Source organism: Enterobacillus tribolii (assembly GCF_003363015.1).
Classification (GTDB): domain Bacteria; phylum Pseudomonadota; class Gammaproteobacteria; order Enterobacterales; family Enterobacteriaceae; genus Enterobacillus; species Enterobacillus tribolii.
This window is the reverse complement of the sequence record NZ_QRAP01000001.1, coordinates 228,833-459,518: the sequence shown is the minus strand read 5'-3', so window position 1 is coordinate 459,518 and position 230,686 is coordinate 228,833. Positions and strand designations below refer to the sequence as shown.

Genomic DNA, 230,686 nt, shown 5'->3' with positions numbered 1-230,686 from the left:
ATGATCACCGAAGTGGTGTTCAGTTGGCCGGGGCTGGGGCGCTGGCTGATTAACGCCATCCGCCAGCAGGACTTCGCGGCAATTTCCGCCGGGGTGATGGTGGTCGGCTCACTGGTTTTGATCGTTAACGTGCTTTCCGACATTCTCGGCGCGCTGACCAACCCGCTGAAACATAAGGTATGGTATGCCCTTCGATAACGTATACCGCGAGAAACGCACGCCCAGCCCGTTGCGCTACACGTGGCAGCTGTTTCATGACGACATGCTGGCGATGGTTGGCCTGTACGGCGTTCTGGCGCTGATCGTTCTCTGCCTGATCGGCTCCTGGCTGGCGCCCTACGCGCTTGACCAGCAGTTCCTCGGCTACCAGTTACTGCCGCCTTCCTGGTCGCGCTACGGCAACGTCTCGTTTTTCCTCGGCACCGACGATCTGGGCCGCGACGTGCTCAGCCGCCTGTTGTGCGGGGTTGCGCCGACCTTCGGCTCCGCGCTGGTGATCACCATCGCGGCCAGCCTGTTCGGCGTGCTGCTCGGGGTGATGGCCGGCGTAACCCACGGCCTGCGTTCCGCCATACTGAACCACATTCTGGACACCTTACTCTCCATTCCGACGCTGCTGCTCGCCATCGTGGTGGTGGCGTTTATCGGCCCGCGCCTGGAGCATGCGATGCTGGCCGTATGGCTGGCGCTGCTGCCGCACATGGTGCGCGCCGTCTACAGCGCAGTGCATGACGAGCTGGAAAAAGAGTACGTGGTCGCCGCCCGCCTTGACGGAGCGTCTACACTGTTCGTGCTGCGTGACGCCGTGCTGCCCAACATCGCCGGCGTGCTGGTCGGGGAGTTTACCCGCGGCTTATCCATGGCGATTCTGGACATCGCCGCGCTCGGTTTTCTTGACCTGGGCGCCCAACTGCCCTCGCCGGAATGGGGCGCTATGCTGGGCGACTCCCTCGAACTGGTGTACGTCGCGCCCTGGACCGTTATGCTGCCCGGCGCCGCCATCATGATCAGCGTTCTGTTCGTCAACCTGCTCGGCGACGGCCTGCGGCGCGCCATTGATGCGGGGGTGGAATAATGCCGTTACTTGATATCCGTAATCTGACGATTGAATTTATAACCGCCGACGGCCCGGTAAAAGCGGTTGATCGCGTCAGCTTCACCCTTAATGAAGGGGAAATCCGCGGTTTGGTGGGCGAGTCCGGCTCGGGCAAAAGCCTGATCGCCAAAGCTATCTGCGGCGTCACCAAAGATAACTGGCGCGTCACCGCCGACCGCCTGCGCTTTAACGACATCGACCTGCTGCGCCTTTCGCCGCGCGAGCGCCGACGTTTGGTCGGCCACAACGTTTCGATGATTTTCCAGGAACCGCAGTCCTGCCTTGATCCATCCGAAAGCATTGGCCGTCAGCTGATACAGGCCATTCCCGGCTGGACCTACAAAGGCCGCTGGTGGCAGCGCTTTCACTGGCGCAAACGACGCGCCATCGAATTGCTGCACCGGGTCGGCATCAAGGACCATAAAGACATTATGCGCAGCTTCCCTTATGAACTCACCGAAGGGGAATGCCAGAAGGTGATGATCGCCATCGCCCTGGCTAATCAGCCGCGCCTGCTGATCGCCGACGAACCGACCAACGCGATGGAACCCACCACACAGGCGCAGATTTTCCGCCTGCTGGCGCGCATGAACCAGAATAACAACACCACCATCCTGCTGATCAGCCATGACCTGCAAATGATGAGCAAATGGGCCGACCGCATCAACGTGATGTACTGCGGCCAGACGGTGGAAAGCGCCGCCTGCGGCGACCTGCTGGCAGCGCCGCATCACCCTTACACCCAGGCGCTGATCCGCGCCATGCCGGATTTCGGCAGCGCCCTGCCGCATAAAAGCCGCCTGAACACCCTGCCGGGCGCGATTCCGTCGCTGGAGCACCTGCCGATCGGCTGCCGCCTCGGTCCGCGTTGCCCCTATGCGCAGAAGAAATGCATTGAAACCCCGCAGTTGCGCAGCGTTAAGAACCATGCTTTCGCCTGCCATTTCCCGCTGAACACGGAGGAGACGCCGCAATGACCACCTTTCTGGAGGTGCGTAACCTGCAAAAAACGTTTCGTTACCGCACCGGCTGGTTTCGTCGCCAGCACCTCGATGCGGTGCAGCCGGTCAGCTTTACCCTGCAGGCCGGGCAAACACTGGCGATCATCGGGGAGAACGGCTCCGGTAAGTCGACGCTCGCCAAAATGATCTCCGGCATGACCGAACCGACGGCCGGCGAGATCCTGATTGACGACGTTCCGCTGCGCTTCGGTGATTACCGCTACCGCAGCCAGCGCATCCGCATGATTTTTCAGGACCCGAGCACTTCACTCAACCCGCGCCAGCGCATCGGCCAGATTCTCGACGTCCCGCTGCGCCTCAACACGGATCTGGCCGCGCCGGAACGGGAAGAACGCATCAATCAGACGCTGCGCCAGGTCGGGCTGCGCCCCGATCATGCGTACTATTATCCGCATATGCTGGCCGCCGGTCAGAAGCAGCGCGTCGCGCTGGCGCGGGCGCTGATCCTGCAACCGCAGGTCATCGTCGCCGATGAAGCTCTGGCCTCGCTGGACATGTCCATGCGCTCGCAAATCATCAACCTGATGCTGGAACTGCAGCAAAAACAGCGCATCGCCTATATTTATGTGACCCAGCACCTCGGCATGATGAAACACATCAGCGATCAGGTGATGGTGATGCACAACGGCGAAGTGGTGGAGCGCGGCAGCACCGCCGACGTGCTCGCCGCGCCGTTGCACGAACAAACCAAGCGCCTGATCGCCAGTCACTTCGGCGAAGCCCTTACCGCCGACGCCTGGCGCCGCGACGGCGGCGGATTCTGATACAAACGGCACGGTACTGCTCCGAGCAGCGCATCAAAAGACTTCAACTCAGGGCCGGGCGTGTTAGAATCGCCCGGTTTATTAACGCAGGCCGGTTCTTCGCCCCCGGCGCGGAGCCGCCCCGCAAGAACTAATGTTCCTCAAGAACGGGGTTTATCAACCACGACGTTCCTCACGAACAGTAATAATAAGGATTAATGCTATGGGTTTTCTTACCGGTAAGCGCATTCTGGTCACCGGCGTTGCCAGCAACCGTTCCATCGCCTTCGGTATCGCTCAGGCCATGCACCGCGAAGGCGCCGAGCTCGCTTTCACCTACCAGAACGACAAACTGAAACCGCGCGTGGAAGAGTTCGCCGCCGAGCTGGGTTCCAGCCTGGTGCTGCCGTGCGACGTCGCCGAAGATGCCAGCATCGATGCCCTGTTTGTCGAACTGGCAAAAACCTGGCCGAAATTTGACGGTTTCGTTCACTCCATCGGTTTTGCCCCCGGCGATCAGTTAGACGGCGATTACGTTGACGCGGTAAACCGCGAAGGCTTCAAAATCGCTCATGACATCAGTTCCTACAGCTTCGTAGCAATGGCGAAAGCCTGCCGCGGCATGCTGAATAAGGGTTCCGCCCTGCTGACGCTCTCCTACCTGGGCGCAGAGCGCGCAATCCCCAACTACAACGTGATGGGTCTGGCGAAAGCCTCTCTGGAAGCCAACGTGCGCTACATGGCGAACGCGATGGGTCCGGAAGGCGTGCGCGTCAACGCCGTTTCCGCCGGTCCGATCCGCACCCTTGCGGCTTCCGGCATCAAAAACTTCCGTAAAATGCTGGCGCATTGCGAAGCGGTTACCCCGATTCGCCGTACCGTCACCATCGAAGACGTTGGCAACTCTGCCGCGTTCCTGTGCTCCGATCTGGCAGCCGGGATCTCCGGTGAAGTTCTGCACGTCGATGGCGGCTTCAATATTGCCGCGATGAATGAACTGGAGAGCTAATCCCCGCTCTCATCAATGAGCCGCCGCCCGGCGGCTCATGCTTTCTCCCCCCACTTTTTCGAGACGCTTTCCAACATTCGCTGCAACCCCTTTGTAAATGCTGTTCCCCCCTTCACGGAAAATGGCAACGGCCTCAGGATAGAGACCGCCGCGACGATCGGCAGGTGCCTGTGATCAGGCGTTATTGAGGACTTTTAAAAAATGTTGCGTGTGGCGGGACACTCAGGTAAAGTGCTCCTTGTTCCGCAACGGGGAGCGATTGCGGTGATAAAAAGCTGGCAACATAAAGGGCTGCAACTGTTTTTTGAAACCGGCTGCGTGGCAAAAATCCAGCCGGAACATGCTAAAAAATTGCGTGAACGGCTTTGGGTTATCGACGTTGCCGAGAAAATCGAAGACATCGGTTTTAACGGCTACCGGCTGCATCCGTTAAAGGGTGAACGTGCGGGAATCTGGTCCGTCATGGTAAGCGGCAACTGGCGCTTAACCTTTGAATTCAGGGACGGCAACGCGCATATATTAAACTATGAGGACTATCATTGATGGCTATGCATAACCCCCCCCATCCCGGAGAAATCATCGCCGGGATACTGGAAGAACTGAACATCGGCATCCGCGAGCTGGCCAGAGCGCTGAACATCGCGCCCTCTACCGCGCAGCGTCTGGTTTCCGGGCAGGCGGCCATCTCGCCGGAAATGGCGATCCGTCTGGCGGCGGTTTTGGGCAGCACACCCGAGATGTGGATGCGTTTGCAGACCCGCTACAGCCTGGAAAAGGCCGCGAAAGAAGTGGACGTTTCACAATTAAGAATTCTGCATAATCTCACGACGCTCCCCGGCTGAAACGCAACCGGCCCTTGTGGGCCGGGCATTATTCGTTTCTGCTATGTGATATGGCATAAGATTATTTTATCTCCCGCCCCCCATCGGTAAGGATCTGACGGTATATCGCCATTACCGTAACCTGATGAAACCGAAGGATGTCCATGGAGCGACTTGTATTTCCACACGTAACTTCCTCCACGCCTCCCGTACACGGCAACGATACCGCCGGATTCCGTTACGGCATCTTTTCGTCGCATCCCGCTTCATACGGCCTGCTGCTGCAGGAACGCCAGCCCTTTTTTCACGCTATCGAACGCTGTTACCGGCAATTGCTGGACGACGAACCGCTCCTGAGCCGGGAACGCACGCTGTCACGCTACGACCGTCTCAGCGTCGCCCTGACGGTCGCGCAGGTCACACAGTTACAGCCTCTCTGCTCTTTCTATGCCACCCGGCTCGCACCGCTCGACTACCCGCACAACAGCCGCGAGGGCAATAACCGCCTGACGCAGTTGACCCAACACGCCCGTCTGCTGGCCTGGAATCCCGGCCGCGCCGGGGTGCAGGACATCAGCGCTCTGCGCCAGGCCAAGCTGACGCTGCATGATATTGTGACACTGTCACAGATAGTTGGCTTCGTTAGCCTGCAAGCCCGGATGATCGCCGCCACGGTGGCGCTGGCGCAACACGCCTTTGCACCCGCGCCGGACGATCTTCCCACACCCCAGATTTCACCGCCGGAGCAGGAAAAAACGGCGGTCTGGCGCCCTTTTCTGCCCCTGGCGCCCACGGCGGATTGCCGCCCGCTGCCGGTATGCGGCGCACCTCAGAGCCTGGCATACGCGCTGATGTTGCTGGAGATGCACCAGGCCGACGCGGCGGCGGAAAGCAGGCTGCTGTTCAGCGAGGGCTTCAACTGCAATGACCGGCTGCGCCAACCTTTGCGGGAACTGGCTTTTCTGATCGGCGCCAGAGCTAACCATTGCCCGCACAGCGCGCATCACCACCTGACACGCTACCTGCTGTTAAGCAAGCACCGCGATCAGGCGGAAGCAATATACCGCGATCCGCTCGCGGCCATGGAGCACTGCGCCCGCCGCGACCACGCCATTATTAATGCCACCCTCACGCTGGCCCGCACCCCCGCCCGTTTTTCACCCGAACTCATCACCGCACTCCGCCAGGCAGAATTGAGCGACGCCGAATCCCTTGAGCTGATCGTAGCCGTGGCGACGGCGGCCTGGACGCAACGGTTGCTGGTCTCGCTGGGGGAATAATTTCTCTCTCCGCCGGCAGATTCATGGGATACTTGCCCCTCAGGGCGGATTTGCGTAAAAATGTCTGCCGCTAACGAGGGGCCGCCCCCATCCATTTACGAACCTGCTGGTATCTATGTTTCAAGACAACCCGCTGCTGGCGCAGCTAAAACAGCAACTTCACTCCCAAACCCCACGCGTAGAAGGGGTCGTGAAAGGGACGGACAAGGGCTTCGGCTTCCTGGAAGTCGACGCACAGAAAAGTTACTTTATCCCCCCGCCATATATGAAAAAAGTGATGCACGGCGACCGCGTAACCGCCGCCGTTCACACGGAAAAAGAGCGGGAAGTGGCTGAGCCGGAAGCGCTTATTGAACCGTTTCTGTCGCGCTTCGTCGGCCGGATACAGAAGAAAGACGACCGGCTTTCCGTCATCCCCGACCATCCGTTGCTGAAAGATGCCATCCCCTGCCGCCCGGTAAAAGGGCTGGAACATGATTTCCGCGCCGGCGACTGGGTCGTGGCGCAAATGAGCCGCCACCCGCTGAAAGGCGACCGCACTTTCTTTGCCGACATCACCGAATACATCACCGACGGCCAGGACGATTTCGTCCCCTGGTGGGTCACGCTGGCCCGCCATGCGCTTGAGCGCGACGCCCCGCAGTGGGCCGGCGGCGACATGCACGACGCCGATCTGCCGCGTGAAGATCTGACCAGCCTGCCGTTCGTCACCATCGACAGCGCCAGCACTGAAGATATGGACGATGCCCTGCACGTTACGCGCAACAACGACGGTTCGCTGGCGCTGACCATCGCTATCGCCGATCCTACCGCCTTCGTGGAAGAAGGTTCGGAGCTGGACACCATTGCCCGCGCCCGTGCCTTTACCAACTACCTGCCGGGCTTCAATATCCCGATGCTGCCGCGCGATCTGTCGGATGACCTCTGCTCCCTGCGCCCGCAACAGCGCCGCCCGGTGCTGGCCTGCCGGGTCACTATCCGTCAGGATGGCTCACTGGGCGACGACATCCGCTTCTTTGCCGGGTGGATCGAGTCCCGCGCCAAGCTGGTTTACGATGAAGTTTCCGACTGGCTGGAAAAAACGGGCGCCTGGCAGCCGCAGGACGCCGTGGTTGAAGAGCAAATCACGCTGTTGCACCAGTTGGCAGAGTCGCGCGCCCAGTGGCGTCAGGCGCACGCGCTGGTGTTCCGCGACCGCCCCGATTACCGCTTTATCCTCGGCGAGAAAGGCAACGTGCTGGATATCGTGGCTGAGCCGCGCCGCGTTGCCAACCGCATCGTGGAAGAGGCGATGATTACCGCCAACGTCTGCGCCGCCATCGTGCTGCGCGAGCGCCTCGGGTTCGGCATATATAACGTTCACAGCGGTTTTGATCCGGCGCTGGTAGAACAGGCCGTCAGCATTCTGCAAGCCAATGACGTCGCGGCCAACGCCGAAGCCTTAATGACGCTGCAAGGGTTCTGCGAGCTGCGCCGCCATCTCGATTCCCTGCCCACGACGTACCTGGACAGCCGTATCCGCCGCTTCCAGTCCTTCGCCGAAATCAGCACCGAGCCCGGCCCGCACTTCGGCCTGGGGCTGGAAGCCTATGCCACCTGGACTTCGCCGATTCGTAAATATGGCGATATGGTAAACCACCGCCTGCTGAAAGCGCTGATTGCCGGTCACCCGACCTCACGTCCTTCCGAAGCGCTGACGTTGCAACTGGCGGAGCGCCGCCGTCTGAACCGTATGGCCGAACGCGATGTCGGCGACTGGCTGTATGCCCGTTTCCTGAAGAATAAAGTGGATCCGGCGATCACCTTTAATGCGGAAATCATTGATATTTCACGCGGCGGTATGCGCGTGCGTTTGCTGGAGAACGGCGCGGTAGCCTTTATACCGGCCTCGTTTATTCATGCGGTGCGCGATGAGCTGGTTTCCAGTCAGGAAACCGGCAGCGTTCAGGTGAAGGGAGACGTCGTCTATCGTCTCGGCGATACCCTGCTGGTAACGCTGACGGAAGTTCGTCTGGAAACCCGCAGTATTATTGCCAAACCTGCGGCGTAATAAATTCGGGCAGCCTGCATGACGAAGGCTGCCCGTTTCATGCTTAATCCCACTCAGGCGCAAATTCCGGGCTGACCAAGCGCTCATTGCGATCCAGCGCCGCGATATCCGCCATATCCTGTTCCGTTAAGCGCAGCGACGTCGCTTGCAGGTTCGAAGCCAGGTTTTCCCGTTTGGTGGACGACGGAATCACCGAGTATCCCATCTGCAATGACCATGCCAGCGCCACCTGAGCGGCCGTTACCCCGTGCTGTGCGGCGATACGGCCAATCACCGGATCGCTCATTACTTTGCCATATGCCAGCGGCATATAGGCCGTGACGGGAATGCCGTTGCGACGGGAGAAATCCGCCACCGTACGGTTTTGCAGGAACGGGTGCAGTTCGATTTGCTGGCTGGCGATATTCTCCGCGCCAACGGCATCGATCGCCTGCTGCATCTGAGCCACGGTAAAGTTAGAAATGCCGATGGCCCTGGTCAGCCCCTCTTCCCGCGCCTGAAGCAACGCCTTCATGCTGTCGGCCAGGGAGGGTGTTGTCTGCGGATTAGGCCAGTGAATCAGCGTCAAATCGACCTGATCGACGCGCAGTTTTTGCAGGCTGTCGCGCAGGCTGGTCAACAATTGCTCCGGCGCCAGGTTTTCCAGCCAGATTTTGGTGGTGATGAACAGCTCATCACGCGCCACGCCGCTTTGCGCCAGCGCTTCGCCGACTTCGGCTTCATTGCCGTAAATCTGCGCGGTATCAATGTGGCGGTAGCCCAGCTCCAGCCCCTGGCGCACGGAATCAATCACCACCTGATCTTTCAGACGAAAGGTTCCCAATCCGAGAACCGGCATAGCAATGCTCATTATCTTTTTCCTGTTTTATCATTGAAGCGTTGTTGTTCAGGGAAAGTTTGGGATATCAATCGATTACCTACGTTTTCCCCGCTGTCGGATGACAGGAAGTATGCCCGGCGGATTTATTGACATAAACAGCAATAATTGAAATTATGTTTTGCCTGTTAGTCAAAAATGAAAAAAGCGCGTTGTGATGCCGAGGATTATTGCATTTCAGTCAAGGGTGTTGTGACTCACGTCCTCTTTTCATCCCGGTTATCCCGGTTGATAATCTGCCCCATCGTTTTTTATATCATCACCGGCCGGCGTTGCCCGGACCGACAAGGAGTTATCATGAGCAAAATTCTGCTGCTTAACGGCATGAAAAAATTTGGCCATTCCAATGGTCAGTTGAACACCACGCTGCACGAAGTTGCACGCGATACCCTTTCCGCTATGGGGCATGAGCTGCGTGAAACGACGATCGATCACGGCTACGACATTGAGCAGGAAATTGAGAAATACCTGTGGGCCGACGTGGTTATCTATCAGATGCCCGGTTGGTGGATGGGTGAACCCTGGATCGTGAAAAAATACATCGATGACGTTTTCACCGCCGGTCATGGCCGCCTGTACGCCAACGACGGCCGTACCCGCTCCGACGCCAGCAAAAAATACGGCTCCGGTGGTCTGATTCAGGGCAAAAAACATATGCTTTCCCTGACCTGGAACGCACCGCAGGAAGCCTTTGACGATCCGGCTCAGTTTTTCCACGGTCAGGGCGTTGACGGCCTGTACATGCATTTCCACAAAGCCAACGAGTTCCTGGGAATGACCGCGCTGCCGACTTTCCTGTGCACCGACGTGATTAAGAATCCGGACGTGGAAAACAACATCGCCCGCTACCGCGATCACCTGGCAACCGTTTTTGCCCAACGTTAAGGTGCGGTGATGATTACCGTTATTGCTGAAATTAAAACACATCCGGGGCAGCTCGGCGCATTGGTGACCCGTTTTCAGGCGCTGCAAGCGCAGGTACTGGCGGAAGACGGGTGTTATCAATACACCCCGCTGACCGACAGCGCCAACCCTCTGCCTGACCAAACGCTGGCGCCGGATACGCTTTTCATGCTGGAGCGCTGGGAGTCGCAGGCGCATCTTGAGCGCCACCTGCAAACACCGCACATGGTGAAACACCATCAGGAAACGCAGGGTATCGTCACCAGCGTAGAACTCCGTATTCTGGAAGACCGTTCACCGGGCCGGTAATCACCTGAGGGCAGGACACATCACGCGCCTGCCCCTCCTCGTTTAGCAACTCTCCCGTTTGTTAATCCGCAGTTATTTATTTGTTCCGGACCCTCCGGTGCAAATAAATATGATCGTTCTCTCAAAACCAAAATTCCCCCTGATCAGAGCATTCCATTTCCACCATTGTTACCCGTATCATGATACGGGTAACAACAAAGGATTCCGGTAAGCGGATCTAAACACTGATTAAGTAACACCACAGGGTAGAAACATAATCTGCTGATAAGCAGTATAATTTTAATGAATGAGTCCGAACTGTCGGCGGACTGTTCTTCTGGAGATGACGTATGCCATTAGTGATCGTAGCGATAGGTGTGGCACTGCTACTGCTGCTCATGATCCGTTTTAAACTGAACGGATTTCTCTCTCTGATTCTTGTCGCATTAGTTGTTGGCCTGTTACAGGGCATGCCCGTCGATAAAGTCATCGGCTCTATCAAGGCTGGCGTCGGCGGCACGCTGGGCAGCCTGGCGCTGATCATGGGTTTCGGCGCCATGCTGGGCAAACTGCTGGCTGACTGTGGCGGCGCCCAGCGCATCGCCACCACGCTGATCGATAAATTCGGCGTGAAGCATATTCAATGGGCTATCGTCCTGACCGGCTTCGTGGTCGGTTTCGCCCTGTTCTACGAGGTCGGCTTCGTGCTGTTGCTGCCGCTGGTCTTCACCATCGCAGTTACCGCGCGCATTCCGCTGCTGTATATCGGCGTTCCCATGGCTGCGGCGCTGTCCGTGACGCACGCCCTGTTGCCGCCGCACCCCGGCCCGACGGCTATCGCCATCATCTTCAACGCCGACATGGGCCGTACCCTGCTCTACGGTACGCTGATCGCCATCCCGACCGTTATTCTGGCCGGTCCGGTGTATGCCCGTATGCTGAAGAAAATCGATAAGCCGGTTCCGGCTGGCCTGCACAGCACCAAAACCTTTACCGAAGAAGAAATGCCGAGCTTTGGCATCAGCGTCGCCACCACCCTGGTGCCGGTTATCCTGATGGCTGGCCGTGCGGTTGCCGAAATGACCCTGCCGAAAGGCCATGCGTTCCTGCCCTACGCTGAATTCCTCGGCGACCCGGTAATGGCGACGCTGATCGCGGTCCTGATTGCTATCTTCACCTTCGGCCTGCTGCGCGGTCGCAGCATGGATCAGGTGATGGACACGATCACCGACTCCATCAAAATCATCGCCATGATGCTGTTGATCATCGGCGGCGGCGGCGCCTTCAAACAGATTCTGGTCGACGGCGGCGTTGAGAAATACATCGCTGCGCTGATGGCCGGTTCAGCCGCCTCCCCGATCCTGATGGCCTGGACCATTGCCGCCGCCCTGCGTCTGGCGCTGGGTTCCGCTACCGTCGCAGCGATCACCACCGGCGGCATCGTTACCCCGCTGATCGCCACCACCGGCGTCAGCCCGGAACTGATGGTACTGGCCGTCGGCTCCGGCAGCGTTATCTTCTCTCACGTGAACGATCCGGGCTTCTGGCTGTTTAAAGAGTACTTTAACCTGAGCATCGGCGAGACCATCAAGTCCTGGTCCGTGCTGGAAACCATCATCTCCGTCTGCGGCCTGATCGGTTGTCTGTTACTGGCTAACGTCATCTGATCGCCTTCTAGTGCGCACAAAAAAACCGGGTTCATATGAACCCGGTTTTTTATTGTTTATGTCTTACGAAGAAAAGAAAAAACGCCTTACGGCTTCACCCGCTGCGCCGTCAGTTCCGCGATGCGCATAATCACCGACACCGCCTTCTCCATACCTTCCAGCGTAATGAACTCATGCTTGCCGTGGAAGTTATAGCCGCCGGTGAACAAATTCGGGCAGGGCAAACCGCGGAAAGAAAGCTGCGCGCCGTCGGTGCCGCCGCGAATCGGCCGCATCACCGGCTCAATGTCCAGGTCCAGCATCGCCTGACGCGCCAGTTCGATCACGTGCGGATGCTTTGCTACTTCATCGCGCATGTTGTAGTAGGTATCGTCTAGCGTCACTTCGATGTAGCAATCGCGATGCAGCCCTTTGCCGACCTTTTTGGCGATGTCCAGCATACGTTTCTTGCGCGCCTCGAAGCCGTCACGGCTGAAATCACGGATGATATAGTGCATTTCCGCTTTATCCACCGTACCCTTCATCGAATTCAGGTGGTAAAAGCCTTCATAGCCTTCGGTATGCTCCGGCGTTTCTTCCGGCGGCAGCGCCTGATGAATGCGGTTAGCCAGCGACAGCGCGTTCACCATCACGCCCTTGGCGCTGCCGGGATGCACGTTGTTACCGACGATCTTTATCGTCACCGACGCCGCGTTGAAGTTCTCGCACTCCAGCTCTCCCACGCCGCCGCCATCAACGGTATACGCCCAGTCGGCGCCGAAGGATTCCACGTCGAAATAATGCGCGCCCTTGCCCACTTCTTCGTCCGGCGTGAAGGCGATGCGGATCTCGCCGTGCGGGATCTGCTGGTGCTTCAGGCGCACCATCGCGGTGATAATTTCGGCGATGCCCGCTTTGTCGTCCGCGCCCAGCAAGGTTTTGCCGTCGGTGGTGATCAGCGTTTGCCCGAGCAGCGTATGCAGCACCGGAAACATCACCGGTGAAAGCACTTCGTCGCCGATGCCCAATGCGATATCGCCGCCGCGGTAATTCTCCAGCACCTGCGGATTTACGTTTTTCCCGCTGCTGTCCGGCGCGGTATCGAGATGGGAAATAAACCCGATCACCGGGGTTTTCCAGGTCACGTTGGCGGGAAGCGTCGCCGTCAGGCAACCATGCTCGCTCAGGCTGACCTGCTCCAGCCCCAACTCCGTCAACTCTTTTTGCAGCGCGCGCGCCAGTTTCATCTGGCCGTCAGTACTCGGCACCGAACGCACATTCGGTTTGGACTGGGTATCAACCGCAACGTAGTTGAAAAAGCGATCGAGTAAATTATTCATCGGCGTATCCTCGTTATGCAGCAACTCATTATGCGGAGCGGCCGCCGAGGATATATTGCGTCAGGTCAGTTTTATTTACATTTGCCTGAGCCAGAAAATAACGCGGACGACAAAAAAGCATAAAATACGACTACAACTCAAAACAGGGGTATCCGCTTGGGCGATATGGTACTTTTGCCGGGAAAATCTGCCTTTTGTTGGCCTTGCGGCTTTTCATTCCGGCCTGCACGGTCTATCATGCGCGCTCTAAAATTTCGATTGGCGCCGCCGGTTTAGAGCCCTGGAACATGCCTGGCTCTCCCGCAGTCTTTTTCCGGCGGCGGTTCTATCTGCACACTTAACGGGATAGAGTAGCAAAATAAATGACTGAGACATCCTCTCTGCATTCGGCCGGTTTAATACGGCCTGTCGTTGAACTGAGCAACATCAGCAAAAGTTTTGACGGTAAAAACATCATTTCCGGCCTCGATCTAACCATCAAGCACGGTGAATTTCTGACCATCCTCGGCCCGTCCGGCTGCGGTAAAACTACCGTGCTGCGTCTTATCGCCGGGCTGGAAAGCGCGGACGACGGGCGCGTGGTGCTGGATGGCGAAGACATCACCAACGTCCCGGCCGAACACCGTCACGTTAACACCGTATTTCAGAGCTACGCCCTGTTCCCGCACATGACGGTTTTTGAAAACGTCGCTTTCGGCCTGCGGATGCAAAAAAAGCCGGCCGATGAGATCGCCCCGCGCGTCACCGACGCCCTGCGCATGGTGCAGTTGGAAGAGTTTGCCCAGCGCAAGCCGCACCAGCTTTCCGGCGGCCAGCAGCAGCGCGTGGCTATCGCCCGCGCCGTGGTCAACAAGCCGCACGTACTGTTGCTGGACGAGTCGTTGTCAGCGCTGGACTATAAGCTGCGCAAGCAGATGCAGAACGAACTCAAAGCGTTGCAGCGCAAGCTGGGCATTACCTTCGTTTTCGTCACCCACGATCAGGAAGAAGCGCTGACCATGTCCGACCGCATCGTGGTGATGCGCGAAGGACGCATCGAGCAAGACGGCACGCCGCGTGAAATTTATGAAGAGCCGAAGAACCTGTTTGTCGCTGACTTTATCGGCGAAATCAACATGTTCGACGCTACAGTGTTGCACCGCATCGACGAACAGCGCGTGCGCGCCAACGTGGAAGGCCGCGAGTGCGATATTTACGTCAGCGCCGATCTGACGGTAGCGCCCGGCGAGAAGCTGCACGTATTGCTGCGTCCTGAAGACCTGCGGGTCGAGGAAATCAACGACAACGAGCAGGTGGACGGCCTGATCGGCTACGTACGCGAGCGCAACTATAAAGGCATGACGCTGGACTCCACCGTCGAACTGGAGAACGGCAAAATCGTGATGGTCAGCGAATTCTTTAACGAAGACGATCCCGACTTCGACCACTCGCTGAACCAAAAAATGGCGGTAACCTGGGTTGAAAGCTGGGAGGTGGTGCTGCCTGATGAAAAAAACACGTAAACTTTTTCAGAACATCGTCATCACCACCGTCGTCGCCTGGCTGGTACTGTTCGTCTTTATGCCGAACCTGATGATTATCATCACCAGCTTCCTGACCCGCGACGACGCCAATCTGATTCAGATGGTTTTCACCCTGGATAACTATACCCGGCTGTTCGATCCGCTTTACGCCCAGGTGCTGCTGCACTCCATCAATATGGCGCTGGCGGCGACGTTATGCTGTTTGGTGATCGGGTATCCATTTGCCTTTATTCTGGCGCGGCTGCCCAAACGCATGCAGCCGCTGTTGCTGTTTTTACTGATCGTCCCCTTCTGGACCAATTCCCTGATCCGGATCTACGGGCTGAAAATTTTCCTCAGCACCCGCGGTTATCTCAACGAATTTTTACTCTGGGCCGGCATTATCAACGAGCCGATGCGCATCATGTACACTTCGTCGGCGGTGGTGCTGGGTCTGGTTTACATCCTGCTGCCGTTTATGGTGATGCCGCTTTACTCCAGCATTGAGAAACTCGACAAACCACTGCTGGAGGCCGCGCGCGATTTGGGCGCCAACCGCCTGCAGACCTTCCTGCGCATTGTTATTCCGCTGACCATGCCGGGCATTATCGCCGGCTGCCTGCTGGTGATGCTGCCCGCGATGGGCCTGTTTTACGTCTCCGACCTGCTGGGCGGCGCCAAAAACCTGCTGATCGGCAACGTCATCAAAAGTCAGTTTCTTAACATCCGCGACTGGCCGTTCGGCGCTGCCACCAGCATCTGCCTGACGCTGGTCATGGGGCTGTTGCTGCTGGTGTATTACCGGGTGGGCAAGATGATGAACAAGAAGGTGGAACTGGAATGATCGGACGTTTACTGCGCGGCGGCTTCATGAGCCTGGTTTATGCGTATCTCTATATCCCGATAATCATTTTGATCGCCAACTCGTTCAACAGTTCGCGTTTCGGTATCAACTGGAAAAGCTTCACGCTGGACTGGTACAGCACGCTGGTCAACAACGACAGCCTGCTGCAGGCCGCCGGCCACTCCATCACGATGGCGGTGTGTTCCGCCACATTCGCCACGCTGATCGGCTCGCTGACCGCCGTCGCGCTGTTCCGCTACCGCTTTCGCGGCAAGCCGTTCGTCAGCGGCATGCTGTTCGTGGTGATGATGTCCCCGGACATCGTGATGGCGATCTCGCTGCTGGTGCTGTTTATGCTGCTGGGCGTCTCACTGGGCTTCTGGTCGCTGCTGTTCTCCCATATCACCTTCTGCCTGCCGTTCGTGGTAGTGACGGTCTACTCGCGCCTGAAGGGCTTCGACGTGCGTATGCTCGAAGCCGCCAAAGATCTGGGCGCCGGCGAAGTCACCATTCTGCGTAAAATCCTGCTGCCGCTGGCAATGCCGGCCATCGCCGCCGGCTGGCTGCTGAGCTTCACGCTGTCGATGGATGACGTAGTGGTTTCTTCGTTCGTGACCGGTCCGAGCTATGAAATTTTACCGCTGAAGATTTACTCAATGGTGAAAGTCGGGGTTTCGCCGGAGGTGAATGCGCTGGCGACGATCCTGTTAGTGCTGTCATTGGTATTGGTGCTGACCAGCCAGTTTATTTTGCGCGACAGAACGAAAGGTCAGTAATCACAGGGGGATTACGCTGGATGCTCCGGTTATCAAAGGAGCATTACCTGGTTGTCTGTCCTGCCTGAAAACTCACAAGCCAAATGGCGGAAAAACATATTTTCGCCATTTGCCGACCGCCTGTTACAACAGCATCATGCTGACACTCTTCATCGCCAGCAAAAGAGTGTAATTTCAACCTTAAAATGTACAGACAGCACTGCCCCCCTTCCCACAGTTATCTATTGTGATGCACATCCCAATTTGTCATATAATATCCGTCAGGAATACTTTTCATAAAAACAGAAGCAAGCCGTGAAGGACCGCAGCACAAGTGCTGACGTTAACGGGGCTGGAATGGCGTCTTCAAAACAAATCGGGCTGTTTGCCTGTACGGGTATCGTGGCGGGAAATATGATGGGCAGCGGTATTGCCCTGCTACCCGCCAATCTGGCTAAAATCGGCTCTATCTCTCTTTTCGGTTGGCTTATCACCCTGGTCGGCGCCATGTCGCTGGCGTTCGTTTTCGCCCGGCTGACCACGCGCGATCCGCAGGTGGGCGGCCCTATCGCCTACGCCGGACGCCTGGGGCCGGCCTTCGGGTTTCAAACCGCGGTGCTGTACTACCACGCCAACTGGATCGGCAACCTGGCGGACTGCCTGGCCGGTATCGCCTACCTCTCGGTGTTTTTCCCCATGCTGAACCAGCCGGTGCCCGCAGGCATCGCCAGCATCGTTATCATTTGGATCATGGCGCTGGTTAACATGATGGGCGGGAACTGGGTGAGCCGGCTGACCACCCTGGGGCTGATTCTGGTGTTAATCCCGGTCATCGGTACCGCCGTCGCTGGCTGGCACTGGTTCGATCCCGCCGTTTATCAGGCGAACTGGAATACCTCCGGGCTGGGCGACGGGCGTGCCGTCATGCACAGCATCCTGATTTGCCTGTGGGCGTTCGTCGGCGTGGAGAGCGCGGCCGTCAGTTCCGGGCTGGTAAAAAACCCGCAGCGCACCGTCCCGCTGGCGACCCTGCTTGGCACGCTGCTCGCCGGCATCGTCTACATCATGGCAACCCAGGTGATGAGCGGGATGTTCCCGGCGCAAACCATGGCGCACACCGGCGCGCCGTTTGCCGCCAGCGCTTCAATGATGATCGGCGCCTGGGCCGCGCCGGTGGTGTCGGCCTTCACCGCCTTCGCCTGCCTGGCGGCGCTTGGCTCCTGGATGATGCTGGTCGGTCAGGCCGGCGTACGCGCCGCGCGTGACGGCAACTTCCCCCGCATTTACGGCGAGGTGGACTCCCACGGCGTACCGCGCAAAGGCATCATCCTGTCCGCGCTGAAAATGACCGCCCTGATGGCGCTGATGACCTTCCTGAGCGCCAGCGGTTCCAATACGTCGGACATCTTCGGCGATCTGATCGGCATTGCGGTGCTGCTCACCATGCTGCCGTATTTCTACTCCTGCGTGGCGCTGATCCGCATGGAAGGCGCATCGCTGCGTAACATCGTCAGCGTGTGCGCCGCGGTACTCGGCTGCCTGTTTTGCTTCGTCGCCCTCTCCGGCGCAGACTCCGTCAAGCTGGCCGCCACGTTTATCATCAGCCTGACCATCCTGATGTTTTATGCCCGCAAACAAAGCGAGCATGAAAAAGCCTATGCCCGGCTCGACGCCCGCAATCCACCGGTGAACAACGACTAAAGCATAACAATACGGGCGGAAAACAACATTTCCGCCCCATTTTTATGCAGAAATAAGGCATAAATTCCCCCCTTTTCTTTACCCACCGCCCCGCGGCTCCTATAATGGCCGCCCTGCCGATAAACAGGGTGCTTTACTCACGAACGGAATCTCCGGACACTCCGTCTCTTGTTTCGACCTTCACTATGGGGATACACGCTGAATGAAAAAGTGGTCACCTCTGGTAGCCGCAGGTCTGCTGGCTATGGGCATTAACGCCGCCAGCGCTGCCGATGCGCCGAAAACCGACAGCAACACGCTCTACTTCTACAACTGGACGGAATACGTTCCACCCGGCCTGCTGGAACAGTTCACCAAAGAAACCGGCATCAAGGTGATTTACTCCACCTATGAGTCCAACGAAACCATGTACGCCAAGCTGAAAACCTACAAAGAAGGCGCATATGACCTGGTCGTTCCCTCAACCTATTTCATCGCCAAGATGAGCAAAGAGGGCATGATCCAGAAAATCGACAAGAGTAAGCTGTCCCACTTTAAGGATCTCGATCCCAGCCTGCTGCACAAGCCGTTCGACCCAAATAACGACTACTCCATTCCGTATATCTGGGGCGCTACCGCTATCGGCATCAATTCCGAGGCTATCGATCCGAAAAGCGTCACCAGTTGGGCCGACCTGTGGAAGCCCGAGTACAAAGGCCAGCTGCTGCTGACCGACGACGCGCGCGAAGTGTTCCAGATGGCGCTGCTCAAGCTGGGCCTGTCCGGCAACACCACCGATCCCAAAGAGATCGAAGCCGCCTATCACGAGTTGCAGAAGCTGATGCCCAACGTGCTGGCCTTCAACTCCGACAACCCGGCGAATCCCTTCATGGAAGGTGAAATCAACCTGGGGATGATCTGGAACGGCTCCGCCTTCGTCGCCCGTGAAGCCGGTACGCCCATTGAGGTTATCTGGCCGAAGGAAGGCGGGATATTCTGGATGGACAGCCTGGCAATCCCCGCCAACGCGCGTAACGTAGAAGGCGCGATGAAGTTGATCGACTTCCTGCTGCGTCCTGAAATCGCGGAACAGGTGGCGAGAACCATCGGCTATCCGACGCCGAACCTGGAAGCCAGGAAGCGCCTGCCGCCGGAAATCTCGGGTGATAAGTCCCTCTACCCCGACGCGGAAACCATCGCCAAAGGCGAATGGCAGAACGATGTGGGCAGCGCCAGCGAACTGTACGAAACCTATTATCAGAAGCTGAAAGCCGGCCGCTGAGCCCCGTTCAGAGCATAAAAAAACCGCGGCCTCAGCAACCGCGGTTTTTTATTTGCGCCGCTCTCAAACGACGGTCTTGAATGCCCGTATTTTCTGCAAATGCGGAGAGATATTACGGAACTTGTGGGTCTGTTCGTCATCCCAGATGATTTCATAAAAGGGATGCAAATACTCCGCGCTGCGCCGGCTGTCGAGCACCTCATCATGGCGTGACAACACCACCAGGCAACGATCGCGGTTTTTCTCGCGGAAGTTTTCCACGCACTTGGTGGCGATGTCCGCATACTCTTCGGGGCGATCGATCTTCCCACTCATGTTTTCCTGCGGAAACAGGTTCGGATTAAACATCACCTGACGGATGCCGCACAGGAAACCGATGCGCTCCGCCCAAAACCCGCCCAGACCAACGCCGCAAATCAGCGGGTTTTCATCGCTGCCCAGCTGTATCGCCTTATCCACCTCTTTGAGCAGATGCTTCATATCGTGACGCGGATGCAACGTGCTGTAGCTGAGAAAACGCACGTCCGGATCGATAAACTGCAACTGCATTATCTTCTCGTGATTTCCAGGGCTGGTTGAATCAAATCCATGCAGGTAAATAATCATGTTAACCTCACGCTTACCACAGACGGGCGCCTTCTCCCTGCGCCGTCATCGCCTTAACCATTATGTATGCGCCGCGGATCTCATCATTCCCATCGCGCCGTTTACGCCTGCTGACTCTCCTGCCAACGCTGATGAAGCTGCTCCAGCTCCAGATGCGCTTTTTTCCATCGTTCAGAGGACATCAGCGCCTCACGCGTCAGATTCCCGTTATCATTATGATACAGATGCGTCACCCGCTCTGCGGTGACGAAGGCCAAATTATCCAGTACGTCCGTCGCGCCCCGACGGTTGTTGCACACCAGGATCATGTCGCAACCTGCGTCCAGCGACGCCTGACCGCGCTCGGCATAACTCCCCATGATCGCGGCGCCTTCCATCGAGAGATCGTCGGAGAAAATCACGCCGCCGAATCCCATCTGCCCGCGCAGCACCTGTTGCAACCAGTAGGGGGAACCGCTGGCCGGACGGGCGTCCGCCTGCGGATAGATAACATGGGCCGGCATTATGGCATCCAGCTTCGCCATCAATTGCCTGAAAATAACCATATCATGATTAATGATTTCCGCCAGCGGCCGATTATCAACCGGCGTTTCTTTATGCGAATCCGTGCTCACCGCGCCGTGGCCGGGAAAGTGTTTGCCGGTGGTTTTCATTCCGGCCTGATGCATGCCGTCGATAACGCATTCCGCCATGCGCGCTGCCACGGCGGCCTCTTCATGGAAAGAACGCTCGCCGATGGCGGCGCTGGTATGTCCGAGATCCAGCACCGGCGCGAAGCTGATGTCGATGTCCATCGCCATCATCTCACAGGCCATCAGCCATCCGGCTTCCTTCGCCAAACGCCGCGCCTCCGGTTCGGCATTCAACGCGGCATAGGACTGCGCCGCCGGAAGGCGGGTAAAGCCCTCACGGAAACGCTGCACGCGCCCGCCTTCCTGATCTACCGCCACCACCAGCCGATCGTGCGATGCGGCGCGGATTTGACGCACCAGTTCACGCAACTGCTCCGGATCATGGTAATTGCGGGTAAACAGAATCAGCCCGCCAACCAGCGGGTGTTGCAAAACTTCACGATCTTCCGCGTCCAGTTCATAACCGGCCACGTCCAGCATTACGGGACCCACGCTCACTTTTATCCCTCTTTTATCAGTGCCGGGCAATGCCCGGAAAACAGTCATTCATTATTCAAGCCGTTGCCACACCCGTGCAGCCAGCTCATTGAAATGTGCGTCACGGGTCTGCTGCCAGCGTACCCCGTACCACAGCCACATCAGGTAATCGACCCGCGGCAGCCATTGCAAAACCCGCTGCCGCAGCGCCCGTTCCGCCTGCGCGCTGTGGCGGCAATACGCCGCCGTAAACGCCCGTATTTGTTCGCCGCTCCAGTCATTGCCGCGCGCCAGCGCAGCCAGTTCCAGAGCCGCGTCGCCTCCGCCGGCATACTCCCAGTCAATCAGCCGCCAGCCCGCTTCCGTTGCCACCAGGTTGGCCGGATGAACGTCCATATGCAGCAACACCGGGCGACTCACCCGCGGTTCAGGCAAACGCAACAGGCTCCGGTGACGGCGCAGCATGGCGGGTATTATCCGGCGGCGATCGAGCGCCTGCCAATAAATTTCATACTGCCGGCGCAAATCGACACGCGGCTGCTCCCAGGCATTACGGTGCACCTTCGCCATCAGCGCCGCCAGGCGCTCATGTTCCGGCAGTGCATCGGGCGTCTGCCCCGCCACCCAGTCGCACACCAGCCAGCCGTGCCAGATTCCGTGCACGCCGGGCGCCAATTGCTGCCCGGCCAGCCGGCGCAGAACCCGTAACTCCCGGCGACGGGAAATGCCCAGCAGCCGCTTTTCGGCATTCTCCGGGCGCAGCATAAAAGTGACACTGTCACCATATATTGCCCGCCAGTTCACGCCACTCAGCCCGCTGACCGGTTCAAAACGCCAGTCCGCCGGATCGCGGCCGGGACAACAACGGGCCATAACGGCCCGTAATACAGAAAAAATGTCGCTCAGCACGGCAGCGGGATCAGCGTTTTACCGCCCCTTCGCCGGACCAGATAATCTCGCCGCTCTGCACCAGCATCAGCTGCATCGCCATCTCCGGCGCCTGCACATCGCCGCTCAGCGCGCTGTACAGCACGTACTGGGCATCCACCGCGCGCGCCAGGCCGATTGCCTTACTGCGCGACTCCAGGCTGTCCTCCGCCGACAACCCCAGCGACTGACGCGCCGCGCTCAGTTGCGCCTCCGGCACCAGTGAGAACTTCTGCACCTGACGCAGCGCTTTCTTCAGCGCCGACGTGGCGTTGGCCGTCACCAGGCGACCGTTGGTGTTGTTCTGCACGTTATTGACCAGCAGTACGCTGCCGGCGTTAATCTCCGGCGATTGCAGCATCTGATTCACCAGCGGCGTGACGCTGCCGCTCCAGTTATAGGTCGGCAGCTTCGGCGGTTGCGGCACGGTCGGCGGCGGCTGAACCGGCGGCGGCGTCACGGGCTGTTGCCCGGCGGGCGTCTCCGGCCCTTCAGGGGTCGCCGGGGTGGTGCCCACCGGCTCCTGATTCAGGGTACAGCCGGCCAGCAACAGCGCGGCAAACGACACGAACAGAAACTTTTTCATTGCTCCCTCTCCGCTAGCGGATAATCACAAAATCGACCGGCTGCGCCGGCTTACAAATAAAGATAAAGCCGCACCTGCTGAGCACGATCGTCGCCGCTGCGGGTTTGCAGCACAATTTCCTGCCCCGGCTGAAGCGTCACGCTGCGTGCCTGCTCGTGCGGCAAAATATCCAGCCCCTTGGCGTCATACCAAAGGAAACGGTAATGCAGGGTCAGCGGACGGCTTTCCTGACCGTAGCTCACCCTGGCGCGGGCGGTGGGATACAAACCGCTGCGGGAGACATCAGGCCGGTCGGCAACCACGCCGGCGCTGAGCACCGGGGCGTCCATCACCACGCTCTGATTTTCATTCACGGCGATGCGCTCCGGTTTATGACCCCCGCATCCGGCCAGCATCAGCAGCGGCAATAGCGCCGCCGCCAGCCTGGCTCTTCTGTTGAAAACGCTCATCTCACCGCTCTCCGGACAAATTTCAGCGTGACAGCATCGGTCCCAGCGCCCGTCCGCCCAGCAAATGCATATGAATATGGTAGACCTCTTGTCCGCCGTGACGGTTGCAGTTGATGATCAGGCGATAGCCGTCTTCATCGATACCTTCCTGACGGGCGATTTTCGCCGCCACGGTCAGCATACGGCCCAGCGCAGCCTCATGTTCCGGCTGCACGTCGTTTACGGTGGGAATCAATACGTTGGGGATGATCAGGATATGGCTCGGCGCCTGCGGCGCGATGTCACGAAACGCGGTGACCAGTTCATCCTGATACACGATATCGGAAGGGATTTCACGCCGGATGATTTTGCTGAAAATAGTTTCTTCTGCCATGACATATATCCTTTAATCAAAAAAGAAGTGTGAACGCAGTATGAGTGAGAGCGCGCCTGCCTTTCAAGTCCGGCGCGCAACGAGACGAATAATCGGATGTTTTTCCGGCGACGCGGGCGGAAGGAACCCTTCCGCCACGGTGCGTATTACAGCATTTTGCGGATGACGTAATGCAGGATGCCGTCGTTTTCAAAGTAGGTCAGCTCGTTGCCGGTATCAATGCGGCAACGCGCCGGCACCGTTACCGTCGTGCCGTCGGCGCGGGTGATCGTCACGTCAACGCTCTGCCCCGGCTTCAGGTTTTGCAGCCCGCGGATGTCCAGGGTCTCCTCCCCGGTCAGCGCCAGCGTTTTACGCGTCACGCCCGCCGGGAACTCCAGCGGCAAAATCCCCATGCCGATCAGGTTGGAACGGTGGATACGCTCGAAAGATTCCGCTATCACCACGCGCACGCCCAGCAGGCGCGGGCCTTTGGCCGCCCAGTCACGGCTGGAGCCGGAGCCGTACTCTTTACCGGCAATTACCGCCAGCGGCACGTTCTCTTTCTGGTAACGCATCGACGCATCGTAAATCTCCATTTGCTCGCCGGAAGGAATATGGCGGGTAATGCCCCCTTCCACGCCCGGCACCATCTCGTTGCGGATACGGATGTTGGCGAAGGTGCCGCGCATCATCACCTCATGGTTGCCGCGCCGCGAGCCGTAAGAGTTAAAGTCCGCGCGCGCCACTCCGTGCTCTTGCAGGTAGCGGCCCGCCGGGCTGTCGGCCTTGATGTTGCCCGCCGGGGAAATATGGTCGGTAGTCACCGAGTCCCCCAGCATCGCCAGCACGCGCGCGCCGCGGATGTCCTGCACCGGGTCCGGTTTGGCCTTCATGGCGCTGAAGAACGGCGGATGGCGGATATAGGTAGAATCGTCCTGCCAGGGGTAAGTGGCGGAGCCCTGCACCTGGATCGCCTGCCAGTCGGCGTCGCCGTTGAACACCTCCGCGTACTCTTTGCGGAACATGTCGGTTTTTACCATTTCAACCGCATCAGCAATCTCTTTGCCGCTCGGCCAGATGTCCTTCAGGTATACCGGATTGCCCTGTGGATCGCTTCCCAGCGCGTCGTTTGCCAGATTCACCTTCATGTTGCCAGCCAGCGCATAAGCGACCACCAGCGGCGGTGAAGCCAGCCAGTTGGTTTTCACCAGCGGATGGATGCGTCCTTCGAAGTTACGGTTGCCCGACAGCACCGCGCCAACGGTGATATCGCCGTCTTTAATCGCTTTTTCGATCGGATCGGGCAGCGGCCCGGAGTTGCCGATACAGGTGGTACAACCGTAGCCCACCAGGTTAAAGCCCAGTTGCTCCAGATACGGCATCAGCCCGGCGCTTTTCAGGTAATCGGTCACCACTTTGGAACCCGGCGCCAGCGAGGTTTTCACCCACGGCTTGCGCGCCAGCCCTTTCTCCACCGCCTTTTTCGCCAGCAATCCGGCCGCCATCAGCACGCTGGGGTTGGAGGTGTTGGTGCACGACGTAATGGCGGCGATAACCGCGGCGCCCTGCTCCAGCCGGTGGGAATGGCCGTCCAGGATGAATTCCTGATACGGTTTTTTCTGCCCGCCGCCCAGTTCCAGCTCGGTGGCGGCGCTGAAGGCATCAGGCACCGCCGGCAGCGGTACGCGATCCTGCGGGCGTTTCGGGCCGGCCAGACTGGCCTCCACGCTGCCCATGTCCAGCGACAGCGTGCTGGTAAACACCGGCTCGTCGCCCGGATTGCGCCACATCCCCTGCGCTTTGCTGTAGGCTTCCACCAGCGCGATCTGTTCCTCGCTGCGTCCGCTCAGGCGCATGTAACCCAGCGTCACCTCATCGACCGGGAAAAATCCGCAGGTGGCGCCGAATTCCGGCGACATATTGCCGATGGTGGCGCGATCCGCCAGCGGCAGATCGGCCAGGCCGTCGCCGTAGAACTCCACGAATTTGCCGACCACGCCATGCTTACGCAGCATCTGGGTTACCGTCAGCACCAGGTCGGTGGCGGTAATACCTTCGCGCAGTTTCCCGGTCAGTTTGAAGCCAACTACATCGGGGATCAGCATCGACACCGGCTGGCCCAGCATCGCAGCCTCCGCCTCTATGCCGCCTACGCCCCAGCCCAGCACGCCCAGGCCGTTGATCATGGTGGTGTGGGAGTCGGTGCCCACCAACGTATCGGGGAATGCCACCTGTTTGCCGTTCTGCTCCTCATGCCAGACCGCCTGACCCAGATACTCCAGGTTGACCTGGTGGCAAATGCCGGTTCCCGGCGGCACCACGCGGAAGCGGTTAAACGCTTTTTGCCCCCAGCGCAGGAAAATGTAACGTTCATGGTTGCGCGCCATTTCCAGGCCGACGTTTTCCGCAAAGGCCTGCCCGTTGCCGAAATGGTCGACGGTCACCGAGTGGTCAATCACCAGATCGACCGGCGACAGCGGGTTCACCTGCTCCACCTTTCCGCCCAGTCGTCGTACCGCCTCACGCATCGCCGCCAAATCCACCACCGCCGGCACGCCGGTAAAGTCCTGCATCAGTACGCGCGTCGGGCGGTAGGCAATTTCGCGATCGGCATGACCGGTTTTTACCCAGTCGGCCACAGCCTGAATATCCGCCAACTGTACGCTGTCGCCGTCCTGATAACGCAGCAGGTTCTCCAGCAACACCTTCATCGACTTGGGTAACCGGCTGATATCACCGAGGGTTTTCGCCGCTTCCGCCAGGCTGTAATAGTGGTATTCAGTACCTGATACGGTCAGACTCTTTTGACTCCGGGTTTTCAGCAAATCGGATGACATAGCTCCTCCATTTTCGTTATGACACCGCGTTCGCACCCGGCCACAAAGTGGCAAAAGCCCTGCGAACGCTATGTTTACTATTAAAGATAACACAAACATACGGCAACGTTTTGATAACAATCATAGGTGAGACATATCAAAAAGGGTCTGGCGCGTGACAATAAACCCGGCGAATTATCTGTCCGGGTGATACGGAGAGCAGTAATATCTTGATAGGATATTTCCTGGTTATGCAGCCAATGGAAACAGCCGGAGAGAAAATAACGAAACTCTTCACGCCATCGCCGGAGCAAAAAATAACGGCGGTCAGGCGCTCATAATATTCTGATTTTGTACGTAGCAGGAAAAACAAAACGGCGGGAATTAATCCCGCCGTTTGGCATTATTTATTCACGACTATCAGTTAGTGGCCGGAGCCGGTGCTTTGCCGGCATTGTTAGCGCGATCCTGCCATTGCTTCATGCGCTGCTCATAATTCTGGGCAAACTGTTTTTTCTGCTCCGGAGTCAGGACGTTATACATCTTGTTCTCCATTTTCATGCGATCGAGCATCATATCGTTGCGTGCTTTATTGGTAGACTCAATTTGCGCACGGGCAGCGGCTTCATCAAAGGTGTCGGAAGCAACGAACTTATGCATTTCCTGCATATGGCCCATCCCCATTCCCGGCATCTGATGGTGGCTGTTGCGGAAATCATTGCTGATGGCACGCATCTGCTCTCTCTGCTGCTCGGTCAGGTTCAGCCCGGCGAACATGCCGCCGTGCGGGCCGCCTTTCATCTTGCCGTTGTGGTGCATACCGCGCTTCATGTGATGCTGCATCGGCATGGTCTGCTGCGTGTCGCTCTGCGCCGCCGGTGCCGTAGTGGTGGTTGCGGTATCTGCCGCGTAAGCCGCCGACATGCCCATCGTCAGGGAAGAAGCCAACACTAAAGCCGTTAATTTACGCATATTATAAATCCTCAAGTGGTTTCATTTCGTCGTGAACCAGACAGTTATCTGGGCAACCCGTTTGCGGTTGATGGAAATAATTCTAAAGCGTTTTTATTAAAGTAGTTACGCGCAGAAGTAAATATATGAAAGCAAGAACATCAGTTATTGGCCAATTATGAAGAAAATATGGAGCTTTGGCCCTGAAGAAGAAAAAAAACGGATTGCACCGGGTATTGTGACCTCCCGATTATATCCCTTTTCAAATTTCAACGTCTATAGCGAAAATAATTTCCGGCGATCTCGTTCTATTTATTTCCGCTATTCTCTCTGCGTCATCCCCCACCGCCGGTCAGGCAGACTGCTCGGCAAGCATCGGTCAAAATCACAAAATCAAAACAGCGTTTTATTTTATATTGAATTGTGTGCCGAACAGTCTTATCCTGCTCACACAGCCGCTGAATGGCCTCAGACGACCCAGGCGCGGCGCATACCGGACACTGCCTGAAACATGGCGTTAATAACAGATGAGGTGAACGATGGACGTCCGTCAGAGCATACATAGCGAACATGCCAAACAGCTGGATACCACGCAACTGCGCCGCGAATTTCTGATCGAAAAGATTTTCGAAGCCGACCAATACACCATGGTCTACAGCCACATTGACCGCATTATCGTCGGCGGCGTAATGCCGCTGGCGCAGACCGTCACCATCGGTACGGAAGTCGGAAAACAGCTTGGCGTCAGCTACTTCCTCGAGCGCCGCGAGCTGGGCGTCATCAACATCGGCGGCGCCGGAACCATCACCGTTGACGGCCAGTGCTACGAAATCGGCACGGAAGAGGCGCTGTACGTGGGCAAAGGCGCGCGCGACATAGTATTCGCCAGCGTCAGCGCCGACAAACCCGCCCGCTTCTACTACAACTGCGCCCCGGCGCATACCACCTACCCGACGAAAAAAATCACCCCGGCGGACGCATCGCCGCAGACGCTGGGCGATCCGGCCACCAGCAACCGCCGCACCATCAACAAATATATGGTTCCCGATGTGCTGCAAACCTGCCAGCTTTCCATGGGTCTCACCCGCCTGGAAGAAGGCAACCTGTGGAACACCATGCCCTGCCACACCCATGAGCGGCGCATGGAGGTCTATTTCTACTTCGATATGGATGAAGACACCTGCGTGTTCCACATGATGGGGCAACCGCAGGAAACCCGTCATATCGTGGTTCGCAACGAACAGGCGGTCATCTCGCCGAGCTGGTCGATCCACTCCGGCGTCGGCACCCGCCGCTATACCTTCATTTGGGGCATGGTCGGCGAAAATCAGGTATTCGACGACATGGACCACGTGGCCGCGCAAGACCTGCGTTAACGTTTCCCGCATTATCACGGCCCGCCGCGGCGGGCCTGGTCGTACAGTAAGGTAAGCAATATGATTCTTGACGCATATTCCCTGAAGGGCAAAGTCGCCATCGTCACCGGCTGCAATACCGGGCTGGGTCAGGGTATGGCTATCGGGCTGGCGCAGGCGGGCTGCGACATTATCGGGGTTAACCGCCGTGAACCGGCCGAAACCATCGAACAGGTCAGTGCGCTGGGACGCCGTTTTTTCAGCCTGCATGCCGATCTGGGCGACACTGGCGTAATTGACGATGTGGTGGAACGCGCCGTGGCAGAATTCGGCCACGTTGATATTTTGGTCAACAACGCCGGGATTATCCGCCGGCAGGATGCGTTGGCGTTTACCGAAAAGGACTGGGATGAGGTGATGGATCTGAACATCAAGACGGTGTTCTTTCTCTCTCAGGCCGTGGCGCGCCACTTTATCGCCCGGGGCGCAGGCGGGAAAATCATTAATGTCGCCTCCATGCTCTCTTACCAGGGCGGCGTGCGCGTTCCCTCTTACACCGCATCCAAAAGCGCCGTGATGGGCGTTACGCGCCTGTTGGCGAATGAATGGGCGAAGTACGGCATTAATGTCAACGCGCTGGCGCCCGGTTATATGTCGACCAATAACACCCAACAATTGCGCACTGATGAAGATCGCAGCCAGGAAATACTGGATCGCATTCCCGCCGGGCGCTGGGGATTACCTTCAGACATGATGGGGCCGGTGGTATTTTTGGCTTCAGCGGCGTCTGATTATGTGAATGGGTATACGCTGGCCGTGGATGGGGGGTGGTTAGTACGTTGATAGGTTAGCGGCATGCTGGAAACACCTCTATGTACGTGGAGAAGACACTGCACATTGCGCATCTTGTCAAGCGGTCTGAGAAACACCTCCACGCACGTAGAGAATATCACTTGTAATCGGAGTTACATACTTTCAGGCACAATATTAACCCATTGTTGACCATCATAAATCCATGCACTTTTATGGCAAGCAACCAGCATAAAATGTTCACTGCACGCCATACTTCCCATCAGTGAGGCTGGACTGCCCTGGATGCTAATTGATGTATCTAAACTAATCCCATCCCAACAGAAAAAATCATACTGACCACATCCCCATAATTTATTATCAAACCAGCATAAATCATCAATATTTTCTGCCAGATCTAAATCATGTACTGACTCCCACTGGTTTAAGCGACCCTTCCAAAGTTTACGATTCGCCGCTACATATACAAAATCATCCTTAGCGCAACAGACCGCCGTCAGTTTATCATTAGTTGGAAATCCACATTGCGTCCACAAATCACCATCATAATGCCAAATATCACCTTTGCCACCTACAGCATATATATCTTTACTATTAAATCCATCAATCCCTAAAAAACCGATATCCCGCGCCTTGGGTGAAGCACTGCTTTCTTTCAGGCCATTATCAATTGATATCCAATCATCGGTATTTATTCTTTTAAACACGCCTCTTCGACGCCCTACAGCCCATGCATAGCCATCAATTTTTTTTGATTTACGGATAACGCTTATGTCATCTTTATTAATTTTTTCAACTGGCCAAATTCTTTTTGAACCACCTGTTGGAACAACCGAACCCCCAATCACCTGAAAAACCAAACCTTGCTGCTCAGGTACATCGGTACTTTCTATCACAGCCAAGAATGACTCATTAAAAGTCACTTCGCCATATTCTATTTTCCCATTCCTCTGAGCCAACAATAACATTCGCATTTTTGTATTTTGCTCTTCTGTTATTCCATCTTCCTCTGCGAGCAAATAAATCATTTTCTCATTACGTAGTGCACAGTCCGTAAAGGAATAACCGTCACAATATTTAAGCCATAATTCTTTTGATATCTTAGACCACATGCTTTTCCCTGTTTTTTTAAAAATGACTGAGTAACTGGCCTGCTAAAGCTCAAGAAATCCCGCAACACTGCTACAAATAAACCTCACTAAAAATAACTTACCGGTAGCAATAACACAGACTATCATAAAAGAACGATCATCCATCACTGGTGAAAAAAATGAAATTATTCAAGGCACAACCGCAGGATATCACGAAAATTCTTCCGCTTTATCTCGGTTACAGGGAGTTTTACAACGTTGAAAAGCAGGCGGATAACGCAGAAAAATTCCTCAGGGAGCGGGTCACGCTGGGCGAATCCGTTATTTTTTACGTCGAACTTAACGGTACGCCCGTCGGCTTCACACAGCTCTACCCTCTGTTCTGCTCTCTGGAAATGAAACGAATTTGGCTGCTGTACGATCTCTTTGTCCTCCCTGAAGCCAGAAAAGAGGGCGTCGCTCAGAAGCTGCTTGAAAGAGCGGAGCAATTAGCAAAAGAGACAGACTCCGCATTTATCATGCTAAGCACGGCAACCGACAACGTCAAAGCACAATCCCTTTATGAGAAGAACGGATATGTGCGGGACACGGATTTCTATGTCTATAACAAATTCCTAAAATAGCTCGGTCTGTTACCGAAAGGAGCTATAGCTGAAAGACTTCAGATGGCAGGGAGGGGACACTTCCGGGTTACTCAGAAACTGAATGCTCGGAGGAAGCATGCGTATCCGGCGTATCTACACCCCCTCTCCCCTGGCTACAACCGCTTCTTCCCCAAATTATCCGCACTAAACAGCCACAGCTCCGGCGCCCGGTTCGGCGCAAACCTAACCTCATAACGATCGCGCACCGGCTCCAGCCGCCAGCGCGAATGCTGCTGACGCTTGGGCTTCAGAAAACGCCGCCAACCCAGGCTGCGCTCAGCCTGGCGATCCAACACCCACGCCGCCGACGTCGACAGCGGCAGGCGCACATAGGTATCTTCAACGCTGATATCACAAATACACACAATAACTTCCTGACATTCATACAAATATTGCGGTAATTGTGGCGAGAAAGCGGCGCCTTTCCAATGGCGGGGCAAGAGAGTTTTGATCCAGATCACATCCTGGCCGCTCTGCCCCGTACAATTACCCCATGCACCACATCAGCCATTCCCGCAGGCTGCGCGTTTCCTGCGGAAAACGCTCCAGCACCAGCCGGTAGCGCACCGCGTCTTTGGGATAACCGCGCGCCGACTGCAACAGCAAACGCAACGCGCTGTCCCACACGATGCCCTGTAAATCCCGGTACGGCCACAGCTCCGGCTCGGCGATAAACGGCACCAGGTAGTCAATCCCCAGCTTGACGCTGCGCCCGTCCTGCACTGCGTTCCAACGATCGAACTCTACGTGCTCCGCGTAACGGTTCAGCAGCAGATGCGCCTCCAGGTTGAACAGCGAATAATGAAAAGGCACCGGGCGCTCCAGCTCCATCGTCTGCTTGCCTTCCTGATCAATCTGCGCCGCCATGCGCTGAGTAATGCCCTGGCGGATAATCCGCTCCGCCAGCCCTTTATCGCCGTAAAACAACGCGTTCACGGTGCGCTGGGCGTCGTACCAGGTGCCATGGTTGTTGTGCCACACATACTCCGAATGCCCGACGTCACTGAAGTACATCCAGTGGTTAAAATCCCGGAACCACTGATGCAGCACGATAATATCGTCGGTTTCCAGCACGCCGGTAGCGCCAATCAGCCCTACCGTGTCGATCACCATCCACATCAGGCGCGTATCGATAAGGCCGGTTCCGCGCCCGGAAACAATGCCGGGGATCGCCTGACCGTAGTTCAGATGCGGGTTCATCAGGGTATCCGCATCCAGAAACCAGCAGCGGATCTGCGCCGCCGCCGCACGGGCGTACTTATGCTGCCCGGTGAAGTACCAGGCCAGCCCCAGCGTCAGGCAGCGTTCGCACATGCGCACGATGCGCGCGGTGTCCGTATCATTATTCTGGCTCTGCGGATTGGTGTGCCCGTCGCGCCGGATATAGGGCAGCCCTTTCGGGCGGCGCGGATTGGGCCACCAGTACGTCCCCAGGCTGTAATAATCATGGGGATCGCCGCTGACCGGGCGCAGCTTTTTGTGCACCACGCTCTCCGGCGCGAGATTCAGCAACGCATTCGCGTCGCTGACCAAACGCTCCAGCGCCGGACGCAGCGGCGACGACGCGTTTTGCAGACTCCGTTTCGCCCGCTCAAGCTCGGCAGGGTCCAGCGTATACAACTTCATCTCCGCCTCCCCGCTATCCGCCGCACGCGATGCGTTCACCGCTTGCCGCATCAAATACGTGGATGCCGCTGAGTTTCGGCAGCAGCCAGACGGTTTCCCCTTCACGCACCTCCAGCCGTTGCTTGAATACCGAGGTAAACGCCCCGCCGCCGGTTTCACAGAATAACTGCATGTCCGATCCCGTGTTTTCAATCGCCGTCACCGTCGCCTTCAGCGCGGCGCCCTGCCGGTCGTCGTCAACCACGGTAACCTGCTCAGGGCGAATGGCGTACACCACGTGCTGGCCCGCGCTGACCTCAAGCCCCGCCGGCAGCCCCAACAGCGAACCGTCCGCCAGTTGCAGCTGTGGCGCGCCCTGCCCAAGCCGGATCTCGCCCTTCAGTTGGTTGATCTCCGGCGAACCGATGAAACCAGCCACGAACAAGTTAGCCGGGCGATCGTACAGCTCCAGCGGCGTACCGACCTGCTCAATGCGCCCTTCGCGCAGAACCACGATCATCTGCCCCATGGTCATCGCTTCAATCTGATCATGGGTCACGTACACCGACGTGGTTTTCAGGCGACGGTGCAGCTCGCGGATTTCGCCGCGCACCTGGGTACGCAGCTTGGCGTCCAGGTTCGACAGCGGTTCATCGAACAGAAACACCTGCGGATTACGCACAATAGCCCGTCCCATCGCCACGCGCTGGCGCTGCCCGCCGGACAGATCCTTCGGCAAACGCTCCAGCAGCGCCTCCAGCCCCAACAACTGCGCGGCGCTTTCCACCTTGGCGCTGATTTCCGCCTTCGGCAAACGGGCCATTTTCAGGGCAAAGCCCATATTTTCGCGCACGGTCATCTGCGGATAGAGCGCATAACTCTGAAACACCATCGCAATATCGCGCAGCTTCGGCTCCACCTCGGTCACATCGCGGGCGTTGATCGCCACCTGGCCGGACGTCACCTCCTCCAGCCCGGCGATCATCCGCAGCAGGGTCGATTTACCGCAGCCGCTCGGCCCGACCAGCACGCAAAACTCACCGTCGGGAATTTCCAGCGAAACGTCGCGAATAACGTGGACATCGCCCCAGGATTTACAGACATTCTTCAGTACAACAGAACCCATTTCGTATTCCTCTTATCCCTTAACGGCGCCGGACATAATCCCGCGGTTGAAGTGTTTTTGCAGACCCAGATACACGATGATGCTCGGCAGCATCGCCAGCAGCGTGATGGCGATAAAAATGTTCGGCGTAATGCTTTCGTCGGTGCGCAACGTACCGAGAATGACGGGGATGGTATTCAGGTTGTCCTGATTCACCACGATCATCGGCAACAGGTACTGATCCCAGATCATGATGAAACCGAACGTCACCACGGTGCCCAGCGCAGGCTTGACCAGCGGCAGGATGACGTGGAAAAACACCTGCCACTCATTGGCGCCATCAATGCGCGCAGCCTCTTCCAGCTCTTTGGGAATGGCCGCCATAAATTCGCTGAGCACGAAAATGGAAAACGCCCAGCCGACCAGCGGCAAAATCATGCCGAGGTAGCTGTTGTACAGCGAGGCATCAATTAATGGCAGCCGCCAGTTAATGATCATGTACAGCGGAATGGCGATGACCTCTTCCGGCAGCATCATCGTCGACAGAATCACCAGGCTGACCAGCGACACGCCGACGAATTTTTTACGCGCCAGCGCATAGGCCGCCAGCGCGCTGACGGAAACCTGCAAAATGGTGCCGAAGAACACCACGATGACGGAGTTAAGCAGGTACTGCCACACGCCGATGTCCTGCCAGGCGAAGATAAAGTTGTCCCAGGAAAATTCATGCGGCCAAGCCAGCAGTTCGCCGGGTTTTACCGGCGCGCCGCTGAACGCGGTGGCGACGATGCCCCAGAACGGGCCGACGAATACCACCAGCAGCAACGCATAGATGATCCAGCGGCCTGCGGTATTCCAGTGTTTATTTTTCATGTCCGGCTCCCGGCATCAGTATTTAACGAGACGCTTTTTCAGCGTGAGGTGGCACACCGTCAGCACCACGGTGAACGCGAACAGCAGGAAAGAAACCGCTGATGCGTAGCCGTAATCAAACTGCTCGAAGCCCAGCTTGTAGATATGCGTCATGATCATCTCCGTGGCGTTGGACGGGCCGCCGCCGGTGGTGGCGTACACTTCGGCGAACACGCGGAAACCGCGGATGAACGACAGCATCAGCACTACCGAGAGCGCCGGGATCATGCCGGGCAGCGTGACGTAACGCAGCCGGTTCCACCAGTTGGCACCGTCCACGTTGGCGGCGTCGTACAAATCGCGGCTGATACCGGCCAGACCGGCGATAAAAATCACCATGTTGTACGGTACCGCCTTCCAGATGTGCAGCAGCATAATGACCCACAGCGCCTGATCGGTGCTCGCCAGGAAACCCTGCTCATCGGCGCCGAACCAGCTCAGCACGTGGTTGACCACGCCGTTACTGGTGGGGTTGAACAAAATACGCCACATTTCCGCCACGATGGCCGCGCTGGTGACCGCCGGTAAAAAGATCGCCGTACGGATAAAACGCAGATGGCGGGCCGGGCCTTCCAGCAGCATCGCCAGAAAGAAGGCGATCAGCGCCGCCACAACCATCGTCACCACTACATATAAAAACGTGTTGAATACCGCGGAATGCAGGGCGTCGTCGGCAAACGCACGGGAAAAGTTACTCAGGCCGACCCATTCATCGTCCTGGTTGAAGTTCACCTTGTAGAAGCTCATCACCAGCCCCTGCAACATCGGGATGAACTTAAACCAGGTGAAAATAATCAGCGCCGGCGCAAGGAACAGCCATGGCACCAGGTGCCGCTTCTGACGGGGGGTTAACATCATTCTCATCGCTCGCAAACAGTAGCGCGTCCGCGTGGCGACGCGCCGGAGGTGGAAAACTGCGCCGCGACGGCGGCGCATCAGTGCGGGACGTTACTGCGCCAGAACCTGTTGTTTGGCGTGTTCAGCGTTGACTTTTTCATTCAGGGACTTCAGTTCCGCGGCAATGTCGGACTGGCAGTCGGCCAGAATGCGGTTAAAGCCGTCTGCCGTCACCTGCCGTATGGGCGTCCAGTTCGGCACCTGGGGAACGTAGCGGCCATGCCCGGTATACAGATTGGCGAAGGTGGCCCAGCGTTCATCGTTGTACACGGCTTTGGTGTCGATGTTTTTGTTCACCGCCAGCCGCACCACCGGCATGTTTTTGCTGCCCTTGCCCATGCCGATCTCCTGCCCTTCGGCCGAAATCATGAATTCAATAAACTGACGCGCCGCCTCTTTCTTCTTACTGCCCTTCATCATAAAGACCGTCGTCCCTTCGGCCAGCGTCGCGGCGCTTTGCGGCCCTTTCAGGGCAACGACTTCAAACTTATCTTTGCCGGGATCTTTGTCGAACAGCGCAATGTGATACGGGCCGGTAAAGAACATCCCGCTCTGCCCGGCGCGGAAGGAGGGGATCACGTCCGCCGTCGTGGCGTTGATCGCACCCGGCTGCACCACTTTGTCGCACAGCATGCCGCGCATGAAGTTCAGCGTTTGCGCCGCCGCCGGTTCATCCAGCGACGCCTTGTATTTCCCCTCGCCGGACGGGCGGATAAAGTCCCCGCCGGCCTGCCACAGGAACGGCGCGATAAACCAGCTGGCATAGCCGCGCGTGGTTGAGCCGGGCAGCAGGAAGCCGTAGGTATCGTCTTTACCGTTGCCGTCCGGGTCCTGCGTGGTGAACGCTTTCGCCAGCTTCGCTACGTCGTCCCAGCTTTCCGGCGCCGGCATACCCAACTTTTCCCGCCAGTCCTTACGCACAAACAGCGCGAACGTCTGGGCCGAAGTGGGAACGCCGTAATATTTACCGTCGGTATAACGCGCGCTTTCCCAGGCGGTCGGATACAGATCGCCGCCGCCCTTTATCGCTGCCGGGTCAATCTCCTCAACGATGCCCAACTGCACGAACTGGCCGATGGAAACCGCATCGTTGAAAATCAGGTCCGGCAACGCATTACCCGCTGCGGCCCGCGCCAGGCGCTGCTCGAAGTCGGTGGTGGCGTTGAAGTAATTGATCTTAATCCCGGTCTTTTTCTCAAACGTTTCCGCTTCCCGGTTATAAATGTTTTTAGAGTCGTTACTGGCCCGGATCCATACATCAAGCGTTTCCGCTGCATACGTCACACCGGCACTCAGCCCCAGCGTGGTTAACAGCAATAAAGAGTTTATTTTTATTCCAGACATTATAATTTGCATCCTTTGGTTGGAGTTTTATTAACGCAGCAGGACGAATAGCCATTTTCTTTTATTATCTGGCTGGTGAAATCATTTAATCCAATGGCTGACGTAAAAACAAGCTTCCAAAACAGAAATAGCGTTTCAGAATCAATAAATTTGCTTTGCATCACACCGAAATTGCCAACAAAAAACCCAGTCAAATTAATATTCATATTTTTCAATGAATTAAAAATCGTTCATTTAATGACTTAATTTAAAGAAATTCCTAAAACCACTTCATTTTCGTGAGTCAGCACACATAAAAAACCTCATTTTAATAATTAGGAATTATTTTTGAATCGCATCACAAAAAAAACTTAATCGTTCTTACAAACTCCCCAGCGACCGATTGAAACATTATTTCACCCTTGTTAATAAACTTAACAATAATATTATCGCGCCCCGTATATTTATAATTAACGCCAGCGCCAGACTTATTATTGAATAAACACGTTTATCCGTGATGGAGAGCTTATGCCCCCGATTAAACCGCTGTTATTGTCCTGCGCGTTCGTTTTCCCGCTTATCGCCGGCTATTCCGCCTGTGCGGCAGAGGCCCATCCTCTTATCGTGCGCCTGGACGATCTCGGCTACAGCAAACAAAAAATCGCGCAGAAGGACCCGGTTTTCCTCCAGGCCTATCAGCGCCTGATCGCCGCCGCCGATAAAGCGCTGACCCGTCCGCCCTATTCCGTGATGGATAAAACCCTGGTTGCCGCCAGCGGCGACAAACACGATTATTACAGCTTCCCGCCTTACTGGTGGCCGGACCCGGAGAAAAAGGACGGCTTGCCCTACATCCGCAAAGACGGGCAAACCAACCCGGACGCCAACAGCGACGCCACGGACAAAAAACGCCTGGTCAGTATGAGCGACGATGTCTGGTATCTGGCGCTGGCCTGGCAGCTGACGCAAAAACCAGCCTACGCGGAAAAAGCGCGCGAACAACTGCTGGCCTGGTTCATCGCAGAGCAAACGCGCATGAACCCGAACCTGCAATATGCGCAGGCGATCCCCGGCATCAACGACGGGCGCGGAATCGGCCTGATCGACAGCCGGGCGCTGGTGCGGGCGATTGACGCCGTCGAGCTTCTGCGCCCCGCCGATGTTCTCAGCGAAGCGGAATATCAGCAAATCCGCGCATGGTTCGGCGATTTTTACCGCTGGATGACCACCAGCCAGAACGGTTTTGAAGAAGATAACTGGCATAACAACCACGGCACCTATTTCGACCTGCAGGCCGCCGCGTTCGCCCTGTTCAGCGGGCAAAAGGAAGAAGCGAAAAAGCGCCTGCAAATCACCCAGCTGCGGCGCATCGCCGCGCATTTCGACCGTGAAGGCAGGCAAACCGCGGAGCTGGAACGCACCCGACCCTGGCACTACAGCAATTTCCACCTGGAAGCCTACAACCAGCTGGGCCGCCTCGGTGAACTGGCCGGCGTCGATGTCTGGAACTTCACGCTGGACGAGCACAGCCTGCAAAAAGGTTACCGCTACGTGGCGCAATACATCCATTCCGATGCGGCGTGGCCCTATCCCGATCTGGACGGCAAAACCGTCGATGAAAAGAAAGCGCTGATCAACATGCTCGCCGCCGCTCATGCCTGGCCGGACGACGGCGAATTCCGCCAGAAAGCGGAGTACCTGATCTCCCGCTACCCGGACTCCGTTTCCGTTCTGATCTACCCGCTGAAACAGCAATAACCGCCGAACGAGGGCAAAATCGTCATGAAGCAGTTTACCCCAGCGCAACTCGACGTTATCCGGCAGCGCGTTGCCCGGCAGCCGGAAATCGTAACCTTTCTGGCGCAGGACAACGACGTGGTGCTGAACATGCCGTCTAACGTGCCGGAAACCGGCATCGCCACGTGGAATCTTTACTATTTCTGCCCGGAACACGGCGTGCGCCTGCACTGGGATCGCGCCTCGCCCCGCGCGCACCGCTGCCCGGTCGACGGGCATGTGTTTCGCGGCGAACCGTATGACGGCGCCTGGTGGCGCCAGATGAACGGGCTGAACGCCAAAGCCTGTTATCAACTGGGGCTGCTGTGGCAACTGACCGGGGAAGCCCGCTATCTGGAGAAGGTCACTGACCTGCTGATGCGCTACGCAACCCATTACCCCGGCTATCAGGAACACGGCGGCATTCCCTGCAACGGGCCGGGGAAAATGAACGCCCAGACGCTGTGCGAAGCCAATTGTCTGCTTGATTTCGCCCTCGGCTATGATTTTATCGCCGATGATCTCAGCGATGATGAACGTGATTACATCGCCTCACGCTTACTGAGCGCCGGGGCGCAGTTCCTGATGGCGCACCGCGCGCCGCAGTTGCACAACCATGAGGTAAAAATCGGCAGCGCCATCGGGGTTATCGGGCTGATTCTGGAAGATCCGGCGCTGCTGACGTTCGCGCTCGACGGCAAATACGGGCTGCGCTATCAGCTTGAGCACGGGTTGTTTGCCGAAGGATTATGGTTTGAAGGCTCCGTTCACTACCATTTCTACGCCTTACAGGGCTTTTTATCGTTCGAAAAACTGGCGCGCGACACGCCATGGAGCCTGCTCGCGCACCCCGGCTACCGCAAGATGCTCGATTTTCCGCTGCAACTGCTGTTGCCCGACGGCACCTTTCCCAACATCAACGACTGCATCGCCGGGCAGGAACGCCTGACGCACAGCCATATCTATGAGTTCGCCTGGCAGGTTTACGGCAATGAACGCTATGCGGCGGCGTTACAGCACATTTACCGCGACGCGCCGCGCCGCAATATCGACGCGCTGCTGTACGGCGCCGACACACTGCCAGCGCAGCCGCTCCCACTCGAACCACAGGAACACGTACACGCCCCCGGCAGCGGCCTGACGTTGCTGCGTAATGCGCAAAAAGGCCGGGCGCTGCTGATCAAACACTCGCCTTTCGGCGGCGAACATGACCATTACGACCGCCTGAGCCTGATCCTGTACCATCAGGGAAAGGCCATCCTGCCCGATCTCGGCACCACCGGGTACGGCGCCAAAATGCACTACGCCTACTATAAAAACAGCGCCACCCACAACACGCTGTGCGTAGATCAGCAAAACCAGCCGCCCGCGATTCCCCGGGTACTGCACTGGCGGCAGGGGGATGATTTTTGCTGGCTGGACACACAGGTGGAGTGGCCTGCGCCTGACGCCTGCCCCGACAGCCATGCCCGCATGGAATGGAACGACGAAGCCTACCGTGATATCCGCTTCCGCCGGCGACTGCTGTGGCTGGACGACGCGATTATCGACATCAGTAGCGTGGAAAACCCGCACCAACGCCAGTTGGACTGGACCCTGCATCCGGACGGCAAGGCGCTCGACGCCGACGGCGAACCCGCCGTCTTCGCGCAAAGCGGACCTCTGACGGCGATGCATAACGTCACGGCCACGCCGCTGACGGGCAGCCAGCCGCGCAACTTTTCCGCCGCGCATCACGGCCTGGCGCTGTGGCTGCACGGCGACGCGACGCTGTTTCAGGGCAAAGCGCCGGCCAACCCGGCGGTTCGCGACATCAGCTATCTGATCCTGCGCAGCCATGCGCCGCAGGCGCAGTTTGTCTGCGTCTGGGATTTGGGCGCGCATATGCCGCTGACGCAGATGGAGGTGATTAATGATCGGGAAACGGTAGTTATCCGGCTATGGCGCGGCGAGGTGGAGCAACGTATTGAGATTGCCGCCCAGCCTGAGCTGGTGCCGGTGATTCGCGGGTAATTCGGGAAAGAAATGGAAAAGCCCGCAGGGTTTATCGTGCGGGCTTATATTTCCTGACGTTATATGCGCTGAACCATCTCATTGTCATAGCCTCCGGCGCTCGCTGCCCAGCCAATGATATCCCTGTCGCAGCACTCCTGCGCAAAGATCACCAGCAGCTTTTCTCATTGTCACATCAGCACTCAAAGCTGTCTGAGCATCCGCTTTCCGCTACCGCTTATGGGCCCGCTTCCGGTGAGGAGTAGCAGCGCCTACACACGGCGATAACCATACGTCGGGTTAATCGTCGCCCACGGGCAACAAGGACACATGCGCAATCCATTTTTTGCCCGACTGAACTCCACGGCCTCGTTGAGGATCCCGGCGTCCATCGTTTTCTGGCTGTTCGTACATGCTATGTCGTTTACAGTAACCCGTCTTCTTTGTTTTATCCCCGGAAGTTTGATCAGTCGTCTGTGAATTATTTTTTCTGACGAGGTTAAGCTGGTGATATTCGGCTTGTCGAGGCCGGTTCCGGCTGGGGGCAATTCATCTGTGCTCACTTCAATGCTTCTTTGAGCTGCTTACTTTGACAGAAGATAATTCCCAAGTAACTTTTTACCGTCTACAAATGGCTATTAAAGCAATAGCGTCAGCGACACAGATGCGGTAACGTCCTCAAGAGACGGACTATACCGAACCGACTTGATCTGAGATATCGCATGGACACCGACATCATATCAGCACTGATCGCCATTATCGTCGTTCTGGTTTTAACGATAAAACTATTAATAAATCTGCTAAAGTTCAACGGAAACGTGGGCAAGAAAATAAAACAGTATCTCAGGGATCTCCGCGACCTGCTGTCCGGCCTGGTCTAAGCAGAATCGTTATCCCCTTCCTTTTAGCCCTGACCTAATCAAGAAAAACCCCGCAACGCCAGGCGCCACGGGGTTTCTCAGCACTCCCGGCAACCGCCGGGAGATTCACTGCACAACTACGCAGACGTCACATCAACCACCAGTTCCTCCGCCGTACTGGCCTTGGCCTGATTCTGACGCTCCATCGCGGTCGCCACCACGCTGAGGGTTATCTGACCAGTGAACGCCGGTGGCGGCGTCAACGTCAGACTGTCCCAGCGCCAGACGGTGATGTCCGCCGTCGTTTGCCCCGCCGAGGCCGTGAACTGATAACTGCCGTCGCTCAGCACGCTGCCTGCCGGCAGGTTTTCCACCGTCAGCGTCAGCGTTTCCGAACCGTCAGTATCCACCAGCTCAGCCTGAATTGACGACAACGGGATCGGCGTATCCGCCGGCCCTGCATTGGCTGAATACATCTCCGCCAGCGCAATGTTGTCGATCATCATGCCGCGCCCCTCAACGGCAAACTTCGTCGCCTCCGTCACGATGCGCAGCCGCTGCGTGGTGCCTTTTCCGGTGAACGCCAGCGTCAGCGTTTCCCAGTTCAGTTCCTGATTATTGCTGGTATTGTTGCTGCCGCCGATACGTTCGCCGTCAAGGTAAATGCCGATGCGCGTATACTCCTCCGGGTAGCCGAAGCGCCCGGCGACGTCCATCGTCAGCCGGTACTGAACCCCGGCGCGGGTAACGACATCACGCTCGATGCCCAGCGTTTGCCCCATGGTGCCTGCCGCGTTGTTCAGCTCCAGCCAGTTTTTGCCTTCGCCGCGCGGCACGCCGTACTGCAACTGCCCTTCCTCGCTCACCATCGGCACGTCCGAGCTCCACATTTCGAAGCCGTTCTTACCGCCGCCGAACGGGTCCGGGCTGGTGACCAGTTTCCAGCCTTCCAGCTCGCTGCGTTGGAGCAACGTCGAAGAAATGTTGGTCGGCGGTCCGTAGATCGTCACGCTTTCCCAGCCGGTAAAGAACAGCTCGGTTGCCGTTTGCCCGGCACGGATGCTCAGCAGCGGCGCATCCGCCACCGGGTGCACGCTCAGGCGCGCCGTGGCCGGCTGTGCGTCATATTCGCCGTCGTTCACCGTCCAGGTAAAGCTGTCCTCGCCGCTCCAGAACGCATGCGGAACGTAGGTTACCGAACCGTCACCGTTCAGCGTCAGTTCGCCGTGCTCCGGCTCGCTCAGAATGCTGACGGTCAGCGCATCGCCCTCCACGTCGTCGGCATACGCCAGCAGGTCAATCGTAATGCTGCCGCCTTCGTCCAGCGCCACGTCAACGTCACGGGCCACCGGCGCATCGTTGACCGGCAGCACCGTCACCACAAGTTCGCGTTCCGTGCGCGCCTGGTGTTGATTTTCCCGCTCCGTTGCCGTTGCCGCGACGGTCAGCACGATTTGGCCGTTCATATCCCTGGGCGGCGTCAGCGTCAGGGTGTCGCCCTGCCAGCCGGTGATATCCGCCGTGGTGTTCCCGTCCGACGCGGTGAAGCTGTGCGTACCGTCGCTCAGCACGCTGCCCGGCAGCAGATTTTCCACCGTCAGCGTCAGCGTTTCCGAACCGTCGGTGTCCACCAGTTCGGCCTGGATCGACGACAACGGGATCGGCGTATCTTCCGGGCCGCGGTTGAGCGGGTGCATCTCCGCCAGCGTAATGTTGTCAATCATCATGCCGCGCCCCTCAACGGCAAACTGCGTCGCCTCCGTTACGATACGCAGCCGCTGTGTGGTGCCTTTCCCGGTGAACGCCAGCGTCAGCGTTTCCCAGTTCAGTTCCTGATTATTGCTGGTATTGTTGCTGCCGCCGATACGTTCGCCGTCAAGGTAAATACCGATGCGCGTATACTCTTCCGGATAGCCGAAGCGCCCGGCGACGTCCATCGTCAGCCGGTACGGCATCCCGGCCTGGGTGACGATATCGCGCTCGATGCCCAGCGTTTGCCCCATGGTGCCCGCCGCGTTGTTCAGCTCCAGCCAGTTTTTGCCTTCACCGCGCGACACGCCATACTGCAACTGCCCTTCCTCGCTCACCATAGGTACATCCGAACTCCACATTTCGAAGCCGTTCTTACCGCCGCCGAACGGGTCCGGACTGGTGACCAACTGCCACCCTTCCAGCTCGCTGCGTTGGATCAGCGTCGAAGAAATGTTGGTCGGCGGCCCGTAGATCGTCACGCTTTCCCAGCCGGTCGAGAACACCGCGGTCGGCGTTCTTTCATCGCCGAGGGTCAGCAGCGGCGCATCCGCCACCGGGCGCACAGTCAGGCGCGCCGTGGCCGGCGGTGCATCGTATTCGCCGTCGTTCACCGTCCAGGTGAAGCTGTCCTCGCCGCTCCAGTGCAGATGCGGCGTATAGCGTACCGTTCCGTCGCCGTTCTGCACCAGATCGCCGTATTGCGGCCCGCTCAGAACGCGCGCCGTCAGCGCATCGCCGTCCGGATCGCTGGCATACGCCAGCAGGTTGATCGTCAGGCTGGCGTCCTCATCCAGCGCGGCGGTGATGTCCTTCACCTGCGGGGGCCGGTTCGCGACACTGCCGGTCACCGTCAGCGTTACCGTCGCGATGTTGGACAACGCTATGCCGGCGCTCAGCTGGTAGCGGAAACGATCTTCGCCGAACCAGCCGGTTTCCGGCACATAGGTCAGACGACCGTCCGCTTCCGGCGTCAGCGTGCCGTGACGCGGCGCTTCGACCACCACCACCGTGACGCCGGTATACCCGGCCAGGTCGTCATTCTCCGTCACGTTCAGCGTCACCGAACCATTCTGTTCCAGCGTCGCCGCATCGTTATAGGCCTGCATCGTTTCGCCGAGCACCGTCAACGCCACGGTGGCGACGTTGGATAACGCCCCGCCGTCACGCAGCCGGTAGCTGAAGCCGTCCTCACCGGACCAGCCGGCCTGCGGCGTATAGCTGAAACTGCCGTCCGCCAGGCGTTCCAGCTCGCCATACTGCGGCCAGCTGACCACCTCCGGCAACGCGCCGGGGTGGCTGCCCACATCGTCGTTCTCCATCACGTTCAGCAGCACCCGTTCATCCTTCCTCAGCACGCGGATATCATCGCGCGCCTGCATGGTTTCGCCGAGCACCGTCAGCAGAACCTGCGCCACGTTGGACACCGCATCGCCGTCGCGCAGCCGGTAGCTGAAGCTGTCCGTTCCATACCAGCCGTCGTGCGGCGTATAGGTAAAGCTGCCGTCGGCATGGCGTGTCAGGTCGCCGTGCTCCGGCGAACGAACCACTTCCGGCAGGGCGCCGTCGTGGCCGCCGAGATCGTCGTTGTCCATCACCTTCAGCACCAGCGGCGTATTCCATGCCAGCGTGACCTCGTCGTTGCAGGCGTACCAGCTGGCCTGCGGCTCGTCGCCCAAACGCAGTTGCCCGATCGTAACGTGGCTGTGTACGGCGGCCTCGCCCCGCCCGAAGCCGATCAGATCAAACGACAGGCTCAGCGCCGTTTCCGCCGCGATATCCGCCAGATCGATCACCACGAAGTAGCTGCCATCGGCGTTTCGTCTGCTGGTGACGCAGTCGGACTGCGTCACCAGGCCGTCAGCCTGAAGGTTGAAGATCCCGTTAGCATGCGTCAGGCTAATCACCGGCAGCAGCGACGCGCCGGTCTTCACGTCCACAACCGCCACTTCAAACGCGTCGTCCGGTCCGTCATCCACGTTGTCCAGCACGATATCCGACAGCGTGAAGGAGAGATAACGCTGCTGTTCCCCCAGAACAAACGCCTGACTCAGCCGGCTTTGATGCGTCGCCGACTCCGTCAGGGTGGCTTCGGCGGTGCCGAAGCTCACCGTACCGTGCGTTTGCCAGCCGGTATCGCCCGCAAACCCGGCGTTCACCAACCAGGGGTTCACATTCATCACCGTATTCTCCAGGGCCTTGTTTTCAGGCGCTTCGTTGTTAAGCGGCGCGGGCAGCGCCAGACGCGCCGTCTGCGGCGCCGTCAGCAGGCTTAATGCCGCCTTTTGGCGCGCCAGGAGGGTCGTCACGCGGCGCGAGTTACCGGAGTCACCTTCGCTGATAGTGCCGAGCGTTACCTGATCGACAGACAGATAGGTGGTCTGTTTCCCTGTCAGGTGGAAGCTGAACCGACCGGCATGGCCTTTCAGTTGCTGCGGAACATTGACCGTTATCCGCTTCAGGGAACCGCCGCCCACGGCAACAGAATCGTACGCGACTTCGTCCCAGAACGTGCCCGCCATATTTTCAAACGTCAGCACCAGCCGGGCATCGTCTTCCCATTCGCCCGGTTTATATTCCGGAACAATGTAGGGATATACAGGAATGATTTTCCAGACTTTGATCCCACTGTTGCGCACCTCAAAGGTCATCGTCGACTCATCCGGATGGAAGAACATCCAGTCATGGCGCAGGGCCGGCTCGCCTTTAATCAGGCGATAGGAGTAGTCGAAGAAGTGCTCCTGAAGCATCGTCAGCAGGTTTGGCAGCGACAAGATCGCCTCACCGGCTTTCTTGCCGGCCAGCGAACCCAGCGCCCGCAGCGCATCTTTCGTCATCCCGGAGGGAGAAATCGCGACGGCAAGCACCATGGCCCTCAGCAACTTACCGGCTTCTTTCAGGAATTCACCCGGCTCAATCTTCTTCAGCTCGTCGAACCCTTTGTCCATCAGCTCCTTGACGACGTCCTCAACCACCTTCTCCAGGAAGGCCTGCAGGTCATCCACGGTTTGCTGCGTAAACTTGAAGTCCAGCAGTTGCTTACCGAACATCTTGAAACGCGCCACGCTGAAGCGGGGTATCAGGTTCAGCCCCTGCATTGCCGTTGCAATCCCGCCCTGCACGGACCAGCCGGGAAGCTCGGTCCAGGTTCCGGTCAGCCATTGCAGCGGCAGACGTCCATAGACCGGCGCATAGCTGGCCTGGAAATCGCCGTTGAACACCCGGGGAATATCCGGACCGGTGCCGTACTTATCACGGTTGCTGCCATATTCGGTATTTCCGTACGTCAGCGGGTCCCGCGTGGCGGAGAATCCCGTCGCCGACCATTCCTGCGGCGTCGCACCGCCCAGCACCGACCACGCCCATCCGGTACCGATACCTTCCCATACCGTGAAGTCTTCGATATTACGCAGCCCGCGGTGCTTGTTGGTAAAGGTCTCACCCGCGCTGTACCACGGATTGCCCGGCTCATCGTTGAGGTCGTGTTTGCCGCGGAAGAATTTCTTCATCCAGCGCGGATCGGCGTCCGACTCCAGCTCATCCTTCCAGTTATAGCCCGTACGCCACACGATGTTGCTGAAGCCCCCTACCAGGTTGCTGGTCTGCGTCATGGTCAGGTCGGCCGTGCCCTGATACCAGGTCTGTACCCGGCTGTGCGGCAGCGCCAGACCCAGCCCGATCAGGCTGACCTCGGTATCCGTTTCAAACCAGGCGCGCCCGTCCAGCAGGATATCCACAGCGGCCCCTTCAATGGTGTGACCGTTCGGCGTCAGCGTCGTCCCCTTATTCTCCTTACCCAGACACTGGTAGTAGTTATCGGCAAAACCGATGTTCTTCCACAACACCACATCCGGATCGTAGAAATCCGCATACTTAATGGTGCTGAAGCCCGTCCAGTCGGCCAATGTGGCCAATCCTTTCAGCCCCCGGCTGAGCGCCATCGCCCAGCCGGACACCATCATCGAGAATCCGCCGATGATCGGGACGATAGAAATCAGCGCGCCCACGGCGCTGATCCCTTTGAGGAGCAACGCCAGGGTTTCGAGGGCATCCTTCACCGGCAGATCCAGCGTGCTCTGTTTCTGCTCGTGCGGATCCAGCGTGGTCATGTGAATATTCTGCACCTGCGGGAAAAATGCCCCCAGGCGCTGAATGATTTCGCCGTTGACCGACGTCCCCCGGCTGTGGCCGACAAAATGCAGCGGCGAGTTGAAAATGCCGTGGGTTTCATTCAGCCGCGTCAGGAAAGCAAACGTCGCTTCCGCTGCGGCCTCGGCGAAGCCGGAGTCGTTGATGCCGGACTCGTTGGCCCAGTCGGGGACGATAATCAGCGGCTTACCGTACTGAATCTTCAGGTGGGTATCGGAATCCAGGAATACAAACTTATCATCCTGGCTCCTCCCCGTCGCAACCTTGCGGTTTGCATCCCAGATTTTGATCCTGCCCGTTTCCTTATCCATCCGGACGATGGCGCCACCGTTGTTCATCACGATACGGCTCGCCAGCTCCAGCGACGCAGTATCCGCCGCATACACCGGTTCCGTGCTGAGCGGGGGCTGGAAACCGTGCGTGGAAACGATAACCGCCGGGAATGACTGACCGCTCTTCACCTTCACCGGCGCGACGTCAAAGACCTTGAATCCGCTGTAAATGCTGCCGTATTGGGTCTTCACGATAACGCCCCAGTAGTAGTGCTGCGACGCGGTAAGCCGCGGGCCGCCGCACGCTTCGTAGTTCAGGGTGCATCTGCCGGTGGTCTTATCGTAGGTCAGGCCCGCAGGGAGGTTACTCATCAGGAAATTATTCAGCGCAAAAATACGCTGCGGGTTGACGTCGCCGTCCCATTCTTCCGTGATGTAGTCATTCACCTTATGACGGATATCATCCGTCGCTTCGGGCAGCGCATCTTTCGGCCATAATCCGGCTCCCGGCTGCTGTGCGCTGAGGTAGAACTCCATCTCAACGATTTCCGCGCCCTCCAGCACCCACTCAAAGACGGGGTACGGCTCGGCCTGCGTGTTATCGATGCCGTCGCCGCCGCCGCCGGGCTTCAGCAACTGCAGCGCAGAGCCGGTCTGGATAGCCGCATTCACGCCGAAGACGTCATACTTCGCATCCACGCCGAGCTTATCCACCTTCATCGGCTGCGCCCCTTTGTGCAGCGCCTCCAGATCGCCCGGTTTGTTGCCCTGATTAAAGTTCAGATCCAGCGGCCGGTCCGGGCCGTTCTGCGACTTGGTCACCGCCCGCATCAGGCCGTCAACGCTCCACACCAGAATGTAATGGAAGAACGACGAGGCAGGGCTGCCCGGCGGGTCCTCCTGCCAGACAGTCCCGATCACCTGGGTGCCGTCGCTGGACAGCGTCAGCCTGTCGATGGCGCCGCCGAGAATCGGCGTCGTTGCCCCGACGTAGCGCGGCCCGCCTTTTTTACCGAAGGGATCTTCGACGATGCCGATCTTGCCGCCGGTCTGTTTGCCGACCAGCTCTTCATACACGCCGGCCATAAAGGCTGGGGTGTAATAAACGAAGTTATAGTCAGCCACCAGGCCATACTCTTGTCCGCCATAGTTCAGGTAGACAACACCGTTGGTGCGCTGAATGTTCTGCCAGTAGCGTTGTTTCAGATACCCCGCCGGCGGCGCCATCTCCGCTTCCAGCATCATGGCGGAAGCCGAAAGCGCCTCCGTTCCCGGCTCAATCGTAAAGGCGATCGAACTCAGCCCGCAGTTGTAGGCCAGGGAACTGCCCAGCAGGAACTCGCCGGGTTGTTTACCCGCCACAATGCAGTTCGCCCCTTTCCCTGCGCCCTTGGTCGGGAAGGACACCGTACGCAGCCCCTCCCCGGACAGTTTGCCGGTTTTATCATCGACGAACGTCAGGTCAATGACGTACACGTCCCCCTTCTCCGCGCCGAAGTAGTGCCCCAGGCTGCGGAAGGTACGCGGCGCAGTCACGGCCAGGTAGCGATTGTTGCTGATCGCCAGGCCGAGGTAGCCGTGGGCGGTCGAAGGCAGCCCCTGAATCTGCTGTATGCCGCCGTAGCCCGCTCTGTCCAGATCAACGTTGACGCGCATGAGGCGGTAACCGTGCGATACCGCCGCGGCATAGCGGTTGTCCTCCGCCGCATACAGCCAGCCATCACACAACGCCAGGGAACTGATGTTGGCGTTGCTGCCGTACAGCCGGATGGTGTTCACCACTTCGCAGGTAATTAAATCCAGCACGTAGATTTTGCCGTTGCGCCCCGCAACGTAGGCGATTTCATCGTTCCAGCCCAGAACAACGGGGCTGGTTTTGCTGCCGTTGAGCTGATTGGCCAGCGAAACGCCGAGATCATCCTTAACAATGGATTTCACAAAGCGCAGTTCGGAGACCCCTTCGCCGGCACTGCCGCCGGACGTATGGTGATCGTGGTAGATATTGATGCAGCCGCTGCTGACCACCAGCGTAATGCGTTTCTTCTCCGCACGGCTGGGCGTTACCGGGTTACTTTCCACGCCCTTCGCCTTCTCACGCAGCACGCCGTTGGCGTCTGGCGTAACAGCCACGCGCTCCACGAAAAACTGGTGCTGGGACAGCGCGATACCGCGCGGCAGGGCAATATCTTCGAAGCGGAAGTTCACCGTTTTTTTATCAACCTGCGTGCCTTTGACTTCGGCCAGTTGTTGATACAGCATCCCCTGCCACGGCCGTTCAATCGGTTTCGGCAACAGTCCGGGGTTGCGCGGTCTGATCCACAGCCGGTATTTCGCCTGCGAAACGTTGGAACCGCCCGTTGCCGTATGCCCTGCCAGCGTAAACTGGTTTACATCGTTGGCGCCGATGACCAGCTCGAAGGTGTCTACCCGTGGCGCATCCGGCGGCAGGTCATCCGTGTCCTCTTTCTTCGGCCGGAAAATAACCAGATCATCCTTCTTCTCCATGCTCACATCGTGGCGCACATAAGCGCCGTCATAGCTGATGGTGCGGGTCTGCAACAGCAACGATGACGTCAGCAGCATCCCCAGCATGAAGGGCAGCCCGCCCGCCAGCGCACCGATGGAGAGCGCCATGGTGTGCAGATACAGCAAGTCGGTACTGATCAGCGCTATATCCACCTTCACCTTGCCGGTGTTGGGATCAACTTCACCCTTGGAGGAGAGGCACAGCAGTTCGCCGCCGGCCAGCGTGCCGGGGTACGGCGGGCTGGCGCTGCGCGCCACGCCATCGTCACTGACGTAACCGTTATCGACAATGAACCAGATCTCCTCCGGTTCGCCGTTCTCGCCGATCCCCGTGCCTTTACGCATGAACAGCACTTCCGTGCCCGCCTCAACGCCGGCAACCTTCATCTCCAGTTGCAGCGGCAACAGCGGATCGGCGCCGCCCAGATCGAGCCGCAGCGCGCCCAGCGCATTCAGCTGATCCGGCGCCGGCGGCGCGAGGCTGAGTTCATCTACCGCGCACGGTTCGACAGACACCGTCACGTCGCGGTCAAACGCGCCGGGCGGAATCAGCACCACGTTGCCCCCTGCGTCGCCGAGCGCAGCGCCCTCACCGGCCTGCAGATCCGCCGCGCTGCCGCGCAACGCTTCCACACGCAGCTCAATAATGCGCTGCTGGCCGCCGTGGACGACGTAGACGCGCGCATAACCGGCCGCCTTCGCCGTCAGCAGTCCGTCCGGCGTCACCGACGCTACCGTCGGGTCGGAAACAATGTAACGGGTGCCGGTATCCGCGCCGCTGATGTCCGTCTCGTCCAGCACCGAAGAGACGAGCAGTTGCCGCTCGCTGCGCCCTTCCGCCAACATGACCGCCGCCGGATACACGCCCAGCTCCTCGCCCTGCGCATTGCGCAGCGCCGACAGCCAGATGGGCGCCGCCTCGATCCTCAGCGCGTTCACCGCCACGATGCCGCGCGCCGTGACGCTGAAGAACGTTTCCCCTTCGGCCAGGCCGCGAATGACGTCCTTATCGTCGATATACAGCAGGCGGGTATCGTCCGCGCTCAGGGTGATGTAGTCACCAAACAGCGCCACGCCTTCCTGGTCGGCAAAGTCGCCGGTGACAACCGGCGTCAGCGAGTTGCCCATATCCAGCACCGCCTGGCGTTCGATATGAATGCGCAACAGTTTGGCGTCGCTGACGGTAAACGGCAGTTCGATCGGCGCGCTGACGGCAAAACCGTCATCGGCCAGCAACCGCACGCCGGCCGGGCCGGCATAACCGGCCTCCGGCGTGAAGATCAGCGTCTGACCGTCGCTTGCCAGCACCGCGCTGCCGTGCGTGCCGTCCAGCACGCGCCAGAACACCGGTTCGCCTTCGCGGTCGATCGCCACGTCGTCCAGCCGCACGCGCACGCTGAGGTCAACGTGGGTCAGGATCGGTTCCGTCACCGGCAGCGCCTGCGGCGGCTGGTTCGCCCTGAAGCCGCTATTGGCGTACAGCAACTGACGATCGCGGCTGTCAACAATGCCGTCGCCGTTGAGATCGCCCACGGCGTCCTGCTGACGCAGGCTTTCTTCCCACAGCGCGCTGTCCGCGCCGTCAACGTTGCCGTCCTGATTCAGGTCGCCAACCACCGACAGACGGATTTGCGCCGCACCGCTGCCGCGCAGGGTAATCAACCTGGCGCCCTCCTGCGTCACGCGCAGCAGGTAAGTCGTCACGCCCTGATGCGTCTGCACGGAAAGCGTCTGACATTCCGTTACCGACAGCGTCGCGCCGGCAGGCAACGTTGCCTTCAGCGCCAGCAGCACCGCGCCCTGCCCGCCCGGCGTATGCACCGTGCCGGCAATTTCGCTGGCGCGGATCACGAAGGCCAGCGTCGCCTCCTGCGCCGCGTTCAGCGTGCCCTGCCAAACGTTGCTGCCGTTATCGCCCCAGTCAATCACCGCGCCCAGATTGGCGGTGAAAGGTTCCGACCGGGGCGAACCGTCGGCCTGATAGACCACCGGCATACCCGGCTCACGATCGTTCAGCGGCCGTACGAACAGCAGACGCCCGCCGGCATCGTAACGATAAACCCGCGTTTGAACCGTGCGCTGTGCGTCCGGATAGGTAATCCGGCTGACGCGGCCCGCAGCGTCGCGCTGAATATCGATGCGCGCATCCGCGTTATCGCCGAGCAGCACGATACCGCTTTCAGACACCAGCCAGTCGGTGCCGTCGCTGAACGTAATCCGCTGAATGCTGCCCTGACGATCCAGCGCGTAGCGCGTGCCGTCCGGCGCGGTCAGCGTGTAACTGACCGGCACCCACGGCATCCCGCTGAGCCGGTCGTAAAGCGCATCGCCCAGGCGCGTCAGCGTATCCCGCACGCCGGCCGTATTGCCGCAGGCGTCCAGTTGCCAGCCCCGGTCGGTACTGAATCCGGCACGCCAGATAAACGGCGCGCCTGGCCGGGCGCTGAGCGCTTCCCGCTGCGCATGCAGCACGAAGCCAAGGTGCAGCTCGCCCGCATCCGGGTCAGCCAGGTCGGCCGGGATCACCAGCCACACCTTCGCCCCTGCGCGCCAGGCCGCCGTCGCGCCGGAAGGCAGCGTCGTCCGCTGATCGCCGCTGAGGGTCGTATTCAGCCAGGGAATAACCGCGTTGCCGAAATCGGCACGGCCGTAGCCGGCGGCGTCATCCCATTGGCGGGCCAGCGCCACCTTATGACCGCCCAGATCCACCAGCGCTTCCGTGTGTCTCACCACCCGCAGCGTTTTATCGGCGCTGTCGATGATGATTTCGCCGCCGATCTCGCTGGTACGATCCATCAAGTCCCAGGCGGTGAAGCGCAGCTGATAAATGCCGTTGCGCCACTGCGCCGGATCGAGGCGCGCAAGCTGCATCACCTGATCAAACGCTCTGGCGCCGTACTCCGCCTGCGCCAGCGTATGCCAGCGCCCGCTGCCGCTCAGCGCGATTTGCAGGCGCCAGCCCATCAGCTGACGCGCGTTAATGCGCGCCTTCAGCGCGACCGCCGCGCTCAAGGTCGGCGGCACGCCGTCCGGCGTGAACAGGGCCTGCCAGGCTAACGCCGGCGCCTGATTATCCAGCGGCTCCCGCACCCGGATGCTCTGCTGCGCCGTGTTGCCGAAGCCGTCGCGATCCCGCGCCGTGGCACGCAGCGTGATGATGCCGGCCTCTGTTGGCGTCAGGCGCAGACGTCCCGCGCCATCGACGGTCACGTCCTGCCATTCGCCGTCTTCGCCGTGGCGCAGTTGCACCGTCAGCGACGCCAGCTCGCTCCACGCCTCGGCGCGGACGGTCACCATCACCGCCTGGCCGGGCAGGACCGGCGTTTCCGGCGTTGCGTTGATCAGAATGTCCGGCGCGTTACCCGCTTCCTCCGCCACCACGCGCAGCACGAAGGCCTCACGCGCGACGGCATAGTCGTCGGCGGCGGTCATCGTCACCGTGTGATCGCCGATTTGCCCCGGACCGGGCGTCCAGACCAGCATTTGCCGCGTCTGGTCATATTCCGCGCCTTCCGGCAGATTGAGGAAATCCACCGTCAGCGCCTGCGTTTGCCGCACCCCATCGGGATCGAAAGCGCAGAAGCCTTCTGCGGCGTGAGCGCCCAGCGTAACCGGCAGCTCAAACGAATTCCCCAGCACGCGGGCCGCGTTGCGCACCACGATCCGGGGCGGATAGTTGACGTCATACACCCGCACCGACACCTTGCGGAAGCTTTCCGCCTGGCCGTCCGTGACGCGGAACGTAAAGGTGAAAGCGCGTTCGCTGCCATCGGCGTTATCGACCGTATTGCGCGGCGGCGTCCACTCAAAGTAACCGCTGGCGGCGTCAAAATGGACGTCCGGCGGCGTGTCTTCGTCATACACCAGGCTCAGCTTCAGCGCATCCAGATCGTCATCCACCGCGCGCACGGTAAAGCTCAGGGTTTCCCCTTCGTTCACCAACTGCAGCGGTACGGGAAGAATGCGCGGCGGCTGATTGGTATTGCGCACCGCGATTTCCAGCGTACGGCTGAACGCCGCCACGCCGTCGGAGCACGTCAGCGTCAGGCGCCACAGCCCCGGCGCGCCGGCGTTGCCGTCCTGCGCCGCCAGCATGTCCGGCGTCCAGTGCAGGGTCAGCTGTGAGCCGTCGTCAGACGGCGCCAGCGTCATGCCGCGCGGCAGGTCGGCAGCGCTCCAGGTCAGGACGTCGCCGTCGCGATCGCGGGCATACAGCAGCACATCCAGCGCTTCGCCTTCGGCGGCCGTCAGGGTGATCACGCCCTCCGCGCCCGGATCGCTCAGGGCCGTGCCGTTGGCCTGCGCCCCCAGCAATTCCGGCGCGGCGTTTTCAGTACGCACCACCACGCGCAGCGCCTTGCGCGTTTCGTTCGGTTCCGGTGTTTCCGGCACCGGATACCCGGCATCGGCCGGCGGCAGACCGCTGTCGGTCACCGACAGCACCAGGTCATAGCTGCCGACATCCCCGGCCTGCGGCGTCCAGCTCAGCGTCGCATGGCCGTATTGCACCTCCGGCGTCAGCGTCGCCCCGATGGGCAACCCTTCGCAGTGCCAGGTCAGGGCATCCTGATCGGCATCCAGGGCCAGCAGTTTCACCGTCAGCGGCTCACCGACCACCGCGGCGACCTGCGCAGGCGCAATCAGCACCGGCGCTTCCGTCAGGCTGCGCACCGTCAGCACGAAGCTCTTGCTCTGGCACAGGACCTGATTGCTGTCTCCGTCGCCGTCGTCGCAGGCGGTCACCGTGATGGTGTAATCCCCGCGATGCCCTTCGCCCGGCGTAAAGCGCAGCACGCCGCTGACGCCGCCTTCAGGCGACGGCGGGTTGGCGATGTATTGCGCAAACGACGGCAGGCCGGTGAACGTCAGCTCGATCGGGTTGCCGTCGGCGTCGCTCGCCGCCACCGGAACCTCCAGCACCTCGCCTTTATCGACGAACGCATTGGCGAGATCCGTCAGCTGCGGCGCGCGGTTGGCGTTCTCCACCACAATATCCACCGTCAGATGGCGGGTTTCCGGTATGCCGGTGCCGTCGCCGTCATCCGTCGCGCTGACGGTCACGGTATAGCGTCCGGCCTGGTTGTAGTCCGGCGTCCAGACCAGCTCCAGCGTTTCCTCATCAAACAGTGCGCCGTCCGGTAAACCGCTGACCACGTAGCTGACCGTCGGTGCCGCGATCTCTTCGCCGACCGCCTCCGACTCAGGGTTAATGCGCTGGCGCGGTTCGAAGTACGGGTTGTCGGGATCGAAGGCAAAGACGCTGACGCGCAGCGGCTGCCCCTCCAGCACGTACCAGGTGGACATCGGCGCAAATACGGGGGCGCCGTTGGCATTGGCGACGCTCAGGTGCAACGTGCGCGTTATTTCGGTTCTGTGCACGCGCCCGTCCGGATGCGTCCACAGCGCCTGCAACGTGATGGGGACCGGGTAATCCCCCTGCTGAGAATAGTCCGGCGTCCATTCGAACCAGCCGGTGTCGGCATTCAGCATCGCTCCGCCCGGCAGCCAGGTTGTCACGTACTGTAACGTCACCTGTGCGCCGCCCGGCTGAATCGCATTGCCGGGCACGCTGCCGCCAAGTTGCAGCGTATAGCGCTCGCCTTCGCGCAGTTGCTGGATACCCGGCTCCGTCAGCAGCGGATTGGGGTAGGCCTGCTCAACCCAAAACGCGGTGGGCTGGCTGACCGTGCATTTGCCGTCGCTGGCGATAACCTCCACGCCGTCATAGGTGCCGGCCTGACCGTAGTCCGGCGTCCAGCTCAGCGTACGCGACGCCGCGTCGAACACCGCGCCGGGCGGCAGGTTACGTACCGCCAGAATCAGGTCATCGCCGTCTTCGTCGCTCACCATCAGCGACACGTTCATCGTTTCCCCTTCGCTCACGCGATACAGGGAGGAAATGGCGATCGCCGGCGCATGGTTTCCGCCCTCCACCGTCAGCCGGTAAGTGCGGGACACGCTTGCGCCCCGGCTGTCCTCGACCCGCACCACGATGTCGTTGGTTTCGCTGTCGCGCCCGGTTGGCGTCCAGCTCAGTGTCGCCCGGCCGTAGTAGCCGTCCGGGCCGGTTTCCACCGTGTCCTCCGGCGTCAGCGTCATGCCCGCCGGCGCCTGGATCAACTGCCACCAGAACAGCGTGCCGTCGGCGTCAACCGCCTCGATCTGCGCGCTCCACGGCTCACCGGCCACGGCGTCCGGCAGCACCAGCACTTCCCCTGACTGCGTATCAAGCACGTCCGGCAGGGTCAGCCACGGCAGTTGGTTATCCTGAGGCATGGCATAGATGCCATGGCCCGGATTCGCCTTCGCCAGTTCAGCCAGCCCGTTCTGCGCCGCCTGCGATGCCGGCACCAGCGTGACGGTCACGCCGCTCAGGGTTTCCCCGACGCGCAGCTTCCCGCCCAGTTGGGCGATGGCGTCATCCAGGTGAATCAGCCACAGGCCGTGACGATCGCCATCGCCCGGTACGCCGTTAAAGATTTCACCGCCGAAGTAACGGCCAGGGTCCAGCAACAGCACCATTGGCCCGAACAGGTCGTCCGTGCCGTTGTTGGTGACGCTCACGTCATAGCTGACTTCGCCGGTGGCGCGATCGGCGCGCGTCGCGTCGAACATCAGGTGTAACTGATGGCTCATGTCATTGAGCGCCGTAAAGGCGCTGAGCCAGCCCTGTTCCATCTTCACTTCCAGGTTGCTGCGCAGGCTGGCGTACACCTCAAACTGATAGCGTCCGGCATGCAAACCGCTCAGGCTGAGCCAGGCGGTGCGGTTCTGTGCATCCCAGACCACGCTGTCAGGGTGTTGCCCCGCCGCTTCGCCCACGTCGAGCGCGGTCAGCAGGTAGTTTTCCGGATTCAGCACGCTGCCTTCGTCGTATTCGCTGCCCAGCCACATCGGCTGATCGAACACCACGGCGATGTTTTGCAGCGGCAACGGCACCAGCGCGCCGTCCGCCACGCTGACCGCCAGCACCTTCGGCGGCCGCGCCTGCGCAATCTCATCCACGCGGCCGGTTTGCGCCACCAGGATGCGGCCGTCGCCGGTGGCGATCACCGACTCGCCGCGCGTACCGCCGGTCGCCAGCGTCAGGACGCGGCGGGTTCTCAGCTCAATCATCCACAGCAAGGCCTGATGCGGCACGGCCTCTTTATTGAGGCTGACCGGCCGCTGTTTCAGGTTGCTCGACGCCACCATCACGCCATCCAGCGCGCTGCCGGCTGCGCCAAAGGCGATGCTGTCGATCACGCCGCTGAGCCGGTATTCCAGCTCGGCGCGCCCGGCATAACGGCCGCTCATCGGGAAGCTGACGATGTCCGTCGCCGCGTTGGCCGCGGCGGCGCTGATTTCCGTGCCGCTCCACTTCACACCCCACAGCCGGCCGTCCGGCCCAAAGGCCAGATCGCCGACACGCAGGTTGCTGAAATGCAGCCAGGTTTCCGTTTGCGGATCGAAAATCTCAACCCCGTTGCCGGAGGAGACGTAGATTGCGCCGGTGTCAGGGTGGATCGCCAGCGCATGGGTCAGCGGATTGCCGCCAGGACCGGCGGTGCGCTGAATGATGCCGCCGCCGGCGGTATCAACCATCAGCAGTTCGGCGCCCGTCATCACCCACAGTTGCCCCAGCGCATCGACGGCCATGTCCAGCACCGGGACGTCCAGCGTAAACAGCGGCTTGGTGTTGCGCCCGCCCGCTTTCTCAAAGCGGTATACCGCATTGCGCCGCGCGCCGGCGCTGACCAGAATCGCGCCGTCCGCCAGCTCAATCATCGCCTGCGCGCCAAGGTCGCCGTCACCGGCGCCGAAGCCGTCGGCGAAACCGCGCAGCGTAAAGGGCGCCAGCACCGTTTGCAGGTCGCCCTCCTGACCGGCGGCCACCGTGCCCGGCTGATACTGACTGGCCTGCTCAAACAGCGCGTTGGCCGGGTAGCTGCGATCCGGCGCGGCCTGCGGCATTTCCGCGCTCTGCTCCAGCGACGGCAAGACGCCCAGCGCGTCCAGCGCCTGCTGGCGCGCGCCATCGTCAGGCAGCACCGCCTGCGCCACGCTGACCCGCTCGCGGTTCCCCGCCAGGTCGGTCGCCACGGCCAGGAATTCATAGCGTTTTCCGGCCTCGCCGACGAACTGCGCCTGATTGACGTCGGGCGCCTGCTGGCTCAGCCAGATACGGAAGTCTCCGCCGTTTTCAGCCACGTACAGCGTTACCGAGCGGATGCCGCTGGCGTCGTCTTCCGCCTGCCAGCGGACGTCGAAGAGCGGCTCGCCCTGGCGGTTTTCGCCCAGCGAAGTCACCGCCAGCACGGTTTGCGGCGCCTGGGCGTCCAGACTGACCGCCGTTTCCGCGCTTTCCGCCGGCGGCATGTCGTCGAAGATCACGCGCGCGGAGGCGGTGATTTGCGCACCGGTTTCCGCCGTCGCCGCCGCGACGACGCTGTAGCTGACCATGCCGCCCGCGGTATCCAGCAAGCCCTTGCCGCCGCGCATCACCTCCCCGGTATCCGGGCTGATGGCCTGCAACAGCCAGGTGGCGATACGCGTCTGGATATCAATGCCCGCGCTGACGCGCAGGATAAAGCCCTTGGCGCCGGTGAAATCAAAATCATTCTGGAACGAAGCCCGGCCCGCCGGCACGTGCACGTTGATGTCGCCGACCTTCACATCGCCAAGGCGGAACGCCCGCAGATCCAGATGCTCATCCAGCTGCGTAACGACGCGGATTTCTCCCCGCGGCGTTTCCAGATCGTTGTTGAAGGCGATGGTGTACGGCAGTACGGTATCCGACGGCACGTAACGGTCGCCGTTGTCCGCCGCGATGGCCTGCGGCGGCATGACGCTCACGACCGGGGCCGTGCCGTCGTCCTGGCGGATCTTCTGTTGCAGGTACTGCACCAGGTTCAGGGCCTGCGCGTCCACCGGCTGGAATTTTTGATCCAGGCGGCCGATATGGCGCAGATACTCCAGCTCGGTCACGTTGCCGGCGAAAATGTTGAAGTTGATGAAGTGCGTTTTGCGCGAGAGATTCAGGTTGAACGCCTGCGGATCGGCCAGCGCCGGCACCGGAATCTGCACCGATTCGCCGTCGTCGGTCGCACGCGTTTCTTCATACTCAACCGGCGCAATCGCGCTTTGCGGATCGCCGGTATAGCGCGCGGTGTCGCCGTACCAGCGCTGAACCTGGCTGAAGAAGCCGAGCAAATCTGCCTGGGTGCGGTAGGTCTCCCCGCCTTTCGCCAGCAGGATGCCGCAGCCCAGCGTTGCGTTCAGGCTGACCACCTGCGGCACGTCGCGGATCGGCGGCGCTTCGTCGAGCGGCCGCAGCAGGCCGGCCGCTTCCAGAGCGCCGAGCCAGCCCTGCTGCCACTGTGCCTCGTCCGCCGCCAGCGTCGCCAGCGCCACGGGCGCGTCATCGTCGTCGAGGATCGCCCGGCGCAGCTTGCCGGCATGGGCCAGTTGATCGGCGATAAACTCATCGCGCGTCAACGCCGTCGCGGCGGCCACCACGTTGAAACGGAAGGGGATGGCAATCATCTCCTTCTTGGTGATGTGATCTTCCGGATCGGTGGCGAGGAACTTCTTGGTCAGCCCTTCCGACAGATTGTCCAGATCCTGTACGCCGCCGTCGAGAATGCCGTCCTCGCGCCAGTCAGGGTGCAACTGATACAGCGTGTTGCGCAGTTCCTCGAAGTCGTAGCTGATCCACTCGTTCAGCCCCGGCCAGGTCTTAACGTTAAAGCTCATCCCGACGAAGCCGTTGGCCTGCACGTCGAAGGCGTAGCCCGGCGCCAGGTTGTGACCGGTCAGGTTCTGGGTGCCGTCCAGGCTGGCCCAGGGCACGTCGGGACGCGTCGTGCCGTCCGTCGGCGTCGGCCCGTAGGTTTGGGTATTGCCCGCGTCGTCTAACGTGATGCCTGCGGGAGCGCCGCCCACGTTGCTGCCGAACACCAGGTACGGCAGCGCCAGTCCTTCCAGCACCGTGTCGCTGTAGCCCATTTCGGGCACGCCGAACTCAAAACGGACGTACGGCGTGTCCAGGTTGGTCAGGCTTTGCAGCGAAGCGCTGTATATGTGGTTGGCGCCCGGCGTGACGCTGTAGTCGCCGCCCAGCCCCAGCGTGACGTCAACCTCCATGCCGCGCTCGACCAGATAGCGCTGCGTTTCCACCACGCGGCGGCCGTCCGGGTTCATCACCACCACGTCATACAGCCCGAGCGGGAAGTCGCGCAGGTCGAACACCGCGCGGATATGCGTGGCGTCGAGCACCTGCCAGCGTACCGGCTCCGCCTCGAACACGTTGGGGCGGGAGAGTTTCACCAGCGCCCCGGCGCGGAAGCGCGCGCCGTGAATGTCCAGCGTCACCCAGCGGTGGGTCGCATCGCCCACGCCGCCGCGATCCGGCGTTATCCGCGTTACGGTCAGCGGCAGCAGCTCCGCGCGCAGGGTGACGGGAGCGTCCGGTTCGCCCTGGCGGGAACGCACCAGCACGTAATAATCCCCGGCGCGCGTGGTGGGTATCCACGCTTCCTGATCCGCCGACAGCGGTTCGCTGTAGGAGGCGTCGAACGCCGAAGCGGACGGCGCGTCGCCGAAACGGATGTACAGCTCGTTGTTGCCGCGCGCGGCGGACGCCGCCAGGCTGACGCGCAGGGTTTCGTCCGCCGGCACGGTGATTTTATACAGCCGCTCCTGCCCGGCGCTGAGCGTGGTTTCCAGCGGGTAATCCAGCGGCAGTTCGGGCACCACGATGTGCAGGGTGCCGCCGGAGGTGAAGTAGTTATTGGCTTCGCCCGGCGCAACCGACAGCCCCTCTTCCGTCAGGACGATCGGCCCTTCGTAGACCTCGTTGTAAATATCCGGGCGCACAATGACGCGCCAGTGGCCTTCTTTCATCGGCGGCAGCGCCGCGCTGAGATGCCCCTGGTATTCGCCGCCGCCGGCCAGGTTGCCGACGTGCGCCACCTTGCCCAGCGGAATGTCATCCAGCCCCCACGTGGTATCCGCCGACAGATACAGCGCGTCCGTCCAGCGCCCGTAGGCGGTGTTGATAGAGTCGTTGATCACGGTGAAATCAATGTTTACCGTATCGCCGGTGCTCACCTGCGCCGGCATGACCAGGTCCGTGACCTTCAGATCCGCCGGCGGCGGCAGTTCAATCAGCAACGGCTGCGCCGCCGCCAGGGCGTTGTTCTGTTCGTTGCCGAACTCCCTGACCTTGCCGAACTCGCCGGTGCCGAAGCCGTAGGCCGGATCGGTCACGACAAACACGTACCACGGTCCTTCCACATCGTTGGGAACGTTGACCGTCAGCGTCGCGTCATAGCCTTCTCCCTGTTTCAGGATGCCGCCATGCTGGAGATAGCCCAGATAGCGATCCTTACGGATGTCGAGGAAGCGGTCTTTCGACAGATACACAGCGTCATACCAGGTGGACTGACCGGCCGGCGTGTCCCCGCCGTGGTTGACCACGCGGAATTCCACGCTGAGCGTCTGCCCGGCCAGCACGCGCTCCGGAATGGTCACGCCGGCGACCTGGAGATCCGGCGGCGTTGCCAGCGTAATAGGCAACGGCAGCGTGGCGGTGTTGTTCCCTTCATCCTGGAACTCCGGCACGTTGCCCATCGGCCCGCTGATGAAGCCGATGCCGGTCAGCCCGCTGCGGATGGTGCTCACCACGGAGCCGTACAGATCGCGCCCAAAGGCGGTATCTGTGCGCACGATCAGCGTAAAGTCGCCGCTGATCGACTCCGGCAGCGTGAAGGTCGCCGACATCCGGTAGGAATCGCCCGGCTTCAGATAGTCGTTCAGCGACACGCTCTTGGTTTTGGTCAGAATTTCAATTTCCGAGCCGCGATCCACCAGCGGGTAATCCCCGGCGTCCAGCGCCCCGTCGCGCGATAAATACACGCCGTCCATCCAGTTGCGGGTGCGGGTTGCCCGCGTGCCGCGGTTGCTCACTTCCCAGGTCGCCGTGATGGTTTCGCCGGAAGACGGCGTGGGGTTGGACACTTCCACGTGGTCAATCTGCAAATCCGGCTCGCGGTAATGAATATTGAGCGTCGCGCGCGAACGGTTGTTGTCGTTGCGCTCGCCTTCGTAAACGGTGCCGGCCTCAAGCTCTTCACCCGAGTAATAGCGCAGCGCATCGCGGTTTTTGCCGCTGAACAGTTCCTCTTTGGCGCGTGCGGCGGAGTCTGCTCTGTCAGGCCGCGCGCCGCTGTCGGTCACGATGTAGATGTAATAGAGGCCATCCGCCCCGGCGGGCAGGGTAAACCGTGCGCTGGCCGTATAGCTCTCACCGGCTGCCAGACCGTCGATGTTGGCATGGGGAATCCGCCCCAGTATAGTGACGCGCCCGGCGATGTAGGTGGGATCGGTGCTGATATACACCGTATCAAACCAGTTGCGCGTACCGGCCCAGACGTCCGCCCCGTGGTTGGTCACCGTCCAGGAGATGGTGGTTTCCTCCCCGGAGAAATTATCCGCTTCGGTACGGATGTCCGTTACGCGCAGGTCGGAAGGCTGCGTCCGCACCACGGAGGCAACAGACTGTTCGTTGTTGGTTTCATCCGCCTCACGCACCGTGTTTTTCGCATCGGCACGCACGATCAGATACAGCCCCTGCACCGCCGGCGCCAGTTGCAGCGTTTCGGTAACGGTATAGGACTCTCCGTAGCCCAGGCTGCGCTCCTGTGCCAGATCTGCCAGATGCCAGGTGCGTTTCGCATCGCCCAGGCGCGGCGCATCGCTCAGGATCACCTCGTCAATCCAGGCGCCGTTGAACGGATCGCCGACGTTTTTCACCGTGTAGCTGAAGGTGTAATCGCCGCCGGAGAACTGCTCCGGCGGAGCGACGACGTTACTGACCACCAGATCCGGCGGCACCAGCCCCAGCACCCTGATGGGCCGGGCTTTGTAGTTGTTATTGTCGAACTGATGGGGATCGTCCGGGTTGATGTTGGACGCCAGCGTGTCTTCCAGGATCACGTCATAGCTGTCGCACCAGGCGGTGATGAAATATTCGCCGGAGTAGACGTTGTCCGGGATCGAAACCCGTACGCTGTTGAGATAGTCGTCGCCGACCTCCAGATGGCCGGTGCGCGTCACCGAGCCGAGCAGAATGTCGCCCTTCGCCGCGCCGGGCCGCAGTTTGTCGCGCGCCAGCCAGATGGTGTCTGTCCAGCTGTTGAGTGCGGCAGACTCTCCGCGCGTCGGCGCGCTGCCCAGGTTGCTCACCCGGTAAGAGACTTCGATGGTCGCGCCGTTGATCACCTGATCCGGCGCCACAACATCGCCGAGCACCAGATCGCAGAACGGAATCGGCTCGATGTAGATCGGAATCGCCCGGCTGTTGTTCTTCTCGTTCGGGTATTCATCAACGTCGTTATTGCCGTCGGCCACCACGATAAGATACGCGTCGCCGCGCAGCCGGATCGGAATGTCGATCATCGCGGTTTCATTGGCGTAAGCCTTGCCCGGCTCCAGCGCCGAGAGGTTGCCGAACTGCCCGACCAGCATATCCTCGCTGCCCAGCGTACCATCCAGCGACAGATAGACTTTGTCCGTCCAGCGCCCGTTGGCCGGTACCGACCCCATGTTGCTGATCACGTAGCGGACGCCGACGCGGGTGCCCGCCGTGACCTTATCCGGCGCCTCCATGCCGGTTACGCGCAGATCCGGGCGCGCCGCCAGGCTGAGGGTGGTCAGGTTCGCCGCGATGCCCTCGTTGTTGTCGCGCGCGCTGCCGTGCTCATAGACGGCCTTGTTGGTGTTGGTGACCACGCGCAAGCGGAACAGCCCTTCCCGCTTGGCCGGCAGGCGAACCTGCTCGGTGCGGGTGTAGCGCAGCCCCGGCGCCAGCGGCCGGTCATAGGTGAATTCGCCCAGCAGCAGGGGGGCCTGATTACTGCCCTGGGGCACCAGCCAGACGCTGTCGGTCCACAGCGCGGACGCAGTGACGTCGCCCTGGTTGAGCACTTCCCAGCTGACTTCGACCAGCGCGCCCTCCAGCGCCTCCGCCGGCGCGGTGACGCTTTCGACCGTCAGATCGGCGCAGGGAGAGAGCGTGATGGGCAGCACCAGCGAGGCGGTGTTGTTTTTGGTAAAGATAAACTCGTAAGGCCCGCCCGTGCGGACGTGCAGGTAGTATTCCCCCTCCAGTCCGTCAGGCAGGGTGATTTCCGCGCTTTGGGTATAGCTGTCGCCCACGGCCAACTGCCCCAGATGGGTGCTGTTTTTGTACTGAATGACCGTGCCGCTGCCGTCGGCGTGACGGCTCAGCCACAGCGCGTCGCCCCAGCTCGCGCTGCTGGTGATGCCGATGCCTTTGTTGACGACCTGCCAGCTAACCTGGATCTTGCCGCCGCTGGCGGGGTCGCCGGTGAAGGTGAAACGTTCGACCTGCAAATCGGCATAGGGCTGCGTCATGACGTCAACATCGTGATCGCAGCGCGCTATGTTGTTGCCTTTGGCGTCATGCTCGAACACTTCGTTGTCAATATCGCTCACCACGAACAGCGTGAAGCGGTCGGAGGTGCCCGGCGGCAGCAGGATATCTTCATCGCGCTGATACGACGCCCCCACCGCCAGCCCGCCCTGATGGCGGTATTCGCCGATCACCAGGTTGCCGTAGCTGCCCGGCGTGCCGTCACGCGACAGGATAACCCGGTCGGTCCACCCCATTTCCGGCCCCGCCGCGTTTCCTTCGTTCTTCACCGTCCAGACGACGTTGATGGTGGCCGGATCGGCAATCACCTGCTTGGTCGCGCTGTCGATGCTGACCGCCAGATCGGCGTGTGCCGCCAGGTTAATGGTCAGATCGGCCTGTTTGCGGTTGTTATCACGCTGGCGGTCGTTGACCTGCTGTTTGGCGTCGCACACCAGCAGCAGCTGGTAGTCGCCCTGATAGCTGAGCGGAATGGCCACCTGCGCCTGGGCCTGATAGTCCTCGTTGGCGCGCAGTTCCTCCTTGCGCACCACCTCGGCGACGTTGCGCTGTACGCCGTCTTTGATCAGGTACAGGATGTCGGTCCAGCCGGTGCCGGTGCTGCCGCCCTGATTGCGCACCGTCCAGCTTACGGGCAGCGTTTGGCCGGACTCAATCGTCGCAGGCGCCTGCAACGTGTCCACCACCAGATCCGGGCGGATGACCAGCACTTCCTCCTGCGCCGCGCTCTGGTTGTTGTCTTCGCCGTCGCGCTCGTAAATGGTGTTGTCGTAGTCCGTCACCACCACCCAGCGATAGGTCGCCTCGCCCAGCCAGTACGGCAGGTAGAAGCTGACGCTGCGTTCAGCGCTGGCGCCGGCGTCCAGCATGGTGCCGTTGAGCAGGGTCGCGACCTGATACATCTGGCCGGGAACGCCGGTGTCGGCATACACCGCATCACGCCAGGCGGTTTTCGTCGCCCCCGCGCCGCGGTTATGCGCCGTGTAGGTGACCGTCGCCTGTTCGTTCGGCCGCATAATCAGCGGCCCCTTAACGTCGCTGACCACCAGATCGGGCGTTGACGCCAGCGTCACCGTCATTTTCTGGCTGGCGCGCACGTTATTGGCGGTCGCGCCCTGTTCCGCCACGCTGCGGGCGCTGTCCACGTTGACGATAATGTAAAACTCGCCGTTCAGATCGCGCGGCAGGCGTACCGTCGTCTTGCCGGTGTAGCTCGCGCCCGGCGCCAGATACCCGGCATGGGCGACGCCGCCGGCCAGAATGACATCATCGGCGTTGCCCAGCACCTCGTCGGTTGACAGCACCACCCGGTCGTTCCACAACGCCAGATTGGTGGTGCCGTTGCCGTCGTTGCGCACTTCCCAGGTTATCTGAATGTTTTCGTCGCTCAGCGCCTGCGCCGGGGCGTGGACGGCGATCAGGTTGAGATCGGTATACGGCTGGATGAGCGTGACGGGCTGCGCCGCAGACACGTTGTCCGCGTAGGTGTCCTGCTCGCCGCTCTCCCGGCCGGCGTCGGTTTTCACCGCCAGATAGTAGCTCCCCGCCGCGATGGCGGGCAGGCGCACGGTGATCTCCTTGCGGTACGTTTTGCCTGCTTCAAGCGGTTCGGTACAACGTACGGTGCCCAGCACCACGTCATCCGCATTGCCGATGACGCCGTCCCGGCTGAAGATGATTTGATCGGTCCAGTCATGGATCGTGGACGCCTTGCCCTGGTTGCTGACCTGCCACGACAGCGTAATGTTCTCGCCGGAAACGCCGCTGTCCGGCACCGTGACCTCATCGATGCGCAGATCGGCATACGCGGCCTCGCTGACCACGATGCGGATATCAGCCCGGTTGTTCTCTTCGGCATCTCCGCTGAGGTTGGTTTCAAACAGCACGCCGAAGCCCGCGGCGTTTTGATCGGCGATGACCGAGATATCGATCTCACCGCTGCCCCGCTGCCCCTGCGGCAGGCGGAAAGTGAAGCGGCGCTCGCGGTACTCGCCCGGCAGAATCGCGCCGGCAGCCCGGCCGTCAACGACGGCGGCGGGATCGTAGAGCAGCACCGTATCCATCAGCGTCTCGCCCGACGTCACGTTTTTCACCAGAATGCGATCGTGGAAGCCGGTGCCGGTCGCGCTGGCGCCCAGGTTCCAGTCCTGCCAACTGATTACAACCTCCCCGCCAGCCTGAACCGCAGGCGTTTCCACCGTCAGCTCGCGTACCACCAGATCCGGGCCGACGTCGTAGGTGAGCTCGGCCTGGTTATTGCTTTCGCCGTCGCCATCCGGATTCGCTTCGGCAATCTCATTGCCGTAGTCGGTCACGACACGCACGATGAAATGCCCGGCGGCGGACACTCCCTGCGGCCATCCGCCCGGCAGGGAAAGCAGTCGTTCACGCTTTTCTCCCGCCGCCAGATCGTCCGCCTCCGCCACGATTTCGCTCAGCACGATTTCGTTGGTGGATTTGTTGTAAATTTCCAGCAGTTCACGCCACGGCGCCCTGGCTGCGCTGTTGCCCCGGTTGGCGGTGTGCCAGCGCGCGACGATGTCCTGCCCCGGCTGGAAGTCGCCGTCCGGCTCCAGCGAAAAGTCCTCCACCACCAGATCGGGATAGTTTGACGGTGCGACCGTGATTTCCCGGCGCGCGGCGTTATTCGCCTCCGCCGTCACCTGCGGGTTGTGCTCATGCAGCAGGTTGTCAGCATCGGCAATCACGATGATCTCCACCAGCCCGACGGCCAGCATGCCCTCCGGCAGCGCCAGCACCGTACTGCACACGCGGTGCTCCCCGGCGGCGATGGCGCCGCGCTGTTCGCTGTCATAAGGGACGGAAATCAAGGCGATGCGCTCGCCGTTATGCAGGTTGCGCGCAATGAGGCGATCGTTCCAAATACCTTCCGCAGACTGGTTGCCCCGGTTTTCCACAATCCAACTGACGGTAATCTGCTGGCCGCTGTGGAAACCGGCCGCCGGCTCCAGCGTCACATCGTTGATGACCAGATCCGGTCCGGCGGATACCGCCAGCGGGTCCAGCGTCGTCACGGTTTCACGCGGCACATTGACCATGCTGAAGGCGACGAGGCCGGTCGGCCATTTATTGTCATTCCGGTACTCAAGCACCAGCGTGTAAGTGCCGGACACCGTCAGCGTCTGTGGTTCCTGATCGGTGCCGTTGAACCGAATACGGTAGCGGTAACGTTGCTGTTCCGCATCCCAGTAGCTACCGTAGTCAAACCATCCCATCGACGTGTTGCTGAACAGTGCCTTACCCTGCGGATCAAACAACGACCAGTAGGGAGAGCCCAACGTTCCGGGGCTGGTGTCCCCGATAACTTCCGTCGCCAGCGCATCGGCATAATAGCGTTCCCCAGCTTGTCCGCTGAAGGTGTACATCAGGGCAGAGGTCAGGCCCGGGAAATCAGTGCTGACCGGCGTGTCTTTCGTAATCTTCGTGGCGCTGACATCCGTCAACACACGGAAGGCATACTTCGTTGTCGCCGTGCCCGTATTGGACAACACCAGCTGGTAGTCGCCAGCGGCCAACCAGACCTTGGTATCATAAGCGCTGCCGGTGAAGGCCTGATTAAACAGCGCCTTACCTTCCTGCTCCAGCCGCCAGCGTCCGCCGGTCAGCGTGCCGGTGATGTCGAACACCGCCATCTGCGGCCGATCGAGATGCAGACGCCAGTATGCAGACTCGTTCCCCGCCAGCTCGCGCTCAATCAGCGTATCGGTCGCCAGCAGGTCGCGGCTCGTCATAAACCAGGCGTCAAAGGCAAACTCCTGCGCCTGCCAGACGTCGTTGCGGCCTTCAATCATCAGCAGGTATTCACCGCCCGCCGTCAGGCGTACGAAGCTCTGCGCGTAGGTGGTTTCGGTGTTGAACAGCTCCGTGCCCTGCGCATCGAGCAGACGCCAGTATCCGACGAAACCCGCGCGCATCGTCAGCGCACACGCATCACCTGCCGTGGCCGTGAAACGATAAAAACGCGCACGGTTTCCGGGCTGCAGCGTGCCCTGCGTAACGCCGTTCATATCGAGCGGCTGCGCGGACGCGGCGGTCATCAGGCAGAACTGGTAAGCGAGCGGATAAGTGTAGCCGCTGATGATGCTCAGCAGATAATTCCCCGCGGGCAGCAACTGCATCGGTTCGCTCGCGTAGGAGGTGTACATCGTGCGGTTGAAGATATCCCCTTCCGGGCTTTCCAGCGTCCAGCTGGGGCTGCTGCCCCGGTACTCTTCATTTTCCCTGAAGGCATCGAAAATAATGCGCGCTGGCTGGGTCAGCCGCAGCGGGTAGGCCACCGACTGCGTGTTCGACGCCACGCTGCCGCTGTACACCGTATCCAGCGCCGCCATCACGTTTGCGGCGGTGAACGCGTACGTCACCGGCGTATCCGGCGTCATGCTGTTCAGCAGCAACGCGTAAGGCGCGTTCAGGCGGCTGAGCGCCGCCACGTCCGAGTCGCCGGACATTTCCCCCTGCGCCGTCAGCGTGCCGTCCGCGCCGAACAGGCTCCAGCGCACCGGAGACTGCGCCGGGATCAGCAGACGCAGGTTCTTCGCTTCCGGGGTGTTCAGGCGGTAAAGGTGAGCGGCGTCGCCGGGCGTTAACGTTCCGCTGACCGGCGTGTCCATCGTCAGCGTCCGGGCGGATGCATCGGGCGTCCAGCAGATCGCGTTCAGCTGCGCCTGCGCTTCGCCGCGCGAGGATTGCAGGTCGATCAGCAGCGTATACTCTCCCGCCGGAAGCGACGGGAAAATGCTGCACTCCAGCAGATCGTCCAGGCTGCCGACGATGTCGCCATCGGCGTCATACAGCGTCATCAGGCCATGGTCTTCACTGCTCAGCCCCTGATAAATCCACCACTCCCCGCTTTGCAGCGTGAAACGGTACAGGCAGGCTTCGCCGGACGCCGCTTCCACCGTGAACGACGCGCCAAGCGGCAGCGCCGGCGCGCTGGCAACGTCGGTCAAACGGAAACGGTACTCCGCGGACTGCCCTTCATAGCCGGCGCTGAGCATCAGTTGATAGTCGCCGGCGGGCAGGCTGAGCATCCAGTTGCCGCCGTCGTTGCCATAAAAATTGTCTTGTTCGACGTCATGTCCGTCGCACAGCAGCCGCCACTCCTGCCCTTGCCCCCACTGGCGGAAGTCCAGCAGTACCTGGCGGCTTTCCGTCAGCGTGAAGGTGTAACAGGGGGTATCGCCCAGGTTAATCACGCCGGCCGCCACTTCGCCCAGTTTGATGGCGGTTTCCGTTATCCGCGCGCCCCGCAGGCTGAGCGAGGCGGACGGCGCCGCGATGTCCTGATAATTCAGGGCGATAAAGTAATCTGCGCTTTCCGGGGCCGTAAACTCGCTAAACGCCCCTTCGCCGACCCACGACATCATGCTGCCGTTGCGATCGTAGATAACCCACCCGCTGCCGGCCGAAGCGCGGCTGTAGCAGCGTTCCTCCCGCATCAGGGGCAGCCGGAACAGTGCGCGATCCGCCGGGGCGATCAGTTCTTCGCCCAGCGCGACCACGGGCGCGTCGGCGCCGTTTTCCAGGCAGAGATCCAGCGCGGTTTCTGCGCCGTCGGGGTAGTTTTCTATCGTCAGCGCATAATCGCCCGCCGTCAGACTGCAAACGCGCTCAGCGCGTGAATAGGCGGAGAAATTGCCGGATTCCAGCGCGTTGACGGCGTTCATCAGCCGCCAGGAAAGATAGCCCTCTTCGCGCATCGACCCTGTAACCGCCAGCAGCGTCGCGCGGGTAAGGGTGAAGCGATAGGTTTTTTTCTCGCCCTGCGGCACGGTGACGGAGACGCTTTCTCCCACCGTTAACGCCTCGCCCTCCGGGCGGATGTCCGTGCGCGCGTCCAGATTCAGCGTTAACCGGTAACTGAGCGCCTGTTGCGGCGCGGCATTTTTAATCAGCAGGTAATAACGGCCGCCTTCGGTAAGATTGAACGCGGACAGGGGTTCGCCTCCCTTGCCGTTGACCAGCCAGTAGCCCTGATCGCTGAACAGATACCAGCTATATTCTCCGCCGTTCTCCGTGTCCGGCGTCAGGGTGAAGGTATCGCCCGTCGCAACCGACAGCGGGTGCAGCGCCAGATAAGTTTGCGCCGGTAACGTCTGCGCCAGCGGCGTTGCATACGTGACGACGTCTTTTTGCAGCTGCGACAACAGCGCCAGCTGGAAGTCCACCGCAATGGTGTCTTCTCCGTTCGCGCGCCGCGAAGGCAGTTGGGCGTTCAGCGTCAGCCAATAACGGCCCGCGGGCAGCGTCAGCCATTGCCCCGGCAACTCAAACTCGCCCTCGGCGATCGAGCCCTGTTCGCCGTGCGTCAGGCGCCACGTCACCCCGTAAATCCGCTCTCCGGCGCTGAGTATCGCCTGGCTTTCTTCGTTCAGCGTAAACGCATATTCGGCCTGTTGCCCGCTGCCGATGGGCAGTTCAACCTGCACCCGCTCGCCCGGCGTTAAGGGCAGCGCCTGGCGCTCCGCGTACTGTACCGTGTAGTCCAGCGCCGTGCCGCTTTCCCCCTTCCCGTAGATAATCAGCGTATAGGAGCCCGTGTCCAGGCTTTCCGCCATGGCCGGAGATATGCCGTCGCCGCCGCCGATCCAACGGCTGTCCTGCGCGTACAATCCCCAGTTGAGCGACAGTTCCGGCGTTGCGGCCCGGACGTTCATCTCAATACGTTGCGGCTGGGTAAGCTTCAGGCGGTAGACCGCCGCGTCACGGCCGTCCGCCAGGCGACCGGCGGTTTCTCCGAACGTCAGCAGCGGTGAGGCGGCAATGTCCAACACCCGCGCCCGGAAGGTCCGCGCGTCAGGCAGATCGCTGCGCAACGCCAAAATCATGTCGTCACTGCCGGGACGTTCGTAGCTGACGCCCTGATTCCAGTAGCCGCCCTGCTTACCGCCACCGGCCGGGATCAGGCGCCAGTAAATGCCCGATCCGGCGTCAGGCAGGGTCAACACCAGTTCCCTGGCCGCATGCGGCAGCGGATAATGCAGCTCCTGCGCCGCCGACGTCAGCGTGACGCTGAATGCTTCGCCGGAGACGATTGCCGGTTGCACCGACGGCACGCTCCGTCCCGCCTTCAGCGTGAACGCCAGAGTCTCGTCGCCGGTGTTTTCCACCATCACCAGGTAGTCACCGGCCTGCGGACGCGCCGCCAACCGGATAATGCCGGTCGTCACGGGGTCAACCACCCGCATGGTGCGCGCGTCATAAACCGTGATAACGCCGGCATCCGGCGCCGTCTCCGCCTGAATCACCCACGCTTCTCCGGCGGGAACGCTCAGGCTCGCCACCCACGCCGGTTGCCCTGCGGCAAGTTCCCGGCTGATGGCTTCATCCGGCGACAGGGCTGCCACGCTGCGCAGGTTCAGACGGTAATCGCCGGGGATGATATAGCCACCGGAACCGGCGGCGCTGATCTCCAGGCAATAGCCGCCCGCCGGCAGTTTAAGCGGCGTCTGCGTCTCCAGCCTGCCGTTGGCGACCAGTTCGCCCCATACGTCGCGCAGCCGCCACGCCATGCTGCCGTTCGCCGAACCGACGGGCAGCACATAGCGTTCGCGATCCAGCGAAATATCCCAGTAGTTTTTCACCGCGCCGCTTTCCAGGCGGCCCTGCACCGGCGTGTCCAGTGTCAGCGGCTGGTGTTCACGCCGGACGATCAGCGTACGGCAATACAACTCCAGCGCCGAGGCGGGCGGAGTCGTGGTGTACATGACCAGGTAGTAACGCCCCGGCTCGCCGAGCGGCAGGCTGGCGCATGCCTGGTTCGAAACCGACCACTGCTGGCGCCCCTGCTCGTTCAGCAGGTAGCCGTAGCTGTTGAGATTCTCCTGCCCTTCCGGCCGGGTAAACTGACAGATAAAGTAGTCAGACGCCGTGCCGTCCAGATCGAAAGCCAGCACCTGAACCGTGGTTTGCGGGGAGAAGATCATCCGGTGTTCGCCGCCGGACGCGCTCACCGACGTGCCGTTGACGTCCCACAGGCGGAACGCGACGGCATCCTGCGCCCGTTGCCGGTTGGTATAGACGCGCAGCAGGTAGTCGCCGCGCTCCAGCTGCCCCAGCAAGAATACGCCGTTGAAGGAACCCGAATTCAGACGGGAGCCGTCCGCCTTTTCCAGACGCCAGGACAGTTGCGTATCCATCACCAGGCTCTCAAATATCATGACCGAGGCGTTGTCCAGCCGGAACGTATAATGGTTTTCACGCGACGGCGAAGGGACGGAGCCGGTCACGGTGTCGCTGAGATCGATGCTGACGCGATCCGTGATTTGTTGACTCAGGGCGAAACGCAGCGTGTGTTCTTCATCCGCCTGGCGGTAAGGCGTGAGCGCCAGCAGGTAGTCGCCGGCGGCCAGCGCCGCGGTGCGGGTATAGCCGTCGTCCAGGTAGGAGGACACGACGTTTTGGCCCCCGCGGTCGTAAAACGTCCATTGCAGGAGGTGATTCTTGCCGTCCAGAATGTCAAACGCCAGCGTGGCGCTTTCCGTCAGCGTGACGCGCTGATATACGGACATCGTGCTGCCGGCGGCGAACGTGACGGATGTCGCCTCGCCCATCGTTAATGCCGCCAGCCGCGCTTGTTCAAGCAGCCGGAAGCTGAATTCCCCGGTCCGGTCATCGTTCGCGGCCAGGGTAAATTCATACTCGCCCATCGGCAGATCAAAAAAGCGCGGCGTAACGGTAAGGCTGTTGCCGCTGGCCTCGCTGCCACGCGGCCCGCTCAGGCTCCAGTAAATGCCGGAGCCGCCCTGGCCGTCGATCATCAGGCGCGTTGCCGCCATAAGCGTAAAGCCATAGCGTACGGTTTCCACCGGACGGCTGATGCGTCCGTTTTGGCGCTGGTTTAGCGTCAGCGGCTGCCTGGCCTCGGTTTTCAGCAAGAGCTGGAATTTGATGTCGGTCGATTCCCGCCAGGACACCGGCGAGCAGAGCAGCAGATACTCTCCGCTGATCTCCAGCGCGATATTGGCAACAGTATTATTGTCGTTGCCGGACGAAATCGTGCGGCCGCCGGGATCAAGCAACGACCACTGGCAGACGTTGCCGCTGTTCATGCCTTTAAAGTAATAACGTTCGCCGGCCAGGCCGTTAAAGCGGTAGAGGCGGGTTTCGTCACCGCTCAGAACATCGGTAAACGGCGCATTGAGCGTCAGCACCTGCGCCACATCATGCGTCATCAGGCGGAACTGGTAGGTTGCGTCGGCGTTTGCCGTGTTGCGCACCACCAGCGTATAGCGCCCTGCGGGCAGTTCACGGCCGAAGGCATAGGGGGAAAACGTATTAAAACTGCGCCAGGTGATGGCGACATCATTCCCGCGCATCAGCTTCCAGCGCAGGTTACTGTTGTTTTCCGCATCCGTCCCCAGCGAATCCATAACCAGGATTTGCGGCTGATTCAGCGTAAAGTCGTATTCCGCCTGGATATGATTGGCCGCAAGCGTGCCGCTGTAAGCGTCGTTCAGCGTCAGCGGCTGAGCCGTTAAGCGGCGCAGACGGGCCATACGGAACACGACTTCACTGACCTGCGTGTTGTTCTGATAGCCGTCACACAACAGCGTATAACGCCCTTCGACGGGCAGCACGTAGTTGCTGGCGCTGATCCCGTCGCCGTTGCTGGTGCTGACGACCCGCCCGTAGGGGTCGATCATTATCCAATAGGCGTAACTGTTTTTGTCCTGCCAGTCGAGCAGTACCGTATCCCCGGCGGAGGCCTGGAACTGGTAGCCGCGCATACTGTTGCCGGGCGAGCGTGTCAGGGACATTTGCTGATCCATCAGCAGCTCTGGCAGCGAGGCAAGCTCAATCAGGCAGAACGCATAAGCGCCGTTATCCGACAACGATGAGGAACTGCTGCCTCTGACGGTGAGTGCGTAGTCGCCGGCGGGCAATTTCAGCAGGTTATCGGCGTAGTTATAAAGCTCACTGTAATAGTAGAAACTGCGCCAGCTGATTTCCGTACCGCGCGGCCCTTCCAGCATCCACTGGGCGCTGCTGCTGGTGAGGCCCTGATTATCCATCGCCAGCAGCGTGAACGCATCAAGCGAGAAGCGATATACCTGCGTTTCCGCCGCTCCGGTAAACGCGCCGGAGAGCACGCCATTCAGCGTCAGCGTTTCACCTTCGGGCAGCGCGGCAGGCTCCTCGTGTGACAGGAGATCAAATTGCAGGGTGAAGTCGACCGCTGCGGTGTTATTCCAGCGGCCTTCAATCAGCAGGTAATGTTCGCCCTCAGTGCTCAGCGTGCCCTGCCAGTTTCTGGTGGCGAGGTTGCGCACGCCGAAAACGTCACGTCCATAGCGGTTGATGATGCGCCAGTATGCGGTCCCTCCCGTTACCTGCGGCGACGGCAGCGACAGCTTATCGCCGGCGACGGCATCAAGCCGGTAAACCCGGCTGCCGTTGCCCGGCGCCAGGGTTCCCGTCAGCGGCTCGCCGGGCGTCACCGCGTCCAGCGACGGCGTTAATGTGTGCAGGCAGAAGGCATAGTCCCCGGTTTGCATGCCGTTGCCCCGCACGCTCAGGGTGTAGTCGCCCGCAATCAGGTTCAGGATGCTCAGCGCGGTTTCAGCGTCGCTGCTTTCAAAACGCCGCGCGCTCACCTCCGTGCCGCGTGGGCCGTTCAGCGTCCACAGCATATTGCTGCCGGCCAGCGCGTCAAACGCCAGGCAGACGTCGGCCTTCAGCGTAAACGGATAGGTGATTTCCTGCCCGGCCTGCGTCAGGGTTCCCTGCACGTCCTCGTTCAGCGTCAGAACATCCTGCTGCGCCAGAATGCGGTTGACGGAGAATTGGTAATCGACCGGGGTTGCCGCCTTCGCGATGGACGAGCCGTCAAGCACCAGCCAGTAGCGCCCCGTGGCCGGCACCTGAAAAGCGGTCCGGCCCGTCATCAGCACGCCTTCCGCCACCCGCCAGCCCCGCTCGTCGGTACACCACCAGGAAATGCTGCCCGCCGACAGAGCGATGCCGTTGATGAAAAACGCCTCGTTCGCCTGCGCGTCAAAGGCATAAGCCCGGATACCCGCATCCGGCTGCAACGAGCCGGAGACGGGGGAGTCGGTCTGTACCGTTGCGGCATCGTCCAGCGTCAGCAGGCGGAAGGGGAACTCTCCTTCCCGGCCGTAATCCAGATCGATACACAGTTGATAATCACCGGAAGGCAGCCACAGCCAGCCGTTCGTGAGGGAATAATACTTCGGGTCAAAATTCCCCGTGCGCCCGGCCACCTCCCCTTTCGGACCGGTTAAGTGCCAGTAGAAACTCTGGGAAAACAGCGGGTCGAACAGCACCGTCCGGGGTCGGGGCAAAGTAAACGAGTAATAGGCCCGTTTGTCCGGCTGATCGATGACCGCAATCTGCGGTGTATTGAGGGTTAACGGCGTTACCGAATGTTTAACGGCAAACAGGGTAAAATGATAATCATCCGTCGCCCCACCGTCGCCGGTGCCTTCCAGCAACAGCAGATATTCACCGGAATATTTCACCGTAAAAAGGCTGCTGCTGTCCCGCAGATACGAATAGCTCCGTTCCTGGCGCCCGTAAGGATCGACGATCTTCCAGGTCAGATTATAAGAATTCGAATTCCCGCCGCGGACATAAAAACTATCGCCGGCCTGCGCCGGGAAACGGAAAACGACAGAATGGTTGTTGCGTTCCAGCGTACCTTCCGTCAATGTATTGGGAATAAGATCGGTGGCGGCCTGAGTATCAATAACCCGCAGCGAATAATCACCGACTGCATCCGCTACGCCGTCAATGACAATGGTGTATTTCCCCGGCGCCAGCGTATAAACCGACGCACTGTTTGAGCCGTCCGTATAATCAAACCGTCTTTTGTCAATTTGTTCGGCGGCCGAGGACAGCGTCCAGGTCATATCTCCGCGCCGGGTCAGACTGTCGAACAAAATCCTGCGTGGCTCTTCCACCACAAATTCATAACGGTGGGTTTCCCCCGGTACTGTTAACGCGCTGTTCATTAATAAAACCGCGGCTTCCGGCGCGCCAAACAGCCAGGCTTGCGGCGTTGACTCATCAAATAAATATAATGACGGGAACGTTTCTGCCGATTGATTATCTTTATTATTTGACGCTGAGGATGATTTTATATAACTCTGAGCCTCCGGGTTTCCCGCTGTTTCATTACGCGTTACGTTCTGCGGGTTGTTTCCATTATCCGTTGAATTATCTGACTTTTTCTCTGATGTTTTCTTTGTCATTATATCCAATCCCTTTATGCGGAAGTTAAAAATACAAATGCGATATTCAGCGCAGGTTATGCGAGAGGTGTGTTGTTTTTCATACTCTCACAATGGGCTGATTAGCCCTATAAAACAGCATGAGAAATTTAAAGCATTTTCTATTTAAATCGCAGACGTCACAATTTTAACGGGAATGAATACAGATATTTCCCGGATGAATGAGAGCAGTTTTAAAAGCGCAGTAAATTCGCCGATAGAAAGAGGTGCGCAGTTTAAGCGGTATTACTCAGCCAGCCTGCGGCGTCATCGGGCAAATCGGATTTCTTTCAAAGTCAATATTTTGAGGGGAAGTATTTTAAGGATAATGATATTTAACCGCGTTAACCTGCCTGTTAGTTTAGACAAATAAGACGCAGGGTTTATTTTTTTAACTTTAATCAACGTAACACAGAGAAACTATCTCCTCCGTGATAAGTTTTCATCATAATTGCGAAATAATTATTAATGAATAGCCGGACTGATAAGCTTGACTTTTACGCCACGGCAATTCCAGAAAATATACCGTCGCCTTCTCATTCATGGTTCTTCCTCTATTTCGTTTTTAACTACCGCGCCATTCAGCATTATCCGCGACTGAATCAGCGATATAACATATCTTATGGCCCTGATGACGCCGCTCCGCCGCTTCAGATGTCGCAAAGGCAGGAGAAAACATGGCCGTGTTTAGCCGCCGGTATGCCGGTGAATGCGGGATGATGAATCAGGTTATGGCTACTTCAGCGTTTCAGGCATGTTGTTTTTCAGGATGCGCCAAAAATGCTCCGCACTCTTATTCAGCCGGGTATCCATACGGTAGATATAGGCGCGAATCGGCACCGTCAGCTCCGGCGTGTTCAGGCAAACCAGCCTTTTCTCTTTCAACTCCTCCACCACGGAATAGATGGGCAGCCAGGCGATGCCGTGCCCGTCCAGCGCCATATTTTTCAGCAGTTCGCTCATGGATGACATAAACAGCGTACGCGGTGAAATGGCACCGACCTCCCCCAGCCGGCGATTCACCAGCCTCCCCATGTAGGAAGAACTGGTATAGTTGAGCAACGGCGCCTGTGGCTGGTAGATGTCGAAAAGCGGACGGCCGTCGCTGCCTGCGGCGCAGATCGGGTAAAGCTCTGACTCAAACAGCTTGAGGCAGCAGAACGGCGCCTGCATCAGATCCTCATCGTAAAAAGAGATAATGAAGTCGCTTTTCCCTTCGCGCAGGGTATTGACCACCTGCACCACGTCAATCGCCTCCACATGATAAACAAACTCCCCGCCGTAGTCGGCCAGCGAGTGAACCAGCTTTGGCAGCAGCGTCAATGAAAGGGAGTGAGCGGCGGCGATCTTGATATTGGGAGTCCCGAGCAGGTTCTGGCCGGAAAGTTCGTTCAGGTTACACTCCAGTTGCTGCACCAGGCTGCGCGTCTGGGAGTGAAACAGCTTGCCTTCCTCGGTCAGTTGTAAGGGCGTGGTGCTGCGATCGAACAGTTCGACGCCGATAGCGGACTCCAGCGATTTTATCCGTCTGCTGAAGGCTGGCTGAGAGATGTTGCGCGCTTGCGCAGCGTGGGAAAAGTGGCGGCAGGCTTCAAGCGTCAGAAAGTCATATAGCCATTTCGTCTCTATATTTTTCATCACGCCCCCCGGTGGCGATCGCAGTGTTCGGTAAAATTGGTTAATTAATAAATCGCCGGGAGTGAAACAATATCGCACGCCGATACGGTTAATTATAAGAAATAAGAATTCTTATAATTCCCCCATCCTTCTCATGATTCGTTTCTTGCATGACATCTTCGTTTCCGGCATCAGGCATCGCCAGCGTAACATCCCCTTCCCGGCGTTTGAAACCTCATCACTGCGGACATACTGGCACTAACGCCACAAGACCGCCAGTGCTAATGCCCGGTTTGTGATGCCGGATAATGCAAGTTTTGCATCATGCCATACATACTTGCATTTCTCTTCGCTCAACACTCCTGTTAAAGATAAATAACGATTTACCCGTCATCAAATAAATCACGGCCTTATTTAACGTTTTATTTCGGTTAATCATGTTAATAACAAGTTAGCAATAGTTATTGCACATCAGCGCCGCCGAAATATTTTTATTTATACAAAACCAGCACAGAAAGGGGTATGCATTGTGAAAGGTTTAATCGGCGTATTAGGAGGAATGGGTCCGGCGGCCACCGTGGATCTATTTAATAAATTCGTTACCTACACCGCAGCACGGCACGATCAGGAACATATTCCGCTGATTATTTCCTCTATTCCCGATATCCCGGACAGAACTGACGCCCTGATGAATAACGGCCAGTCTCCGCTGCCGATCATGCAACGTTATTTACACACGCTGGAAGAAGCCGGTGCGGAATGCATCGTTATTCCCTGCAACACCGCGCATTATTGGTTCCGGGAATTAAAAGACGCCTGTCACGTCGATATTCTGAGCATCGTCGAAACCACGATGAAGGAAGCCGAAGCCAGCGGAAAAACAAACGTGGGCCTGCTGGCGACCAATGCCACGCTGCATATGGGACTGTATCAGAAAAGCATTGAAGAACGAGGACTTACCTGTATAAAGCCCGATCCGCAGAGTCAGGATAACGTGATGAAGAGTATTTATGCATTAAAAGCCGGCAATATAACGCAGGCCAAAACCTTAATCCGCGCGCAGGCGGAGGCGCTGTTTTCGCGCGGCGCGGAAATTATCGTACTCGGGTGTACCGAGGTGCCGGTTATTTTGGCGGACGCGGTCAGAGAAACGCCGGATAAATATATCGACTCCACCGGATCATTAGTCCGGGCGGGAATTCGTTGGTATGAGCAACGGGTAGGGAAACACCATCTGCTGGCACAAAAAATAAACTAAGCACGAATCAGAAACTAACAATAACAATTTATTTTCTTCATCGACTTCAGCGACAAGTACATATTGTCAATGGGAGACTGTCATGGTTTGGCTAGAAATTATCGTGGTATTAGGGGCAATATTTTTCGGTATCCGGCTGGGAGGCATCGGTATCGGCCTCTGCGGCGGCCTGGGGCTGGCGATTCTGACGTTGGGATTCGGTCTCCCCATCGGCTCTCCGCCGGTGGACGTCATTCTGATCATCATGACCGTCGTGGTGGCCGCCTCCGCGCTGCAGGCCGCGGGCGGTATGGACTATATGGTACGCACCGCGGGCAACTTCATGCGGCGCAATCCTAAATACATCAACATCATCGCACCCATCATAACCTGGGCGATGACCATCATGGCCGGTACCGGCTTCATCGTTTTCTCCACCCTGCCCGTTATCGCGGAGGTCGCCAAAGAGTCCGGCGTGCGGCCCTCCCGCACGCTGGCCGGTTCCGTCGTGGCGTCCCAGATTGCGATTTCCGGCTCGCCGATCAGCGCAGCAATGGCGGCAATGCTGACCATCATGGAAGGCAACGGCGTCACCTTTATTCAGGTGATGGCGGTCTGCCTGCCGGCTTCGTTCATCGCCGCAATGGTCGCCGCCTTCATCTCCTCCCGTCAGGGATGCGAGTTGCAGGATGACGAAGTTTATCTGGAACGCCTGCAGAAAGGCCTGGTGCGTAAGTACGAGGAGAAGCAAAACACCGACACGCCGCAGGCCAAACTTTCGGTGGCGCTGTTCCTGCTGGCCACCGTGGCTATCGTCATTCTGGCTGCCTTTCCGGCTCTGCGCCCCGGCTTTGACCTCGGGAAACCGATGGGCACGCGCGACATCATTATCATCTGTATGTTGTCCGCCGCCTGCCTGATGGTGGTTCTGTGTAAAACGTCGACCGACTCCGTGGTGCTGGCGCCGACCTTCCGCGCCGGTATGAGTTCGCTCGCCGTTATTCTGGGGATCGTTACGCTGGGCACCACGTTCGTTGACGCGCACATGGCCGAAATCAAGGAAACCGCCGGCGATATACTGCGCACCTACCCCATGCTGCTGGCTCTGGTGTTGTTCTGTACCTGCGCGCTGCTCTATTCACAGGGCGCGACCACGCCGTTGATTATTCCGCTGGCGGTGGCGCTGGGCGTGCCGACCTGGGCAATTCTGGCCTCCTACGTGGCGGTCACCGGGGTATTTGTATTGCCCACTTATCCGACATCGCTGGCGGCGATGGAGTTTGACACCACGGGGACGACGCGGGTGGGTAAATACATACTGAACCACCCATTCATGCTGCCGGGATTGGGCGGCATCATTGCCGGCGTCGCCTTCGGCTTTATGCTGGCGCCGATGGTGGTGTAGCGCCCGCAAGTGAAAAACGGCGGGAAAAGAAAAACCCCGTGATACCAAGTATCACGGGGTTCAAATTTGGCGGAAGGACAGAGATTCGAACTCTGGGAGCTGTTACACTCGGCGGTTTTCAAGACCGCTGCCTTAAACCACTCGGCCATCCTTCCAATGAGGGCAAATATTATCGGGCTACCCTGTCGTTGTCTAGTGCTAATCGCCGGATTTCCGCCATTTGTTTACCAAATAGGCATCATGCGCAACAATTATTCTTTTATGTTGATTAATTAATCGGTTAACGGCGCCTGACGGCAATTTGCCCTCCCGGAGAGGCCTACTTTTTCCCGCAGAACTTCGCATCCAGAGAGTAACGCCCCGCGCCGGTGACGATCAGCAACAACAGTCCGCCGATGATGCTGATATTTTTATAGAAATTAATCTCATTGGCTATCGCGTCCATCCCGGTGAGTTTCCAGTACGGATGACCGATGAACGACGTTGCCAATACATACAGCGCATACAGCGCCGCGAGGGGCCGGGTAAATATCCCCAGGATAATGGCAATACCGAGGAAAAATTCCACCGCCACCGCGATGATGGCGGCAACATACGGCATCGGCGCGCCGTATCCCTGCATAGCGCTGACCGCCATGCTGAAATTGGTCAGCTTCCACCAGCCGAAGATAATGAATAACACCATCAACAGGATGCGACCGAGAAGAATCAGGCCGTCTTTTGTGTTTTCGCTCATTTGGAGAACTCCTTATACCACCTCAAAACGCCCGGATTGCACTACAACACGGGCTCACTAGAGATAAGTATTAGACCGGAAAACCGTTTTTTCTAGTTGACAGCGGCATGAATAATTTCGAACGGTTAAGATCGCGGCAGGAGCAAAAATGACGAAGCCGGGGATCATCGCCGCGATCCCCGGCCCCGGTGTTTTTTCAACGAACTCAGCCAACCTGAGGGCTGGCACATGTATTGCCCGCCACAAAAGGGTCCGGTGAGTTACGCGGCGTAATTCTTCACGATCTCCAGCACGCCGTTAATAATAAACTGCACGCCCATGCACACCAGTAAAAAGCCCATCAGGCGGGAGATCGCCTCAATGCCGCCTTTCCCGACCAGCTTCATAATCGCGCCGGAACTGCGCAGGCAGGCCCACAGGATCAGGCTGACCAAAAAGAAGACCAGCGGCGGCGCAACCAGCAGCACCCACGAAGAAAATTGCGTACCGTGCCCGATGGTCGAGGCGGAGCTGATGATCATCGCGATGGTTCCCGGCCCTGCCGTGCTCGGCATCGCCAGCGGTACAAACGCAATGTTTACATCGTTGCTTTTGCTCAGCTCCTCGGATTTGCTGCTGACCTCCGGCGCGTCGTGCGCTTTGTGCTGGGGAAACAGCATCCGGAAACCGATGAACGCCACAATCAGCCCGCCGGCAATGCGCAGCCCCGGAATGGAGATACCAAACGTATTCATCACTACCTGACCGGCGTAATACGCCACCATCATGATGATGAAGACATAAATCGAGGCCATCATCGACTGGCGGTTACGTTCCTCACGGTTCATATTCCCCGCCAGGCCGAGAAATAGCGCCACCGTCGTCAACGGGTTCGCCAACGGCAGTAAAACAACCAGTCCAAGCCCCAATACCTGAATAAGTTCTAAAATAAGTGGTTCCTCCCCATGCTCTACTTCCTGCGGATCGTTTATCTGGCATTCTGACAGCATAACGCGGCAAAAAGAACCATGATATGCGAATAGATTACTAATTATTGTCGTTTTGCCAGATTTTTATATAGCCGCGAATTATAGTTATATCAATCCATATTTAGGTAGCTTTTGATGCTCAGTCGTCTTGTTCCGCGGAGAGCTTACTTTTTTACTTCTCCATGATATTATGTGACCCGAGTCACACTTCCCTGTTCTACCCCAATCCCTGAAGGAAACCTGATGAGTGCCCTGATCTCCGGTATCGTCTTTGCCCGCTGGGAGCTATTCAGCGCGGTTATGATGTTTTTTTCCAGCTCACTGAATATCACCTGCCGTCGGAAAGAGCGCCCCATCAGCGCATTTCTGTTCGCCTTTCTCGGGCTGTTGATGTCTTGCTGGTTCGCCTTAGGATTGCTGGGCGCCATGCCGACCCTGGAAGGAGTCCGGCATTTTGCCAGCGTTCTGAAAGAAGCCTACGTGACTACCATGAGTCAGATGCCTGCAGAAGTTCCGTTGGTATAACAACGCTTTTTCCGGCAACACGTTCCGCAAAAGTTACAACACGCACCAATTATTTACACTATGCAAATATTCCTCGCTGCCGGATGCCGATAATCCGGCAGCGGCTGTGCTTTAATAAGCCGCGTTTTTGGGTGTTTTCTCTTTTCAGGTTAGGACGTGATGAAACAAACGGCGTTAACCCTACTGTTATTTCTGGCCTTCGACGCGGCGGCGGGTGAAAGCGGCATCGCTTTTCAGCCGCAAAACGTACCGCCGGAAACCGTGCGCTCGCTGCTCGCAGCGTTCGGAAAAGACAAAGGAAGCCTGCTGGAAAAAGAGAAAGCGTCGGAAAATCACCTGTATCTGCCCTTTGAACACGGCCAGCATCAGGGGCTTCCCATTCTGTTCGGCGATCTGAATCACGACGGCAAAGCCGACGCCCTGGTTCCTTTCACCTGGGAAGGGCTGAGCGATATCGGCGGCCCCGGCCGGGACTGGTATAACTACTACGCGATTTATCTTCAGGACAAAAACGGCTGGAAAATGAGCGGTAAAGTGCTGACCAGCACATCCGCGGCGGAAACCCTGCGCACATTCGATCGCATCGAAAACGGCGTAATCTACGGGAAAATCACGCCACGCTCAGCTCAGGGCGCGTCAGGCGCCCCGCGCGAGTGGGTACTGCGCAGCCATCCCGGCAAACGGGATGCTTTAATCCCCCTGCCGGTGCCCGCCCGGCTTGCCGTGCCGCTGGTTCTCGATCTCGACAAAGAGATGCCGCTGACGCCGGACATGCTGGCTATCGTGCTTGGCAAACCCGTTAACATCGGCAACAACTACAACCTGATTGGCGGGGATTGCGCCGCGCATCCCGACTGGAAATACTATCAGTATGAAAACGCGGCTTTTAATGTCGGCCTGAACGGCGTCGGCGTCAGCAACTTCATCGGCATTCCGCACAACCTGACCATGACGCTCGGCGGCATGACCATCACCGGAAAAACGTCCGCGTACGCGCTGATTTCCGCGCTTTCGGCCAGCTACAGCTTCTCTGTCCTGCGTAAAAGCCCGACGGCAGACAGCGATCCGGACCCTGTCAGCAATTATTTTGACGATGCGCGTGACATCTACGCCATGAATATTCCCTATTACATTCAGGGCTATGAAGCATGGGCGAAGCTGGATGACGCCGCAAAGGAAAATGAAGACGATCGCCAGGCAAGCTTCACACGCCAATTTTATTACACCACCGAAATCGACGTTACCCCGCCTTCCGACAATGGCGCCCTGTTGGAGTTTTACTTTATGGGGGAAAAAATGGTTGCTCTTCAGGTGGTTTACAATAATGATGAACCCTGTGACTGAACATATAATGTACATTTCTCACGGCGGTGAATTATGAAGATTATTCCTCTGCTTTTGGCATTCATACTCATCGGCTGCGCCGGTACCGGTATTCATGCCGGCGGCGGTGCGGGCAGCAGCGGTATCGGAATTGGCGTTGGCGTCGGTTCCGGAATCAGCTTCTGATTGCTCCGCTATTTTCTTCGCCGGGGGATATTCCCGCGCGCCCGGCTATTTTGCTGAATGCGCTTTTTCATGAAGTAACAAACGCCCGGCTCCCTCCTCACCATAATTGGCTTTTATTTAATCAATCATGAAACAATTGTGTAGTTTCTGATTTGCTGGAAAAGTCTCATTGTCCATGGTTCCTTCCGCTCCTTATACTCGGCGTCACAGTCATCGTGATTGATGTTTTATTAGCAAAAGGAAGGAATCATGCGTAATACGATACTGGCGCTGGCCGTCGCAGGAATTCTCACCAGCCCTCTGGCATTCGCCGAAAATGAAAAGCCGGGTGATATGCCCCCTCCCGGCGTGGAAAAACATCAGATCGACAAAGATAAAAAAGATCGCCCTGATAATGGGAAACGTCCTCAGCACGAAAATAAGCAGCATAAAGAATACAATAAAGATACCAATAAGGACGTTAAGCGTCCGGACCGTAAACCCGACGGTGAACGCCCGGATCGTAAACCCAATGGCGAGCATCCGGATCGTAAACCTGATGGTGAACGTCCGGATCGTAAACCCGATGGCGAGCGTTCCGATCGCAAAGGCGAAAAGCCGCAGCATAATATGAAGGAAGGAGAACGCCAACACCCGGACGGCAAGCGTCCTTCTCAGGAAGAAAAACGCGCTTAACGGCCTGTTATCAACATCTGCAAAAGGCGCATTCCTGCTTTATGCGGGAGGAAATGCGCCTTTTCACTTTTCCCCGTTTCTTTAATAACACCATCAACACAACTTACCTCAAAAAATCAGAATCCCCTTTTCACAGACCGGATCATTTTCTGCTGTTCCGCGTATTTTCAACGTTATCGTTATTAATAGCAGCGACAGGGTAAAAGGAATAATAACGCGGCGTGTTTTAGCTTCATGCGCTTTATCGAAAATAACGTGCTATTTCCTCCAGACGCGAAAAACCCGCGAAGCGCGGGTTTGGTGTGTAGTGGGAAATAAGAAATATCTTTGATCTAATGAAGCGTACTATCCTGTTGCACACTCATCTCATATGTAATATGAATCAGTTTCTTCACTTCTTCATAATCGCTATCCGTCATTGGGCATCCATCATTCCGTACGAACTCTTTTCCAAGATATCTTTCCGCAAACGCCCTGACCTCTTCCTGGGTTTGGGGGAGCTCTCCTTGCGGGAGAATAACATCACCTTCATCAAATCTGTGGTATCGGAGCAATCTTCTATCCTGAACCTTTATATAGAACTGCTGACCTTCATCATCCGTGATAACGAAACGACCGTTCCCAAGCTCTATTGCTGCAATTTCGCAGAACAAGCGGTCGACGTCATCTATGGCTGAAGTCATAGAGAACCTCTTGTAAGTGGATGCATCGAGACTATAAACCAACGCCGGGAAAGTGCAAAAAATTTTTTTTGTTTTCTGGCGCACGCTTCCCCATGTTCTTTTTCTGAACATGGACAGAATTGTTATTTTCTCATTTGTTATCGTATTACATCTCCGCCCCAACCGATCAAAAAGGTGAACAATAAACCGCAATTATTCAGTTTTTCTTCATCTTTTCTGGTTATATGATAAAAAAACACTACGTAAAGGAGCTAAATTATGTGTAAAACTGAACAGTACTTACATCAACTTTTATCTCTCTATCAAAAAGAAAAAAGGCCTGAAAAAATAAACTCACTATTTTACCTGTCTCCGGAGCAACGCATTCGGATACTCAGGGAAATTATCGCCTGTTTTCCTGAGCAGCCCCGGCGTTGAGCGCATCATACCAGCATTATAGCGGTTTGGTCGGCGATCCGCTCTACGAAATAATAAAACTCAGACGCAACTTAGTTTACCTGCTCTTTTACCTGCGGCAGAAAAAATAGTGCTTCAATTAGTATGGTGGCGTCGTATTGGCGTCAGAGAAATAACAAACTTTAAGATGGGAACGTTTTTCTAAACTTTTCTACAGGGTCGTACTCTGCTATTTGTCATTTATTAATTTGATTTTTTTATTCGTTATTATTTAAATCACGGCGGGCGGACCTGCTGTTCCGGCAATAAAAAAAGCGGGAGCATGACGCTCCCGCTTATCTGACCAATCACAGCATCAATTACATGTGCTTGATGATAGCTTTACCAAACTCTGAACATTTCAGCAGTTTAGCGCCTTCCATCAGACGCTCGAAGTCATAGGTCACGGTCTTGGCGGCGATCGCCCCTTCCATGCCTTTAACAATCAGGTCTGCGGCTTCGGTCCAGCCCATGTGGCGCAGCATCATTTCCGCGGAAAGGATGATTGAGCCGGGGTTAACCTTATCCTGGCCGGCATACTTCGGCGCAGTGCCGTGAGTCGCCTCAAACAGCGCGCAGTCGGAGCCGATGTTGGCGCCCGGCGCAATACCGATACCGCCGACCTGAGCCGCCAGCGCGTCGGAAATGTAGTCGCCGTTCAGGTTCATACAGGCGATAACGTCATACTCCGCAGGACGCAGCAGGATCTGTTGCAGGAAAGCATCGGCGATAACGTCTTTGATGATGATCTCTTTGCCGTTGGCCGGGTTCTTGATCTTCACCCACGGGCCGCCGTCAATCAGCTCGCCGCCGAACTCGTCGCGTGCCAGCTGGTAGCCCCAGTCCTTGAACGCGCCTTCGGTGAACTTCATGATGTTGCCTTTATGCACCAGCGTCACGGATTCGCGATCGTTGGTGATAGCGTATTCAATCGCCGCGCGCACCAGGCGCTTGGTGCCTTCTTCAGAGCACGGCTTGATGCCGATGCCGCAATGTTCCGGGAAGCGGATTTTCTTCACGCCCATCTCATCGCGCAGGAATTTGATCACTTTGTCAGCTTCAGCGCTGTCGGCCTTCCACTCAATACCGGCGTAAATGTCTTCAGAGTTTTCACGGAAGATGACCATGTCGGTCAATTCCGGCTGTTTAACCGGGCTGGGCGTACCCTGGTAGTAACGCACCGGACGCAGGCAGATGTACAGGTCAAGCTGTTGGCGCAGCGCAACGTTCAGGGAACGGATGCCGCCGCCAACCGGCGTGGTCAGCGGGCCTTTAATCGCCACGCGGTAATCGCGGATCAGATCCAGCGTTTCTTCCGGCAGCCAGACGTCTTTGCCATATACTTCAGTGGATTTTTCACCGGTATAGATTTCCATCCAGGAGATTTTGCGATCGCCGTGGTACGCCTTCTCAACCGCCGCGTCCACTACATCGATCATCGCAGGGGTAACGTCTACGCCGATGCCATCGCCTTCAATGAACGGGATTACCGGGTTATTCGGAACAACCAGTTTCCCTTTAGCATCAACCGTAATCTTCTTACCTTCTGCCGGAACAACTACTTTGCTTTCCATTCACCTCTCCTTCAGCGCAATTTCTACTTTGTGCGTATCGGTTAAAACCTGAGCCCGTGGTCATGTCCGGATTTACTTTACCGGACCAGGCAATGTGCGCCTGGATACCCGCGTTTTTCAGCCCGTGACCTTAATCAGGCCACCGGCGAAAAACCCGTGGTTCACTCTACGGTCAATTCATGCTCAACGTGTTAAAACACACGGCTTGTTAAGACAATGTAAGATGCGTGTCAATAATACTTGAATTCTTGCCCGTCGCCAATCGGAATGCGATTTCAGGTATACTGGGATCACATTTTATCCATGTAATTACTATGTCTAAATTCCCTGTTAGAAATCACGGCGTTAACTCTGCCAGGATGCGGGCGAAAGCCAAAGCGCCCCACCCGGCCGCGCCGCGTCGGGTGATCATCTTCAACAAGCCCTACGACGTGCTGCCGCAGTTCACCGATGAAAACGGCCGCGCCACGCTCAGGGATTTTATTCCCGTCAGCGGCGTTTACGCCGCCGGGCGTCTTGACCGCGACAGCGAAGGTCTGCTGGTGCTGACCAACGACGGAAAATTGCAGGCGCGCTTAACGCAGCCGGGCAAACGTACCGGCAAGGTCTATTACGTTCAGGTGGAAGGTATTCCTGACGAAGCCGTCTTGCAGACATTCCGTGACGGCCTCACGCTGAAGGATGGCCCGACGCTGCCGGCCGGCGTGCAGTTGGTGGAGGAACCCGCCTGGCTGTGGCCGCGCAATCCGCCGATCCGCGAACGCAAGGCCATTCCCACAGCCTGGCTGAAGGTGACGCTGTTTGAAGGCCGTAATCGCCAGGTCAGGCGTATGACGGCGCATATCGGTTTTCCCACCCTGCGGCTGATCCGTTATGCCATGGGTGACGTTACGCTGGATAATCTTGCCAGCGGTGAATGGCGGGACATTACCGCCTCATTTTACGCCGGGGAATAATATGAACCGGCCTCCCCAACTTATTCGGGTAAATATATTCCTATGCTAAAACCGCACGTTACCGTTGCCTGCGTGGTGCAGTCACAGGGCAAATTCCTTACCGTTGAGGAAACCATCAACGGCAAAGCAACCTGGAATCAGCCTGCCGGCCATCTGGAAGCCGATGAAACGCTGATTGAGGCCGCCGTGCGTGAGCTGTGGGAAGAAACCGGCATCGACGCGGCGCCGCAGTCGCTGCTCCAGATGTACCAATGGGTTGCGCCCGACGCCACGCCGTTCCTGCGCTTTACGTTCGCCATTGATCTGCCGGACATGCCGCCGACCCAGCCGCACGACAGCGACATCGACCGTTGCCTGTGGCTGAGCGCCGGTGAGATCATCACCTCTGACCGGCTGCGCTCGCCGCTGGTACGGGAAAGCATTTTGCGTTATCAGCGTCCGGAGCGCTATCCGCTGGAGATCCTCAGCGCATTTAACTGGCGCCCGCCTGCCCGCTGACCTCCGGGGGCCGTTCGCCCGTGCGCTGCGTATTGCACTGTGGTAGAATTCGCTCCCTTTAGAAATAAACTTTTTTTCATTCCAGTCAGTGAGACATTCATGTCAGATAACAGCCAGAAAAAAGTGATCGTCGGTATGTCCGGCGGCGTTGATTCTTCCGTATCCGCTTATTTATTGCAGCAACAGGGATATCAGGTTGCTGGTCTGTTCATGAAGAACTGGGAAGAAGACGACAACGAAGAATATTGCTCCGCCGCCACCGATCTGGCCGACGCCCAGGCCGTGTGCGACAGGCTGGGCATTGAACTGCACACGGTGAACTTCGCCGCGGAATACTGGGATAACGTTTTCGAGCACTTCCTCGAAGAATATAAAGCCGGCCGTACGCCCAATCCGGATATTCTGTGCAATAAAGAGATTAAGTTTAAAGCCTTCCTGGAATTCGCCGCTGAAGATCTGGGCGCGGACTTTATCGCCACCGGCCATTACGTGCGCCGTCGCGACACGAACGGTAAAACTGAACTGCTGCGCGGCATCGACGCCAATAAAGATCAGAGCTATTTCCTTTATACCCTGAGCCATGAGCAGGTGGCGCAAAGCCTGTTCCCGGTGGGAGAACTGGAAAAGCCCGAGGTGCGCCGCATCGCAGAGCAGCTTGATTTGGCGACGGCGAAGAAAAAGGACTCCACCGGGATCTGCTTCATCGGCGAACGTAAATTCCGCGATTTTCTCGGCCGTTACCTGCCGGCCCAGCCCGGCAAAATCCTCACCGTGGACGGGGCGGAAATCGGCGAGCATCAGGGGCTGATGTATCACACGCTGGGCCAGCGTAAAGGACTGGGGATCGGCGGCACCAAAGATGGCGATGAAAACCCCTGGTATGTGGTGGATAAAGACGTCGCCAACAACGTACTGGTGGTCGCCCAGGGGCACGATCATCCGCGCCTGTTCTCTGCCGGGCTGATTGCCCAGCAGTTGCACTGGGTGTCCCGCGACGACGTTACCGCGCCGTTCCGCTGCACGGTTAAAACCCGCTATCGCCAGGCTGATATTCCCTGCACTGTCACGCCGCTGGACGCAGAGCGCATTGAAGTGCGCTTTGACGAACCCGTCGCGGCCGTCACGCCCGGCCAGTCCGCCGTGTTTTATCAGGACGAAGTTTGCCTTGGCGGCGGCGTTATCGAACAGCGGCTGACAGTATAATCAAGGTTGCCGGGAAACGGTTTTGCGCCGGTTTCCCGGCCATTTTGTCTTTGTTTCCGTATTAGAACAGAGTCCGGAACTACGCCAGCCATAATCATCCGTACCAATCGACGGGAATATTGATGCTATCGTTGCTGTCTCTCGATACGTTATACGTTAACGCATGTATCACTTATGCCTCATTGTCGGCAGGTTACTATTTTCTTAGCCGCCGCGACACACTCTGCTACCGTTCGGCCCCCTGGCGCCGGGTGCTGTTCGGCCTGATCGCCGGGCTGGTTTCCCTGCATCTGACGGTCAACAAGCTCTACATCACTCAGGAAGCTTATTACAGCTTCGAGTTTGTCCCCATTCTGCTGGTAACGTTTATCGCCGGGTGGTTGCCCGGCGTTCTCGCGTTGTTAATCAACGTCACCTTCACCGGCGGCATCGTACTGGATAACATTGTCCTCAGCCTGATGCTGTTGCCGATGCTGGTAGCCAGGGTGTGGCGATATAACCGGCTGTCGCCGTTTCTGATCGTCATTTCCCTGCTCACCCTGTTCCGCCTGCTGGTGGCCTCCCCCGCCCTGAACGAACGGCAGATGCAGCTCGAAGGTCTGATCTATCAGATTATCTCTTTCCTTTGCCTGCTGATTTGTTATCAGGCGCTCAGCGCAATGCGCCGCCACCTCAGCACCTTCTTCAGCGCGCAGGATTCGGCGCGCCACGATGCCCTGACCCGCCTGCATAACCGCCACGCGCTGAGTAAGCACCTGAGCGAACTGGAGCAGAGCGGCACACCCTGCTGCCTGGTAATGCTTGATATCGATAATTTCAAGCAGCTCAACGACATTCACGGCCACCTGGCCGGCGACAAGGTACTGCGCGAAGTGGCGTTTTTGCTGCGGGAAGCCAACGACGGCGGAGACTTCATCGCGCGTTACGGCGGGGAGGAATTCACCATCGTGCGCAATGATAACCGCATCGCCGACTGCGTCCGCCACTGCGAGTACCTGAGAAAACGCATCGCCGCTCATCCGTTCCGTTTACCGAATGGCAGCACGATCGTTGTTACGCTCTCCTTCGGCATTGCCTACCATTCCGGGCAGGCTCCGATGGTTGCCGCTTTCAGGCGCGCCGACGCGGCGCTTTACCGGGCCAAGGAGCTTGGAAAAAACCGGGTTGTACGCAGTTGAACGCACAACCACGCGATTGGCACTGTGTTTGACCGTGAGTTTATGGCATGATTTGCCCCCGAAACACCTTCCGGTTTTAATGCGGAAGTCAGACAGATTGCACAGAGGAATAGCCGTGGCAAAGAACTACTACGAAATCACGCTGGCGCTGGCCGGGATCTGCCAGTCCGCCCGTTTGGTCCAGCAGCTTGCCCATGAAGGGCAGTGCGACAGTGGCGCTTTGCATACCTCTCTGAGCAGCATCCTGCAAACCAATCCGTCCTCAACGCTGGCCGTATTCGGCGAGCACGAGCGCGTGCTGAAAATGGGGCTGGAAACGCTGCTTAATATGCTCAACGCCAACCGCCAGGGCCCCGGCGCCGAACTGACGCGTTACACCCTGAGCCTGATGGTGCTGGAGCGCAAGCTTTACGCCAACAACGAAGCCTTGCAGACGCTGGCCGACCGCATCGGCGGCATTGAGCGCCAACTGCTGCATTTTGATCTGGCGTCAGAAACCATTCTCAGCGCGCTCGCCGGTATTTACGTTGACGTCATCAGCCCGCTGGGGCCGCGCATTCAGGTCACCGGTTCGCCCGCCATTCTGCAAACCCCGCTGATTCAGGCGAAAGTCCGCGCGGCGCTGCTTGCCGGCATCCGCGCCGGTATTCTGTGGCAACAGGTTGGCGGCGGACGCATGCAGTTGATGTTCTCGCGCAATAAGATCTTTCAGATGGCGCAAAATTTATTAACGCATTGCTGACGCCCGGCGCCGTGATGCATTGTTCCCCGTTTTCTCATTTCCTTTATTCTGGAGTTGCTACCGATGGAATTATCCTCCCTGACCGCCGTCTCCCCGATTGATGGTCGCTACGGCGATAAAGTCAGCGCATTGCGTCCGATTTTCAGCGAATTCGGTCTGCTGAAGTTTCGCGTGCAGGTGGAAGTACGCTGGCTGCAAAAACTGGCGGCATGCGCACAGATTCCCGAAGTTCCTGCATTTGACGCCGACGCAAACGCTTACCTTGATAAAATCGTCGCAGAATTCGGCGAGCAGGACGCGCGGCGCATCAAGGAAATTGAGCGCACCACCAACCATGACGTGAAAGCGGTAGAGTATTTCCTGAAGGAAAAAGTCGCTACCGTACCGGCGCTGCACGCGGTGTCGGAGTTCATCCACTTCGCCTGTACGTCCGAAGACATCAACAACCTGTCCCACGCGCTGATGCTGCATACCGCGCGTGAAGAGGTGATCAAGCCGATGTGGGGCACGCTGCTCACCGCCGTCAGCGAACTGGCGCGCGAATACCGCGACATCCCCCTGCTGTCACGCACCCACGGTCAGCCGGCTTCGCCCTCCACCGTCGGTAAAGAGTTCGCCAACGTGGCATATCGCCTGGAGCGTCAGTTCCATCAGCTCGCCAACATCGACATCATGGGCAAAATCAACGGCGCAGTCGGTAACTACAACGCCCACCTGGCCGCCTACCCGGACATCGACTGGCACGCCTTCAGCGAAGAGTTCGTCACCTCGCTCGGCATCCGCTGGAATCCGTACACCACGCAGATTGAGCCACACGACTACATCGCCGAACTGTTCGACTGCATCGCCCGCTTCAACACCATCCTGATCGACTTTGACCGTGACATCTGGGGCTACATCGCCCTGAATCACTTCAAACAAAAAACCGTGGAAGGTGAAATCGGCTCCTCCACCATGCCGCACAAGGTTAACCCCATCGACTTCGAGAACTCGGAGGGCAACCTGGGGCTGGCGAACGCGGTAATGGGTCACCTGGCGGGCAAACTGCCGGTTTCACGCTGGCAGCGCGACCTGACTGACTCCACCGTGCTGCGCAACCTGGGCGTGGGACTGGGCTATGCACTTATCGCCTATCAGGCCACCCTGAAGGGCATCAGCAAACTGGAAGTCAACCGCCAGCATTTGCTGGACGAGCTGGACGTTAACTGGGAAGTGCTGGCCGAACCGATTCAGACCGTCATGCGCCGTTACGGCATCGAAAAGCCGTACGAGAAGCTGAAAGAGCTGACCCGTGGTAAGCGCGTCGATGCCGCCGGCATGCAGGCGTTTATCGACAGTCTGGCCCTGCCCGAGCACGAAAAAACACGCCTGAAAGCAATGACGCCGGCCAACTATATTGGCGCCGCCGTCACGCTGGTGGATAAACTGAGCTGATCACCGCCATGATAAAGGCCGTCCTGCCGGGCGGCCTTCAGTGAGAAAATAAGATATCCGCACTTATATTTTCACTCCGCGACTATATCAACCCTATGGACGAATGCCCTGTTTACAGACTGTTCTCAGATAAGTAACGCAAATTAAGGCAAAAGAGGTTTTCGCTGAAAAAATATCGGCCATCCGCTGCGCGATTAAAATCTTTACGCTGGTAACTGCGTCTTTTAAATAGCATTTTTACCGTTTTAATATATTAAATTTGTATATTTAATGCTATTACGTTATAAGAATTCCGCGATGTAAATAGTTTTTTTAATACCTTTTTAGACTAGTTTTACTTAAATAGTGCTTTTTAATCGATTTTCGCAATATTTTACTTCAATGCAATTTGTATAGGCTTTACACTACTTATTCATCCTCCGCAATAAATAAACAGAATTTGGACGTTTATAAATATGAGTGCTGAAATCAACGCGCAGCTATTGGAAAAATTGCAGGACGATATCGCAAATACCGGTTCAATGCCGCTCTACCTGCGTTTTAATGAGTCTGTTCGGGAAGCGATTGAACAAGGGCTGGTCAGGCCCGGCGATTTCCTGCCCAGCGAGCGCGCTTTCACCGACGCCCTTGGTATTTCACGTATCACGGTACGCAAGGCGTTAGCATGCTTAGAGCAGGATAACATCATCGATCGGGGCCGCGGATTCGGCACCCAAATCAAACCCTCGCTGCAACCCCCGCTGGCCTACTCGCTGGCCAACATCAAAGGTTTCTCCAGCGAAGCTTCCATGCAGGGCAGAGTGCCTGGCTCAGTATGGCTGAAGCGGGAGAAAGTCACCGTTCCGGATGACATTGCTGAACTGATGGGATTGCCTGCCGGCAGCCAGGTCTACCTGCTGGAGCGTATCCGCACCATCGACCAGACCCCCGTCTCCTTCGCCATTTCTTACATTGCCGAGAACGTCATCGACGATCCGCAGGACATCGACGTTTCGCTGTATGACTACCTGCATAAGCGTCAGGTTCAGTTCGGCAAGCTGAGCAGCCATATCAGCGCCACCCTGGCCGATGCGGAATTAAGAAGCAAACTTTTGCTGAAGGATCCGTGCGCCATTCTGGTTATTCGCCAGACGCTGATGGACAACGCGCAGAACCCGCTGGAGCACAGTATCAGCTACTGCCGCGGCGATATGTACGAGTACACCATGGCTGGCTGATTCCGGGCGCACTGCTGTGCGCCCGCTATTCTCAGTCACCCGGCGGCGAATGCCGTTAGCTGCGCCAGATCCGGTGCGCAGTCGCCGCCGCGGTGCGCCACTACGTAAGCCGAGACGACGCCCGCCAACGTCAGACTGTCACGCGCCGTGAGTCCGCGGGCCAATCCGGCCATCAGCCCCGCACAGTGGCTGTCTCCGGCGCCGATGGTGTCCACCACGTGCGTGGGATAAGCCGCGAGCTGCCCGGCATCATCTTCCGCGCGGAAGTAATAACATCCCCGCTCCCCTTGCCTGACCACCACCAGTTGCCCGGTCCGTTGCCATAACTCCCGGCAGAAGGCGGCAACGTCAGCGCCCATTCCCAGCAACCCGGCCTCCCGTTCATTTAGCGTCAGAATGACGCCGGGGCGAATCAGGCGCTGCAGCAGGGCGTCGGACATCCGGTCCAGACGCGGCCCGAAATCCAGTACCGGCACCACCGCGGCGGGCAGGGCTTCCAGCCACGCAATCAATGCGCCGCCGCCGGGCGCCGCCAGCTGGTAGCCGGAAAAATAGGCTAACCCGGCGGCTGGCGTCAGCGGTTCCAGCCATTCCCGGCGCCAGCGGTTTTCCACGCCGTCCAGGGTGATAAAGGTACGCTCGCCATCGGGTTCGACCAGTGCCAGGCACCAGCCGTTGTCCTCGCCGGCGGCCTGAATGCGGCTGCGTACGCCCAGGCGCGCCATCTCCACCCGCAGGCGATCGGCCCACATCCCTTCCCCCACCGGCAGAAGCGCTTCACAGGCTACGCCCAACCGTTGCAGAGCCAGTACGATGTTCAGCGCGCAGCCGCCCAGGTGCGTGCCCTGATAAGCAACCGGTAAGTCGCCGCCGCGCGGCGGCAACCCGTCCGCCCGCGCGACCAGATCAAACACCGCGGCCCCGACGACGGTCACCGGCAACGCATTATCGCGCTGCTGCCGGAAACGCGACAGCCAACCGCCCGCCTTTCCGCCGTCGCTCATAACGCCTCCCGCCACTGCTGCCGGAAGCGCACGAACGCGCTGCTGTAGCGGGTCATGTCCAGCGGATTCACCCGGTTCAGGGTCGCCATCCACGACTTATCGATCGTATCGACGCCGTTCAGCGCCCCGCAGATAGCGGTCGCCATCGCACCGATGGTGTCCGTATCGCCGCCCAGGTTGGCGCTCAGCAAAGCACAGCGGTTGGGATCGCCGGCGGCCAGTTCCACCATGGCAATCGCCGCCGGTACTGATTCGATGGTGCTGACGCCGGCGCCCACCAGCTGATAAACCCGCTCGGACGCCACTTCGTTGCCCTGGCTGCCGTTCACCACAGACAGCGCCAGCTCAATGCGCGCCGCCAGTGACGCGCTGAACGTCGAAGGCCGGTACTGCTGGGCAAATTCGGCTACCGCGGGCAGCGCCAGCCGGATATGTTGCCAGTCCATCCCCTCGACGGCCTGCGATACCGCCCAGGCGATGACCACGGCGCCGGCCACGGCGATGTCGGACTTATGCGTCGGGCTGGACGCCAGCCAGACCTGCTCAACAAACCGCTCCAGCGGCTGCGGCGGCAGCACGCAGCCCAGCGGCGACACCCGCATCGCCGCACCGTTGGTCACGCCGTTGTTTTCCAGCTCGTCGATGGATTTTCCTGCTTTTTGCGCATTCAGCGCCAGCTTGGAACTGGGGCCGAGAATGTTTTTATTGAAGGCGTCGAAGTTGTCCGCCCAGCGGATAACGTTGCGCGCAATCAACTCCGGCACCACCTTCCCGTCCGCCTCCAGCAGCGCATCGGCCAGCGCCAGCGCCATTGAGGTATCGTCGGTAAACTGGCCGGCGGTAAAGTAACAGGCGGCGCTGTTTTCCGCCGGGCCGTCAAGGAAGTGATCGATCCAGCCGAAATGGCGGCGTACGCGTTCGCGCGGCCACAGTTCCGACGGCATACCCAATGCATCTCCCAACATCTGGCCGTAAAGCGCGCCCAGAATGCGCCGTTCGGTTTCTTTCTGATCCTCCGGACGAACGGGCTGATCGACAACGTTTAAGGTCATAAAAATACTCCGCGACTACGGCGGGTTGTCCCCGCGGAAAAGTGAAATCTGTTCCGGTTACTCATGATGGCACCGATACCGGATCAATCTGCTTGTCTTTCTCCCGGAAGAACAAGATGAACAGCAGCATCACGCCGACCACCATCGCGGCACCGACGCCCCAGACCGTAAACCAGTCAAACGTCATGCCGTCCTTCGGTTGTTCCAGGGTGAAGGCCGTCATGGCCCTTCCGCCCAGCCAGTTGCCGATAAAGCTGCCGAACCCCTGACATATCAGGGTAATCAGGCCCTGCGCGGCGGTACGCATATGGGCCGGCGCTTTTTTGTCCACGTAGATGTAGCCGGTGACGAAATAGAAGTCGTAGCTGACGCCGTGCAGCAAGATGCCGATGAACAGCATGCTGTACATCAGCATGTCCGCCGTTCCGCCGTAGATGAACAGCACATAACGCACCGCCGCGGTGATGAAGCCCAGCAGCAGCACCTTCTTGATTCCGTAACGCTTAAGCAGGAACGGCAGCGCCAGCATGGCGAAAATTTCGGAGACCTGGCCCAGCGTCATCCAGCCGGTGGCGTTGGTCAGCCCCACCTGGGTCAGATAACCGTTGGCGAACTGGTAATAGAACGCCAGCGGCATGCAGAACAGGAAAGAACAGAGCGCGAAGGTGGCGAAAGAGCGGTCGCGCAGCAGGCCGAGCGCATTCAGCCCCAGCAGGTTCTTCACCTGTACGGCGCCAACCGGTTTCGGCGGGGTGTCCGGTAAAAAGAAGCTGTAAACCCCCAGCATGGCGGACGCCAGCGCCGTCACGATCAGCGGCAGGTTGGTGTCGGAAATGTTGTCCATGCCCAGCAGCGGCGGCAGCATAAAGCCGACGATCAGGCCGGAGGCAATCCAGCCCAGCGTGCCCAGCACCCGGATGCGCGGAAAATCTTTTTCCGTATCCGCGATGTTGGCGAAGGCGATGCTGTTGGTCAGCGCCACGGTCGGCATGTAGGTAATGGCGTACACCACCAGCAGCGGGAAGAAGCCGGAGAAGTGTGTTTGCCAGGCCAGCAGCAGCATCAGCACCGCACCGGCCAGATGCAGCCAGCCCAGCACTTTCTGTGCGGCGAAGTAACGGTCGGCGATGACGCCGACCAGCACGGGAGAGAGGATCGCGGCAATGGCGGTACTGCTGTAGGACCAGGCTATCTCGCCGGGCGTAAAGCCTAACTGATTGAGATATTGCCATAAAGGTACGAACCAGGCTCCCCAGATGAACCATTCAACGAACATCATTATGGATAACTTGAGATTATTATTTTTCATTACCAGAGGCTTCCTTGTTATGTAGGGCGACAAAGGTATCCTGTAAATCCGATAATACCTTAATAATACCATTAACCTTTGTCTGAGATCGCCTTCACGAAATGTGTTTATTTTTCACCCTGTCATTCGCACCGGCCGGCCTCCACAGATAATTCCGCACATTTTGTATTACTTAGCAATTTTGTTGCATTATTTTATTTGTAGTATGAATAAATTGTTTTAATTACTTTTCATGCCTGTACTTTTAGACCACACCCGAAAAATGGTCTTTATTCATACCTACATGGACCGCGGCTGAAAAGCCGCCCTCAAAAAGACGGGCAGGGACGTTCCGCTACCACAACCAGGCCGCAGGCCGACGTCATTTAAACACTGAATGTTGATGCAAGGTGATGCCATGTCTAAACCGCAAGATGCGATACCTTCACGAAGGCTTTTTCTGAAAAAATCCCTGACCCTGATCCCTCTGGCCGCCGCGGCCGGTACGGGCGTCGTTTCCCTTTCCCCGCCGGCGCGGGCAGACGACGCAAACCGCGGGCCGGGCATCAGCCTGCACTACGTGCCGGTCTATTTTAACAACGAAGAGTGGGCCTTCCTGCTGGCGGCCTGCGAACGGCTTATCCCCCGCGATGAAAACGGGCCGGGCGCCACGGAGCAAGGCGTGCCGGTCTTCATCGATAAGCAGATGGAAGCGCCTTACGGGCATGGCGGCCTGTGGTATATGCATCCCCCGTTCGTTGAGGCCGTGCCGGAGCTGGGCTATCAGTCCAAGCTAACGCCGCGTGATATTTACCGTTTAGGCATTAGCGCAGTCAATGATTACTGCAATCAAAAGTACCAGAAGCGCTTTGCCGAGCTGGATGCACCAACGCAGGATCAGGTGTTGCATGCGCTGGAAGCCGGCGAACCACAGTTCGAGGCGGTGAAATCCAACGTTTTCTTCGCCCAGTTGCTGCAAAACACCAAAGAGGGCTATCTGGCCGACCCTATTCACGGCGGTAATCAAAGTCTCGCCTCCTGGAAGCTGATCGGTTTTCCCGGCGCCCGCGCCGACTTCACCGACTGGGTGGATCACCCTAACGAGCCTTATCCCCTGGGGCCGGTCAGCATTTCCAGCAAAAGGACGGTATAACCATGACGACAATAAAAAAAGACCCGGTTGACGTGGTCATCGTAGGCTTCGGCTGGACCGGCGCCATTATGGGCATGGAACTCAGTGAAACCGGCATGAGCGTGCTGGCGCTGGAGCGCGGTGAAAAGCGCGACACTTATCCCGACTTCGCCTACCCGCGTATTGCCGACGAGCTGAGCTACGGCATCCGGCTCAAGCTGTTTCAGGACGCCTCCAAAGAAACCGTGACCGTACGCCATACCCCCGGCGACCGCGCGGTGCCTTACCGCCAGTTCGGTTCTTTCCTGCCGGGCAACGGCGTGGGCGGCGCCGGCGTACACTGGAACGGCATGCACTGGCGCGCCCTGCCCACCGATCTGAAGCTGCGTTCCACCCTGATTGAACGCTATGGCGAGAAAGTCATTCCGCAGGGCATGCTGGTGCAGGATTACGGCGTGACCTATGAGGAACTGGAGCCGTTCTTCGATAAATTCGAGAAAGTCTGCGGCACCGCAGGAACCGCAGGCAACCTGAACGGCGAAATCATTGATGGCGGCAACCCGTTCGAAGGGCCGCGCAAAAACGAATACCCAACGCCGGCGCTGAAGCAACTCTATTCCGGCTCCCTGTTCGCCCGGGCGGCCAAATCACTGGGCTACCACCCCTTCCCCGTTCCGGCCTCCAACTGCTCGCAGCCCTACACCAACCCGTATGGCGTGCAGCTCGGGCCATGCAACTACTGCGGCTACTGCGAACGTTTCGGCTGCTTTATGTACTCCAAGGGGTCGCCGCAGTCCACCATTCTGCCGGTACTGCTGCAACGCAAGAATTTCGAACTGCGTACCCAGGCGATGGTAATTAAGGTCAACCTGGATTCCAGCGGCACCAAAGCCACCGGCGTCACCTACGTTGACGCGCAGGGGCGCGAGATCGAACAACCGGCAGGCATGGTAGTGCTCAGCGCCTATCAGTTGCACAACGTGCGTCTGCTGTTGCTGTCCGGCATCGGCAAACCGTACGACCCGGTCAGCGGCGAAGGCGTGGTGGGCAAGAACTACGCTTATCAGATGAACAGCGGCATCTCCCTGTTTTATGACAAAAACACCTACTTCAACCCGTTCATCGGCGCGGGCGCGGCAGGCACGGTTATCGACGATCTGAACGGCGAAAACTTCGATCATTCGGGCCTCGGATTTATCGGCGGCGCCTATGTTTCCGCCGTGCGTACCGGCGGGCGTCCGATTCAGCAAATGGCGCTGCCCAAAGGCACGCCGACCTGGGGCTCCGGCTGGAAACAGGGCATCAAGGATAACTATCTGCACTCGATGAGCATCGGCTCTGAAGGCTCAGTGATGCCCTATCGCGACTGTTATCTCGACCTCGATCCTACCTATAAGGACGCATACGGCCAGCCGCTGCTGCGCATGACGTTCGACTGGAAACCCAACGAGCTGAAGATGACCCGCTACGTCACCGACAAAATGCAGGAGATCGCTAAAGCGATGAACCCGAAGCAGATGTCGGTTTCGGTGATGAACATGGACAGCCACTACGACGTGCGCCCCTATCAGTCTACCCATACCACGGGCGGCGCCATCATGGGCGAAAACCCGGCCGACAGCGTGGTGAACAAGTATCTGCAATGCTGGGACGTGCCCAACGTCTTCGTGCTCGGCGCCAGCGCCTTCCCGCAGAACCTGGCCTACAACCCCACCGGGGTGGTCGGCGCGCTGGCTTACTGGTCGGCCCATGCCATCCGCACCCGCTACCTGCCCAACCCCGGCCCGCTGGTACAGGCATGACAGGGAGAGAACCAAAATGAAAGCAGGAAACACGTTAACCCGAATCGCCGCCCTGTTACTGACCGCGTGCGCCGGCGGCGCGCTGGCCGCGGAGGCCACGCCGTTGCAGCAGCGCATCGCCCATGGTGAATACCTGTCGCGCGTCGGCGACTGCACGGCCTGTCACACCGGCCCCGGCGGGCAACCCTATGCCGGCGGGCTGAAGATGGAAACGCCGGTGGGCGCCATCTACTCCACCAACATCACGCCGGACCGAAAAAACGGCATCGGCAATTACAGCTTCGCTGACTTCTCCGACGCGGTGCGTAAAGGCGTCGCCAAAGACGGACGCCGTCTCTACCCGGCAATGCCTTATCCATCGTTCGTCAAAGTCAGCGATGACGATTTGCAGGATCTGTATCTCTACTTTATGCACGGCGTAAAACCCGCGGCGCAGGAAAACAGGGAGAGCGATATCCCATGGCCGCTCAGCATGCGCTGGCCGTTATTCATGTGGGATCTGGTGTTTCGTCATGACGGCACCTATCAGCCCGATGCGCAGCAAAGCGCTGAATGGAACCGCGGCGCCTACCTGGTTCAGGGGCTGGGACATTGCGGCACCTGCCACACGCCGCGCGGCATCGGTTTCCAGGAACAAGCGCTGGATCAGCAGGACAAGGAATACCTCACCGGCGGCACGCTGGAAGGCTGGCACGCGGCTGACCTGACCGGCAATCCGCTCACCGGGTTGGGCAACTGGAGCGAACGGGACATCACCCGGTTCCTGAAAACCGGGCATACCGAACACAGCGCCGCCTTCGGCTCAATGACCGACGTCATTCAGGACAGCACCCAGCACCTGAACGACGCCGATCTGCGCGCCATCGCCGTTTACCTTAAATCGCTGAAGCCCGCCGGCGACGGCGCGAAGCAGCCTGCGGCCTATGACGCCGGCACGCAGGCGGCGCTGATCAAGGGTGATGTCAGCCGCCCCGGCGCACAGTTGTACCTTGATAACTGCGCCGCCTGCCACCGCACCGACGGCAAAGGCTACGTCAATACTTTCCCGGCGCTGGCGCAAAACCCGGTGTTGCTCAGCGATGACCCCTCTTCACTGATCAGCATCGTGCTCAAGGGAGGCAAAATGCCGGTAACGGCCGGCGCGCCGACCGGGCTGACCATGCCCGACTTCGCCTGGCGTTTAAGCGATGACGACGTGGCGCAGTTGCTCTCCTTCGTGCGCAGCAGTTGGGGAAATCAGGCCTCAGCCGTGAAGCCCGCGCAGGTCAGCGACATCCGGGAAACGATCGCGCCGGAAAAACGCGATAAATAATCAGGCAATTAAGAAGGATGAAGCAGGCATCGCGTTATGCAACCGGGTGGTTTGGCGAGGTTGCAGCGATGCCTGCTTTTTAAGCATGTTTCACGCAGGTAATACGTGTCGGGTTCAGGGTACGCTCTGTTTCGCCAGCGCCAGATACGCGTTAACCGCACCGTTGGTTTCATCTTCACGGCTGATCAACAGCAGGTTAGCCTTCAGCTCCGGGGCGTTCAGCCTGCGGTAAACCAGCCCGGGAACCTTAACCTGCCGCACCGGCGCGGGCACTAACGCCAGCCCCAATCCTGCGGCCGCGGCAGCCAGGACGCTCAAAGTACTGTCGGAGCGCTGCGCCACATACAGCTTGTCCCGCAGTTTCTGGCTGAGCATGACATACAGTTGTTCGTGCGTATCATGCGCGTCGTACAGGATCAGCGGTTCTCCGGAGAGCATGTCTATGGTGATATGCGGATGTTCAGCCAGCGGATGGGTGTCTGAAAGCGCCACCCGCATTTCCCAGTCCCCGATTCGTTGCACGTTGATCCCCGCCGCGACCGTTTTACTGTGATCCGGCGTGTAACCGATATCCTGTTGCCCGGAGAGGATCGCATCCACCTGCTGCTGCGGACTGACTTCCCGGATAATCATTTCAGCATCCGGGTATTGTTTGCGGAAAAGACGCAAGTCATCCGTCAGCTTACCGCTGAATATGGCATTGCCGGCAAACCCTATCCGTACCGTGCCTGTCTCTCCGCGCAGCGCGCGCGCTACGGAATGACGGGCGAACTCGGCCTGCTCCAACGTTCGCTGAGCCTCCGTCTGCAGCAACTTTCCGGCCTCTGTCAGTTCGACGCTCCGGCTGGTGCGGCGAAATAATGCGCCGCCAAGTTCATCTTCCAGGGCCCGAATCTGCATGCTTAGCGCGGGCTGCACGATGTTTAACGCCCTGGCCGCGCGACCAAAATGCTTTTCTTCCGCTACCGCCAGAAAATAACGCAGCTGACGTAAATCCATACCCCTCCCGCAATCAATCATTAAATATGATTGATATGTCACTTTAACCTATTGGAGATTATCGAAGATAAGGGGAATACTCCAGTACCTCTCTTAGTAAAACCTGTTGTGTACCGGAGCGCTAAAAAATGAAAAACATCCCTGAAGATCGTCTGCAAATATCCGACCTGATAAATGGCTGGATCCATCGTGACTTGGGGGAATGGGATGCGCTGCGCGCCCTGTTTCACCCCGGTGGCACCATTGAGGTAACCTGGTTTGAAGGATTATTCAGCGATTTTGTCGATGCCTCGGCGCGCATGGGGGCATCTGACCTCAGAACCAAACATCTCATCGGCAGCCCGGTTGTCACATTCAACGGCGACAAGGCCGTGGTTGAAACCAACGCCATTATTATCGCGGAGAACGTTAAACTGAACCTGGGCTGCAATAGCCATAATCGATTTTACGATCTGGTTGAGAAACGGGATGGCGTCTGGAAACTTTTTCACCGCCAGAGCATTTACGACATGGGAACCTTCACGTTTCCCATGGGATTGACGGAAACCGACACGCGTGATGCTGAAAAGTATCCGAGGGAATATGCCGCGCTTGCCTGCCTGCTGGAAAAAAGCGGTTTCCCTGTTAAACGTCTCTTTGCCACCCGCGGCAGCGAGCTGGAGAGAAAAATGAAAGCCGAAGGCCAGTCCTGGCTGAACGCCTGAACGTCATCATCAACGCGATTAACGGATTCATCACGGTTATTCGCGGTTGGCCGATACAGTCAAAACAACATGTGCAAATCAGCGTTTGCCCAGAAAATAATGGCTTATCGGCTAACCAGGCGTTTATCTCAAAGAGCAATGGTCAGGAGCGCGCTAACCACGCCATCACAAAATATGTTATTTAGGTTTAATGACGGAGATGATGGATTCCGTGATGCCACCAACGATATATCCGCCCACACTGCCAATCTGTGAACCTAAGAAATAGCCAATCGCCGACGTTATGGGTGAAATAATCGGCACGATGGCACCAACCACAAAACCAATCTGAGCACCTGAAACACTGCCATAATAAGTAGCAAGATCCTGCACATAGCCAGCTCCGCTTACCTGTGCGACCTCAACATTAGAAAGCTCTCTCATTATTGAAAATCCTCCTTGTTTCAAAATTCTATAAAATGAGTACGGGCTGATTATTGTTCTGTAACAGCGGGATTACTCTATAATAAGCGCCTTATTCCGGGTACAAAATTCTAATGGGCCAAACTCCGAAATAGCGCCCTCTTTCGGATAATGACAGTGTCAATACGCGATGACCGCCGCAAGGGGCAACACGATGGCACCGAACGTTATTCAGGCATCGCGATATAATTCAGAAAGGTTAAGCTGGCACCTTTTTTTATTATCCCTCTTGATAAAGACATGTGTAGTTTATACAATGCAGCGCATCTTTTATTTTGGTTATTTAATTTTCATTTTATTGACTTTGTTGCCTCATTTTATATGAGGCTTTATTTTTATTTATTACCGGAGAACCTGTCAGGCATCCATAAATACAACGGCAAGCGTACAGAAAACAGCCCCAGAAAAAACGCAGGGCCGTCTTGTAAAAAAATCAGGCGCTGCCCGTATATTCAGGGAAAGTCAGGCTCGTCCTTCAGCGTTTCAATCCGCCGGTAGTTTTCCGTTGCTATACAGAGGTTCTGTTCTGCCTGCCGCAGAGATGTTCCCTGCCGGGTTCCCATCACCCGGTACTTACAGCGCTTATCCCGGTAAAGTTCCCAGGCCTTTTTGTCAGCAATGAAAGCCTCCAGGACACTGTCCCCTTCAACGGCCGGCATTTTTTTAAGCTGGCTTTCCAGCGTATTTGTTACCGCCGTTAACGCCTCACCCGACGTCGTTTTCATCAGCGCCATGCACCTGTGCATTTCGCTGTCGCTTCCTGACTGAAGAATGTCCCGGCAGACATCGTCCTGAGCCCTGTCGTAGGCCTCATCATAAATAGACGCCATACCGGCAATGGGCATGATAAGTGATAACAGCAATAGGCGCGTTTTCATTGATAATTCCCTCTGTCAATGTTCTGAAACGGATGATCGATAATCCATATCACCAACGTTCATGCGTTATAAAGCGTTCCCTACCCAAAAGGAATCTGTGCGATATGTTTTATCTGCCAGGGCGGGACAAATAACGGAATGACCGGATAAACAAAATATTCTGCACACGATGCATCGTAATAACGTTGCCAGCAGGCGCGAAGCTTCCCCCCGCCTGCCTCATGCTAACCACCGTACCTGTCTTCTTTGTACCCTGGCCCTACGTCTTTTTCCCTGCGTTTAATTTCCGTTTATAGTATGCAGAGCATGATTTAACAACGGTTTAATGGTAACCCTGAATACTCAGTCGCGAAAATTTGTGCAAACGCGCGATCGATACCCTGCTGGTCATGTACGCGCCAGCCGGCATGCGCATTACGGCAACATACTTTACAATTACCCAGCCCCGCTTTAGCAGAGGATCACGTTATGAGAATTCTGGTCGTTGAAGATAATGGCTTGTTGCGACACCATCTTTCTGTCCAAATGCGCGAAATGGGACATCAGGTTGACGCGGCGGAAGACGCAAAAGAAGCCGACTTCTTCGTAAAAGAGCAAACGCCGGATATCGCCATCGTCGATCTCGGGTTGCCGGGAGAAGACGGCCTGAGCCTGATTCGCCGCTGGCGCGCCGAACAGATTAAGCTGCCGATCCTGGTGCTGACCGCCCGCGAAAGCTGGCAGGACAAAGTCGCCGTGCTGGAAGCCGGCGCCGACGATTACGTCACCAAACCCTTTCATCTGGAAGAGGTTATCGCCCGTATGCAGGCGCTGATGCGCCGCAACAGCGGGCTGGCGTCGCAGATTATTTCCCTGCCGCCGTTCCAGATCGATCTCTCGCGCCGCGAGTTGTCGGTAAACCAGAACCTGATTAAACTCACCGCTTTCGAATACACCATTATTGAAACCCTGATCCGCAACAACGGCAAAGTTGTCAGCAAAGACTCGCTGATGTTGCAGCTTTACCCCGATGCAGAACTGCGCGAAAGCCATACTATCGACGTGCTGATGGGCAGGCTGCGCAAGAAGCTGCAATGCGAATATCCGCATGAAGTCATCACCACCGTGCGCGGGCAGGGATACCGGTTCGATATCAATTGATGCGACTAAACTTTTGGGCTGGCTGGAAAACCAAACCTTTTTCACTGCGCAGCCGTTTCCTTCTGGCGACGGCCGCGGTGGTGTTCGCCCTGTCGCTGGCCTACGGCGTCGTCGCCGTAGTTGGCTATGCCATCAGCTTCGACAAAACCACCTTCCGCCTGCTGCGCGGGGAAAGTAACCTTTACTTCAGCCTCGCCCACTGGGAAAACAATAAGCTCACCATGACCTCCATTCCCAACGTCGATCTCAACACGCCGACGCTGGTGATGATCTACGACGAGCACGGCAACCTGCTGTGGGCGCAACGGCGCGTGCCGCAGCTGGAAAAACGCATCGACAAGTCCTGGCTGAGCACGCCCGGCTTCTACGAACTGGACGCCGATAAACACTTCAGCAGCTTCGTCCTGGGTGACAACCCCAAGGTGCAGGATCAGCTCAAGGATTACGACGACAACGACCCCGACGCCATGACGCACTCGGTGGCGGTCAACCGTTATCCGGCGACTGCCCGCCTGCCCTCGCTGACCATCGTGGTGGTCGATACCATTCCGCAGGAGCTGCAGAGTTCCGATCTCGTCTGGGGCTGGTTCAGCTACGTGCTGCTGGCAAATATCCTGCTGGTGGTGCCGCTGCTGTGGCTGGCGGCATATTGGAGCCTGCGGCCGATTAAAAATCTGGTTCAGCAAATCGGCGAACTGGAAACCGGCCAGCGCGAAGGATTGGATGAAAATCCGCCCAATGAACTGCGCGGGCTGGTACGCAACCTCAACCTGCTGCTCGGCAACGAACGGCGGCGTTACACCCGTTACCGCACGACCCTGAGCGACCTGACCCACAGCCTGAAAACCCCGCTGGCGGTGCTGCAAACCACGCTGCGCTCGCTGCGTAGCGGCAAGGAGCTGACGATCGAGCAGGCCGAGCCGATTATGCTGGAGCAAATCAGCCGTATTTCCCAGCAGATCGGTTACTACCTGCACCGGGCGAGCGCCGCTTCGGAGCACAACGTGCTGTCCAGGGAGCTGCATTCCGTGCCCGCCCTGCTGGACAGCCTCTGTTCCGCGCTCAATAAGGTGTATCAGCGCAAAGGGATTTCGCTTTCGCTGGATGTCTCGCCGGAACTGCTGTTTGTCGGCGAGAAAAACGATTTTATGGAAGTGTTGGGCAACGTGCTGGATAACGCCTGTAAGTATTGCCTGGAGTTCGTCGAAGTCACCGCCCAGCTAAGCGATCACCAGTTGGTTATCGTCATTGACGACGACGGCCCCGGCATTCCGGAAGGCAAGCGCGAGCTGGTCTTCCAGCGCGGCCAGCGCGCAGACACCCTGCGCCCCGGCCAGGGGCTGGGGCTGTCGTTGGTCGATGAGCTGCTGCAACAGTATGACGGCTCCGTCACCATTTCCGACAGCCAGTTGGGCGGCGCCCGCATGACCATCCGTTTCGGCCGTCAGCAGCTTCAGCCGGATGCCTGAACGGCTATTTTTCCGCCTTTTGCCAGCGCCCGTCACGTATTCTTTTCACCATCCGCTATAATCCGGCTGAACCCCCACATACGGAATGCACAATGGACTATCAACTCGATCTCGACTGGCAGGATTTCCTGCAACGCTACTGGCAAAAGCGTCCGGTGGTGCTGAAAGGCGCCTTTAAGAACTTTGTCGATCCGATCTCGCCGGATGAACTGGCGGGACTGGCAATGGAGAATGAGGTCGATAGCCGGCTGATCAGCCATCATGACGGCCGCTGGCAGGTTACCCACGGGCCATTCGAAAGCTACGACCATCTTGGGGAAAGCGACTGGTCGCTGCTGGTACAGGCCGTCGATCACTGGCACGTTCCGTCCGCCGCGCTGATGCGCCCGTTCCGTCAACTGCCCGACTGGCGCATCGACGATCTGATGATCTCGTTCTCGGTGCCCGGCGGCGGCGTTGGCCCGCATCTCGATCAGTATGATGTTTTTATCATCCAGGGCACCGGCCGCCGCCGCTGGCGCGTGGGCGAAAAAACGCCGCTGAAACAACACTGCCCGCATCCGGACTTGCTCCAGGTCGAGCTGTTCGACGCCATCATCGACGAAGAGCTGCAACCGGGCGACATGCTGTATATTCCGCCGGGATTCCCGCATGAAGGCTACGCGCTGGAAAACGCCCTGAACTACTCCGTCGGCTTCCGCGCCCCCAACGGACGTGAGCTGATCGGCGGTTTCGCCGACTACGTGCTGGCGAACGATCTCGGCGGCCGCCGCTACAGCGATCCCGCGCTTACCCCGCGCGCCCATCCTGCGCAGGTGGAGAGCGATGAGCTGGAGACGCTGCGCGCCATGATGTCGGAGATGTTGCAGGATAAGCAAACGTTCAGTCACTGGTTCGGGGAGTTCATTTCCCAGTCCCGGCACGAGCTGGATCTGGCGCCGCCGGAACCGCCCTATCAGGCCGATGAAATTTATGAACTGCTGCAAAGCGGCGAGATGCTGGAACGCCTGGGCGGGTTACGCGTGCTGCGCATCGGTGAAACGTGCTTCGTTAACGGCGAACGCATCGTTACCGAACATGCCGCCGCGGCGAACGCGCTGGCGCGCGAATATATCGTAAGCGCAGAGATGTTGGGCGATGCGCTGGAAGACCCGGCTTTTCTGGCGACGCTGGCGGCATTGATTAATACCGGATACTGGTACTTCCGGGATTAACGCCGGCCGGAGATGACGTCAGGGCGCGACGGCAAAGCCGCCGCGCCCTGAGATTGATTACAGCGAGTGCTCGGTACGGGCGATGATATCGTCCTGCGTATCCGGCGACAGCGCGGTAAAGAAGGCGGAATAGCCCGCAACCCGCACAACCAGGTCACGATACTGATCCGGGTGCTTTTTGGCCTCAATCAGCGTTTCACGCGAAACGATGTTGTACTGAATATGCCAGCCCTTATGCACCTCAAAGAAGGTACGCAGCAGAATCATCAGCTTCTGCCGGTCGCTGTCATTTTCCAGCGTCGACGGATTCAGCTTCTGATTCAGTAATACCCCGCCCAGAATCGAGCCGGTCGGCAGCTTGCCCACGGAGCTGATGACCGCCGTCGGCCCCAGTTGATCCGTTCCGGAGGCCGGGCTGGCCCCTTCCGCCAACGGCGTTCTGGCTTTACGTCCGTCCGGGGTCGCCATGGTTTGCGCGCCGAACGGCACGTTGGCCGAAATGGAGGAGGTTCCTGCATAGTAGTTGCCGCCGATTGGGCCACGGCCATAGCGCGGGTTATGGTAATTCTTTATCTCGTCGATGTAAGTCTGGTAGGCGCGGGCCAGCAGCTCGTCGACGGTGTCGTCATCGTTACCGTATTTCGGCGCGCCGTTGATCAGACGCTGACGCAGCTGCTCGTTGCTCAGGCCGTCGAAGTCTGCCGCCAGCGCTTCCGCCAGCTGCTGTTGCCCTATCGCGCCCTGATCGAAAACCAGCTTTTTCACCGACGCCAGGCCGTTGCCAAGGTTAGCGATGCCCACCTGCAGGCCGGAAACCCAGTCATACTTCGCCCCGCCCTGTTTAATGCTCTTCGCACGCTCGATACAGTCGTCAACCAGCGCGGAACACAGGATGTCGTGGGCGTTTTCCTCCAGGATGGTATCCACCACGTATTCAATCTCGATTGATTTACGGGTGTAGTAACGTACCTGGGTATCCCAGGCATCCATAACTTCGCTGAAATCACCGAAGTTGCCTTTCGACAGCGCTTTCTCCTGTGGCAGGAAGACCTTACCGCTGGTGGCGTCACGTCCGCCTTCCAGCGCCGCGAGCATCACGCGGGCAAAGTTAATAAAGCTCATGCCCGTACAACGATAGCCCCATTTGCCGCCGACCGCCGTTTCGATGCAGCCGATCGCCGCATACTGGTAGGCGTCCTCCGGCTCGATGCCCAGCTTGATAAATTCAGGAATGACGATTTCATCGTTATTGAACGCAGGCATGCCGAAACCGCACTTGATGACCTGAACGCAGGCTTCCAGGAAATCATCGCTGATGCCGGCGTGGTAACGCACGCTCAGGTTCGGCTGCGTGGAGCGCAGGCGACCGCAGGATTCCAGAATGGCATAGGAGAGCGGGTTTACGGCGTCCACGCCCTTACCGTTCACCAGATTCTGGCCGCCGATGGTGACGTTTTGATACAGCGGGCTGCCGGCGGATGCCTTAGAGTGAGAGCCGGAGCGGATTTTGTTCACTTCCAGCAGCTTCAGCCAGCAGCAGTGCAGCAGCTCGATGGCCTGTTCGCGCTCCAGGGTATGCTCCCACTCGACATCGCGCAGATACCACGTGCACAGGTATTGGTCCATGCGGCCGAAAGAAACGGAATGGCCGTTCGACTCGATTTGCAGAATCAGCTGGATGAAGTAGCACAGTTGAAGCGCCTGCCAGAAGGTTTTCGGCGGTTCGTGGGCGATGACGTCGCAGTTCTCCGCAATCGTCAGCAGCTCAGCCTTGCGGGCGTCGCGGGTTTCCGCTGCCGCCATGGTGCGCGCCAGCGCGGCGTAACGGAGAATATGGTCGCTGGTCGCTTCCAGCACGATTTCAATCGCTTTCAGGAACTGATCGCCGTGCAGATCGTCCAGCACGGTCAGATCGATGCGGGAGCGGCGTTCGGCCACTTTCCCGCGCAGGCCGTCCAGCCCTTTCTCCAGCAGCAGCGGGAAGTTCACCGCCAGATGCGCATCCCCGGAGGTCATGTTGCCTTCCGCTTTAATGATGCCGGTCGCCAGCAGTTCCTTCTGCTCGTTCGTGAACATGCCGTAGCAGCGATCCTGCACCGTCTGGCCGCGCCACCACGGGCAAATTTCATGCAGCACGCGCTTGTTCTCTTCCGACACGGAAAAACCCGCGCCGGGGCGATCGGCCAGATCGTCGATTTCCTTCTCAATCCAGCTGACGGTGTATTCCGGGAAAATCGGCGCAGCACGCACTTCACTGGCCTGGTTGCCGACGATCAGCTCATCGTGCTTAATCCAGATCGTACGCTGCGCCAGATGGTAAGCCAGCGCCAGCGCGCGGCGGACCGGGATCGGCTTGTCCAGGTTCTCCTGGTACATTTTGGTGTAGTGCTGCGCACGCTCGGTGCATACGGGCGGCTTAACGATATGTACCAAGGCATCTTTATGGGCCTTGATACGTTCACTCAGGGTGTCAAGTTTCATGGCTGTCATTCGGTTATCCTCTTAATGTCATTTTCAGCCCGCTCCGCTCTGCGTATGACTGAGCAAAAGTTAGCAATTCAGGGTCATCCAACGGCTTGTCCGGCGCCTGATAAGGCTGATCGAGCAATACGTATTTGTTCATGCCCAATGTGTGGTAAGGCAGGAAATGAATCTCTTCAACGCCCGGCAGGTCTGCCGCGAAATCAATAATGGCTTTCACCGCCGCTTCGTCGGCGTTAAATCCCGGGATCAACGGCACGCGAATAATGATTTTTTTGCCCGCCTGCGCCAGATTGCGCAGGTTTTTCAGCACCCGCTTCGCCGAGCCGTCGGTCCATTGTTTAAATGCCCGTTCATCCACATGTTTCAGATCCGCCAGGAACAAATCGACGTACGGCAGCGAAGGCTCGATATAACGCCACGGAACGTGCAGACAGGTTTCAACGGCGGTATGAATGCCTTCCTCATGGCTCAGGCGAAACAGTTGCTCCGCCAGTTGCGGGCTCATAAACGGTTCGCCGCCGGAAAGCGTGATGCCGCCGCCGCTGCGCGCGTAAAAAGGCTTATCGCGCCGCACCGTCGCCATGATCTCCTCCGCGTTTTTCTCTTCGCCGCACACCGTCAACGCCAGCGTCGGGCAGCACGTTTCCAGCGCACGAATGTGTTCCGGCTGGAGACGGTCACGTAAAATACGCGGGCCGTCCGGCGTTTTTTCAATCACCTCCGGCGCAGCCTGCCGGCAGAGATCGCAGTCAGCCAGGCACAGGCGGGCATCGAATAACACGTCTTTCGCCTGCGCCCGGCTTTCCGGGTTCTGGCACCAGCGGCACCCCAAAGAGCATCCTTTCAGGAAAACGACGGTGCGAATTCCCGGGCCGTCATGCGTGGAGTAACGCTGGATATTGAAGATCATAAGCTTCGCCTCATTTCTATGTACGAAAATTACATTACTTTCGAAAGAAAGTCACATTGATTTCGATCAATAAAAAATGACGATCCGCAGATATACTCAATGAAACATGTAAAGCATCACACTTTCTTCAGGAGCACACGATGGAACTCTATCTTGATACGGCTGATGTCGCTGCGGTTAAACGCCTGGCACGCATCTTTCCCCTGGCCGGCGTCACCACCAACCCAAGCATTGTTGCAAGCGGTAAAAAGCCGGTAGATATACTCCTGCCGGAGCTGAGGGAGGCATTGGGGAGCAAGGGGCGCCTGTTCGCGCAGGTGATGGCGCCGCAGGCGGAGCAAATGGTGGAAGATGCGAAAAAACTGCGGGCAATCATTAGCGATCTGGTCGTCAAAGTCCCGGTCACCGCTGAAGGTCTGGCTGCGATTAAGCTATTGAAAGAAGAAGGCATTCCCACTCTGGGCACCGCGGTGTACGGCGCATCCCAGGGGTTGCTTTCCGCCCTGGCCGGCGCGGATTATGTGGCGCCCTACGTAAACCGCCTGGATGCACAGGGGGGTGACGGGATTCAGACGGTAAACGAGTTACAACAGCTGCTGAAGCTGCATGCGCCGGGCGCAAAAGTGCTGGCGGCCAGTTTCAAAACGCCGCGTCAGGTGCAGGATTGCCTGCTGGCAGGCTGTGAATCCATCACTCTGCCGCCGGACGTCGCTGAGCAACTCATCACAGCTCCCGCCGTGAGCGCCGCCGTAGCAAAGTTTGAGCAGGACTGGCAGAACGCTTTCGGCGTTGCCGGATTATGAAGGGCGTATAACATCCCCTGAATAAACGGCCGCTTCCCCGGAGAAGCGGCCGTTTGGGGGTTTCATTCGAAACTAAAAGCCTGTGCGAAATAACCGGAATATGGCCCCGCCTTCACCCGAAAATCTCTTTCAGCAACCCGTCTACGTATTCCGGCACCACCGCGCTCGCCAGGCCGTAGTGCTTCTCCTGAAACTCGCTCTGTACCTGACTCGGTTCCAGATTCAGTTCGACGGTATGCGCGCCGTGCAGCCCAGCCTCGTGCACGAATCCCGCGGCCGGATAGACGTGGCCGGAGGTTCCGATAGCGATAAAGTAATCCGCCCGCGCCAGCGCCTGATAAATTTCCTCCATCGACACCGGCATCTCGCCGAACCACACCACGTGCGGCCGCAGCGGCGCAGGGAACTGGCAGCAGTGGCAACGGTCGTCCACGCTGAGGTCGCCGGGCCAGGCGAAAACCTGTCCGGAGCGGGTACAGCGCGCCTTAAGCAGTTCGCCGTGCATGTGGATGACGTGCCGGTTGCCGGCGCACTCATGCAGGTTGTCGATATTTTGCGTCACCAGGGCGAAATGGTCGCTGCCCAGGCGCTCTTCCAGCCGCGCCAGCGCCAGATGCGCGGCATTCGGCTGAATCTCCGGACGTTGCAACTGACGCCGGCGCTCGTTGTAGAAAGACTGCACCAGTTCAGGATTGCGGGCATACCCTTCCGGCGTCGCCACATCCTCAACGCGATGTTCCTCCCACAGACCATCCGCCGCGCGAAACGTGCGAATTCCCGACTCTGCGGAAATTCCGGCCCCCGTCAGCACCACCACGAAAGGTTTCTTCATGCATCCTCCTGCTTCTCCGGTTGCGCGGCAGCGTCTGTCGCGGTGAAACAGGCGCGAGCGCAGACGCTGATGACGCAATCGTTTGTTTTTCCTAAACCGACATAAGCGATGACGGGTACGCATAGCCACTCCTCTTCTCGTTCTCGGTTCACCGCGCCGGACGGCGCAAGCGACGGACGTTTAATCAGTCAGATTCAGGAAGGCGGCTCCGCGCACGCCTCCGGCATCACCGTAACGTGCCTGTTCGATACGCGGCGCTTTCGCCACGCTTAACAGATGCCGGGGCAATCGGGCCGCCAGCATGGGATACAACCGGGTAAAGTTCGATAATCCGCCGCCCAGCACCACCAGATGCGGATCGAGCAACGTACATAAATTTCCCAGACAAGTGGCCAGTACGTCAACAAAACGTTCAACGTGTTCACTGGCCGCGGCGGCGCCCGCCTCAAACCGGGCGATGATCGTTTTGGCGTCCAGCGCCTCGCCGTTGAAGTGACGGTACATCCACTCAAAGCCGCGTCCGGAAATGTAATTTTCAATGCAGCCGCGTTGGCCGCAGCCGCAGGGCAAACGCGGTGTGTCAGCGCCGAGGCGATCCAACGCGTCAACCGGCAGGCGCATATGGCCGAACTCGCCGGCGATATGGTTGCGCCCGGTAAAGGTTTTACCGTTAATCACCAGTCCGCCGCCGACGCCGGTGCCCAATATCAGTCCCAGTACGGATGGATAAGGACGAAACGCGTCGTCCCAGGCTTCCGAAAGAGCAAAGCAGTTGGCGTCGTTATCCACCTTCACCGGTCGCCGGATGCGTGCCGACAAATCGCGCGGCAACGGTTTTCCCATCGCCGAGGACACGTTGGCGGTGAATAAGGTGCCGTTTTCTGCATCGGGTAAGCCGGGAATACCAATGCCCACGCTGCCGCGCCCGCCGCAGAAGGCATCCGCCTCGTGCGTCAGCCCGGCCAGCACCGCCAGCAGTTGCTCGTAATCATCACGGGGCGTCGGCACGCGCTTTTGCCAGATCTGTTTGAGATTGCGATCGAAAATCGCCGCCTCAATCTTGCTGCCGCCCATGTCAAAACCGTAATACATTACGCCGCTCTCCGCGCCAAAATGTTACTGCCCGCCGCTTAAAATGCGGGCCGGATCAAGCCGCGCCGCCCGGCGGGCCGGATACCAGCTGGCTAACAGGCTCAGCACCACCGCCGTCGCCAGTACGCTGAGAACGTCCAGCCAGTGCAGCTCGGTCGGCAGGAAATCGATGAAGTAAACATCGCCGGACAGGAAGCGGTGGCCGATCAACGTTTCAATGCCGCGCACCAGCGTGGTCAGTTCCAGCGAGGCAATCACCCCGATGACCACGCCGCAGACGCTGCCCACCAGCCCCGCCAGCAGACCGTACCAGATAAAAATGCTGCGGATCAGGCGATCTTTCGCCCCCAGGGTACGCAGCACGGCAATGTCGCTGCTCTTGTCCTTCACTGCCATCACCAGCGTGGAAACAATGTTGAAACACGCCACGCCGATCACCAGCACCATCGCCAGGTACATGATGGCGCGGATCATCTGGATATCCCGGTACATATAACCGTACTCGCCAATCCAGCTGCTGATATAAACGTATTCTCCCGTCACCCGCCCGGCGTCGCGCACCAGTTGGTTGGCGTTAAACACGTCCTTCACCTTGATGGCGATGCCCGTGACACTGTCACCCATATCCTGATACTGCTGGGCATCCGCCAGCGGCACCAGCGCCAGACCGTGATCGAGTAAACCGCTCAGTTGCAGAATACCGCTGACCTGCAGGCGGATGCGCTTGGGTTCCAGCAGCTTCATCTGCGGATCGCTGTTCGGCGCCAGCACCGTCACCCAGTCGCCGCGCGTTACGTGCAGCGCATCGGCGATGCCTTTGCCCAGGATGATTTGCTGCTCACCGGCGCGAAACTTGCTCCAGGCGTCTCCCTGAACATAGTTGGGCAGGCTGCTGAGACGGCTCTCCTGCTGCGGATCAACGCCTTTCACCTGCACTGCGCGCAGCTGAGCGCCGCTTTCAATCAGGCCGGTAAACGAAACATACGGCGCCGCGGCTTCGATGCCTTTCACCTGTTCCACCCGCTGCAAGACCTGCGGCCAGTTATTGAAAGGCTGATTGACGGGGAAAATTTCGCCGTGCGGCACCACGGAAAGCACGCGGTTCTTCAGTTCGCGCTCGAAACCGTTCATCGCACTGAGGCCGACGATCAACACGGCGACGCCCAACGCAATGCCGACGGTAGAGATCACCGAAATCAGCGAAACCATACCGCCCCGCCGCCGCCCGCGGCTGAAGCGCCGGCCGATAAGAAGGGAAAGGGGAGACAGCGCCATTTATACGGCTCCCATCAGGGTGATCTGCTGCGACAACTGGCCGTCACGCATCTCCAGCTGGCGGCTCAGGCGCTTCGCCAGCGACAAATCGTGCGTCACAACCAGAAATGCCGTTCCCTGACGGACGTTCAGCTCGCCCAGCAGATCAAAAATGCTGTCGGCAGTGCGCTGATCAAGGTTGCCGGTCGGTTCATCCGCCATCACCAGCGCGGGATTGTTCACCAGCGCGCGCGCAATGGCCACGCGCTGCCGTTCGCCGCCCGAAAGCTCTGAAGGCCGGTGATGGCTGCGTTTATCCAGGCCGACCGCCGCCAGCATATCCATCGCTTTTTCTTTCGCCTGCGCCGGTTTTTCGTTGCCGATCAGCAACGGCATCATAACGTTCTCCAGCGCGCTGAAGTCCGGCAGCAAATGGTGAAACTGATAAATAAAGCCCAGCTCGCGGTTACGCAGTTCCGCCTTCTCCGAGGAAGACAGCGTATTCAGGGAGCGGTTGCGAAAAATCACTTCGCCCGACGTCGGCGTGTCCAGGCCGCCCAGCAGATGCAACAGGGTGCTTTTGCCGGAGCCGGAACTGCCGACGATCGCCATCATCTCCCCTTCTTCCATCCCGAACGTCACGTTGCGCAGTACGTCGGTATGCAGTTTCCCTTCCTGATAGGTTTTGCACAGGTCTTTACACTGCAACAGCAGCGCCGGTGAGGAAGGTGCCTGTGAATTACTCATAACGTAACGCCTCTGCGGGATGTACGGCGGCTGCGCGCCAGGATGGATATAAAGTAGAAAGCAGGGCCAGCAGCATCGCCACCACGACAATGATGATCACCTGCGCCGGGTTGATGTCGACCGGCAGCGAACCGCCGGCCAGCATCGCGCCCAGTCCGGGGACAAGCGTATTCAGTTGGCTGGCAAGCAGCACGCCCAGCAAAGCGCCCAACAGCGCGCCGATAATACCGGCGCCGGCGCCCTGCACCATAAACACGGTCATAATCTGACGCCGGGTCAGCCCCTGGGTCTGCAGAATGGCGACTTCGCCCTGCTTCTCCATCACCAGCAGGCCCAGCGAGGTAATAATGTTAAACGCGGCGACGGCGATGATCAGGCTCAGCAACAGTCCCATCATGTTCTTCTCCATCTTGACCGCCTGGAACAGCTCGCCTTTGCGTTCGCGCCAGTCCTTCCACGTCAGGCCCTGCGGCAGCGCCTGCGCCACCAGCTTTTCAACCGCCAGCGGCTGCGTCATGTAAACGCGCCAGCCGCTGATATTCCCGGCGGTATAGCGCATCAGGCGCGAGGCGTCCTGCTGATTGACCAGCATCTGGTAGCCGTCGACCTCGCTTTCAGCGTTGAAGGTGCCGATCACGTTGAATAACCGCTGGCTGGGAATGCGCCCCATCGGCGTGAACTGGCTGGCGCTCGGCACCATCACGCGCAGCTGTTCGCCCGCCTTGATCTGAAGCTGGGCGGCCAGTTTTGAACCCAAAATGACGTTATACTGCCCCTGCTGCAACTGCCGTTGCGCATCGCCGGAGATATACGCGGAAAGCGGATCTTTCTCGTCCGGCTTAATGCCAAGCATTACGCCTATCGCCACGCCGCGCGCGCTTTGCAGCACCACGTCGCCGGTAGTCAGCGGCGCCAGGGAACGCACGCCCTTCAGGTTTTTAAACGTTTCGGCCGGAAACTGCGCGGGGTTGAGGGAGCCCTGCGGTGAAGTGATCACCGCCTGCGGCATTAATCCCAGAATGTTGTTTTCCAGATCGCGCTCAAAGCCGTTCATCACGGAAAGTACCGTGATCAACGCCATCACGCCCAGCGTAATGCCGATGGTGGAAAGCCAGGAAACAAACCGCCCGAAGCGGTCGGAAGCTCGCCCGCGCATGTAACGCAGGCCAATGAATAACGCGACAGGTTGATACATGAAATCCGTTCTGTTGCTGTTGCCAAAGCAAAGTGATCAGGAAGTATAATGCCGAAGGATAATCAAGTAAATGAAACATAAAGTTTTTCCCTGACGAACTTCTGCCGCCCGGATACGCTAATCGCTTGTTTTACTTATCTCTTTCCCTGCCCTGCTTCCCGCCTTCCGTTTAATCAAGATTCATCCTGCTCTGGTTAGACTGGCGTTATGTAATGGCTTTAGGCGAAATGAAGCGTATGACCCGTCGTTTGTTGTTTCTGTGGGTGCTTGGCTACGCCCTGATCTGGACGCTGATCACCGTTTATCTTGACCCTGCTGTTCCCTACGACGCCGTTGAAGCGCTTAACTGGGCGCAGAACGCGCAATGGGGCTCGCCGAAGAATCCCTGGCTGGTCGGCGTGATGATGCGGCCCGCGCTGTGGCTCCCGTCGAACGTTTATTGGTATGCCGCGCACTTTCTGGCGATCGCCGCCGGTATGGCCGGAACCTGGCTGCTTGCCCGCCGGCTCAGCGGCAGCGACCGCCTGGCCTGGCTGGCGTTGCTGACGCTCAACCTGTCGGGACTGATCAACGTCGATATCATCAGCTATAACGACAACTATCTGCTGGTGATGCTGTGGCCGTGGATGATGCTGTTTTATCTGCTGGCAATCACCCGCAACGCACGCTGGTGGCTGGCCTTCGCCGTTACCGCGGGCCTCGCGGCGATGGCGAAATACTCTTCGCTGGCGTTCATCGGCCTTATTTTCCTTTCCACGCTGATTTCGCCGCATATCCGGAGCTGCTACCGCCGCCCCGTGTTTTACGTCGCGCTGTTCATTGCGGCAGCGCTCATCGTTCCCAACCTGTTTTGGCTATGGCAGCATGACTTCGCCGCTTTCCGCTGGGTAGACTCGCAAATTCAGGCCGGCCTGAATCCGGGGTTAATCATCACGCTGTTGTCCGTGTTCTATCCGCTGCTGTTTCTGGGCGGAATGCTGTATGCGGGAGGCGCCCGTCTGCACTGGCCGACGCCGTGGGCACACCGGGCATTGCTTGTCATTTACCTGCTGCCGCTGCTGCTCATCAGCGGCTGGTTCCTGTTGCATGACGGAGGCAGGCTGACGGAGTGGCTGCAACCCTTCTTTATTCTGGCCCCAGCGCTGATGGTTGGCTGCGCCCGCCCGGTACCGGAATGCCTTGCGCGCAGATATGTCGTCGCCCTGTTCGGCGCAGCCCTGGTGGTTGTCGCCGGTTATGCCGCCGTAATGTATGCCAATATCGCCAACGCCGGGCAAAAGATGAGCGGCATTATTCCGTTCAGCCATGAGATGGACCGGCTGTGGCGCGACGCTTACGGTACACCGTTAACCTACGTCGGCGGCGATCACCTGTCGCAGTGGCTGACGTTCTATGTGCCTTCCCATCCGCAGACGCTCACCCGCTGGCGCAACAAAACGCGGCCCAACGTGTATAACGCGCACATCACCTACCCGCAGATAGTTCGCCACGGCGCATTGCTGGTTGGTAAGCACGGCGTCCCCTGCTCGGCAGAGACGTTCGGCACCGTCCGGCGCGACTGGCCCGGCCTGCGCATCGACCACGTCCGTCAGATCGTCTTTCAGGAAGATCCGGCGCATACCGCCCTGCCGCTGTGCATCGCGCTCGTCAAACCTGCGCCGTAATCCGCTACCGGGCCGCCCGGCGCCATTCCCAGGGCGCCACCGCGGATTTTTGCGCCCAAAGCCCGCGTTTCGACGCCCGCGCCTGCGCTTCGGGCGCCAGATAAGCGGGCGTTGCCGCTTTTCCTTTATAGCGATAGGCCCATGCCATGCCGGTGCGTACCTGACAGGCATTGATGTCCCTGCCGTCCAGCATGATCGTTCCCAACAGCCGGCCATACCGGTCGCGCTGTTTCCCGACCACGATAACCTGCTTCCCGCCAACCAGGCGGCTCAGTTGCTGGCGCGAACGCTGGCCGAACGGCTGCTTCTTTTCCGGTGCGTCGATGCCCGCCAGACGTACGCGCGTTTTTACCATTTTGTTCATGGAATCCTTGCTCAGCACATCCACCGTGTCGCCATCCAGTACCTTCACCACCTTGCCGGAAACATCGGCCAAAACCGGTAATACCGGCATAAAAATGATAAGTAAACTTAACAGGCTAAATTTTATACTTCGTTTCACGCCTTCTCCCAGGCTGGCTAACCGTTTGATAGATCATAAGTCCTATTTTTTCATACCTGCTTTTATTGCTAAAGTACTATGATCGGAGATAATACTCCGCGGCACTCATCAGGAACCTGCGGCGGATAACCGGGCAGACCCGTTTTCCCCGCCGGGACCGTTCCCTCCTGATTAATTCATTGGCCGCCGTTCCGCACGATGGCTGAGCAATAAGAGACGCGACATAACCGTTTATGCCTGAACAATACCGCTACACGCTGCCCGCCAAAGCGGGTGATGTCCGCCTGTTGGGTGAACTGACGGGATCCGCCTGCGCGCTGGAGTGCGCCCACATCGCCGAACGCCATGCCGGCCCGGTGATGCTTATCGCCCCGGATATGCAAAACGCCCTGCGTCTGCGCGACGAGGTGCAACAGTTCACCGACCAGATGGTCACCACCCTGCCGGACTGGGAAACGCTGCCCTACGACAGCTTCTCCCCGCATCAGGACATCATCTCCGCCCGCCTGGCCAGCCTGTATCAGTTGCCGACTATGGAACGCGGAATTTTTATCCTGCCCATCAACACCCTGATGCAGAAAGTGTGCCCGCACGAATTTCTGCACGGCCATGCGCTGGTGATGCAAAAAGGGCAGCGCCTGTCGCGCGATAAACTGCGCGCGCAGTTGGAACAGGCGGGTTACCGCAGCGTCGATCAGGTGATGGAGCACGGTGAATTCGCCACCCGCGGCGCCTTGCTGGATCTCTACCCGATGGGCAGCGAAGAGCCTTACCGCATCGATTTCTTTGATGATGAAATCGACAGTCTGCGCCTGTTCGACGTAGACACTCAGCGCACGCTCGGCGAGGTGGAGCACATCAACCTGCTGCCGGCGCACGAGTTCCCTACCGATAAAGCCGCCATTGAGCTGTTCCGCAGCCAGTGGCGCGAACATTTCGACGTCCGGCGCGACGCGGAACACATCTATCAGCAGGTCAGCAAAGCGGTTTGGCCGGCCGGGCTGGAATACTGGCAGCCGCTGTTTTTCAGCCAGCCGCTGCCGGCGCTGTTCAGCTACCTGCCCGCCAATACCCTGATCGTCAACACCGGCGATCCGGAGGGCGCGGCGGAGCGATTCTGGCAGGACGTTAACCAGCGCTTCGAAAGCCGCCGCGTTGACCCCATGCGCCCCTTACTGCCGCCCGAAGCGCTGTGGCTGCGGGTCGATGAACTTTTCGCCGAGCTAAAACGCTGGCCGCGCGTTCAGTTGAAAACCGCGACGCTGGACAAGAAAGCGGCCAACACCAATCTGGATTACCATCCATTGCCGGTGTTGATGGTCGAAGCGCAAAACAAAAATCCGCTGGACCAGCTACGCCGCTTTATCGAACAGTTTGACGGCAGCATTGTCTTTTCCGTAGAAAGCGAAGGCCGACGGGAAACCCTGCTGGAGCTGCTGGCGCGTATCAAAATGCGCCCGACGCTGATTACCCGGCTGGAACAGGCGCAGCCGAAGCAGCAGCACGTCATGCTGGGGGCCAGCGAACACGGCTTTATCAACCCGCGCCTCGGCGTGGCGCTGATCTGCGAAAGCGACCTGCTGGGCGAACGCGTCAGCCGCCGCCGTCAGGACAGCCGCCGCACCATCAATACCGATACCCTGATTCGCAACCTGGCGGAACTGTCGCCGGGCCAGCCGGTGGTACACCTTGAACACGGCGTAGGCCGCTATGGCGGCATGACCACGCTGGAAGCGGGCGGCATTAAAGGGGAATATCTGATCCTGAGCTATGCCGGCGACGCCAAGCTTTACGTGCCGGTGTCCTCACTGCATCTGATCAGCCGTTACTCCGGCGGTGCGGATGAAAGCGCCCCGCTGCATAAGCTGGGCGGCGATGCCTGGGCGCGGGCGCGCCAGAAAGCGGCGGAGAAAGTACGCGACGTGGCGGCGGAGCTGCTCGACATCTATGCCACCCGTGCCGCCAAGCCGGGCTTCGGGTTTAAGCACGACCGCGAGCAATATCAGCTGTTCTGCCAGAGCTTTCCGTTTGAAACCACGGAGGATCAGGACATCGCCATTAACGCCGTGCTGAGCGATATGTGCCAGCCGCTGGCGATGGATCGCCTGGTGTGCGGCGACGTGGGCTTCGGTAAAACGGAAGTGGCGATGCGCGCCGCCTTCCTGAGCGTGATGAACCACAAGCAGGTGGCTGTGCTGGTGCCGACCACGCTGCTGGCCCAGCAGCACTATGACAACTTCCGCGATCGCTTCGCCAACTGGCCGGTACGCATCGAGCTGATTTCCCGTTTCCGCAGCGCCAAAGAACAGCAGCAGGTGATTCAGGAAACGACCGACGGCAAAGTGGATATCCTGATCGGCACCCATAAGCTGCTGCAAAGCGACCTGCGCTGGAAGGACCTCGGCCTGTTGATCATCGACGAAGAGCACCGCTTCGGGGTACGTCAGAAAGAGCGCATCAAGGCTATGCGCGCCAACGTCGACATTCTGACGTTAACCGCCACGCCGATCCCGCGCACCCTGAACATGGCGATGAGCGGCATGCGCGACCTTTCCATCATCGCCACCCCGCCCGCCCGTCGCCTGGCGGTGAAAACCTTCGTGCGCGAATACGACAGCCTGGTGGTGCGCGAGGCCATTCTGCGTGAAATTCTGCGTGGCGGTCAGGTCTATTACCTGTATAACGACGTCGAAAATATCGAGAAGGCGATGCAGCGCCTGGCCGAACTGGTGCCGGAGGCCCGTATCGCCATTGGTCACGGCCAGATGCGCGAACGCGATCTGGAGCGGGTGATGAACGATTTCCATCACCAGCGTTTTAACGTGCTGGTATGCACCACGATCATCGAAACCGGTATCGACATCCCCAGCGCCAATACCATCATCATCGAGCGCGCCGATCACTTCGGGCTGGCCCAGTTGCATCAGTTGCGTGGCCGCGTCGGACGTTCCTATCATCAGGCCTACGCCTACCTGCTCACGCCGCATCCCAAGTCCATGACCAAAGACGCGCAGAAGCGGCTGGAGGCCATCGCTTCGCTGGAAGATCTCGGCGCCGGCTTTGCCCTTGCCACCCACGATCTGGAAATTCGCGGAGCCGGCGAACTGCTGGGCGAAGACCAAAGCGGGCAGATGGAAACCGTCGGCTTCTCGCTGTATATGGAACTGCTGGAAAACGCGGTAAATGCGCTGAAAGAAGGACGCGAACCTTCGCTGGAGGATTTATCCGGTAGCCAGACCGACGTCGAGCTGCGCATGCCCGCGCTGCTGCCGGATGACTTCATCCCGGACGTCAACACCCGCCTGTCGCTCTACAAGCGCATTGCCAGCGCCAGCGATCAGGAGCGTCTCGACGACCTGAAAGCGGAGCTGATCGATCGCTTCGGCAAACTTCCCGATGCCGCGCGCAACCTGTTGTCCTGCGCCGCCCTGCGACTGAAGGCCACGGCGCTGGGCATCAAGCGTATTGAAGGCAATGAAAAAGGCGGGTTTATCGACTTCGGCGACAAGAGCAGCGTAGACCCGGTTTACCTGATCGGCCTGCTGCAAAAGCAGCCAAAGGTCTACAAGCTGGATGGCCCCACCCGGCTTAAATTCATTAAGGATCTGACGCAACGCCCGGCCAGGCTGGCGTTTGTGGAGGAATTGCTCGACGCGTTTATGGAAAACCGGACGGCATAACGGCGATCATCCGCTGCCGGAAGAAACAACGCCCCGCGTCGTGTGACGGCGGGGCGTTGTGCTTTTTAGCTGCTCCGGTTCTGATTCAGCACCAGTTGGCCGCTGCGGTCCACCGGGATCTGCATGCCCGGATCGTGGTCCATACGAACCCGCCCCTGCTGATCGCCGATCTTATAAGTAACGTCATAGCCTAACAGCTTCTGCGACTTATCATAGACCGTTGAACAACGTTGCTGGGTGCTGGTGGTGACATCATTATCCTGCAGGGAGCCCTGAATCTGGTTGCCGGCATAGCCACCGCCCAACGCGCCGACGACGGTAGCGACGTCACGGCCGCGGCCGCCGCCGAACTGATGCCCGACGACCCCGCCGGCGACTGCGCCCAGCAAAGAACCGGCGATGCGGTTTTCATCCTGCACCGGACGACGATGCGTTACCGTCACGTTCCGGCATTGCTGACGCGGCGTTTTCACCGTTTCATGAATCGGCGTGGCGGACAAAACCTGTGCGTATTGCGGTCCGCCGGAAAAGACATCCAGGCTGGCAACGGCAGCCACACCCAGAGCGGCCGCAACGCCGATACCTATACCCGCTAGCATTGACTTATTCACAGGAAACTCCTCCCGAATATAACCACGCAATGCCCGTATGCCTTGCTATGATATTCTGGCGTACGGAATCGCGAAAACTAATAATTTCTTTCGCTGCGGTGTGCGTGTTTCACCGACTGACGTAATTAAGTTTGCACAGGAAATTTCAGTTCGGCAATATTCTGCTTATACTAATCGTGCACAAAAATAGCCTGATTTGCGCTATTTGAGAGGAATCCTAACCCTGAAATCGCTAATTATCCCTATTCATTAGGAATAATCCGCAAATGAAAGGCATCAATCATTTTGCAAGTAACCCTTAAAAAACATAATGATATAAAAAAAGGCCATCATTGCTACACGGTCAGGATTTACTTCAAAAAATAAACTTGCACTATCCCACTGAAAATAAAAGCCGGTTTTAATTAACCGGCTTTTATTGTTGTTTTGTCTCAGATGGATCTGGTCATCAATGTAATTTCAGACGAGGACGAATCACTCTGTTAATTCCACCGACCAGCATCATCAGCCCGGTTTTTATATAGCCGTGCAACGCAATCTGATGCATTCGGTACAGGGAAATATAAACCATACGCGCAATACGTCCTTCTACCATCATAGAACCACGCATCAGGTTCCCCATCAGGCTGCCGACGGTGCTGAACTTCGACAGCGAAACCAGCGAGCCGTGATCTTTATAAACATACGGCTTCATCGCCTGATCGTTCAGCGACGCTATGATATTGGCATAACAGCGTGACGCCATTTGGTGCGCAGCCTGCGCCCGCGGCGGTACAAACCCGCCGCCTTCCTGCGGGCAGGAAGCGCAGTCGCCGATGGCGAAAATGTTCGGATCGCGCGTGGTTTGCAGCGTCGGCTCCACCACCAGTTGGTTGATGCGGTTGGTTTCCAGCCCGCCGATCTCTTTCATGAAATCCGGCGCCTTAATGCCCGCAGCCCAAACCATCAGGTCAGCCTGAATAAACTCGCCGTCTTTGGTATTCAGCCCGTTGGCTTCCGCGCTGGTCACCATGGTCTTGGTCATCACGCGGACCCCCAGGTTGGTCAGTTCCTGATGCGCAGACGCAGAAATGCGCGGCGGCAATGCCGGCAAAATGCGCTCTCCCGCCTCAACCAGCGTAACGTTAAGCACTTCGTTGCTCAGCCCTTTAAACCCGTAGCTGTGCAGCTGTTTCACCGCGTTATGCAGTTCCGCCGACAGCTCAACCCCGGTTGCGCCGCCGCCGACGATGGCGATGTTGATCTTGCTGCCCTGCGCCTTGTTGGCGGAGAATTTCAGGAACAAGTTCAGCATTTCATTATGGAAACGGCGCGCCTGCTGCGGGCTGTCCAGGAAGATGCAGTGATCTTTGACGCCGGGCGTGCCGAAGTCGTTGGATTTGCTGCCCAACGCCATCACCAGCACGTCGTAGTCGATTTCACGCTGCGGAACCAGCAGCTCGCCCTGCTCATCGCGGATTTCCGCCAGCGTTACCCGGCGCGCGTCACGATCCAGGCCCGTCATCGCGCCCAGTTGAAAAGTAAAATGGTGATTACGGGCATGCGCCAGATAACTCAGGGCATCGACGCCGTCATCCAGAGAGCCGGTCGCCACCTCATGCAACAACGGTTTCCACAGGTGGCTGTGGTTTCTGTCAATCAGGATAATGTCCGCTTTCTCTTTACGCCCCAGCTTATGGCCCAGGCTGGTTGCCAGTTCCAGGCCGCCTGCACCGCCGCCGACGATAACAATTTTCTTTTTTTGCGCGCTCAAAGTTTTCACCTCAACAACTATTTGTGAACATAAAGTTAAATAAAGGTAAATTGATAATACCCTCATATTACCCAGGGTCCACGCGGGATATTTGACTTATCTGGTAAAAGAATAACACGAGAGGTCATTTGGTCATACCAAAATTGATGCACATCAATTTTTATCGTTAAAAGCGTGGAAAAACAGCGGCAACGGGCGAACGGAACAGAAAAGAAAAATCGGCCCGCAGGCCGATGGGTGTAACACGGAAGAAAATGCGCTGTTACTTCACGGAGGCGCCGATACTCTCTGCGGCCTGGACGCCCTTCACCCGCTTCGACCACATGGCGGTCAGGATCGGCACCAGAATAGAAGTTACGATCACGGAAGTGGCGACCAGCGACGTCGCGGCAGGCGCCATCGGCTTAAAGGCGGGAACCATTTCGGCAATCAGCACCGGCGTAGCCACCGCCGCGCCGGCCGTGCTGGAGGCCGCCAGCCCGGCAGTACCGTCCCCGCCGCCGATCACTTTATCTGCAATGATCAGCGGAATACCGGTAATGAAAATTACGCCAACCCCAAGCAGTACGCCCAACAGCCCGGTTTGCGCAATCACGCTGAGATCGATGGTGTTGCCCAGGGCAAAGGCAAAAAACGGGATCAGGGTATGAACAGATTTGCTGAAGAACTCCCGCAGTTCGGGGTCCAGGTTGCCCAGAATAAATCCGACCAAAAACGGCAACACGGCGCCGACGAATACGTGTGGTTCGAATGAAGCGATCCCGGCCGTTCCCAGTATCACCATGGTCATCAGCGGACCAGATTCCAGCGACATCAGAACGAACGCGCCGGCCTCTTCCTTGGTGCCGTATTGCTGCATGATAGAGGCATAAAGCCCGCCGTTGGTCATATCCATGGCCGCGACCAGCGCCAGCGTGGACAGACCGGCGAAGAAACCGACCTCAATGCCGTTTTCCGGCATCATCCGGGCCGCAACCGCCGCAACGACCCAGGCCACTGCGATCTTGGTGACCACCAGCGTTCCGGACTTACGCAGCACCGTCCCGGTGGCGCTCAGCTTGATCGATGCCCCCATGCAAAAAAACCACACGGCCAGGATCGGCACCGTTCCGGTAATCAGCCCGTTGGTGAATGAACCAAAATATTTTCCTGCTCCCGGCGTGAAGGTGTGGCACAACGCCCCCAGAAACAGGGGAATCAGCATCATGCCGCCGGGAACTTTATCTATCGCACGTTTTATCTGCATGTTAAACCCCATCTAATTGTTTAAATCTGAAGGTTTTTTCCGGCTCAGCCCACAGCCGGACCCAGGAATTCGTCAATTTGATGAGTGCACAATAGTGATTTCGCTTCTTAATTAAAGTGATCGCGATAACAAAAAGAAACGATGTTTTAATTTTTATGATCCGGTGTTTCTATATAAATCAAGCCACGTTTTACGGATACGCCCCGGCGCACGGGCCGCATCGGTTTTCGTCAGAAGAGGTAAAAAAAAACGGCGCCAGTGCGCCGTCAGTCAGGAGGGAGTTAAAACGGAAAGCGAGCTACTGGCCCAGCGTCAGTGCGCCGAAAGCGGCCTGCCAGTCCTGCTCGAATGTTTCCACTGCGGCCTGCACCGCCGGGACATTGAAGAATTGTTCAGCAACATCAACGGGCAACGTCACCGCCTGGCATCCCGTCAGCAGGCAGTCCAGAACCTGCCGCGGTGTTCTGAAGCTGGTCGCCAGCACTTTTGCGCCCGGCACATGCAGCGCCAGCAGTTGTTGCAGCTCACGTACCACGACAATCCCGTTCCCCCCCTGGGCATCCATCCGGTCAACGTAAGGCGAGACATATTCCGCCCCCGCGGCAGCGGCCAGCAATCCTTGCCCGGCGCCGTAAACCGCCGTTCCCAGCGTGGGAATGTTCATGGTCTTCAGCTTCTTAATCGCTGCCAGCCCTTCGCCGGTCGCCGGTATTTCGATGATGACGCCGGAAATACGCTCGGTCAGCATCATCGCTTCGCTGACGATACGTTCGGCATCATTCGCCAGAACCTGAGTGAACAGTTTCCCCGCGCCGCCCAATGCGTCCCGCAGCGCCGGCAGCACTTCCCACAGCGGCTTCCCCTCTTTGGCAAGCGTGCTGGGATTGGTGGTGACCCCCTGTAACGGCAACACCCTGGCCAGTCGTTTCACGGCACTTACGTCAGCGGTATCAAGATAGAGTTCCATCAGTTTCCCCTCGTTTAACTCGTGGATAGTTTTGTGATTTTCATCACTATCGCTTACCCGGCTTATTAATTAATCCGTTGGCAATGACGTTACATAACAGTGTACCACCGCCCGGACGAGCCGCCCGTTTCTTACCGTGCGACATCACGCAACGCACGACGTTCCGGCTGTTCATATGACGTCTTGTCTCAGGCACTGATATCTGATGCCGCAAATCCGTTACGTACACAGCCGGCGCGCCCATTTTCTTTAGCGCCTTATCTCGCAGCCGCCGGGGTGGTATTATGGCCCGTACCGAACGGACATTAATACAGCATGTAAAACCGGCGCATACGCCGCCGGTTGCCAGGGGACGAATGAATCAACGCCAACAAGCCATTCTGCAACAAGTCAATGACCTGCGGCGCGTCAGCGTAGCCGATCTCTCTTGCGCCAACGGCGTTTCAGAAGTGACTATCCGCCAGGATCTCAACCTGCTGGAAAAGCGTAATTACCTGAAACGCGTTCACGGTTTTGCCGTCGCGCTGGAAAGCGATGATGTTGACGCACGCATGATGATCAATTTCACCCTGAAGCAAAAGCTGGCCGACTACGCGGCTTCGCTGGTCAATGACGGGGAAACCATCTTCATCGAAGGCGGCAGCAGCAATGCCCTGCTCGCCCGCAATCTCGCCGAGCGTAAACGCATCACGCTGATCACCGTCAGCAATTACATCGCGCATCTGCTGAAAGAGACAGAATGCGAAGTGATTCTGCTCGGCGGTTTGTATCAGAAACGCAGTGAAAGCGTGGTCGGGCCGCTGACGCGTCTGTGTATTCAGCAGGTCTACTTCAGCAAGGCGTTTATCGGCATCGACGGCTTTCACCCGGAAACCGGCTTTACCAGCCGGGATATGATGCGGGCCGACGTGGTCAACGCGGTGCTGGCGAAAGGCGTGGAAAACATCGTGCTGACCGACTCCTCCAAGTTCGGCCAGATCCACCCCAACCCGCTGCAGCCCACCGGCGCCATTTCCCGCGTGATCACCGACTTCCGCCTGCAACAGCCGGCGCGGGAGCATCTGGATGCCCTGAACATCCATGTTGATACGGTGCGCGAGTGAGGAGAAGGGAATGAGCGATATCACCTTCAGCCGGGAGCAAACCCAGCGCATGACCGGGAAATTGCAGGATTACCTGCGCCGCGAGCTGGACATCGACATCGGCGATTTCGACGCGGAGTTTCTGCTGGATTTCTTCGCCAAAGAACTGGGCGGCTACTATTACAATCAGGGCATGAGCGATGCGCTGGCGGTCATTGAAGAAAAGATGGAGAGCGTCACCGACGCCCTGACCTGGTTGCAAAAGCCCGTGGATTAATGCGACGGGTGCCGCATTGCGCGCTACGCCGTTGATCGCCGTCTTTTTTTCATTTTCATTATTGCTTTCCTGTACAGCTAACTGTATATATACACAGTATAAGCGTACTGCGGAGGCAATCATGCGCATTGAAGTCACTCTTGATAAACGAAATCCACTTCCCAATGGCGCACTGGAAGCGCTGAGCTCGGAGTTTTCGCGCCGGGTTAACCGGGATTTTCCCGACACGGCGGTACAAATCCGGCTGGCGGGCGGCAACACCCTGACCGTGATGGGCGGGCTAAAAGTGGAAAAAGATCGTATTGAGGAAATTTTGCAGGAAACCTGGGAGAGCGCCGATGACTGGTTTGACGCCGGTTTCCCCGAATGAAAACCGGCGGCGGGATTACCCTCCCCGCCGTGATAATAACGAGTAATCTCCGTTCAGCATATCTTGCTGTTTGGTATGATAATTCTACCCGCCGGGCGTCGCTGCCCGGCTTTTTTGTCAGCTTTCCGCCTTCACTTCACTGCACGGGGTCAGTTTTCCCTGAACCAACAACCACGTCGTTTTGATCACCAGTATGCTCGTCGCCGGAAACAGGCTGACGAAACACCCCGCCAGCAGCAGCCAGATCAGGGTGGCGACGGCAACCAAAACCTCCCCGATTACTGGAGGAGCCGGCCATACCGAAGCCACATAACGCCAGGCAAATCCGGTGCCGATAAGCCCCAGAACCATACCGGAATCCCCCGAAGGAACGTTGATCGCCCGGCGCCCCGGAACTGCTGCTGTTTCTGTCGTTGTTAAAATTACGCAACGCATTATGAGGCTCCCGGTACAACGGATTCGCGCCCTCGGCCTGCCCGCTGGCTCAACAAACGCGGTACGATTTTTCTATTTTTTCCCGTTTGCTGGCACAAATTCCCGGATAGGCTTAACTTTGGGTATATGCCGGCAGGAAAATACAGGGTTGCGCAATAACGAAAGAAATCAAACATCGCTGAATACAAAGGCGTATACTGGAAAAGCTAAGGAGAGCCAAAGTTATATTGATCCTGGTTAGTCGCTCATCACGGTTGCTACGCTCTAGGGGGTCTTATGAACGGAAAGAAAGATGAAGTTATCCAAACTCACCCAGTCGTTGGCTGGGATATCAGTACCGTCGATAACTACGATGCCCTGATGATTCGCCTGCACTACCTTTCTTCACAAAATCAACACCCTCAGGATGCTCAGGTAGACAGGACGTTATGGCTGACAACCGATATCGCCCGTCAGTTAATTGACATTCTTGAGGCGGGCATTGAAAAGATTGAATCTTCTGAGTATCAGGATACCGATTACCTCAGGCATTGATGTTCCTTCTGAAAAACAGCACCGCCGCCCCGGCGGTGTTTTCGTCTGTTATCCCTGAATCATTGATGATAAAAATACGTTAAGGCATATCGCGGTTACCCGGTCTGCTACGGACGGTTGGTGACGAGGCCTGCCGGGCTGCCGCAAATGAGAGGAGAAATCAGGGTGAATTACGATCTGGTGATTATCGGCAGCGGTTCCGTAGGCTCCGCCGCGGGTTATTATGCCGCACAGGCGGGATTGAAAGTGCTGATGCTGGATGCCTATACCCCGCCGCACCGCCACGGCAGCCATCACGGCGACACCCGCATTATCCGGCACGCTTACGGCGAAGGTGAAAAATACGTTCCGCTGCTGATGCGGGCGCAGGCACTGTGGGAGCAACTGGAATCCATGTCCGCCGTACAGCTGCTGCATCGCTGCGGCGTACTGAATGCCGGGCCGGAGGACTCGGTATTCCTGCGCAACGTGCGTACCAGCGCCGAACGCTTCGGGCTGAACGTTCAGCGCTTTGACGCCGCGCAGTTACGGCAGCGTTGGCCGGAGTTTAACGTACCGGACAACTATCTGGGCCTGTTTGAACCCGACGCGGGCTACCTGAAAGCCGAACTGGCGATTTCGCTACTCAATGAGAAAGCAGCGGAAAGCGGCGCGGAACTGCGCTTTAACTGCCCGGTCACCGCCCTGTCTCCCGACGGCGACGGCGTTTTGGTCACTACCGCGCAGGGTAACGTCCGCGCCCGCCGCGCTGCCGTGACGGCGGGAACCTGGGTTACGGCCCTGCTGCCGCAACTGCCCGTCACGCCGGTACGCAAAGTTTTTTCCTGGCATCAGGCCGACGGGCGTTATAGCGAAAATAATCATTTCCCCGCCTTTACCGTTGAAACGCCCGAAGGCGAACACTTTTACGGATTCCCCTCCCACAATATTGAAGGACTGAAGCTGGGTAAACACGATGGCGGCCAGCCAATCAGCAGCCCGGAGCAGCGCCGCCCATTCGGGCATGTCGCCCAGGACGGCAGCGAGGTCTTCAGCTTTCTGCGTCGTTTTTTGCCCGGCATCGGCGTCTGCCTGCACGGCGAAGCATGTACCTACGACCTTTCTCCCGACGAGGATTTCATTATCGATGACTTACCCAATGCGCCGCAGATCAGCATCGTCAGCGGCCTGAGCGGACACGGTTTTAAGTTCGCAACGGTTTTGGGCGAAATTCTGGCATTAAAAGCGCAGGGAAAAACGCCGGCATTTGATATTAGCCCCTTTGCACTGGGCAGGTTCTCTGTCTAAATTTCTCATTTATTTCCGGGGGTTAACCCCCGGATTCGTATAATAACTAAGCTAAATAATTAAAATATTTTATACATTAAGAGCTGGAATGATATCCCCTCGCATCCCCCCCTCCTCCATCCTGGCTGGAACACGCATCACCAGGGGTAAATAAATCTTTAAAATCAGAACATAGCAAAGAGAATAAAGCCTTTTTCTTATTTCATACCCAATAATTTACCATTCCCTTGACATTAAAATTCCCCTAATGAATTTATCATACAACTTTGTCTAAACCGCCATAGAACAGAGCGAAAATGATACAATTTTATGTTGACAGTCTTCTGCTTGGACCTTTTAATATTAGAGAGAAAAATGAATAGAATAATTTAATTATACGTATTATTTTCAAGGACGATGAAATGAACGTATTAGTCATTGATAATTGCTTGTACACACGCTTAGGAATTTCTTGCCTCTTAGCAGAGGATGAGAATTTTAACATTCACCACGTCAATGATATATCTGCGGCGATTGAGAATATTCCCTCGCCCGCCGCCGATGTGGTGCTGGTCAATTTAACGGATTACTGTAAGAAGAATGAGCGCAACGCTATGTTGCTGGACTTTTTCGAGCATTTTTCCGGTAGCCGGATCTTTATTTATCTTAATGCACCTTACCCCGACAGTCAGCGTCCGCTGACGTTAAGTCGTAACGTGTATATACTGAATAAACAATCCATTACTACTTTACTGAAAACATTGCAAATGTTGAGTGAGAAAGCCAATTATCCGCACTCATTAGTGCAATATTATGGTGAATATCCGACGCTGACCGATCGGGAAATATCCATTATGCAATATTGGATGGAAGAGGTTCCCAATCATAAAATTGCACGTAAACTGAATATTTGCAGCCGTACAGTTTATGTACATAAGCAGCATATTACGGAAAAGATGTGTGTGCGTAATCGGTTAGAGTTTTGTTATCTTTACAATGTAATTAAGTATGTAAACTATCAACCGGCCCGAACATTACTTACGGCGAATAGCGATATAATCTGAAAAAGACAGGAATTATCTTTGCAGACGCACATTATCGCTGCTAAACGGCGGAATCTCCGGGTAAATATATTCGGGTGAAATAAGTACCTCGCGCATTATTGCATAATACCTGTCAGGTGTATGGTTCGTATAATACCGGGCAGATGCATGGTTATTACCGCCCTCTTGGTGCAGCCTTTTTACCTGCGGCAGTTGTACTGCCGTGATGTCGATTTTATACTTCAGGCATCCGCGTTTTCAGGCTGCACTCATGTTAAATAAATTGATTCAGATCGTTGTTGATAACGTCCGCAGTCACCTGGTTCTCTATCTCGCGCTGTCCCTGCTCTTACTTGTGCTGGATATCTATTTGTTCTATTTCTGATTCTCGCGGTTTCATTTCTGAACCTCCGGCTCTTTACCGTCACCCAGCAACACCGCGAACCGGTGTCCGACAGGGGTCATCTCCAACAAAATTTTTGCGACGATGGTCAGGGGCACCGACAGCAACATGCCCACCGTCCCCAGCAGCCAGCCCCAAAATATCAGGGACAGGAATACCACCAGGGTAGAAAGCCCCAGCCCCCGGCCCATCACCCTCGGCTCCAGCATATTGCCCAACACCATGTTGATGACCACATACCCTACCGTCACCACCATCGCATCGCTGACCGAGCCGAACAACAGGGTTTGAATAACCGGCGGGATTGCCGCCAGAACCGAGCCAATATTGGGAATGTAGTTCAGCACGAACGCCAGTACGCCCCACATCAGGGCAAAGCGGATGCCGAGAAACGTCAGCATCAGCCAAACGACAACGCCGGTCAACACGCTGATGGCCGTTTTCAGCGCCAGATAATGCGTCACCCCATGCAGCGCCTTATCCACGCTGTCCATCGCGGCGCCGGAACCGGCCAACGCCTGGCGCAGCTTGCCCGGCAGATAAGGAGCTTCCAGCAGCATAAACACGACCGTCATCAACAGCAGAAACAGGCTGCTCATGGCGCCGGAAAGGTGGGTTACCGTCCGGGTCGCCATATTCATCAACACGCCGGGGTCAAAGTAGCCCGCCAGATCCTCCGGCGAGAAACTCAGGTTAATCAAATCCGCCACGGACTGAAGTTCGGCCAGGCGCCTCACCAGCATGCCGCGGTACTGTGGCAGCGTGCGGCTGAAGTCCGTCACTGAAGCGCCCAGCACGCCGAGCAATAACGAAAACAGCAAAATGATCGCCGCCATCATCAGGGTGATAGCCAGCACCCGGGGAATGCGCATCCGCACCAGCGCCCGAACGACAGGATGCAGAATGATGGCGATAAACAGCGCCAGCAAAAACGGCACGACGATATCCGCCGCCGCTTTAATACCGGCAAGAATAATGACCAGCATTCCCGCCATCAGGGCGATACGCAGTCCTTTGGTGGTGAGTCCCGCTCGAGACATGAAGAAACCTTAATGATGATGATCGACGTAATCCACAGGGTTAATCCGTGATTCTACTTGGCGTACCCGGCCTTGCCCAGCAAGCACATTCACTTTATCTATGATTTCTGAACGAATATTACGTTTTTTACCGCCGGACAGCAGAAGAGCAATGGCGGTGACAGCGCGCCTTTCCCTGATGTTAATCGGCTGATTTACCGGCGGGATATGCTAAGCTTCTCCCGCCCGCCATTGGCAAATTCATTTATACTGCGCGTCGACCGTTTTGTACCTTGTTTCCGGAAATCACATGCTGTCGTTTAATCTTGATCGTTCTCATCCGCTGTCGCTGCAAAAACAAATCTATCAGCAGATCCATACCGCTCTGCACAACGGAGAGCTGACGACCGGGGAACGCCTCCCGTCGATCCGGGAACTGGGCGCCAGGCTGCAGGTATCGCGCAATACCATTACCGCGGTTTACGAAAAACTGGTGCAGGAAGGCTTTATCGCCAGCCGACCCGGCGTCGGTTACAACGTGATATTTTCCTCGCACGTCGAAGCCACGCGCAACGGCGCTGCCCAGGCGGAGCTGGCGCATCCGCCGGTGCCGCTGCGCACTCAGGCTCCCGATACCTATATCGACGTCAGTTGCCCGATGTTCTTCAGCCTGGGCAACCCGGATGAATCGGCGTTTCCCTGGCAGCGCTGGCGCAGCTGGAACAATAAGGCCTCGCACAGCAAACACCTGCTGATGACGCGCTACCATCCGCCGGCCGGATTGCTTTCCCTGCGTCAGGAGCTGGTCAAGTACCTGGCCAATGCGCGCGGCATTCATACCGACGCCGGGCACATCATCATCACCAACGGCGTACAGGAAGGGCTGGCGCTGCTGGCGCAGTTGCTGCTGACGCCGCAGGAGCACATGACCATTGAGTCGCCCTGCTATTCCGGCGCCTGGAACCTGTTCAGCATCTGTACCCCGCATCTGCACTCGATTCCGGTGGACGACGAAGGGCTGCGTACCGATCTGCTGCCGGAACAGCGCTGCGCGCTGGCCTACGTCACGCCGTCGCACCAGTACCCCGTCGGCGGCACGCTGCCGCTGGAACGGCGCCATGCGCTGCTGGCGTGGTCCCAGCGCTCCAACGCCTACGTCATCGAAGACGACTACGACACCACTTTCCTGTATGGCAGCCAACCGTTGCCGGCGCTGAAGTCGCTGGAAAACGCCAACAACGTGATCTACCTGAGCAGCTTCTCCAAAACGCTCGGCCCGGGGATGCGCATCGGCTTTATGGTTTGCCCCGACCGGCTGGTGGAGCCGCTGCTGAACCTGAAGGCGCTGTGGAACCACGGCGCCAGCTGGCTGTATCAGCAGTTTCTCGCCGACTTCATGCACGATCAGGGCTATCACCGCCATTTACGCCGTCTGGAGCTGGAATATGCCTCACGCCAGGCCCTGTTGCGTGAGGGGCTGCAGGCGATCTTCCCCGGCTCGTCGCTGCTCGGCACCTCTTCCGGCCTGCATCTGACGCTGAAAACCACGCTGAACGCCCGGCAGGCCGATACCCTGCGCCTGCGCTGCATGCAGCGGGGCGTCCGGTTTGAAACCCTGGACAGCATCTGCAACGGTTCGGAGCGGGCCTACCAGCAACAAAACGCCACGCCGATGCTGCTGTTCGGCTTCAGCGCGCTGCCCGCGGCGCACATCCGTCAGGCGCTGAAAATTATAGCGGAAACCGCCCGGGATATGGGAATCAACTGACGGCAATCCTTCCCGCGGTCAGATACCCTGTACCGGCGCGGAGCCTTCCGTACTTCACAGGATGAACTATGTTACTGAAAACCGTCTATGCCACCGCCCGCGATCGGGTTCGTTTACGCATCATCGGCCGGGTGTTGCTCAACTACGGGTTACAGGATCTGATCCGCGTCCTCGGATTAGGGGCATTGTTCAGGCGTCTCCCCGCCACCCAGGCACAGACCGACAGCCAGCCGCAGCGCCTGCGCCAGGCGCTGGAAGCGTTAGGCCCCACGTTCATCAAGCTGGGGCAAATTCTGGCGACCCGTGCCGACTTGCTGGACGAAAGCTGGACGCGGGAGCTGGAAAAACTGCACAGCGACGTGGCGCAGGTTCCCTGGGAAACCGTACGGCAGCAGCTTATCGCCGCGCTCGGCGACGAGCCGGAAAATGTTTTTCATCACTTTGATCCTGCCCCGCTGGGTTGCGCTTCCATGGCGCAGGTTTACCGCGCACAGTTGCACAGCGGCGAAGAGGTCGTCATCAAAGTGCTTAAACCGGGACAGGAAAAAACCATCGCCGCCGATCTGCGCCTGCTGGCCTGGCTGGCGGAGTTTATCGAACAGCAAAGCCCCGCGCTGGCGCACTTTCGCCCGACCCAGCTCATCCGCCAGCTCACGACCGCGCTGAACCAGGAGCTGGACCTGCGGCATGAAGCCGCCAACACCCAAAAAGTCGGGGAAAATTTCCGTAACCGGCCCGATATCCGCATTCCCCGCATCTGGCCGCAATACAGTTCGCAAACCCTGCTGGTACAAGAGTACCTGCCCGGCACAGCGCCGCGCGATCACCGCCAACTGGCCGACGCCGGGTTCGACGGACCGGAGCTGGCAAGGCGCGGCGCGCTCGGCTTTATGCAGATGGTGTTCACCGATCGCCTTTATCATGCCGATCCCCACGCCGGTAATCTGATGGCGCTGGAAGGCAACCGGGTGGCCTTTATTGACTTCGGTATGGTCGGCCATCTCTCGATCAGCCGCCGCAACCAGCTTTTACTGATGATGCAGGCGCTGAGCCGCCGTGAGACGGAAGGCCTGGTCGGCGTATTGATTAAGTGGAATGAAGACGGGGTCCCTGACGTCTCCACGCTGGAAATGGCCGCACAGGACTTCCTGGGGCGCGTGGGGCCGGGCACGCTGCAACTCGGCCATGCCCTGCTTACTATGCTGACCATCGCCCGCGACTACCGGCTGGCGCTGCCCGCCGATCTGGTGCTGCTGTTCAAGGCGCTGATCACCGCCGACGGCGTGCTGCGCCGCATCGATCCGGCGTTCGACATCATCGGCACGCTCAGCCCGTTCCTGCGCCGCAGCGTTCTGCAACGCCACGGATTAAACGCCTCCCGTCAGCGGGCCGTGCGTTTCGGCAGCGAACTGATTGAGGCGGGCGAAGAACTGCCGCAAACCCTGACGCTGCTGCTGCGCCGCCTGCAACACGGCAAGCTGCATGCCGATCTCGACGTAAAAAACCTGTCTGAACTGGGGCGTTCCCTGGAACGCAGCGCCTCCCTGCTGGCGATCGCCATCGTCACCGCGGCGTTTGCCCTCGGGCTGGCGCCATGGCTGCTGGAGCAGCCCCTGCGGGTGTTCGGCATTCCGGTTTTCCCGCTGATTTGCCTGAGTATCGTAACCGGCGGCATCATTATGCTGCTGTGGCGCCTGCGCCGCTGACTACGCCTCTTTGCCGGGAATGCGCATACGCAGCGGCCGGTGGCGGGACTTGTTGAATATCTTCATTTCCGCTTCCCGCCCGGCGCGGCGCGCTTTCTGTTCATCCGCCGGTAAATCCAGCTCCTGTGCGCATTCCGGGCTGCAACAGCCCTGATATTTTTCCGCGCACGCAGGGCACTGGATAAACAGCAGATGACATCCCGCATTACGGCAGTTGGTATGCGTGTCGCATGAGGCGCCGCACTGATGGCAGTGGGCAAGCACGTCGTCGGTGATCCGTTCGCCCAGCCGTTCGTCAAACACGAAGTTCTTCCCGCTGAAGCGAACCGGCAACCCCAGCTCCCGCGCCCGGCGGGTATACTCAATGATGCCGCCTTCAACGTGATAGACATGAGGAAAGCCGTGATGACGCAGATAGGCGCTGGCTTTTTCGCAGCGGATGCCGCCGGTGCAGTACATCACGATTTTTTTATCGCGTGACGTTTCCAACATCTCCACCGCCATCGGCAACTGTTCGCGGAAGGTATCGGAGGGCACTTCCAGCGCGTTGTCGAAATGGCCGACCTCATACTCATAATGATTGCGCATGTCCACGAACACCGCGCCGGGATCGTCCACCAGCGCATTAACCTCTTCCGCCCGCAAATAGCCGCCGACATCGGACGGGTCGAACGTCGCATCGACAATGCCGTCCGCCACGATGCGATCGCGGACTTTCATCCTCAGCACCCAGAATGATTTGCCGTCATCCTCAAGCGCCACGTTCAGCCGCAGGCCGTCAAATGCGGGATGGGCCTGATACAGCGTGGTGCGAAACTGCTCAAAACGGCTTTGCGGCACGCTGATTTGGGCATTGATGCCTTCCCCGGCAATGTAAATGCGGCCAAAAACCGCCAGCGGGGTAAAGGCAAGATACAGCACATCGCGCAGCGCCTGCGGCTCGTCAATACGGCAATATTTGTAAAAAGAGACTGTGGTGCGCGGCTCGGTTTCCGCCAGCATGCGCGCCTTCAGCGCCTGATTGGATACCCGGTTATGTAACACTGGCATGGTGTTCATACTTCCATCGGTGAGAGTAAAGCGCGATTATCACGGTTCAGCGCCACAGATACCACCCGCAAACCGTAAGGTTAAAATGCGTTGGCGCAGGGTAAAAGGTATGATAAAAGTCACGCGCCGCATGACTTCTTTCCCCCTTTTCACCCGGTCGACATAAGGACCCGAAATGACCGCAATTGTTTATGGCCTGGCCGCCTCTTTCTTTTTTGCGTTTACCTTCATCCTCAACCGTGCGATGGAGCTGGAAGGCGGGAGCTGGATGTGGAGCGCCGCGCTGCGTTTTATTCTGATGGCGCCCATGCTGCTGGCGCTGGTCGCCCTGCGCGGCCAACTGCGTGCTTCACTGTGCCATCTGCGCCGCCACTGGCGCGGCTATCTGGTCTGGAGTACGGTGGGCTTTGGTCTGTTCTACGCGCCGCTGACACTCGCCGCCGCCTACGGTCCGGGATGGCTGATTGCCGGCACCTGGCAAATCACCATCGTCGCCGGCTCCCTGCTGATCCCCTGGCTGACGCCGAAGCAGCAAGGGCGCCGGGCTGCTATTCCCTGGCGCGGATTGCGCTGGTCGCTGCTGATCTTATGCGGCATCGCCCTGCTGCTGTGGCAACAGGCGACGCAAATCAGCCCCTGGCTGGCGTTGGGCTGCCTGCTGCCGGTGCTGCTCGCGGCATTTATGTACCCGCTGGGCAACCGCAAAATGATGCAGATCTGCCATCAGGACATCAATACCCTGCAACGCGTGCTGAACATGACGCTCGCCAGCCTGCCTTTCTGGCTTCTGCTCTCCGCCGTCGCCTGGTGGCGCAGCGGGCCGCCCTCCGTGATGCAACTGGAACAATCCTTCTGGGTCGCCCTGTTTTCCGGCGTGATCGCCACGCTGCTGTTTTTTGCCGCCACCAACCGGGTGCGCCACGATCCGGCGCGGCTGGCCGCGGTTGAGGCCACGCAGTCCGGCGAAGTGTTGTTTGCCGTTCTGGGCGAACGGCTTTGGCTGCATGCGCCATTTCCTTCCCCGCTGGCCTTGATTGGCATCGGGCTTATCATTATCGGCATGATTGCCCACAGCCTGGCGCCGTTCAGCCGTTTTCGCCGGCGGCGGCCACATTCACCTGTGTAATACTAAAGGGTTGTTTCATTTGTAATACATCAGATTCAGGAACATAATTTTAAGGCTAACAATCACATCCAAAAGGGTTCAGCAGGTTATGCCTGCGAGTAACAGGTTATTTCATGTCCACGGGTCCCGAAACCATTGTTGTCTCCTCATCCGTTAACTGGCGGCGTAACCTGTACGTGGTCTGGTTTGGGTGTTTTCTGACCGGCGCCGCCTTCAGTCTGGTTATGCCTTTTCTGCCGCTTTACGTCGAACAACTCGGTATCACCGATCACCAGGCACTCAACCTGTGGTCGGGGCTGGTCTTCAGCATCACTTTCCTGTTTTCCGCGCTGGCGTCGCCCTTTTGGGGCGGGCTTGCCGACCGGCGCGGGCGCAAACTGATGCTGCTGCGCTCCGCGCTGGGCATGGCTATTGTGATGGTTTTGATCGGCATGGCGCAGAACGTCTGGCAATTGCTGTTTCTGCGCGCCCTGCTCGGCTTGCTGGGCGGCTTCGTGCCCAACGCCAACGCCCTGATTGCGACGCAGGTGCCGCGCGGCCGCAGCGGTTGGGCGCTGGGGACGTTATCGACCGGTGCCGTCAGCGGCGCGCTGCTCGGCCCGGTAATTGGTGGTTTGCTGGCAGACCATTACGGCCTGCGCATGGTGTTTTTCATCACCGCCAGCGTGCTGTTTCTGTGCTTCGTGTTAACGCTGTACGCGGTTAAAGAGGATTTCACGCCGGTCCCCAAAAAAGACGTGATGAACGCCCGTCAGGTTTTTGCCTCGCTGCAAAAACCGCGGCTGGTGCTGGGGTTATTTGTGACTACCCTGATAATCCAGGTCGCTACCGGCTCCATCGCGCCCATTCTGACGCTCTACGTACGCGAACTGTCCGGAGCAACGAATAATCTGGCGTTTATCAGCGGCTTCATCGCCTCCGTGCCCGGCGTGGCGGCCCTGATCAGCGCGCCACGCCTCGGCAGACTGGGCGATCGCATCGGGCCGGAACGTATCCTGATCGCCATGCTGATATTTTCCATTCTGGTACTGCTCCCGATGTCGCTGGTACAAAATCCGTGGCAGCTGGCCGTTCTGCGCTTTTTGCTCGGCGCGGCGGACGGCGCGCTGCTCCCCGCCGTACAGGCGCTGTTGCTGTACAACAGCAGCAATCAGGTCGCCGGACGCATTTTCAGCTACAACCAGGCATTCCGCGATATCGGTAACGTCAGCGGCCCACTGCTTGGATCGGTGGTCGCTGCCGGCTGGGGCTTTCGCGCCGTATTCCTCGCGACGGCCATCGTCGTCTCCTGCAACGCCGTCTACTCGTACTGGTTTCTGGCCCGCCGGCGCGTGAAGGCTACGAAGGCCGATTAGCAGCGATATCCGTCGCCTGCTCTGCGCGGCGCGCAAGCTCCGCCTGCAGGTTTTGCAGCGTCCGGGCGACGGACTTTTCCTGGTCTGCATAGAACAAACACCCCTGACGCATTTTCCCCCGCGCAATCCAGTCCGCAAGCAAACTGACGCCCTGCCTGAACTGCGCCAGCTCATGCTCCAGAGCCGCACCGCGCACGATATCCGCATCACGCTGTGCACGGCGCTTTTCATCCTGCAACGACAACAGCCACTCCTCGCTGCTCTGCGCACTGGAGCTGGGAAGACCCTCTGACTTACAGGCACGCTCTGCCGCACGAAACGTTAGAAGGCGATCATGGGTAGTTTGTATTTTTTGCCGCAGTTGGCTCTCGCTGAGCGCGGAGGCGGGATTTGCGGGCGATACCGGCATTTTGGCGCTGCATCCGGCCAGCCCCAGGCTGACAAACAACGGCAGGATCAAACGTGTTTTACGTTTCATTCAAACTCAGGATGCCTTTCCGGCGTCAAGCGCCGCCATATCAATGCCGAAGAACGACTTCATCGCGCCGGCCGTATCCGCATTGCGCAGTTGACGGTAGGCTTCTCCCGCCATCGTGCAGCGATTGCCGTCGCTATCCTGTTGCATAGCGAGGCCCAACGCGGCGCCCGCCATTTCCTGATACAACAAATCCGTCAGCCTGCCGCTTTGCCGCGCGGAGGCGCTTCCGGCCAGGCTTTGGCTGGTCACGCTCATCCACTCAGACAGCTCGCTGCCCTGGCTGCAACGCTGATAGGCTTCGTGATAAAAACCCAGTTTCAGCGCCTGCTGGTAACGCGTTCCCTCTGCGGACAATGGGGATGCAGGCTGCGCCTCATCCGGCGCAGACACCGCAGCAGAGGCATCGGTTTGGGCATTGGCGTACGGAGCAACGCTCACGGCGAGAAGGAAAAACAGGGAGGAGGCTTTCATATACGTTCACTCAATTACTATAACAATCACTTGACAGGTATGATCAACGGCACCGTCCTGGGATCAGGCGTTCTCTCTCCATAAGAAATTGTCCAGCTCATTGATACAACAACAATTATGTTTCGCGCTGTAAGGCGGTCTTTCATAACTTAACCGGGATATCGGTTTGAGATTTTTCTTGGGGTTACGACACGCAAGTACGCCCTGTTCAACAGCCGATGTCAACGCACCCGCGTGCGGAGGCAGGATAAAATGCAGGAAATCGGAGGAAGGTCGACTTTTTCACCACCTTTGTTGCACCTTTCATCACATATCCCTAAAAAACAGCTAACAAAAAGCCAATTAAAATGATAAACAGATGACCGGACACGCCTAAGTGTGATAGTTTCCAAAACCTGCCTTTAAGGCAACAAGTTAGTCTTCTGGCGCCAAACAGCCGTCAATCGTGCAAAAAGCACTATATTACAATGGATTAGACTATCGATTTTTTCTTTAACCATCGCCTGCGGCAGTTCCCCGCGGGCGGCTGATGGGATCACAACATGCAAACCTCTGCCAATGCCTCTAAAGGGCGTACTTTTTTCGGTCATCCTTATCCGCTCGGATCGTTGTTCTTCACTGAAATGTGGGAGCGTTTCTCTTTTTACGGCATTCGTCCGCTGCTGATCCTGTTCATGGCGGCCAGCGTTTTTGAAGGCGGCATGGGCATCCCCCGCGAAGACGCCTCCGCCGTCGTCGGGATTTTTGCCGGGAGTATGTATCTGGCGGCCCTGCCCGGCGGCTGGCTGGCGGACAACTGGCTCGGCCAGCGTCGCGCCGTGTGGTACGGCTCTATTCTGATCGCGCTGGGCCACCTCTCCATCGCGCTTTCCGCCCTGTGGGGAAGCACCCTGTTCTTCTCCGGCCTGGTTCTGATCGTCTGCGGTACCGGGCTGTTTAAAACCTGTATCTCCGTGATGGTCGGCACCCTGTACAAAGACGGCGACGACCGCCGCGACGGCGGATTTTCGCTGTTTTACATGGGGATCAACATCGGTTCGTTCATCGCGCCGCTGATCACCGGCTGGCTGGTCGGCGTACAGGGCTGGCACTGGGGCTTCGGCATCGGCGGGCTGGGGATGCTGGTCGCCCTGCTGATTTTCCGCTTCTTCGCGGTGCCCTCCATGCGCCGCTATGACCGGGAGGTCGGTATGGCCTCCAGCTGGAATAAGCCGGTGGTGGAACGCCGTAACGTCGGTTTTTGGGTTGGTATATGCGCCGTCGTGATTGTCGCCGCTATCCTGCTGATCAGTTCCGGACTCCTGCCGTTCAGCCCGGTACTGGTCGCCAGCACCATGGTGTACGTAATCGCCGTCAGCGTAACGCTGTATTTCGTCTACCTGTTCTTCTTTGCCGGTCTGGATTCCGGGGAGCGCGCCCGCCTGCTGGTGTGCTTTATCCTGCTGGTTTCCGCCGCGTTCTTCTGGTCCGCTTTTGAACAGAAGCCGACGTCGTTCAACCTGTTTGCACATGATTACACCAACCGTCAGTTGGGCGGTTTTGAAATTCCCACCGTTTGGTTCCAGTCGCTGAATGCGCTGTTCATCATCATCCTGGCGCCGGTATTCAGCTGGCTGTGGCCGGCGCTGGGGCGTCGCAATATGCAGCCCGGCAGCATGGTGAAGTTCGTTATCGGCATTCTGTTCGCCGCCGCCGGTTTCGGATTAATGATTCTGGCCGCCCAGCAGGTGCTGAGCACCCAGCAAAGCGTTTCGCCGTTCTGGCTGACCGGCAGCATTTTGCTGCTGACCCTGGGTGAGCTTTGCCTCAGCCCGATCGGCCTGGCGACCATGACGCTGCTGGCGCCGGACCGGATGCGCGGTCAGGTGATGGGCCTGTGGTTCTGCGCCAGCTCGCTGGGCAACCTCGCTGCTGGCTTGATCGGCGGGCACGTTAAGGCCGACCAGCTCGATAACCTGCCTGATCTGTTCGCCCGTTGCAGCATCGCGCTGGTGATTTGCGCCGCGGTACTGGCGCTGTTGATCGTCCCCATGCGCCGGATGATGAAGAACGCCGACGCCACCGTTTAACGGTACAAAAAGTCCGGAGCGCGTCATTTATGCGCTCCGGCACGCCGCACGTTGCCGGTTTATTTATCCCTCCTTGCTCCCGCCATGATAAAATTGCCCTCCGGGCCCGCTTTGATCGCATTTCACCGTTGCCGTCACAGTTTCGGAATCTTTCGCCTGATTTTCCCGGCCGGTGGGCATATGGGCGGTGGGACAGTGTACCGTTCTTGACTTACAATCAGATTTGCCCGCTTACTTTGGTAGTAAACTTCACTTAGTCGTTGTCAGATGTACGCAGAAAGGTAACCCGATGGATGTAATAAAAGAGATCCTGCATGCGCTTTGGGCGCAGGATTTCAGTGTGTTGAATAATCCAAAAATGATATGGGCGATTTACGGGGTACTTTTCACCACGCTGTTACTGGAAAATGGCCTGCTGCCTGCCGCCTTCCTGCCCGGCGACAGCCTGTTACTGCTGGCCGGGGCGTTAATCGCCAAGGGCGTTCTCTCTTTTTTCCCTACGCTGAGCATTCTGGTTATCGCCAGCAGCCTTGGTTGTTGGCTGAGCTATATGCAGGGGCGCTGGCTGGGAGATACCCGGGTGGTTCAGGGGTGGCTGGCCCAGCTTCCGGCCCACTACCATCAGCGTGCCTATCATCTGTTTAACCGTCACGGGCTGATGGCGCTGCTGGCCGGGCGCTTTCTGGCGTTCGTGCGTACCCTGTTGCCGGTTATCGCCGGGTTATCCGGGCTGAAAAACTCCCGCTTCCAGTTTTTTAACTGGCTCAGCGCCCTGCTGTGGGTGTGCGTGGTAATGGGGCTGGGGTTAGCCATCAGCTACATTCCGTTCGTTAAGCGCCACGAAGATGACGTGATGACCGTCCTGATGGTGCTGCCGATGGTGCTGCTGTTCAGCGGCTTGGTCGGCACCATCATCGTCGTTATCCGGCGTAAGCGTCAGGCGTAACCCGCGTTAATCCTGCAACAGCGCCGCCCTGAGCTGCGCATAGCCGGCGCCGAACAGCAGTTCCGCCGGTAGCGGGCCGCCAGCCGTCAGCAGGGTCGGCACGCCGCGCAGGCGATGTTTATCCATCAGCGCCTGCGCCCGGCGCACCTGCTCTTCATACTCGCGCAGCAGCGCCTCGTCCGGCTTGGCCACCTCCTGCGCTTCCTGTGCGAACCCTGCCCGCTCCAGAATGGCGACAACGCCGGCGCTGGTGCCGTTATCCACGCCATCCACGTAGCGCCCGCGCTGCAAAACGTGCAGCACGTCCCATTGATGGTCGGCGTCATGCCGGGCGGCAATCAGCGCCAGCGTAGCGGCAAAAGAGTCAAACCGCGTTGACTGCTCCACCACCTTATCGTGATAGGCGGCGCTGAACGGCTGCCCCGTCAGCGCCTGAATGCGTTGATCGCTGTGCCAGACATGTTCACGCCAGTCCGCCGTTACTGAACGCGCGCCCTCGCGGGCGAACATTCCGGTCGGCATCAGGCTGACGGTTAAGCCAGGCTCCCGGCGCAGTTGTTCTAAGCGCGGCGCGGCGCCGTAGCACCAGCCGCACAGCGGATCGAGCAAATAAATAACGTGGTGTTGAGTCATGAATGTTCCTGAAGTTACCTTACGCTAAAGGAACATTATGGCACGCCGTCCGGCTGCCGGAACGAACGCCCGGTGCGAATCTAGGCTTCCGGTGCGGAGGTGGCGCAGAAACTGAGCTTCTCGTCCTTTTGCGCCGTTCCCTGGAAAATCAGACGGGCATCGGGATCAACCTTACCGCTGGTTAACCACGCTTTGGCAAAACCGTCGGAGCCGAGGGAAACCAGGATCATCGGTCGCCTGGCGGAAAAGCCGCTCTGCATTTTACGTATTTGTTGCGTGATCTCCGGCGTCAGCGTCATGACGGTTTCGTGAGACGTGGCCTGCTGCCCGGATTGCCAGCAAAAAGTAATTACTGAAGGCGCATCGTTGTAGACGTTAATCCGGCGGGAACCGTCCTGGCCGATTTTGGCCGAAGAGAAAACCGAGATAAATTCGTGACGGTCGGTGATGATCTGCATCTTCGTCACCTGCGCCTGCAACATGCCTTCGCGCACGAAGCCCAGCCCCCAGCCTTCCTCTTTTTTACCCGCACAGGCGGACAACAACAAACAGCCCGCCACCAACAAGGCCTTTTTAACATCCATTTATGGTTAACTCCCTGTAATTATCTGATGTGGCGAGAGTTTACCGCAGCCTTTGCGCTGCACCAAGCGGGTTTGCGGGGAACGTGATCGGCGATGAAAAACGGATACGTAAGCTCTTGTTATCATGGCGCATCCTGCAATATCTGATCAAAAATGGGTACAGATTCTGCCAATACGTTCAATGCATACCGTAATGGCCCGAATACGTCGTCATCGTGAGGAAATTCACCATATTCTTGCCAACATTGCGCCAGCAGTTCACCATCCAGATGCAAAGGAAGGAAAAATTTTCCTTTTCCCAGGCTGTTAAAGCCCAGCTTTTCTAATCGTTCGACGTCAGCACTCTTAATACTTTTGGCATACTGATTGAAGCTCTTCCCACCAAAACTATTTCTGTCGAGATCAAATAAAAAGCCGAACTCCCCGGACTCCGTCCCATTACCCGTTAATGTTGCCAGCCAGTAATCTTTCTCTCCAGATTCATGCCAGTGGATCTCAAACCAGGCCCGACTCCCTCCGTCATCGTTCTTCCAGCGATTGGGGGCAATCCAGCATGTGTCGTTTTCCATCGCGACCTTCCCAATCCATTGGTTTTCTTTGATAAACTTCCCGATACAAATGTCAAAACCTTTACTGAGAGCCGGTCCAAGCGTCTGTTCCATGAATACCACCGCCTCATTGAACATTCTCATTTTTGACAGAATAAGCGCACCTGCAGCCCGGGCTTCCGCATTGATTATTGGCATATCTTATTTCCGTATTAAAAGCGACGTATATGTGAGAGAAACCGCAGTACAGACAGCTCCGCAGCACTGCGCGTGGCTGACTGCACCTTTTGCTGACGAAAATGCCTGCGTAATGTTGGTTCAATAAACTCAGCTAACACCTGCCAGGACAGGCAAGAAACTCTATACTCCCCACCGGTCAAAGGCGGCCTGCCATCTGAGGTCAAAAAAATAACCGTCCAGGGTCGCGCCCCCGCCCGGCTTTCAGCCTCCCGGCAATAACGCGCTAATTGGTCGTACTGCTCCGGGGCATCAATTTTTGCTTCGATCAATAAGTAAACGTTTTCAGCATCAATTTCGATGTCTACCCGTTGCGCACTGTCTCCGCCCGGGCTACTTTCGGCCCGCACATGGCAATAGCGGCCAGGGTCCGCAGGAAAGGCCTCCCCCTTACTGGTTTGCACGTTACCCAACAAGGCCATCAGGGCCAGCGCACCAAACCCGTGGCTTCCGCGAGGATTGAGCATCCAGGCCAGAATTGCGGTATTCAGCACCTCTTTACGCCCCAGTTTAATGACCTCCCAGGGATCAAAGAAAGCCGCATTCTGTCTCATCGCGTCTAATGGCTGGCTCAGGCTGTCAAAGAAATGCGCTAATGCCGGGACATCAATTTCAACAGGCTGATTCACCGCTGAGTTCAAAATAAGAGGTTGCGGCCAGTGCTCAAAAAACGCGGCCAGTTGGTGCGAAAGCGATGGTGTTTGTTGAGCCGCACATTTTTCAGGATGCAGCGATCGGGGAGAAGTCGTTGTCTCACGTTTAAGCATGGCAACATCCTTGGCACAAAAAACGATTTTGGTGAGTTATTCATGAGCTTCAGCGCGGGTACAGCATAGCGGAGTGGCGGAGGGAAATGCACGGTCTGGCGCGTTTTATTCGCCGTTTTTACGGGATGGTTTGCAAAACCGGGTTTTAACGTTTTCAGGCATCCCTGCCCTGATGGAAACAGAATCCGTCGATAATCCTGACTAAAAACTCAAAACAGCGTAAAGGCAATCATCCCCACGATGCCGCCCACGGTACCCAGAATGGTTTCCATCACCGTCCAGGTTTTCAGCGTTTGCAGTTCATTTGCGCCGGTAAATTTACCGAACAACCAGAATCCGGCGTCATTGACGTGGCTGAGCACCACGGAGCCGCCGGCAATACAGATCGCCAGCGCGGCAAGCTGCCCGCCGTTAAGGCCCAGCTGCGAGGTTACCGGCAGCACCAGCCCTACCGTCGTCAGGCAGGCTACCGTTGCCGATCCCTGAATCACGCGCACCGCACCGGACAGCACGAAACAAGCCAGCGCAATCGGCAGACCGGCGCCGATCAGCGCATCACCCAGCGCCGGCCCCACGCCGGAATCCACCAGAATCTGTTTGAACACCCCGCCCGCACCGGTCATCAGCAGAATAATCCCCGCAGGCTGGATCGCTGCGGAACATACCGACATGATTTGCTCTTTCGTCATTCCGCGCGGCTTAGCCAGGCCGTAAATCACAATCAGGCAGGCCAGCAGAATCGCGGTAAAGGGGTGGCCGATAAATTGCAGCCAGTCATACAGCGCAGTGCCGGGCGTACACAGGCGTGCGCCGACGGTTTTCATCCCCACCAGCACCAGCGGGCACAGCACCAGAAACAGGCTGAAACCGAAAGACGGCATGTTCGCTTTATCCAGCACCGGCGCATTTTCCTCTTCCGGCATCGGCCAACTGACGTAGCGGCTGATGAAGTTACCGAACAGCGGCCCCGCCAGCAGCATGCCCAGCACGGCAGCCACCAGTCCGATAGCAATCATCCAACCAAAATCCGCGTTCATCTGAGCGGCCAGCAGCATCGGCACCGGTCCCGGCAACAGAAACGCGGCGGCGCTGGCGACGCCGGCAAACAGCGGGATCGCCATTTTCACCACGTTACCGCCGGTGCGACGGGCAACGGCAAACACCACGCCGATCAGCAGCACGATCGCCACATCGAAAAACAGCGGCAGCGCACACACCAGGCCGGCGATGCCCAGCGCATAATGCGCCCGCTTCTCGCCGAAGCTTTTCAGCAGTTGAGTGGCAATCTGATCCAACGCGCCGGTTTCATGCAGAATTTTGCCGAACATCGCCCCCAGGGCAACGACGATGGTCAGAAAGCCGAGCGTTCCGCCCATACCGTCCTGCATTGCCTGGGTGATTTTTTCTAACGGCATGCCGGAAAAAATGCCTGCGCCGATAGACACCAGCATCAGGGCGACAAAGGCGTGCAGGCGGGCTTTCATAACTAAAAACAAAAGAAGGAGGACGGAACCGATAGCGGTTCCGACAAGCGTTAATGTACTCACAAATGTTATTCCTGATGCGCGTGGTGGCTGATGTGTTGCAGGGCGTCGGCAACGACGGCGTCGAGCGGTTGGGTTATGTTAACGGCGAAAACGTCCTGTTCGTCATCACCCGGCGCTTCCAGCGCATCAAACTGGGAAACCAGCATTTCAGGTTTGAAAAAGTGCCCTTTGCGCGCTTGCATCCGCGATGAAATCAGATCGTAGTCGCCGTCCATGTAGATGAACGACAGATGACGGTTGCCGTTGCGCAACATGTCGCGATAGCGTTTTTTCAACGCGGAGCAAACGATCAGCGACACGGAATGGGTTCGCTGCATGGCGAACGCCGCGTCGTTCAGGGCGCGCAGCCAGGGTGCGCGATCGTCGTCATTCAGGGGATGGCCCTGCGACATTTTGAGGATATTACTGCGCGGATGAAGAAAATCACCGTCGAGAAAGCCGCAGGACAGCCGTTGCGCCATCATGCCGGCGACGGCCGACTTACCGCTGCCGGAGACGCCCATTACGACATAGACGCGGTTGGAGGGATGCTCATTGCTCATAGCCAGACTCCCGGCGTTTGTTTTTACGCCAAATGTTATCGGTAACTTGTTATCGGTAACATTGTCAATTCCGAATCAAAAGGGTGCAATGCGGTTAAGTTGATAAAATTTTTATGTGTGATCGATGTCTCGTTTTTATGGCATTCATCAACGGTTTTGACGGCAAAATGTCACAAGGCAGTAACAATCAGGCAGGAGAAACTGTCATTCGTGATGGCCGCCTTTTTCTCTGTCATCCAGGATGCAGGCGGCCGTCCGGCGAGTTATTGACCGTAATAGGCATTCGCCCCATGTTTACGCAGATAATGCTTGTCCAGCAGCGTTTGCTGCATTCTCGGCAGGTCCGGCGTCAACTGGCGCGAGAAAATGCCCATATAGGCGACCTCCTCCAGCACCACCGCATTATGCACCGCGTCAGCGGCATCTTTTCCCCACGCGAACGGACCATGGGAATGAACCAGCACCGCCGGCATCTGATTGGCATCAATGCCACGGCGGCTGAACGTTTCGGCGATCACAACGCCGGTCTGCCATTCATAATCCTGCCGGATTTCCTCTTCCGTCATCAGGCGGGTGCAGGGAATATCTCCATAATAATAATCCGCATGCGTGGTGCCCCAGGCCGGAATATCCAGGCCAGCCTGCGCCCAGATGGTCGCGTGCCGGGAATGCGTGTGTACGATGCCGCCGATATCACCGAACGTCTGATACAGTACGCGGTGCGTTTCGGTGTCTGAAGAGGGTTTACGCCTGCCCTCGACGATCTGCCCGTCTTCAATGGCCACGACCACCATATCTTCCGCCGTCATTCCCTGATATTCCACACCGGAAGGTTTAATCACCATCAGGCCGCGCGCGCGATCGATACCGCTTACGTTGCCCCAGGTAAATGTCACCAGCCCGTGACGCGGCAGCGCCAGATTGGCCTCCAGCACCTGCTGTTTCAGTTCGTCAAGCATCGTCGGTTCTCCCCCGTAGACAGATGGCAATATTGTCCTGAAGGCGTTTCTTCGGCGGTATGGGAAATCCTGCTGCAAAGGGCGGGGAAATTGGCTGAGTTCGGCGTTAAGCAACGTAAATCACACGATTCATCAACAAATCCAACAAAAATTAAGAATATTTACCTGTTGGGTATTTTGTAATTAAATATACTGTTCAACCAGTAGGTAAGACGATATCACAGCATATAATGCTAAAAAAACGATCTATTAGTTTCCCCGGTAACTAATGCGTTGTTATCCGGAATGATTCAAACCGCTATACTTAATAAGTAGCAGGAATGTATCTCCGGACAGTAACAAACCAGGAGTAAAAATATGAATACGACAATGAAGAAAATTTCCGCCGCCGTGTTGGCGGTAACGCTGGTTGCTTCTCTGAGCGCCTGCTCGAACTGGTCGAAACGCGATCGCAATACGGCCATCGGCGCGGGTGTTGGTGCGGTTGGTGGTGCGGTGTTAACCGACGGCAGCGCATTAGGTACCCTGGGCGGCGCCGCTGTCGGGGGCGTCATTGGTCATCAGGTCGGGAAATAATCCTCCTGCCGGAACGGAATGGGGCAATGCGCCCCATTCCCCGCACGGCCTCATCCCCCGGCCAGCTTCACCTTAAAGCCTTTCTGTTCCAGCAGCTGTTTCAGCAAATCTCGCTTATCACCCTGAATTTCAATTGTGCCGTCTTTTACCGCACCGCCGCAGCCGCACTTCTTTTTCAGCTCTGCGGCCAGCTTCGCAGTCTCTTCATCCGTCAGATCCAGACCGCTGATCAGGCACACGCCCTTACCTTTACGGCCGCTGGTCTGACGCTGAATACGTACGATGCCGTCCCCTTTGGGACGTGCGACCGGTGTTTTTTCTTCAGGGATGCGTCCGGTTTCCGTTGAGTAAACCAGGCGGTTATTGTCGTCCATCGCACTTTTCCGTTCGTTGGTTATGCCAGTGAATTCAGTATATCCCGCAGCGTGGCCGTCGGGTTTTGCGACTGCGTGATGGGGCGCCCGATGACCATATAGTCAACACCCGCCTGCACGGCCTGACGCGGCGTCATAATACGACGCTGATCGCCGGCAGCGCTGCCTTCCGGGCGGATCCCCGGCGTTACCAGGCGAAACGCCGGCCCGCAGGCAGACTTAATGCGCACGGCTTCCTGGGCGGAACACACCACGCCGTCCAGCCCGCAGTTGTGCGTCAGGCGCGCCAGGCGTTCAGCATAGTCCGCCGGCGCCTGCATGATGCCGATACCTTCCAGATCCGCCTTTTCCATGCTGGTTAACACCGTCACGGCAATCAGCAACGGCGCATCTTTACCGTAAGACATCAGCGCTTCGCGCGCCGCGTTCATCATTCTTTCGCCGCCGCTGGCATGAACGTTAACCATCCACACCCCCAGCTCCGCCGCCGCCGCGACGGCGCGTGCCGCTGTATTGGGAATATCGTGGAACTTCAGGTCAAGAAACACCTCGAAACCGCGATCGTGCAGCGCACGCACGAACTCCGGCCCGAACAGGGTGAACATCTCCTTCCCTACCTTCAGACGGCAGTCCTGCGGGCTTATGCTGTCGGCGAACGCCAGCGCGGCGTTTTTATCGGCATAATCAAGGGCGACTAAAATCGGGGAAGCGGAAACGGGAGAGTGTGACGTTGCGTTGCTCATGGCAATCCTCTGAAATCATCTGAAGGCGGTATGTTTCAGGGAGGGCATTGTACACAGACCGGAGGGCCGTGCCTAGGCCGTATGTTACTGCCCGTCAAGGCCGCGAATGGGCTTGATGCTTGACCATGCCCGGCACGACGGGCAGTGCCAGTAAAGCGTATGGCTGGTAAAACCGCATTTCAGGCAGCGATAGCGCGGCTTGGTGCGAATTTGCTCGCCGACCATATCACGCAGCAACAGCAGGCTTTCTTTGGCGCGGCCATCTTCTGCCTCGGCCATGTGGTAGTCCATCAGGCGATAGAAAACCCGCATGGTCGGATGGCGCTGCAGCTGGCGGCTGATGTAGGTTTGCGCTACGTCGCGCCCCTCTTTCTCCTCCAGCACTTCCGCCAGCATCAGCTCGGCGCTGGCGCCGCCGTTTTCGTCCACGCAGCGGCGCAGAAAGGTCTGCCATTCATCGCGTTGCCCCAGCTTCTGATAGCAGTCCTGCAGCATCGGCAATACTTCGCTGAGCAGCTCTTTGTCCTGATCCAGCACCTGCGTCAACGCAGACACCGCCTGCGCATACTCTTCCTGAGCGATAAAAATACGTCCCATCATAATGGAAACGCGCGCGCAATCTTTGTCTGCCGCCGCAGCCTTCTTCAACAGACCTTTGGCGCGATCCAAGTCGTCGCTGCTCATCGCCTGCAGGGCCAGTTCGCAATAAAAATGCGCAATCTCCATGCGCTGCTTTTCTTTACCCAGCTTGACCAGTTTTTCCGCATCGTCGATGGCTTTCTGCCAGTCGCTGGTTGCCTGATGAATAATAAGCAGCTGTTGCAGGGCGGTAACTTTGAAATCCTGCTCATCCACCAGCTGGCTGAACATCTCTTCCGCCCGGTCATACAGGCCGGCGGCCATGAAATCGCGCCCCAGTTGCTGAACGGCCAGCAGACGTTGATCAAAAGTCAGGGAAGCGCTTTCCAGCAGCGCCTGGTGAATGCGGATAGCCCGGTCAACCTCGCCGCGGGAGCGGAACAGGTTGCCCAGGGTCAGGTGTGCTTCGACGGTGTTGCTGTCTTCTTTCAGCATGTCCAGGAACAGGTCAACCGCCTTATCCTGCTGGTTAGACAGCAGGAAGTTGACCCCCGTGACGTACTCACGGGAAAGCCGGCTGGCCTCCTGTTGCTTATCCTGCTGAGCGCTTCTGCGTCCCATGTACCAGCCGTAGGCGGCTGCGATGGGAAGGAGCAGAAACAGCAGTTCTAGCATTACGTTATTCCTTCGTCGCTACGGACGTAGAGGTGGAAGCCGCAACGGGCGTGGCGTCTTTCGCCGGGGGTTCGATCTGTTGTTCCAGGCGGCGTACTTTGCGCTCGGCACGCGCCAGCCCCAGACGCACGCGCACGTAGAACAGCCCGCAGATGATCCAGCCTAAAATGAAGCCGGCGCCGAACAGCGTCGCAAGCAACGTGGACAGGCGGAATTCGCCGCGTGCGACCAAATAATTAAACGCCACAACCTGATCGTTATGCGCTCCCAGCGTGACTGAAACCACGAAAATGGCCAGTACAATGAAAAAAATCAGCAGATATTTCACGTTTCTTCCTGTAACAAGACGTTAGCCGGATAAATCATGCCCGAAAAGTTCAGCCTAACATTGACCGGCACTACAGGCAAAGCCCGGGTGGTGTTTAAAGACGACGCTCTATTGTGCCTGAAAACCATATCTTTTCATTATAATCTCGTCGTCGGTAAGCGATCACCGGTGTCAGCGCAAAAAAGTGGGATTTAGCCCATTTCTCCGCCTTTTAGCCGCCCGGCCAGATAAGTGGCGGGAATGACAATCACGGCGCTGATTAACGTCGAAACCATCAGATCCATCGGCCAGTGCATGCCCAGCAGCATCCGGCTGCCCATCACCGCAATGGCCCAGAGCGTAATGACCGTCACCGTCAGATAACGGCGGCGCGGCCACAAAATACCGATTGCCAGCAACGCCCAGCTTGCGGCGAACATCGTATGCCCGGAGGGGAAAGCATAACCGGTTTCAAACGCCCAGTGCGCACGCAGCCATGCCGGCACGGCAGACTCCTGCGCCAGTTGTTCCGTCACCAGAGCGCTGCGCTGCTTGCGTTTCAGCTCATAAAAGAAATCCGGCGAGATATGATGCCGCTCTTCCAGCCAGAGCACGTAAGGCCGGGGTTCTTTAACACTGCTTTTGATCAGTGACTTGACGCCCTGCCCGGCAAAAATGGCGGCGTTCAGGATTACGAACAACATCACGCCGGACCTGAACCGCAAACGCAGGCACACGATAAACCAGCCGGTCAGCAGCAGGCTGGTAATCGCCCCCCAGGGAGACGTGACGGTTTCAGTAACGGCGAACAACGCCCTGAGCGCCCCTTCATTGAAGCCGGGCAGCCACTGCCAGCCGGATACCCAGACCGCCGCCGGCATCACCAGCAGTAATAATGTTCCCCAGCATACGCGGCGGATTATCTGCGACATCAATTATTCCTTTTTAATGGTTGAATATTCAGTGTAACAACTCCATGTAAACAAAGACTATCCCTGCGTGTTTAATGGCGGGATTTATAGACAGCGACGCATACGATAAACAGAACCGTGCTAAACGTTCTGGAATCCGCCAAGTTGTGGCAAAATTGACGCCCTGAACGAATAATTAACGATGAGCAGATCGCCCATCATCCGCGTTTTGCATTAACCTGCATCGGTAAAACGCGCAGCCGCCCGCCGGGCGGCATCAAAGATGTGGTTGTGGAGACTAACATGCAGTTAAAACGTGTGGCAGACGCCAAACTGCCGACCCCGTGGGGCGACTTCGTCATGGTCGGTTTTGAAGAGCTGGCGACCGGTCACGATCACCTCGCGCTGGTATTCGGCGACATTTCCGGCAGCGAGCCGGTGCTCGCCCGCGTTCATTCCGAGTGCCTGACGGGGGATGCGCTGTTCAGCCTGCGTTGTGACTGTGGTTTTCAACTGGAAGCCGCGCTTGAGCACATCGCCGAAGAGGGGCGCGGCATTTTGTTGTACCACCGTCAGGAAGGCCGCAACATCGGCCTGCTGAACAAGATTCGCGCCTATGCGTTGCAGGATCAGGGCGCGGATACCGTCGAAGCCAACCATCAGCTGGGCTTTGCCGCCGATGAGCGTGACTTCACCCTGTGCGCCGATATGTTCAAGCTGCTGGATGTCAGCGCTGTGCGCCTGCTGACCAACAACCCGAAGAAGGTCGAAATTCTGTCTGCCGCCGGCATCAACATCGTAGAACGCGTGCCGCTGATCGTCGGGCGTAATCCGAAGAACGAACGTTATCTTGCGACCAAAGCCGCCAAGATGGGTCACCTGCTCGACTGAGGGTTCCCCGGTTCGGTTCACCAAAACACAAAAGGGAGGCTTACGCCTCCCTTTGCTATTGCAGCCCAATCACTCAGTGATTACGGATGTATTCATCCATATCCGTCTTCAGGTTATCCGACTTGGTGCCGAAAATCGCCTGAACGCCGGAGCCGGCAATCACCACGCCCGCAGCGCCAAGCTTCTTCAGCCCGGCCTGATCGACTCTGGCGACATCCGCGACGCTGACGCGCAGGCGCGTAATGCAGGCATCCAGGTTGGTGATGTTCTCTTTGCCGCCGAACGCAGCCACCAGCGCGGCGGACATTTCATCGCCGCCCTGAGACGCGTGTGCAGACGCGCTTTCTTCACGCCCCGGCGTTTTCAGGTCCAGTTTGGCGATCAGCACGCGGAAGATGGTGTAGTACACCAGGCCGTAAATAATCCCGACGATGGGGAACAGCCAGATTTTGCTGCTGTTGCCGCTCAGCACGATAAAATCGATCAAACCGTGCGAGAAGCTGGTGCCGTCGCGCATCCCCAGCAAAATACAGATCGGGAACGCCAGCCCTGCCAGAATGGCATGAATCACATACAGGATCGGCGCCACGAACATGAAGGAAAACTCAATCGGTTCGGTGATCCCGGTCAGGAACGAGGTCAGCGCGGCGGAAATCATGATCCCGCCGACTTTGGCGCGGTTTTCAGGCTTGGCCGAATGCCAGATGGCAATCGCCGCCGCCGGCAACCCGTACATTTTGAACAGGAAACCGCCGGAGAGTTTGCCCGCCGTCGGATCGCCCGCCATGTAACGCGGAATGTCGCCGTGGAACACCTGACCGGCCGCATTGGTGAATTCGCCGATCTGCATCTGGAACGGCACGTTCCAGATATGGTGCAGGCCGAACGGCACCAGTGAACGCTCCACCACGCCGTAAATCCCGAATGCCACCATCGGATTCTGGTAGGCCGCCCACTGGGAGAAATCCTGAATCACGCGCCCAATCGGCGGCCAGATAAAGGACAGAACCACGCCCAGAATAATGGCCGCCAGCCCGGAAATAATCGGCACGAAACGCTTGCCGGCAAAAAAGCCCAGATACTCAGGCAGCTTGATGCGATAGAAGCGGTTAAACATGTACGCCGCGATGGCACCGGCGATGATCCCGCCGAGCACGCCGGTATCGGCCAGATGTTTCTCCGTAATTTCCGCCGCCGGCATATGCAGCACCAGCGGGGCGACCACGGCCATCGTCTTCACCATAATGCCGTACGCCACCACCGAGGCCAGCGCGGAAACGCCGTCGTTATTGGTGAAACCCAGCGCGACGCCGATGGCGAAAATCAGCGGCATGTTGGCAAACACCGAACCGCCCGCCTCGGCCATCACATGAGAGACGACGGCAGGCAGCCAGGTAAAGTTAGCGGAACCGACGCCAAGCAGGATACCGGCGATCGGCAGCACGGACACCGGCAGCATCAGCGATTTACCCACCTTTTGCAGGTTTGCAAATGCGTTTTTAAACATAGTTACGAGTGCTCCTGAGTAAAACGAATTGCTTTATCATGACGCGCCGGTAATTCCGGCGCGTAACGAAGGACTATGCCTTCTTTATTTTTTATGCAGGGTAAAATAAATACCTCTGAGAGTCTTTGACGGCTATCGCATCGCATTAAAAAACGCCCAATAAACCGTCACTTCCGTCATTTCCTAATCAGCGTTCAGGAAAAGCGTCTCAGAAGATACTCGCTTCAATGATTAATTACGAGCAATAAAATATTGTCGTCGCACGTACCGATAAGTACTCACATTCCGGGCAGGGAGATATTGAACAGGCGGGAAAAGTTCTCGCTGGTTTGTTGCGCCAAACGCGCGGTATCGACGCCTTTCAGCACGGCCAGATATTCCGCAACGTCCCGCACGTAAGCCGGCTGATTTTCCTTCCCCCGGTGCGGCACCGGCGCCAGGTAAGGGGCATCGGTTTCGATCAGCATTCTGTCAAGCGGCACGAAGCGTGCGGCTTCACGCAGCGCGTCGGCGTTACGGAACGTCACGATGCCGGAGAACGAGATATAAAAGCCCAGATCCAGCAGCGCCCCGGCGGTTTCCCGATCTTCGGTGAAGCAATGCAGCACACCGCCGCACTCGTCCGCTTTCTCCTCACGCAGGATCGCCAGCGTATCCGCCCGCGCGTCGCGGGTATGGACAATCACCGGCTTTTTAAGCTCGCGGCCAATGCGCACGTGTTCACGGAACGAGGACTGCTGCAGCGGAATATTGTCCTGCTGATAGAAGTAGTCCAGCCCCGTTTCCCCCAGCGCGACGACGCCCGGCTCGGCGGCAAACGCGCGCAGCTGCGCGTAGTCGTACCCTCCATCCAGGTTCAGCGGGTGCACGCCGCAGGTGTACGCCACGTTATCGCGATCGCCGATCTGCGCACGCATGGCCCGGTATCCGGGCAACGTGGTTGACACGGCCAGCACGAAGCCAACATCGCGCTGCGCGGCTTTATCCAGTACATCGTCCACGCCCGTATGCAGGCTTTCATAATCCAGACCGTCGAGGTGGCAATGGGAATCAACTAAAAACATGATGGGTCATCCAGAAAGAAAAACTCAGGCAGAAGGCGCGCGGTCGGCCTCTTGCCAGCGGCAAAGCTGTTCGGTCAGCATCAGTTCCCGGTTCAGCGCGACAATGGTCAGCAACTGGTGACGACAGTGAATCCACTGTCCGAGCTGTTGCTGAAGTGTAGTTGGTGACAGGCGGGACGCAAGCTGCTGCACCAGCGGCAGCTGGTCCTGATTGACCACGGCCTGCCCCGCGTGCTGCTGCACCTTCACCGCGTCCAGCAGCAGCGAACACAGCCAGCTCAGCCGCTGGTCGGCATTGTCATGATTCAGGACGGGCAGCAAACTCAGCCACTGTTGCCCGGGCAACGCGCGCTCCAGCGCCGTGCATAACGCCTGGCGATGATTCCATACGTCGGGCGCCATCAGGGCCAGTGCCGCTACCGGCGCGCCGCCGCTCAGGCGTAAGGCCGTCGTCGCCGTCAGCGCATCCGCGCTTTGCTGACTTTGCATCCAGCGCAGGCTGTTCGCTTCGTCCGGCGGGGAAAGGTAGAGATACAGGCAGCGACTGCGCAGCGTCGCCAGCAGGTTGGCCGGTTCGCGCGTTCCCAACAGGAAATAAGTGTCCGACGGCGGCTCCTCCAGGGTTTTCAGCAATGCGTTGGCCGCCGCTTCGGTCAGCGCCTCCGCCAGGGGCAGCCATACCACCTTGGCGCCGCCCTGCTGGGCGTGGTTATACAGGTGCCCGATAACCTGCCGGACCGGCTCGATACCCAGAGCGTTTTTACCGCTTTCCGGCTGTAACAGATGCCAGTCCGGGTGATTGCCGGCAATCATCAACCGGCAACCGTGGCATTCGCCGCAGCTTTTATCGCCGTCCGGATGCTGGCACAGCAGCCAGCGGCCAACGGCATAGGCCAGCGAATCATCCCCGCAGCCGGGCAAGGCATGCAGCAACAGCGCATGATGCCCGCGTCCGGCGCGATATTGCCCGATGAGCTGGCGATACGGCGCGTTCAGCCAGGGATACCAGTTCACGCCGTGGCTCCCTGCTGCGCCAGCCAGGTGCCCAGCGCCAGCCGGATAGCATTCGAGACCTCGTCCAGCGGGCGGGATGCATCAATGGTAACAATGGATTCATCCTGTGCCGCCAGCTCCAGGTAACGTGCGCGGGTGCGTTCAAAGAACGCCAGCGACTCCTGCTCGATCCGATCCAGCGCACCGCGCGTTCTGGCACGCTCCAGCCCCAGCCTGGGCGGCAGATCCAGATACAGCGTCAGGTCCGGGTAGAAATCACCCAGAATGGTGTTACGCAGCGAACGCATCAGCGTAGCGTCGATGCCGCGTCCCCCTCCCTGATAAGCCTGAGAAGAGAGATCGTGACGATCGCCGACCACCCACGCCCCGCGGGCCAGCGCCGGCTTGATAACATTTTCTACCAGTTGGATACGGGCTGCGTACAGCATCAGCACTTCGGCCTTGTCGGTCAGCTTCTCACCTTCGACGCCCTGCTTAATCAGCTCGCGCAGCTTCTCCGCCAGCACGGTGCCGCCCGGCTCGCGTGTGAAGACGATGTCGTCGATACCGTGCCGGCGCAGTTCATCCACCACCGTATCTCTGGCCGTGGTTTTTCCCGCCCCTTCCAGACCTTCGATGACGATGAATTTACTTTTCATTCTTTTTGGCCCTCATCACCTTCAAATAATCACGTACCGACTGATTATGGGATTGCAGGTTAGTATTAAATACGTGGCCGCCCTTTCCGTCAGCCACAAAATAGAGATACGGCGTTTTATCCGGGTGCGCCGCCGCTTTCAGCGACGCCTTGCCGGGCATGGCGATAGGCGTCGGCGGCAGGCCGGAAATAACGTAAGTATTGTAGGCCGTGGGCTGCTCCAGATTTTTACGGGTCAGGTTACCGTTGTAATCATCGCCCAATCCGTAGATAACCGTCGGATCGGTTTGCAGGCGCATACCGATGCGCAGGCGGTTAACGAACACCGAGGCCACCTTGCCGCGTTCTTCGCCGACGCCGGTCTCTTTTTCAATGATCGAGGCCATGGTAACCAACTCTTCCACCGTCTTGTATGGCAACGTTTTATCACGCCCTTCCCACAGCGGATCGACCTGCTGCTTCATTAGCTGGTACGCGCGTTTAACCAGGGAAAGATCCGCCGCGCCGGCGGTGTAGTGATAGGTATCGGGATAAAGCCACCCTTCCAGCGAAGGAATGTCTTTGGCGCCGACGGCGTCCATCACTTCCTGCGGCGTTTTTCCCTTCAGCGTGTGTTTCAGATACGGCGCCGCCTTCAGCGTCTGTATCCAGTCCTGCAAACGCGAACCCTCCACAAAACGCACGCTGAACTGCGCCTCTTTGCCACTGTTGAGCAGTTGCAGCATCTCCAGCACGGTCATGCCTTTAGTCAGGCGGTAGGTGCCGGCCTTAAAGCGGGTCAGATCCGGGCGCAGTTGCAGCAGCCAGGGGAAATAACGGCCGCCGGCGATCAGTTTATCGCGTACCAGCAACGCCTCCAGTCCGGCCCGGCCGGTACCGGCAGGCAGTTTGAACAGGGTATCCTGATCGATACGCAGCGGCGTGTGTGCGAAGGTTTGTACTTTCTGATATCCCTGATAAAGCACGCCCAGCACAACCAGGACGAGCACGATAAATCCGATAAATAATTTCTTTTTCATTCAGCCGCCGATCCGCGTCTTGCTTATTTTTGTCAGGCCGCCGGCGTCAGACAACGGGGCAATAAAAACTCCGTCAGTCGCCGGGAGGCGTAAACCGTTTCATTCAGCGCCGTCACCGGTAAAACCGGCATCAGCGAATTACATATCAACACTTCGTCCGCACGGATCAGCGCCCCGGCGGGTTCGGTTACTTCATGCAGCGTATATTCACTCCCTTCCAGCAGGGTGAAAATACGCCGGCGCATCAATCCGGCCACGCCGGAACCGTTCAGGCATGGGGTAAAAACCTGATTTCCCTTGCGCCAGAATAAGTTAGCCGCACAGCATTCCACCAGCATACCGTTGCTGTCAAGCACCGCGGCGTCATCGAAACCGCTTTGATCGATATGCGCCTTAATCAGCACCTGCTCCAACCGGTTCAGATGTTTGATGCCCGCCAGCTGCGGCGAGATTCCCAGATGTACCGGGCTGATCGTTAAACGAATGCCCTCTTCCCTCTGCCGCGCATAGTGTACAGGAAAAGGCGCGGTGGAGACGAGGCGACGCGGTGAGTGGCAACCGGCGATCGAATAGCCGCGCCCGCCGCTGCCCCGGGTGACGATCGCTTTGACTACGCCTTCCCCGATAAATTGGGCCGCATGACGCATCTCCCGTTCCAGCAGAACGAAATCCGCATTGGCTATCGCCAGACGCCGGCATCCTTCCGCCATGCGCGCGAGATGCGCAGCAAGGTTATCCACCTCACCCGCCGCGGCCCTGGCCGTGGTGAAGCAACCGTCGCCGTAGTGCAGCGCACGATCGTCCGCCGGGATGCTTTCCGCTTCGGCTCCGTTGATCCAATACATCACTTTCCCCGTCTTGAGCATGATGTGACGAAATATTCCGGCCGGTCTGTCGCCGGTAAAAATAAAAAAACGCCGGTCACCCCAAAAGTCACCGGCGTTTTCAGTTAGCGCGTTTCAGCTAACCGCAGAACGGTACATCAGATCTTACGGAATACGATAGAACCGTTGGTTCCGCCGAAGCCGAAGGAGTTGCACAGGACATACTCCATATTCTTCATCTGACGGGCCTCATGCGGCACAAAGTCGAGATCGCAGCCTTCGTCCGGATTATCCAGGTTAATCGTCGGCGGTACGGCCTGGTCGCGCAGCGACAGGATCGTGAAAATCGACTCAATTGCGCCGGCAGCGCCCAGCAGGTGCCCGGTCATGGACTTAGTGGAACTGACCAGCACTTTGCCCGCATCCGCGCCGTACACGCTTTTCACCGCCTGCGCTTCCGCTTTGTCGCCCGCCGGGGTAGAGGTACCGTGGGCATTGATATAACCGACATCAGCAGGCTGAATACCGGCGTCATGCAGCGCATTCACCATCGCCAGCGCCGCTCCGGCGCCGTCTTCCGGCGGCGATGTCATGTGATACGCATCGCTGCTCATACCAAAACCGACGATCTCGGCGTAAATTTTCGCACCACGCTTTTTAGCGTGTTCGTACTCTTCCAGCACGATGATGCCTGCGCCGTCGCCCAGCACGAAGCCGTCGCGGTCGCGGTCCCACGGACGGCTGGCCGCCTGCGGATTCTCATTACGTGTGGACAGCGCGCGCGCGGCGCCGAAGCCGCCTACGCCCAGGGGAGTACTGGCCTTCTCCGCTCCGCCCGCCAACATGACGTCAGCGTCGTTATAAGCGATGATGCGGGCGGCATGACCAATGTTGTGCACGCCGGAAGTACAGGCGGTCGCAATGGAAATACTCGGGCCACGCAGGCCGAACATGATGGAAAGGTGCCCCGCCACCATGTTAACAATGGTTGAAGGCACGAAGAACGGGCTGATCTTACGCGGACCGCCGTTAACCATAGCGGTATGGTTTTCTTCGATCAGGCCAAGACCGCCGATGCCGGAGCCGATAGCGGCGCCGATACGCGGAGCGTTTTCTTCGGTTACTTCAATACCGGAATCTTTGAATGCTTGTATGCCAGCAGCAATTCCGTACTGAATGAAGGCGTCCATCTTACGGGCATCTTTGCGCGAGATGTACTCTTCACTGTTAAAATCCTTTACTAAGCCAGCAAATTTCGTTGCATAGGCGCTAGTATCGAAATGGTCGATCAGGCTGATGCCGCTCTGACCGGCAAGAATAGCATTCCAGGTGGAATCTACAGTATTGCCGACAGGAGACAACATGCCCAGTCCGGTCACAACAACTCGACGCTTAGACACGTTTGTCCTCCAGGGAGGGGGTTGAGAAGCTTCACAGGAACAGGAAAAGCGTAGGCGGTCGAATGACCGCCTGGATATGTCCGATTACTTGTTAGCGGCTTCGATGTAGTCGATAGCTGCCTGAACAGTGGTGATCTTCTCTGCTTCCTCGTCCGGAATCTCAGTGTCAAACTCTTCTTCCAGAGCCATAACCAGTTCAACGGTGTCAAGAGAATCAGCACCCAGGTCATCCACAAAAGAAGCGCTGTTCACGACTTCGTCTTCTTTTACGCCCAGCTGTTCAACAATGATTTTCTTAACGCGTTCTTCGATAGTGCTCATACTCTTAAATTTCCTATCAAAACTCGCTTGCGCGATGGTTTTCGTAGTGTATTGAAAGTTGAAAAAGATGCAACTAAATCCCGGCTGGTCAAACCACGATTTTGCGCTATTTTGCGGTGTTTACCCCAATAAACGCAAATAGTTTTCGTGATTTTTAGATCATATACATGCCGCCATTGACATGCAACGTCTCACCCGTGATATAGCCAGCCTCATCAGAGGCCAAAAACGCAACAGCGCTGGCGATTTCTTTAGCCTCGCCCAACCGCGCCGCTGGAATCTCTGCCAGAATACCGGCGCGCTGCTCTTCCGTTAATGCACGCGTCATGTCCGTCTCAATAAAGCCGGGAGCCACAACGTTTACGGTAATACCGCGGGAAGCCACTTCCCGCGCCAACGACTTGCTAAAACCGATAAGGCCGGCTTTAGCTGCCGCATAGTTAGCCTGCCCGGCGTTACCCATGGTACCGACAACGGACCCAATCGTGATGATACGCCCGAAGCGTTTCTTCATCATAGCGCGCATTACGGCTTTTGACAGGCGGAATACCGAAGTCAGGTTGGTGTCCAGGATATCCTGCCACTCGTCGTCCTTCATGCGCATCAACAGGTTATCACGCGTAATGCCGGCATTATTTACCAAAATATCAATTTCGCCGAATTCCGCACGAATTGCCGTTAATACAGCATCAACGGACGCCGCATCGGTCACATTCAGCGTCATCCCCTTGCCGGAGGCGCCCAGGTAATCGCTGATTTCCGCCGCGCCCTTGTCGCTGGTCGCGGTGCCGATAACTTTAGCGCCGCGCGCGGCCAGAGTTTCCGCAATTGCCCGCCCGATACCGCGGCTTGCGCCGGTCACCAGCGCGATTTTTCCTTCAAAACTCATCGTTTTCCTCTTTTTATTGTTCAAGCGCCGCCGACAGGGAAGCCGTGTCGTTAATGGCTTCCGCCGTCAGGGTGTCAACAATACGCTTGGTCAGGCCGGTCAGTACTTTGCCCGGTCCCACTTCAAGCAAATGCTCAATGCCTTGCGCCGCCATGGATTCCACGGTTTCAGTCCAGCGCACCGGGCTGTACAGCTGGCGCACCAGCGCGTCGCGCATGGCGTCAGGCGACGTTTCCACCTTAACGTCAACGTTATTGATAACCGGGAAAGCCGGCGCGCTGAACGTCACGTTCTGCAACGCCACCGCCAGCTTCTCGGCGGCAGGCTTCATCAGCGCGCAGTGTGACGGCACGCTGACCGGCAACGGCAGCGCACGCTTGGCGCCCGCGGCCTTACATGCCGCTCCGGCGCGTTCCACCGCTTCTTTGTTGCCGGCGATAACCACCTGCCCCGGCGAGTTAAAGTTCACCGGAGAAACCACCTGCCCCTGCGCGGACTCTTCGCACGCTTTGGCGATGGCATCGTTATCCAGGCCGATGATGGCATACATGGCGCCGGTGCCTGCGGGCACGGCTTCCTGCATCAGTTTGCCGCGCAGTTCAACCAGGCTGACAGCCTGTTTGAAGTCCAGTACGCCGGCGCATACCAGCGCGGAGTACTCGCCCAGGCTGTGCCCGGCCATCAGCGCCGGCGCTTTGCCGTTCTGCTGCTGCCAGACGCGGAAAATAGCGACGGATGCCGCCAGCAACGCCGGCTGCGTCTGCCAGGTTTTATTCAGTTCTTCGGCGGGGCCGTTTTGCACCAGGTGCCACAGGTCATAACCCAGCGCCTCAGACGCTTCGGCAAACGTACTTTCCACCACCGGGTATTGCGCCGCCAAATCGGCAAGCATACCTACGCCCTGAGACCCCTGCCCCGGAAATACCATTGCGAATTTAGACATTATTTTTTCCTGTCCCCTTGCATGCTGCAGGCCACGCCGGCCTGAAGCCTCCGGGTATAAGCCCAATGTTGAACGTTAAAACCGTTGAACGTTAAAAACGAACCAATGCCGAACCCCAGGTGAACCCGCCACCGAAGGCTTCCAGCAAAATCAGTTGCCCGCGCTGAATTCGTCCGTCGCGCACCGCTTCGTCCAGCGCCGAAGGCACGGAGGCGGCCGACGTGTTGCCGTGGCGATCCAGCGTGACGACCACGCTGTCCATGCTCATGTTCAGTTTTTTCGCCGTCGCGGCGATGATGCGCAGGTTGGCCTGGTGCGGAACCAGCCAGTCCAGATCCTCGCGGCTCAGGTTGTTGGCTTCCAGCGTTTCATCAACGATGTGCGCCAGCTCGGTTACCGCCACCCGGAACACTTCGTTGCCCGCCATGGTCAGGTAAGCCGTTTTATCACTGTGGCGCTCCTGGACAGGCAGCGTCAGCAACGTGCCGTAGTGGCCGTCGGCATGAATGTGCGTAGAGAGGATGCCCGGCTCCTCGGAGGCGCCCAGCACCACCGCGCCGGCACCGTCGCCGAACAAAATCACCGTACCGCGATCCTCGGGATCAAGCGTACGGCTCAGGGTATCGGAACCAATCACCAACGCATAGCGCACGGCGCCATTTTTGACGTATTGATCGGCTACGCTCAGCGCATAGGTAAAGCCGGCACAGGCAGCGGCAACGTCGAATGCCCCGCAGCCTTTGATGCCCAGCATCTGCTGTACCTGGCACGCGGCGCTGGGGAACGCAAAGGTCGCAGACGTCGTCGCGACGACGATCAGCCCGATGTCATCCTTACTGACGCCAGCCATCTCCAGCGCCAGCTTCGCCGCCTCATACGCCATGGTGGAGACGTCTTCATCCGCGCCAGCAAGGCGGCGCTCCCGGATACCGGTCCGGGTAACAATCCACTCATCCGACGTTTCCACCATCTTTTCCAAATCAGCATTGGTGCGCACTTGTTCGGGTAAATAACTTCCCGTACCGAGAATTCGTGTATACATCATGTAAGCTCAGTCACTCTTGAATAATACCCGGCGCTTCTCCGGCGGCACGATCGCCACGGGCCGACAGCCCCGGGTACACGGTTTCAAGGCGCGCGGCGATTCGCTTGGGAACCTGCCGCTGCACCGCCTGCACAGCCTGCTCAATGGCGACAGCAAACGCTTTCTGATTTGCAGCGCCGTGACTCTTGATCACGGTGCCGCGCAATCCTATCAGACACGCGCCATTATACTGGTCGGGGTTCAGGTGGCCGAATCGTTTGGCCATCCGCTTTTGTATCACGCGCCCCAGCCATCTAAGCCACCAGGCCCGCTTGTTCTTTTCACCCGATGGTTTCAGGAGCGACAAAAACATACGCGCCACTCCTTCCATTGTTTTTAAGGTAACATTACCCACGAAGCCGTCACAAACCAGTACATCCGTCTTTCCCGTCAGCAGGTCATTGCCTTCGAGATAGCCGATGTAATTAATTTCCGGCGTGCTTTTCAGCACTGCGGCGGCTTCGCGGATCATGTCCAGCCCTTTGGTCTCTTCCTCGCCGATATTCAGCAACGCGACGCGCGGAGAGTCAATTTTCAGCACCTCTTCCGCCATCACCGCGCCCATTACGGCGAACTGCACCAGCATAGCGCCGCTGCTTTCCACGTTCGCGCCCAGATCCAGCACCACCGTTTTGCCGCGCTGCTGATTCGGCAATACCGTCATCAGCGCCGGGCGCTCAATGCCGTCCAGCGGCTTAAGCATCAGCTTCGACAATCCCATCAGCGCGCCGGTGTTGCCCGCGCTGACCAACGCCTGCGCCTGCCCCTCTTTCACCTGCTCCAGCGCAACGCGCATAGATGTGCCCCGGCTGGCCCGGATCGCGAGTGAAGGTTTGGCATCGTTGGGGATCACTGACTCCGCCGGAATCACCTGCAATCGTTGCAGAAGCGGGGGGTCTGCTTTGTTCAGGAACGGCGTTATCGCATCGGGTTGTCCGACAAGCTGAAGGTGCAAATTGGGATCAGAGGCCAGTGCCTGCAAACTTGCAGGCACTGTGACGCAGGGACCGAAGTCCCCGCCCATGGCATCTAACGCTATGGTTAGACGAGTCAAGGTATCGCCTTGATAATACTGTTCAGGTATTACTTGTTGATAACCTTGCGACCGCGGTAGTAACCATCCGCAGTGACATGGTGACGCAGGTGAGTTTCACCGGAAACCTTGTCAACAGAGACGGTTGCAGTGGTCAGCGCATCGTGAGAACGACGCATGCCACGGCATGAGCGGGTTTTTTTGTTCTGTTGTACGGCCATTGACCTTACTCCTTGATTACTTACGCTTTAAACTGGCTAATACGGCAAACGGGTTCGGTTTCTCCGCCTCGGGAGGCAGTTTGCCGAACACCATGTCCGCTTCGGACACTTCACAGTGTTCAGATTCATGCACCGGAACGACGGGCAGAGTAATGATAATCTCATCTTCTACCATCGCCAGCAGATCGATTTCGCCAAACTCGTTGACTTCAATCGGCTCATACTCTTCCGGTAATGCTTCAGCCTGCTCGTCATTGACGATCGGACTAAAACAATACGTTGTATGGATATGCTGTTGGAACGGTTGATTACAGCGCTCACAGCGTAACGTTACCGTTACGTCCGACTGCCCGGTGATCACCGCCAACCGCTGGTTATCGATGTTAAACGATAATTCAACGGCGACATCACTGTCCACACTGACCACAGATTCAGCAACGCGCGTCACTTGTTCAGGCGTGTAGATACCAACGTAATCCAAACGTTTCTGAGCCGTGCGAACTGGATCAAGGGTCAAGGGTAATTTTACCTTTTGCATAGGGCGCGCATATTAACTTTGTAACGACAGAGAGTCAAAAGGAAAAGGCGCATTCGCGCACCTTTCCGCCAATATTCGCTTCCTGAGCGGCGGACAGTTTAAAATGACTGCTTCAATTACGCCATGGTTTCCGGAAAAAATATGTCACCACTTGTTTTAGCTTCAACCTCGCCGTTCCGCCGCGCCCTGCTGGAGAAGCTGGCCCTGTCCTTCGAATGCGCCGCGCCGCAGGCCGATGAAACGCCGCTGCCGGGCGAAAGCGCCCACCTGCTGGTGCAGCGCCTGGCGTATGACAAAGCGCGCTCGCTGGCGGCGCAGTACCCCGCACACCTGATTATCGGCTCCGATCAGGTGTGTGTCCTTAACGGCAATATCACGGGCAAGCCCCACACGGAAGAAAACGCGCACGCCCAGCTGCGCGCGGCCAGCGGCCAACGCATCACCTTTTATACCGGCCTGTGCGTGCTGAACAGCCAAACGCAGCAAACGGAAACGGTTTGCGAACCGTTTCACGTTCACTTTCGGTCATTAAGCGAAGAGGAAATCCGTGCTTACGTCGCGCTGGAACAGCCGCTGAACTGCGCCGGCAGCTTCAAAAGCGAAGGCGCCGGCATTCTGCTGTTTGAAAAACTGGAAGGAAACGACCCCAACGCCCTGGTCGGGCTGCCGCTTATCGCCCTGAACGCGCTTTTGCTGCGCCACGGCATGAATGCATTACTGCACGCCGGAAAATAAAAGCGCGTAAGGCTCTGGGCGGATAAACGCCGGAGCCTGCATCAGGCCTTATACTTGTCCCGCAACACGCTCAGGCAGCGGCGCAGGGTGTTATCCATCGGCGCCTCAATTCGCATCGTTTCGCCGCTGGCAGGGTGTTCAAACCTCAGCGCCGCCGCGTGCAGAAATAACCGGTTCAAGCCGGTTTCCGTCAGTTGTCCGTCAAATTCCCGGTCGCCGTAACGGTCGTCGAAGGCGATCGGATGCCCCGCATGCTGAGCGTGAACACGGATCTGGTGAGTTCTGCCGGTCACAGGGCTGGCTTTCACCAGCGTGGCGAACGCGAAACGCTCTTCCACCTTAAACCGGGTTTCCGACGGCTTGCCTTCGGCGTTAACGCGCACGATCCGCTCCCCGCTCTGCAACACGTTTTTCAGCAACGGCGCCTGCACTGCCTTAACGTGCGACTGCCAGTGCCCGCGCACCAGCGCCAGATAATCTTTCTGCATTCCCTTCAGGCGCAGTTGCTCATGCAGGGAACGCAGCGCGGAGCGTTTCTTGGCCACCAGCAGCACGCCGGAGGTTTCGCGGTCAAGCCGGTGCACCAGCTCAAGGAAGCGCGCCTCAGGGCGCAGGGCGCGCAGCCCTTCGATCACCCCGAAGCTCAGGCCGCTGCCGCCGTGCACCGCCGTTCCCGACGGCTTATTCAGCACCAGCAGCACTTCATCTTCATAAAGAATGCAGTCATCAAGCGCGGCAACTTTATCCAGGCGCGCGGAAACCGGCGCTTCATCGCGCTCGGCCACGCGCACCGGCGGAACCCGCACCTCGTCGCCGGCCTGCAACTTATATTCCGGTTTAATGCGTTTTTTATTAACCCGCACTTCCCCTTTACGCACGATGCGGTAAATCATGCTTTTCGGCACGCCTTTGAGCCGGGTGCGCAAAAAGTTATCGATGCGCTGCCCCGCCTCGTCATCGGCAATCGTGACTAACTGAACTGTGACATTATTCGTATTCATGGGCGCGATTCTAAAGAGGCTGACTTTAGCGCGCCACCTCTTTTTTATCAGTGAAAAAACATTAACCTTCCGCGGGCGGAACATTAATTTCTTAAGTTACGGGACGCTGTGACATTTCATTATGTTGCGCCAGATCACCGTTTCCCGCCTGCCGGGCTTTACTCCATAAGAAGAATCTTCCGTCCGGGAAGAAAAGTCACCTTGCTATCTGCTACTCTGAGGTGGAATAATGCGGTGACTTCCGCGTTCATTTTTGTGTCATCTTCCCGTGAAGATGAATAAAACGCCGGAAATTGTGTGTTTGCAAGATGTCACAAAGCGCAGCAATGGCGTAAGACGCGATGTGAAATCAAGCAATTAGCGGGCTGCGGGTAGCAGTCTGGCCGGTAATATGGGATCGGGAGTGCCGCCTTTTTTCGCGACAATATCCTGATAAAGAGCGCTGCTTTTCACAAAGAAACGCGGGCTCACCGAAATAATGCGCCCCTATGCAGGCGACAACCGTGAGGTTGACGACTTTGCGATAAGACTCGGGGCCGTCGGTTTTCCCTCCCGCCCAGAACGTTATTCTGCCCGCAGCTTAGTGACCAATGAAAAAATAACGAGTAAGTTTAAGATGAAAAGAATGTTGATTAACGCAACTCAGCAAGAAGAGTTGCGTGTGGCCCTGGTGGACGGCCAGCGTCTGTATGACCTGGATATCGAAAGCCCCGGCCACGAGCAGAAAAAAGCCAACATCTACAAAGGTAAGATCACCCGTGTTGAACCCAGTCTCGAAGCAGCCTTCGTCGATTACGGCGCTGAAAGACACGGTTTCCTCCCCCTGAAAGAAATCGCCCGTGAGTATTTTCCCGCAAATTACTCTTCCCACGGACGCCCCAATATTAAAGACGTGCTGCGCGAAGGACAGGAAGTCATCGTTCAGGTAGATAAAGAAGAACGCGGCAACAAAGGCGCTGCGTTAACCACCTTTATCAGCCTGGCAGGCAGCTATCTGGTGCTGATGCCCAACAACCCGCGTGCCGGCGGTATCTCCCGCCGCATCGAAGGCGACGACCGCACCGAACTGAAAGAAGCGCTTTCCTCCCTGCAGGTTCCGGACGGCATGGGCCTTATCGTCCGCACCGCCGGCGTAGGCAAATCCGCCGACGCGCTGCAATGGGACCTCTCGTTCCGCCTGAGGCACTGGGAAGCGATCAAGAAAGCCGCAGAAGGCCGTTCCGCGCCGTTCCTGATTCACCAGGAAAGCAACGTGATCGTCCGCGCCTTCCGCGATTATCTGCGCCCGGACATCGGCGAAATCCTGATCGATAACCCGAAAATCCTCGATCTGGCGAAAGAGCACATCGCCGCGCTGGGTCGCCCGGATTTCAGCAGCAAAATCAAACTGTACACCGGTGAAATTCCGCTGTTCAGCCACTATCAGATCGAATCGCAGATCGAGTCCGCCTTCCAGCGTGAAGTGCGTCTGCCGTCCGGCGGTTCTATCGTTATCGACACCACCGAGGCGCTGACCGCCATCGATATCAACTCCGCCCGCGCTACCCGCGGCGGCGACATCGAAGAAACGGCGTTCAACACCAACCTGGAAGCCGCAGACGAAATCGCCCGCCAGCTGCGCCTGCGTGACCTGGGCGGCCTGATCGTCATCGACTTTATCGACATGACGCCGGTGCGCCACCAGCGCGAGGTGGAAAACCGCCTGCGCGACGCCGTGCGCCAGGACCGCGCCCGTATTCAGATCGGTCGTATTTCCCGCTTCGGCCTGCTGGAGATGTCGCGTCAGCGCCTCAGCCCGTCGCTGGGCGAGTCCAGCCACCACGTTTGTCCGCGCTGTAACGGCACGGGCACCGTTCGTGACAACGAATCCCTGTCGCTCTCCATTCTGCGTCTGATTGAAGAAGAAGCGCTGAAAGAGAACACCAGCGAAGTTCATGCCATTGTTCCGGTGCCGGTCGCCTCTTACCTGCTTAACGAGAAGCGCGACTCCGTCGGCGCCATCGAGAAGCGTCAGAGCGGCGTTAAAGTCATCGTCGTGCCTAACGACCAGATGCAGACCCCGCACTACTCCGTGGTGCGCGTACGTAAAGGCGAAGGCACCAATATCCTGAGCTATATGCTGCCGCAGTTGCATGAAGCGGAGAATCAGGCATCGGAAGATGATGCGCCGCTGGAGCGCAAGCGTCCTGAACAGCCTGCGCTGGCGACGTTCAGTTTGCAGGTTGAAGCGCCGCCGGTAACGGAAGCGCCGGAGCCGGTCGCCGTTGAGGCCAAAGCGCCCAGAAGCAAGCCGGCAGCGAAAACGCCTGCGCCTGCTGCTGCACAGCCGGGCCTGTTAAGCCGCTTCTTCGGCGCGCTGAAGAACATGTTCTCCGGCGATGATGACGCCGCGGTTCAAAGCGAAAAAACCGAAGAAAGCAGCAACGCCGGTGAATCACGCCGCCAGAATCAGGACCGTCGCAACAACCGCCGTCAGGGCAACCGCAAGGAGCGCGGCGAGCGCAACGGCGGTGAACGCGGCAACCGTGATGATTCCCGTCGCAATAATAAGCGTCAGGCAGCAGAAACCGCACCGGCTCAGGAAGAAGTGAAAGCATCTTCTTCCCGCGATACGGCTCCCCGTGACGAACAGCAGCAACAGCGCCGTGAGCAGCGTAACGAGCGCCAGCGCCGTCGTCAGGAGGAAAAACGTCAGGCCCAGCAGGAAGTGAAAGTCCTGGAGAGCGCCGCAGAAGAAACCGACGACAGCAGTGCGGAAGAAACGCAGCAGGTCACTCCGCGCCGCCAACGCCGTCAGTTGACGCAGAAAGTACGCATCACCAGCGAAGCAGCATCTGCCGAAACCGCAGCGCTGCCCGCTCTGACTGCGCCGGCGCCGGTTCCCGCCGTTGTTGCGGACGCACCGGTCGCCGCTCTGCCGGTTGCAGTGGCTCAGGAAAGCGCCGACAACGCGGAGAACGGTGAAGATAACCGTGAAAACCGCAACAGCGAAAACGGCATGCCGCGTCGTTCACGCCGCTCACCGCGTCATCTGCGGGTAAGTGGTCAGCGTCGCCGCCGTTACCGTGACGAGCGCTATCCGTCCAGATCGCCGATGCCGCTGGCGCTGGCTGTCGCCTCTCCGGAAATGGCTTCCGGCAAGGTATGGGTGCGTTACCCTGTCGCTCAAACGGAAAATCAGGCAGAGCAGCAGGATGCCGTTACCTCCGTGATGCCGGTGGCAGAAGCCGCCCCGATCGCACAGCCGGTTGTTGAAACCATCGCTGAGCAGGTAAACGCGCCGGTTGAAGCCGTTGTTGAAACACCGGTGCAACCGTTCGTCTCCGGCGACAACACCTCCGCTGACGCGGCGCCGGCAAACGAAACCGTTGCAGAGCAACCTGACGTTGAAGCAGCACCGGAAACGGAACACCCGTCATTCACGCACCAGGACGATGTCCCGGCACCGCAGGAAGACGCCGTTGTTGCGAAAGGAGATGCTGCAGCAGAGGATGCTGTGGAAGACGCTGTTGTTCCGGAAACAGAAGCTCCGGAAACAGAAGCTCAGGAAACAGAAACGCAGGAAACGGTGAATCAGGAGGCGGAAGCTCAGGAGAAGACCCCTGTTGCGCAAGCACCTGCCCAGGAGCCTGTGGTTCCGGAAGCGGTAACCGAAGCAGTAGCTCAGCCTGTTGCTGACGTTCCGGCTGTCGTTGAAGCGCAAGAAGTACGCCCGGCAATCATTGCGGACGTCCGGCCGGCAACGACCGTACCCGCAGGTGAAAGCATCGTCGCCACGCAGCGTAATAACACGCACGCTTCCGCACCGATGACCAAAGCACCGGCGCCGGATTACGTTCCTCAGCCCGCCGTGACCAGCACCTGGCAGCGCCCGGAATTCGATTTCCATGGCAAAGGCGGTGCAGGCGGTCACGCCGCGTCCAATCAGGCCACGGCACCGGCTACCAAGCCTCCGGCGGTATAAAACCGCAGGCTGACGAGTTAGCCCTGACCCACAAAAAACCCGCTTAACAGGCGGGTTTTTTTATTCCAATACTGATGCGGGGGCGGCGTAATTTGTTAAAACGATTAACGCCAATGCGGCGTAAAATTCATATTATAATAATACAATAGATACAAACGTCGTTATTTTATTCGAAAAAGAAGTTTTATATCAGGCGACATTCAAAAACCAGCTTTAACATCTAGTATTATTCCTATAAATCGCTATCATGCCTGCACAGTCTCCGGCTGCATGATGCAATGAGCATGACGGAAATCCTCAGCTCCCGGAGACTGGCATTTCTCCCGTTAATCAGGCAATCTGGTCCAACTTCCTGATCTCCAGCAGTTCCAGCTTACCGTCAACATCCTGAACGAATCTGCGGAAGTGTGCCGTTTGATCATGGTATTTCAGCGCCTCATCCGACGCCCATATTTCAAAGAACACATAGGTGCCCGGATGCTCCCTGTCTTCGTGCAGGTCATAGCGGATATTCCCCGTCTCTTCCCGGCTCGGCTCCACGACGCGTTCCACCGCGGCGCGAATGTCTGCGCTGAACTCAGGTTTGGCGGTTAACATGGCAACAACGCGAACTTCACTCATATACACTCCCCTTCATTATTTAGGGCAACGCGGCCCGATCCATTGTAGAAAACCCTTGTTTTAGAGTACGCCATAATCCCGGCTGATGGGAATTTGTTCTTCAGCGGTAACAAAGGGATGCATCCGGCACGGTTTCCGCTTATCCTTACTCCCCGCCACAAATTCCCTCTTTTACGTCACCGTCAGCCGGAGTTTAGCCATGACCGTCATGCATCATTCATTAAAAATTCACCGTCCCGATGACTGGCACCTGCATCTGCGCGATGATCACATGCTGAAAACGGTACTGCCCTATACCAGCCGTCACTTCGGGCGCGCGATTGTGATGCCTAACCTGGTGCCGCCGGTGACCAGCGTGGATCAGGCCCGGGCCTACCGTCAGCGTATTCTGGACGCCCTGCCCGGCGGTCACGACTTTACGCCGCTGATGACCTGCTACCTTACCGATCATCTGGCCGCCGACGAACTGGTACGTGGCCATCAGGAAGGCGTGTTCACCGCCGCCAAGCTTTATCCCGCAAACGCGACGACCAACTCCAGCCACGGCGTGACCTCCGTGCCGGGCATTTATCCGCTGCTTGAGCAAATGCAGAAAATCGGCATGCCGCTGCTGGTTCACGGCGAAGTCACGCACGCCGACGTAGATATCTTCGATCGCGAAGCCCGCTTCATCGAACAGGTGATGATGCCGCTGCGCCGCCAATTTCCTGAACTGAAGGTGGTATTCGAACACATCACCACCCGTGAAGCGGCGCAGTTCGTCAGCGAAGGCGACCATTTCCTTGCAGCGACAATCACGCCGCAGCACCTGATGTTTAACCGTAACCACATGCTGGTCGGCGGCATACGTCCGCACCTGTATTGCCTGCCGATCCTGAAGCGCAGCGTGCATCAGGAAGCGCTGCGTAAGGTTATCGCCAGCGGCAACCCGCGCTTTTTCCTGGGCACCGACTCCGCGCCGCACGTACGTGGCCGCAAAGAGTCATCCTGCGGCTGTGCCGGCGTATTCAACGCACCCAGCGCCCTGCAGGCGTATGCCACGGTATTCGAACAGGAAGGCGCGTTGCAGCATCTGGAAGCCTTCTGCTCGCTGAACGGCCCGGCATTCTACGGCCTGCCGGTCAACCCGGATTTCATCGAACTGATCCGCGAAGAAGAGACGATCGAAGCAAGCATCAACGCCGGCGACGACATGCTGATCCCCTTCCTCGCCGGTGAAACCGTCACCTGGCGCATCAAAGACTAAACAACATCACCGCCCCTGCGGGGGCGGCTTCCTCAATGGCAACGGACAAGCAAAATGCCGGAGAAAACGCTGCTCGAACTCAGGAACATCGGCTTTATCGCCGATGACCGCAAAATTCTCGACGATGTATCCCTCACGCTGAACCGCGGCGAACTGTGCATTATCACCGGCCCTTCCGGCTGCGGAAAAAGTACGCTGTTGAAAATCGCCGCCACGCTGCTGGAGCCGACCTCCGGCACGGTGATCCTGAGCGGCGCGGAAAGCCGGACGCTGAAGCCGGAAGAGTACCGGAAACGGGTTTCCTACTGCTTTCAGACCCCGCTGCTGTTCGGCAGCACGGTGATGGACAACCTGGCTTTTCCCTATCTCATCCGCGGGCAGCGCGCCGACGAGGAAAAAATCCGGCAGGGCCTGCTGCGCCTTCATCTGGATGCCGGCATCGTGTACAAAACCATCGATGAACTTTCCGGCGGGGAGAAACAACGCGTCGCCCTGCTGCGTAACCTGCAATACCTGCCGGAGGTGCTGCTGCTTGATGAAGTCACCAGCGCCCTCGACGATGACAATAAGCAGATCGTTCATCAATTGATCGACGAGCTTGTTCAGGAACACCAACTGGGCGTGTTGTGGATTTCCCATAACAGTGATGAAATTCATTCGGCCAGTCATGTCTTTCACATGCAACCTGTCGCCGCGGAGGCCGCACATGAGTGATCTCAATATCACCGACCAGTCCCTGCTGATGGCGCTGGCATTGGTGGTCATCGCCCTGCTGATCAGCGGCAAGGAAAAACTGGGGCTGGAGAAGGACATTCTCTGGAGCATTACCCGCGCCATTATCCAGCTCATCATCGTCGGCTATGTGCTGAAGTACATTTTCAACGTCGACCATGCCGTTCTGACGCTGCTGATGGTGCTGTTCATCTGCGTCAACGCCGCCTGGAACGCCAAAAAGCGCAGCAAGAATCTGGACAATGCTTTCGTTATTTCCCTGATTGCCATCGTAACGGGCACCGGGCTGACGCTGGCCGTGTTGATCTTCAGCGGCTCGATTGAGTTTACGCCGATGCAGGTTATCCCGATCTCCGGCATGATCGCCGGCAACGCCATGGTTGCCGTCGGGCTGTGCTACAACAACCTGCGCCAGCGTTTCGCCGACGAACGGCAGAAGGTGCAGGAAATGCTGAGCCTCGGCGCCACGCCGAAGCAATCTTCCGGCGCGATAATCCGCAACAGCATCCGCGCGGCGCTGATTCCGACGGTAGACTCCGCTAAAACGGTGGGATTAGTCAGTTTACCGGGTATGATGTCCGGGCTGATCTTTGCCGGTATCGATCCGGTGAAGGCCATCCGTTACCAGATTATGGTCACGTTTATGCTGCTCTCGACGGCCAGCCTGTCGACCATTATTGCCGGCTATCTGGCGTATGCCCGGTTTTACTCAAGCAGGGCGCAATTGTTGGTGAAGTAAGCGCGTTCTGCACACACTTTTTGGTTAACAAGGATCCGTTATGTCAAAGTTTCTCACTGCCCTGTTGGCTTCAGCGTTACTGTTGTCCGGTTGCGATGAGGCCCCAACGGCCGCCGCCGGCAATATGGCGGCCAAGCCGGATACCCTCTCGGTGCAAAGCGATGCGGATATCCGTACCGATCTGGCCGTGCTGAACCCGGTGATCAATACCGCGAACAGCAGCGCCGTCGGCGTCAGGGATGAACTGGTTAAACTCGGCAGAAACGGTGATAAAGCCGCCATAAATGCCGTGATGACCAAGTCTAAAGCGATGTTTGAATCAGCTAACGCGTCGTTGTCCGCTTTAGCGCTTAAAAGCAGTGAAGTTCAGCAGCTTCGTCTTGATATTTATCAGGGGAATATGTTGGCTATCAAACTTCACGAACTGTATCTGAAGCCGGATGCATCGGCAGAGGATAAAAAAGAGATGGCGCTGCTGCAGAGGCAGTCACTGGTATTACAAGAGCAGACCGGGGATAAACTGGACGCGCTGAACGCAAAGTACAAAAAATAAGTTTCGTATTCTTGCTGTCAACGGCGGAGACCTTACGGTATCCGCCGTTATACTTTCCGCGAATTACTTCGCACACCCTGCGCAGCGGGTTTCCTGAATCACTTTGAAGAAGTCATTCCCTTTATCATCCACCAGGATGAACGCCGGGAAATCTTCGACTTCGATTTTCCAGATCGCTTCCATTCCCAGCTCCGGATATTCGATGCAGGTCAGGCTCTTGATGCTTTGCTGCGCCAGCACCGCCGCCGGGCCGCCGATACTGCCCAGATAGAAGCCGCCGTGTTTCTTACAGGCATCGGTCACCTGCTGGCTGCGGTTGCCCTTTGCCAGCATGATCATGCTGCCGCCGTTTGCCTGGAACTGATCCACGTAGGAATCCATACGCCCGGCCGTAGTCGGCCCCAGCGAACCGGAGGCATACCCTTCCGGCGTTTTAGCCGGGCCGGCGTAATAGATCGGGTGATCTTTGATGTACTGCGGCAGCGGTTCACCGCGATCAAGACGTTCCTGAAGCTTGGCGTGCGCAATGTCGCGCCCTACGATGATGGTCCCGGTCAGCGACAGACGGGTAGAGACCGGATACTGCGAAAGCTGCTGCAGAATCTCTTTCATCGGGCGGTTCAGGTTCACCTGCACCACTTCGCCTTCGCCGGCCTGACGCAGATGCTCAGGGATATATTTCCCCGGATTATGCTCCAGTTTTTCCAGCCAGATGCCTTCGCGGTTGATTTTACCCTTGATGTTACGGTCGGCCGAGCAGGAAACGCCCATGCCTACCGGGCATGATGCGCCGTGACGCGGCAAACGCACCACGCGGATATCGTGCGCGAAATATTTCCCGCCGAACTGAGCGCCCAGCCCCAGCTCCTGCGCTTCTTTCAGCAACTCCTGCTCCAGCGCCACGTCGCGGAACGCCTGACCGTGCTCGTTACCTTCGGTCGGCAGCCCGTCATAATATTTGGTTGACGCCAGTTTTACCGTTTTCAGCGTACTTTCCGCCGACGTCCCGCCAATCACGAACGCAATATGGTAAGGAGGACAGGCCGCGGTGCCCAATGTACGCATCTTCTCCACCAGGAAGTTTTTCAGCTTACCCGGCGTCAGCAGCGCCTTGGTTTCCTGATACAGGTAGGTTTTGTTGGCCGAACCGCCGCCTTTGGCGATGCACAGGAACTTATATTCTTCGCCGTCAACGCTGTAGAGGTCGATCTGCGCCGGCAGGTTGGTGCCAGTGTTGACCTCTTTATACATGTCCAGCGCGGCATTCTGTGAATAACGCAGGTTGTCTTCAATATAGGTGTTATAAACGCCGCGGGACAGCGCCTCTTCATCGCCGCCGCCGGTCCATACGCGCTGACCTTTTTTCCCGACGATGATCGCCGTACCGGTATCCTGACAAGTGGGCAGCACGCCCTTGGCAGAAATCTCGGAGTTACGCAGGAACTGCAACGCAACGTATTTGTCGTTCTCACTGGCCTCTGGATCATCCAGAATCGCCGCGACCTGCTGCTGATGCGCCGGACGCAGCATAAATGACGCATCATGAAACGCCTGCTGCGCCAGCAGGGTCAATCCCTCCGGCGCCACCTTCAGGATCTCTTGTCCTTCGAAGTCGGCGACGGAGACATGCTCGCGGCTCAGCAAATAATATTCGGTATCGTCTTTTTTCTGCGGAAAGGGATCTTGGTAATGGAATGGTTTATTTGACATTTTTCTCTCACTTGCAACTTTAGGCCGTGTCCTGCCTTGCTTCGGGTTCACACTCACACGGCACATCAATGTGCCGGCTCGCTGCGTCAAGAAAACTTCCCCACCTTACGTGTTTTTTATTCCGTGGTTATTGCGCTAAGTCCAAATATTTATAACCAGAATCCCGGAATTTCGCGGTCAGGTATTTCCTTTTGTTATGGTGAGAACTGAGGGTACAGACTCATAACATGTTTATTATCGCGCAATTAACACATTGATTACAATCATCCCCGTTTTTAGCCCGCTGACGGCGGCATTTATGTATAAAATTTGTCCTGCCAGCGGCACATGAATGCGTGGTTACAGAAGCGCACTTCAGGAAAGGAGAATCAGGGAAGGAAACAGCGAATCCGCGGCGATCGTCCAGCAAGCACAATCGCCAGGTGAACCGGCATTCCCGGCTCACCTGACAATAGGTCAGTTGACGGTGGGCGTTGTCGGAGAAAACATGACGGTTAGCGTACCGGAGTAATAGCCGGCTACTTTTTCATTCACGTTAAACTTCGTTACGCTAAACTCCAGCGGCGTAGGAACGCACAGCACATAGGTTGATATTGACGGCAGGCGCACCGGGCGAATCAGCCCCTGATTGATTCGTGTCCAGATCATATCGCCGCCATTAATCACATCTCTCATCGCACCAGAGTCCGGATCACGAATCCGCAGGTGGTAATCAATTCTGGCGTTAGCTTCGGTGCTCCCTGTCCCATTGAGGTAAATAGAGAAATCACCGTTAGGTCTCCCAACGTGAGGGCGTCCCGGCGGATCGTAAATCTGAACGTAGTATTGCGTACTGTTTGCGTTATAACCATCGTACAGGCACATTTCCAGGGTGGTGATGTCTTCCGCATACGCACCAACAAAATCATTTGGCGCTCCACGCGGATGCAGATCCAGTGCAATCCTTGGGGTAGCGAAGCTGAAGTCCGGAAAGTAAATATCAATTTTTGACGGATCGATAACGTTTAAGGTGATATCAGCATTCCAGGCCGTGGTGTTGTTTGGTCCACCAGCCCGCCAGGATGTCATACGCAAAGACGCCGTCCAAAGACCGCCGACGGGAAGCTTTTTCAATTCGGCCGCCGGGATCCAGATATAAAGGAAGGATTCTGCCGTTGCAGCCCCGATACACGACGCCCCTCCTGCCATGTTTAAGGAACGTTTGGTCCTTCCACAACCGGAAACATTAACCCAGGCCGGTTGCCGGTATCCCTGCAACGTAAGCACCACTTTCATTCCTGAACGTTTTTCAGTAAAAAGCAACTTAACCGGCGTATACGTGGAATCCAGTCCTCCTGCTCGCGCCGGGCAGGCGCCGGTATTGGCATTCGTCGTACTGCGGCATACGACGGTATTTGCCGTACCATAATTTGCATCATTCGAGGTTGGCGCCCTCCCCTGGCTCACATTTTGCCACACCCAGATATCCCCGCCCGGACTGGCGCGATTGATCGTGCGCTCCAGAACCCGGTTATCCCCGGCCTGCGCCGTCATCAATGGAATCGCCCAACCAAACACGAGCAGTATCAGTGCTGTGATTATTTTTCCCATTTTATTCATCCTTACCACTATATGCGGTTTCCATCGCATTACGCCGTTTCAGCTTAACCAGCTCTTTCTCTCGTACCACCTGCGGCAGCCGCTCCTCCGTAATCGGCTGACAGGTCACTTCGCCCACATAGCGCACCACCGCACGGCGCTTTTTCACCGTCAGCGGGCACTGGAAGTATTGGCTTCCCGCCGCCAGATAAAGGTTGTCTGCCCGTCCGGGAAGCTGCGCCGTGAAACCACCGTCCTCCGCCAGCAGCAACATGCGGCTGTTTAACCCGATCACCGGACGCGTACGCGCCCCCGCCGGCAATAACAGGCGGCCTACGTAACCATAACGCTGTTCCGCCGCCACCGTTTTCACCCGAACCTTACCGGGTAATAGCATCACGCTGCTGTTACCCGCTCCGGTAAGTACCGCCGTGGTTGCGCCCTGGCTCACTAAGCGGCTGTCGCTGATATCAATACGGCCGGGTTCATAGGCCATTAGCGGGAATAACGCTGAGCTGCCCGCGCCGAGCGTTACCGTTCTGCTGCCGCTGATACGCGCATCCAGTACGGCTGCGCTTTTCTGCTCATCATCGCCGGCGTCTTCGACGTTAACCAGCACCGCCGCCGACGGCTCGCTTCCTCCAGCGCCGCCCCAGCTAACGCCATGGCGCGACACGGCGAACGACGAGCTATAAGCGCCGCTGAATGCTGAATTATGCGAGTTGTCGCGATTATCATAACTGTCGGACAAGGTAGCGCTGAGGTTGCCGTAGCGCCCCTCATACCGCCCGTTCAGTACGGCATCCAGCGTATCGGAATTTATCCCTCCGGCTTCCACTGACAGCTCCTTATGATCTTTTTCATCCCAATACCAGCTGTGGGAAGCCCGGTAAGCGGTCTGAGAGTCCGTATTTTTGCTGTCACGATAATCCACGCTCAGACGTGAACTCTGGCTGCGGTAGCCCGAATCCTGCCTGGGTGTCAGATAAAAAGAGAGCGACAGATAAAGCCCGTTATCCCGGCCGTCGTAACCGCCGTCATCGCGGGTGAAGGCGCCGAACGTGCCGTTTACCAGCCACGCCCCTGCGTTCCAGGCCCGCGAGGCGCTTAGCTGCCAGGTTCGGGACACGGCATTGTCCGTGGTTTGATTCAGCACATTGTTGGCAAAGGTATTCGAACTCTGCCAGGTACTGATGTTGGTATGATTCTCCGTGCGGATAAAACTCAGCGTCGAGTTCCAGCCATAAAATACGGCCGACAGAGAAGCGTTCATGTTTTCATAGCATCCCAGCTGCGTATAGCTGCTGGTATCACTGCTGTTGCCGACGTCGCATTGTTCGCCATTTGATGAGTAGCGATACAGGCTGAGCGACGGCAATCCGGGCGCCGACCACTGAAGCTGCTGGCTGTCTCCCCGGCCGCCATCGTCATTATGATAAACATTGACGGTTAAGTCCGGACTGCCGGCCTTGCCGAAGTCGGGCATGATTTCAACGCCCCCCTCTACAGAGCGGACGTCGTCGGCAATCGCCCCGCCTGCCGTCAGCGACAAACTCCTGAAAAGCGGCACCCGCACGCCTGCCTGGTATGCATTGCCGTCGCCGCCGTGGTCATCGTTGTCACTGATTTTTCCGCCCTGCAAAAACCAATGCATGCGTCCGTCATCCATTCCCCCGCTTTTGGTAAATGCGGCCGTTTCCACCCGCGCCAGCTGATTGCTTTCGTAAATATTCAGGCTGATGGTATAGCTGCCGTCGGGGAATTGTGTCGTGTCCAACATCTGATTACCGGCGGGTAAATAGAACGTCCCCAGCAACTGATTGTTACGATAGGCATCCACGCGGGAGTTGCGCGAGAGCAGAACCATAACCGGCGAGCCCTGACTGGCCCGATCGCGATTCACATAGCTTAAGGTACTGCCCACGCGCGCGCCGTCAATTGCGCCCAGCGGCAGAAAGCTGAAGCTGAAATTTCCGCCCCGCGTGCTGAACAGCGTGCGGTTGTCCATACGACCGAGTTGCAGGTAGTAACGCCGGTCAAGATCGTAGCGATAGTAGAGATTACTGATATCAGTGCTGTTATCGCTGTTATCATCATTCTTTGTAGCCGCCAGCGACCAGTCTGCGCCGATATAACTATTCTCTGTAATCCCCAGCGCATCCGAGCTTTGCAGAAATAAACTGCTGTAATCTTCCTGGGTCAGTACGTTCAGGTCCTGCTGATGAATCAGGGCATTTTCTACATCGTTTTTATCCGCCTGCAGGTAAAGCGCGCTTTGCCCGCTGACCGGCATCCAGTCCCCGCGCAAAAACAGCGTCACGCTGGCCTCTTCACCGTCATAGATCGCCGCCACGTTATCGGTTTTCAGGTAACCGCATCCCGCAGAAGCGAAGGAGACGCTGCCGCAGGCCTTCTCGCCATTACGCGCCAGCGGTGCCGAAAGCGCTTTCAGGATAGCCTGGTAATCCGCGCTGTTCTGTACCACGGGGAGTTCCAACGCGGTTAATACCGCCGAAGGGTCGGCAAACGTAACGGTATCCAGGTTAACCGTTGCATCAAACAGGCCAATATTCTTCCCGGCCAGTACGACTTCAACGCGTTCTTCAACGCCTTGCGTTAACGCTTCAAACCCCTTTGGCACCCGCGCCTGGGCATCAAGAGATGCCAAAATAAGTAAAGCCAGTAACTTTCTTTTCATGATGAGCGTAATCGTCCCTGTGTAGCAAAATGCCCGCACCAATCAGTGCGGGCAGAAAAGAGGATTTATCAGCCGCCAGTTGCCGCGCTCTGGCTCAGATAAATGCTGACAACGCCCTGATAAGAACCGGTGGTCAGCGCACCTTTCGTCGTTTGGGAAATCGTCAGCTCACGGGCAACGGAACCGGTCGTCAGCGCATCCGCGCCGTTCGGGAAAATATCCGTCACAGCCAAAGCCTGGTTGGTGGTGGTCAGCGCCAGCGTGCCCCATGCAACGCTCAGCGGAACCGTAATCGCCGAACCATTTGAGTTCGCCCCGGTGGTGTTTACCAACTGTGCGGGGCTAACCAGCCTCATCTGTACCGCGCCACCCGTAGGCGCATTTGACCAAATCTTGCTCATAATGCTCACCGGAGACAGGCCTGTGCCAGGGATGTACTGCATCTCCACCGACTTAGGCAACGCGCTGCCGTCGCTCTGCGTCATATCCAATGCGGCGTCGATATTTGCCGTTACGGTAATATCTTTTTGCACTGCTAATGCAGAACCCGCCATAGACAACAGAAAAGCAGCAACAACAGGTTTAACCATATATTTCATTGAAAATATCCTTATTAGTTTAAATTTAAATACGTTCTTTCAAAAAGAACACGTTATCGGGCATCTGCTTTATCAGCAAACGCCAGAAATCAGGTCACGTAGCTCAGTACATCGTTATACAATTAAATAATCATTATTCAGCGCAATGATATTTAATTAATGGAGAATACCTGTGAATCATTTTTGTTTTTGATCCAGTCTTTGTACGTAATTTCAATTTTCTCAAAACCCTTCAATGAGGGCAGCTTATATGTGCTATCCGGGAATAAGTTCCGGTTTTCATTTGTGCGTGAACACGCCTCCCCACGCTGGCCTTTACGGCACAAACTGATACCGGTGATTTTTACCCGCTGGGTTCCTTTATTTAGCAGCAACGTTTTATCCGGAGAAAGCGTAAGCTGAATAACCGGCTGCCGTGGCGGAACGGAAACTAACACCCCCCAGATCAGATTCACGGAAAGCTCAGTAGAGATGCCTTTACTCTTCTCTTCATTTACCGTGTCCTCCAGTGCGGGGACGCTCTCAAACATCACCCGGTACAACACTTCTTTCTCCTGCGGATCCATCGCGACCATGCGCGCCCGCTTGCTGGCGCCACCGGGAATGGCAAACATCGGCGGCATCACCACCAATTCATCGCCGCTTCCTCCGCTGACTTCCACCTCTTTTTCCTGTGGCGTCGCTGGGTCGGTAATTCGCAGAACTTTTGTTCTGACATACTGAACCTCAGGGGATTTAGATATCACCCTGACGCTTCCCTCTCCGTTTGCATCCAGGCCCACGGCCATTGGATAAACCGTCATATTCGCACTGGCGCACAGCGGCACAGAGAGCAGACAAAAGAATAATGTCCGTATCTTTTTTATAAGCACAATCATTAATGAACACCTTATCAAATAGCGGAATACGTATTTTGAGGCACCATGACAAAGGGAATAACAATGATTTATTTATCGGCAACTTGAATATTATATATTTAAGCCCATATAAATTCGCATGATGAGTTCCCTCTCAAATTAACAAATAGCAATATAGCCAGGTGTTACGCTTCGAAACGAATAGTAATTCGGGAGAAACAAAAGGTAAATAACAATATCTTTATTATTAAGTAATCTCGTTATTAATATATAGATAAAATCGATCTTTATTACATCACCCATACACTTAACTATTTCTTAATTCACACTTAAATTTCATTATTAAAAATAGCGGAAAAAAACAGAAAACGCGCCCGGATGGCGCGCGAAACCGGCATGAAAAAGCCGGCGGAGAGATCGAAAAGGCCCGGATAAACCGGGCCTTGTCTTTATAGATTTGCTACCTGAATGAAAGCGCTTAGTCTTTCTTCTCCAGCAGCGTGCGGTAAATGAACCCGCCGATAACGCCGCCGATAATCGGCATAACCCAGAACACCCACAGTTGCTGCAACGCCCAGCCGCCCTGGAAAATGGCTACCGCGGTGCTGCGCGCCGGGTTTACGGAGGTGTTGGTTACCGGAATGCTGATCAGGTGAATCAGGGTCAGCGCCAGACCAATCGCGATCGGTGCGAAACCGGCCGGAGCGCGTTTGTCCGTGGCGCCGTGGATAATGATCAGGAAGAACGCCGTCAGCACGACTTCAGCAATGATTGCCGCCTGGAAGGAGAAGCCTCCCGGTGAATGCTCGCCGTAACCGTTGGAAGCGAAACCGCTGGCCGCCGCGTCAAAACCGCTCTTGCCGCTGGCAATCAGGTACAGTACACCAGCTGCGGCGATACCGCCGATAACCTGCGCAATGATATAAGGAACAACTTCTTTAGCGCCGAAGCGACCGCCGGCCCACAGGCCCAGCGTTACCGCCGGGTTAAAGTGCCCGCCGGAAATATGGCCGACGGCATAAGCCATGGTCAGCACCGTCAAACCGAACGCCAGCGCAACGCCTGCGAAGCCGATACCCAGTTCAGGGAATCCTGCTGCCAGCACCGCACTACCGCAACCGCCAAACACCAACCAAAACGTACCAAAAAACTCAGCCGCTAATTTTTTAGACATCATAACCTCTGCGAAAAAACTTCTGTACGACCGGGCGTGTTAATTAATAACCATTCCAATACATCCCGGACTCTTTTATCCCTTAGAAAAATGGAAAAACTGTAGGGTTTATTCCACCAGAACAATCAATGTTACGTTATTCGCATATACCTCTCTCTGGTTGCAAACAACCACGTTTGCCTCCTCCCTGAGGAAGAACAACAAAACTCCCCCGTCCTTGCGGCGGTTATGCATTTTGTCTCCTCCGCTCCATTTTGTATAGCCTATTTTCCTGAAACAGGCTAATTAACTCAACAAAAATAATATCAGACTTTTCCAGAGCCCATGCAAAACCAACTTCCGTTGCATTGATTATAGGAAAAAAGCCCATGCGGGAAATGAAAAACCCTTTTATATATGCGAGTTTTCTTAAAAAGGAAGGATGTTTTAAGCAATGTCTGAAAAATTAGCGGAGCTTGGGAATATGCGGACTGGATATATCAACCACACGGCAGATCCCCATGAAGATCTCATAACGCTCGCAGAGTTTATCCATGGAAAAAACCAGTACATAACAAAAGGTTAAAACACTAAACAGGGCTAATAGTATAGCTAAAACCTTCATCATGGGCCATACGCTGGATATAATATAATCAGAGAAAACTAGTGTAGAACCACATACCTAAACTTGTCATATACGAAACGTCTTTTTACCGCAAAAAAACATGCGTTTTTTCCTCCTGCCGCATGAACCTAACAAGAAACGCCCCTCCCGTTGCCTGCCGTGACAGTCATCATCAGCGTTCCGGGTCACCGTTTTGTAACGTACGGATAAAATATAACCAGCTGCATGAATATCTTTCTTGCCGGAGCATTTCATTAACAGAAACAGGGGCTATACAGGCAGGTTATAAAATAACGGCGATAAGTGTATATCTCTATATTATGGCAGGATAAACGGAATTTGCTTAAATGAACGAACAGGCCGGGGAAAACGCGAAATACCCCCCGCCGCAGACGGAGGGTATTTATTATTACACCGTTCTGTACTCGGCTTCCGCCGCGACAAAACGTGACTGAATGGCTTTTGACGGCTCTCTGCCCATCAGGCTGACAACCACGATCGCCAGCGTAGCGAAAATAAAGCCGGGAATGATTTCATACAGGCTGAACCACGCGTATTGCTTCCAGACGATAACGGTCACCGCGCCGACGAGCATGCCGGCCAGCGCGCCGTTGCGCGTCATACGCGACCACATCACCGACATCAGCACCACCGGGCCGAACGCCGCGCCGAATCCCGCCCAGGCATAACTCACCAGCCCCAGCACCCGGTTTTCCGGATTCGCCGCCATGGCGATGGCGATCAGCGCCACCAGCAGCACCATAGCGCGACCTACCCACACCAGCTCACGCTGGGAAGCATTCTTGCGCAAAAACGCCTTATACAAATCTTCGGTAATCGCACTGGAACAGACCAATAACTGGCAGCTCAGGGTACTCATCACCGCCGCCAAAATCGCCGAAAGCAGAATGCCGGCAATCCAGGGGTTAAACAGCAGCATAGAGAGTTCGATAAAGACCCGCTCGCCGTTTTCTTTCACGTTGCCGGCCACATCAGGGTTATTGGCAAAGTAGGCAATCCCGAAGAAACCGACCGCCACCGCGCCGGCCAGGCACAAAATCATCCAGGTCATACTGATGCGGCGTGCGCTGCGGATGGTGTGATGGGAATCCGCGGCCATAAAGCGGGCCAGAATGTGCGGTTGCCCGAAATACCCCAGCCCCCATCCCATCAGGGAAATAATGGCGATAAGGTTCAGGCCCTTGAACATGTCCAGGTTCGCCGGATTCTGCATCGCCACCGTCATCATGGTGGTATCGATGCCGCCCAGCGCCAGAATCACCACCACCGGCGTCAGGATCAGGGCAAAAATCATCAGGCTGGCCTGTACGGTGTCGGTCCAGCTGACCGCCAGGAACCCGCCGATAAAGGTATAGATGATGGTCGCCGCCGCCCCGGCCCACAGCGCGCTTTCATAACTCATGCCGAAGGTGCTTTCGAACAGGCGGGCGCCGGCGACGATGCCGGAGGCGCAATAAATGGTGAAAAACAGCAGAATCACCAGCGCGGAAATCACCCGGAGCAATTTGCTTTTATCTTCGAAACGGCTGGTGAAATAATCCGGCAGCGTCAGCGCATTATCATTGGCCTCGGTATGTACGCGCAGGCGTCCGGCCACCAGCTTCCAGTTCAGGTAAGCCCCGGCGATCAGACCAATGGCGATCCAGCTTTCGGAGATCCCGGAAAGAAACACGGCGCCGGGCAACCCCATCAGCAGCCAGCCGCTCATATCGGACGCCCCGGCGGACAGCGCGGTCACCACGCTCCCCAGGCTGCGTCCACCCAATATGTAATCATCAAAGTTGTTAGTCGCCCGGTAGGCCACTAACCCGATAACAATCATGCCCAGTATGTAGACCACAAAGGTCACCACCATCGGCGTACTCATCATGCAGGTGTCTCCTGTATTTTTTATTCATCGCCGCCGTTACGCCGGCGCGATGCGGGAGTTGGCCGTGCCGGAACGAGGGCACGGCGTCATCCGTCCTGTCTGTAAAGGGAAATCCAAACCCCGGCATCTTATGAAGACTTAAAACGATCCCACAAGATATTTAACCAATAAGTTACACAAAGTTTACCTTACGTCACACTTCGCCGTTGCGCAGGTTGCAACAACATTCAGCAAAAATACAGCATAAACCATGATTATCACCATAATTAATAAGTAATTTCATGCCGGCACGGCGCAACCGGGGCACAGCATGTCAGATCACAGACCAAATTGAAACCTGCGCCATTTCACAGAATCAGACATAACTTTGGTTAACAAGGTTGCACAAAGTTGCAACATTGCAATCGCTCAGGATATCCTCGAAATCTACATTCTATTTACATATGGAGCAGGATGGCATGGGAACGACCACCATGGGCGTAAAACTTGACGAAACAACGCGGGAACGCCTGAAAGCCGCCGCACAGAAAATTGACCGCACCCCGCACTGGGTGATCAAGCAGGCCATATTCACTTATCTGGAGCACCTGGAGAGCGGGCAAAGCCTGCCCGAGCTGCCGCATACCCAGCAAGAATCCGCGCCGGAAGAAGAAACCGCCGTGCCGGCCGAACAGCCGCATCAGCCGTTCCTGGAGTTCGCCGAGCAAATTCTGCCCCAGTCCGTAACCCGCGCCGCCATCACTGCCGCCTATCGTCGCCCGGAAACGGAAGCGGTGTCGATGCTGTTGGAACAGGCGCGCATGGCGCCCGACGCGGCAAAATCCACGCACGCCCTGGCCTATTCGTTGGCGGAAAAGCTCAGAAATCAAAAGAGCGCCAACGGCCGTGCGGGTATGGTACAAGGGCTGTTGCAAGAGTTCTCTCTTTCTTCGCAGGAAGGCGTCGCCCTGATGTGCCTGGCGGAAGCCCTGCTGCGCATTCCGGACAAAGCCACGCGCGATGCCCTGATCCGCGACAAAATCAGCACCGGCAACTGGCATTCGCACCTGGGGCGCAGCCCGTCCCTGTTCGTCAACGCCGCCACCTGGGGGCTGCTGCTTACCGGGCGTCTGGTATCGACCCATAATGAATCCAGGCTCTCCGGCTCCCTGAACCGCATTATCGGCAAGAGCGGCGAACCCCTGATCCGCAAAGGGGTAGACATGGCGATGCGCCTGATGGGCGAACAGTTCGTCACCGGGGAAACTATCGCCGAAGCGCTGGCCAACGCCCGCAAGCTGGAAGACAAAGGCTTCCGCTACTCTTACGACATGCTTGGCGAGGCCGCGCTGACGGACGCCGACGCCCAGCGCTATATGGTGTCCTATCAGCAGGCAATCCACGCTATCGGGAAAGCGTCCAACGGGCGCGGTATCTATGAAGGGCCGGGCATCTCCATCAAGCTGTCCGCCCTGCACCCGCGTTACAGCCGCGCCCAGTACGATCGCATGATGGAAGAGCTGTACCCGCGTTTACTGACGCTGGTGTTGCTGGCGCGCAGCTATGACGTCGGCATCAACATCGACGCCGAAGAGGCGGATCGCCTGGAGATTTCCCTCGACCTGCTGGAGCGGCTGTGTTTCGAACCGGAGCTGGCCGGCTGGAACGGCATCGGCTTTGTGATCCAGGCTTACCTGAAGCGCTGCCCGCTGGTGATCGACGCGGTCATCGATCTGGCGCAGCGCAGCCGTCGCCGCCTGATGATCCGCCTGGTGAAAGGCGCCTACTGGGACAGCGAAATCAAACGCGCCCAGGTTGACGGGCTGGAAGGCTACCCGGTTTACACCCGCAAGGTCTACACCGACGTCTCCTACCTGGCCTGCGCACGCAAGCTGCTCTCGGCGCCCAACGCCATTTATCCGCAGTTCGCGACCCATAACGCCCATACGCTGGCGGCTATCTATCATCTCGCCGGGCAGAACTACTACCCCGGCCAGTATGAGTTCCAGTGCCTGCACGGCATGGGCGAACCGCTTTACGAACAGGTAGTCGGCAAAATCGCGGACGGCAAACTCAACCGCCCCTGCCGCATTTACGCCCCGGTCGGCACGCACGAAACCCTGCTGGCCTACCTGGTCCGCCGCCTGCTGGAAAACGGCGCCAACACCTCCTTCGTTAACCGCATCGCCGACGACACCCTGCCGCTGGATGAGCTGGTCGCCGATCCCGTCATCGCCGTTGAGGCGCTGGCGGCCAAAGAAGGGCATGTCGGCCTGCCCCATCCGCGCATTCCCCTGCCGTGCGACCTGTACGGCGACGTGAGGCGCAATTCCGCCGGTCTGGATCTCAGCAACGAACAACGTCTGGCTTCGCTGTCCAGCGCCCTGCTGAACGGCGCGGCACAACCCTGGAGCTGCTCACCGATACTGGCGACGCCCACTGCGGAGCACGGCGAAGCGCGCCCGGTCGTCAACCCGGCGGAAGCGCGTGATATCGTGGGGTACGTGACCGACGCCAACGACGCTGACGTCGAGGGCGCGCTGGAAGCCGCGGTCAACGCCGCGCCGATCTGGTTCGCAACACCGCCGGAAGAACGCGCCGCCATCCTCGAACACGCCGCCGAACTGATGGAAAAGCGACTGCAACCCCTGCTCGGCATCCTGATCCGTGAAGCAGGCAAAACCTTCAGCAACGCCATCGCCGAAGTGCGCGAAGCGGTGGATTTCCTGCATTACTATGCGCAGCAGGTGCGCCAGGACTTCGCCAACGACACCCACCGCCCGCTCGGCCCCGTGGTATGCATCAGCCCCTGGAACTTCCCGCTGGCTATTTTCACCGGGCAAATCGCCGCTGCGCTGGCCGCAGGCAACAGCGTATTGGCTAAACCGGCTGAACAAACGCCGCTGATCGCCGCCCAGGCGGTAGGCATTCTGCTGGAGGCCGGCATTCCCGCCGGCGTACTGCAACTGCTGCCCGGACGCGGGGAAACCGTCGGCGCGCGCCTGGTGGGCGACGCACGGGTACGCGGCGTAATGTTTACCGGCTCCACCGAGGTCGCCGGCCTGCTGCAGCGCAACATCGCCGGCCGGCTCGATCCGCAGGGCCGCACCACGCCGCTGATTGCCGAAACCGGCGGTCTGAATGCCATGATCGTAGACTCCTCCGCGCTGACCGAACAGGTGGTGACGGACGTGGTCGCCTCCGCCTTCGACAGCGCCGGCCAGCGCTGCTCTGCGCTGCGGGTGCTGTGCATTCAGGAGGACGTCGCCGATCATACGCTGGAGATGCTGCGCGGCGCGATGGCGGAATGCCGGATGGGTAACCCGGAGCGCCTGAGCACCGACATCGGCCCGGTCATCGACGCCGAGGCCAAGGCCAACATCGAACAGCATATTCAGGCCATGCGCGCCAAGGGCCGCAAGGTGTTCCAGGCCGCCTTCCCGGATGCGCGCGACGAACAGGAGTGGCAGGGCGGCACCTTCGTGCAACCCACGCTGATTGAGCTGAACAGCTTCGATGAGCTGAAAAAGGAGATCTTCGGCCCGGTGCTGCACGTGGTGCGTTATGCCCGTCAGGAACTGGACGATTTGCTCAACCAGATCAACGCCGCAGGCTATGGTCTGACATTAGGCATTCACACCCGCATTGATGAAACCATCGCGCGCATTACCGAAACGGCCGAGGTGGGCAACCAGTACGTTAACCGCAATATGGTCGGCGCCGTGGTCGGCGTGCAGCCTTTCGGCGGCGAGGGGTTATCCGGCACCGGCCCGAAAGCCGGCGGCCCGCTCTATCTCTACCGTCTGCTGGCCCATCGTCCCGACGACGCCGTGCTGCGTACCCTCGCCCGTCACGACCGGCTCACGCCTGCCGATGCCTCCCTGCGCCCGACGCTGCTGAGCGCACATCAGGCGTTACAGAGCTGGGCGGAGAAAGAGAACCGCACGGAGCTGGCGCAGCATTGCCGCCGCTATGGCGAACTGGCGCAGAGCGGCACGCTGCGTCTGCTGCCCGGCCCGACCGGCGAGCGCAACACGTACCTGCTGCTGCCGCGTCAGGCGGTGCTGTGCCTGGCCGACGACGACGGCGATGCGCTGATGCAACTGGCCGCAGTACTTGCCGTCGGCAGCCGCGTTGTGTGGGAAAAAGAGGAACGACGCAAAGCGTTGTATCAAACGTTGCCTGCGCAGGTTCAGAAACATATCGACTGGACGGAAAACTGGAGCGACGCCCAGACGGCATTTGACGCAGTGATCCACCACGGCGACTCCGATCAACTGCGGACGGTATGCGAAACCGTCGCACAACGACCGGGCGCCATTGTTTCCGTGCAGGGCTTCCCGCACGGCGACGACGGTATTCTGCTGGAGCGTTTGCTGATAGAACGTTCGCTGAGCGTAAACACCGCAGCGGCGGGCGGTAATGCCAGCCTGATGACGATCGGATAACGCCCGGAAATTTGTCATTACACCGTTAAGCCTTCCGCCATAATATGGCGGAAGGCTTTTTACCGGGCGATAAACCTGTAATGTCTCTATTTCAGCCTTTTTTTAAAATATATCCTTTCTCTTCCGTTGGTTAACTCTGTATGTCTACAGAAGAGGATGGCATTTTGACTGTTATTGATATATTTAACACCAGCAATAAATAATAAAATTAAGAAAAAGACTATCCCGGATATTTTAATAACAGAAAAACTTTGTCGCTATTTTATATAAAGTCTGATGTTTCCGCGCATGCTATCAGGTCATGAAAAAGGAGAACAGCCGGCATTTATCTGGCCGGCTGTTCCTCAATCGAATATCCGTAATTACTTCCCCTCACCGCCCAGGAACTTTTCTAAAAACTGTTTTGTCCTTGCCTGTTGCGGCGCTGAGAACAAGGCCTTAGCCTCACCCTCTTCAATAATCCTGCCGCCGTCCATAAAAATCGCCCGGTTCGCCACGTCGCGTGCGAAGCTCATCTCATGGGTGACAATCACCATCGTGCGGTTTTCATCGGCCAACGCGCGGATGGTGTTCAGCACTTCCCCCACCAGCTCAGGGTCCAGCGCCGAGGTCGGCTCGTCAAACAGAATCACTTCCGGCTGCATTGCCAGCGCCCTGGCTATCGCCACCCGCTGCTGCTGCCCGCCGGACAAACGCTTCGGGTAGGCATCCTCACGGTCGCTTAACCCGACCTTCGCCAACAGCTCTCTGGCCCGCGCCACGGCGGTGTCGCGCGCTTCGCCTTTCACCACCACCGGCCCTTCAATGATGTTTTCCAGTACCGTACGGTGCGGGAACAAGTTGAAGCTCTGGAATACAAAGCCGACTTCCTGCCGCAGTTTGCGCACCTGCCCTTTTTGCCCGCTCAGCGGTTTGCTGCCGTCGATCACTACATCGCCAACCCGGATCGTTCCCCCTTCCGGTTCTTCCAGCAAGTTAATGCAGCGCAACAGCGTCGTCTTGCCCGATCCGCTCGGACCGATAATCGCGACCACCTCTCCCTTTTGCACGGTAAGATCGACGCCATGCAACACGGTCTGGTTATTGAAGGTCTTAACGAGACCTTTCACATCAATAGTAATCACATCACGCTCCTGAGTTCACATCGGGTCGCATGCAGGGTACATCAATCCCTGCGGCGACCGCTACCCCGCCGCGGGGGCGTAACGTCAGGATTAGCAGAAAACATTATTGATTATTGTCCTCACTATTTTTATCCCCGTGGATATTTAGGAATTTCTGTAGTGAGTTTTCGTACGAAGGTGAATTTGAGATATATCCTAATCAGAATTGAGCACTAAGAGTACTCTTAGGAAACCTAGTCAAAATGATTTCATTTTTACAATAAAAAACATGAAGTTAAAACACATCAGCAATGCTAATGTCTCATGAGGATTGTAAACAAATAGCGAAAAAACATAAAGAATAGGATGAGAATACCTAAGAAGCATCCAATTGACTCTCCCTAATGACTCAGTGATATTGAGCGCCAATTGCAGGTAGGCACAAGATCCAGAGCAGGAGCGCTATATGAACGTAAAATCCGAAGTAAAATTTTGGCTTCAGCAACAACACACGGATAATCCCGACACGTATTTTACGACTGCCGAAATTGCCCTGCCCTGTAACCTGAGCGTTTATCAGGCCCGTTATTACTTATTAGGGCTGGCCAGCGAAGGATGCGTGGAGAAAAAAGAATTCGGTAAAGGTAAACCGATTCTCTGGCGTCTGACGCCGGCCGGATAATGCTTAGTTAATTCCGCTCCATTCCGCCAGCGTTTTTACACGCCAGATATTGATCATACTTTCGTAAGGCAATTAAGTAGTTATTGTATGAAGCGCCCTGCATTTTATTTACGATGCGCCACTGGTGCTCGCTGCCGCAAAATTTTTCATCAGGGAACTCTTCGCTGTCACCCAGCATATCGTCAAGGCGCCGTAAACGTACGACATATTCCCTGATGGTGCTGTGGCTCATTTCAGTTTGCTCCAGCAGATATTGCTTGAAATCCTGAATATCAAAATGCGTGGGCTGACAATGACAATACACGTCGCTGCAAAAACGGCACAATGCCATTAATTCCGGTTCGATCCGTTGCCACACTGTGTCATCAATATATTGCTTCATATCAGCCAGACTATCACGGCTAAGGATCCTGTTGCGAAATACCAAAGAAATTCGCTCCAGCGCCTTTCCACAATGGGCGCAATGGGTTTGGCTGTGTTTGTAATCTTTAAGGTAACGGCTCAGCGGCCGTTTCTTCATCATACGGGCTGACATAAATGACTCCCCCTTTTTAATTCTGGGACTCAGAGCGATTGGCTTTTCAGACGCAAACGTAAACGCTTTATTGCCTGACTGTGCAGCTGGCTAACGCGGGACTCGCCCACATCCAATACCGCACCGATCTCCTTGAGGTTCAGCTCTTCCTGGTAATAGAGGGTCAGTACCAGTTTTTCACGCTCCGGCAACGCTTCAATCGCCGCCATAACGCGTTGACGCAAATCTCCCTCCAGCAACTGCGCCAGCGGGTCTTCTTCCGGTAACCCCGGTTCCACGCTGTCGCCGTATTCCTCATGCCATTCGTCGTAGGAAAATAGATGACTGCTGTTGGTGTCCGCCAGAATGTGACGATACTCCTGAACGGATATATTCAATTCCAGTGCGATTTCGGTTTCCGTCGGCGGGCGACTGTAACGCTGTTCCGCACGGTGCATCGCCTTGGCAACTTCGCGTGCGTTGCGCCTGACGCTGCGCGGCGCCCAGTCGCGGTTGCGTAATTCATCCAGCATCGCACCGCGGATCCGTTGTACGGCATACGTGGTAAACGCCGTCCCCTGCAAAGCGTCGAAATGCTCCACGGCCTGTAACAGCCCAATTCCTCCTGCTTGCAATAAATCGTCCAGCTCTACGCTGGCGGGCAGACGCACCTGCAACCGTAACGCCTCATGTCGCACCAGCGGCACGTAACGCTGCCACAGGGAGTGTTTATCAATGATGCCTTCTGCGGTATACAAATCATTCACGTTAGACAGAACCCGGGTAGAGAAATGCACTGGCATTATCGCCACCACTCGTGGGGTTAATGTCGCGAACAATCGGTAAAAAAGCCGCTTATTCAAGCCTTGGAAATTACTCACATGATTTACAAGGTGTTATAAGCCTTATTCCGCCTAAGAATCCTCTCCCCATCCGGGTATTCCGGCTTTTCAGGAACCGAAGTTATCAACTCACCTTAACAGCAGCGGCAAAGGCCACTTTAAAATAAGTGCTATTTTTGCCTTCATCCTGCAAATAACCCCGCGTGAACGCGGGGTTTGGACGCATAAAGTAAATTAAATACTTAACGCAGCAGAGACAGAACGTTCTGCGGCACCTGGTTAGCCTGGGCCAGAACGGAAGTACCTGCCTGTTGCAGGATGTTGGCACGGCTCATGTTGGACACTTCGGTCGCGTAGTCCGCATCCTGAATACGTGAACGGGAAGACGTCAGATTGTTCACCGTGCTGTTCAGGTTGTTGATTACGGAGTCGAAACGGTTCTGTACCGCCCCCAGAGTACCGAGCAGGCTGTCAACCTGAGACAGCGCGCTGTCCAGTACGGCCAGCGGGCTATCGGTTTTCTGGCCTTCTGAAAGCTGGGCGCCTTTGCTTACTTTACCTGCAGCATCAATTGTTGCTTTGAAGTAAACGTCGTTATTGCTGGCATCTTTACCCACGATGACATGGCTCTCAACACCTTTGGCATCGGTATAGGTACGTACACCTTCACCTGCACCCAAACCGCTCACATCCAGGGTTGTGCTGCCCGTTGTGACTTGTCCGACATCCGTCAAGCCACCAGCCGGCGGGGTTGTAATCTGAGTCGTCGCGTTTGATGAATCATAGGTAAACTCACCGGTTGTCGCATTCAATGACCCCGAGTACCATTCACTGGCACCCGTCTGAACATAGTATTTATTAGTATTATCAACATAAACCTTGCCATCAACTGATGGTTTCGGCGTAGCATTAGCATCAGTGAAAGTAGGATTGCCTTTAACCGCAATAGAGGTTAAATCAGTGGTACCCACCTTCGAAGTATCAATCCCATCGGTCACCGCGAACTTATCCAGCCCCAGTGAAGCGGCATCCAGTTTCTGCAGGTCGATATCGATGGTTTCATTGTCGTTAGCGCCCACCTGAATGGTCAGCTTCTGATCGCTGCTCAAGACTTTCACACCGTTGAAATCGGTCTGTTCAGAGATACGGTTGATTTCCGCCAGACGCTGATTGATTTCATCCTGAATGGACTGCAGGTCGCTGCTGGAGTTAGAACCGTTCGCGGCCTGTACGCTCAGACGACGGATATTTTGCAGGTTATCTTTGACTTCGTTCAGTGCGCCTTCCGTGGTCTGCGCCAGTGAAATACCATCGTTGGCGTTACGGGAGGCCTGGGTCAGACCATTGATGTTCGCGGTAAAGCGGTTAGAAATCGCCTGACCGGCCGCATCGTCTTTTGCGCTGTTAATGCGCAGACCAGAAGAGAGACGCTCAATTGCCGTACCCAGCGCTGACTGGGATCTGTTCAGGTTATTTTGCGCCATCAGCGACAGGCTGTTGGTATTAATAACTTGTGCCATAATTGCTTTCCTTTACTTAATGTCAGTTGCGATATGTAGGACACGGCATTAATCACCGTCCACCAAAGGTATCGGCGCCCCCCCGACATTCTTTAGGCTTGAATCACATTTTTTTTGTGCGTGGACAATCCGCCAAATAACGCCCTTTTTTTAGTCTCCCGCCCGCCATTGCCTTTTTTATTTTTTCGTAAACTTTTGCGTAACCGGGCCGATAACCTCGCTGTGTTCTATCGCAATGACATGTATTTGTCGTAAGCAGCGACTTATCGTAAGCAACCAAAGGAAAACCGCCATGGCTTCGATTACATCTCTGGGGATTGGCTCCGGTCTCGATTTAAACTCTTTGCTGGATAAACTGACTAAAGCGGAGCAAGGGCGGCTAACACCCTACGTCAATCAGCAGAGCAGCTATAAGGCCCAGCTAACCGCGTTCGGTACGCTAAAAAGCGCGTTGAGTAAGTTTGACGATCTCAGTGCAGCGCTGGCCAAGAATGATTTCTTCAGCGCCACCACCATAAACAGTGACAGTAAGGCGTTTAGCGCCTCATCCAGCGCGTCAGCGCAACCAGGCAACTATACAATCCTGGTGGAACAACTGGCGCAGGCGCAAACCCTGATGACGCAAGGGAATATCAGCAGCCAGTCGGAACAGCTCGGCACCGCCGGCGCCAGCGGCCGCACCCTGACCCTCACCACCGAAGGCAATCCGCCGAAAACCACCGAGATCCCGCTGAGTGATGACCAAACCTCGCTGCTGGAATTGCGCGACGCGATTAACGGCGCGAAAGCAGGCGTTACGGCCAGCATCATTCACGTAAAAGACGACGAATACCAACTCTCTATTTCGTCTTCCCAAACCGGCGAAGACAACACCATTTCACTGTCCGTTAAGAACGATGACAAACTGAACAGCCTTCTGAACTATGACTCCGCCAGTGGCAGCGGCGCCATGAAAGAAACCGCGGCGGCGCAGAACGCCAAAATTCAGATGAACGGCCTGGACATCGAACGCAGCAGCAACACCATTACCGACGCGCCTCAGGGTGTCACCATTACCCTCAAGGCTAAAAGCAAAGAGCCGGAAACGATGACCATCGGTGTTGATACCGCAGGCATCGTGGACAAAATTAAGTCCTGGGTTGACAGCTACAACTCGCTGCAGGACACCTTCAGTTCGCTCACCAAATACACCCCGGTAAAAAGCGGTGAAGCGCAGTCCACCAAAAACGGCGCGCTGCTGGGCGACAGCACCCTGCGCGGCATCCAGTCCACCATTGAAAGCACGCTCAACGCGGCACAGGGCAACCCGGACCTGAAGGGGCTCGAAAGCCTGGGCATCAGCACCGATCTCAAAACCGGAAAACTCTCTCTGGATACCGAGAAGCTGACCAAGGCCCTGACCGACAAGCCGGAGCAGGTCAGAAACTTCTTTGCCGGCGATACCAAAGAAACCGGGATGGCGACCCAGCTCCACACCCAGATTCAGGATTACATCAAGAAAGACGGCGTGATTGATACCTCCACGGAGAGCATCAACCTCAACCTGACGCGCCTCGACTCGCAGATCACCAGCCTGAACAGTAGCATTGCCTCAACGATCGCGCGTTACCAGAAACAGTTTGTTCAGTTGGATACCATGATGTCGAAGCTCAATAACACCAGTGCCTACCTGAGCCAGCAGTTCACCGCAATGAGCAAGCAGTAAATGACGAAACCGTTAACCATGAGAGCAATCGGCAACGATGTATAACCAAACAGGCAGTCAGGCCTATGCCAAAATCGGCCTGGAGAGCGGCGTGATGAGCGCCTCTCCCCATCAGTTGATCATGATGCTGTTTGACGGGGCGAAAAGCGCCCTTACCCGTGCCCGCCTCCATATGGAGGCGGGGCAAACAGTGCTGAAAGGGCAAAACATTTCGCGCGCCATCAATATTATTGATAACGGGCTGAAGGCAGGACTTGATAAAGAGAAAGGCGGGGAATTGGCACAAAACCTGTCCGATTTATATGACTATATGGTGCAACGTCTGTTGCACGTTAATTTACATAATGATGCCGATGAACTGCGCCACGTGGCCGGACTGCTGGATAATATTGCCGACGCCTGGCGCCAAATCGGCCCTCACCCTCAACCTACTGATCAGGATCCGCGCTAATGGACCGTCTCCAGCCTCTGCTACTTGAATACCAGCAGCTATTACATATCAGCGAACGAATGTTGAAGCTCGCCCGCCTTTCCCTATGGGAAGAGTTGATTGAGCTGGAGGTCGATTATCTGTGCTGCGTCGAAAAAACCACGCACCTGCCCCTTTCGCAGGACAACACGTCAGCCACACTTCAGGAGGCCCTGCGGCAGCTTATCGGCCAGATTCTGGAGAATGAACGTGAGGTCAAACACCTGCTGCAATCCCGCATGGATGAGCTGAAATCGCTGATCGGCAGCTCAGCGCGCCAGCAGGCCATCAACAGCGCTTACGGCCCCTTCGCCGATCATACCCTGTCACCCGGCGAGAATTTTTAACCTCCCCTTAATGATAATAATATGCCCTGTCTCCTTCCGGAAAAGTCTGGAAGGAATGGGCTTATCACCATCATACGCATACACTAAAAGAATAATTACCTGTATTTAAATAATCCATATTTATCACCAGAAACACTATTTCATTATTAATCGTTTCGCCTCTTGAACGTCGCAAAAAGAGACACTAAGGTAATGGATATTTTCCGGCGATGAATACACAGATTCCTGTTACGGAAAATTATTTATGCGTTACTCCTGAGCGATCGCAGGATTCTGCTATACCTAGTTTGCTGACTCTCTTTTACAGTGGAAAAGTACACTATGATAACTTCGCGAGTTTTAAAATCCGTTTTATTGGTAGGCGCCGTGGTACTGGGGGGCTGTACCTCACACGTGACCAAACCCGATCAATATTCAGGCTTTCTGGGCGATTATTCCGGGCTGAGCCAGGCTACTTCACCAAGCGGAAAACCGGTGCTGCGTTGGGTCGATCCGTCATTCAAGCCCAGCGCTTACACTAAGCTGGTCTGGAATCCCATCACCTATTACCCGCGCCCCAATCCCGATACACAGGTAACCCAACAGGTGCTCGACAGCGTGCTGGACTATACCAACAGCCATCTGAAAACCGCCGCCGGGCAGCGGTTGCAACTGGTAAGCCGTCCGGAAGCGGGTACGCTGATTTTCCGCGGCGCCATCACGCAGGTAAACACCGAAGCGGAAGGTTTGCAGTTCTATGAAGTGCTGCCGGTAACTCTGGTGGTCGCCGGGGCAGAAAGCGCATCCGGGCATCGCACGATGAACACCAATCTCTATTTTGAAGGCGAGCTGATCGACGCCGCCACCGGTAAGCCGGTGCTTAAAGTCGTGAGAAAAGGCGCAGGTAAAGATATCTCCAACTCAACGCAAAAAGTCACGTTTAACGATCTGAAACCCGTGGTCGATAACCTGGCTACCGACATCACCGAGTACCATTAATCCTCACTCCCCAGTGCGGCCCGGGCGGGCCGCACACAAAAAAACCCGCACTATGGGTGCGGGAAGTCAAAATATCTGTAAGCAATGCGAACAACGGCGGCAGGATTGAGCAATTGAGGATCACCACCGTTATAAATAAAAATATATAGCGATAGCTGTGTGATAGCAACCCCCTCTTCCGGGGTATTTTCACCACGTATGAAAAAATCAGGCCGCATAAGCGGCCTGATACTCAGACAGGAACAAAAACGAACCGGCGAAAGTTACCTGACAACCAGCACCGACGTCTTGGCATGGCGCACGATGGCCGCCGCATTCGACCCCAGCAGATAGGTTTTAACACTGGGGCGTCGCGAACCGATGATGATTAAATCGGCTCCCAGCTCATCCGCCAAAGACAACGCTTCATCACGCGGTACGCCGAAACTGACGCTGTAAGAAAGTTTATCCGCAGGCATGTCGATCGTTTTAATCAGCGCTTCCAGCTTTTCCTCTGCTTTCACCACCGCCTGATTTTCAAACTCCTTAATGCCAAAGGAATAGGCCGTCATAAACGCGGAAGCATCCGGCAGAACGTGGAACAGATGCATTTTCGCCCCACTCAGCTTCGCCAGTTTTATCGCGTGGGAAAGCGCGTTTTCAGTCAATTCCGTTTCTTCAATGTCTACCGGCACCAGAATCATAGAATACATAGACCATCCCTCCCGATTTACTTTCGTATTCACAGATTATCTTTAAGTAAATACGCTTCAAACCGTTTTATACCACTTTTGTGAAGCGCGGCATCGGCAATGTTGCGCCGTCTCCCTGCCGCTGATAAAGGTACGCGATACGTTACGCCATAATCATGACGGAGCGCCGCTCCGACTGCTTGTTCAGGTCCCAAACGTCATAAATTTCATCAAAAGGATGCGTCTCCACCTCGACGGAAATCCGTCCTTCCGCCGCCAGCCGCAGAATGTCGGCAATGATGCGCTTCAGCTCAGGCCCCGGCGGGAAGTTGCCGGTTCCGCTGCCGAGAATATGGACATCCGCGCTGCGCAACAGGGCCGCAGGCAACGTAATCGCCGGCCCCCCCATCGACCCCACGTTGACCAGACGGATACCGCGCGCGCCAACATCGCTGTATGAAGCCAAATCATGATTGCCCAGCACGTCGATCAGCGCCTCGGTCGCTTCCCCCCAGATATAATCCACGATAACGTCATAGCCGTGGCTGCCCGCCGCCGCGGCGAATGCCTGGCTCAGTTCTTCACGCGGCAAGGTCAGGTTAACCGTAGCGTCGGCGTTCAGTTTGTCCAGCACCGCCTGTTTACGGCCTGCTGCGACAATGCGCCCCGCACCGGCAATACGCGCCGCCTCGATCGCCAGTTTTCCCGACGTCCCCGTCGCGCCGATAATCAGCACGGTTTCGCCCGCCTGCATATCTGCGCGCCAGAACAGCGGCAACCACGCCGCCAGCGCGGGGTTAATCAACGCTGCCGCCATGGCGTCATCCAACTCGGCGGGCACCGGCACCGTAAGCGATGCCACCGTACTCTGCGCCATTGCGCCATAGGGCTGGCGGAAAGAGGCAAAGTAAACCCGGCTGCCGTCCTCCAGGTAGCCCACGCCGTCAGTGCCCGGCACAACAGGCAGAGTTTTCGGGCTGGAATAGTGACGCCCGGCCACGATAGCGCGATCAAGCTGCTTTATACCCGCTGCCGCAACCCGCACCTTCACCTCATTCTCCAGCGGAACTGGCTCGTCAAACTCGCCGATAACCGGCATTTCGCCCAATCGCTCCACAATTGCTGCTTTCATTTCTGCACTCCTTCTTCGTTCGCCATTTGCGTTAATGAAGCATAGTGTCAAACAATCGCGGTGAGCTGCTTTCCAAATGGAGCTTTTGGAGTTTTGGAGTTTTGGGGTTTTGGGGTTTTGGGGTTTTGGGGTTTTGGGGTTTTGGGGTTTTGGGGAAATAGTAATCAAAGATACTATGATCAGGGTAAGCTATAATGCGAAATTTCTGAGCAGGAAATCAACGTCAGTTAATAAAATCACACTAACTTAAATCACAAATAATTGATGTTATTAATTTACGTATATTAGCCTGAATCGCATACACGCATATTCTCACACAAATTCCCTTTATATTACAGCACAATAGGCGCCACCCAATAAATGTGATGCAGATCACAAAATCAATAATATTAAGTTTAATTTAACAATTGCATATCATAGTTTAATACCACATATGTCTTGCACCACCTCATTCAATTTAATGAGCCTTATCGCGGAGAATAGTCATAAAAACATCATTTTACAGACATAATAATTAACTAAGCAATAAATTGGAACATTGAAGTTCACCACTATTACTCTTTCAATTTAACGATAATAGGCGACATGAACAGTTAATCCCTCATTTTTATTATACTTTAGTAAAAAGTATTATTAATAGTCTGAACGCCCCCTCTGCAGGGCAATGAAAAATAATGGCAGACACGAAATAGCCGGAAAGTACAAAATGTCAAACGCAGCGAGCCACGGCCTCTTTAGTAAGAGGCGTGACGCTCACAGGAACGTATGTTACGCACAGGAGGCGACATGATACTTCTCACATCGAAAAAGGTTATCGAGGTTTTTATCAGCATGGATGACATTATCTCTTTAGCCAACAAAACCAACTTAATGCCAAATATCGATAACATAAAAGTATTTCTTCAAACTCGCGAAGGAGAAAAGGAAGTCGAACGGATGGAAGGAATTAAAGTATACCTGGACTGTCACGTTAAAATCACTCCGGAGACGGAAGAAAAAAATGTTGACTAAATAATTTTTTATTTCAGCACTTCAACTTTGCTTTATGGAAATGACTCTTTAATGAATAGACAAACAAACGCGATATACTCATAAATAATTATGGGTACCCCCCTAAATATTCCAGGGGAGTACACGCGTATTCACTTGCTAATCAGGCCTGAACGACCTGCCCATGCTCATCCAAATAGTAATCGACACCGGCTTCGATACCATTTTCGCCGGCATAAACGACGGTAATACGCTTACGGTTGCCGTCATGCCAGGCAATCGCCGCGGCGCCATTCTCTCCCAGGACGAAAAACGGGCTCTGTGCCGCAAACAGGACGGAGTCGCTCCCCAGATAAACCTGGCTGTTCGCCCCTGCGACAAACGCTACGTTATCCGTCGTATCCATGGCATTAATCGTACTTTGATCGCCGGTCGCAACCAGCATCGAGGCTTTAACGTTTTCAGAAGCATTAATTCTGGACGAATAACCCGAGGTAAACGCATGGCATGCGGAAATATCCCGCATACCTTCGGCCGGCTGCGTGATGTAATCAAGATTCACTTCTGACTCATCGCCCAACGCACTCGCACGTACGCCATTCCCTGCATAAATGGACGAACCATAACCCGTAACGGAAATCCATCCGCCATCCGGCGTCGGATAAAACTCGCCGTCTCCCCCGGCCATTTCCTCCGGCGAAATAACTACGTCGCCATAAACGCTTCCCTGATAACCGCTGTGCACCACGTTTATCGGTGATGACTTGCACACCACGCGCCCATGAGGCACGGAAATAGCCACTCCCTCCGACTGCCCACCAATCAACATTGCCCCTTCGATTAAACCACTAACATTTGCCATTTATGACCTCCTGATAACTCTGAAGCGAATCAATCGCCAAAACCAAAATACTGTATATACATACAGATTATCATCACCATCACGGATGGCATAGGTTTGGAGGCATACTTTTTTTATTTTTAAATTTTATTTAATATCAATGAGATACAAAAACCCGGAGGGCATGGGTACTCAGAGGCAAGCAGGGGACGGAGAACGACATTATTGCCGCTCTGGCATGTACAGCGTTTTTATCGGGTTCCGGGGAATGTCCTGATATTAATGACCTGAAGGCAAAGAATTCTGAAGCTTTCGCGTTAAAGGGGGATATAAGAGTCGCCATGAATGGCATTGGAGACAAAGACCCACGCCCGGATACTATCGAAGGCGCCCTCAACAAGCCGACACACTGAAGCCCCGTATTATGGGCTTTTTATCTAGTCATGGTGCAGATCTTACAGCCATATCAATACGCTAATAAATCTACACGGGCATATTCATCACTTCCTGATACGCCGCCACCAGCTTATTTCTTACCTGAATCCCCATCTGCAATGCCACACCGGCTTTTTGCAGATCAACCATCACGTCATTCAGCGCCACGCCGGGAACACCCAGCTCAAAGTTTTGCGCCTGCACACGTGCGCTATTCTGCATATCACTGATCCGTCCGATGGCCGATCTCAGCTCGGCAGCAAAGCTTCCTGCAGCGCCGGTGTTGGCGTTATCCTGCACGCTGCCCGTCCGGCCGGCCATCTGCGCCGTCGCCTGCAGCTGTTGCAGCACGCTTTCTATCCCCTTGATCGACATCTCTCCTCACCTCATTACGCAACATAACCAATATGGGAACACACGCTAACATACTAAGAAAGTTCCAAAGCGAGTAATTAACCCCAAAAACCACGTTTTATTCAGGTATCGAATTCTCCGCCATCGCCAATAATTACCTCGCGCCTTTGCCGGGCCGGTTCCGGACGGCGCGTATCAGGTATCGTGCACATCAGTTATCCGGGAGTGAGCTTTGCTTATCAACACTTTTGTCTGTCCGCCCCGTTCCCCCGCCCGTATCGATGACAGGATGACGGCATGAACGTTTCAACCAATGGCGCGACGACCGCCCCGATCCCCAATGACAATTCGATCACCGCGTTGCTGACCCGCTTGCGCACCAGCCCCCGTGTTTTACTGCTGGCCGCGGGCGCGTTCGCCATCGCCGTTATCGCCGTTTTATCCCTCTGGGCGCGCACGCCGGACTACCGCGTACTCTACAGCAACATCAGCGATCAAGATGGCGGCGCCATCGTAGCCCAGCTGACCCAGATGAATATCCCCTATCGCTTCAACGAGGGCGGCTCCGCCTTGCTCATCCCGGCGGACAAGGTTCATGAAACCCGCCTGCGCCTGGCTCAGGCAGGCTTGCCGAAGGGCGGCAGCGTTGGCTTCGAACTGCTGGATAAGGAAAAGTTCGGCATCAGCCAGTTCAGCGAACAAATCAATTACCAGCGCGCTCTGGAAGGCGAGCTGGCGCGTACCATCGAGACGCTCGGCCCGGTGCAAAGCGCCCGGGTTCATCTGGCGCTGCCCAAGCCATCGCTGTTTGTCCGTGAACAAAAGCAGCCTTCCGCCTCGGTTACGCTGACCCTGCACGCCGGCCGCGCGCTGGACGACGGCCAGATCAGCGCCATCGTTTATATGGTGTCCGGCAGCGTCACCGGTCTGCCTGCGGGCAACGTGACGGTCGTCGATCAAAACGGCCGCCTGCTCACCCAGCCCGACAGCAACGGGCGCGACCTCAACACGTCGCAGCTCAAGTTCACCAGCGAGCTGGAAAGCCGCTATCAGCGCCGCATCGAAACCATTCTGGCGCCGGTAGTCGGCAGCGGCAACGTTCACGCTCAGGTCACCGCGCAGGTCGACTACGCCAGCCGCGAGCAAACGGACGAAGAATACCGGCCGAATCAGGAAGCCGGCAAAGCCGCTATCCGCAGCCAGCAGTTGAGCGAAAGCGACCAGTCTGGCGGTTTGCAGAGCGGCGGCATCCCTGGCGCGCTCAGCAATCAGCCTGCGCCGCCGCCGACCGGCAATATTGACGCTCCGGCCAACCGCAATCAGGCACAGAACAATGGCCAGAACAACGCTCAGGGCAATAACGCCAATCAGCGCACCGCCACCACGGGCACCCAGAGCGCCAATCAGCGCCCGGAAAACAGCCGCCGCGATTCCACCACCAACTACGAAGTTGACCGTACCATCCGCCACACCAGGCAAAACAGCGGCGGCATCGAACGGCTCTCCGTCGCCGTCGTGGTGAACTACGTTACCGACGCCGAGGGGAAACAGGTTCCGCTCAGCGATGCGCAAATGGAGCAGATTAATAAACTGGTGCGCGAAGCCATGGGCTTCTCCACCGCCCGCGGCGACAGCCTCAACGTGATTAACGCGCCCTTCACCGAGCGTGAAGAAAGCAGCAGCGAGCTCCCGTTCTGGCAGAAAGCCGCGTTCTTCGACCTGCTGATCAACGCCGGGCGTTACCTGCTGGTCTTGCTGATCGCCTGGCTGCTGTGGCGCAAACTGGTACGTCCGCTGTGGCAAAAACAGATTGTCCTGCAAAGCACCCGTCGTCAGGAGTCTGCGCCGATCGTCGCACCGCCGCCGCCGCCCCGGCCCAGCAATGAAGAACTGGCGAACCGTAAGAAATCACAACTGCGCGCCAACGCCCAGGCACGCACCCAGCAGGTCCGCGAGCTGGCCGAGCAGGACCCGCGCGTAGTCGCCCTGGTAATCCGCCGATGGATGAGTAACGAACAATGAGCCTGAATTATCTGGAAAAAAGCGCCGCGCTGTTAATGACGCTGGGGGAAGACCAGGCGGCCGACGTCTTTCGTCATCTGTCCACCCGCGAAGTCCAGCAGCTGAGCGGCACCATGGCCGGCATGCACCAGGTCTCCCATCAGCAACTGGAAGAAGTGCTGAAAGAGTTTCAGGAGGAAGCGGAACAGTATGCGGCGCTCAGCATCAACTCCAACGACTATCTGCGTACGGTGCTGGTGAAAGCGCTGGGCGAAGAGCGTGCCGCCAGCCTGCTGGAAGACATCCTTGAGTCGCGGGAAACCGCCAGCGGCATCGAAACGCTCAACTTTATGGAGCCGCAGTCGGCCGCGGAAATCATCCGCGAAGAGCATCCGCAGATCATCGCCACCATCCTGGTGCACCTCAAACGCGCCCAGGCGGCGGACATCCTGGCCCTGTTCGAAGAACGCCTGCGCAACGATGTGGTGCTGCGTATCGCCACCTTCGGCGGTGTGCAGCCCACCGCCCTGCAGGAACTGACCGAAGTGCTCAACAACCTGCTGGACGGCCAGAACCTGAAGCGCAGCAAAATGGGCGGCATCCGCACCGCGGCGGAAATCATCAACCTGATGAAAACGCAGCAGGAAGAATCGGTTATCGAAGCCATGCGCACCTACGACGGCGAGCTGGCGCAGAAAATCATCGACGAAATGTTCCTGTTCGAAAACCTGGTGGACGTCGACGACCGCAGCATCCAGCGCATCCTGCAGGAAGTGGAATCCGAAACCCTGCTCATCGCCCTCAAAGGCGCGGATCAGCCATTGCGCGAGAAATTCATGCACAACATGTCGCAGCGCGCCGCGGAAATTCTGCGCGACGACCTGGCCACCCGTGGCCCGGTACGCATGTCGATGGTCGAAGCGGAACAGAAAAATATTCTGCTGATCGTTCGCCGGTTGGCGGAGAGCGGCGAAATCGTCATCAGCGGCGGCGAGGATACCTATGTCTGAGTCCGGTGCGAAAAAACGCCGTTCCCCCACGCTTCCGGACGGCTGGCAACCCTGGCAATTGCCCGACTTCGCGGCTCCCGCCCTGCCGGTCATCGCGGAGGCGGAAGAAGTGTTGTCCAGCCTTACCGCGCAGCCGCCCAACGACGACAATGCGGAACTGGAGCGCCTGCGCCAGGAAGCCCGCCTGCAGGGGTTGCAGAGCGGGCAGCAACAGGGACATCAGCAGGGTTACGACGCCGGTTTTCAGCAGGGGCTGGAAGAAGGCCGCGAGCGCGGCCGGCAGCAGTTTCTGGAAGAACAGCAACCGTTGCTGGATCAATGGCTCAGCCTGACACGGGAGTTTCAGATCTCCCTGCAGGGGCTGGACCACGTCATCGCCGCGCGTCTGATGCAGCTGGCGCTCAGCGCCGCACGCCAAATCATCGGCCAGTCGCCGGTCTGCGACGCCAGCACCATCATGCGCCAGATCCAGACCATGATTCAGCAGGAGCCGTTGTTCAGCGGCAACCTGCAACTGCGCGTCAACCCGCAGGATCTGACGGTCATTCAGGCGCAGATCGGCCCTCAGCTGGAACAACAGGGCTGGCGCCTGCTGGCCGACCCGCTGCTGCATCGCGGCGGCTGCAAAATCAGCGCCGAAGAAGGCGACCTGGACGCCAGCCTGGCAACCCGCTGGCAGGAGCTGTGTAAGCTCGCCGCCCCGGAGATGCCGACATGACGCAACGCCTGAATAACTGGCTCAGCCAACTGACGACATTTGAGAAAAGCCTGTCGCAGGTTCCCGAATCGCGCCGCTACGGACGCCTGGTGCGGGCCACCGGCCTGGTGCTGGAGGCCACCGGCCTGCAACTGCCGCTCGGCACCACCTGTCACATCGAACGTTGGTACGAGGGCCGGATTCAGGAAGTCGAGGCGGAGGTGGTCGGGTTTAACGGTCAACTGCTGTTTCTGATGCCGTTGGAAGAGATGGACGGCATCGTGTCCGGCGCGCGCGTTTATGCGCCCGGCGAATACCAGAGCGGAAAGCAGCTACCGCTCGGTTCAACCCTGCTGGGCCGGGTTCTCGATGGCAGCGGCCGGGCGCTGGACGGCCTGCCCGCGCCGGACAGCGAACTGCGCGGCAGCCTGACCAGCACCCCGTTTAACCCGCTGCAACGCACGCCCATCACCAACGTGCTGGACGTCGGCGTACGCGCGATCAACGCGCTGCTGACCGTCGGCCGCGGTCAGCGTATGGGCCTGTTTGCCGGCTCCGGCGTCGGGAAAAGCGTCCTGCTTGGCATGATGGCGCGCTACACCCGGGCCGATGTGATCGTGGTGGGCCTTATCGGCGAGCGCGGGCGCGAAGTCAAAGACTTCATCGAAAATATTCTGGGCGCGGAAGGGCTACGCCGGGCCGTGGTCATTGCCGCCCCGGCCGACGTTTCCCCGCTGCTGCGCATGCAGGGCGCCGCCTATGCCACCCGCATCGCTGAAGATTTCCGCGACCGGGGGCAGCACGTTTTGCTGATCATGGACTCCCTGACCCGCTACGCCATGGCCCAGCGCGAAATCGCCCTCGCCATCGGCGAACCGCCCGCCACCAAAGGCTACCCGCCTTCGGTGTTCGCCAAGCTGCCGGCGCTGGTTGAGCGGGCCGGCAACGGCACGCCCGGCGGCGGTTCAGTCACCGCGTTTTATACCGTCCTGACCGAGGGCGACGATCAGCAGGACCCCATTGCCGACGCCGCCCGCGCCATTCTCGACGGGCACATTGTGCTGTCACGGCGGCTGGCGGAAGCCGGGCACTACCCGGCCATTGATATCGAAGCGTCCATCAGTCGCGCCATGACCGCACTCATTGACGAAACACATTACGCACGGGTGCGAAACTTTAAACAGTTGCTGTCCAGTTACCAGCGCAACCGCGACCTGATCAGCGTCGGCGCCTACGCCAGCGGCAGCGATCCGCTGCTCGATCAGGCCATCGTGCTGTACCCGATGCTGGAAGCTTTTTTGCAGCAAGGCATTTTTGAACAAAGTCATTATGACGACGCCTGCGCCCGGTTAGCGGAGCTGCTGCCGGAGCCCGGCGAATGAGCGACCAGAGGGAGGTAAACCATGTCTTCATCACTGTTAACGCTTAAAGCCCTGGCGCAAAAAGCGGTTGAGCAGGCCGTGGTGTCGCTGGGGCGCACCCGCCGTTCACGCCAGCAGGTGGAACAACAGCTCAATGCCCTGCTGGCCTATCAGGACGAATACCGCAACCGCCTCTACCGCGACATGAGCAGCGGCATCAATGCGGCGAGCTGGCACAACTATCAACAGTTCATTCAGGCGCTGGAGCAGGCCATCATGGAATACCGGCGTCAGCTTCAGCAATGGGACGGCAGGCTGAATCAGGCCACGCGTCTCTGGCAGGAAAAACAGCAGCGTCTGAATGCGTTCAGCACGCTGAACGAACGCGCCGAACAGGCGCTAATGTTGCAGCAAAACAAACAAGAGCAGAAACGTACGGATGAGTTCGCTCAACATGCCGCCATGAGGAGAACCAAACTATGAATCCCATCGTTCCCCTGCTTTCCGGCAACGCGCATCCTGCGCCACGCGGCTCGTCTGCGGCACAGGATGCGGATGCCGCCGCTTCACCGTTCAACGGTTTACTGACGCCGTTGATGGCAAAAGCGGGCAAAGCGGGATCGCACCATGCATTGTTCCCTCAACCCGCCGGGGCTTCTTTCCCGGATAAAGAGGGATTGCGCACCATCGCGGACAATCTTTCCCGGCTTTCTCCGGAAGACGAACAGGCGCATCTTGCCTTATTACCCGACACCGGCGTTGCGCAGGACGCGGCGTTACCCTTCCCCGCCCGGCCTTTCGTCAGCGAAGAAAAGCTCCCGCATGACCCAAGCGCCGCCAAAGAGGATGACGAAGACGCGTCGCTGTCTGGCCTGCCGACAGATCTGATCGCCCTGCTGGCGTCGCTGCGCGATATGCCGCCGCCGGTAACCGTGGCCGCGCCCGGAGCGGAAAACGCAGCGCCGGAGCGGCCGGACGCGCTGGTGCGCCATCCCGCCTTTGCGGCGCCGGACAAGCTGATCCCCGTCGCCCCCCGCTCCGGTGACGCGCCCGTAACCGACACGCCGGACGCCACCGCCGCGACGCCCCGCACGCCGGCAATGCCTACCGTGGCCGACGCCGCACCGGTAACGCCCGCACGCACGCCGGCGACGGAGCTACCTGCCGCCGCCCCGCACGCGGAGCAGCCCGTCGCCTCATCCCTCCAGGCGCCATTGCAGCACGCGGCGCCGTCCCAGCATGCCGCTGAAGCCTCCGCCCCGCCGTTGCTCAATGCCCGGTTGGGATCGCCGGAGTGGCAGCAGGCGCTGAGCCAGCAAATTCTGCTGTTCAACCGCAATGGCCAGCATCAGGCGGAACTGCGCCTCAACCCGCGCGAGCTGGGCGCAGTGCAAATCAGCCTGAACGTCAGCGATAACCAGGCGCAGTTGCATCTGGTTTCCGCGCACAGCCAGGTTCGCGCCGCGCTGGAAAGCGCGCTGCCGCAGCTGCGCACCGCGCTGGCGGAAAGCGGCATTCAGCTCGGCCACAGCAGCGTCGGCGGCGATGCCCAGCCCCAGTGGGGGCAGAACGACAACGGCGGCAGGCACGCGCCGGCATTCGCCGCCCGTGACGCCGCCGAAACGGGAGACGCCTTCACGGAGCAACCGATCGCCGTCGTGAACGTATCCCGTCATGACGGTCAGGTGGATATCGCCGTCTGATCGCGGTAACGGCGGGGAAAACGTTATCTGCCAAGATAACCCCGTTTTCCCCGTCTATTCATCCCATTAATCCCCCCGCGTGCGCAGGATAATGTTCTTAACCTCTTTTCCGGACGCCGTGGCGTTATGCAATCAACAGGAATCGGCCTGACGTATGTCTGAAAAATCACCCGGCAAACGCCGCAGTCTTTTATCCCGCGGAATATTGCTTATTATCATCCTCGTTTTCGTCCTCGCCGGCCTCTATGGCGGCTGGCAGTTCTATGAACAGCGCCACAACCTTGAGGTGGCCCAGAAAGAAGCGGACCCGGCACCGCCCGTTCCCGTCTTCATGCCGCTGGATACCTTCACCGTCAACCTGCTGGATGATGAAAACAGCCTGGAACGGGTGTTGTACATCGGCATTACGTTGCGCCTGCCCGATGAAGAAAGCCGCCGCCATATGAACGAATACCTGCCGGAAGTGCGCAGCCGCCTGCTGATGCTGTTTTCACGCCAGCATGCGGCAGCCCTGGCGGGCGAGGGAGGCAAGCAGCAGTTAATCAAGGACATCAAGACCGTGCTGGCGCCGCCGTTAGTGCCGGGACGTCCCAATCAGATCGTCACCGACGTTCTGTTCACCGCGTTCATCCTACGGTAAGCGCCATGTCCGATAATATTCTGTCCCAGGCCGAAATTGACGCCCTGCTCAACGGCGACAATGACGGCGATGGCAGCGAGAATCCGGAAGCCGATAAATCCGGCGAAGTCCGGGCTTATGATCCCACTACCCAACGCCGGGTCGTGCGCGAGCGTTTGCAGGCGCTGGAAATCATCAACGAGCGTTTTGCCCGTCAGTTCCGCATGGGGTTGTTTAACCTGCTGCGCCGCAGCCCGGACATCACGGTCGGCGCGGTAAAAATTCAGCCCTATCATGATTTCGCCCGCAACCTGCCGGTGCCGACCAACCTCAACCTGGTTCACCTCAAGCCGTTGCGCGGCACGGCGCTGATCGTATTTTCCCCCAGCCTGGTATTTATGGTGGTGGACAACCTGTTCGGCGGCGACGGCCGTTTTCCCACCCGCGTAGAGGGGCGCGAGTTCACCCATACCGAACAGCGCGTCATCACCCGCATGCTGCGCCTGGCGCTGGAAGCCTACGGCGAGGCCTGGGGCGCCATCTATAAGCTGAGCGTGGAATACGTGCGTTCGGAAATGCAGGTGAAGTTCGCCAATATCACCACTTCACCGAATGACATCGTGGTCACCACGCCGTTTATCGTGGAGATCGGCGCGCTGGTCGGCGAGTTCACCATCTGCATTCCGTTTTCGATGGTCGAGCCGCTGCGCGAGCTGCTGGTCAATCCGCCGCTGGAGAATTCACGTCAGGAAGATCAGAACTGGCGGGAAACGCTGACCAAACAGTTGCAGCACTCCGAGCTGGAGCTGGTGACCAACTTTACCGAAATCCCGCTGCGCCTTTCCGACGTTCTGAAACTGCACCGCGGCGACGTACTGCCCATCGAAAAGCCGGAGCAGTTGATCGCCAACGTGGACGGCGTCCCCGTCCTGACCTGCCAGTACGGCAGCCTGAATGGCCAGTATGCGCTGCGCGTGGAACATTTGATTAACCCTATTTTACATGCTCTGAGTAAGGAACAGCCCGATGAGTGACACCAAGAAACCGTCAGCAGACTCTCACGACGACGCCGACGCCCTGTGGGCTGAGGCAATGAGCGAACAGTTGGTTTCAGAAACCGACAACGGCGGGGAGATATTCAAGAATCTGGACACGCCGGAGTCAGCCGCCGCCGCGGCTCAGGACATCGACCTGATTCTCGACATCCCGGTCAAGCTCACCGTCGAGCTGGGCCGTACCAAGATGACGATCAAAGAGCTGCTGCGCCTGTCGCAGGGATCGGTCGTTGCCCTCGACGGCCTGGCCGGCGAGCCGCTGGACATCCTGATTAACGGCTACCTGATCGCACAGGGTGAAGTGGTGGTGGTGGCGGATAAATTCGGTATCCGCATCACCGACATCATTACGCCGACCGAACGTATGCGCCGGTTGAGCCGCTGATGAAAGGCACCGCCACCGTCGTCCAGAGCGGCGAAACGCCCCTGCCCGCCGGCAGCGTTCTGACGCAGGTCAGCAGCGTGCTGGCCGGCATTGTGTTGCTGATTCTGGTGATCGCCTGGCTGGCGCGCCGTGTCGGCCTGACGCCGAAAACCCGGAGTTCGTTGCTTAACGTGCGCGCCAGTTGTTCGCTCGGCGCGCGCGAGCGCATCGTGGTGGTGGAAGTGGATCAGCGTTACCTGGTGCTGGGCGTCACCAGTCAGACCATCACGCACCTGCACACCTTTACGCCGGAGGCGCTGCCGCAAACGCAGGAAGAGACGGAGCGCCCGGATTTCCCGCAGGCGCTGAAGCGCGTGCTGGCGCAGAAATTCGGCGTACGCGGGGAGAAAGCCTGATGCATCGCCTGCTTCCCCGTTTACCGGTGCCGTCATCGTTATTATCACCGTTGTTATTATCACTGTTGCTGCTGTTACCGTTCAGCGCGCTGGCGCAGTTGCCGGGCCTGATCAGTCAGCCGCTGGCCGGCGGCGGGCAGAGCTGGTCGCTGCCGGTACAAACCCTGGTGCTGCTCACCTCGCTGACGTTCCTGCCGGCCCTGTTGCTGATGATGACCAGCTTTACCCGCATCATCATCGTACTGGGGCTGCTGCGCAACGCGCTGGGAACGCCGACCGCGCCGCCGAACCAGGTGATACTCGGCCTGGCGCTGTTCATCACTTTTTTCGTGATGTCGCCGGTGTTCGACAAAATTTACCAGGACGCTTACCTGCCGTTCAGTGAGGAAAAAATTGAAATGGACGTCGCACTGACGCGCGGCGCGCAGCCGCTGCGGGAATTTATGCTGCGGCAAACGCGGGAAACCGATCTGGCGCTGTACGCCCGGCTGGCGAACCTGCCGCAGATGGAAGGCCCGGAGGCGGTGCCGATGCGGGTGTTGTTGCCGGCGTACGTCACCAGCGAGCTGAAAACCGCGTTTCAGATCGGGTTTACGGTGTTTATTCCGTTTCTGATTATCGACCTGGTCGTCGCGAGCGTGCTGATGGCGCTGGGGATGATGATGGTGCCGCCGGCGACGATTTCGCTGCCGTTTAAGCTGATGCTCTTCGTGCTGGTGGACGGCTGGCAGCTGTTGCTGGGTTCACTGGCGCAAAGTTTTTACGGCTGAGGGACGCCTTCCGGCGGCCGGTAAGTTGATGCATCGCGACCAAGAACCACGAGCTAAGGATCTCAATAATGACGCCCGAATCCATTATGTCCCTCGCCTACCAGGCCATGAAGGTCGGCCTGGCGCTGGCGGCGCCGCTGCTGCTTTCCGCGCTGATCAGCGGCCTGGTCATCAGCCTGCTGCAGGCCGCCACCCAGATTAACGAGATGACGCTCTCCTTTATCCCCAAAATCCTCGCCGTCATCACGACGCTGGTGATCGCCGGGCCGTGGATGCTGAACCTGATGGTGGACTATATCCGTACCCTGTTTTCCAGCCTGCCTAACCTGATAGGTTAGCGCCGGCCGTGGTCACCCTCGATACCGCCCAGTGGAGCGCCTGGATCGGGCAGCTTTTTTGGCCGTTCATCCGCCTGCTCGCCCTGTTCGCCAGCGCGCCGCTGTTCGGCGAAAAGGCCATTCCCGCCCGCGCCAAAGTCGGTATCGCGCTGACCGCCACCCTGTTGCTGGCTCCGGCCCTGCCGCCGGTAGACGTTCCCCCCGTCTCCGGCGCAGGGCTGTGGCTGGCTGTTCAGCAACTGATCATCGGCGTGGCGCTCGGGCTGACCATGCAGTTCGCCTTCGCCGCCGTACGCTTGTCCGGGGAGATCATCGGGCTGCAGATGGGTCTTTCCTTCGCCGTCTTTTTCGATCCCGGCGGCGGCCCCAATATGCCGATACTCTCCCGCCTGTTTAACCTGCTCGCCCTGCTGCTGTTTCTCAGCTTCGACGGCCACCTGTGGCTGATCTCCCTGCTGGCCGACAGCTTTCATACCCTGCCCATCAGCGATCGTCCGCTCAACGGCGACGGGTTTTTACGCCTGGCGCAAAGCGGCGGCCTGATCTTCATTAACGGCCTGATGCTGGCCCTGCCGCTGATTACCCTGCTGCTGACGCTGAGCGCCGCCCTCGCGCTGCTCAACCGCGTCACGCCGCAGCTCTCCATCTTCGTTGTCGGTTTCCCCTTAACGCTCACCGTCGGCATCCTGACCATCGGCATGATGATGCCGATGCTGGCGCCGTTCTGCGAGCATCTGTTCAGTGAAATTTTTGAGCGGCTGGCTGGTGTGATAAGCGGGATGGCGTAGCGGGAAGCGTTGACGGGAAAGGGGATTCAGGAATGCGGAAGCGGGAGATACCACTTCCGCACGGGCTATCAGCGGATTACCTGAAACAGCGACATGCCCTGCATATCGTTAAACGCTTTGTAAGCCGCCTGCAAAGAAACCTGACGCAGGCTGTAATCGGAAATGGCCTGATACCAGTCCACATCCTGCGTATCGCTGATGCGGGTCTTATAGGTGATCTCTCTTTCACTGCCGATGGTATCCAGGGTATCCAGCTCCTTCAGGTTGGTGCCTAATTCCGCGCGCACTTGCGACACGTTATCGATTGAGTTACGCAAACAGCGGTTGGCGGCATCCACGTCGGCCTGCAACGCGTCTTTCGTCGCCTGATCCGCCCCGGCAATCGGGGTGTTCAGCGCGTCGATCGCCTTATCCAGCGCGGCGAAAATGTCCTTCTGCACCGAGCCGTCCGGCTCTTTCACCGGACTGCTGGTGGCGCTGTTGAACACACTGTCGCCGGTATGCCCCACCGTCATGGTGCGTGAGGCATCCACCTGCTGCTCCAGCGGCAGTCCGCCGCCGCCGTAGCTGACCGTGCCGTCGGCCGCCTTGGTGTACGGTGCTTTTTCCGTATTGTAACCGGCGAAGATATAGCGGCCGTTGCCGTCGGCGCTGTTCGCCAGGTTCAGCAACTGATCGCGCAGGCCTTCCAGTTGGGTCGCCAGCGAGGCGCGATCCGCATCGCTTTTGGTGCCGTTGCCGCCGTCGACCAATACCGGTTTGATCTTTTGCAGCGTAGAGGTGACCTGTTGCAACACGCTTTCTTCAATAGAAATGCTTTGCCGGGCATAGCCGCGCGCCATCGTGTATTGGTCGTTCTGGGACTGCGCCTGCTTCAGGCTGACCAGTTGGGTGGCCGCCAGCGGATCGTCGGAAGGATTGATCACCCGTTTACCGCTGGCAAGCTGCATGCCGATGCGCTGCCAGTCCGACTGCGCGTCAAGTACGCTGCTCATATTTTGCTGATATATCATGCTGGTGCTGAGTCGCATGACGGATACTCCTTAACTAATACGGTTAACGGATAGCCAACAACGAATCAAAAAGCGTTGATGCCACCTGAATGACCTGTGCATTGGCCTGATAATACTGCTGGAAACGGATCAGGTTGCCGTACTCTTCGTCCAGGTTCACGCCGGAAACCGACTGCTGCTCTACCGTCAGCTGGTTCACCACGTTCCCCTGTGCGATGGCGTCAACCTTGGCGCCGGCGGTCTGGTTGCCCACGGTGCCGACCAGCGAGGCGTAAGCGCTGCTGAAGGTCGCTTTACCGCCGACTAACTGTTTTTTTTGCAGATCCAGCATTTTTTGCGCGTTACGGTTATCGCTTTCGCCGGTCTGGTTGCTGCCGTCATCAAGCCCGGCCGCCAGTTTGCCGCCGTCGCTGATGGCGACGCCGAATCCGCTGATCGCATTGGAGGTGGTTTTCAGGGTAAAGCTGTCGTTGGCCTGCGCCGGACCGTTGCCGACCTCCACCGTCAGCCCGTCAAAGTTCAGCTTGCCCTGCGCATCCGGCGCAACGCTGAACTTGCTGTTGTCCGACAACCGGGTCACCTGCCAGTTGGTGCCGTCGAAGTCCATGCGGTAATCGGTCGCTTTGGTTTGGGAAACGTCGCTATAGACGGCGCTCACCGCCGCGTCGCTGGGGTTGTTCGCGTTAGCGATACTGCGCGGGCTGCCGATGGTAAACAGCGGCTCCCCCTGATTGCCGTAAAGATCCACCCCTTCCGCCTGCACGCGGTTAAACGCGTCGCTCATGCTCAGGGCGATTTGTCCCAGCTGGTTGCGCGACTCCGTCAATACGCCGCTGCGGAATTTAAACGCGCCGCTCAGGGAACCGCTGGTGATGCGGCCTTCGGGCAGTTCCGACACCGCGCCGGCGCCGCCATTGTAGGCAATCGTGGTGCGGCTCGGATCGACAGAGGACGGTACGGCCAACACGCTATAGCTGGTGGAACCCTGCACCAGCGACAGCCCTCCGGCAAAGGAAACGTTGATAGCGCCGTCGCCCTGCTGCGTTACCTCGACGCCGACAATCTGATTCAGCTTGTTGATCATGTCGTCGCGCAGGTCGAGCAGATCGTTAGGCGGATTGCCGCCGTTAGCGCCGGTCAGACGGGTGATTTTGTCATTCAGGCTGGCAATCTGTTTGCTGTAGTTATTGATTTGATCCACGCTGCCGCTGACGGTCTGGTTGATGTCGCTTTCCAGGTTTCTCAGGTATTCATCGGTGGTGCGGAACTGGTTTACCAGCCCTTCGGCTTTCGCCAGCACGGTCTGGCGCGCGGAAGCGTCGGCGGCGTTGCTGACGAAGTTTTGCAGATTGCTGAAGAAGTCTTCCATGTTGGCGGAAATGCTGGTGGTGCTGTCCGCCAGCAGATCGTCGATCCGGCTGACCTGCTGGTAATACGAGACGGTGGCATTGTAGGTGCTCTGCCCCTGACGCAATTGCGACACAATGAAGGCGTTATACTCGCGGTTAATACCGCTGACGTTCACGCCGTTGCCGATATACCCGGCCGACGTATTGGTGCCGCCGTTCTGGGCAAAGCTGACCGTCTGGCGATTGTAGCCGCTGGTGTAAACGTTGCTCAGGTTATTACTGGTTACGCTCAACGCCACCTGCGCGGCGCTGAGGCCGCTCATTGCGCTATTGATTAAACCGGACATGCGGGTTCCTCGCGTTAAACTGTACTTTTTGAATTCATATCACCCAGAATTATCGGCACCGGCGCGCTAATCTTGAGCAAAAATCAGGTCAAAACAGATCTTTTAAATCAGTGGTGTAAGCGCTGACCACCTGCTCCCCTACGCCGCGGATCTGGTTCATGATGCGTACCAGTTTCTCGGCATAGTTGGGGTCGGTGGCGTACCCCGCTTTTTGCAGCGCGTGCGCCGCCTGCTCCGGCGAACCGGCGTTGCTGACCTGCGCATAACGCGGGTTGCGGGTCAGGAGCTGTACGTAATCACGGATGGCGGACAGGTAGGAGTCATACACGCGGAATTTGGCTTTGGTTTTGTACGCCACGCCGTTGCTGTATTCGGTGGTGGTGATTTCGGTGGTTGGGCCATTCCAGCGGCTGCCCGCCTTGATGCCGAACAGATTGTGGCTGCGCATGCCGCCGGCGGCGGGAATTTCCCGTTCGCCCCAGCCGGACTCCAGCGCCGCCTGCGCCATAATCAGCTGGTGGGGAATGCCGCTCTGCCGGCCGGCGATTTGCGCCGGTACGCTCAGGCGCGCAATAAAATCGCCGTTACCCGGTTGCGGCGGTATCGAAAGCCGCTGCGGACGCGGCACCGCGCGGCGCAGCACTTGCTCCAGCGCCTGGGTTGGCAGGCTCTGCATCATCTCGCCGTCCAGCGCCATCGGCACGGTGCCGACGCTTTCCGGCAGGCGGGTGCCGGCGCCGGAGAGCTGTTTCACCAGCATATCCGCAATGCCCAGCCCCTTGCCCGACATCGCCTGCGCGATCTGCTGATCGTACAGCGAGGTATACAGGCGGGTCTGATCGCTGCTGAGTATGCCGTCCTGCGGCAGCGCTGCGCGCATACTTTTCAGCATCATCTGCACGAACAGCCCCTCCATTTGCTGCGCCACCTGACGCAGCGACTGCCCGTCGCCCTTCGCGCTCTGACGCTTCAGCGCCGCCAGTGAAGCGGCATCGTAGGCGGCGCTGTTCATCATGGCGTAATCCGGAGAAAACTGCATATCGTTCATCAGATAATTTCCAGTTTGGCGCGCAGGCAGCCCGCGCTCTGCATCGCCTGCAGGATCGACATCAAATCGTTGGGCGTCGCGCCCAGCGCGTTCAGCGCGCGCACCACGCTGTTGAGGTTGGCGCCGGAGCGTATTTGCTGCAGCGAACCGCCCTGCTGCTGTACCGACACCTGGGTGTTCGGCGTCACCACGGTTTGCCCGCCGCCGAACGGCGTGTTGGGCTGACTGACCACGTTCTGGCGGTCAACCACCACCGAGAGGCTGCCCTGCGCCACGGCGCAGGAGTCCAGCTCCACGTTGCGGTTCATCACCACCGAACCGGTGCGGGAATTGATGATCACTTTGGCGTCGAAGGTGCCGACGCGAACTTCGATATTCTGGATACCGGCCAGAAAACGAACCTGCGAGCTGTTGCCCCGCGGCACCATCACCTGCACCGTGCGGGCGTCAAGCGGGGCCGCCGCGCCCATGCCGTGTACATTATTAATGGCGTCGCTGATGCGCTGCGCCAGGGTGAAGTCTTCATTATTAAGTTGCAGGTTGATGATATTTTCATTGCCGAACCCGGACTGGATTTCGCGCTCGATGGTGGCGCCGCCGCTGATGCGCCCCCCCGCCAGCTGATTTACCTGCACGCTGCTGCCTCCGGCAGACGCTCCCGCCCCGCCGACCAGCACGTTACCCTGCGCCAGCGCGTAAACCTGGTTATCGACGCCTTTGAGCGGCGTCATCAGCAATGTACCGCCGCGCAGGCTTTTGGCGTTCCCCATGGAGGAAACCACCACGTCAATCTGCTGCCCGGCGCGTGCGAACGGCGGCAGCGTCGCGGTTACCATCACCGCCGCCACGTTTTTGAGCTGCATGTTGGTGCCGGGCGGCACCGTGATCCCCAGTTGGGAGAGCATGTTGTTCAGGCTCTGGGTGGTGAACGGCGTCTGCATGGTCTGGTCGCCGGAGCCGTCCAGCCCCACCACCAGCCCATAGCCGATCAGCGCGTTATTGCGCACGCCCTGCACCGTCACCAAATCGCGGATGCGTTCCGCCGACGCCGGGAAAATAACCAGCGCCGCCAGCAGTGAAAGCATAATAATTCTCAGACTCATGCCGCGCCTCATCAGAATGGTGACAGGTTAAGGAAGAAACGTTGCAGCCAACCCATGGTCTGCGCTTCATTGATGTAGCCTTTGCCGACGTATTCCATACGGGCGTCCGCCACCTGGGTGGATATCACGGAGTTGCTGCCGCTGATGGTGCGCGGGTTTACCACGCCGGAGAAACGGATGAATTCCGTGCCCTGGTTGATGGCGATCTGTTTTTCGCCCACCACGTGCAGGTTGCCGTTCGCCAGCACCTGATCCACGGTGACCGTAATGGTGCCGCTGAAGGTGTTATTGGCGTTGGCGCCCCCCTTGCCGGCGAAGTCGTTGCTGCCCGACGCCTCCATGTCCGCCCGCGCGTTGCCGAATAATCCTTCCAGATAGCGCGGGACGGTGGTAAAGCCGAACGCACTGCTGCCGTTGCGGCTGGCGTTGGCCGACGAGTTCTTACTGGCGCTGACGTTTTCCTGCAGGACGATGGTCAGGGTGTCACCGATGTTACGCGGCCGGCGATCTTCGAACAACGGCTGATAGCCGTAGTTTACCGGAGCCACCGTCTGATAAATGGAGCCGTTGGCCAACGGCACGGAGGCTGGCAGGGGTGAAGCCGTCGTGGCGCCCGTGACCACCTGATCGTGTGGAATATAGGCGCAGCCCCCGCACAACAGGGAGGCCGCGACCAACGATGCTGCGGCGCGCGGGCCGCAGATCCTGTTAACCATAGTTTGCCGCCGTTACAACTGGGTCAGGCGCTGCAACATCTGATCGGATGTCGTCACAGCCTTGCTGTTAATTTCATAGGCGCGCTGGACCTGAATCATATTGACCAGTTCCTCCGCCACGTTCACGTTAGAGGTTTCCACGTAGCCCTGATACAGCAGGCCGGCGCCGTTCTGGCCCGGCGTGCTTTCCGTCGGCGCGCCGGAGCTTTCGGTTTCCTGATAGAGGTTCTCGCCCACGCTGTCCAGGCCGCTGTCGTTGATGAACGTCGTCAGGGTGAGCTGCCCGACCTGCGTCGTGGCCGTCTGCCCCTGCTGGTTCACGCTGACGATGCCGTCACGGCCGATGGTCAGCTTGGTGGCATTGGCCGGAATGGTGATGGCGGGCATCACCTGAAACCCGCTGGCGGTCACCAGTTGGCCGTTCTGATCAATCTGGAACGAACCGTCGCGGGTGTAAGCCTGAGAGCCATCCGGCAGCAAAACCTGAAAGAAGCCCTGGCCCTTGATGGCGACATCCTTACTGTTGTCGGTCTGCGACAGGTTGCCCTGGCTGTGCAGCCGCTCCGTCGCCACCGGACGCACGCCGGTGCCCAGTTGCAGGCCGGAGGGCAACGTGGTTTGCTCCGAGGACTGCGCCCCCGGCTGACGCAACGTTTGATACAGTAAATCCTCGAATACCGCACGCTGGCGCTTAAAGCCGTTGGTGCTGACATTCGCCAGGTTGTTGGAAATCACGTCCATGTTGGTTTGCTGGGCATCCAGCCCGGTTTTGGCAATCCAGAGCGATCGGATCATGGTGATTCCTTAGCTATATTCGAAGCCACGTCTAACGCCGCACTTCCGGCGTCGTACGGTTGGCCCCGGCGTATTAACTCAGCGACAGCAGTGAATTGGCGCGCTGTTCGTTCTCATTCACGCTGCTGATGACTTTCATTTGCATTTCGAAACGGCGGGCGTTGGCGATCATATCGACCATGGTTTCCACCGGTTTGACGTTACTGCCTTCCAGTACGCCGGGCATCACCCTGGCCTCCGGATCGGCGTTCAGCACCGCGCCGCGCTGCTGCTGTGCCTGCTCGGTCAGACGAAACAGGCCGTCTTCACCGTGCTCCAGCTCCTCCGGCGCGGCGGTGACCAGCTTCAGCCGTCCGACCTGCGTCGTGGTATTGGGCAAATCCCCCGCGCCCAGCGCGGTGATGGTGCCGTCCGCGGCGATGGTCAGCTCCGCGCGCTCCGGCACCATGATCGGTCCGTTGTCGCCGATCACCGGCAGGCCCTGGGACAGCAACTGGCCGGTATTGTCAATTTGCAGGCTGCCGTTGCGGGTATACCCTTCCGTGCCGTCCGCACGGCGCACCGCCAGCCAGCCCTGCTCCTGCAATGCCACGTCCAGCGGACGTTCGGTGTAATTGAGCGAGCCGAGGCTGAAATCGTGCGCAGGCGTCGAGGCGGTAACCAGCGTGCGGGTTTGCAGGGTTTCCCCTTCAACCGGCACGGCGCGCAGCGCGGCCAACTGTGCGCGAAAGCCGGGCGTCGTGGCGTTGGCCAGGTTGTTGGCGGTGACCGCCTGCCGCTCCAGCGTTTGGCTGGCAGCGCCCATCGCGGTGTAGATAGCGTGATCCATAAGCTTCTTTTGACCTCAAAATCAGCGCAGGCTGACCAGGGTTTGCAGGATTTGGTCCTGCGTCTTGATGGTCTGCGCGTTAGACTGATAGTTACGCTGCGCCACGATCATATTCACCAGTTCCTGGCTCAGATCGACGTTGGACGCTTCCACCGCGCCGCTGGTCAGCGAACCCAGCCCGCTGGCGCCCGCCACGCCCACAATCGGCTGCCCGGAGGTGGCCGTTGACTGCCAAACGTTGTCGCCCATCGACTCCAGCCCGTTCGGGTTGGCGAAGTTCGCCATGACGATCTGACCAAGCAACTGGGTCTGCTGGTTGGAGTAAGTGCCGACAATGGTGCCGTCGTCGTTGATCTGGTAGCCGATCATCTGGCCGGCCTGGTAGCCGTCCTGATTCTGGGAGACCACGCCGTCTTTACCGGTGTTCTGCTGCATGGAGCCGATGAAGGAGAGATCGAACGTCTGCGCCGGCGCTCCTTTCGAGGCCACCATGTCCAGCGTGATCGGCGTGTTGCCGTTGGTCAGGCGACCGTTTTGGTCGAAGATCAGGTTGCCGGCCGGGGTATAGCTTCCCGGCGTTGAGGTGTCGGCGCTGTCTATGCTGTACACCTGCCAGGTGGTTTCGTTGGTGACCGGATCGGTCGGCCCCTTCACGAAATAGAGGTTCATGTTATGAACGTTACCCAGGCTGTCGTAGGTCGTGATGGAGTTCGCATAGGTATAGGACTCTACGTCGGTCGGGGAGAAGGGCGAGTTCTTCGGCGGCTCATGGGATGAGTTCAGGTTCACCACCATGCTGCCGGCGACGCTGGCTTTGGCCGGCAACAACGTGGTGGGGATCTGGATCGGCATCGGCGTCGCGCCCTGCTGGATCGCAGGCGGCGTACCGGCAACCGGATAGCCGGTCAGTTGCAGGCCCTGGGCGTTAACCAGATAGTTGTTGGCGTCTTTGAGAAACTGGCCGTTACGGGTGTAGAAAATGCCACCCTCGCTGTCCTGCATACGGAAGAAGCCGTTGCCGCTGATTGCTACGTCCAGCCCGCGGTTGGTGGTTGTGGTGATGCCGTCGTTAAAGTTCTGCTGAACGCTGGCGACCTTAACCCCCATCCCCGTCTTGGAGCCGGCGAACATGTCGGCAAAGGCGACGGTGCCGGACTTAAACCCGACGGTTTGTGAGTTCGCAATATTGTTGCCGATAACGTCGAGACTGCTGGCAGCGGCGCTCAGGCCGCTGACTGCTTGAGAGAAACCCATAAAGCACTCCTGATTAGAGGACGAAAACCATGTTGATTCCGTTAGGAGCTAACCGTAGCCCCAGTAATACGAATACGCGCCATTCCTCTGCATACTCCCTCCCTCGCCCGTTATACGGGTGTTTTTCTTGCTATGATTTCATAAGCCACTGCTTTTCTTGAAAAAATTACGCCATAAATTAAAGAATCTGCCTGACTTCATCGAGGGTGACCGTACCCGCCGTACCCAGTTCCAGCATTGGCGTCTTGCCGTTTTTCGTCACCCCGAACACCATGCCGAACGTCAGCGGCTGCGCCACCACCGGCACGCCCTCGTTAGTGGCGTTGATCGTGAAGGTATAAGCCCCGTCCGGCGCCCCCTCCCCGCTTTCCGCCTTGCCGTCCCAGGTAAAGCTGTGCACCCCGGCCGGCACGCTGCCGAGATCGATTTTCTTCACGGCATTACCGCTGGCATCCTGAATTGTGACGATGACGCTTTCCGCCCCGCCATCCAGTTCCAGCCCGAACGGCGTTGTCGTTATAGCGCCGCCCTCCCCATCGCTGACCTGCAGCGTCGCCTCAGGCGGCGTTTCACGCCCCAGCAGAATAGTGCTGCCCGGAATCATGACGCCGCGCCCGATCAGCGAGCTGGCCTGCAATGACTGGCTGTGATCGATTTGGCCTGAAATCGCGCCCAGCGTAGTATTCAGCTTTTCAATGCCGCTGACCGTACTGATCTGCGCCAACTGGCTGGTTAACTGGCTGTTGTCCAGCGGATTGGTCGGGTCCTGGTTTCTCAGCTGCGCCACCAGCAGCGTCAGGAAGCTGTTTTGCAGGTCCTGACTGTTCTGTGCGCCTAAATCATTACCCGCCGCCGTTTTATTAACCGGTAAGCTGTTGTTAACCGGATCGTTGAGGGAAACGGAAACGCCCATAGCTGTTTTCTCCTTGTTGACTGAGCCGCGTTATTGACCCAGGGACAGGGTTTTCAACATCAGCGATTTGGTCGTGTTGAGCACTTCAACGTTGGCCTGGTAGCTGCGCGAAGCGGCGATGGTGTTGACCATTTCGCCCACGCTGTCGACGTTCGGCATACGCACGTAGCCGCGCCCGTCGGCCAGAGGATTGCCGGGCTGATATACCAGACGCTCCGGCGACGGGTCTTCCGTAATCTGCGCCACGCGCACGCCGCCGGTTTCCTGCCCCGGCGCGCTGTGGACGCGGAACACCACCTGTTTGGCGCGGTAAGGCTCGCCGTCCGGCCCGGTCACGCTGTCGGCGTTGGCCATGTTACTGGCGCTGACGTTCATACGCTGAGACTGCGCAGAAAGCGCGGAACCGGAAATATCAAAAATAGAAAGCAAAGACATGACCGTTTATCCTTGTTGCAGTACCGACATCATGCTTTTTATCTGGCCGCTGATGACGGTGAGATCGGTTTGGTAACGCAGGCTGTTATCGGCGAACTGGGTACGTTCGCGATCCATATCGACGCTGTTGCCGTCCAGCGCCGGTTGGTCCGGTACGCGGAACAGCAAATCCAGCGAGGGTGGACGGAAGTCCTGGGCCGGAATATGATTGCGGGCGGTCATCGACAGCGCGACGCCGCTGCCGGAAGGCCGCCCCTGCGTCAACGCTTTGTTGAGCTGGGCGGCGAAGTCAAAGTCCCTCGACTGGTAACCCGGCGTATCCGCATTGGCGATGTTGCTCGCCAGAATTTCCTGGCGTTGCGCGCGCAGGTTAAGCGCTTCCTTCTGAAAGCGCAGCGTACTCTCCAGTTTGTCGAGCATAGCTCCCCCATTAAGCCGTAACGCGCGTGGCGGACACGTTTCATACCGGCCATTAAGAATTTCCTGAGCACAAAGAATAGTGGTATCGGTAGCGAGACTATCGACGGAACAAAGGGAAAATGGGGGGCTATTTATCGCCTTTATACTTTTGGCGCGCGGGTAAACTTGTCAGCCTATCGATCCGACGGGGAGCCAGGGCAGATGAGAAGATTAGGGTTCAGCGTAGCCGTGGCGCTGTGGCTGCTGACGGGAACCACTCAGGCGGCTACGCCGCTGGAAGACGCCCTGACGCGCTATTTTCAGCAGCAGCAGGAAACGTCGCGCAAGGTCAGCGTTTCCGTCCTGTCTTCGCCGGAGCGCCTGCCGGCCTGCGAGGCGCCGGTATTCTCCCAACCGTCCGTCAGCCGCCGCTGGGGTAAGCTCAGCGTGGCGGCGCAGTGCCCGCAGAAAAAAAGCTATTTGCAGGTTGAAGTGCGTGTTACCGGCGCGTATCCGGTCGCCAAACGCCCTATCAGCCGCGGGCAGGCGCTGCACGCCACCGACTTCCGTCTGCGCACCGGCCGTCTCGACCAACTTCCCGCCACCACGTTGCTTAACCCGGACGCACTCAACGACGCCGTCGCCCTGCGCCCCCTTGTTCCCGGTCAGGCTGTGACCGCTTCCATGATTCGCCGGAGCTGGAAAGTCAAAGCCGGGCAAACGGTGCAGGTGCTGGCCGACGGCGAAGGGTTCAATGTCAGCAGCGAAGGCAAGGCGCTGAATAACGCGGCTGTTACCGAAACGGTACGGGTGCGGATGCCCTCAGGCCAGGTGGTCAGCGGAAAGGTCGACACACGGGGAGGCGTTAACCTGTTGTTTTGACGCTATAAAAAAAACCGCTTTTTTTGCTAAAGTAATTCCGCTGCGTGCCGATAGTAGAAATAGCAAAGATTAAAAAAACGCGATGACGATAGTTCGCCGCCTGCGGCCTCCTGTTGTCACGCCTGATGACATTTAATCCGGAGCCTGCGGCATACGGAATCGGGTAAAGGACTCACCTGCGCCGTATGCAATTATTCTAAAAAATACAATTTGCTGATAAAGGACACTTGCATGAGCATCGAACGTACATCCCCCCTGCCGCCGATCAACCCGATCCAGAGCCGGGAAAACGCGGAAATCGCCGCGCCCAAGAGCCGTAACGCCTCGCTGCCGCCGAATACGGACGCGGCGCAGGTCACGTTAAGCGACGCCCAGTCACGCCTGATGCGTTCTGGTCCGCAGGACATCAATCAGAAACGGGTAGACGAGGTGAAAGCGGCGATCGAAAGAGGTGAACTGGAGGTGGACACCGGCAAAATTGCCGATGCCCTGCTGCGTGATACCTATGATTTTTTGAACGGCGGT

General features: G+C 57.8%; 188 protein-coding genes and 1 tRNA gene (2 of these 189 cut by a window edge). 88 read left to right on the top strand and 101 right to left on the bottom strand.

The window, feature by feature from the left end; translation table 11 throughout:
- The 9 genes from sapB to C8D90_RS01915 all read left to right on the top strand — a co-directional run.
- On the top strand, window positions 1-198 hold the end of the coding sequence (gene sapB, locus C8D90_RS01955) for a putrescine export ABC transporter permease SapB (RefSeq protein WP_115456730.1). 768 nt of this gene lie to the left of the window's left edge; only the last 198 of its 966 coding nucleotides appear in the window; its start codon lies beyond the left edge, outside the window; its stop codon occupies window positions 196-198.
- A complete protein-coding gene (gene sapC, locus C8D90_RS01950) occupies window positions 185-1,075 on the top strand; it encodes a putrescine export ABC transporter permease SapC (RefSeq protein ID WP_115456729.1) in 891 nt (296 codons plus the stop codon). The genes sapB and sapC overlap by 14 nt, the downstream gene beginning before the upstream one ends.
- Window positions 1,075-2,073 (top strand): putrescine export ABC transporter ATP-binding protein SapD, encoded by a 999-nt coding sequence (sapD, locus tag C8D90_RS01945; protein ID WP_115456728.1) that lies wholly within the window; start codon window positions 1,075-1,077, stop codon window positions 2,071-2,073. The genes sapC and sapD overlap by 1 nt, the downstream gene beginning before the upstream one ends.
- Complete coding sequence (sapF, locus tag C8D90_RS01940; protein WP_115456727.1) at window positions 2,070-2,882, top strand: putrescine export ABC transporter ATP-binding protein SapF; 813 nt, start codon at window positions 2,070-2,072, stop codon at window positions 2,880-2,882. Before sapD ends, sapF begins: the two co-directional genes overlap by 4 nt.
- A 202-nt stretch (window positions 2,883-3,084) precedes the next feature.
- On the top strand, window positions 3,085-3,870 hold the full coding sequence (gene fabI / locus C8D90_RS01935) for an enoyl-ACP reductase FabI (protein WP_115456726.1): 786 nt from the start codon (window positions 3,085-3,087) through the stop codon (window positions 3,868-3,870).
- 264 nt (window positions 3,871-4,134) lie between these two features.
- Window positions 4,135-4,413 carry a type II toxin-antitoxin system RelE/ParE family toxin gene (locus tag C8D90_RS01930; RefSeq protein WP_115456725.1) on the top strand — a complete coding sequence of 93 codons (279 nt, stop codon included), beginning with the start codon at window positions 4,135-4,137 and terminating at the stop codon, window positions 4,411-4,413.
- Window positions 4,413-4,712, top strand: coding sequence for a HigA family addiction module antitoxin (locus C8D90_RS01925; protein ID WP_115456724.1), 300 nt, complete (start codon window positions 4,413-4,415; stop codon window positions 4,710-4,712). The genes C8D90_RS01930 and C8D90_RS01925 overlap by 1 nt, the downstream gene beginning before the upstream one ends.
- A gap of 143 nt (window positions 4,713-4,855) precedes the next feature.
- Window positions 4,856-5,971 carry a CMD domain-containing protein gene (locus tag C8D90_RS01920; RefSeq protein ID WP_230472928.1) on the top strand — a complete coding sequence of 372 codons (1,116 nt, stop codon included), beginning with the start codon at window positions 4,856-4,858 and terminating at the stop codon, window positions 5,969-5,971.
- Between the two features lie 115 nt (window positions 5,972-6,086).
- On the top strand, window positions 6,087-8,021 hold the full coding sequence (locus C8D90_RS01915) for an exoribonuclease II (protein WP_115456723.1): 1,935 nt from the start codon (window positions 6,087-6,089) through the stop codon (window positions 8,019-8,021).
- 43 nt (window positions 8,022-8,064) lie between these two features.
- Here the strand turns inward: C8D90_RS01915 and dkgB are convergent, their stop codons facing one another.
- Window positions 8,065-8,865 (bottom strand): 2,5-didehydrogluconate reductase DkgB, encoded by an 801-nt coding sequence (dkgB, locus tag C8D90_RS01910; protein WP_221810592.1) that lies wholly within the window; start codon window positions 8,863-8,865, stop codon window positions 8,065-8,067.
- 330 nt (window positions 8,866-9,195) lie between these two features.
- Between dkgB and C8D90_RS01905 the strand changes: the two genes are divergently transcribed.
- The 3 genes from C8D90_RS01905 (at window position 9,196) to gntT (ending at window position 11,756) form a co-directional block, all read left to right on the top strand.
- Window positions 9,196-9,783: an NAD(P)H-dependent oxidoreductase gene (locus C8D90_RS01905; RefSeq protein ID WP_115456721.1), complete on the top strand. Its 588-nt coding sequence runs from the start codon at window positions 9,196-9,198 to the stop codon at window positions 9,781-9,783.
- Window positions 9,784-9,792: 9 nt separating this feature from the next.
- Window positions 9,793-10,110: a putative quinol monooxygenase gene (locus C8D90_RS01900; protein ID WP_115456720.1), complete on the top strand. Its 318-nt coding sequence runs from the start codon at window positions 9,793-9,795 to the stop codon at window positions 10,108-10,110.
- A gap of 329 nt (window positions 10,111-10,439) precedes the next feature.
- Window positions 10,440-11,756: a gluconate transporter gene (gene gntT / locus C8D90_RS01895; protein ID WP_115456719.1), complete on the top strand. Its 1,317-nt coding sequence runs from the start codon at window positions 10,440-10,442 to the stop codon at window positions 11,754-11,756.
- An 86-nt stretch (window positions 11,757-11,842) separates the two neighbouring features.
- Here the strand turns inward: gntT and pepT are convergent, their stop codons facing one another.
- Window positions 11,843-13,075 carry a peptidase T gene (gene pepT / locus C8D90_RS01890; protein ID WP_115456718.1) on the bottom strand — a complete coding sequence of 411 codons (1,233 nt, stop codon included), beginning with the start codon at window positions 13,073-13,075 and terminating at the stop codon, window positions 11,843-11,845.
- Between the two features lie 362 nt (window positions 13,076-13,437).
- Between pepT and potA the strand changes: the two genes are divergently transcribed.
- From potA to potD, 5 genes are all read left to right on the top strand, one after another.
- Window positions 13,438-14,577, top strand: coding sequence for a spermidine/putrescine ABC transporter ATP-binding protein PotA (gene potA, locus C8D90_RS01885; protein ID WP_115456717.1), 1,140 nt, complete (start codon window positions 13,438-13,440; stop codon window positions 14,575-14,577).
- Window positions 14,561-15,421, top strand: coding sequence for a spermidine/putrescine ABC transporter permease PotB (gene potB / locus C8D90_RS01880; protein ID WP_115456716.1), 861 nt, complete (start codon window positions 14,561-14,563; stop codon window positions 15,419-15,421). The genes potA and potB overlap by 17 nt, the downstream gene beginning before the upstream one ends.
- Window positions 15,418-16,197, top strand: a complete 780-nt coding sequence (potC, locus tag C8D90_RS01875) for a spermidine/putrescine ABC transporter permease PotC (RefSeq protein ID WP_115456715.1) — start codon at window positions 15,418-15,420, stop codon at window positions 16,195-16,197. The genes potB and potC overlap by 4 nt, the downstream gene beginning before the upstream one ends.
- 336 nt (window positions 16,198-16,533) lie before the next feature.
- A complete protein-coding gene (gene cadB, locus C8D90_RS01870) occupies window positions 16,534-17,877 on the top strand; it encodes a cadaverine/lysine antiporter (RefSeq protein WP_115456714.1) in 1,344 nt (447 codons plus the stop codon).
- A gap of 202 nt (window positions 17,878-18,079) precedes the next feature.
- Entirely contained in the window at window positions 18,080-19,138 is a 1,059-nt protein-coding gene (potD, locus tag C8D90_RS01865; protein ID WP_115456713.1) for a spermidine/putrescine ABC transporter substrate-binding protein PotD, read from the top strand.
- Between the two features lie 63 nt (window positions 19,139-19,201).
- Here potD and ycfP read toward each other — a convergent pair whose 3' ends face one another.
- The 8 genes from ycfP to C8D90_RS01825 all read right to left on the bottom strand — a co-directional run bounded on the left by ycfP (window position 19,202) and on the right by C8D90_RS01825 (window position 26,958).
- Window positions 19,202-19,744 (bottom strand): alpha/beta hydrolase YcfP, encoded by a 543-nt coding sequence (gene ycfP / locus C8D90_RS01860; protein ID WP_115456712.1) that lies wholly within the window; start codon window positions 19,742-19,744, stop codon window positions 19,202-19,204.
- A gap of 101 nt (window positions 19,745-19,845) precedes the next feature.
- Complete coding sequence (nagZ, locus tag C8D90_RS01855; RefSeq protein WP_115457228.1) at window positions 19,846-20,868, bottom strand: beta-N-acetylhexosaminidase; 1,023 nt, start codon at window positions 20,866-20,868, stop codon at window positions 19,846-19,848.
- Between the two features lie 57 nt (window positions 20,869-20,925).
- Window positions 20,926-21,726, bottom strand: coding sequence for a phosphotransferase (locus C8D90_RS01850; RefSeq protein WP_147291310.1), 801 nt, complete (start codon window positions 21,724-21,726; stop codon window positions 20,926-20,928).
- 46 nt (window positions 21,727-21,772) lie between these two features.
- Window positions 21,773-22,366 (bottom strand): penicillin-binding protein activator LpoB, encoded by a 594-nt coding sequence (gene lpoB / locus C8D90_RS01845; RefSeq protein WP_115456710.1) that lies wholly within the window; start codon window positions 22,364-22,366, stop codon window positions 21,773-21,775.
- Between the two features lie 50 nt (window positions 22,367-22,416).
- Window positions 22,417-22,815 carry a YcfL family protein gene (locus C8D90_RS01840; RefSeq protein WP_115456709.1) on the bottom strand — a complete coding sequence of 133 codons (399 nt, stop codon included), beginning with the start codon at window positions 22,813-22,815 and terminating at the stop codon, window positions 22,417-22,419.
- Window positions 22,816-22,837: 22 nt separating this feature from the next.
- Window positions 22,838-23,188: a purine nucleoside phosphoramidase gene (gene hinT, locus C8D90_RS01835; protein WP_115456708.1), complete on the bottom strand. Its 351-nt coding sequence runs from the start codon at window positions 23,186-23,188 to the stop codon at window positions 22,838-22,840.
- 146 nt (window positions 23,189-23,334) lie between these two features.
- Window positions 23,335-26,007: an aconitate hydratase AcnA gene (gene acnA, locus C8D90_RS01830; RefSeq protein ID WP_115456707.1), complete on the bottom strand. Its 2,673-nt coding sequence runs from the start codon at window positions 26,005-26,007 to the stop codon at window positions 23,335-23,337.
- A gap of 399 nt (window positions 26,008-26,406) precedes the next feature.
- Entirely contained in the window at window positions 26,407-26,958 is a 552-nt protein-coding gene (locus C8D90_RS01825; protein WP_115456706.1) for a Spy/CpxP family protein refolding chaperone, read from the bottom strand.
- Between the two features lie 518 nt (window positions 26,959-27,476).
- Here C8D90_RS01825 and kduI point away from each other — a divergent pair.
- Together kduI and kduD are read left to right on the top strand one after the other, a co-directional pair.
- Window positions 27,477-28,313, top strand: coding sequence for a 5-dehydro-4-deoxy-D-glucuronate isomerase (gene kduI, locus C8D90_RS01820; protein WP_115456705.1), 837 nt, complete (start codon window positions 27,477-27,479; stop codon window positions 28,311-28,313).
- Window positions 28,314-28,373: 60 nt separating this feature from the next.
- A complete protein-coding gene (gene kduD, locus C8D90_RS01815; protein ID WP_115456704.1) occupies window positions 28,374-29,135 on the top strand; it encodes a 2-dehydro-3-deoxy-D-gluconate 5-dehydrogenase KduD in 762 nt (253 codons plus the stop codon).
- A gap of 122 nt (window positions 29,136-29,257) precedes the next feature.
- On the opposite strand, the gene C8D90_RS01810 is transcribed toward kduD, so the two are convergent.
- On the bottom strand, window positions 29,258-30,214 hold the full coding sequence (locus tag C8D90_RS01810; protein ID WP_115456703.1) for a hypothetical protein: 957 nt from the start codon (window positions 30,212-30,214) through the stop codon (window positions 29,258-29,260).
- 158 nt (window positions 30,215-30,372) lie between these two features.
- Here C8D90_RS01810 and C8D90_RS01805 point away from each other — a divergent pair, with 158 nt between their 5' ends.
- Window positions 30,373-30,816: a GNAT family N-acetyltransferase gene (locus C8D90_RS01805; protein WP_115456702.1), complete on the top strand. Its 444-nt coding sequence runs from the start codon at window positions 30,373-30,375 to the stop codon at window positions 30,814-30,816.
- Window positions 30,817-30,950: 134 nt separating this feature from the next.
- Here C8D90_RS01805 and C8D90_RS01800 read toward each other — a convergent pair whose 3' ends face one another.
- From C8D90_RS01800 to C8D90_RS01775, 6 genes are all read right to left on the bottom strand, one after another.
- Window positions 30,951-31,202: a hypothetical protein gene (locus tag C8D90_RS01800; protein ID WP_115456701.1), complete on the bottom strand. Its 252-nt coding sequence runs from the start codon at window positions 31,200-31,202 to the stop codon at window positions 30,951-30,953.
- Between the two features lie 121 nt (window positions 31,203-31,323).
- On the bottom strand, window positions 31,324-32,463 hold the full coding sequence (locus C8D90_RS01795; RefSeq protein ID WP_115457227.1) for an alginate lyase family protein: 1,140 nt from the start codon (window positions 32,461-32,463) through the stop codon (window positions 31,324-31,326).
- A 13-nt stretch (window positions 32,464-32,476) separates the two neighbouring features.
- Window positions 32,477-33,568 carry an ABC transporter ATP-binding protein gene (locus C8D90_RS01790; protein ID WP_115456700.1) on the bottom strand — a complete coding sequence of 364 codons (1,092 nt, stop codon included), beginning with the start codon at window positions 33,566-33,568 and terminating at the stop codon, window positions 32,477-32,479.
- A gap of 12 nt (window positions 33,569-33,580) precedes the next feature.
- The gene (locus C8D90_RS01785) at window positions 33,581-34,420 is read right to left on the bottom strand and encodes a carbohydrate ABC transporter permease (RefSeq protein ID WP_115456699.1); all 840 of its coding nucleotides are present in this window, start codon (window positions 34,418-34,420) and stop codon (window positions 33,581-33,583) included.
- 15 nt (window positions 34,421-34,435) lie between these two features.
- On the bottom strand, window positions 34,436-35,317 hold the full coding sequence (locus tag C8D90_RS01780; protein ID WP_115457226.1) for a carbohydrate ABC transporter permease: 882 nt from the start codon (window positions 35,315-35,317) through the stop codon (window positions 34,436-34,438).
- Between the two features lie 90 nt (window positions 35,318-35,407).
- Window positions 35,408-36,700, bottom strand: a complete 1,293-nt coding sequence (locus C8D90_RS01775; RefSeq protein WP_115456698.1) for an ABC transporter substrate-binding protein — start codon at window positions 36,698-36,700, stop codon at window positions 35,408-35,410.
- 507 nt (window positions 36,701-37,207) lie between these two features.
- Between C8D90_RS01775 and C8D90_RS01770 the strand changes: the two genes are divergently transcribed.
- A complete protein-coding gene (locus C8D90_RS01770; RefSeq protein ID WP_115456697.1) occupies window positions 37,208-38,437 on the top strand; it encodes an alginate lyase family protein in 1,230 nt (409 codons plus the stop codon).
- A gap of 24 nt (window positions 38,438-38,461) precedes the next feature.
- Complete coding sequence (locus C8D90_RS01765) at window positions 38,462-40,468, top strand: heparinase II/III domain-containing protein (RefSeq protein WP_115456696.1); 2,007 nt, start codon at window positions 38,462-38,464, stop codon at window positions 40,466-40,468.
- A 976-nt stretch (window positions 40,469-41,444) separates the two neighbouring features.
- Here C8D90_RS01765 and C8D90_RS01760 read toward each other — a convergent pair.
- The gene (locus C8D90_RS01760; RefSeq protein ID WP_147291309.1) at window positions 41,445-76,433 is read right to left on the bottom strand and encodes an Ig-like domain-containing protein; all 34,989 of its coding nucleotides are present in this window, start codon (window positions 76,431-76,433) and stop codon (window positions 41,445-41,447) included.
- A 993-nt stretch (window positions 76,434-77,426) separates the two neighbouring features.
- The gene (hypT, locus tag C8D90_RS01755; RefSeq protein WP_115456694.1) at window positions 77,427-78,329 is read right to left on the bottom strand and encodes a hypochlorite stress DNA-binding transcriptional regulator HypT; all 903 of its coding nucleotides are present in this window, start codon (window positions 78,327-78,329) and stop codon (window positions 77,427-77,429) included.
- A gap of 508 nt (window positions 78,330-78,837) precedes the next feature.
- Here hypT and cuyB point away from each other — a divergent pair.
- Window positions 78,838-79,566, top strand: coding sequence for a cysteate racemase (gene cuyB / locus C8D90_RS01750; RefSeq protein WP_115456693.1), 729 nt, complete (start codon window positions 78,838-78,840; stop codon window positions 79,564-79,566).
- An 82-nt stretch (window positions 79,567-79,648) separates the two neighbouring features.
- Window positions 79,649-80,950 carry an anaerobic C4-dicarboxylate transporter gene (locus C8D90_RS01745; RefSeq protein ID WP_115456692.1) on the top strand — a complete coding sequence of 434 codons (1,302 nt, stop codon included), beginning with the start codon at window positions 79,649-79,651 and terminating at the stop codon, window positions 80,948-80,950.
- 67 nt (window positions 80,951-81,017) lie between these two features.
- Here C8D90_RS01745 and C8D90_RS01740 read toward each other — a convergent pair.
- From C8D90_RS01740 to C8D90_RS01730, 3 genes are all read right to left on the bottom strand, one after another.
- Window positions 81,018-81,105, bottom strand: a tRNA-Ser gene (locus C8D90_RS01740).
- 164 nt (window positions 81,106-81,269) lie between these two features.
- Entirely contained in the window at window positions 81,270-81,686 is a 417-nt protein-coding gene (locus tag C8D90_RS01735) for a DoxX family protein (RefSeq protein WP_115456691.1), read from the bottom strand.
- A 260-nt stretch (window positions 81,687-81,946) separates the two neighbouring features.
- Window positions 81,947-82,615, bottom strand: a complete 669-nt coding sequence (locus C8D90_RS01730) for a MarC family NAAT transporter (protein WP_115457225.1) — start codon at window positions 82,613-82,615, stop codon at window positions 81,947-81,949.
- Window positions 82,616-82,897: 282 nt separating this feature from the next.
- Between C8D90_RS01730 and C8D90_RS01725 the strand changes: the two genes are divergently transcribed.
- The 4 genes from C8D90_RS01725 (at window position 82,898) to C8D90_RS01715 (ending at window position 85,363) form a co-directional block, all read left to right on the top strand.
- A complete protein-coding gene (locus C8D90_RS01725) occupies window positions 82,898-83,179 on the top strand; it encodes a YjcB family protein (RefSeq protein WP_115456690.1) in 282 nt (93 codons plus the stop codon).
- A 159-nt stretch (window positions 83,180-83,338) separates the two neighbouring features.
- The gene (locus C8D90_RS01720) at window positions 83,339-84,523 is read left to right on the top strand and encodes a hypothetical protein (RefSeq protein ID WP_115456689.1); all 1,185 of its coding nucleotides are present in this window, start codon (window positions 83,339-83,341) and stop codon (window positions 84,521-84,523) included.
- A 33-nt stretch (window positions 84,524-84,556) separates the two neighbouring features.
- Window positions 84,557-84,688: a hypothetical protein gene (locus tag C8D90_RS22360; protein WP_260503162.1), complete on the top strand. Its 132-nt coding sequence runs from the start codon at window positions 84,557-84,559 to the stop codon at window positions 84,686-84,688.
- Window positions 84,689-84,937: 249 nt separating this feature from the next.
- Complete coding sequence (locus tag C8D90_RS01715; RefSeq protein ID WP_115456688.1) at window positions 84,938-85,363, top strand: hypothetical protein; 426 nt, start codon at window positions 84,938-84,940, stop codon at window positions 85,361-85,363.
- Between the two features lie 332 nt (window positions 85,364-85,695).
- Here the strand turns inward: C8D90_RS01715 and C8D90_RS01710 are convergent, their stop codons facing one another.
- On the bottom strand, window positions 85,696-86,046 hold the full coding sequence (locus C8D90_RS01710) for a hypothetical protein (protein ID WP_115456687.1): 351 nt from the start codon (window positions 86,044-86,046) through the stop codon (window positions 85,696-85,698).
- Window positions 86,047-86,801: 755 nt separating this feature from the next.
- Window positions 86,802-88,055, bottom strand: a complete 1,254-nt coding sequence (gene icd / locus C8D90_RS01705) for an NADP-dependent isocitrate dehydrogenase (protein ID WP_115456686.1) — start codon at window positions 88,053-88,055, stop codon at window positions 86,802-86,804.
- 314 nt (window positions 88,056-88,369) lie between these two features.
- Between icd and rluE the strand changes: the two genes are divergently transcribed.
- From rluE to C8D90_RS01670, 7 genes are all read left to right on the top strand, one after another.
- The gene (gene rluE / locus C8D90_RS01700; RefSeq protein WP_115456685.1) at window positions 88,370-89,011 is read left to right on the top strand and encodes a 23S rRNA pseudouridine(2457) synthase RluE; all 642 of its coding nucleotides are present in this window, start codon (window positions 88,370-88,372) and stop codon (window positions 89,009-89,011) included.
- A gap of 42 nt (window positions 89,012-89,053) precedes the next feature.
- On the top strand, window positions 89,054-89,509 hold the full coding sequence (locus C8D90_RS01695) for an NUDIX hydrolase (RefSeq protein ID WP_115456684.1): 456 nt from the start codon (window positions 89,054-89,056) through the stop codon (window positions 89,507-89,509).
- A gap of 99 nt (window positions 89,510-89,608) precedes the next feature.
- The gene (gene mnmA / locus C8D90_RS01690; RefSeq protein WP_115456683.1) at window positions 89,609-90,712 is read left to right on the top strand and encodes a tRNA 2-thiouridine(34) synthase MnmA; all 1,104 of its coding nucleotides are present in this window, start codon (window positions 89,609-89,611) and stop codon (window positions 90,710-90,712) included.
- 122 nt (window positions 90,713-90,834) lie between these two features.
- Window positions 90,835-91,890, top strand: coding sequence for a GGDEF domain-containing protein (locus tag C8D90_RS01685; RefSeq protein WP_115456682.1), 1,056 nt, complete (start codon window positions 90,835-90,837; stop codon window positions 91,888-91,890).
- Between the two features lie 115 nt (window positions 91,891-92,005).
- Window positions 92,006-92,632 (top strand): high frequency lysogenization protein HflD, encoded by a 627-nt coding sequence (hflD, locus tag C8D90_RS01680; RefSeq protein WP_115456681.1) that lies wholly within the window; start codon window positions 92,006-92,008, stop codon window positions 92,630-92,632.
- Between the two features lie 63 nt (window positions 92,633-92,695).
- Window positions 92,696-94,066 (top strand): adenylosuccinate lyase, encoded by a 1,371-nt coding sequence (purB, locus tag C8D90_RS01675; protein WP_115456680.1) that lies wholly within the window; start codon window positions 92,696-92,698, stop codon window positions 94,064-94,066.
- Window positions 94,067-94,521: 455 nt separating this feature from the next.
- On the top strand, window positions 94,522-95,283 hold the full coding sequence (locus C8D90_RS01670; RefSeq protein WP_115456679.1) for a GntR family transcriptional regulator: 762 nt from the start codon (window positions 94,522-94,524) through the stop codon (window positions 95,281-95,283).
- 35 nt (window positions 95,284-95,318) lie between these two features.
- Here C8D90_RS01670 and C8D90_RS01665 read toward each other — a convergent pair whose 3' ends face one another.
- The 3 genes from C8D90_RS01665 to C8D90_RS01655 form a co-directional block, all read right to left on the bottom strand.
- Window positions 95,319-96,287: a PfkB family carbohydrate kinase gene (locus tag C8D90_RS01665; RefSeq protein ID WP_115456678.1), complete on the bottom strand. Its 969-nt coding sequence runs from the start codon at window positions 96,285-96,287 to the stop codon at window positions 95,319-95,321.
- On the bottom strand, window positions 96,284-97,339 hold the full coding sequence (locus tag C8D90_RS01660; RefSeq protein WP_115456677.1) for an ADP-ribosylglycohydrolase family protein: 1,056 nt from the start codon (window positions 97,337-97,339) through the stop codon (window positions 96,284-96,286). Before C8D90_RS01660 ends, C8D90_RS01665 begins: the two co-directional genes overlap by 4 nt.
- 61 nt (window positions 97,340-97,400) lie before the next feature.
- Window positions 97,401-98,648 (bottom strand): nucleoside permease, encoded by a 1,248-nt coding sequence (locus C8D90_RS01655; RefSeq protein WP_115456676.1) that lies wholly within the window; start codon window positions 98,646-98,648, stop codon window positions 97,401-97,403.
- Between the two features lie 397 nt (window positions 98,649-99,045).
- On the opposite strand from C8D90_RS01655, the gene C8D90_RS01650 reads away from it, so the two are divergent.
- Genes C8D90_RS01650 through C8D90_RS01640 form a run of 3 tightly spaced genes read left to right on the top strand, consistent with a single transcriptional unit; the run spans window position 99,046 to window position 102,873 of the window.
- Window positions 99,046-99,780 carry a gluconate 2-dehydrogenase subunit 3 family protein gene (locus C8D90_RS01650; protein ID WP_196238477.1) on the top strand — a complete coding sequence of 245 codons (735 nt, stop codon included), beginning with the start codon at window positions 99,046-99,048 and terminating at the stop codon, window positions 99,778-99,780.
- A gap of 2 nt (window positions 99,781-99,782) precedes the next feature.
- Window positions 99,783-101,561 (top strand): GMC family oxidoreductase, encoded by a 1,779-nt coding sequence (locus C8D90_RS01645; RefSeq protein ID WP_115456674.1) that lies wholly within the window; start codon window positions 99,783-99,785, stop codon window positions 101,559-101,561.
- Window positions 101,562-101,577: 16 nt separating this feature from the next.
- Complete coding sequence (locus C8D90_RS01640; protein ID WP_115456673.1) at window positions 101,578-102,873, top strand: c-type cytochrome; 1,296 nt, start codon at window positions 101,578-101,580, stop codon at window positions 102,871-102,873.
- A 114-nt stretch (window positions 102,874-102,987) separates the two neighbouring features.
- Here C8D90_RS01640 and C8D90_RS01635 read toward each other — a convergent pair whose 3' ends face one another.
- Entirely contained in the window at window positions 102,988-103,872 is an 885-nt protein-coding gene (locus C8D90_RS01635; RefSeq protein ID WP_115456672.1) for a LysR substrate-binding domain-containing protein, read from the bottom strand.
- A 128-nt stretch (window positions 103,873-104,000) separates the two neighbouring features.
- On the opposite strand from C8D90_RS01635, the gene C8D90_RS01630 reads away from it, so the two are divergent.
- Window positions 104,001-104,576, top strand: a complete 576-nt coding sequence (locus tag C8D90_RS01630) for a nuclear transport factor 2 family protein (protein ID WP_115456671.1) — start codon at window positions 104,001-104,003, stop codon at window positions 104,574-104,576.
- A gap of 177 nt (window positions 104,577-104,753) precedes the next feature.
- Here C8D90_RS01630 and C8D90_RS01625 read toward each other — a convergent pair whose 3' ends face one another.
- Together C8D90_RS01625 and C8D90_RS01620 are read right to left on the bottom strand one after the other, a co-directional pair.
- Window positions 104,754-104,999 carry a hypothetical protein gene (locus C8D90_RS01625; protein WP_115456670.1) on the bottom strand — a complete coding sequence of 82 codons (246 nt, stop codon included), beginning with the start codon at window positions 104,997-104,999 and terminating at the stop codon, window positions 104,754-104,756.
- Window positions 105,000-105,490: 491 nt separating this feature from the next.
- On the bottom strand, window positions 105,491-105,916 hold the full coding sequence (locus tag C8D90_RS01620; protein WP_115456669.1) for a lysozyme inhibitor LprI family protein: 426 nt from the start codon (window positions 105,914-105,916) through the stop codon (window positions 105,491-105,493).
- Between the two features lie 468 nt (window positions 105,917-106,384).
- Between C8D90_RS01620 and phoP the strand changes: the two genes are divergently transcribed.
- From phoP to C8D90_RS01605, 3 genes are all read left to right on the top strand, one after another.
- Window positions 106,385-107,056, top strand: coding sequence for a two-component system response regulator PhoP (phoP, locus tag C8D90_RS01615; protein ID WP_115456668.1), 672 nt, complete (start codon window positions 106,385-106,387; stop codon window positions 107,054-107,056).
- Entirely contained in the window at window positions 107,056-108,525 is a 1,470-nt protein-coding gene (gene phoQ, locus C8D90_RS01610) for a two-component system sensor histidine kinase PhoQ (protein ID WP_115456667.1), read from the top strand. The genes phoP and phoQ overlap by 1 nt, the downstream gene beginning before the upstream one ends.
- Window positions 108,526-108,617: 92 nt before the next feature.
- On the top strand, window positions 108,618-109,739 hold the full coding sequence (locus C8D90_RS01605; protein ID WP_115456666.1) for a ribosomal protein uL16 3-hydroxylase: 1,122 nt from the start codon (window positions 108,618-108,620) through the stop codon (window positions 109,737-109,739).
- A gap of 57 nt (window positions 109,740-109,796) precedes the next feature.
- On the opposite strand, the gene C8D90_RS01600 is transcribed toward C8D90_RS01605, so the two are convergent.
- Both C8D90_RS01600 and C8D90_RS01595 read right to left on the bottom strand, forming a co-directional pair.
- Window positions 109,797-112,229: a formate C-acetyltransferase/glycerol dehydratase family glycyl radical enzyme gene (locus C8D90_RS01600; RefSeq protein WP_115456665.1), complete on the bottom strand. Its 2,433-nt coding sequence runs from the start codon at window positions 112,227-112,229 to the stop codon at window positions 109,797-109,799.
- A 4-nt stretch (window positions 112,230-112,233) separates the two neighbouring features.
- A complete protein-coding gene (locus C8D90_RS01595) occupies window positions 112,234-113,133 on the bottom strand; it encodes a glycyl-radical enzyme activating protein (RefSeq protein WP_115456664.1) in 900 nt (299 codons plus the stop codon).
- A gap of 140 nt (window positions 113,134-113,273) precedes the next feature.
- Between C8D90_RS01595 and fsa (C8D90_RS01590) the strand changes: the two genes are divergently transcribed.
- Window positions 113,274-113,936, top strand: a complete 663-nt coding sequence (fsa, locus tag C8D90_RS01590; RefSeq protein WP_115456663.1) for a fructose-6-phosphate aldolase — start codon at window positions 113,274-113,276, stop codon at window positions 113,934-113,936.
- 112 nt (window positions 113,937-114,048) lie between these two features.
- Here the strand turns inward: fsa (C8D90_RS01590) and cobB are convergent, their stop codons facing one another.
- The 5 genes from cobB to lolC are packed head-to-tail and all read right to left on the bottom strand — an operon-like array spanning window position 114,049 to window position 119,056.
- Entirely contained in the window at window positions 114,049-114,891 is an 843-nt protein-coding gene (gene cobB / locus C8D90_RS01585; RefSeq protein ID WP_115456662.1) for a Sir2 family NAD+-dependent deacetylase, read from the bottom strand.
- Window positions 114,892-114,948: 57 nt separating this feature from the next.
- A complete protein-coding gene (gene nagK, locus C8D90_RS01580) occupies window positions 114,949-115,860 on the bottom strand; it encodes an N-acetylglucosamine kinase (RefSeq protein ID WP_115456661.1) in 912 nt (303 codons plus the stop codon).
- 24 nt (window positions 115,861-115,884) lie between these two features.
- The gene (lolE, locus tag C8D90_RS01575; RefSeq protein WP_115456660.1) at window positions 115,885-117,135 is read right to left on the bottom strand and encodes a lipoprotein-releasing ABC transporter permease subunit LolE; all 1,251 of its coding nucleotides are present in this window, start codon (window positions 117,133-117,135) and stop codon (window positions 115,885-115,887) included.
- The gene (lolD, locus tag C8D90_RS01570; RefSeq protein WP_115456659.1) at window positions 117,136-117,861 is read right to left on the bottom strand and encodes a lipoprotein-releasing ABC transporter ATP-binding protein LolD; all 726 of its coding nucleotides are present in this window, start codon (window positions 117,859-117,861) and stop codon (window positions 117,136-117,138) included.
- A complete protein-coding gene (lolC, locus tag C8D90_RS01565) occupies window positions 117,854-119,056 on the bottom strand; it encodes a lipoprotein-releasing ABC transporter permease subunit LolC (protein WP_115456658.1) in 1,203 nt (400 codons plus the stop codon). Before lolC ends, lolD begins: the two co-directional genes overlap by 8 nt.
- Window positions 119,057-119,292: 236 nt before the next feature.
- On the opposite strand from lolC, the gene C8D90_RS01560 reads away from it, so the two are divergent.
- Entirely contained in the window at window positions 119,293-120,720 is a 1,428-nt protein-coding gene (locus C8D90_RS01560; protein WP_115457224.1) for a glycosyltransferase family 39 protein, read from the top strand.
- 4 nt (window positions 120,721-120,724) lie between these two features.
- Here C8D90_RS01560 and C8D90_RS01555 read toward each other — a convergent pair whose 3' ends face one another.
- Window positions 120,725-121,210: a thermonuclease family protein gene (locus C8D90_RS01555; protein ID WP_196238483.1), complete on the bottom strand. Its 486-nt coding sequence runs from the start codon at window positions 121,208-121,210 to the stop codon at window positions 120,725-120,727.
- Window positions 121,211-121,455: 245 nt separating this feature from the next.
- Between C8D90_RS01555 and mfd the strand changes: the two genes are divergently transcribed.
- Entirely contained in the window at window positions 121,456-124,902 is a 3,447-nt protein-coding gene (gene mfd / locus C8D90_RS01550) for a transcription-repair coupling factor (protein ID WP_115456656.1), read from the top strand.
- 65 nt (window positions 124,903-124,967) lie between these two features.
- Here the strand turns inward: mfd and C8D90_RS01545 are convergent, their stop codons facing one another.
- From C8D90_RS01545 to fsa (C8D90_RS01530), 4 genes are all read right to left on the bottom strand, one after another.
- The gene (locus C8D90_RS01545) at window positions 124,968-125,513 is read right to left on the bottom strand and encodes a glycine zipper 2TM domain-containing protein (protein WP_170143775.1); all 546 of its coding nucleotides are present in this window, start codon (window positions 125,511-125,513) and stop codon (window positions 124,968-124,970) included.
- Between the two features lie 448 nt (window positions 125,514-125,961).
- Window positions 125,962-127,266: an NAD(P)/FAD-dependent oxidoreductase gene (locus C8D90_RS01540; RefSeq protein ID WP_115456654.1), complete on the bottom strand. Its 1,305-nt coding sequence runs from the start codon at window positions 127,264-127,266 to the stop codon at window positions 125,962-125,964.
- A gap of 262 nt (window positions 127,267-127,528) precedes the next feature.
- Entirely contained in the window at window positions 127,529-128,512 is a 984-nt protein-coding gene (gene kdgT, locus C8D90_RS01535; RefSeq protein ID WP_115457223.1) for a 2-keto-3-deoxygluconate transporter, read from the bottom strand.
- 298 nt (window positions 128,513-128,810) lie between these two features.
- Window positions 128,811-129,479, bottom strand: coding sequence for a fructose-6-phosphate aldolase (fsa, locus tag C8D90_RS01530; protein ID WP_115456653.1), 669 nt, complete (start codon window positions 129,477-129,479; stop codon window positions 128,811-128,813).
- 356 nt (window positions 129,480-129,835) lie between these two features.
- On the opposite strand from fsa (C8D90_RS01530), the gene C8D90_RS01525 reads away from it, so the two are divergent.
- From C8D90_RS01525 to dinI, 3 genes are all read left to right on the top strand, one after another.
- On the top strand, window positions 129,836-130,582 hold the full coding sequence (locus C8D90_RS01525; RefSeq protein WP_115456652.1) for a DeoR/GlpR family DNA-binding transcription regulator: 747 nt from the start codon (window positions 129,836-129,838) through the stop codon (window positions 130,580-130,582).
- Window positions 130,583-130,592: 10 nt separating this feature from the next.
- A complete protein-coding gene (locus tag C8D90_RS01520; protein ID WP_115456651.1) occupies window positions 130,593-130,838 on the top strand; it encodes a DUF2164 domain-containing protein in 246 nt (81 codons plus the stop codon).
- Window positions 130,839-130,959: 121 nt separating this feature from the next.
- On the top strand, window positions 130,960-131,208 hold the full coding sequence (gene dinI, locus C8D90_RS01515) for a DNA damage-inducible protein I (RefSeq protein ID WP_115456650.1): 249 nt from the start codon (window positions 130,960-130,962) through the stop codon (window positions 131,206-131,208).
- 117 nt (window positions 131,209-131,325) lie between these two features.
- Here the strand turns inward: dinI and C8D90_RS22165 are convergent, their stop codons facing one another.
- Window positions 131,326-131,559 (bottom strand): hypothetical protein, encoded by a 234-nt coding sequence (locus C8D90_RS22165; RefSeq protein WP_196238476.1) that lies wholly within the window; start codon window positions 131,557-131,559, stop codon window positions 131,326-131,328.
- 360 nt (window positions 131,560-131,919) lie between these two features.
- Here C8D90_RS22165 and bssS point away from each other — a divergent pair, with 360 nt between their 5' ends.
- The 4 genes from bssS (at window position 131,920) to C8D90_RS01490 (ending at window position 134,871) form a co-directional block, all read left to right on the top strand.
- Window positions 131,920-132,177, top strand: a complete 258-nt coding sequence (gene bssS / locus C8D90_RS01505) for a biofilm formation regulator BssS (RefSeq protein ID WP_115456649.1) — start codon at window positions 131,920-131,922, stop codon at window positions 132,175-132,177.
- A gap of 165 nt (window positions 132,178-132,342) precedes the next feature.
- Window positions 132,343-133,464 (top strand): N-methyl-L-tryptophan oxidase, encoded by a 1,122-nt coding sequence (solA, locus tag C8D90_RS01500; RefSeq protein ID WP_115456648.1) that lies wholly within the window; start codon window positions 132,343-132,345, stop codon window positions 133,462-133,464.
- A 401-nt stretch (window positions 133,465-133,865) separates the two neighbouring features.
- Complete coding sequence (locus C8D90_RS01495) at window positions 133,866-134,507, top strand: response regulator transcription factor (RefSeq protein ID WP_115456647.1); 642 nt, start codon at window positions 133,866-133,868, stop codon at window positions 134,505-134,507.
- A gap of 250 nt (window positions 134,508-134,757) precedes the next feature.
- Entirely contained in the window at window positions 134,758-134,871 is a 114-nt protein-coding gene (locus tag C8D90_RS01490; RefSeq protein WP_115456646.1) for a DUF2770 family protein, read from the top strand.
- 11 nt (window positions 134,872-134,882) lie between these two features.
- Here C8D90_RS01490 and C8D90_RS01485 read toward each other — a convergent pair whose 3' ends face one another.
- Window positions 134,883-135,929 (bottom strand): AI-2E family transporter, encoded by a 1,047-nt coding sequence (locus C8D90_RS01485; protein WP_115456645.1) that lies wholly within the window; start codon window positions 135,927-135,929, stop codon window positions 134,883-134,885.
- Window positions 135,930-136,218: 289 nt separating this feature from the next.
- On the opposite strand from C8D90_RS01485, the gene pdxR reads away from it, so the two are divergent.
- Both pdxR and C8D90_RS01475 read left to right on the top strand, forming a co-directional pair.
- Complete coding sequence (pdxR, locus tag C8D90_RS01480; protein ID WP_115456644.1) at window positions 136,219-137,676, top strand: MocR-like pyridoxine biosynthesis transcription factor PdxR; 1,458 nt, start codon at window positions 136,219-136,221, stop codon at window positions 137,674-137,676.
- A 68-nt stretch (window positions 137,677-137,744) separates the two neighbouring features.
- A complete protein-coding gene (locus tag C8D90_RS01475; protein ID WP_115456643.1) occupies window positions 137,745-139,382 on the top strand; it encodes an ABC1 kinase family protein in 1,638 nt (545 codons plus the stop codon).
- On the opposite strand, the gene trhO is transcribed toward C8D90_RS01475, so the two are convergent.
- On the bottom strand, window positions 139,383-140,432 hold the full coding sequence (gene trhO / locus C8D90_RS01470; protein WP_115457222.1) for an oxygen-dependent tRNA uridine(34) hydroxylase TrhO: 1,050 nt from the start codon (window positions 140,430-140,432) through the stop codon (window positions 139,383-139,385).
- Between the two features lie 175 nt (window positions 140,433-140,607).
- Between trhO and C8D90_RS01465 the strand changes: the two genes are divergently transcribed.
- Together C8D90_RS01465 and mdtG are read left to right on the top strand one after the other, a co-directional pair.
- Window positions 140,608-141,558: a DMT family transporter gene (locus C8D90_RS01465; RefSeq protein ID WP_115456642.1), complete on the top strand. Its 951-nt coding sequence runs from the start codon at window positions 140,608-140,610 to the stop codon at window positions 141,556-141,558.
- Window positions 141,559-141,671: 113 nt separating this feature from the next.
- Window positions 141,672-142,913, top strand: coding sequence for a multidrug efflux MFS transporter MdtG (gene mdtG / locus C8D90_RS01460; protein WP_115456641.1), 1,242 nt, complete (start codon window positions 141,672-141,674; stop codon window positions 142,911-142,913).
- On the opposite strand, the gene C8D90_RS01455 is transcribed toward mdtG, so the two are convergent.
- Window positions 142,897-143,391, bottom strand: a complete 495-nt coding sequence (locus C8D90_RS01455; RefSeq protein WP_115456640.1) for a hypothetical protein — start codon at window positions 143,389-143,391, stop codon at window positions 142,897-142,899. The genes mdtG and C8D90_RS01455 overlap by 17 nt on opposite strands.
- A gap of 6 nt (window positions 143,392-143,397) precedes the next feature.
- Window positions 143,398-143,862 carry an acetyl-CoA carboxylase gene (locus tag C8D90_RS01450; protein ID WP_115456639.1) on the bottom strand — a complete coding sequence of 155 codons (465 nt, stop codon included), beginning with the start codon at window positions 143,860-143,862 and terminating at the stop codon, window positions 143,398-143,400.
- A gap of 542 nt (window positions 143,863-144,404) precedes the next feature.
- On the opposite strand from C8D90_RS01450, the gene C8D90_RS01445 reads away from it, so the two are divergent.
- Together C8D90_RS01445 and C8D90_RS01440 are read left to right on the top strand one after the other, a co-directional pair.
- Complete coding sequence (locus C8D90_RS01445; protein WP_115456638.1) at window positions 144,405-145,931, top strand: peptide MFS transporter; 1,527 nt, start codon at window positions 144,405-144,407, stop codon at window positions 145,929-145,931.
- A gap of 289 nt (window positions 145,932-146,220) precedes the next feature.
- A complete protein-coding gene (locus tag C8D90_RS01440) occupies window positions 146,221-146,877 on the top strand; it encodes a DedA family protein (RefSeq protein ID WP_115456637.1) in 657 nt (218 codons plus the stop codon).
- A gap of 6 nt (window positions 146,878-146,883) precedes the next feature.
- Here C8D90_RS01440 and C8D90_RS01435 read toward each other — a convergent pair whose 3' ends face one another.
- The 7 genes from C8D90_RS01435 to araD form a co-directional block, all read right to left on the bottom strand.
- Entirely contained in the window at window positions 146,884-147,510 is a 627-nt protein-coding gene (locus tag C8D90_RS01435; protein ID WP_115456636.1) for a DsbA family protein, read from the bottom strand.
- Window positions 147,511-147,590: 80 nt separating this feature from the next.
- Window positions 147,591-148,094 (bottom strand): DUF2931 family protein, encoded by a 504-nt coding sequence (locus C8D90_RS01430; RefSeq protein ID WP_115456635.1) that lies wholly within the window; start codon window positions 148,092-148,094, stop codon window positions 147,591-147,593.
- A gap of 122 nt (window positions 148,095-148,216) precedes the next feature.
- Entirely contained in the window at window positions 148,217-148,840 is a 624-nt protein-coding gene (locus C8D90_RS01425) for a hypothetical protein (RefSeq protein ID WP_115456634.1), read from the bottom strand.
- Window positions 148,841-148,854: 14 nt separating this feature from the next.
- On the bottom strand, window positions 148,855-149,646 hold the full coding sequence (locus C8D90_RS01420; protein ID WP_115456633.1) for a PDDEXK-like family protein: 792 nt from the start codon (window positions 149,644-149,646) through the stop codon (window positions 148,855-148,857).
- 209 nt (window positions 149,647-149,855) lie between these two features.
- Window positions 149,856-151,193: a gluconate transporter gene (gntU, locus tag C8D90_RS01415; protein ID WP_115456632.1), complete on the bottom strand. Its 1,338-nt coding sequence runs from the start codon at window positions 151,191-151,193 to the stop codon at window positions 149,856-149,858.
- Between the two features lie 5 nt (window positions 151,194-151,198).
- Entirely contained in the window at window positions 151,199-151,735 is a 537-nt protein-coding gene (gene gntK / locus C8D90_RS01410; protein WP_115456631.1) for a gluconokinase, read from the bottom strand.
- Between the two features lie 263 nt (window positions 151,736-151,998).
- Window positions 151,999-152,694 carry an L-ribulose-5-phosphate 4-epimerase gene (araD, locus tag C8D90_RS01405; protein WP_115456630.1) on the bottom strand — a complete coding sequence of 232 codons (696 nt, stop codon included), beginning with the start codon at window positions 152,692-152,694 and terminating at the stop codon, window positions 151,999-152,001.
- Window positions 152,695-153,051: 357 nt separating this feature from the next.
- Here araD and osmB point away from each other — a divergent pair, with 357 nt between their 5' ends.
- Window positions 153,052-153,270 (top strand): osmotically-inducible lipoprotein OsmB, encoded by a 219-nt coding sequence (gene osmB, locus C8D90_RS01400; RefSeq protein ID WP_115456629.1) that lies wholly within the window; start codon window positions 153,052-153,054, stop codon window positions 153,268-153,270.
- Between the two features lie 50 nt (window positions 153,271-153,320).
- On the opposite strand, the gene yciH is transcribed toward osmB, so the two are convergent.
- From yciH to pgpB, 5 genes are all read right to left on the bottom strand, one after another.
- Window positions 153,321-153,644 carry a stress response translation initiation inhibitor YciH gene (gene yciH / locus C8D90_RS01395; protein ID WP_115456628.1) on the bottom strand — a complete coding sequence of 108 codons (324 nt, stop codon included), beginning with the start codon at window positions 153,642-153,644 and terminating at the stop codon, window positions 153,321-153,323.
- A gap of 20 nt (window positions 153,645-153,664) precedes the next feature.
- Entirely contained in the window at window positions 153,665-154,387 is a 723-nt protein-coding gene (gene pyrF, locus C8D90_RS01390; protein WP_115456627.1) for an orotidine-5'-phosphate decarboxylase, read from the bottom strand.
- A gap of 84 nt (window positions 154,388-154,471) precedes the next feature.
- The gene (lapB, locus tag C8D90_RS01385; RefSeq protein ID WP_115456626.1) at window positions 154,472-155,641 is read right to left on the bottom strand and encodes a lipopolysaccharide assembly protein LapB; all 1,170 of its coding nucleotides are present in this window, start codon (window positions 155,639-155,641) and stop codon (window positions 154,472-154,474) included.
- 4 nt (window positions 155,642-155,645) lie between these two features.
- The gene (locus tag C8D90_RS01380; RefSeq protein WP_115456625.1) at window positions 155,646-155,969 is read right to left on the bottom strand and encodes a LapA family protein; all 324 of its coding nucleotides are present in this window, start codon (window positions 155,967-155,969) and stop codon (window positions 155,646-155,648) included.
- A gap of 191 nt (window positions 155,970-156,160) precedes the next feature.
- Window positions 156,161-156,880 (bottom strand): phosphatidylglycerophosphatase B, encoded by a 720-nt coding sequence (gene pgpB / locus C8D90_RS01375; RefSeq protein WP_115456624.1) that lies wholly within the window; start codon window positions 156,878-156,880, stop codon window positions 156,161-156,163.
- A 282-nt stretch (window positions 156,881-157,162) separates the two neighbouring features.
- Between pgpB and ribA the strand changes: the two genes are divergently transcribed.
- On the top strand, window positions 157,163-157,750 hold the full coding sequence (gene ribA / locus C8D90_RS01370) for a GTP cyclohydrolase II (protein WP_115456623.1): 588 nt from the start codon (window positions 157,163-157,165) through the stop codon (window positions 157,748-157,750).
- A 73-nt stretch (window positions 157,751-157,823) separates the two neighbouring features.
- Here ribA and ptsG read toward each other — a convergent pair whose 3' ends face one another.
- The 14 genes from ptsG to yceD form a co-directional block, all read right to left on the bottom strand.
- Window positions 157,824-159,257: a PTS glucose transporter subunit IIBC gene (ptsG, locus tag C8D90_RS01365; protein WP_115456622.1), complete on the bottom strand. Its 1,434-nt coding sequence runs from the start codon at window positions 159,255-159,257 to the stop codon at window positions 157,824-157,826.
- A 278-nt stretch (window positions 159,258-159,535) separates the two neighbouring features.
- Complete coding sequence (locus C8D90_RS01360) at window positions 159,536-160,321, bottom strand: metal-dependent hydrolase (protein ID WP_115456621.1); 786 nt, start codon at window positions 160,319-160,321, stop codon at window positions 159,536-159,538.
- A 24-nt stretch (window positions 160,322-160,345) separates the two neighbouring features.
- Window positions 160,346-161,335: a DNA polymerase III subunit delta' gene (gene holB, locus C8D90_RS01355; RefSeq protein ID WP_115456620.1), complete on the bottom strand. Its 990-nt coding sequence runs from the start codon at window positions 161,333-161,335 to the stop codon at window positions 160,346-160,348.
- Entirely contained in the window at window positions 161,332-161,973 is a 642-nt protein-coding gene (tmk, locus tag C8D90_RS01350) for a dTMP kinase (RefSeq protein ID WP_115456619.1), read from the bottom strand. The genes holB and tmk overlap by 4 nt, the downstream gene beginning before the upstream one ends.
- Complete coding sequence (gene mltG / locus C8D90_RS01345; protein WP_115456618.1) at window positions 161,963-162,991, bottom strand: endolytic transglycosylase MltG; 1,029 nt, start codon at window positions 162,989-162,991, stop codon at window positions 161,963-161,965. Before mltG ends, tmk begins: the two co-directional genes overlap by 11 nt.
- Window positions 162,992-163,023: 32 nt before the next feature.
- Window positions 163,024-163,836, bottom strand: coding sequence for an aminodeoxychorismate lyase (gene pabC, locus C8D90_RS01340; protein WP_115456617.1), 813 nt, complete (start codon window positions 163,834-163,836; stop codon window positions 163,024-163,026).
- A 137-nt stretch (window positions 163,837-163,973) separates the two neighbouring features.
- The gene (fabF, locus tag C8D90_RS01335; protein WP_115456616.1) at window positions 163,974-165,215 is read right to left on the bottom strand and encodes a beta-ketoacyl-ACP synthase II; all 1,242 of its coding nucleotides are present in this window, start codon (window positions 165,213-165,215) and stop codon (window positions 163,974-163,976) included.
- 84 nt (window positions 165,216-165,299) lie between these two features.
- Window positions 165,300-165,536: an acyl carrier protein gene (gene acpP / locus C8D90_RS01330; protein WP_005293837.1), complete on the bottom strand. Its 237-nt coding sequence runs from the start codon at window positions 165,534-165,536 to the stop codon at window positions 165,300-165,302.
- 154 nt (window positions 165,537-165,690) lie between these two features.
- A complete protein-coding gene (gene fabG / locus C8D90_RS01325; RefSeq protein WP_115456615.1) occupies window positions 165,691-166,425 on the bottom strand; it encodes a 3-oxoacyl-ACP reductase FabG in 735 nt (244 codons plus the stop codon).
- A gap of 13 nt (window positions 166,426-166,438) precedes the next feature.
- Entirely contained in the window at window positions 166,439-167,368 is a 930-nt protein-coding gene (gene fabD / locus C8D90_RS01320) for an ACP S-malonyltransferase (RefSeq protein WP_115456614.1), read from the bottom strand.
- A gap of 91 nt (window positions 167,369-167,459) precedes the next feature.
- On the bottom strand, window positions 167,460-168,410 hold the full coding sequence (locus C8D90_RS01315; RefSeq protein ID WP_115457221.1) for a beta-ketoacyl-ACP synthase III: 951 nt from the start codon (window positions 168,408-168,410) through the stop codon (window positions 167,460-167,462).
- A gap of 13 nt (window positions 168,411-168,423) precedes the next feature.
- Complete coding sequence (plsX, locus tag C8D90_RS01310; RefSeq protein ID WP_115456613.1) at window positions 168,424-169,506, bottom strand: phosphate acyltransferase PlsX; 1,083 nt, start codon at window positions 169,504-169,506, stop codon at window positions 168,424-168,426.
- Between the two features lie 29 nt (window positions 169,507-169,535).
- Window positions 169,536-169,706, bottom strand: a complete 171-nt coding sequence (rpmF, locus tag C8D90_RS01305; RefSeq protein ID WP_115456612.1) for a 50S ribosomal protein L32 — start codon at window positions 169,704-169,706, stop codon at window positions 169,536-169,538.
- A 16-nt stretch (window positions 169,707-169,722) separates the two neighbouring features.
- Window positions 169,723-170,244 (bottom strand): 23S rRNA accumulation protein YceD, encoded by a 522-nt coding sequence (gene yceD, locus C8D90_RS01300; protein ID WP_115456611.1) that lies wholly within the window; start codon window positions 170,242-170,244, stop codon window positions 169,723-169,725.
- 141 nt (window positions 170,245-170,385) lie between these two features.
- On the opposite strand from yceD, the gene C8D90_RS01295 reads away from it, so the two are divergent.
- Window positions 170,386-170,979 carry a Maf family protein gene (locus C8D90_RS01295; RefSeq protein WP_115456610.1) on the top strand — a complete coding sequence of 198 codons (594 nt, stop codon included), beginning with the start codon at window positions 170,386-170,388 and terminating at the stop codon, window positions 170,977-170,979.
- Between the two features lie 41 nt (window positions 170,980-171,020).
- Here the strand turns inward: C8D90_RS01295 and rluC are convergent, their stop codons facing one another.
- Window positions 171,021-171,980, bottom strand: a complete 960-nt coding sequence (gene rluC / locus C8D90_RS01290) for a 23S rRNA pseudouridine(955/2504/2580) synthase RluC (protein WP_115456609.1) — start codon at window positions 171,978-171,980, stop codon at window positions 171,021-171,023.
- 616 nt (window positions 171,981-172,596) lie between these two features.
- On the opposite strand from rluC, the gene rne reads away from it, so the two are divergent.
- Window positions 172,597-175,944, top strand: coding sequence for a ribonuclease E (gene rne / locus C8D90_RS01280; RefSeq protein ID WP_115456607.1), 3,348 nt, complete (start codon window positions 172,597-172,599; stop codon window positions 175,942-175,944).
- Between the two features lie 330 nt (window positions 175,945-176,274).
- Here rne and C8D90_RS01275 read toward each other — a convergent pair whose 3' ends face one another.
- A complete protein-coding gene (locus tag C8D90_RS01275; protein WP_115456606.1) occupies window positions 176,275-176,565 on the bottom strand; it encodes a putative quinol monooxygenase in 291 nt (96 codons plus the stop codon).
- A 199-nt stretch (window positions 176,566-176,764) separates the two neighbouring features.
- On the opposite strand from C8D90_RS01275, the gene pyrC reads away from it, so the two are divergent.
- From pyrC to C8D90_RS01255, 4 genes are read left to right on the top strand one after another with little or no spacing between them, the layout of a single operon-like run.
- A complete protein-coding gene (gene pyrC, locus C8D90_RS01270; protein WP_115456605.1) occupies window positions 176,765-177,811 on the top strand; it encodes a dihydroorotase in 1,047 nt (348 codons plus the stop codon).
- Between the two features lie 54 nt (window positions 177,812-177,865).
- Window positions 177,866-178,525 (top strand): iron efflux ABC transporter ATP-binding subunit FetA, encoded by a 660-nt coding sequence (gene fetA, locus C8D90_RS01265; protein ID WP_115456604.1) that lies wholly within the window; start codon window positions 177,866-177,868, stop codon window positions 178,523-178,525.
- On the top strand, window positions 178,518-179,282 hold the full coding sequence (gene fetB / locus C8D90_RS01260) for an iron efflux ABC transporter permease subunit FetB (RefSeq protein WP_115456603.1): 765 nt from the start codon (window positions 178,518-178,520) through the stop codon (window positions 179,280-179,282). Before fetA ends, fetB begins: the two co-directional genes overlap by 8 nt.
- Window positions 179,283-179,322: 40 nt before the next feature.
- Window positions 179,323-179,835: a hypothetical protein gene (locus C8D90_RS01255; RefSeq protein ID WP_115456602.1), complete on the top strand. Its 513-nt coding sequence runs from the start codon at window positions 179,323-179,325 to the stop codon at window positions 179,833-179,835.
- Window positions 179,836-179,898: 63 nt separating this feature from the next.
- On the opposite strand, the gene fumA is transcribed toward C8D90_RS01255, so the two are convergent.
- The 7 genes from fumA to putP all read right to left on the bottom strand — a co-directional run bounded on the left by fumA (window position 179,899) and on the right by putP (window position 190,946).
- On the bottom strand, window positions 179,899-181,545 hold the full coding sequence (gene fumA, locus C8D90_RS01250) for a class I fumarate hydratase FumA (protein WP_115456601.1): 1,647 nt from the start codon (window positions 181,543-181,545) through the stop codon (window positions 179,899-179,901).
- A gap of 456 nt (window positions 181,546-182,001) precedes the next feature.
- Window positions 182,002-183,135, bottom strand: coding sequence for a CfaE/CblD family pilus tip adhesin (locus C8D90_RS01245; RefSeq protein ID WP_162844341.1), 1,134 nt, complete (start codon window positions 183,133-183,135; stop codon window positions 182,002-182,004).
- A gap of 1 nt (window position 183,136) precedes the next feature.
- A complete protein-coding gene (locus C8D90_RS01240; protein ID WP_115456599.1) occupies window positions 183,137-185,821 on the bottom strand; it encodes a TcfC E-set like domain-containing protein in 2,685 nt (894 codons plus the stop codon).
- A 68-nt stretch (window positions 185,822-185,889) separates the two neighbouring features.
- Window positions 185,890-186,420, bottom strand: a complete 531-nt coding sequence (locus C8D90_RS01235; RefSeq protein ID WP_115456598.1) for a CS1 type fimbrial major subunit — start codon at window positions 186,418-186,420, stop codon at window positions 185,890-185,892.
- A 152-nt stretch (window positions 186,421-186,572) separates the two neighbouring features.
- Window positions 186,573-187,298: a fimbria/pilus periplasmic chaperone gene (locus tag C8D90_RS01230; protein ID WP_162844340.1), complete on the bottom strand. Its 726-nt coding sequence runs from the start codon at window positions 187,296-187,298 to the stop codon at window positions 186,573-186,575.
- 457 nt (window positions 187,299-187,755) lie between these two features.
- The gene (aqpZ, locus tag C8D90_RS01225; RefSeq protein WP_170143774.1) at window positions 187,756-188,451 is read right to left on the bottom strand and encodes an aquaporin Z; all 696 of its coding nucleotides are present in this window, start codon (window positions 188,449-188,451) and stop codon (window positions 187,756-187,758) included.
- Window positions 188,452-189,464: 1,013 nt separating this feature from the next.
- Complete coding sequence (gene putP / locus C8D90_RS01220) at window positions 189,465-190,946, bottom strand: sodium/proline symporter PutP (protein WP_312026904.1); 1,482 nt, start codon at window positions 190,944-190,946, stop codon at window positions 189,465-189,467.
- Between the two features lie 458 nt (window positions 190,947-191,404).
- Here putP and putA point away from each other — a divergent pair, with 458 nt between their 5' ends.
- The gene (gene putA, locus C8D90_RS01215) at window positions 191,405-195,373 is read left to right on the top strand and encodes a trifunctional transcriptional regulator/proline dehydrogenase/L-glutamate gamma-semialdehyde dehydrogenase (RefSeq protein ID WP_115457218.1); all 3,969 of its coding nucleotides are present in this window, start codon (window positions 191,405-191,407) and stop codon (window positions 195,371-195,373) included.
- A 362-nt stretch (window positions 195,374-195,735) separates the two neighbouring features.
- Here the strand turns inward: putA and tcyN are convergent, their stop codons facing one another.
- Window positions 195,736-196,497, bottom strand: a complete 762-nt coding sequence (gene tcyN, locus C8D90_RS01210) for an L-cystine ABC transporter ATP-binding protein TcyN (RefSeq protein ID WP_115456596.1) — start codon at window positions 196,495-196,497, stop codon at window positions 195,736-195,738.
- A gap of 445 nt (window positions 196,498-196,942) precedes the next feature.
- Here tcyN and C8D90_RS01205 point away from each other — a divergent pair, with 445 nt between their 5' ends.
- Window positions 196,943-197,158 carry a FaeA/PapI family transcriptional regulator gene (locus tag C8D90_RS01205; protein WP_115456595.1) on the top strand — a complete coding sequence of 72 codons (216 nt, stop codon included), beginning with the start codon at window positions 196,943-196,945 and terminating at the stop codon, window positions 197,156-197,158.
- Window positions 197,159-197,165: 7 nt separating this feature from the next.
- Here C8D90_RS01205 and fliZ read toward each other — a convergent pair whose 3' ends face one another.
- The 3 genes from fliZ to C8D90_RS01190 all read right to left on the bottom strand — a co-directional run bounded on the left by fliZ (window position 197,166) and on the right by C8D90_RS01190 (window position 200,034).
- A complete protein-coding gene (fliZ, locus tag C8D90_RS01200) occupies window positions 197,166-197,693 on the bottom strand; it encodes a flagella biosynthesis regulatory protein FliZ (RefSeq protein WP_115456594.1) in 528 nt (175 codons plus the stop codon).
- A gap of 29 nt (window positions 197,694-197,722) precedes the next feature.
- Entirely contained in the window at window positions 197,723-198,439 is a 717-nt protein-coding gene (locus C8D90_RS01195) for an RNA polymerase sigma factor FliA (protein ID WP_115456593.1), read from the bottom strand.
- Between the two features lie 317 nt (window positions 198,440-198,756).
- Entirely contained in the window at window positions 198,757-200,034 is a 1,278-nt protein-coding gene (locus tag C8D90_RS01190; protein ID WP_115456592.1) for a FliC/FljB family flagellin, read from the bottom strand.
- Window positions 200,035-200,326: 292 nt separating this feature from the next.
- On the opposite strand from C8D90_RS01190, the gene fliD reads away from it, so the two are divergent.
- The 4 genes from fliD to C8D90_RS01170 all read left to right on the top strand — a co-directional run bounded on the left by fliD (window position 200,327) and on the right by C8D90_RS01170 (window position 203,533).
- Window positions 200,327-201,739: a flagellar filament capping protein FliD gene (gene fliD / locus C8D90_RS01185; protein WP_115456591.1), complete on the top strand. Its 1,413-nt coding sequence runs from the start codon at window positions 200,327-200,329 to the stop codon at window positions 201,737-201,739.
- A gap of 37 nt (window positions 201,740-201,776) precedes the next feature.
- A complete protein-coding gene (fliS, locus tag C8D90_RS01180) occupies window positions 201,777-202,190 on the top strand; it encodes a flagellar export chaperone FliS (protein WP_115456590.1) in 414 nt (137 codons plus the stop codon).
- Window positions 202,190-202,555 carry a flagella biosynthesis regulatory protein FliT gene (gene fliT, locus C8D90_RS01175; RefSeq protein ID WP_115456589.1) on the top strand — a complete coding sequence of 122 codons (366 nt, stop codon included), beginning with the start codon at window positions 202,190-202,192 and terminating at the stop codon, window positions 202,553-202,555. Before fliS ends, fliT begins: the two co-directional genes overlap by 1 nt.
- A gap of 321 nt (window positions 202,556-202,876) precedes the next feature.
- The gene (locus C8D90_RS01170) at window positions 202,877-203,533 is read left to right on the top strand and encodes a DUF3313 domain-containing protein (protein WP_115456588.1); all 657 of its coding nucleotides are present in this window, start codon (window positions 202,877-202,879) and stop codon (window positions 203,531-203,533) included.
- 263 nt (window positions 203,534-203,796) lie between these two features.
- Here the strand turns inward: C8D90_RS01170 and C8D90_RS01165 are convergent, their stop codons facing one another.
- Both C8D90_RS01165 and C8D90_RS01160 read right to left on the bottom strand, forming a co-directional pair.
- Window positions 203,797-204,225, bottom strand: a complete 429-nt coding sequence (locus C8D90_RS01165; protein ID WP_115456587.1) for a universal stress protein — start codon at window positions 204,223-204,225, stop codon at window positions 203,797-203,799.
- Between the two features lie 142 nt (window positions 204,226-204,367).
- A complete protein-coding gene (locus tag C8D90_RS01160; RefSeq protein ID WP_115456586.1) occupies window positions 204,368-205,336 on the bottom strand; it encodes a quinone oxidoreductase family protein in 969 nt (322 codons plus the stop codon).
- 786 nt (window positions 205,337-206,122) lie between these two features.
- Between C8D90_RS01160 and C8D90_RS01155 the strand changes: the two genes are divergently transcribed.
- A complete protein-coding gene (locus C8D90_RS01155) occupies window positions 206,123-206,347 on the top strand; it encodes a hypothetical protein (RefSeq protein WP_115456585.1) in 225 nt (74 codons plus the stop codon).
- A 142-nt stretch (window positions 206,348-206,489) separates the two neighbouring features.
- Here the strand turns inward: C8D90_RS01155 and C8D90_RS01150 are convergent, their stop codons facing one another.
- Both C8D90_RS01150 and fliE read right to left on the bottom strand, forming a co-directional pair.
- Window positions 206,490-207,188, bottom strand: a complete 699-nt coding sequence (locus C8D90_RS01150) for a hypothetical protein (RefSeq protein WP_147291308.1) — start codon at window positions 207,186-207,188, stop codon at window positions 206,490-206,492.
- Window positions 207,189-207,650: 462 nt separating this feature from the next.
- Complete coding sequence (gene fliE, locus C8D90_RS01145; protein ID WP_115456583.1) at window positions 207,651-207,977, bottom strand: flagellar hook-basal body complex protein FliE; 327 nt, start codon at window positions 207,975-207,977, stop codon at window positions 207,651-207,653.
- Window positions 207,978-208,253: 276 nt separating this feature from the next.
- On the opposite strand from fliE, the gene fliF reads away from it, so the two are divergent.
- The 13 genes from fliF (at window position 208,254) to fliR (ending at window position 219,078) form a co-directional block, all read left to right on the top strand.
- Window positions 208,254-209,978, top strand: a complete 1,725-nt coding sequence (gene fliF, locus C8D90_RS01140) for a flagellar basal-body MS-ring/collar protein FliF (protein WP_115456582.1) — start codon at window positions 208,254-208,256, stop codon at window positions 209,976-209,978.
- Window positions 209,975-210,967 carry a flagellar motor switch protein FliG gene (fliG, locus tag C8D90_RS01135; protein WP_115456581.1) on the top strand — a complete coding sequence of 331 codons (993 nt, stop codon included), beginning with the start codon at window positions 209,975-209,977 and terminating at the stop codon, window positions 210,965-210,967. Before fliF ends, fliG begins: the two co-directional genes overlap by 4 nt.
- Entirely contained in the window at window positions 210,960-211,685 is a 726-nt protein-coding gene (gene fliH / locus C8D90_RS01130; RefSeq protein ID WP_115456580.1) for a flagellar assembly protein FliH, read from the top strand. Before fliG ends, fliH begins: the two co-directional genes overlap by 8 nt.
- Window positions 211,682-213,046 (top strand): flagellar protein export ATPase FliI, encoded by a 1,365-nt coding sequence (fliI, locus tag C8D90_RS01125; protein WP_115456579.1) that lies wholly within the window; start codon window positions 211,682-211,684, stop codon window positions 213,044-213,046. Before fliH ends, fliI begins: the two co-directional genes overlap by 4 nt.
- 21 nt (window positions 213,047-213,067) lie before the next feature.
- A complete protein-coding gene (gene fliJ / locus C8D90_RS01120) occupies window positions 213,068-213,508 on the top strand; it encodes a flagellar export protein FliJ (protein WP_115456578.1) in 441 nt (146 codons plus the stop codon).
- Window positions 213,505-214,728 carry a flagellar hook-length control protein FliK gene (locus C8D90_RS01115; protein ID WP_115456577.1) on the top strand — a complete coding sequence of 408 codons (1,224 nt, stop codon included), beginning with the start codon at window positions 213,505-213,507 and terminating at the stop codon, window positions 214,726-214,728. The genes fliJ and C8D90_RS01115 overlap by 4 nt, the downstream gene beginning before the upstream one ends.
- Before the next feature lie 154 nt (window positions 214,729-214,882).
- Window positions 214,883-215,368 (top strand): flagellar basal body-associated protein FliL, encoded by a 486-nt coding sequence (gene fliL / locus C8D90_RS01110; protein ID WP_115456576.1) that lies wholly within the window; start codon window positions 214,883-214,885, stop codon window positions 215,366-215,368.
- A gap of 5 nt (window positions 215,369-215,373) precedes the next feature.
- The gene (fliM, locus tag C8D90_RS01105) at window positions 215,374-216,381 is read left to right on the top strand and encodes a flagellar motor switch protein FliM (RefSeq protein WP_115456575.1); all 1,008 of its coding nucleotides are present in this window, start codon (window positions 215,374-215,376) and stop codon (window positions 216,379-216,381) included.
- Window positions 216,374-216,787 carry a flagellar motor switch protein FliN gene (gene fliN, locus C8D90_RS01100; protein ID WP_115456574.1) on the top strand — a complete coding sequence of 138 codons (414 nt, stop codon included), beginning with the start codon at window positions 216,374-216,376 and terminating at the stop codon, window positions 216,785-216,787. The genes fliM and fliN overlap by 8 nt, the downstream gene beginning before the upstream one ends.
- Window positions 216,787-217,182 (top strand): flagellar biosynthetic protein FliO, encoded by a 396-nt coding sequence (gene fliO, locus C8D90_RS01095; RefSeq protein WP_115456573.1) that lies wholly within the window; start codon window positions 216,787-216,789, stop codon window positions 217,180-217,182. The genes fliN and fliO overlap by 1 nt, the downstream gene beginning before the upstream one ends.
- Window positions 217,182-217,952, top strand: coding sequence for a flagellar type III secretion system pore protein FliP (fliP, locus tag C8D90_RS01090; RefSeq protein ID WP_115456572.1), 771 nt, complete (start codon window positions 217,182-217,184; stop codon window positions 217,950-217,952). The genes fliO and fliP overlap by 1 nt, the downstream gene beginning before the upstream one ends.
- Window positions 217,953-218,020: 68 nt before the next feature.
- Window positions 218,021-218,290 (top strand): flagellar biosynthesis protein FliQ, encoded by a 270-nt coding sequence (gene fliQ, locus C8D90_RS01085; RefSeq protein ID WP_115456571.1) that lies wholly within the window; start codon window positions 218,021-218,023, stop codon window positions 218,288-218,290.
- A gap of 8 nt (window positions 218,291-218,298) precedes the next feature.
- Window positions 218,299-219,078 carry a flagellar biosynthetic protein FliR gene (fliR, locus tag C8D90_RS01080; RefSeq protein WP_115456570.1) on the top strand — a complete coding sequence of 260 codons (780 nt, stop codon included), beginning with the start codon at window positions 218,299-218,301 and terminating at the stop codon, window positions 219,076-219,078.
- Between the two features lie 68 nt (window positions 219,079-219,146).
- On the opposite strand, the gene flgL is transcribed toward fliR, so the two are convergent.
- From flgL to flgB, 11 genes are all read right to left on the bottom strand, one after another.
- The gene (flgL, locus tag C8D90_RS01075; RefSeq protein WP_115456569.1) at window positions 219,147-220,109 is read right to left on the bottom strand and encodes a flagellar hook-associated protein FlgL; all 963 of its coding nucleotides are present in this window, start codon (window positions 220,107-220,109) and stop codon (window positions 219,147-219,149) included.
- A gap of 25 nt (window positions 220,110-220,134) precedes the next feature.
- On the bottom strand, window positions 220,135-221,787 hold the full coding sequence (flgK, locus tag C8D90_RS01070; protein ID WP_115456568.1) for a flagellar hook-associated protein FlgK: 1,653 nt from the start codon (window positions 221,785-221,787) through the stop codon (window positions 220,135-220,137).
- An 88-nt stretch (window positions 221,788-221,875) separates the two neighbouring features.
- Window positions 221,876-222,826: a flagellar assembly peptidoglycan hydrolase FlgJ gene (flgJ, locus tag C8D90_RS01065; RefSeq protein ID WP_376744993.1), complete on the bottom strand. Its 951-nt coding sequence runs from the start codon at window positions 222,824-222,826 to the stop codon at window positions 221,876-221,878.
- A gap of 8 nt (window positions 222,827-222,834) precedes the next feature.
- Window positions 222,835-223,938: a flagellar basal body P-ring protein FlgI gene (locus C8D90_RS01060; protein ID WP_115456567.1), complete on the bottom strand. Its 1,104-nt coding sequence runs from the start codon at window positions 223,936-223,938 to the stop codon at window positions 222,835-222,837.
- An 11-nt stretch (window positions 223,939-223,949) separates the two neighbouring features.
- The gene (locus tag C8D90_RS01055) at window positions 223,950-224,654 is read right to left on the bottom strand and encodes a flagellar basal body L-ring protein FlgH (RefSeq protein WP_115456566.1); all 705 of its coding nucleotides are present in this window, start codon (window positions 224,652-224,654) and stop codon (window positions 223,950-223,952) included.
- A 12-nt stretch (window positions 224,655-224,666) separates the two neighbouring features.
- On the bottom strand, window positions 224,667-225,449 hold the full coding sequence (flgG, locus tag C8D90_RS01050; protein WP_115456565.1) for a flagellar basal-body rod protein FlgG: 783 nt from the start codon (window positions 225,447-225,449) through the stop codon (window positions 224,667-224,669).
- A gap of 73 nt (window positions 225,450-225,522) precedes the next feature.
- On the bottom strand, window positions 225,523-226,278 hold the full coding sequence (locus C8D90_RS01045; RefSeq protein WP_115456564.1) for a flagellar basal body rod protein FlgF: 756 nt from the start codon (window positions 226,276-226,278) through the stop codon (window positions 225,523-225,525).
- 21 nt (window positions 226,279-226,299) lie between these two features.
- Complete coding sequence (gene flgE / locus C8D90_RS01040; protein WP_115456563.1) at window positions 226,300-227,532, bottom strand: flagellar hook protein FlgE; 1,233 nt, start codon at window positions 227,530-227,532, stop codon at window positions 226,300-226,302.
- 178 nt (window positions 227,533-227,710) lie between these two features.
- Window positions 227,711-228,445: a flagellar hook assembly protein FlgD gene (gene flgD, locus C8D90_RS01035; RefSeq protein WP_115456562.1), complete on the bottom strand. Its 735-nt coding sequence runs from the start codon at window positions 228,443-228,445 to the stop codon at window positions 227,711-227,713.
- Window positions 228,446-228,475: 30 nt separating this feature from the next.
- Complete coding sequence (gene flgC, locus C8D90_RS01030; RefSeq protein WP_115456561.1) at window positions 228,476-228,880, bottom strand: flagellar basal body rod protein FlgC; 405 nt, start codon at window positions 228,878-228,880, stop codon at window positions 228,476-228,478.
- A gap of 6 nt (window positions 228,881-228,886) precedes the next feature.
- Complete coding sequence (gene flgB, locus C8D90_RS01025; protein WP_115456560.1) at window positions 228,887-229,300, bottom strand: flagellar basal body rod protein FlgB; 414 nt, start codon at window positions 229,298-229,300, stop codon at window positions 228,887-228,889.
- Window positions 229,301-229,501: 201 nt separating this feature from the next.
- Between flgB and flgA the strand changes: the two genes are divergently transcribed.
- Window positions 229,502-230,161 (top strand): flagellar basal body P-ring formation chaperone FlgA, encoded by a 660-nt coding sequence (gene flgA / locus C8D90_RS01020; RefSeq protein WP_115456559.1) that lies wholly within the window; start codon window positions 229,502-229,504, stop codon window positions 230,159-230,161.
- Between the two features lie 231 nt (window positions 230,162-230,392).
- On the top strand, window positions 230,393-230,686 hold the 5' portion of the coding sequence (flgM, locus tag C8D90_RS01015) for a flagellar biosynthesis anti-sigma factor FlgM (RefSeq protein WP_115456558.1). 6 nt of this gene lie beyond the right edge of the window; only the first 294 of its 300 coding nucleotides appear in the window; the start codon lies at window positions 230,393-230,395; its stop codon lies beyond the right edge, outside the window.

Bases quoted from the DNA above. Each gene is read 5' to 3' on its own strand.
- flgA (WP_115456559.1), top strand. From the start codon at position 229,502: ATGAGAAGATTAGGGTTCAGCGTAGCCGTGGCGCTGTGGCTGCTGACG.
- C8D90_RS01485 (WP_115456645.1), bottom strand. From the start codon at position 135,929: ATGTCTCGAGCGGGACTCACCACCAAAGGACTGCGTATCGCCCTGATG.
- pyrC (WP_115456605.1), top strand. From the start codon at position 176,765: ATGACCGTCATGCATCATTCATTAAAAATTCACCGTCCCGATGACTGG.
- C8D90_RS01720 (WP_115456689.1), top strand. From the start codon at position 83,339: ATGAAACAAACGGCGTTAACCCTACTGTTATTTCTGGCCTTCGACGCG.
- C8D90_RS01655 (WP_115456676.1), bottom strand. From the start codon at position 98,648: ATGAAAAATAATAATCTCAAGTTATCCATAATGATGTTCGTTGAATGG.
- C8D90_RS01045 (WP_115456564.1), bottom strand. From the start codon at position 226,278: ATGGATCACGCTATCTACACCGCGATGGGCGCTGCCAGCCAAACGCTG.
- osmB (WP_115456629.1), top strand. From the start codon at position 153,052: ATGAATACGACAATGAAGAAAATTTCCGCCGCCGTGTTGGCGGTAACG.
- dinI (WP_115456650.1), top strand. From the start codon at position 130,960: ATGCGCATTGAAGTCACTCTTGATAAACGAAATCCACTTCCCAATGGC.
- C8D90_RS01775 (WP_115456698.1), bottom strand. From the start codon at position 36,700: ATGTCTGGAATAAAAATAAACTCTTTATTGCTGTTAACCACGCTGGGG.
- ptsG (WP_115456622.1), bottom strand. From the start codon at position 159,257: ATGTTTAAAAACGCATTTGCAAACCTGCAAAAGGTGGGTAAATCGCTG.
- purB (WP_115456680.1), top strand. From the start codon at position 92,696: ATGGAATTATCCTCCCTGACCGCCGTCTCCCCGATTGATGGTCGCTAC.
- C8D90_RS01650 (WP_196238477.1), top strand. From the start codon at position 99,046: ATGTCTAAACCGCAAGATGCGATACCTTCACGAAGGCTTTTTCTGAAA.
- gntT (WP_115456719.1), top strand. From the start codon at position 10,440: ATGCCATTAGTGATCGTAGCGATAGGTGTGGCACTGCTACTGCTGCTC.
- flgL (WP_115456569.1), bottom strand. From the start codon at position 220,109: ATGCGACTCAGCACCAGCATGATATATCAGCAAAATATGAGCAGCGTA.
- fliF (WP_115456582.1), top strand. From the start codon at position 208,254: ATGAACGTTTCAACCAATGGCGCGACGACCGCCCCGATCCCCAATGAC.
- lolE (WP_115456660.1), bottom strand. From the start codon at position 117,135: ATGGCGCTGTCTCCCCTTTCCCTTCTTATCGGCCGGCGCTTCAGCCGC.
- fliH (WP_115456580.1), top strand. From the start codon at position 210,960: ATGTCTGAGTCCGGTGCGAAAAAACGCCGTTCCCCCACGCTTCCGGAC.
- C8D90_RS01445 (WP_115456638.1), top strand. From the start codon at position 144,405: ATGCAAACCTCTGCCAATGCCTCTAAAGGGCGTACTTTTTTCGGTCAT.
- sapD (WP_115456728.1), top strand. From the start codon at position 1,075: ATGCCGTTACTTGATATCCGTAATCTGACGATTGAATTTATAACCGCC.
- C8D90_RS01660 (WP_115456677.1), bottom strand. From the start codon at position 97,339: ATGACCTTAAACGTTGTCGATCAGCCCGTTCGTCCGGAGGATCAGAAA.
- yciH (WP_115456628.1), bottom strand. From the start codon at position 153,644: ATGGACGACAATAACCGCCTGGTTTACTCAACGGAAACCGGACGCATC.
- C8D90_RS01275 (WP_115456606.1), bottom strand. From the start codon at position 176,565: ATGAGTGAAGTTCGCGTTGTTGCCATGTTAACCGCCAAACCTGAGTTC.
- C8D90_RS01235 (WP_115456598.1), bottom strand. From the start codon at position 186,420: ATGAAATATATGGTTAAACCTGTTGTTGCTGCTTTTCTGTTGTCTATG.
- fliN (WP_115456574.1), top strand. From the start codon at position 216,374: ATGAGTGACACCAAGAAACCGTCAGCAGACTCTCACGACGACGCCGAC.
- rpmF (WP_115456612.1), bottom strand. From the start codon at position 169,706: ATGGCCGTACAACAGAACAAAAAAACCCGCTCATGCCGTGGCATGCGT.
- fsa (WP_115456653.1), bottom strand. From the start codon at position 129,479: ATGGAACTCTATCTTGATACCGCTGACGTAAGTGCCGTGAAACGACTG.
- C8D90_RS01905 (WP_115456721.1), top strand. From the start codon at position 9,196: ATGAGCAAAATTCTGCTGCTTAACGGCATGAAAAAATTTGGCCATTCC.
- fliO (WP_115456573.1), top strand. From the start codon at position 216,787: ATGAAAGGCACCGCCACCGTCGTCCAGAGCGGCGAAACGCCCCTGCCC.
- potD (WP_115456713.1), top strand. From the start codon at position 18,080: ATGAAAAAGTGGTCACCTCTGGTAGCCGCAGGTCTGCTGGCTATGGGC.
- C8D90_RS01810 (WP_115456703.1), bottom strand. From the start codon at position 30,214: ATGTGGTCTAAGATATCAAAAGAATTATGGCTTAAATATTGTGACGGT.
- lpoB (WP_115456710.1), bottom strand. From the start codon at position 22,366: ATGAAAAAGTTTCTGTTCGTGTCGTTTGCCGCGCTGTTGCTGGCCGGC.
- C8D90_RS01230 (WP_162844340.1), bottom strand. From the start codon at position 187,298: ATGATTGTGCTTATAAAAAAGATACGGACATTATTCTTTTGTCTGCTC.
- gntK (WP_115456631.1), bottom strand. From the start codon at position 151,735: ATGAGCAATGAGCATCCCTCCAACCGCGTCTATGTCGTAATGGGCGTC.
- C8D90_RS01435 (WP_115456636.1), bottom strand. From the start codon at position 147,510: ATGACTCAACACCACGTTATTTATTTGCTCGATCCGCTGTGCGGCTGG.
- C8D90_RS01205 (WP_115456595.1), top strand. From the start codon at position 196,943: ATGAACGTAAAATCCGAAGTAAAATTTTGGCTTCAGCAACAACACACG.
- acpP (WP_005293837.1), bottom strand. From the start codon at position 165,536: ATGAGCACTATCGAAGAACGCGTTAAGAAAATCATTGTTGAACAGCTG.
- C8D90_RS01055 (WP_115456566.1), bottom strand. From the start codon at position 224,654: ATGGTTAACAGGATCTGCGGCCCGCGCGCCGCAGCATCGTTGGTCGCG.
- C8D90_RS01420 (WP_115456633.1), bottom strand. From the start codon at position 149,646: ATGCTTAAACGTGAGACAACGACTTCTCCCCGATCGCTGCATCCTGAA.
- C8D90_RS01765 (WP_115456696.1), top strand. From the start codon at position 38,462: ATGAAGCAGTTTACCCCAGCGCAACTCGACGTTATCCGGCAGCGCGTT.
- fabG (WP_115456615.1), bottom strand. From the start codon at position 166,425: ATGAGTTTTGAAGGAAAAATCGCGCTGGTGACCGGCGCAAGCCGCGGT.
- bssS (WP_115456649.1), top strand. From the start codon at position 131,920: ATGAACGGAAAGAAAGATGAAGTTATCCAAACTCACCCAGTCGTTGGC.
- pgpB (WP_115456624.1), bottom strand. From the start codon at position 156,880: ATGTCGCAGATAATCCGCCGCGTATGCTGGGGAACATTATTACTGCTG.
- potA (WP_115456717.1), top strand. From the start codon at position 13,438: ATGACTGAGACATCCTCTCTGCATTCGGCCGGTTTAATACGGCCTGTC.
- kdgT (WP_115457223.1), bottom strand. From the start codon at position 128,512: ATGCAGATAAAACGTGCGATAGATAAAGTTCCCGGCGGCATGATGCTG.
- lapB (WP_115456626.1), bottom strand. From the start codon at position 155,641: ATGCTAGAACTGCTGTTTCTGCTCCTTCCCATCGCAGCCGCCTACGGC.
- C8D90_RS01625 (WP_115456670.1), bottom strand. From the start codon at position 104,999: ATGAGAGAGCTTTCTAATGTTGAGGTCGCACAGGTAAGCGGAGCTGGC.
- C8D90_RS01785 (WP_115456699.1), bottom strand. From the start codon at position 34,420: ATGAAAAATAAACACTGGAATACCGCAGGCCGCTGGATCATCTATGCG.
- mfd (WP_115456656.1), top strand. From the start codon at position 121,456: ATGCCTGAACAATACCGCTACACGCTGCCCGCCAAAGCGGGTGATGTC.
- C8D90_RS01150 (WP_147291308.1), bottom strand. From the start codon at position 207,188: ATGGCAAATGTTAGTGGTTTAATCGAAGGGGCAATGTTGATTGGTGGG.
- C8D90_RS01165 (WP_115456587.1), bottom strand. From the start codon at position 204,225: ATGTATTCTATGATTCTGGTGCCGGTAGACATTGAAGAAACGGAATTG.
- C8D90_RS01475 (WP_115456643.1), top strand. From the start codon at position 137,745: ATGTTACTGAAAACCGTCTATGCCACCGCCCGCGATCGGGTTCGTTTA.
- C8D90_RS01795 (WP_115457227.1), bottom strand. From the start codon at position 32,463: ATGAAGTTGTATACGCTGGACCCTGCCGAGCTTGAGCGGGCGAAACGG.
- C8D90_RS01725 (WP_115456690.1), top strand. From the start codon at position 82,898: ATGAGTGCCCTGATCTCCGGTATCGTCTTTGCCCGCTGGGAGCTATTC.
- fsa (WP_115456663.1), top strand. From the start codon at position 113,274: ATGGAACTCTATCTTGATACGGCTGATGTCGCTGCGGTTAAACGCCTG.
- mnmA (WP_115456683.1), top strand. From the start codon at position 89,609: ATGTCAGATAACAGCCAGAAAAAAGTGATCGTCGGTATGTCCGGCGGC.
- fliP (WP_115456572.1), top strand. From the start codon at position 217,182: ATGCATCGCCTGCTTCCCCGTTTACCGGTGCCGTCATCGTTATTATCA.
- C8D90_RS01495 (WP_115456647.1), top strand. From the start codon at position 133,866: ATGAACGTATTAGTCATTGATAATTGCTTGTACACACGCTTAGGAATT.
- sapC (WP_115456729.1), top strand. From the start codon at position 185: ATGCCCTTCGATAACGTATACCGCGAGAAACGCACGCCCAGCCCGTTG.
- C8D90_RS01920 (WP_230472928.1), top strand. From the start codon at position 4,856: ATGGAGCGACTTGTATTTCCACACGTAACTTCCTCCACGCCTCCCGTA.
- flgD (WP_115456562.1), bottom strand. From the start codon at position 228,445: ATGGGCGTTTCCGTTTCCCTCAACGATCCGGTTAACAACAGCTTACCG.
- C8D90_RS01710 (WP_115456687.1), bottom strand. From the start codon at position 86,046: ATGACTTCAGCCATAGATGACGTCGACCGCTTGTTCTGCGAAATTGCA.
- C8D90_RS01825 (WP_115456706.1), bottom strand. From the start codon at position 26,958: ATGCGTAAATTAACGGCTTTAGTGTTGGCTTCTTCCCTGACGATGGGC.
- C8D90_RS01735 (WP_115456691.1), bottom strand. From the start codon at position 81,686: ATGAGCGAAAACACAAAAGACGGCCTGATTCTTCTCGGTCGCATCCTG.
- C8D90_RS01685 (WP_115456682.1), top strand. From the start codon at position 90,835: ATGCTATCGTTGCTGTCTCTCGATACGTTATACGTTAACGCATGTATC.
- C8D90_RS01315 (WP_115457221.1), bottom strand. From the start codon at position 168,410: ATGTATACACGAATTCTCGGTACGGGAAGTTATTTACCCGAACAAGTG.
- fliI (WP_115456579.1), top strand. From the start codon at position 211,682: ATGACGCAACGCCTGAATAACTGGCTCAGCCAACTGACGACATTTGAG.
- fetA (WP_115456604.1), top strand. From the start codon at position 177,866: ATGCCGGAGAAAACGCTGCTCGAACTCAGGAACATCGGCTTTATCGCC.
- fliE (WP_115456583.1), bottom strand. From the start codon at position 207,977: ATGTCGATCAAGGGGATAGAAAGCGTGCTGCAACAGCTGCAGGCGACG.
- C8D90_RS01715 (WP_115456688.1), top strand. From the start codon at position 84,938: ATGCGTAATACGATACTGGCGCTGGCCGTCGCAGGAATTCTCACCAGC.
- potC (WP_115456715.1), top strand. From the start codon at position 15,418: ATGATCGGACGTTTACTGCGCGGCGGCTTCATGAGCCTGGTTTATGCG.
- C8D90_RS01840 (WP_115456709.1), bottom strand. From the start codon at position 22,815: ATGAGCGTTTTCAACAGAAGAGCCAGGCTGGCGGCGGCGCTATTGCCG.
- C8D90_RS01630 (WP_115456671.1), top strand. From the start codon at position 104,001: ATGAAAAACATCCCTGAAGATCGTCTGCAAATATCCGACCTGATAAAT.
- C8D90_RS01645 (WP_115456674.1), top strand. From the start codon at position 99,783: ATGACGACAATAAAAAAAGACCCGGTTGACGTGGTCATCGTAGGCTTC.
- C8D90_RS01520 (WP_115456651.1), top strand. From the start codon at position 130,593: ATGAGCGATATCACCTTCAGCCGGGAGCAAACCCAGCGCATGACCGGG.
- fliQ (WP_115456571.1), top strand. From the start codon at position 218,021: ATGACGCCCGAATCCATTATGTCCCTCGCCTACCAGGCCATGAAGGTC.
- C8D90_RS01170 (WP_115456588.1), top strand. From the start codon at position 202,877: ATGATAACTTCGCGAGTTTTAAAATCCGTTTTATTGGTAGGCGCCGTG.
- C8D90_RS01805 (WP_115456702.1), top strand. From the start codon at position 30,373: ATGAAATTATTCAAGGCACAACCGCAGGATATCACGAAAATTCTTCCG.
- fabD (WP_115456614.1), bottom strand. From the start codon at position 167,368: ATGTCTAAATTCGCAATGGTATTTCCGGGGCAGGGGTCTCAGGGCGTA.
- C8D90_RS22360 (WP_260503162.1), top strand. From the start codon at position 84,557: ATGAAGATTATTCCTCTGCTTTTGGCATTCATACTCATCGGCTGCGCC.
- fumA (WP_115456601.1), bottom strand. From the start codon at position 181,545: ATGTCAAATAAACCATTCCATTACCAAGATCCCTTTCCGCAGAAAAAA.
- pepT (WP_115456718.1), bottom strand. From the start codon at position 13,075: ATGAATAATTTACTCGATCGCTTTTTCAACTACGTTGCGGTTGATACC.
- C8D90_RS01850 (WP_147291310.1), bottom strand. From the start codon at position 21,726: ATGGCCCGTTGTTGTCCCGGCCGCGATCCGGCGGACTGGCGTTTTGAA.
- flgE (WP_115456563.1), bottom strand. From the start codon at position 227,532: ATGGGTTTCTCTCAAGCAGTCAGCGGCCTGAGCGCCGCTGCCAGCAGT.
- araD (WP_115456630.1), bottom strand. From the start codon at position 152,694: ATGCTTGACGAACTGAAACAGCAGGTGCTGGAGGCCAATCTGGCGCTG.
- pyrF (WP_115456627.1), bottom strand. From the start codon at position 154,387: ATGAGCAACGCAACGTCACACTCTCCCGTTTCCGCTTCCCCGATTTTA.
- C8D90_RS01665 (WP_115456678.1), bottom strand. From the start codon at position 96,287: ATGAGCGACGGCGGAAAGGCGGGCGGTTGGCTGTCGCGTTTCCGGCAG.
- C8D90_RS01245 (WP_162844341.1), bottom strand. From the start codon at position 183,135: ATGGGAAAAATAATCACAGCACTGATACTGCTCGTGTTTGGTTGGGCG.
- C8D90_RS01160 (WP_115456586.1), bottom strand. From the start codon at position 205,336: ATGAAAGCAGCAATTGTGGAGCGATTGGGCGAAATGCCGGTTATCGGC.
- C8D90_RS01190 (WP_115456592.1), bottom strand. From the start codon at position 200,034: ATGGCACAAGTTATTAATACCAACAGCCTGTCGCTGATGGCGCAAAAT.
- trhO (WP_115457222.1), bottom strand. From the start codon at position 140,432: ATGCCAGTGTTACATAACCGGGTATCCAATCAGGCGCTGAAGGCGCGC.
- cobB (WP_115456662.1), bottom strand. From the start codon at position 114,891: ATGCGTACCCGTCATCGCTTATGTCGGTTTAGGAAAAACAAACGATTG.
- fliL (WP_115456576.1), top strand. From the start codon at position 214,883: ATGTCTGAAAAATCACCCGGCAAACGCCGCAGTCTTTTATCCCGCGGA.
- fliT (WP_115456589.1), top strand. From the start codon at position 202,190: ATGGACCGTCTCCAGCCTCTGCTACTTGAATACCAGCAGCTATTACAT.
- C8D90_RS01115 (WP_115456577.1), top strand. From the start codon at position 213,505: ATGAATCCCATCGTTCCCCTGCTTTCCGGCAACGCGCATCCTGCGCCA.
- phoP (WP_115456668.1), top strand. From the start codon at position 106,385: ATGAGAATTCTGGTCGTTGAAGATAATGGCTTGTTGCGACACCATCTT.
- C8D90_RS01925 (WP_115456724.1), top strand. From the start codon at position 4,413: ATGGCTATGCATAACCCCCCCCATCCCGGAGAAATCATCGCCGGGATA.
- nagK (WP_115456661.1), bottom strand. From the start codon at position 115,860: ATGTATTACGGTTTTGACATGGGCGGCAGCAAGATTGAGGCGGCGATT.
- C8D90_RS01790 (WP_115456700.1), bottom strand. From the start codon at position 33,568: ATGGGTTCTGTTGTACTGAAGAATGTCTGTAAATCCTGGGGCGATGTC.
- potB (WP_115456716.1), top strand. From the start codon at position 14,561: ATGAAAAAAACACGTAAACTTTTTCAGAACATCGTCATCACCACCGTC.
- fabI (WP_115456726.1), top strand. From the start codon at position 3,085: ATGGGTTTTCTTACCGGTAAGCGCATTCTGGTCACCGGCGTTGCCAGC.
- mltG (WP_115456618.1), bottom strand. From the start codon at position 162,991: ATGAAAAAGAAATTATTTATCGGATTTATCGTGCTCGTCCTGGTTGTG.
- C8D90_RS01525 (WP_115456652.1), top strand. From the start codon at position 129,836: ATGAATCAACGCCAACAAGCCATTCTGCAACAAGTCAATGACCTGCGG.
- C8D90_RS22165 (WP_196238476.1), bottom strand. From the start codon at position 131,559: ATGGTTCTGGGGCTTATCGGCACCGGATTTGCCTGGCGTTATGTGGCT.
- C8D90_RS01255 (WP_115456602.1), top strand. From the start codon at position 179,323: ATGTCAAAGTTTCTCACTGCCCTGTTGGCTTCAGCGTTACTGTTGTCC.
- flgJ (WP_376744993.1), bottom strand. From the start codon at position 222,826: ATGCAGTTTTCTCCGGATTACGCCATGATGAACAGCGCCGCCTACGAT.
- C8D90_RS01240 (WP_115456599.1), bottom strand. From the start codon at position 185,821: ATGAAAAGAAAGTTACTGGCTTTACTTATTTTGGCATCTCTTGATGCC.
- flgC (WP_115456561.1), bottom strand. From the start codon at position 228,880: ATGTCTTTGCTTTCTATTTTTGATATTTCCGGTTCCGCGCTTTCTGCG.
- C8D90_RS01695 (WP_115456684.1), top strand. From the start codon at position 89,054: ATGCTAAAACCGCACGTTACCGTTGCCTGCGTGGTGCAGTCACAGGGC.
- flgG (WP_115456565.1), bottom strand. From the start codon at position 225,449: ATGATCCGATCGCTCTGGATTGCCAAAACCGGGCTGGATGCCCAGCAA.
- C8D90_RS01635 (WP_115456672.1), bottom strand. From the start codon at position 103,872: ATGGATTTACGTCAGCTGCGTTATTTTCTGGCGGTAGCGGAAGAAAAG.
- C8D90_RS01760 (WP_147291309.1), bottom strand. From the start codon at position 76,433: ATGAACAGCGCGTTAACAGTACCGGGGGAAACCCACCGTTATGAATTT.
- C8D90_RS01490 (WP_115456646.1), top strand. From the start codon at position 134,758: ATGTTAAATAAATTGATTCAGATCGTTGTTGATAACGTCCGCAGTCAC.
- C8D90_RS01605 (WP_115456666.1), top strand. From the start codon at position 108,618: ATGGACTATCAACTCGATCTCGACTGGCAGGATTTCCTGCAACGCTAC.
- C8D90_RS01780 (WP_115457226.1), bottom strand. From the start codon at position 35,317: ATGATGTTAACCCCCCGTCAGAAGCGGCACCTGGTGCCATGGCTGTTC.
- yceD (WP_115456611.1), bottom strand. From the start codon at position 170,244: ATGCAAAAGGTAAAATTACCCTTGACCCTTGATCCAGTTCGCACGGCT.
- ribA (WP_115456623.1), top strand. From the start codon at position 157,163: ATGCAGTTAAAACGTGTGGCAGACGCCAAACTGCCGACCCCGTGGGGC.
- tmk (WP_115456619.1), bottom strand. From the start codon at position 161,973: ATGAAAAGTAAATTCATCGTCATCGAAGGTCTGGAAGGGGCGGGAAAA.
- C8D90_RS01155 (WP_115456585.1), top strand. From the start codon at position 206,123: ATGATACTTCTCACATCGAAAAAGGTTATCGAGGTTTTTATCAGCATG.
- rne (WP_115456607.1), top strand. From the start codon at position 172,597: ATGAAAAGAATGTTGATTAACGCAACTCAGCAAGAAGAGTTGCGTGTG.
- icd (WP_115456686.1), bottom strand. From the start codon at position 88,055: ATGGAAAGCAAAGTAGTTGTTCCGGCAGAAGGTAAGAAGATTACGGTT.
- C8D90_RS01060 (WP_115456567.1), bottom strand. From the start codon at position 223,938: ATGAGTCTGAGAATTATTATGCTTTCACTGCTGGCGGCGCTGGTTATT.
- pdxR (WP_115456644.1), top strand. From the start codon at position 136,219: ATGCTGTCGTTTAATCTTGATCGTTCTCATCCGCTGTCGCTGCAAAAA.
- C8D90_RS01425 (WP_115456634.1), bottom strand. From the start codon at position 148,840: ATGCCAATAATCAATGCGGAAGCCCGGGCTGCAGGTGCGCTTATTCTG.
- C8D90_RS01450 (WP_115456639.1), bottom strand. From the start codon at position 143,862: ATGAAAGCCTCCTCCCTGTTTTTCCTTCTCGCCGTGAGCGTTGCTCCG.
- hinT (WP_115456708.1), bottom strand. From the start codon at position 23,188: ATGGCAGAAGAAACTATTTTCAGCAAAATCATCCGGCGTGAAATCCCT.
- pabC (WP_115456617.1), bottom strand. From the start codon at position 163,836: ATGTATTGGATCAACGGAGCCGAAGCGGAAAGCATCCCGGCGGACGAT.
- C8D90_RS01915 (WP_115456723.1), top strand. From the start codon at position 6,087: ATGTTTCAAGACAACCCGCTGCTGGCGCAGCTAAAACAGCAACTTCAC.
- flgK (WP_115456568.1), bottom strand. From the start codon at position 221,787: ATGTCCGGTTTAATCAATAGCGCAATGAGCGGCCTCAGCGCCGCGCAG.
- C8D90_RS01440 (WP_115456637.1), top strand. From the start codon at position 146,221: ATGGATGTAATAAAAGAGATCCTGCATGCGCTTTGGGCGCAGGATTTC.
- acnA (WP_115456707.1), bottom strand. From the start codon at position 26,007: ATGTCATCCGATTTGCTGAAAACCCGGAGTCAAAAGAGTCTGACCGTA.
- C8D90_RS01455 (WP_115456640.1), bottom strand. From the start codon at position 143,391: ATGAAACGTAAAACACGTTTGATCCTGCCGTTGTTTGTCAGCCTGGGG.
- C8D90_RS01600 (WP_115456665.1), bottom strand. From the start codon at position 112,229: ATGACAGCCATGAAACTTGACACCCTGAGTGAACGTATCAAGGCCCAT.
- C8D90_RS01745 (WP_115456692.1), top strand. From the start codon at position 79,649: ATGGTTTGGCTAGAAATTATCGTGGTATTAGGGGCAATATTTTTCGGT.
- C8D90_RS01360 (WP_115456621.1), bottom strand. From the start codon at position 160,321: ATGTTTTTAGTTGATTCCCATTGCCACCTCGACGGTCTGGATTATGAA.
- aqpZ (WP_170143774.1), bottom strand. From the start codon at position 188,451: ATGTCTAAAAAATTAGCGGCTGAGTTTTTTGGTACGTTTTGGTTGGTG.
- C8D90_RS01560 (WP_115457224.1), top strand. From the start codon at position 119,293: ATGACCCGTCGTTTGTTGTTTCTGTGGGTGCTTGGCTACGCCCTGATC.
- C8D90_RS01640 (WP_115456673.1), top strand. From the start codon at position 101,578: ATGAAAGCAGGAAACACGTTAACCCGAATCGCCGCCCTGTTACTGACC.
- rluE (WP_115456685.1), top strand. From the start codon at position 88,370: ATGTCTAAATTCCCTGTTAGAAATCACGGCGTTAACTCTGCCAGGATG.
- fliD (WP_115456591.1), top strand. From the start codon at position 200,327: ATGGCTTCGATTACATCTCTGGGGATTGGCTCCGGTCTCGATTTAAAC.
- mdtG (WP_115456641.1), top strand. From the start codon at position 141,672: ATGTCCACGGGTCCCGAAACCATTGTTGTCTCCTCATCCGTTAACTGG.
- fliS (WP_115456590.1), top strand. From the start codon at position 201,777: ATGTATAACCAAACAGGCAGTCAGGCCTATGCCAAAATCGGCCTGGAG.
- cadB (WP_115456714.1), top strand. From the start codon at position 16,534: ATGGCGTCTTCAAAACAAATCGGGCTGTTTGCCTGTACGGGTATCGTG.
- kduD (WP_115456704.1), top strand. From the start codon at position 28,374: ATGATTCTTGACGCATATTCCCTGAAGGGCAAAGTCGCCATCGTCACC.
- lolC (WP_115456658.1), bottom strand. From the start codon at position 119,056: ATGTATCAACCTGTCGCGTTATTCATTGGCCTGCGTTACATGCGCGGG.
- C8D90_RS01595 (WP_115456664.1), bottom strand. From the start codon at position 113,133: ATGATCTTCAATATCCAGCGTTACTCCACGCATGACGGCCCGGGAATT.
- C8D90_RS01620 (WP_115456669.1), bottom strand. From the start codon at position 105,916: ATGAAAACGCGCCTATTGCTGTTATCACTTATCATGCCCATTGCCGGT.
- C8D90_RS01900 (WP_115456720.1), top strand. From the start codon at position 9,793: ATGATTACCGTTATTGCTGAAATTAAAACACATCCGGGGCAGCTCGGC.
- rluC (WP_115456609.1), bottom strand. From the start codon at position 171,980: ATGAATACGAATAATGTCACAGTTCAGTTAGTCACGATTGCCGATGAC.
- lolD (WP_115456659.1), bottom strand. From the start codon at position 117,861: ATGAGTAATTCACAGGCACCTTCCTCACCGGCGCTGCTGTTGCAGTGT.
- C8D90_RS01770 (WP_115456697.1), top strand. From the start codon at position 37,208: ATGCCCCCGATTAAACCGCTGTTATTGTCCTGCGCGTTCGTTTTCCCG.
- fetB (WP_115456603.1), top strand. From the start codon at position 178,518: ATGAGTGATCTCAATATCACCGACCAGTCCCTGCTGATGGCGCTGGCA.
- putA (WP_115457218.1), top strand. From the start codon at position 191,405: ATGGGAACGACCACCATGGGCGTAAAACTTGACGAAACAACGCGGGAA.
- sapF (WP_115456727.1), top strand. From the start codon at position 2,070: ATGACCACCTTTCTGGAGGTGCGTAACCTGCAAAAAACGTTTCGTTAC.
- hypT (WP_115456694.1), bottom strand. From the start codon at position 78,329: ATGAAAAATATAGAGACGAAATGGCTATATGACTTTCTGACGCTTGAA.
- C8D90_RS01465 (WP_115456642.1), top strand. From the start codon at position 140,608: ATGACCGCAATTGTTTATGGCCTGGCCGCCTCTTTCTTTTTTGCGTTT.
- ycfP (WP_115456712.1), bottom strand. From the start codon at position 19,744: ATGATTATTTACCTGCATGGATTTGATTCAACCAGCCCTGGAAATCAC.
- C8D90_RS01295 (WP_115456610.1), top strand. From the start codon at position 170,386: ATGTCACCACTTGTTTTAGCTTCAACCTCGCCGTTCCGCCGCGCCCTG.
- fliJ (WP_115456578.1), top strand. From the start codon at position 213,068: ATGTCTTCATCACTGTTAACGCTTAAAGCCCTGGCGCAAAAAGCGGTT.
- kduI (WP_115456705.1), top strand. From the start codon at position 27,477: ATGGACGTCCGTCAGAGCATACATAGCGAACATGCCAAACAGCTGGAT.
- C8D90_RS01430 (WP_115456635.1), bottom strand. From the start codon at position 148,094: ATGGATGTTAAAAAGGCCTTGTTGGTGGCGGGCTGTTTGTTGTTGTCC.
- fliG (WP_115456581.1), top strand. From the start codon at position 209,975: ATGAGCCTGAATTATCTGGAAAAAAGCGCCGCGCTGTTAATGACGCTG.
- C8D90_RS01670 (WP_115456679.1), top strand. From the start codon at position 94,522: ATGAGTGCTGAAATCAACGCGCAGCTATTGGAAAAATTGCAGGACGAT.
- putP (WP_312026904.1), bottom strand. From the start codon at position 190,946: ATGATGAGTACGCCGATGGTGGTGACCTTTGTGGTCTACATACTGGGC.
- fliM (WP_115456575.1), top strand. From the start codon at position 215,374: ATGTCCGATAATATTCTGTCCCAGGCCGAAATTGACGCCCTGCTCAAC.
- phoQ (WP_115456667.1), top strand. From the start codon at position 107,056: ATGCGACTAAACTTTTGGGCTGGCTGGAAAACCAAACCTTTTTCACTG.
- fliZ (WP_115456594.1), bottom strand. From the start codon at position 197,693: ATGTCAGCCCGTATGATGAAGAAACGGCCGCTGAGCCGTTACCTTAAA.
- flgB (WP_115456560.1), bottom strand. From the start codon at position 229,300: ATGCTCGACAAACTGGAGAGTACGCTGCGCTTTCAGAAGGAAGCGCTT.